Origin of the sequence: Pseudomonas sp. MAG733B (genome assembly GCF_036884845.1) — a bacterium.
Classification (GTDB): Bacteria; Pseudomonadota; Gammaproteobacteria; order Pseudomonadales; family Pseudomonadaceae; genus Aquipseudomonas.
In genome coordinates, this window is record NZ_CP145732.1 from 1,264,582 (window position 1) to 1,495,267 (window position 230,686).

The 230,686-nt window shown below is 59.3% G+C and carries 195 protein-coding genes, 5 tRNA genes, 3 rRNA genes, 1 other RNA gene and 2 pseudogenes (2 of these 206 running past the window's edge); 125 read left to right on the forward strand and 81 right to left on the reverse strand.

The genetic code is table 11. The features are described 5' to 3' along the window. Together V6Z53_RS05710 and V6Z53_RS05715 are read right to left on the reverse strand one after the other, a co-directional pair. Positions 1-978 carry the 5' portion of a zinc-binding alcohol dehydrogenase family protein gene (locus V6Z53_RS05710; protein WP_338584556.1) on the reverse strand. It extends 36 nt beyond the left edge of the window, so the window shows 978 of its 1,014 coding nt (coding positions 1-978); its start codon is at positions 976-978; its stop codon lies beyond the left edge, outside the window. A 36-nt stretch (positions 979-1,014) separates the two neighbouring features. After that, positions 1,015-1,308 (reverse strand): putative quinol monooxygenase, encoded by a 294-nt coding sequence (locus V6Z53_RS05715; protein ID WP_338584557.1) that lies wholly within the window; start codon positions 1,306-1,308, stop codon positions 1,015-1,017. A gap of 117 nt (positions 1,309-1,425) precedes the next feature. Between V6Z53_RS05715 and V6Z53_RS05720 the strand changes: the two genes are divergently transcribed. Both V6Z53_RS05720 and V6Z53_RS05725 read left to right on the forward strand, forming a co-directional pair. Beyond that, a complete protein-coding gene (locus V6Z53_RS05720; protein ID WP_338584558.1) occupies positions 1,426-2,355 on the forward strand; it encodes a LysR family transcriptional regulator in 930 nt (309 codons plus the stop codon). A gap of 314 nt (positions 2,356-2,669) precedes the next feature. Beyond that, positions 2,670-3,404 (forward strand): helix-turn-helix transcriptional regulator, encoded by a 735-nt coding sequence (locus V6Z53_RS05725; protein ID WP_338584559.1) that lies wholly within the window; start codon positions 2,670-2,672, stop codon positions 3,402-3,404. 116 nt (positions 3,405-3,520) lie between these two features. Here V6Z53_RS05725 and V6Z53_RS05730 read toward each other — a convergent pair whose 3' ends face one another. The 3 genes from V6Z53_RS05730 to V6Z53_RS05740 form a co-directional block, all read right to left on the reverse strand. Next, complete coding sequence (locus V6Z53_RS05730; RefSeq protein WP_338584560.1) at positions 3,521-4,474, reverse strand: adenosine deaminase; 954 nt, start codon at positions 4,472-4,474, stop codon at positions 3,521-3,523. An 82-nt stretch (positions 4,475-4,556) separates the two neighbouring features. After that, entirely contained in the window at positions 4,557-5,522 is a 966-nt protein-coding gene (locus V6Z53_RS05735) for a 2-oxoglutarate and iron-dependent oxygenase domain-containing protein (protein ID WP_338584561.1), read from the reverse strand. Between the two features lie 141 nt (positions 5,523-5,663). Beyond that, on the reverse strand, positions 5,664-6,737 hold the full coding sequence (locus V6Z53_RS05740) for a BMP family ABC transporter substrate-binding protein (protein ID WP_338584562.1): 1,074 nt from the start codon (positions 6,735-6,737) through the stop codon (positions 5,664-5,666). 286 nt (positions 6,738-7,023) lie between these two features. Here V6Z53_RS05740 and V6Z53_RS05745 point away from each other — a divergent pair, with 286 nt between their 5' ends. Beyond that, positions 7,024-8,115, forward strand: coding sequence for a calcium:proton antiporter (locus V6Z53_RS05745; RefSeq protein WP_338584563.1), 1,092 nt, complete (start codon positions 7,024-7,026; stop codon positions 8,113-8,115). 125 nt (positions 8,116-8,240) lie between these two features. Here V6Z53_RS05745 and V6Z53_RS05750 read toward each other — a convergent pair whose 3' ends face one another. From V6Z53_RS05750 to V6Z53_RS05760, 3 genes are all read right to left on the reverse strand, one after another. After that, positions 8,241-9,599: an 8-oxoguanine deaminase gene (locus tag V6Z53_RS05750; RefSeq protein ID WP_338584564.1), complete on the reverse strand. Its 1,359-nt coding sequence runs from the start codon at positions 9,597-9,599 to the stop codon at positions 8,241-8,243. 256 nt (positions 9,600-9,855) lie between these two features. Then, positions 9,856-10,545: an SDR family oxidoreductase gene (locus V6Z53_RS05755; protein WP_338584565.1), complete on the reverse strand. Its 690-nt coding sequence runs from the start codon at positions 10,543-10,545 to the stop codon at positions 9,856-9,858. 19 nt (positions 10,546-10,564) lie between these two features. Further along, positions 10,565-10,921, reverse strand: coding sequence for a MerR family transcriptional regulator (locus tag V6Z53_RS05760; RefSeq protein ID WP_338586453.1), 357 nt, complete (start codon positions 10,919-10,921; stop codon positions 10,565-10,567). Positions 10,922-11,004: 83 nt separating this feature from the next. On the opposite strand from V6Z53_RS05760, the gene V6Z53_RS05765 reads away from it, so the two are divergent. Beyond that, a complete protein-coding gene (locus V6Z53_RS05765; RefSeq protein ID WP_338584566.1) occupies positions 11,005-11,496 on the forward strand; it encodes a hypothetical protein in 492 nt (163 codons plus the stop codon). Here the strand turns inward: V6Z53_RS05765 and V6Z53_RS05770 are convergent. From V6Z53_RS05770 to V6Z53_RS05795, 6 genes are all read right to left on the reverse strand, one after another. After that, entirely contained in the window at positions 11,493-12,419 is a 927-nt protein-coding gene (locus tag V6Z53_RS05770; RefSeq protein WP_338584567.1) for an ABC transporter permease, read from the reverse strand. The genes V6Z53_RS05765 and V6Z53_RS05770 overlap by 4 nt on opposite strands. Then, on the reverse strand, positions 12,419-13,522 hold the full coding sequence (locus V6Z53_RS05775; RefSeq protein ID WP_338584568.1) for an ABC transporter permease: 1,104 nt from the start codon (positions 13,520-13,522) through the stop codon (positions 12,419-12,421). Before V6Z53_RS05775 ends, V6Z53_RS05770 begins: the two co-directional genes overlap by 1 nt. Positions 13,523-13,533: 11 nt before the next feature. Then, the gene (locus V6Z53_RS05780; RefSeq protein ID WP_338584569.1) at positions 13,534-15,099 is read right to left on the reverse strand and encodes an ABC transporter ATP-binding protein; all 1,566 of its coding nucleotides are present in this window, start codon (positions 15,097-15,099) and stop codon (positions 13,534-13,536) included. Between the two features lie 603 nt (positions 15,100-15,702). Continuing rightward, positions 15,703-16,284, reverse strand: a complete 582-nt coding sequence (locus tag V6Z53_RS05785) for a YigZ family protein (RefSeq protein ID WP_338584570.1) — start codon at positions 16,282-16,284, stop codon at positions 15,703-15,705. A 7-nt stretch (positions 16,285-16,291) separates the two neighbouring features. Next, on the reverse strand, positions 16,292-16,942 hold the full coding sequence (locus V6Z53_RS05790; protein ID WP_218441699.1) for a TetR/AcrR family transcriptional regulator: 651 nt from the start codon (positions 16,940-16,942) through the stop codon (positions 16,292-16,294). A gap of 91 nt (positions 16,943-17,033) precedes the next feature. Continuing rightward, positions 17,034-17,954: a LysR family transcriptional regulator gene (locus tag V6Z53_RS05795; RefSeq protein WP_338584572.1), complete on the reverse strand. Its 921-nt coding sequence runs from the start codon at positions 17,952-17,954 to the stop codon at positions 17,034-17,036. 124 nt (positions 17,955-18,078) lie between these two features. On the opposite strand from V6Z53_RS05795, the gene V6Z53_RS05800 reads away from it, so the two are divergent. The 14 genes from V6Z53_RS05800 (at position 18,079) to V6Z53_RS05865 (ending at position 39,645) form a co-directional block, all read left to right on the forward strand. After that, a complete protein-coding gene (locus V6Z53_RS05800) occupies positions 18,079-19,428 on the forward strand; it encodes an aspartate aminotransferase family protein (RefSeq protein WP_338584573.1) in 1,350 nt (449 codons plus the stop codon). Between the two features lie 72 nt (positions 19,429-19,500). Further along, a complete protein-coding gene (locus tag V6Z53_RS05805) occupies positions 19,501-20,994 on the forward strand; it encodes a CoA-acylating methylmalonate-semialdehyde dehydrogenase (RefSeq protein WP_338584574.1) in 1,494 nt (497 codons plus the stop codon). 568 nt (positions 20,995-21,562) lie between these two features. Beyond that, positions 21,563-23,099, forward strand: a 16S ribosomal RNA gene (locus V6Z53_RS05810). A gap of 159 nt (positions 23,100-23,258) precedes the next feature. Continuing rightward, positions 23,259-23,335, forward strand: a tRNA-Ile gene (locus V6Z53_RS05815). Between the two features lie 30 nt (positions 23,336-23,365). Continuing rightward, positions 23,366-23,441 (forward strand) — tRNA-Ala (locus tag V6Z53_RS05820). A gap of 245 nt (positions 23,442-23,686) precedes the next feature. Next, a 23S ribosomal RNA gene (locus V6Z53_RS05825) occupies positions 23,687-26,578 on the forward strand. A 150-nt stretch (positions 26,579-26,728) separates the two neighbouring features. Further along, positions 26,729-26,844: ribosomal RNA gene (gene rrf, locus V6Z53_RS05830) — 5S ribosomal RNA — on the forward strand. Together the 16S, 23S and 5S rRNA genes with 2 tRNA genes alongside form the textbook arrangement of a ribosomal RNA operon. Positions 26,845-26,997: 153 nt before the next feature. Continuing rightward, positions 26,998-30,450 (forward strand): exodeoxyribonuclease V subunit gamma, encoded by a 3,453-nt coding sequence (gene recC, locus V6Z53_RS05835; protein ID WP_338584575.1) that lies wholly within the window; start codon positions 26,998-27,000, stop codon positions 30,448-30,450. Then, positions 30,447-34,139: an exodeoxyribonuclease V subunit beta gene (gene recB, locus V6Z53_RS05840; protein WP_338584576.1), complete on the forward strand. Its 3,693-nt coding sequence runs from the start codon at positions 30,447-30,449 to the stop codon at positions 34,137-34,139. Before recC ends, recB begins: the two co-directional genes overlap by 4 nt. Beyond that, on the forward strand, positions 34,136-36,244 hold the full coding sequence (gene recD / locus V6Z53_RS05845) for an exodeoxyribonuclease V subunit alpha (RefSeq protein WP_338584577.1): 2,109 nt from the start codon (positions 34,136-34,138) through the stop codon (positions 36,242-36,244). The genes recB and recD overlap by 4 nt, the downstream gene beginning before the upstream one ends. 109 nt (positions 36,245-36,353) lie before the next feature. Next, the gene (locus V6Z53_RS05850) at positions 36,354-36,929 is read left to right on the forward strand and encodes a YfiR family protein (RefSeq protein ID WP_338584578.1); all 576 of its coding nucleotides are present in this window, start codon (positions 36,354-36,356) and stop codon (positions 36,927-36,929) included. After that, positions 36,926-38,194 carry a diguanylate cyclase gene (locus tag V6Z53_RS05855; protein WP_338584579.1) on the forward strand — a complete coding sequence of 423 codons (1,269 nt, stop codon included), beginning with the start codon at positions 36,926-36,928 and terminating at the stop codon, positions 38,192-38,194. Before V6Z53_RS05850 ends, V6Z53_RS05855 begins: the two co-directional genes overlap by 4 nt. 5 nt (positions 38,195-38,199) lie before the next feature. Next, on the forward strand, positions 38,200-38,703 hold the full coding sequence (locus tag V6Z53_RS05860; RefSeq protein WP_338584580.1) for an OmpA family protein: 504 nt from the start codon (positions 38,200-38,202) through the stop codon (positions 38,701-38,703). 150 nt (positions 38,704-38,853) lie between these two features. Then, entirely contained in the window at positions 38,854-39,645 is a 792-nt protein-coding gene (locus V6Z53_RS05865; protein ID WP_338584581.1) for a CatB-related O-acetyltransferase, read from the forward strand. Here the strand turns inward: V6Z53_RS05865 and V6Z53_RS05870 are convergent. Then, on the reverse strand, positions 39,593-40,540 hold the full coding sequence (locus V6Z53_RS05870; RefSeq protein WP_338584582.1) for a LysR family transcriptional regulator: 948 nt from the start codon (positions 40,538-40,540) through the stop codon (positions 39,593-39,595). The two genes, V6Z53_RS05865 and V6Z53_RS05870, sit on opposite strands and share 53 nt — an antisense overlap. 149 nt (positions 40,541-40,689) lie before the next feature. On the opposite strand from V6Z53_RS05870, the gene V6Z53_RS05875 reads away from it, so the two are divergent. Continuing rightward, a complete protein-coding gene (locus V6Z53_RS05875; RefSeq protein ID WP_338584583.1) occupies positions 40,690-42,216 on the forward strand; it encodes a CoA-acylating methylmalonate-semialdehyde dehydrogenase in 1,527 nt (508 codons plus the stop codon). A 10-nt stretch (positions 42,217-42,226) separates the two neighbouring features. After that, positions 42,227-43,114 carry a 3-hydroxyisobutyrate dehydrogenase gene (gene mmsB, locus V6Z53_RS05880; protein WP_338584584.1) on the forward strand — a complete coding sequence of 296 codons (888 nt, stop codon included), beginning with the start codon at positions 42,227-42,229 and terminating at the stop codon, positions 43,112-43,114. 224 nt (positions 43,115-43,338) lie between these two features. Here mmsB and V6Z53_RS05885 read toward each other — a convergent pair whose 3' ends face one another. The 3 genes from V6Z53_RS05885 to V6Z53_RS05895 form a co-directional block, all read right to left on the reverse strand. Then, on the reverse strand, positions 43,339-43,683 hold the full coding sequence (locus tag V6Z53_RS05885) for a cupin domain-containing protein (RefSeq protein ID WP_007900627.1): 345 nt from the start codon (positions 43,681-43,683) through the stop codon (positions 43,339-43,341). 175 nt (positions 43,684-43,858) lie between these two features. Then, positions 43,859-45,262: an amino acid permease gene (locus tag V6Z53_RS05890; RefSeq protein WP_338584585.1), complete on the reverse strand. Its 1,404-nt coding sequence runs from the start codon at positions 45,260-45,262 to the stop codon at positions 43,859-43,861. 105 nt (positions 45,263-45,367) lie between these two features. Then, complete coding sequence (locus V6Z53_RS05895; RefSeq protein WP_338584586.1) at positions 45,368-46,270, reverse strand: LysR substrate-binding domain-containing protein; 903 nt, start codon at positions 46,268-46,270, stop codon at positions 45,368-45,370. Between the two features lie 222 nt (positions 46,271-46,492). On the opposite strand from V6Z53_RS05895, the gene V6Z53_RS05900 reads away from it, so the two are divergent. Continuing rightward, a complete protein-coding gene (locus V6Z53_RS05900) occupies positions 46,493-47,257 on the forward strand; it encodes a sulfite exporter TauE/SafE family protein (protein ID WP_338584587.1) in 765 nt (254 codons plus the stop codon). Here V6Z53_RS05900 and V6Z53_RS05905 read toward each other — a convergent pair. Beyond that, the gene (locus tag V6Z53_RS05905; RefSeq protein ID WP_338584588.1) at positions 47,247-47,561 is read right to left on the reverse strand and encodes a putative quinol monooxygenase; all 315 of its coding nucleotides are present in this window, start codon (positions 47,559-47,561) and stop codon (positions 47,247-47,249) included. The genes V6Z53_RS05900 and V6Z53_RS05905 overlap by 11 nt on opposite strands. Positions 47,562-47,723: 162 nt before the next feature. On the opposite strand from V6Z53_RS05905, the gene V6Z53_RS05910 reads away from it, so the two are divergent. From V6Z53_RS05910 to V6Z53_RS05965, 12 genes and pseudogenes are all read left to right on the forward strand, one after another. Beyond that, complete coding sequence (locus tag V6Z53_RS05910; RefSeq protein WP_338584589.1) at positions 47,724-48,314, forward strand: NAD(P)H-dependent oxidoreductase; 591 nt, start codon at positions 47,724-47,726, stop codon at positions 48,312-48,314. Positions 48,315-48,454: 140 nt separating this feature from the next. Continuing rightward, positions 48,455-49,366, forward strand: coding sequence for a LysR family transcriptional regulator (locus V6Z53_RS05915; RefSeq protein ID WP_338584590.1), 912 nt, complete (start codon positions 48,455-48,457; stop codon positions 49,364-49,366). Positions 49,367-49,469: 103 nt separating this feature from the next. Next, a complete protein-coding gene (locus V6Z53_RS05920; RefSeq protein ID WP_338584591.1) occupies positions 49,470-50,363 on the forward strand; it encodes an NAD-dependent epimerase/dehydratase family protein in 894 nt (297 codons plus the stop codon). A gap of 205 nt (positions 50,364-50,568) precedes the next feature. Next, positions 50,569-52,014, forward strand: a complete 1,446-nt coding sequence (locus V6Z53_RS05925; RefSeq protein ID WP_338584592.1) for a SulP family inorganic anion transporter — start codon at positions 50,569-50,571, stop codon at positions 52,012-52,014. Positions 52,015-52,200: 186 nt separating this feature from the next. Beyond that, positions 52,201-53,550 (forward strand): gluconate:H+ symporter, encoded by a 1,350-nt coding sequence (locus V6Z53_RS05930; RefSeq protein ID WP_150769255.1) that lies wholly within the window; start codon positions 52,201-52,203, stop codon positions 53,548-53,550. A 15-nt stretch (positions 53,551-53,565) separates the two neighbouring features. Next, positions 53,566-54,426, forward strand: coding sequence for a MurR/RpiR family transcriptional regulator (locus tag V6Z53_RS05935; protein WP_338584593.1), 861 nt, complete (start codon positions 53,566-53,568; stop codon positions 54,424-54,426). Position 54,427: 1 nt separating this feature from the next. Then, the gene (locus tag V6Z53_RS05940; RefSeq protein ID WP_338584594.1) at positions 54,428-55,885 is read left to right on the forward strand and encodes a D-aminoacylase; all 1,458 of its coding nucleotides are present in this window, start codon (positions 54,428-54,430) and stop codon (positions 55,883-55,885) included. A gap of 119 nt (positions 55,886-56,004) precedes the next feature. Then, entirely contained in the window at positions 56,005-56,373 is a 369-nt protein-coding gene (locus tag V6Z53_RS05945) for a glyoxalase superfamily protein (RefSeq protein ID WP_338584595.1), read from the forward strand. Positions 56,374-56,619: 246 nt separating this feature from the next. Then, positions 56,620-56,985, forward strand: a complete 366-nt coding sequence (locus V6Z53_RS05950; RefSeq protein ID WP_338584596.1) for a type II toxin-antitoxin system RelE/ParE family toxin — start codon at positions 56,620-56,622, stop codon at positions 56,983-56,985. Next, the gene (locus V6Z53_RS05955) at positions 56,978-57,283 is read left to right on the forward strand and encodes an XRE family transcriptional regulator (protein WP_338586454.1); all 306 of its coding nucleotides are present in this window, start codon (positions 56,978-56,980) and stop codon (positions 57,281-57,283) included. The genes V6Z53_RS05950 and V6Z53_RS05955 overlap by 8 nt, the downstream gene beginning before the upstream one ends. A gap of 8 nt (positions 57,284-57,291) precedes the next feature. Beyond that, positions 57,292-57,583, forward strand: a pseudogene (locus V6Z53_RS05960) (sodium-independent anion transporter); the annotation flags it as partial. A 258-nt stretch (positions 57,584-57,841) separates the two neighbouring features. Then, positions 57,842-58,864 (forward strand): RHS repeat-associated core domain-containing protein, encoded by a 1,023-nt coding sequence (locus tag V6Z53_RS05965; RefSeq protein ID WP_338584597.1) that lies wholly within the window; start codon positions 57,842-57,844, stop codon positions 58,862-58,864. A 233-nt stretch (positions 58,865-59,097) separates the two neighbouring features. On the opposite strand, the gene V6Z53_RS05970 is transcribed toward V6Z53_RS05965, so the two are convergent. After that, a complete protein-coding gene (locus V6Z53_RS05970; RefSeq protein WP_338584598.1) occupies positions 59,098-61,017 on the reverse strand; it encodes a methyl-accepting chemotaxis protein in 1,920 nt (639 codons plus the stop codon). Between the two features lie 242 nt (positions 61,018-61,259). Between V6Z53_RS05970 and V6Z53_RS05975 the strand changes: the two genes are divergently transcribed. Both V6Z53_RS05975 and V6Z53_RS05980 read left to right on the forward strand, forming a co-directional pair. Next, positions 61,260-61,931, forward strand: a complete 672-nt coding sequence (locus V6Z53_RS05975; protein WP_338584599.1) for a histidine phosphatase family protein — start codon at positions 61,260-61,262, stop codon at positions 61,929-61,931. Next, positions 61,928-62,770 (forward strand): phosphatase PAP2 family protein, encoded by an 843-nt coding sequence (locus V6Z53_RS05980; RefSeq protein ID WP_338584600.1) that lies wholly within the window; start codon positions 61,928-61,930, stop codon positions 62,768-62,770. Before V6Z53_RS05975 ends, V6Z53_RS05980 begins: the two co-directional genes overlap by 4 nt. A 103-nt stretch (positions 62,771-62,873) precedes the next feature. Here the strand turns inward: V6Z53_RS05980 and rimJ are convergent, their stop codons facing one another. The 5 genes and pseudogenes from rimJ to V6Z53_RS06005 all read right to left on the reverse strand — a co-directional run. Continuing rightward, complete coding sequence (rimJ, locus tag V6Z53_RS05985; protein WP_338584601.1) at positions 62,874-63,461, reverse strand: ribosomal protein S5-alanine N-acetyltransferase; 588 nt, start codon at positions 63,459-63,461, stop codon at positions 62,874-62,876. A 200-nt stretch (positions 63,462-63,661) separates the two neighbouring features. Beyond that, positions 63,662-66,001, reverse strand: a complete 2,340-nt coding sequence (locus tag V6Z53_RS05990) for a TonB-dependent siderophore receptor (RefSeq protein ID WP_338586455.1) — start codon at positions 65,999-66,001, stop codon at positions 63,662-63,664. 174 nt (positions 66,002-66,175) lie between these two features. Next, positions 66,176-67,150 (reverse strand): FecR domain-containing protein, encoded by a 975-nt coding sequence (locus V6Z53_RS05995; protein WP_338584602.1) that lies wholly within the window; start codon positions 67,148-67,150, stop codon positions 66,176-66,178. Next, positions 67,147-67,668 (reverse strand): sigma-70 family RNA polymerase sigma factor, encoded by a 522-nt coding sequence (locus V6Z53_RS06000; RefSeq protein WP_338584603.1) that lies wholly within the window; start codon positions 67,666-67,668, stop codon positions 67,147-67,149. Before V6Z53_RS06000 ends, V6Z53_RS05995 begins: the two co-directional genes overlap by 4 nt. Positions 67,669-67,767: 99 nt before the next feature. Further along, a pseudogene (locus tag V6Z53_RS06005) lies at positions 67,768-67,902 on the reverse strand (DUF2252 family protein); the annotation flags it as partial. 105 nt (positions 67,903-68,007) lie between these two features. On the opposite strand from V6Z53_RS06005, the gene V6Z53_RS06010 reads away from it, so the two are divergent. The 11 genes from V6Z53_RS06010 to V6Z53_RS06060 all read left to right on the forward strand — a co-directional run bounded on the left by V6Z53_RS06010 (position 68,008) and on the right by V6Z53_RS06060 (position 83,795). Further along, the gene (locus V6Z53_RS06010) at positions 68,008-68,259 is read left to right on the forward strand and encodes a helix-turn-helix domain-containing protein (RefSeq protein ID WP_338584604.1); all 252 of its coding nucleotides are present in this window, start codon (positions 68,008-68,010) and stop codon (positions 68,257-68,259) included. Then, complete coding sequence (locus V6Z53_RS06015; RefSeq protein ID WP_338584605.1) at positions 68,256-69,455, forward strand: type II toxin-antitoxin system HipA family toxin; 1,200 nt, start codon at positions 68,256-68,258, stop codon at positions 69,453-69,455. Before V6Z53_RS06010 ends, V6Z53_RS06015 begins: the two co-directional genes overlap by 4 nt. Positions 69,456-69,756: 301 nt before the next feature. Further along, positions 69,757-70,689 (forward strand): NAD-dependent epimerase/dehydratase family protein, encoded by a 933-nt coding sequence (locus tag V6Z53_RS06020; protein WP_338584606.1) that lies wholly within the window; start codon positions 69,757-69,759, stop codon positions 70,687-70,689. A gap of 62 nt (positions 70,690-70,751) precedes the next feature. Further along, positions 70,752-73,565 carry a bifunctional glycoside hydrolase 114/ polysaccharide deacetylase family protein gene (locus V6Z53_RS06025; protein ID WP_338584607.1) on the forward strand — a complete coding sequence of 938 codons (2,814 nt, stop codon included), beginning with the start codon at positions 70,752-70,754 and terminating at the stop codon, positions 73,563-73,565. Then, positions 73,543-77,181 (forward strand): tetratricopeptide repeat protein, encoded by a 3,639-nt coding sequence (locus V6Z53_RS06030; protein ID WP_338584608.1) that lies wholly within the window; start codon positions 73,543-73,545, stop codon positions 77,179-77,181. The genes V6Z53_RS06025 and V6Z53_RS06030 overlap by 23 nt, the downstream gene beginning before the upstream one ends. Positions 77,182-77,210: 29 nt before the next feature. Then, complete coding sequence (locus tag V6Z53_RS06035) at positions 77,211-77,729, forward strand: penicillin-binding protein activator LpoB (RefSeq protein ID WP_338584609.1); 519 nt, start codon at positions 77,211-77,213, stop codon at positions 77,727-77,729. A 5-nt stretch (positions 77,730-77,734) separates the two neighbouring features. Beyond that, positions 77,735-79,099, forward strand: a complete 1,365-nt coding sequence (locus V6Z53_RS06040) for a PelD GGDEF domain-containing protein (protein ID WP_338584610.1) — start codon at positions 77,735-77,737, stop codon at positions 79,097-79,099. Then, positions 79,077-80,066 (forward strand): HEAT repeat domain-containing protein, encoded by a 990-nt coding sequence (locus tag V6Z53_RS06045; RefSeq protein WP_338584611.1) that lies wholly within the window; start codon positions 79,077-79,079, stop codon positions 80,064-80,066. Before V6Z53_RS06040 ends, V6Z53_RS06045 begins: the two co-directional genes overlap by 23 nt. Beyond that, positions 80,063-81,577 (forward strand): GT4 family glycosyltransferase PelF, encoded by a 1,515-nt coding sequence (pelF, locus tag V6Z53_RS06050; protein ID WP_338584612.1) that lies wholly within the window; start codon positions 80,063-80,065, stop codon positions 81,575-81,577. Before V6Z53_RS06045 ends, pelF begins: the two co-directional genes overlap by 4 nt. Then, complete coding sequence (gene pelG, locus V6Z53_RS06055) at positions 81,578-82,948, forward strand: exopolysaccharide Pel transporter PelG (protein ID WP_338584613.1); 1,371 nt, start codon at positions 81,578-81,580, stop codon at positions 82,946-82,948. Between the two features lie 127 nt (positions 82,949-83,075). Beyond that, positions 83,076-83,795 carry a hypothetical protein gene (locus V6Z53_RS06060; protein ID WP_338584614.1) on the forward strand — a complete coding sequence of 240 codons (720 nt, stop codon included), beginning with the start codon at positions 83,076-83,078 and terminating at the stop codon, positions 83,793-83,795. A 9-nt stretch (positions 83,796-83,804) separates the two neighbouring features. Here V6Z53_RS06060 and V6Z53_RS06065 read toward each other — a convergent pair whose 3' ends face one another. The 4 genes from V6Z53_RS06065 to V6Z53_RS06080 all read right to left on the reverse strand — a co-directional run bounded on the left by V6Z53_RS06065 (position 83,805) and on the right by V6Z53_RS06080 (position 87,113). Continuing rightward, positions 83,805-84,272: a MarR family transcriptional regulator gene (locus tag V6Z53_RS06065; RefSeq protein ID WP_338584615.1), complete on the reverse strand. Its 468-nt coding sequence runs from the start codon at positions 84,270-84,272 to the stop codon at positions 83,805-83,807. A gap of 171 nt (positions 84,273-84,443) precedes the next feature. Beyond that, positions 84,444-84,896, reverse strand: a complete 453-nt coding sequence (locus tag V6Z53_RS06070; protein ID WP_338584616.1) for an Ohr family peroxiredoxin — start codon at positions 84,894-84,896, stop codon at positions 84,444-84,446. Positions 84,897-84,957: 61 nt separating this feature from the next. Then, positions 84,958-85,410, reverse strand: coding sequence for an Ohr family peroxiredoxin (locus V6Z53_RS06075; RefSeq protein WP_338584617.1), 453 nt, complete (start codon positions 85,408-85,410; stop codon positions 84,958-84,960). Positions 85,411-85,790: 380 nt separating this feature from the next. Continuing rightward, on the reverse strand, positions 85,791-87,113 hold the full coding sequence (locus V6Z53_RS06080) for an epoxide hydrolase family protein (RefSeq protein WP_338584618.1): 1,323 nt from the start codon (positions 87,111-87,113) through the stop codon (positions 85,791-85,793). A gap of 385 nt (positions 87,114-87,498) precedes the next feature. Between V6Z53_RS06080 and V6Z53_RS06085 the strand changes: the two genes are divergently transcribed. Beyond that, the gene (locus tag V6Z53_RS06085) at positions 87,499-88,416 is read left to right on the forward strand and encodes a LysR substrate-binding domain-containing protein (protein WP_338584619.1); all 918 of its coding nucleotides are present in this window, start codon (positions 87,499-87,501) and stop codon (positions 88,414-88,416) included. 33 nt (positions 88,417-88,449) lie between these two features. Here V6Z53_RS06085 and V6Z53_RS06090 read toward each other — a convergent pair whose 3' ends face one another. After that, a complete protein-coding gene (locus V6Z53_RS06090) occupies positions 88,450-88,827 on the reverse strand; it encodes a helix-turn-helix domain-containing protein (protein ID WP_338584620.1) in 378 nt (125 codons plus the stop codon). 90 nt (positions 88,828-88,917) lie between these two features. On the opposite strand from V6Z53_RS06090, the gene V6Z53_RS06095 reads away from it, so the two are divergent. Beyond that, positions 88,918-90,054, forward strand: coding sequence for an alkene reductase (locus V6Z53_RS06095; protein WP_338584621.1), 1,137 nt, complete (start codon positions 88,918-88,920; stop codon positions 90,052-90,054). Between the two features lie 90 nt (positions 90,055-90,144). Here V6Z53_RS06095 and ssrA read toward each other — a convergent pair. The 7 genes from ssrA to V6Z53_RS06130 form a co-directional block, all read right to left on the reverse strand. Beyond that, positions 90,145-90,541: a transfer-messenger RNA gene (gene ssrA, locus V6Z53_RS06100) on the reverse strand. A gap of 96 nt (positions 90,542-90,637) precedes the next feature. Next, complete coding sequence (locus V6Z53_RS06105) at positions 90,638-90,913, reverse strand: hypothetical protein (RefSeq protein WP_338584622.1); 276 nt, start codon at positions 90,911-90,913, stop codon at positions 90,638-90,640. 193 nt (positions 90,914-91,106) lie between these two features. Then, positions 91,107-93,917, reverse strand: a complete 2,811-nt coding sequence (locus tag V6Z53_RS06110) for an FAD-binding and (Fe-S)-binding domain-containing protein (RefSeq protein WP_338584623.1) — start codon at positions 93,915-93,917, stop codon at positions 91,107-91,109. After that, positions 93,914-94,585 (reverse strand): lactate utilization protein, encoded by a 672-nt coding sequence (locus V6Z53_RS06115; protein ID WP_338584624.1) that lies wholly within the window; start codon positions 94,583-94,585, stop codon positions 93,914-93,916. The genes V6Z53_RS06110 and V6Z53_RS06115 overlap by 4 nt, the downstream gene beginning before the upstream one ends. Next, positions 94,585-96,039 carry a LutB/LldF family L-lactate oxidation iron-sulfur protein gene (locus V6Z53_RS06120; protein WP_338584625.1) on the reverse strand — a complete coding sequence of 485 codons (1,455 nt, stop codon included), beginning with the start codon at positions 96,037-96,039 and terminating at the stop codon, positions 94,585-94,587. The genes V6Z53_RS06115 and V6Z53_RS06120 overlap by 1 nt, the downstream gene beginning before the upstream one ends. Further along, positions 96,036-96,860, reverse strand: a complete 825-nt coding sequence (locus V6Z53_RS06125) for a (Fe-S)-binding protein (RefSeq protein ID WP_338584626.1) — start codon at positions 96,858-96,860, stop codon at positions 96,036-96,038. Before V6Z53_RS06125 ends, V6Z53_RS06120 begins: the two co-directional genes overlap by 4 nt. Positions 96,861-97,011: 151 nt before the next feature. Next, positions 97,012-98,706: a lactate permease LctP family transporter gene (locus V6Z53_RS06130; RefSeq protein WP_338584627.1), complete on the reverse strand. Its 1,695-nt coding sequence runs from the start codon at positions 98,704-98,706 to the stop codon at positions 97,012-97,014. Between the two features lie 263 nt (positions 98,707-98,969). Here V6Z53_RS06130 and V6Z53_RS06135 point away from each other — a divergent pair, with 263 nt between their 5' ends. Beyond that, positions 98,970-99,737 (forward strand): GntR family transcriptional regulator, encoded by a 768-nt coding sequence (locus V6Z53_RS06135; RefSeq protein ID WP_338584628.1) that lies wholly within the window; start codon positions 98,970-98,972, stop codon positions 99,735-99,737. A gap of 122 nt (positions 99,738-99,859) precedes the next feature. Here V6Z53_RS06135 and smpB read toward each other — a convergent pair whose 3' ends face one another. Continuing rightward, a complete protein-coding gene (smpB, locus tag V6Z53_RS06140) occupies positions 99,860-100,342 on the reverse strand; it encodes an SsrA-binding protein SmpB (RefSeq protein WP_007933497.1) in 483 nt (160 codons plus the stop codon). A 118-nt stretch (positions 100,343-100,460) separates the two neighbouring features. Between smpB and V6Z53_RS06145 the strand changes: the two genes are divergently transcribed. Genes V6Z53_RS06145 through V6Z53_RS06155 form a run of 3 tightly spaced genes read left to right on the forward strand, consistent with a single transcriptional unit; the run spans position 100,461 to position 102,613 of the window. Continuing rightward, on the forward strand, positions 100,461-101,864 hold the full coding sequence (locus tag V6Z53_RS06145) for a sodium-dependent transporter (RefSeq protein WP_338586456.1): 1,404 nt from the start codon (positions 100,461-100,463) through the stop codon (positions 101,862-101,864). 7 nt (positions 101,865-101,871) lie between these two features. Next, the gene (locus V6Z53_RS06150; RefSeq protein WP_338584629.1) at positions 101,872-102,306 is read left to right on the forward strand and encodes a type II toxin-antitoxin system RatA family toxin; all 435 of its coding nucleotides are present in this window, start codon (positions 101,872-101,874) and stop codon (positions 102,304-102,306) included. Beyond that, on the forward strand, positions 102,299-102,613 hold the full coding sequence (locus V6Z53_RS06155; protein ID WP_338584630.1) for an RnfH family protein: 315 nt from the start codon (positions 102,299-102,301) through the stop codon (positions 102,611-102,613). Before V6Z53_RS06150 ends, V6Z53_RS06155 begins: the two co-directional genes overlap by 8 nt. A gap of 60 nt (positions 102,614-102,673) precedes the next feature. Here V6Z53_RS06155 and V6Z53_RS06160 read toward each other — a convergent pair whose 3' ends face one another. After that, positions 102,674-103,201: an outer membrane protein assembly factor BamE gene (locus V6Z53_RS06160; protein ID WP_338584631.1), complete on the reverse strand. Its 528-nt coding sequence runs from the start codon at positions 103,199-103,201 to the stop codon at positions 102,674-102,676. Between the two features lie 97 nt (positions 103,202-103,298). Here V6Z53_RS06160 and fur point away from each other — a divergent pair, with 97 nt between their 5' ends. Beyond that, a complete protein-coding gene (gene fur, locus V6Z53_RS06165; protein ID WP_003197684.1) occupies positions 103,299-103,703 on the forward strand; it encodes a ferric iron uptake transcriptional regulator in 405 nt (134 codons plus the stop codon). A gap of 72 nt (positions 103,704-103,775) precedes the next feature. On the opposite strand, the gene recN is transcribed toward fur, so the two are convergent. Continuing rightward, entirely contained in the window at positions 103,776-105,449 is a 1,674-nt protein-coding gene (gene recN / locus V6Z53_RS06170) for a DNA repair protein RecN (protein ID WP_338584632.1), read from the reverse strand. A 239-nt stretch (positions 105,450-105,688) separates the two neighbouring features. Between recN and grpE the strand changes: the two genes are divergently transcribed. From grpE to V6Z53_RS06210, 8 genes are all read left to right on the forward strand, one after another. Then, positions 105,689-106,255, forward strand: coding sequence for a nucleotide exchange factor GrpE (grpE, locus tag V6Z53_RS06175; protein ID WP_338584633.1), 567 nt, complete (start codon positions 105,689-105,691; stop codon positions 106,253-106,255). 102 nt (positions 106,256-106,357) lie between these two features. Further along, positions 106,358-108,274: a molecular chaperone DnaK gene (gene dnaK, locus V6Z53_RS06180; RefSeq protein WP_338584634.1), complete on the forward strand. Its 1,917-nt coding sequence runs from the start codon at positions 106,358-106,360 to the stop codon at positions 108,272-108,274. 297 nt (positions 108,275-108,571) lie between these two features. Then, the gene (dnaJ, locus tag V6Z53_RS06185; protein WP_150703930.1) at positions 108,572-109,696 is read left to right on the forward strand and encodes a molecular chaperone DnaJ; all 1,125 of its coding nucleotides are present in this window, start codon (positions 108,572-108,574) and stop codon (positions 109,694-109,696) included. Between the two features lie 10 nt (positions 109,697-109,706). After that, positions 109,707-110,513, forward strand: a complete 807-nt coding sequence (dapB, locus tag V6Z53_RS06190; protein WP_338584635.1) for a 4-hydroxy-tetrahydrodipicolinate reductase — start codon at positions 109,707-109,709, stop codon at positions 110,511-110,513. Between the two features lie 259 nt (positions 110,514-110,772). Continuing rightward, positions 110,773-111,909 carry a glutamine-hydrolyzing carbamoyl-phosphate synthase small subunit gene (carA, locus tag V6Z53_RS06195; RefSeq protein WP_338584636.1) on the forward strand — a complete coding sequence of 379 codons (1,137 nt, stop codon included), beginning with the start codon at positions 110,773-110,775 and terminating at the stop codon, positions 111,907-111,909. Positions 111,910-112,024: 115 nt separating this feature from the next. Beyond that, positions 112,025-115,246: a carbamoyl-phosphate synthase large subunit gene (gene carB / locus V6Z53_RS06200; RefSeq protein WP_338584637.1), complete on the forward strand. Its 3,222-nt coding sequence runs from the start codon at positions 112,025-112,027 to the stop codon at positions 115,244-115,246. Then, positions 115,243-115,719: a transcription elongation factor GreA gene (greA, locus tag V6Z53_RS06205; RefSeq protein WP_150633542.1), complete on the forward strand. Its 477-nt coding sequence runs from the start codon at positions 115,243-115,245 to the stop codon at positions 115,717-115,719. The genes carB and greA overlap by 4 nt, the downstream gene beginning before the upstream one ends. Before the next feature lie 28 nt (positions 115,720-115,747). Beyond that, on the forward strand, positions 115,748-116,152 hold the full coding sequence (locus V6Z53_RS06210; RefSeq protein WP_338586457.1) for an MFS transporter: 405 nt from the start codon (positions 115,748-115,750) through the stop codon (positions 116,150-116,152). Between the two features lie 9 nt (positions 116,153-116,161). Here V6Z53_RS06210 and V6Z53_RS06215 read toward each other — a convergent pair whose 3' ends face one another. After that, the gene (locus tag V6Z53_RS06215) at positions 116,162-116,470 is read right to left on the reverse strand and encodes a YhbY family RNA-binding protein (protein WP_007942889.1); all 309 of its coding nucleotides are present in this window, start codon (positions 116,468-116,470) and stop codon (positions 116,162-116,164) included. Between the two features lie 101 nt (positions 116,471-116,571). Here V6Z53_RS06215 and rlmE point away from each other — a divergent pair, with 101 nt between their 5' ends. The 16 genes from rlmE (at position 116,572) to V6Z53_RS06295 (ending at position 132,097) form a co-directional block, all read left to right on the forward strand. After that, positions 116,572-117,201 carry a 23S rRNA (uridine(2552)-2'-O)-methyltransferase RlmE gene (gene rlmE / locus V6Z53_RS06220; protein WP_338584639.1) on the forward strand — a complete coding sequence of 210 codons (630 nt, stop codon included), beginning with the start codon at positions 116,572-116,574 and terminating at the stop codon, positions 117,199-117,201. 202 nt (positions 117,202-117,403) lie between these two features. Then, complete coding sequence (ftsH, locus tag V6Z53_RS06225) at positions 117,404-119,314, forward strand: ATP-dependent zinc metalloprotease FtsH (RefSeq protein WP_338584640.1); 1,911 nt, start codon at positions 117,404-117,406, stop codon at positions 119,312-119,314. Positions 119,315-119,322: 8 nt separating this feature from the next. After that, positions 119,323-120,174, forward strand: coding sequence for a dihydropteroate synthase (gene folP, locus V6Z53_RS06230; protein WP_338584641.1), 852 nt, complete (start codon positions 119,323-119,325; stop codon positions 120,172-120,174). Positions 120,175-120,190: 16 nt separating this feature from the next. Beyond that, a complete protein-coding gene (gene glmM, locus V6Z53_RS06235; protein ID WP_338584642.1) occupies positions 120,191-121,528 on the forward strand; it encodes a phosphoglucosamine mutase in 1,338 nt (445 codons plus the stop codon). A gap of 66 nt (positions 121,529-121,594) precedes the next feature. Beyond that, complete coding sequence (tpiA, locus tag V6Z53_RS06240) at positions 121,595-122,350, forward strand: triose-phosphate isomerase (RefSeq protein WP_338584643.1); 756 nt, start codon at positions 121,595-121,597, stop codon at positions 122,348-122,350. 4 nt (positions 122,351-122,354) lie between these two features. Continuing rightward, the gene (secG, locus tag V6Z53_RS06245) at positions 122,355-122,738 is read left to right on the forward strand and encodes a preprotein translocase subunit SecG (RefSeq protein WP_017336473.1); all 384 of its coding nucleotides are present in this window, start codon (positions 122,355-122,357) and stop codon (positions 122,736-122,738) included. Between the two features lie 21 nt (positions 122,739-122,759). Continuing rightward, positions 122,760-122,845, forward strand: a tRNA-Leu gene (locus V6Z53_RS06250). Between the two features lie 97 nt (positions 122,846-122,942). After that, positions 122,943-123,019, forward strand: a tRNA-Met gene (locus V6Z53_RS06255). A gap of 138 nt (positions 123,020-123,157) precedes the next feature. Further along, complete coding sequence (gene rimP, locus V6Z53_RS06260) at positions 123,158-123,616, forward strand: ribosome maturation factor RimP (RefSeq protein WP_007973115.1); 459 nt, start codon at positions 123,158-123,160, stop codon at positions 123,614-123,616. Between the two features lie 47 nt (positions 123,617-123,663). After that, positions 123,664-125,145, forward strand: coding sequence for a transcription termination factor NusA (gene nusA / locus V6Z53_RS06265; RefSeq protein WP_338584644.1), 1,482 nt, complete (start codon positions 123,664-123,666; stop codon positions 125,143-125,145). Between the two features lie 27 nt (positions 125,146-125,172). Next, positions 125,173-127,692, forward strand: coding sequence for a translation initiation factor IF-2 (infB, locus tag V6Z53_RS06270; protein WP_338584645.1), 2,520 nt, complete (start codon positions 125,173-125,175; stop codon positions 127,690-127,692). 159 nt (positions 127,693-127,851) lie between these two features. Continuing rightward, on the forward strand, positions 127,852-128,253 hold the full coding sequence (gene rbfA / locus V6Z53_RS06275; RefSeq protein WP_034148332.1) for a 30S ribosome-binding factor RbfA: 402 nt from the start codon (positions 127,852-127,854) through the stop codon (positions 128,251-128,253). Positions 128,254-128,256: 3 nt separating this feature from the next. Beyond that, a complete protein-coding gene (gene truB / locus V6Z53_RS06280) occupies positions 128,257-129,174 on the forward strand; it encodes a tRNA pseudouridine(55) synthase TruB (protein WP_338584646.1) in 918 nt (305 codons plus the stop codon). A 117-nt stretch (positions 129,175-129,291) separates the two neighbouring features. Beyond that, on the forward strand, positions 129,292-129,561 hold the full coding sequence (gene rpsO, locus V6Z53_RS06285; protein WP_046820615.1) for a 30S ribosomal protein S15: 270 nt from the start codon (positions 129,292-129,294) through the stop codon (positions 129,559-129,561). A 216-nt stretch (positions 129,562-129,777) separates the two neighbouring features. Further along, positions 129,778-131,883, forward strand: a complete 2,106-nt coding sequence (gene pnp, locus V6Z53_RS06290; RefSeq protein ID WP_007915263.1) for a polyribonucleotide nucleotidyltransferase — start codon at positions 129,778-129,780, stop codon at positions 131,881-131,883. Positions 131,884-132,021: 138 nt separating this feature from the next. Further along, positions 132,022-132,097: transfer RNA gene (locus tag V6Z53_RS06295), tRNA-Thr, on the forward strand. 8 nt (positions 132,098-132,105) lie between these two features. On the opposite strand, the gene V6Z53_RS06300 is transcribed toward V6Z53_RS06295, so the two are convergent. Beyond that, positions 132,106-132,612 carry a hypothetical protein gene (locus V6Z53_RS06300; protein WP_338584647.1) on the reverse strand — a complete coding sequence of 169 codons (507 nt, stop codon included), beginning with the start codon at positions 132,610-132,612 and terminating at the stop codon, positions 132,106-132,108. A 296-nt stretch (positions 132,613-132,908) separates the two neighbouring features. Here V6Z53_RS06300 and V6Z53_RS06305 point away from each other — a divergent pair, with 296 nt between their 5' ends. Then, a complete protein-coding gene (locus V6Z53_RS06305) occupies positions 132,909-133,214 on the forward strand; it encodes a DUF6388 family protein (RefSeq protein ID WP_338584648.1) in 306 nt (101 codons plus the stop codon). 108 nt (positions 133,215-133,322) lie between these two features. On the opposite strand, the gene nadC is transcribed toward V6Z53_RS06305, so the two are convergent. Continuing rightward, the gene (gene nadC / locus V6Z53_RS06310) at positions 133,323-134,171 is read right to left on the reverse strand and encodes a carboxylating nicotinate-nucleotide diphosphorylase (protein WP_338584649.1); all 849 of its coding nucleotides are present in this window, start codon (positions 134,169-134,171) and stop codon (positions 133,323-133,325) included. Positions 134,172-134,405: 234 nt separating this feature from the next. Between nadC and ampD the strand changes: the two genes are divergently transcribed. From ampD to V6Z53_RS06330, 4 genes are all read left to right on the forward strand, one after another. Further along, positions 134,406-134,981: a 1,6-anhydro-N-acetylmuramyl-L-alanine amidase AmpD gene (ampD, locus tag V6Z53_RS06315; protein WP_338584650.1), complete on the forward strand. Its 576-nt coding sequence runs from the start codon at positions 134,406-134,408 to the stop codon at positions 134,979-134,981. Then, positions 134,978-135,814, forward strand: coding sequence for a regulatory signaling modulator protein AmpE (gene ampE, locus V6Z53_RS06320; RefSeq protein ID WP_338584651.1), 837 nt, complete (start codon positions 134,978-134,980; stop codon positions 135,812-135,814). The genes ampD and ampE overlap by 4 nt, the downstream gene beginning before the upstream one ends. 569 nt (positions 135,815-136,383) lie before the next feature. Next, entirely contained in the window at positions 136,384-138,414 is a 2,031-nt protein-coding gene (locus V6Z53_RS06325) for a methyl-accepting chemotaxis protein (RefSeq protein ID WP_338584652.1), read from the forward strand. A gap of 242 nt (positions 138,415-138,656) precedes the next feature. After that, complete coding sequence (locus V6Z53_RS06330) at positions 138,657-139,046, forward strand: hypothetical protein (protein ID WP_338584653.1); 390 nt, start codon at positions 138,657-138,659, stop codon at positions 139,044-139,046. On the opposite strand, the gene V6Z53_RS06335 is transcribed toward V6Z53_RS06330, so the two are convergent. Together V6Z53_RS06335 and cra are read right to left on the reverse strand one after the other, a co-directional pair. Beyond that, a complete protein-coding gene (locus V6Z53_RS06335) occupies positions 139,047-139,823 on the reverse strand; it encodes a TatD family hydrolase (RefSeq protein WP_338584654.1) in 777 nt (258 codons plus the stop codon). It abuts the gene before it with no gap. Between the two features lie 3 nt (positions 139,824-139,826). Then, positions 139,827-140,822 (reverse strand): catabolite repressor/activator, encoded by a 996-nt coding sequence (cra, locus tag V6Z53_RS06340; RefSeq protein WP_338584655.1) that lies wholly within the window; start codon positions 140,820-140,822, stop codon positions 139,827-139,829. Positions 140,823-141,115: 293 nt separating this feature from the next. Between cra and ptsP the strand changes: the two genes are divergently transcribed. The 4 genes from ptsP to V6Z53_RS06360 all read left to right on the forward strand — a co-directional run bounded on the left by ptsP (position 141,116) and on the right by V6Z53_RS06360 (position 148,379). After that, positions 141,116-143,977, forward strand: coding sequence for a phosphoenolpyruvate--protein phosphotransferase (gene ptsP, locus V6Z53_RS06345; RefSeq protein WP_338584656.1), 2,862 nt, complete (start codon positions 141,116-141,118; stop codon positions 143,975-143,977). Beyond that, a complete protein-coding gene (gene pfkB, locus V6Z53_RS06350) occupies positions 143,977-144,918 on the forward strand; it encodes a 1-phosphofructokinase (RefSeq protein ID WP_338584657.1) in 942 nt (313 codons plus the stop codon). Before ptsP ends, pfkB begins: the two co-directional genes overlap by 1 nt. Positions 144,919-144,929: 11 nt before the next feature. Continuing rightward, the gene (locus V6Z53_RS06355) at positions 144,930-146,669 is read left to right on the forward strand and encodes a PTS fructose-like transporter subunit IIB (RefSeq protein ID WP_338584658.1); all 1,740 of its coding nucleotides are present in this window, start codon (positions 144,930-144,932) and stop codon (positions 146,667-146,669) included. A 168-nt stretch (positions 146,670-146,837) separates the two neighbouring features. After that, positions 146,838-148,379: an alkaline phosphatase D family protein gene (locus tag V6Z53_RS06360; RefSeq protein ID WP_338584659.1), complete on the forward strand. Its 1,542-nt coding sequence runs from the start codon at positions 146,838-146,840 to the stop codon at positions 148,377-148,379. A 108-nt stretch (positions 148,380-148,487) separates the two neighbouring features. Here the strand turns inward: V6Z53_RS06360 and V6Z53_RS06365 are convergent, their stop codons facing one another. Further along, positions 148,488-151,013 (reverse strand): sulfite reductase flavoprotein subunit alpha, encoded by a 2,526-nt coding sequence (locus V6Z53_RS06365; protein ID WP_338584660.1) that lies wholly within the window; start codon positions 151,011-151,013, stop codon positions 148,488-148,490. Between the two features lie 134 nt (positions 151,014-151,147). After that, positions 151,148-153,475 carry a TonB-dependent siderophore receptor gene (locus V6Z53_RS06370; RefSeq protein WP_338584661.1) on the reverse strand — a complete coding sequence of 776 codons (2,328 nt, stop codon included), beginning with the start codon at positions 153,473-153,475 and terminating at the stop codon, positions 151,148-151,150. 208 nt (positions 153,476-153,683) lie between these two features. Here V6Z53_RS06370 and V6Z53_RS06375 point away from each other — a divergent pair, with 208 nt between their 5' ends. Both V6Z53_RS06375 and V6Z53_RS06380 read left to right on the forward strand, forming a co-directional pair. Further along, positions 153,684-154,364 (forward strand): Fe2+-dependent dioxygenase, encoded by a 681-nt coding sequence (locus tag V6Z53_RS06375; RefSeq protein WP_338584662.1) that lies wholly within the window; start codon positions 153,684-153,686, stop codon positions 154,362-154,364. A gap of 57 nt (positions 154,365-154,421) precedes the next feature. Then, a complete protein-coding gene (locus V6Z53_RS06380; protein ID WP_338586459.1) occupies positions 154,422-155,114 on the forward strand; it encodes a tetratricopeptide repeat protein in 693 nt (230 codons plus the stop codon). A 73-nt stretch (positions 155,115-155,187) separates the two neighbouring features. Here V6Z53_RS06380 and V6Z53_RS06385 read toward each other — a convergent pair whose 3' ends face one another. From V6Z53_RS06385 to V6Z53_RS06405, 5 genes are all read right to left on the reverse strand, one after another. Beyond that, a complete protein-coding gene (locus V6Z53_RS06385) occupies positions 155,188-156,351 on the reverse strand; it encodes a type III PLP-dependent enzyme (RefSeq protein WP_338584663.1) in 1,164 nt (387 codons plus the stop codon). 659 nt (positions 156,352-157,010) lie between these two features. After that, complete coding sequence (locus V6Z53_RS06390; protein WP_338584664.1) at positions 157,011-158,168, reverse strand: ABC transporter ATP-binding protein; 1,158 nt, start codon at positions 158,166-158,168, stop codon at positions 157,011-157,013. After that, positions 158,165-158,818, reverse strand: coding sequence for an ABC transporter permease (locus tag V6Z53_RS06395; RefSeq protein ID WP_338584665.1), 654 nt, complete (start codon positions 158,816-158,818; stop codon positions 158,165-158,167). Before V6Z53_RS06395 ends, V6Z53_RS06390 begins: the two co-directional genes overlap by 4 nt. Positions 158,819-158,830: 12 nt before the next feature. Further along, entirely contained in the window at positions 158,831-159,724 is an 894-nt protein-coding gene (locus tag V6Z53_RS06400; protein WP_338584666.1) for a glycine betaine ABC transporter substrate-binding protein, read from the reverse strand. A 20-nt stretch (positions 159,725-159,744) separates the two neighbouring features. Then, complete coding sequence (locus tag V6Z53_RS06405) at positions 159,745-160,461, reverse strand: ABC transporter permease (RefSeq protein WP_338584668.1); 717 nt, start codon at positions 160,459-160,461, stop codon at positions 159,745-159,747. Positions 160,462-160,791: 330 nt separating this feature from the next. Here V6Z53_RS06405 and V6Z53_RS06410 point away from each other — a divergent pair, with 330 nt between their 5' ends. Together V6Z53_RS06410 and V6Z53_RS06415 are read left to right on the forward strand one after the other, a co-directional pair. Continuing rightward, positions 160,792-162,375, forward strand: a complete 1,584-nt coding sequence (locus V6Z53_RS06410; protein ID WP_008057464.1) for a peptide chain release factor 3 — start codon at positions 160,792-160,794, stop codon at positions 162,373-162,375. Positions 162,376-162,702: 327 nt separating this feature from the next. Continuing rightward, positions 162,703-162,960 carry a hypothetical protein gene (locus tag V6Z53_RS06415; RefSeq protein ID WP_338584669.1) on the forward strand — a complete coding sequence of 86 codons (258 nt, stop codon included), beginning with the start codon at positions 162,703-162,705 and terminating at the stop codon, positions 162,958-162,960. A 155-nt stretch (positions 162,961-163,115) separates the two neighbouring features. On the opposite strand, the gene V6Z53_RS06420 is transcribed toward V6Z53_RS06415, so the two are convergent. The 9 genes from V6Z53_RS06420 to V6Z53_RS06460 all read right to left on the reverse strand — a co-directional run bounded on the left by V6Z53_RS06420 (position 163,116) and on the right by V6Z53_RS06460 (position 175,044). Then, a complete protein-coding gene (locus V6Z53_RS06420; protein WP_103394126.1) occupies positions 163,116-164,096 on the reverse strand; it encodes a peptide ABC transporter ATP-binding protein in 981 nt (326 codons plus the stop codon). Further along, positions 164,096-165,064, reverse strand: a complete 969-nt coding sequence (locus tag V6Z53_RS06425) for an oligopeptide/dipeptide ABC transporter ATP-binding protein (RefSeq protein ID WP_338584671.1) — start codon at positions 165,062-165,064, stop codon at positions 164,096-164,098. Before V6Z53_RS06425 ends, V6Z53_RS06420 begins: the two co-directional genes overlap by 1 nt. Positions 165,065-165,074: 10 nt before the next feature. Then, a complete protein-coding gene (locus tag V6Z53_RS06430; RefSeq protein WP_150703598.1) occupies positions 165,075-166,001 on the reverse strand; it encodes an ABC transporter permease subunit in 927 nt (308 codons plus the stop codon). Between the two features lie 11 nt (positions 166,002-166,012). After that, the gene (locus tag V6Z53_RS06435) at positions 166,013-167,023 is read right to left on the reverse strand and encodes an ABC transporter permease subunit (RefSeq protein ID WP_075947650.1); all 1,011 of its coding nucleotides are present in this window, start codon (positions 167,021-167,023) and stop codon (positions 166,013-166,015) included. Positions 167,024-167,096: 73 nt separating this feature from the next. After that, positions 167,097-168,692 carry an ABC transporter substrate-binding protein gene (locus V6Z53_RS06440; RefSeq protein WP_338584672.1) on the reverse strand — a complete coding sequence of 532 codons (1,596 nt, stop codon included), beginning with the start codon at positions 168,690-168,692 and terminating at the stop codon, positions 167,097-167,099. Between the two features lie 77 nt (positions 168,693-168,769). Then, positions 168,770-170,146, reverse strand: coding sequence for an OprD family porin (locus V6Z53_RS06445; protein ID WP_338584673.1), 1,377 nt, complete (start codon positions 170,144-170,146; stop codon positions 168,770-168,772). A 171-nt stretch (positions 170,147-170,317) separates the two neighbouring features. Further along, entirely contained in the window at positions 170,318-171,919 is a 1,602-nt protein-coding gene (locus V6Z53_RS06450) for an ABC transporter substrate-binding protein (RefSeq protein ID WP_338584674.1), read from the reverse strand. A 302-nt stretch (positions 171,920-172,221) separates the two neighbouring features. Then, the gene (locus V6Z53_RS06455) at positions 172,222-173,847 is read right to left on the reverse strand and encodes an ABC transporter substrate-binding protein (RefSeq protein ID WP_338584676.1); all 1,626 of its coding nucleotides are present in this window, start codon (positions 173,845-173,847) and stop codon (positions 172,222-172,224) included. 477 nt (positions 173,848-174,324) lie between these two features. After that, positions 174,325-175,044: an SIMPL domain-containing protein gene (locus V6Z53_RS06460; protein WP_338584677.1), complete on the reverse strand. Its 720-nt coding sequence runs from the start codon at positions 175,042-175,044 to the stop codon at positions 174,325-174,327. Between the two features lie 361 nt (positions 175,045-175,405). Between V6Z53_RS06460 and V6Z53_RS06465 the strand changes: the two genes are divergently transcribed. From V6Z53_RS06465 to V6Z53_RS06505, 9 genes are all read left to right on the forward strand, one after another. Next, a complete protein-coding gene (locus V6Z53_RS06465) occupies positions 175,406-176,668 on the forward strand; it encodes an ATP-binding protein (RefSeq protein ID WP_338584678.1) in 1,263 nt (420 codons plus the stop codon). Continuing rightward, positions 176,661-177,221 carry a response regulator transcription factor gene (locus V6Z53_RS06470; RefSeq protein ID WP_150703605.1) on the forward strand — a complete coding sequence of 187 codons (561 nt, stop codon included), beginning with the start codon at positions 176,661-176,663 and terminating at the stop codon, positions 177,219-177,221. Before V6Z53_RS06465 ends, V6Z53_RS06470 begins: the two co-directional genes overlap by 8 nt. A 97-nt stretch (positions 177,222-177,318) precedes the next feature. After that, positions 177,319-179,046: an ABC transporter ATP-binding protein/permease gene (locus tag V6Z53_RS06475; protein ID WP_338584680.1), complete on the forward strand. Its 1,728-nt coding sequence runs from the start codon at positions 177,319-177,321 to the stop codon at positions 179,044-179,046. Positions 179,047-179,227: 181 nt separating this feature from the next. Then, the gene (locus V6Z53_RS06480; RefSeq protein ID WP_338584681.1) at positions 179,228-179,977 is read left to right on the forward strand and encodes a FadR/GntR family transcriptional regulator; all 750 of its coding nucleotides are present in this window, start codon (positions 179,228-179,230) and stop codon (positions 179,975-179,977) included. Between the two features lie 425 nt (positions 179,978-180,402). Continuing rightward, on the forward strand, positions 180,403-181,314 hold the full coding sequence (gene kdgD, locus V6Z53_RS06485; protein WP_338584682.1) for a 5-dehydro-4-deoxyglucarate dehydratase: 912 nt from the start codon (positions 180,403-180,405) through the stop codon (positions 181,312-181,314). Between the two features lie 61 nt (positions 181,315-181,375). Then, positions 181,376-182,821: an aldehyde dehydrogenase family protein gene (locus V6Z53_RS06490; protein ID WP_150703608.1), complete on the forward strand. Its 1,446-nt coding sequence runs from the start codon at positions 181,376-181,378 to the stop codon at positions 182,819-182,821. A 166-nt stretch (positions 182,822-182,987) separates the two neighbouring features. Further along, positions 182,988-184,358, forward strand: a complete 1,371-nt coding sequence (locus tag V6Z53_RS06495; RefSeq protein WP_338584685.1) for an MFS transporter — start codon at positions 182,988-182,990, stop codon at positions 184,356-184,358. An 11-nt stretch (positions 184,359-184,369) separates the two neighbouring features. Then, a complete protein-coding gene (gene garD / locus V6Z53_RS06500) occupies positions 184,370-185,923 on the forward strand; it encodes a galactarate dehydratase (protein WP_338584687.1) in 1,554 nt (517 codons plus the stop codon). A 198-nt stretch (positions 185,924-186,121) separates the two neighbouring features. Continuing rightward, entirely contained in the window at positions 186,122-187,063 is a 942-nt protein-coding gene (locus tag V6Z53_RS06505; RefSeq protein ID WP_338584688.1) for an AEC family transporter, read from the forward strand. A 155-nt stretch (positions 187,064-187,218) separates the two neighbouring features. Here the strand turns inward: V6Z53_RS06505 and V6Z53_RS06510 are convergent, their stop codons facing one another. The 6 genes from V6Z53_RS06510 to gatC form a co-directional block, all read right to left on the reverse strand. Further along, the gene (locus tag V6Z53_RS06510; protein WP_338584689.1) at positions 187,219-187,599 is read right to left on the reverse strand and encodes a carboxymuconolactone decarboxylase family protein; all 381 of its coding nucleotides are present in this window, start codon (positions 187,597-187,599) and stop codon (positions 187,219-187,221) included. After that, positions 187,596-188,657 carry a calcium/sodium antiporter gene (locus V6Z53_RS06515; RefSeq protein ID WP_338584690.1) on the reverse strand — a complete coding sequence of 354 codons (1,062 nt, stop codon included), beginning with the start codon at positions 188,655-188,657 and terminating at the stop codon, positions 187,596-187,598. The genes V6Z53_RS06510 and V6Z53_RS06515 overlap by 4 nt, the downstream gene beginning before the upstream one ends. A 50-nt stretch (positions 188,658-188,707) precedes the next feature. Continuing rightward, positions 188,708-189,079 carry a septal ring lytic transglycosylase RlpA family protein gene (locus tag V6Z53_RS06520; protein WP_338584691.1) on the reverse strand — a complete coding sequence of 124 codons (372 nt, stop codon included), beginning with the start codon at positions 189,077-189,079 and terminating at the stop codon, positions 188,708-188,710. A 188-nt stretch (positions 189,080-189,267) separates the two neighbouring features. Then, positions 189,268-190,713 (reverse strand): Asp-tRNA(Asn)/Glu-tRNA(Gln) amidotransferase subunit GatB, encoded by a 1,446-nt coding sequence (gene gatB, locus V6Z53_RS06525; protein ID WP_338584693.1) that lies wholly within the window; start codon positions 190,711-190,713, stop codon positions 189,268-189,270. A 10-nt stretch (positions 190,714-190,723) separates the two neighbouring features. Further along, the gene (gatA, locus tag V6Z53_RS06530) at positions 190,724-192,175 is read right to left on the reverse strand and encodes an Asp-tRNA(Asn)/Glu-tRNA(Gln) amidotransferase subunit GatA (protein WP_338584694.1); all 1,452 of its coding nucleotides are present in this window, start codon (positions 192,173-192,175) and stop codon (positions 190,724-190,726) included. A 16-nt stretch (positions 192,176-192,191) separates the two neighbouring features. Continuing rightward, positions 192,192-192,479: an Asp-tRNA(Asn)/Glu-tRNA(Gln) amidotransferase subunit GatC gene (gene gatC, locus V6Z53_RS06535; RefSeq protein WP_007976465.1), complete on the reverse strand. Its 288-nt coding sequence runs from the start codon at positions 192,477-192,479 to the stop codon at positions 192,192-192,194. A gap of 211 nt (positions 192,480-192,690) precedes the next feature. Here gatC and mreB point away from each other — a divergent pair, with 211 nt between their 5' ends. From mreB to tldD, 8 genes are all read left to right on the forward strand, one after another. After that, complete coding sequence (gene mreB / locus V6Z53_RS06540) at positions 192,691-193,728, forward strand: rod shape-determining protein MreB (RefSeq protein ID WP_002555108.1); 1,038 nt, start codon at positions 192,691-192,693, stop codon at positions 193,726-193,728. A gap of 179 nt (positions 193,729-193,907) precedes the next feature. Then, positions 193,908-195,032: a rod shape-determining protein MreC gene (gene mreC / locus V6Z53_RS06545; RefSeq protein ID WP_338584697.1), complete on the forward strand. Its 1,125-nt coding sequence runs from the start codon at positions 193,908-193,910 to the stop codon at positions 195,030-195,032. Next, positions 195,032-195,523, forward strand: a complete 492-nt coding sequence (gene mreD, locus V6Z53_RS06550; RefSeq protein ID WP_338584699.1) for a rod shape-determining protein MreD — start codon at positions 195,032-195,034, stop codon at positions 195,521-195,523. Before mreC ends, mreD begins: the two co-directional genes overlap by 1 nt. Positions 195,524-195,566: 43 nt before the next feature. Next, positions 195,567-196,163 (forward strand): Maf family protein, encoded by a 597-nt coding sequence (locus V6Z53_RS06555; RefSeq protein WP_338584700.1) that lies wholly within the window; start codon positions 195,567-195,569, stop codon positions 196,161-196,163. A gap of 57 nt (positions 196,164-196,220) precedes the next feature. Continuing rightward, a complete protein-coding gene (gene rng / locus V6Z53_RS06560) occupies positions 196,221-197,678 on the forward strand; it encodes a ribonuclease G (protein WP_338584702.1) in 1,458 nt (485 codons plus the stop codon). Between the two features lie 75 nt (positions 197,679-197,753). Further along, positions 197,754-201,557 carry a YhdP family protein gene (locus V6Z53_RS06565; protein WP_338584703.1) on the forward strand — a complete coding sequence of 1,268 codons (3,804 nt, stop codon included), beginning with the start codon at positions 197,754-197,756 and terminating at the stop codon, positions 201,555-201,557. Between the two features lie 152 nt (positions 201,558-201,709). After that, on the forward strand, positions 201,710-202,564 hold the full coding sequence (locus V6Z53_RS06570) for a carbon-nitrogen hydrolase family protein (RefSeq protein ID WP_338584705.1): 855 nt from the start codon (positions 201,710-201,712) through the stop codon (positions 202,562-202,564). Positions 202,565-202,576: 12 nt separating this feature from the next. After that, entirely contained in the window at positions 202,577-204,019 is a 1,443-nt protein-coding gene (gene tldD, locus V6Z53_RS06575) for a metalloprotease TldD (protein ID WP_338584706.1), read from the forward strand. Positions 204,020-204,118: 99 nt separating this feature from the next. Here the strand turns inward: tldD and yjgA are convergent, their stop codons facing one another. After that, a complete protein-coding gene (yjgA, locus tag V6Z53_RS06580; protein ID WP_338584707.1) occupies positions 204,119-204,643 on the reverse strand; it encodes a ribosome biogenesis factor YjgA in 525 nt (174 codons plus the stop codon). 108 nt (positions 204,644-204,751) lie between these two features. On the opposite strand from yjgA, the gene pmbA reads away from it, so the two are divergent. The 6 genes from pmbA (at position 204,752) to V6Z53_RS06610 (ending at position 210,094) form a co-directional block, all read left to right on the forward strand. Next, positions 204,752-206,098 carry a metalloprotease PmbA gene (pmbA, locus tag V6Z53_RS06585; RefSeq protein WP_338584709.1) on the forward strand — a complete coding sequence of 449 codons (1,347 nt, stop codon included), beginning with the start codon at positions 204,752-204,754 and terminating at the stop codon, positions 206,096-206,098. A gap of 228 nt (positions 206,099-206,326) precedes the next feature. Then, complete coding sequence (locus V6Z53_RS06590; RefSeq protein ID WP_338584710.1) at positions 206,327-206,734, forward strand: FagA protein; 408 nt, start codon at positions 206,327-206,329, stop codon at positions 206,732-206,734. Continuing rightward, positions 206,715-208,091: a class II fumarate hydratase gene (locus V6Z53_RS06595; RefSeq protein ID WP_338584712.1), complete on the forward strand. Its 1,377-nt coding sequence runs from the start codon at positions 206,715-206,717 to the stop codon at positions 208,089-208,091. Before V6Z53_RS06590 ends, V6Z53_RS06595 begins: the two co-directional genes overlap by 20 nt. A gap of 26 nt (positions 208,092-208,117) precedes the next feature. Continuing rightward, positions 208,118-208,558, forward strand: coding sequence for a hypothetical protein (locus V6Z53_RS06600; RefSeq protein ID WP_338584713.1), 441 nt, complete (start codon positions 208,118-208,120; stop codon positions 208,556-208,558). A gap of 1 nt (position 208,559) precedes the next feature. Then, positions 208,560-209,171 carry a superoxide dismutase gene (locus tag V6Z53_RS06605; protein ID WP_338584714.1) on the forward strand — a complete coding sequence of 204 codons (612 nt, stop codon included), beginning with the start codon at positions 208,560-208,562 and terminating at the stop codon, positions 209,169-209,171. A 29-nt stretch (positions 209,172-209,200) separates the two neighbouring features. After that, positions 209,201-210,094: a ZIP family metal transporter gene (locus tag V6Z53_RS06610; protein WP_338584715.1), complete on the forward strand. Its 894-nt coding sequence runs from the start codon at positions 209,201-209,203 to the stop codon at positions 210,092-210,094. A gap of 8 nt (positions 210,095-210,102) precedes the next feature. On the opposite strand, the gene V6Z53_RS06615 is transcribed toward V6Z53_RS06610, so the two are convergent. The 10 genes from V6Z53_RS06615 to V6Z53_RS06660 form a co-directional block, all read right to left on the reverse strand. Next, positions 210,103-210,378: an HPr family phosphocarrier protein gene (locus V6Z53_RS06615; RefSeq protein ID WP_180205699.1), complete on the reverse strand. Its 276-nt coding sequence runs from the start codon at positions 210,376-210,378 to the stop codon at positions 210,103-210,105. Positions 210,379-210,393: 15 nt separating this feature from the next. After that, positions 210,394-211,251 (reverse strand): RNase adapter RapZ, encoded by an 858-nt coding sequence (rapZ, locus tag V6Z53_RS06620; RefSeq protein WP_338584718.1) that lies wholly within the window; start codon positions 211,249-211,251, stop codon positions 210,394-210,396. A gap of 2 nt (positions 211,252-211,253) precedes the next feature. Next, a complete protein-coding gene (gene ptsN, locus V6Z53_RS06625) occupies positions 211,254-211,718 on the reverse strand; it encodes a PTS IIA-like nitrogen regulatory protein PtsN (RefSeq protein WP_338584719.1) in 465 nt (154 codons plus the stop codon). A gap of 12 nt (positions 211,719-211,730) precedes the next feature. After that, entirely contained in the window at positions 211,731-212,039 is a 309-nt protein-coding gene (raiA, locus tag V6Z53_RS06630; RefSeq protein WP_007941242.1) for a ribosome-associated translation inhibitor RaiA, read from the reverse strand. A gap of 74 nt (positions 212,040-212,113) precedes the next feature. Beyond that, positions 212,114-213,607: an RNA polymerase factor sigma-54 gene (locus V6Z53_RS06635; protein ID WP_338584724.1), complete on the reverse strand. Its 1,494-nt coding sequence runs from the start codon at positions 213,605-213,607 to the stop codon at positions 212,114-212,116. A gap of 180 nt (positions 213,608-213,787) precedes the next feature. Continuing rightward, positions 213,788-214,513, reverse strand: a complete 726-nt coding sequence (gene lptB / locus V6Z53_RS06640) for an LPS export ABC transporter ATP-binding protein (RefSeq protein ID WP_008054366.1) — start codon at positions 214,511-214,513, stop codon at positions 213,788-213,790. Further along, the gene (gene lptA / locus V6Z53_RS06645; protein ID WP_338584726.1) at positions 214,513-215,061 is read right to left on the reverse strand and encodes a lipopolysaccharide transport periplasmic protein LptA; all 549 of its coding nucleotides are present in this window, start codon (positions 215,059-215,061) and stop codon (positions 214,513-214,515) included. Before lptA ends, lptB begins: the two co-directional genes overlap by 1 nt. Beyond that, a complete protein-coding gene (gene lptC / locus V6Z53_RS06650; RefSeq protein WP_338584727.1) occupies positions 215,048-215,620 on the reverse strand; it encodes an LPS export ABC transporter periplasmic protein LptC in 573 nt (190 codons plus the stop codon). The genes lptA and lptC overlap by 14 nt, the downstream gene beginning before the upstream one ends. A 7-nt stretch (positions 215,621-215,627) precedes the next feature. Then, positions 215,628-216,152: an HAD family hydrolase gene (locus V6Z53_RS06655; protein ID WP_338584728.1), complete on the reverse strand. Its 525-nt coding sequence runs from the start codon at positions 216,150-216,152 to the stop codon at positions 215,628-215,630. After that, complete coding sequence (locus tag V6Z53_RS06660; protein WP_095193904.1) at positions 216,152-217,126, reverse strand: KpsF/GutQ family sugar-phosphate isomerase; 975 nt, start codon at positions 217,124-217,126, stop codon at positions 216,152-216,154. The genes V6Z53_RS06655 and V6Z53_RS06660 overlap by 1 nt, the downstream gene beginning before the upstream one ends. Before the next feature lie 275 nt (positions 217,127-217,401). On the opposite strand from V6Z53_RS06660, the gene V6Z53_RS06665 reads away from it, so the two are divergent. The 10 genes from V6Z53_RS06665 (at position 217,402) to hisC (ending at position 225,355) form a co-directional block, all read left to right on the forward strand. Continuing rightward, complete coding sequence (locus V6Z53_RS06665) at positions 217,402-218,211, forward strand: ATP-binding cassette domain-containing protein (RefSeq protein WP_338584730.1); 810 nt, start codon at positions 217,402-217,404, stop codon at positions 218,209-218,211. Continuing rightward, positions 218,211-219,008: a lipid asymmetry maintenance ABC transporter permease subunit MlaE gene (gene mlaE, locus V6Z53_RS06670; protein ID WP_338584731.1), complete on the forward strand. Its 798-nt coding sequence runs from the start codon at positions 218,211-218,213 to the stop codon at positions 219,006-219,008. Before V6Z53_RS06665 ends, mlaE begins: the two co-directional genes overlap by 1 nt. Continuing rightward, positions 219,008-219,475, forward strand: a complete 468-nt coding sequence (gene mlaD / locus V6Z53_RS06675; protein WP_046026814.1) for an outer membrane lipid asymmetry maintenance protein MlaD — start codon at positions 219,008-219,010, stop codon at positions 219,473-219,475. Before mlaE ends, mlaD begins: the two co-directional genes overlap by 1 nt. Before the next feature lie 11 nt (positions 219,476-219,486). Beyond that, positions 219,487-220,143 carry an ABC transporter substrate-binding protein gene (locus V6Z53_RS06680; RefSeq protein WP_338584733.1) on the forward strand — a complete coding sequence of 219 codons (657 nt, stop codon included), beginning with the start codon at positions 219,487-219,489 and terminating at the stop codon, positions 220,141-220,143. Beyond that, positions 220,140-220,445 carry an STAS domain-containing protein gene (locus tag V6Z53_RS06685; protein ID WP_338584734.1) on the forward strand — a complete coding sequence of 102 codons (306 nt, stop codon included), beginning with the start codon at positions 220,140-220,142 and terminating at the stop codon, positions 220,443-220,445. Before V6Z53_RS06680 ends, V6Z53_RS06685 begins: the two co-directional genes overlap by 4 nt. A gap of 114 nt (positions 220,446-220,559) precedes the next feature. Further along, a complete protein-coding gene (locus V6Z53_RS06690) occupies positions 220,560-220,799 on the forward strand; it encodes a BolA family protein (RefSeq protein WP_338584735.1) in 240 nt (79 codons plus the stop codon). Between the two features lie 22 nt (positions 220,800-220,821). Continuing rightward, positions 220,822-222,087: a UDP-N-acetylglucosamine 1-carboxyvinyltransferase gene (murA, locus tag V6Z53_RS06695; protein WP_034147088.1), complete on the forward strand. Its 1,266-nt coding sequence runs from the start codon at positions 220,822-220,824 to the stop codon at positions 222,085-222,087. A gap of 126 nt (positions 222,088-222,213) precedes the next feature. Further along, on the forward strand, positions 222,214-222,849 hold the full coding sequence (gene hisG / locus V6Z53_RS06700; RefSeq protein WP_192309717.1) for an ATP phosphoribosyltransferase: 636 nt from the start codon (positions 222,214-222,216) through the stop codon (positions 222,847-222,849). Positions 222,850-222,974: 125 nt separating this feature from the next. Further along, complete coding sequence (gene hisD / locus V6Z53_RS06705; RefSeq protein WP_338584739.1) at positions 222,975-224,300, forward strand: histidinol dehydrogenase; 1,326 nt, start codon at positions 222,975-222,977, stop codon at positions 224,298-224,300. A gap of 2 nt (positions 224,301-224,302) precedes the next feature. Then, positions 224,303-225,355 carry a histidinol-phosphate transaminase gene (gene hisC / locus V6Z53_RS06710; RefSeq protein ID WP_338584740.1) on the forward strand — a complete coding sequence of 351 codons (1,053 nt, stop codon included), beginning with the start codon at positions 224,303-224,305 and terminating at the stop codon, positions 225,353-225,355. Between the two features lie 116 nt (positions 225,356-225,471). On the opposite strand, the gene V6Z53_RS06715 is transcribed toward hisC, so the two are convergent. The 3 genes from V6Z53_RS06715 to algW all read right to left on the reverse strand — a co-directional run bounded on the left by V6Z53_RS06715 (position 225,472) and on the right by algW (position 229,557). Beyond that, positions 225,472-226,191 carry a DUF4198 domain-containing protein gene (locus V6Z53_RS06715; protein ID WP_338584741.1) on the reverse strand — a complete coding sequence of 240 codons (720 nt, stop codon included), beginning with the start codon at positions 226,189-226,191 and terminating at the stop codon, positions 225,472-225,474. A 12-nt stretch (positions 226,192-226,203) separates the two neighbouring features. Continuing rightward, the gene (locus V6Z53_RS06720; RefSeq protein ID WP_338584742.1) at positions 226,204-228,309 is read right to left on the reverse strand and encodes a TonB-dependent siderophore receptor; all 2,106 of its coding nucleotides are present in this window, start codon (positions 228,307-228,309) and stop codon (positions 226,204-226,206) included. An 87-nt stretch (positions 228,310-228,396) separates the two neighbouring features. Continuing rightward, positions 228,397-229,557: a Do family serine endopeptidase AlgW gene (algW, locus tag V6Z53_RS06725; RefSeq protein WP_338584743.1), complete on the reverse strand. Its 1,161-nt coding sequence runs from the start codon at positions 229,555-229,557 to the stop codon at positions 228,397-228,399. Between the two features lie 103 nt (positions 229,558-229,660). Here algW and V6Z53_RS06730 point away from each other — a divergent pair, with 103 nt between their 5' ends. Together V6Z53_RS06730 and cysD are read left to right on the forward strand one after the other, a co-directional pair. After that, entirely contained in the window at positions 229,661-230,419 is a 759-nt protein-coding gene (locus tag V6Z53_RS06730; protein ID WP_338584744.1) for a Nif3-like dinuclear metal center hexameric protein, read from the forward strand. Positions 230,420-230,643: 224 nt separating this feature from the next. Further along, positions 230,644-230,686: the 5' end (the start) of a sulfate adenylyltransferase subunit CysD gene (gene cysD / locus V6Z53_RS06735; RefSeq protein WP_338584745.1), read on the forward strand. It continues 875 nt past the right edge of the window; 43 of the gene's 918 nt are visible here — the first part of the coding sequence; its start codon is at positions 230,644-230,646; the stop codon falls past the right edge of the window.

The window sequence follows — 230,686 nt, forward strand, 5'->3', positions numbered from 1 at the left end:
GCCGCTTTCCAGCAGGGCATGAGCACGACGCAGATTCGCCGCATTGATGGTGCCGAAGTGCTCGCCAACCGTGGTTTTCAGTGTCCCGGCATCGATCAGCTGCGCCACGCGGTTGAGCAGGTTGTGCTGCTCGATCATGTCCGCGGTTTCGAACAGCGAGCGGGTGTACATGAACTCCCAATGCAGCGACAGGCTCTTGCGTTTGAGCTTGGTCACGTCGAGGGATTTCGGGTCATCGATCAGCGCCAGTTTGCCCTGCGGCGCCAGCGCCTCGACCAATTGATCCAGGTGATGGTCGGTCTGGGTCAGGCTGGCAACGTGGGTCACTTGATTGATGCCGGCGTGCTTGAGCTCTTCACTCAGTGGCTGGCTGTGATCGATCACCTGGTCGGCGCCCAACTCTTTCACCCAGCTATGGGTTTGCGGACGCGAAGCGGTGCCGATCACCTTCAAACCGGTGAGTTTTTTGGCCAGTTGGGTAAGGATCGAGCCGACACCGCCGGCTGCACCGACGATCAGCAGGCTCTGGTCTTCGTCGGTTTTACCTTCGCGCACTTGCAGGCGTTCGAAGAGCAACTCCCACGCGGTGATCGCCGTCAGCGGCAGGGCGGCGGCTTCAGCGAAACCCAGGGTTTTCGGCATATGGCCGACGATCCGCTCATCCACCACATGCAGTTCGCTGTTGCCGCCAGCGCGGGCGATGGAACCTGCGTAGAAAACCTTGTCGCCAGCCTTGAACAAGGTCACTTCACTGCCGACGGCCTTGACCACACCGGCCACGTCCCAGCCCAGCACTTTGGCGGCGCCATCTTCAGGCTGGACGTTCTGGCGGACCTTGGTATCCACCGGGTTGACCGAAATGGCTTTGACCTCTACCAACAGGTCGCGCGGCCCGGCGACCGGTTCCGGCAGTTCGATGTCTTGAAGGGATTTTTCGTCGCTGATCGGCAGGGACGCGTAATAGGCAATGGCTTTCATCAATAACTCCGCGAATTAACTGGATAGAAGAACAAATCAGGCGAGGGTGCGCAGGCGCTTGAGCTCGAAGTGTTCGAGGAAGTCAGGAGCCTTGGCGCGGAAGTTCTGGATATGCGCACTGTCGTCGTGGGCTTGCAGGGCTTCGTCGCTGCTCCAGTGTTCGATCATGTAGAAGGCCAGCGGATTGGACAGATCCTGATGCAGGTCGTATTGCCCGCAACCGGCTTCGGCGCGAGTCGGTTCCACCAGCGCCCGCAGGTGTTGTTCAAGAGCGTCCTGCTGGCCGGGTTTGGCGATGAGCGTGGCAATAGCGGTAAAAGGCTGGGACATCGGCGACTCCGGGAACGGGCTGATTTCGATGGGCAGATGATTGGCTATTTCTCCTGAAGATAAAACCCGCTAAAAGAGCAGTCTCTTTCAATATTTTTTTGATAATCGGGGCTTCAAATGCTGCGTTTCGATGACTTGCAGTTGTTCGTTCGGGCGGCGGACCTCGGCAGCCTGTCGGCGGCTGCGCGGGGCATGGACATGTCGGCAGCGGTGGCCAGCGCGGCGTTGAAGCGCATCGAACAGCAACTCGGTGCCCGTCTGCTCGCCCGCTCGACCCGCAGCCTGCGCCTGACCGCCGAAGGTGAAGGCTTTCTCGAATATGCCCGCGCAGCCCTGAGTAACCTCGATGAAGGTCGGCGTTTGTTGGCCAGTGGCCAGGATCAGGTCAGCGGCGTGTTGCAACTGTCGGCGCCGTCGGACTTCGGTCGCAACCTGCTGCTGCCATGGCTGGACGAGTTTCAGCGCGAACACCCGAAACTCACCGTGCGTTTATTGCTGGGTGACCGCATCGCCGATCTGTTCCGCCAACCGGTGGACATCGCCCTGCGCTACGGCGAGCCGGAAGACTCCAGCCTGGTGGCGCTGCCCATCGCCCCGCAAAACCGCCGCGTACTGTGTGCCGCGCCGAGTTACCTGGTCCGGCATGGCGAGCCGCGGCAACTGGAGCAGTTGGCTCAGCACAATTGCCTGCTGTTCATGCTCGGCAGCCGGGTCCACGACCACTGGAGTTTTCACGATGGCAAACGCGAGGTCGGCCTGACCGTCAGCGGTGACCGTTTCAGTGACGATGCCGATGTCGTGCGCCTGTGGGCGGTGGCGGGAGCGGGGATTGCCTACAAATCGTGGCTCGATGTGGCCGGCGATGTGCTCGCCGGTCGCTTGAAAGTGCTGATGCCGGAGCTGCTCTGTGAGCGCGCACCGCTGAATCTGTTGTGCGCCCATCGCGCACAATTGAGTAAGCCGGTGAACCTGTTGCGGGAAATGCTTGCCAGTCGTTGCGCCCGGTTGAGCAGTCATTTTCCGGGGTTCTCGGGAATCGATCATTAGTCGCAGGCAAAAAGCGAAATTTCCCTCAGGAACTATCACCTTCACCGGTTTGCGGAGGGCAGGAACCTGCGCTCAACCCGCCTATACTAGCGCTCGCCTCATGTACGCAGCGTTCATCGCAATAGCGCAGCCATGCTCGATTCGGCTGTGCCCCATGCCCCATCACCAGACCTCTGCAACCGGTGCCCGGTGATGGTGGGTATGAGCGAAGGTGTTGCCTGGTTTGTGGCGGTTTCCACGTCTTGGCCGACGGCACAATACTGGTCAAGATGTCTCCGAGCAGTAGACGAAACGATTCAACAGGGAGTGAATTCATGGAACATGCACCTTGCATCAGCCAGATAGCCACCTTACTGGCTGACCCAAAGCGCAGCACAATGATGTGGGCCTTGATGGACGGCTCGGCGCGCCAAGCCGAAGAACTGGCCCTGTTGGCCGGGCTGTCACCGTCTTCGGCCAATGCCCACCTGGGGCGTTTGTCTGCCGGAGGTCTGTTGAAAGTCGAAACCCGCGCACGCAAACGCTTCTTCCGCCTGGCCGCCCCCGAAATCGGTGCCGCGATCGAAGCGCTGGCCAGTGCCACGCTGGCCAGCGCACCCCAGGACATCCCGGATATTTTCAAACGCACTCCGCCCTTGGCGAAACCTCAGGCGCTACGCTCGTCGTTGCTGCGCGCGCGACTTTGCGACGACCATTTGGGTGGCACGCTGGCGGCGGATTTGTTCCAGCGTTTGCTGGATGCCGGCTGGATTGAGCAGTTTGATCAGCGGATCACGATCACACTCAAGGGCTCCACCGAGTTGGCGGCGCGTGGTGTATTCATCCAGGCACTGGCCCATCGTAATGGCAAGTCTGCGTGTGCCTGTCCTGACTGGAGCGAAAGACGCCCGCACATGGGCGGGGCGCTGGGAGCAGCGTTGTTGCAGCTGTTCATGCAATCGGGCTGGTTGAGCCTGCCCAACGATTCGCGCGCCTTGCAGGTCACCGCTGCCGGGCAGCGTGAAATCCACCGATTCGCCAAGGACACCGAGCTGGAAATGGCGCTTTAAGGGCCGAACACCAAACCTGTAGGAGCGAGCCTGCTCGCGATGGAGTGTCAGTTGACGCGTGCCCGACTGACACACCATCGCGAGCAAGCTCGGCTCCTACAATGCGATTTGCTTGTTTAAGGTTTTACCAACCGCGCATCCAGGCTGTTCTGCGCCAGGCGCTTGGCCTGATCCTGGGTCATGCCCAGATCGGTGTACAGCGCATGGAAGTTCTCGGTGACATAACCGCCGAAGTACGCCGGGTCATCTGAGTTCACGGTCACTTTTACGCCACGTTCGAGCATGTCGAGAATGTTGTGCTGCGACATGTGATCGAACACGCAGAGCTTGGTGTTCGACAGCGGGCACACGGTCAGCGGGATCTGCTCGTCGATGATCCGCTGCATCAAGCGCTCGTCTTCGATGGCGCGCACGCCATGGTCGATGCGCTGGATTTTCAGCAGGTCGAGGGCTTCCCAGATGTACTCGGGCGGGCCTTCTTCACCGGCGTGGGCGACGGTCAGGAAGCCTTCGTGGCGGGCGCGGTCGAACACGCGCTGGAACTTGCTCGGCGGGTGGCCCATCTCGGAACTGTCCAGACCGACGGCGACAAACGCATCGCGGAACGGCAGCGCCTGTTCGAGGGTCTTTTCGGCTTGTTCTTCACTCAAGTGGCGCAGGAAACTCAGGATCAAACCGCTGGTGATGCCCAGTTGCTGCTCACCGTCCTTCAGCGCTGCGGCGATGCCGTTGAGCACCACTTCAAACGGAATGCCACGGTCGGTGTGGGTCTGCGGATCGAAGAACGGTTCGGTGTGAATCACGTTCTGTGCTTTGCAGCGCAGCAGGTAAGCCCAGGTCAGGTCGTAGAAATCCTGGGACGTACGCAGCACGTCCGCGCCCTGGTAATACAGGTCGAGGAATTCTTGCAGGTTGTTGAAGGCGTAGGCCTTGCGCAGGGTTTCGACGTCGCTCCACGGCAGGGCGATCTTGTTGCGTTCGGCCAGGGCGAACAGCAACTCGGGCTCCAGCGAACCCTCCAGGTGCAGGTGCAGTTCTGCCTTGGGCAGGGCATTCAGCCAGTCGTACATAATTCTTTTCTCATCAGGTGCAATGGTCGCCATTCTACAGATGCTAGCCGCAACAATTGGTAAAACCTGACCAGCCGGTTCATTACACGGTTTCCTGTTCCCGTCGATAAGCATAGGTATCGGCGAAGCGCGAGAGCAGGAATTCGGCGCAGGTGGTGGTCGGATATTTCGCCGGGTGCTGTGCGTCCTGGCATCCCGGCAGGCATTCAATGCGCGTGTCGGGATGCGGTTCGGCGAAGAACGGCATCGAATAGCGATCCACACCCAGCGGGCTGATCACCCGGTGCGGCGTCGACAGATAACGGTCGTTGCTCCAGCGCGCCATCATGTCGCCGAGATTGACCACAAAGGTGTCCTCGATGGGTGGCGCATCGATCCATTCGCCTTTTACGTTCCTGACTTGCAGGCCACCGGCGGCATCCTGATAGAGCAGGGTGATGCAACCGTAATCGGTGTGAGCACCGGCGCCTTGTTGCTCGGCGGAACTGGCGGTGTGGCGCGGTGGGTAATGGATCATCCGCAATACGCTGACCGGCTCGCTGAAGCGCGAATCAAAAAAGTCGCGCTCGATGCCCAGCGCCAACGTCATTGCCCGCAGCAGTGTTTGCGCGAGTGCCTGCATGTCGACGTAATGCTGCTCCATCAGCGCTTCCCATCCGGGCAGCGATGGATGACGGTTGGGGCCGCGCAAGGGTTTCTCTGCCAGCACGTCTGGATGCTCGGCCGGCAGGTGCAGACCCATGTCGAAGGTTTCTTTGAGGTCGCTGGGTTTGCTCGGGTCGAGTTGTTCGGTGGCGATGGCGCCGTAGCCGCGATGGTGGCGGGTCTGGGTGATGTCGATCTTGAGTTTTTCGTCGGCGGGTTGAGCGAAGAAATGCTTGGCGTTGTCGAGCACCGCGTCGATGCGCGCAGCGGAAATCGGGTGGCCCTTGATATAAAAGAAGCCCCATTCACGGCAGGCGTGGTCGATTTCTTTTGCCACGGCGAGCCAGCCGTTCTGGTCTTCGCTGTAGAGCGGGGCGATGTCGATGATGGGAAGGCTGTTCATACACAATCCTGAATACACTGAAGATCAACTGTGGGAGCCAGCCTGCTGGCGATAGCGGTGTGTCATTCAACAAAAAAGTCGCCTGATACTCCGCCATCGCTAGCAGGCTAGCTCCCACAGGGTTTGTGTGGGGAGCAAAATTTATTTCGGGATTTCGGCCTTCATGCCTTCCACGTAATAATTCATCGACGCCAGTTCCGCCGTGGTCGCGCTCACCCCCGCCGGGATTTTCTCTACACCGGCCTGATCCTTGATCGGTCCGGTGAACGGTTGCAGTGCACCGCTCTTGATGTCGGTGATGATCTGTTCGGCCTCAGTTTTTACGGTGGCAGGTACCAGGTCGCTGATCGGCAGTTCCACCGTGCCTTCTTTCAAACCGCCCCAGTAGTCCTGGGATTTCCAGGCGTGGTCGATCACGCTCTGTGTCGCCTGGATGTAGTGCGGCGCCCAGTCGTTGACGATGGAGGTGAGCACCGCTTTCGGCCCGAAGTGCGCCATATCCGAAGCGTAGCCCACGGCATACACACCGCGACGTTCGGCCGCCTGGATCGGCGCCGGGCTGTCGGTGTGCTGGAACACCACGTCCACGCCCTGGTCGATCAGCGCGTTGGCGGCATCGGCTTCCTTGCCCGGATCGAACCACGAGTTGACCCACACCACTTTGATCTCGGTGCCGGGGTTGTACTTGTTCAGGGCCAGTTGAATGGCGTTGATGTCGCGGATCACTTCAGGGATCGGAAACGAGGCGACGTAGCCGATCTTCTTGGTCTTGGTCATCTTCGCCGCGAGGAAACCGCCAACGTAGCGACCTTCATAGGTGCGCGCCAGGTAGGTGCCGAGGTTCCTGTCCTGCTTGTAGCCGGTGGCGTGTTCGAAGGTCACCTGGGGAAACTGTTTGGCGACTTTCAGCGTAGGGTTCATGTAGCCGAAAGACGTGGTGAAAATCAGGTCGTACTTGTCCTTGGCCATGTTGCGGATCACCCGCTCGGCGTCGGCACCTTCGGCGACATTTTCCACGTAGTTGGTGGTGATCTGCGAGCCGAGTTTTTCCGCGAGTGCCTTGCGTCCCTGTTCATGCTGATACGTCCAGCCGTGGTCACCGATCGGGCCGATATAGACGAAGCCGACTTTCAGCGGGTCGGCGGCACTGGCAGTCAGGCTGATCCCCAGGCCGATGGCGGCGCACAGCAGTTTGTGCAGCGGACGTGTTTGCATGAATTCGAACCCCGTTTTGTTGTGTGTGGACAGGGTCAATGCAAATTGCTGACCAACAAGACAACAAAGCCGTAAAACCGCGCTACGGCCATCGCGAGCAAGCTTTGCTCCTACGGGACCGCGTCGCTTTTGTAGGAGCAAGGCTTGCCCGCGATGAGGCCGGCCGGGTCGATAAAAGTGCATGGCCTGACAGGGCTGCCATCCACTGGTGCGCTAAGGTTTAACGAAACGTTAGCGCCGCCCCGCAGTCAGTCGCTTATCCGCTTCTCCACGGCAAAGGTCCGACATGCTCACTGTCCTCAAGCAAGAAACCTTTCTGCTGCTGGCCCTGATCGCCGCTTTGGTCGCCTTCCCGCTGGAACACTGGTTGCTGCACAGCGGCCAGGCCATCGCGTTGAGCGCCGGTTTGGTGCTGATCGCCTTCATCGTCGCCGCTTCGATGCGCGTGGCCCGTCAGGCCGAGTTGCTGGCGGAAAAGGTTGGCGACCCTTACGGCACGATGATCCTGACCCTCGCCGCCGTACTGGTGGAAGTGGTGATCCTGGCGATCATGATGAGCAACGAAGCCTCGGCGACATTGGTGCGCGACACGATCTACTCGGCAGTCATGCTCGACATCAACGGCATCCTCGGTCTGGCGGCGTTGATGGGCGGGCTCAAGCACGGTGAGCAGTCCTACAACGATGACTCGGCGCGCAGCTACAGCGTGATGATCCTCACGGCCATGGGCGTTTCGATGGTGGTACCCGAGTTCATCCCGGAAGCCAACTGGAAGCTTTATTCGGCGTTCACCATCGGCGCGATGGTGGTGCTTTACGCTTTGTTCCTGCGCATGCAGGTCGGGCCGCACAGCTATTTTTTCAGCTACAGCTACCCGGACAAGCGCCGCAAAAAAGAGCCGCTGGAAGATGAGCCGGCACCGGTCAACCTGACGTTGTCCATCGGCATTCTGGTATTCGGCGTGGTGGTGATCGGCGCATTGGCTGAGGTGATGTCCAAGACCCTCGATTTGGGCCTGGAAGGAACGGGCGCGCCGCCGGTAATTACAGCGATTCTGGTGGCGGCGATTTCTGCGGCGCCGGAGATTCTGACTGCGCTGCGGGCCGCACTGGCCAACCGCATGCAGTCAGTGGTGAATATCGCGTTGGGCGCGTCGCTGTCGACGGTGATCCTGACGGTGCCGGTGATGGAAGCGATGGCGCTCTACACCGGCCAGCCGTTCCAGATGGCCATGACCCCGGTGCAAACCGTGATGATCTTCATCACCCTGATCGTCAGCGCGATCAACCTCAACGATGGCGAAACCAACGCCATCGAAGGCATGACTCACTTTGTGCTGTTTGCGACGTTCATCATGTTGTCTTTACTAGGCCTCTGAACCCGCCACAAAATCAATGTGGGAGCGGGCTTGCTCGCGAAAGCGGTGTGTCATGCAACATCAATATCGACTGACACGACGCCTTCGCGAGCACGCCCGCTCCCACAGTTTTGATCGGTGTTGAATCAGGTACCGGCGATCAACTGCCGAGCAGCCTGGCTGTGATCAGCGATCAACCCTTTCAGATCCAGCCCTTCAACTTGCCCATCAATCACCCGCCACTTTCCGCCAACCATCACTCGATCCGCGCGATCCGCACCGCACAACAGCAGCGCAGAAACCGGATCGTGACTGCCGGAGAACCGCAGCTCATCCAGCTTGAACAGCGCCAGATCAGCCTGCTTGCCCGGCGCAATTTCACCGATGTCTGTGCGACCCAACAACTGCGCCGAACCTTTGGTGGCCCAGCCCAGCACGCGTTCCGGAGTGATCTTCTCGGCGCCGTAGCGCAGGCGTTGGATGTACAAAGCCTGACGCGTTTCGAGAATCATGTTCGAGGCGTCGTTGGACGCCGATCCGTCCACGCCAAGGCCTAGTGGCGCACCGGCGTCGGTCAGATCAATACTCGGGCAGATGCCGGAAGCCAGGCGCATGTTCGAGCTCGGGCAATGGCAGATACCGGTGCCGGCCGCGCCGAGGCGGGTGATTTCGTCCGGGTTGAAGTGGATGCCGTGGGCCAGCCAGGTACGCGGGCCGAGCCAGCCGACGCTGTCCAGATAATCCACGGTGCGCAGGCCGAAGCGTTGCAGGCAAAAGTCTTCTTCGTCGAGGGTTTCCGCCAGGTGCGTGTGCAGGCGCACGTCGAGCTTGTTCGCCAGTTCGGCACTGGCGGACATGATTTCCGGAGTCACCGAGAACGGCGAGCAAGGCGCCAGCGCGATCTGGATTTGCGCACCGTCGCCGCGTTCGTGGTACTCGGCGATCAGACGCTGGCTGTCATCAAGAATCACCTGGCCTTCCTGCACGGTTTGCTGCGGTGGCAGCCCGCCGTCCTTTTCGCCGAGGCTCATTGAACCGCGGGTCAGCATGGCGCGCATGCCCAGTTCACGAACGCTCTCGACTTGCACGTCGATCGCGTTTTCCAGGCCTTCGGGAAACAGGTAATGGTGATCGGCCGCCGTGGTGCAACCGGACAACAGCAACTCGGCCAACGCGACTTTGGTGGCGAGTGCTAGCTTTTCCGGAGTCAGGCGCGCCCAGACTGGATACAGGGTTTTCAGCCACGGGAACAACGGCTGGTTGACCACCGGCGCCCAGGCGCGGGTCAGGGTTTGATAGAAGTGGTGATGGGTGTTGATCAGGCCTGGCAGGATCACATGCTCGCGGGCATCGAACACTTCATGGCACGGCAGGGTAGGTTGTTGACCAGCGCCGAGCACTTCGACGATCACACCGTCTTGCAGCACCAGGCCGCCACGGGCATCGAGACCGTTGGCCGTGAAAATGGCGAGGGGATTTTTTAACCAGGTACGGATGGCAGGCATGTTGGCCGGCTCCTCTGAAAGTTGGGTTCAGGGTTGCCAGCTCAGTGTTGCCCTGTCTGCTGATCCAGGGTCGCCGGGGAGGCGAGGTGCGAAGTGTCGAACAAAACGCTGCCAGGGGCAAGCCCGGCCCGACAGGACAACACGAAACCCCTGTGGGAGCGGGCTTGCTCGCGAAAGCGGTGTGTCAGGCAACATCAATATCGACTGACACGACGCCTTCGCGAGCAAGCCCGCTCCCACATTTTGATCTGGGGTGTTACCAGGGAATGGTTTCACCCCGGTAATTGACGAAGTGATGCCCGCCCTTGCCGACATACGCGTTCACCTGATCAACCAACCCGCGCGTGCTGGTCTGCACATCAATGTCCGCACCTTCACCGCCCATGTCGGTCTTCACCCAGCCCGGATGCAGCGACAGCACGGTGAGTTTTGTATCGCCCAACTGGGTGACGAAACTGTTGGTCATGGAGTTCAGCGCAGCCTTGCTGGCCTTGTACAGCGCCAGTTCCGGAGCGTCAGGCATGGTCACGCTGCCCAGCACCGAACTCATGAATGCCAGCACGCCGGTGTCCGGGCGGATCTGCCCGACAAAGCGCTGCGCCAGGTTGATCGGCGCCACGGCGTTGGTGAAAAACAACTGACCGACGTCCGCCAGCCTCGCACCGCCGTTCGGTGTCTGGACTTCCGGTCCCTTGACCCCGGCATTGACGAACAGCAGGTCGAACACTTCGCCTTTGAGTTGCTGGTTCAGAGCGATCACCGCTTGCTGATCGTCCATGTCGAGCTTCTCCATCCGCACATCGCCCAAGGCCTGCAAGGCTTCGGCGTTCTGCGGGTTGCGCACGGTGGCGGTGACTTGCCAGCCATCGGCCAGCAGGGTCTTCACCAGACCGAGGCCCAAGCCCCGGGAGGCGCCGATGATGAGTGCGGTTTTTGCCGTAGACATGAGTGGCTTCCTTGAAAAGTCAGAGTCGTGGATTCAATGGACACTGATGCCCGAGCCGTTGTTGCAACTCTTCGCGCAGCGCGCCGAGTTCGGCCATGCGGGCTTCGATCAGTTTGAGTTTGTCTTGCAGCAGTTGCGTGACGGCCGTGTCGGGATCGGGCGACTGCCAGATCGTTGCGACGCTGTTGCCGATCTCGCCGAGGGTAAAGCCCAGCCGTTGAGCCGTCTTGATGTATTGCACCAGTTGCACCATGTCTGGCGGATAGTCGCGATAACCATTGGCGCTGCGTTGCGCAGCGATCAAACCGCGTTGCTCGTAGAAACGTAGCGTGTCGCGGCTGACGGCGCTGGCCTGGGCTAATTCACCGATGCGCATCATCACATCTCATGGAGGGCTTGACCCTAGAGCATACTCCAGGCTTTAGCGTTGTTGCTCCCTGAATTGATGGAGCAATGTCGATGTGGACTTCAACGCAATATCGCCGGTTGGTGCAAGGCAGTGCCTGGTATGACCTGATCGTTACGATCGCGTTTGTCACCCCGTGGAGTTTCGCAGCGCTGCATGGGCTTTTGACGGCTGTGAGTCAGGCTTTGAGTCTGCCTGGAGAGCTGCCGCCGTTCGCGCCGGTGCACATGTTGATGGCGAATCTGTTGGGCTCGATTGTTTGCGTGTGGGCGGTGCTGCGGATTCGTGACCCGCAGCAGGTTTATGGGCGGTATGACGCGGCGGCCAGATTCTTTTTTGCAGCTTGGCAGGCATATGCCCTGGCCCAGGGTGCGAGTTCGCTGCTGGTGGTTTTCCTGTTCTTTGAATTGTCGTTCGGCATTGCTCAAGTGTTGCCTGTCCGGACGCCTTCGCGAGCAAGCCCGCTCCCACATTGGATGGGTGTGAACTCGGTCAAATGTGGGAGCGGGCTTGCTCGCGAAGAGGCCCGCCAAAACAACCTCTAATGCCCGGCCTGCCACGGCTGCCCCAACGAAACCGGCGCATACAACCGTGTCCGCACCGCATCCCGCGACAACAGCACCAACACCACAATGGTCGCGACATACGGCAGCATCGCCAGCAGGCTTGACGGAATCGCCAGCCCCAAACCCTGCGCCACCAGGTGCAGGATGCTGGCGAGACCGAACAGGTACGCGCCCAGCAGCAGGCGCCACACCCGCCAACTGGCAAACACCACCAGCGCCAAGGCAATCCAGCCACGGCCGGCGCTTATGTTTTCCGCCCACATCGGCGTGTACGCCAGCGACAGATACGCCCCGGCCAACCCGGCCATCGCGCCGCCGAACAACACCGCCAGCGTCCGCACGCGCAACACCGGCAAGCCCATGGCGCTGGCTGCATCCGGGTTTTCTCCCACTGCCTGAATGATCAATCCGATGCGGCTTTTCAGAATCACCCAGGCCACCAGCGCAAACAGGGCGAACGACAAATACACCAGCAGGTCCTGGGCAAACAGCATCCGCCCGATCAGCGGAATCTCACTCACATACGGGATCGCCAGCGGTTCGAAACCCGCCAGCGGCTTGCCGACCCACGCCGCGCCGACAAAGGTCGACAGGCCCACGCCGAAAATCGTCAGCGCCAACCCGGTGGCCACTTGATTGGCGTTGAACACCAACGCCACCAACGCGAACAGCGACGACAACAGCATCCCGGCGAGCATCGCCAGCAACACGCCAAGCCACAGGTTGCCGCTGTTGAAGGCGACGATGAAACCGATCACCGCACCAAACAGCATCATCCCTTCCTGACCGAGGTTGAGCACTCCGCTTTTCTCGCAAATCAGTTCGCCCAACGCCACCAGCAACAACGGCGTACCGCAGCGGACCATGGCGTAGAAAATATTGCTCAGCAGATCGATATCCATCACAGCGCTCCTGCGGGTACGGCGGTGGTTGCGCGGCGGGTCCAGCCCAGGTTCAAACGCGGTCGATAGAGAATCAGCACATCACTGGCCAGCAGGAAAAACAGCATCATCCCCTGGAACAATTGGGTGATCGCTTGCGGCAGGTTCAGGCTCATTTGTGCGCTCTCGCCGCCGATGTACAGCAGCGCCATCAACAGGCTGGAAAACAGGATGCCGATCGGATTCAGCCGTCCGAGAAACACCACGGTGATCGCCGCGTAGCCATAACCCGGCGAGACCTGCGGCACCAGTTGGCCGATCGGCCCGGTGACTTCACACACGCCGGCCAGCCCCGCCAAACCGCCGCTGATCAACAGCGCGAGCCAGATCAGGCGCTTCTCGCGAAAGCCAACGAAACCGGCTGCACGTTTATCGAGCCCGAGCACTTTGATCTGGAACCCGACAAAGCTTTTCTGCAACAACACCCACACCGCCACCAAGGCAAGCAGGGCGAAATACACACCCGCGTGAACCCGGCCATCCTCCATCAACAACGGCAAACGACTGGCATCGCCGAACATCGCCGATTGTGGAAAGTTGAAACCTTCCGGGTCTTTCAGCGGACCGTGCACGCAGAACAGCAGAAGGTTCAGGGCGATGTAATTGAGCATGATGCTGGTGAGGATTTCGTTGGCGTTGAAACGTGTGCGCAACCACGCGGTCAGCCCCGCCCACGCGGCGCCGGCCAGGGTGCCCGCAAACAGGATCAGCACCAGTGCCCAGCGGCTTTGCATGTCGATGATATTCACCGCCAGCGCACTGCCAGCCAGTGCGCCGAGCAGCAATTGGCCTTCGGCGCCGATGTTCCAGATCCGCGCCTGATAGGCCACGGCGAGGCCCAACGCACAGAGCAGAATCGGCAAGGCTTTGACCAACAGTTCGGATACGCCATACAGGTCGCTTACCGGCGCGATCAACAGCGTGTGCAAGGTCAGTAACGGGTCGTGTCCCAGGGCGATAAACAGCAACGAGCCACAGCCCAGCGTGAGGACGGCGGCCAGCAACGGCGAGCACCACAGCATCAGGCGCGATTGCTGGCCACGGGGTTCAAGAGAAAGCAGCATGTGACACTCCGTTAAAGCGGTGCGGACGCAGGTGATTGAGGGGCGTCGAAGCGGCCGGCCATCCAGCCACCGACATCGATCAGACGCGTATCGACCGTGGCCCTGAGCGGCGACAGTCGCCCGCCGCACAGGGCGCCGAGGCGGTCGCTGATCTGGAACAGTTCGTCGAGGTCTTCGGAGATCACCAGGATCGCCGCACCCGCATCGCGCAAGACAATCAGCGCACGGTGAATGGTCGCCGCCGCGCCAACGTCCACGCCCCAGGTCGGGTGCGCGGCCACCAGCAATTTCGGTTGCTGAAGGATTTCCCGGCCGAGAATGAATTTCTGCAAATTACCGCCGGACAGGCTGCGAGCCGGTGTCTGGCTGTCCGGAGTCTTGACCCCGAAACGGCGAATGATTTCTTCGGCCAGTGCCTCGACTTTGCGGCGCTGCACCAAACCATTGCTCACCAGTCCCTGTTGAAACGCGGTGAGCAGGGCGTTGTCCGCCAGGCTCAGTTCCGGCACGGCGCCGTGGCCCAATCGTTCGGCGGGGACGAATGCCAGTCCTTGTCGACGTCGGACATCGGGGCGCAAATGCGCCACCGGCTCACCGGCGAAACTGATCGTCGCGGCGTTGTCGCGGGCCAACCGCTGTTCGCCACTGAGCAAGGCCAGCAATTCATCCTGACCATTGCCGGCGACACCCGCGATGCCGACGATTTCACCGCTGCGCACTTCAAGGTCGACGTTTTTCAGCGAACAGCCGAAGGGGTCAGGGTTGTGCCAGGACAGTCCCTTTACCTGCAAGAAAGCCTCGGCACCCGCCACCTTCGGATAGTCAGTGATCAACTCCGCTGCTTCGCCAACCATCAGCCGCGCCAGTTGCTGATCCGAACACTCGGCCGGCACACAATGTCCGGCCACCCGACCGCCGCGCAGCACCGTTGCGCTGTGGCACAGGGCGCGGACTTCGCCGAGTTTGTGGCTGATGAACAAAATGCTGCAGCCCTCGGCGGCGAGTCGGCGCAGGGTGACGAACAAGTCGTCGGCCTCTTGTGGCGTCAGCACGGAGGTCGGTTCATCGAGGATCAGCAGGCGGATGTCCTGCATCAGGCAGCGAATGATTTCGACCCGTTGCCGCTCGCCAATCGACAGGCTGTGGACAAGTCGCTCCGGCTCCAGCGCCATGCCATAACGTTGCGACACTTCACGGATCTTCGGCCCGAGCTGTTTCGGCGTGCCGGCCTTGGTACCCATGGCCAGGGCAATGTTCTGCGCCACGCTCAGGGTTTCGAACAACGAGAAATGCTGGAACACCATGCCGATCCCGAGGCCGCGAGCCTGGGCCGGGTTGCGCATAATCGCTCGCTGACCTTGCCAGAGCATTTCCCCGGCGTCGGCCTGGACGACGCCGTAGATGATCTTCATCAGCGTACTTTTGCCCGCACCGTTTTCGCCGAGCAGGGCATGGATTTCACCGGGCGCAATGCTCAGGTCGATGGCATCGTTGGCCAGGCAGCCGGGATAGCGTTTGCTGATTCTGCGCAATTGCAGGCGCGGCGTTTGATCGGGGATCGGCACGGAGTTGGGCATGACAGGCTCAAGGCGATTGGACTTATGCCTGTGGATAAAGCAATTTCCTGGCCATTGAGTCAGGAAAGCTGAAAAGTCATGCGGTGCAAGGTGTTGAGTCCGGTGCCTGGGTCAGTTTTGTTTCATGAACAGCACCACTTGGGAGCAATGCCCATGGGCAGGGCTCCAATCTTGCCCCGCATTTATTGATCAAAAAATGAGCAGTCAGGCGCGAGCTATGCCCGGCATGGTGCCGCGACAGGAATGAACGGGTTATCCACAGATTGCTCCACAGTATTTGTGCGCAAGCGCAAATGTCGGGCATAAGCGCGGGGCGGCTATCTTCTAAAGGTGATAAACCGCTCTAAGTATTTGTTTTTTCGTGAATTTGTACTTTTCGAAGGCGATTTGGACGAAAAGTGAGCAAAGCCCGCAAAGCCGCATGACAGAAGGGTTACAGCGGTATGTGCTCAGGTTATCCACAGCCGGGTGCACAGCAGATGTGGGCAACTGTCGGGTGCACGAGGCATAAGCAGTGCCCCAAAAAATCGCAGCCTTCGGCAGCTCTTACAGAAGAGCGCTGTCCTGTGTAGGAGCTGCCGAAGGCTGCGATCTTTTGATCGTTCAGCGCTGCAACAAAATGCGCCCGCGACTCAAATCAGCGAGCTGCTTTTGCAGCGTTTCAATCTGCGCTTTACCCACAGCCAATTGCAGTTCAACACCGTTGGCCGTGAAATCCTCTTGCACAACCAGCCCGCCGAGATCGGCGACCCGCAGCTTCACCAGCGCCAGCTCACTGAACGCGCAGGCACAACTCAGGGGCACCCGGCTGATCAACTCGAGCTTCGGCGCCGTTTGCAGGCATTTGTTGGCGCCACCGCCATAGGCTCGGGCGAGTCCGCCGGTGCCCAGCTGAATGCCGCCATACCAGCGGATCACCAGCACCGCGACCTGATCGCAATCCTGCGCCTCGATGGCCGCCAGTATCGGCCGGCCGGCGGTACCGCCAGGCTCGCCGTCGTCGGTGCTGCGGTATTGATCACCGAGCTTCCACGCCCAGCAATTGTGCGTGGCATTCAGGTCGCTGTTCTGTTCGATAAACGCTTGCGCCTCGGCAGGGCTGCCGATGGGCGCGGCGAAGGTAATGAAACGGCTTTTGCGAATCTCTTCGCGGTATTCGCAAACGCCGCTGAGGGTTAATGGCATAAGTGTCTTAAATGCTTGGCGTCAGGCCGCAGCCCTTGAGAATGATGCGGATCAGGTTGTTGCCGGCGTCTTCCATGTCCTGCTTGGTCAACTTGGTGCGGCCGCTGACGCGGCAGATCTGCGTGGCGAAATCGGCGTAGTGCTGGGTGCTGCCCCACAACAGGAAGATCAGGTTGACCGGGTCGACCGGGTCCATTTTACCGGCGTCGATCCACGCCTGAAACACCGCCGCCCGGCCCTGGAACCAGGTGCGGTAGTCCTGGTTGAAATATTCGGTCAGGCATTCGCCACCGCTGATGACTTCCATGGCGAAGATTCGTGAAGCTTGCGGCTGACGCCGGGAAAACTCCATTTTCGCGCGGATGTAACGGGTCAGCGCTTCCGCCGGATCGTCCTCGGCGGTCAATGTGTTGAAGGTGCTGTCCCACAACTCGATGATGTTGCTCAGCACCGCCACGTACAAACCCAGTTTATTGGTGAAGTAGTAATGCAGGTTCGCCTTCGGTAACCCGGCATTCAGGGCGATGGTGTTCATGCTGGTGCCTTTGAACCCGTGACGGGCGAACTCGTCTTCGGCGGCTTTGATGATGGTCTCTTCGTTTTTCTGACGAATGCGGCTGGCGGGTTTGCCGCCGTGAGCTGGGACTTCAAAGGTCATAGGCACTTCCGGTCGAGTGGGTGGGTGCAGGCCATTGCGTTGATAGCGCACCCACAGGCTTCAGACAAGCCCTTATGCGGCGCAATGATGATTAACGCGTCGCGGCGAGGCTTTCCAGAAAACTTTCCAGAACCAGATGAGGACGACGACCCTTGCGGGTGACCGAGGCGAGGCTCAAGTCATAGAAACGCGTTTTTGATTTCAGCGCTCGCAACCGGCCTTGTTGCACCCAAAGGCTCGCGTAATGGTCCGGCAGGTAACCGATATAGCGACCGGTCAAAATCAGGAACGCCATGCCTTCACGGTCCGACGCACTGGCGGTGCAATTGAGCGCCTGGTAATGAGCCTGGATTTCCGCTGGCAAACGGAAGGTCGGGGCAATGGCGTCCTGGCTGTTGAGGCGCGCATCGTCCAGTTGCTTGTCATCGACATAAAACAGCGGATGGCCGACTGCGCAATACAGCAGTGAGCGTTCGCTATACAACGGTTGATACTCCAACCCCGACAACGCACTGGCTTGCGGTACTACGCCGACGTGCAAGCGACCGTCGAGCACGCCTTGTTCCACTTCATTGGGCGCGATCATGCGGATCTGGATCTGCACGTCGGGCCCGCGTTCCTTCAATTGCGCCAAGGCGTGGGTGATGCGCATGTGGGGCAGGGTGACCAGGTTGTCGGTCAGGCCAATCGTCAATTCGCCGCGCAAGTGCTGGTGCAGGCCGTTGACCTCGGTGCGAAAGCTTTCGAGTGCACTCAATAGCTGCAACGCCGACTGATACACCTCGCGGCCTTCTTCTGTCAGAGAAAAACCGGCACGACCGCGCTGGCACAGGCGTAAACCGAGGCGCTGCTCAAGATCGCTCATCTGCTGGCTGATGGCCGAGCGACCGATACCGAGCACGCTTTCGGCCGCGGAGAACCCACCGCATTCGACGACGCTGCGAAAGATCCGCAACAAACGAATATCGAAGTCGCTGACTTGCGCCAGGGGATCGGGGCGACGAACACTCATAGTTTAGCGGTGACCTGACTAAAGGTTAGAAAAGTTGGATTTCACCGACTTTATCCCCGTGGCAATTTAGCTGCAAGAACGGTTTTTCTCCCTATGCCGCTTATCGCCTTGCGAGGTTTCGCCCATGAACTTGCCTGAAAACGCCCCGTCTTCCCTGGCTAGCCAGCTCAAGCTCGACGCTCACTGGATGCCATACACCGCCAACCGTAACTTTCAGCGCGACCCACGCCTGATCGTTGGTGCAGAAGGCAGCTGGCTGATCGATGACAAGGGCCGCAAGGTTTATGACTCGCTGTCCGGTCTGTGGACCTGCGGCGCCGGGCACACTCGCAAGGAAATCCAGGAAGCGGTGGCCAAGCAACTGGGCACTCTCGACTATTCGCCAGGCTTCCAGTACGGCCATCCGCTGTCGTTCCAATTGGCTGAGAAAATTACCGATCTGACGCCGGGCAACCTGAACCATGTGTTCTTCACTGACTCGGGCTCCGAGTGTGCCGACACCGCGGTGAAGATGGTTCGTGCTTACTGGCGTCTGAAAGGCCAGTCGACCAAGACCAAAATGATCGGCCGTGCCCGTGGTTATCACGGTGTGAACATCGCTGGCACCAGCCTCGGTGGCGTGAACGGCAACCGCAAACTGTTCGGTCAGTCGATGATGGATGTCGACCACCTGCCGCACACTTTGCTGGCAAGCAACGCTTACTCCCGTGGCATGCCGGAGCAGGGCGGTATCGCTCTGGCTGACGAACTGCTGAAGCTGATCGAGTTGCACGATGCGTCGAACATCGCCGCCGTGTTCGTCGAGCCTCTGGCCGGTTCCGCCGGCGTGCTGGTTCCGCCTCAGGGTTACCTCAAGCGTCTGCGCGAAATCTGCGACCAGCACAACATCCTGCTGGTGTTCGACGAAGTGATCACTGGTTTCGGCCGCACCGGCACCATGTTCGGCGCGACCACCTTCGGCGTGACCCCGGACCTGATGTGCATTGCCAAACAAGTCACCAACGGCGCAATACCGATGGGCGCGGTGATTGCCAGCTCCGAGATCTACCAGACCTTCATGAACCAGGCGACGCCTGAGTACGCGGTGGAATTCCCGCACGGCTACACCTATTCCGCCCACCCTGTTGCTTGTGCCGCTGGCCTGGCAGCACTCGACCTGCTGCAAAAGGAAAACCTGGTGCAGAGCGTGGCCGAAGTCGCGCCGCATTTCGAAAATGCACTGCATGGCCTGAAGGGCACCAAGAACATCATCGACATCCGCAACTTCGGCCTGGCCGGTGCGATCCAGATTGCACCGCGTGACGGCGACGCCATCGTGCGTCCGTTCGAAGCCGGCATGGCGCTGTGGAAAGCCGGGTTCTACGTACGCTTCGGCGGCGATACCCTGCAGTTCGGCCCAACCTTCAACAGCAAGCCGCAAGACCTGGATCGTCTGTTCGACGCGGTCGGCGAAGTGCTGAGCAAGATCGACTGATTTCTCCTTCTATATATATAAACAACGGGCGCTCGGAAACGGGCGCCTGTGGACAACTTTTCAGGAGCTTCCATGAGCGTTATTCCGCATTTGATCAATGGCGAACTAGTGACCGAGAACGGTCGCGCAGTTGATGTGTTCAACCCGTCGACTGGTCAGGCCATTCACAAGTTGCCGCTGGCCACCCGCGAAACCATCCAGAGCGCCATCGACGCTGCCAAGGCTGCATTCCCGGCCTGGCGCAACACACCACCGGCCAAGCGTGCCCAAGTGATGTTCCGCTTCAAGCAACTGTTGGAGCAGAACGAAGCGCGCATCTCGCAATTGATCAGCGAAGAACACGGCAAGACTCTCGAAGATGCTGCCGGCGAGCTGAAGCGCGGTATCGAGAACGTCGAGTTCGCTTGCGCGGCTCCGGAAATCCTCAAGGGCGAATACAGCCGTAACGTCGGCCCGAACATCGATGCCTGGTCGGACTTCCAGCCGCTGGGCGTGGTGGCTGGTATCACCCCGTTCAACTTCCCGGCGATGGTTCCGCTGTGGATGTACCCGCTGGCGATCGTCTGTGGCAACTGCTTCATCCTCAAACCATCCGAGCGTGATCCAAGCTCGACCCTGCTGATTGCACAACTGCTTATCGAAGCTGGCCTTCCGAAAGGTGTGCTGAGCGTGGTGCACGGCGACAAGACTGCGGTGGATGCGTTGATCGAAGCACCGGAAGTCAAAGCGCTGAGCTTCGTGGGTTCGACACCGATTGCCGAGTACATCTATTCCGAGGGCACCAAGCGTGGCAAACGCGTCCAGGCTCTGGGCGGAGCGAAGAACCATGCGGTGTTGATGCCGGATGCGGATCTGGACAATGCGGTCAGCGCACTGATGGGCGCGGCTTACGGTTCTTGCGGTGAGCGTTGCATGGCGATTTCGGTGGCCGTGTGCGTAGGTGATCAGGTTGCCGATGCACTGGTGGCCAAGCTGACGCCGCAGATCAAGGCATTGAAAATTGGTGCGGGCACTTCCTGCGGTCTGGACATGGGGCCGTTGGTTACCGGTCAGGCGCGTGACAAGGTCAGCGGTTATGTCGAAGACGGCGTAGCGGCTGGCGCAACACTGGTGGTGGATGGTCGTGGTCTGACCGTGACCGGTCATGAGGAAGGCTTCTTCCTGGGTGGCTGCCTGTTCGACAACGTCACACCAGAGATGCGTATCTATAAAGAAGAGATCTTCGGGCCGGTGCTGTGCATCGTTCGGGTTAACAGCCTGGAAGAAGCCATGCAGCTGATCAACGATCACGAATACGGCAACGGCACTTGCATCTTCACCCGTGACGGCGAAGCGGCGCGGTTGTTCTGCGATGAGATCGAAGTGGGTATGGTCGGTGTGAACGTACCGTTGCCAGTGCCAGTGGCTTACCACAGCTTTGGCGGCTGGAAGCGTTCGCTGTTCGGCGATCTGCACGCCTACGGTCCGGATGGCGTGCGTTTCTATACGCGCCGCAAAGCCATCACTCAGCGCTGGCCACAACGCGCCAGCCATGAAGCTTCGCAGTTCGCGTTCCCTAGCTTGTAAGTAGAAGGGAAGAAGGCCGGCCCATTTGGGCCGGCCTTCGCGTTTCTGGGCTTTTTTGACTTATATGACAGTTTTGTGAAAATAGGTGTTGACGGCAGATCTCAGGTGTCTATAATTCGCCCCACTTCCGGCGCAGTCGAAACGGAAAACTCCTTGGTAAACAACGAGTTACGCAGTTTTCGGCAGCAAGTTGCTTCAGGTCATCGAAGCCAAAAGGAAGTTGAAAAAGAGGTGTTGACAGCAGCGTGTAACGCTGTAGAATTCGCCTCCCGCTGATGAGAGATCTGAAGCGCAAGTGGTTGAAGTTGTTGGGGAATTCCTCGAAAGCTTCTGAAAATAATCACTTGACAGCAAATGAGGCTGCTGTAGAATGCGCGCCTCGGTTGAGACGAAAGATCTTAACCAACCGCTCTTTAACAACTGAATCAAGCAATTCGTGTGGGTGCTTGTGGAGTCAGGCTGCTAGTCAACAGATTATCAGCATCACAAGTTACTCCGCGAGAAATCAAAGATGTAACCAACGATTGCTGAGCCAAGTTTAGGGTTTTCTCAAAACCCAAAGATGTTTGAACTGAAGAGTTTGATCATGGCTCAGATTGAACGCTGGCGGCAGGCCTAACACATGCAAGTCGAGCGGATGACAGGAGCTTGCTCCTGAATTCAGCGGCGGACGGGTGAGTAATGCCTAGGAATCTGCCTGGTAGTGGGGGACAACGTCTCGAAAGGGACGCTAATACCGCATACGTCCTACGGGAGAAAGCAGGGGACCTTCGGGCCTTGCGCTATCAGATGAGCCTAGGTCGGATTAGCTAGTTGGTGAGGTAATGGCTCACCAAGGCGACGATCCGTAACTGGTCTGAGAGGATGATCAGTCACACTGGAACTGAGACACGGTCCAGACTCCTACGGGAGGCAGCAGTGGGGAATATTGGACAATGGGCGAAAGCCTGATCCAGCCATGCCGCGTGTGTGAAGAAGGTCTTCGGATTGTAAAGCACTTTAAGTTGGGAGGAAGGGCATTAACCTAATACGTTAGTGTTTTGACGTTACCGACAGAATAAGCACCGGCTAACTCTGTGCCAGCAGCCGCGGTAATACAGAGGGTGCAAGCGTTAATCGGAATTACTGGGCGTAAAGCGCGCGTAGGTGGTTCGTTAAGTTGGATGTGAAAGCCCCGGGCTCAACCTGGGAACTGCATTCAAAACTGACGAGCTAGAGTATGGTAGAGGGTGGTGGAATTTCCTGTGTAGCGGTGAAATGCGTAGATATAGGAAGGAACACCAGTGGCGAAGGCGACCACCTGGACTGATACTGACACTGAGGTGCGAAAGCGTGGGGAGCAAACAGGATTAGATACCCTGGTAGTCCACGCCGTAAACGATGTCAACTAGCCGTTGGGAGCCTTGAGCTCTTAGTGGCGCAGCTAACGCATTAAGTTGACCGCCTGGGGAGTACGGCCGCAAGGTTAAAACTCAAATGAATTGACGGGGGCCCGCACAAGCGGTGGAGCATGTGGTTTAATTCGAAGCAACGCGAAGAACCTTACCAGGCCTTGACATCCAATGAACTTTCCAGAGATGGATTGGTACCTTCGGGAACATTGAGACAGGTGCTGCATGGCTGTCGTCAGCTCGTGTCGTGAGATGTTGGGTTAAGTCCCGTAACGAGCGCAACCCTTGTCCTTAGTTACCAGCACATAATGGTGGGCACTCTAAGGAGACTGCCGGTGACAAACCGGAGGAAGGTGGGGATGACGTCAAGTCATCATGGCCCTTACGGCCTGGGCTACACACGTGCTACAATGGTCGGTACAGAGGGTTGCCAAGCCGCGAGGTGGAGCTAATCCCACAAAACCGATCGTAGTCCGGATCGCAGTCTGCAACTCGACTGCGTGAAGTCGGAATCGCTAGTAATCGCGAATCAGAATGTCGCGGTGAATACGTTCCCGGGCCTTGTACACACCGCCCGTCACACCATGGGAGTGGGTTGCACCAGAAGTAGCTAGTCTAACCTTCGGGAGGACGGTTACCACGGTGTGATTCATGACTGGGGTGAAGTCGTAACAAGGTAGCCGTAGGGGAACCTGCGGCTGGATCACCTCCTTAATCGACGACTCAGCTGCTTCATGAGCTCCCACACGAATTGCTTGATTCATTGAAGAAGACGAAAGAAGCAGCCATTAGGGTTGTAGCTTGGTTGGTTAGAGCGCACCCCATGCTCTGTGGTTAAGAGCAGGGTGAGGTCGGCCTTAGCAGCTCGAAATTGGGTCTGTAGCTCAGTTGGTTAGAGCGCACCCCTGATAAGGGTGAGGTCGGCAGTTCGAATCTGCCCAGACCCACCAATTTTGTGTGGGAAACGCCTGTAGAAATACGGGGCCATAGCTCAGCTGGGAGAGCGCCTGCCTTGCACGCAGGAGGTCAACGGTTCGATCCCGTTTGGCTCCACCACTACTGCTTCTGAAGTAAAGCTTAGAAATGAGCATTCCATCGGTGTCGATGATGAATGTTGATTTCTAGTCTTTGACTAGTTCGTTCTTTAAAAATTTGGGTATGTGATAGAAAGATAGACTGGACGTTACTTTCACTGGTAACGGATCAGGCTAAGGTAAAATTTGTGAGTTCTCTTAGTTGAGAAATTCGAATTTTCGGCGAATGTCGTCTTCACAGTATAACCAGATTGCTTGGGGTTATATGGTCAAGTGAAGAAGCGCATACGGTGGATGCCTTGGCAGTCAGAGGCGATGAAAGACGTGGTAGCCTGCGAAAAGCTTCGGGGAGTCGGCAAACAGACTTTGATCCGGAGATGTCTGAATGGGGGAACCCAGCCATCATAAGATGGTTATCTTGTACTGAATACATAGGTGCAAGAGGCGAACCAGGGGAACTGAAACATCTAAGTACCCTGAGGAAAAGAAATCAACCGAGATTCCCTTAGTAGTGGCGAGCGAACGGGGACTAGCCCTTAAGTGGCTTTGAGATTAGCGGAACGCTCTGGAAAGTGCGGCCATAGTGGGTGATAGCCCTGTACGCGAAAATCTCTTGGTCATGAAATCGAGTAGGACGGAGCACGAGAAACTTTGTCTGAATATGGGGGGACCATCCTCCAAGGCTAAATACTACTGACTGACCGATAGTGAACTAGTACCGTGAGGGAAAGGCGAAAAGAACCCCGGAGAGGGGAGTGAAATAGATCCTGAAACCGTATGCGTACAAGCAGTGGGAGCCTACTTTGTTAGGTGACTGCGTACCTTTTGTATAATGGGTCAGCGACTTATTTTCAGTGGCGAGCTTAACCGAATAGGGGAGGCGTAGCGAAAGCGAGTCTTAATAGGGCGTCTAGTCGCTGGGAATAGACCCGAAACCGGGCGATCTATCCATGGGCAGGTTGAAGGTTGGGTAACACTAACTGGAGGACCGAACCGACTACCGTTGAAAAGTTAGCGGATGACCTGTGGATCGGAGTGAAAGGCTAATCAAGCTCGGAGATAGCTGGTTCTCCTCGAAAGCTATTTAGGTAGCGCCTCATGTATCACTGTAGGGGGTAGAGCACTGTTTCGGCTAGGGGGTCATCCCGACTTACCAAACCGATGCAAACTCCGAATACCTACAAGTGCCGAGCATGGGAGACACACGGCGGGTGCTAACGTCCGTCGTGAAAAGGGAAACAACCCAGACCGTCAGCTAAGGTCCCAAAGTTATGGTTAAGTGGGAAACGATGTGGGAAGGCTTAGACAGCTAGGAGGTTGGCTTAGAAGCAGCCACCCTTTAAAGAAAGCGTAATAGCTCACTAGTCGAGTCGGCCTGCGCGGAAGATGTAACGGGGCTCAAACCATACACCGAAGCTACGGGTATCACTTAGGTGATGCGGTAGAGGAGCGTTCTGTAAGCCTGTGAAGGTGAGTTGAGAAGCTTGCTGGAGGTATCAGAAGTGCGAATGCTGACATGAGTAACGACAATGGGTGTGAAAAACACCCACGCCGAAAGACCAAGGTTTCCTGCGCAACGTTAATCGACGCAGGGTTAGTCGGTCCCTAAGGCGAGGCTGAAAAGCGTAGTCGATGGAAAACAGGTTAATATTCCTGTACTTCTGGTTATTGCGATGGAGGGACGGAGAAGGCTAGGCCAGCTTGGCGTTGGTTGTCCAAGTTTAAGGTGGTAGGCTGGAATCTTAGGTAAATCCGGGATTCTAAGGCCGAGAGCTGATGACGAGTTACCCTTTGGGTGACGAAGTGGTTGATGCCATGCTTCCAAGAAAAGCTTCTAAGCTTCAGGTAACCAGGAACCGTACCCCAAACCGACACAGGTGGTTGGGTAGAGAATACCAAGGCGCTTGAGAGAACTCGGGTGAAGGAACTAGGCAAAATGGCACCGTAACTTCGGGAGAAGGTGCGCCGGTGAGGGTGAAGGACTTGCTCCGTAAGCCCACGCCGGTCGAAGATACCAGGCCGCTGCGACTGTTTATTAAAAACACAGCACTCTGCAAACACGAAAGTGGACGTATAGGGTGTGACGCCTGCCCGGTGCCGGAAGGTTAATTGATGGGGTTAGCTAACGCGAAGCTCTTGATCGAAGCCCCGGTAAACGGCGGCCGTAACTATAACGGTCCTAAGGTAGCGAAATTCCTTGTCGGGTAAGTTCCGACCTGCACGAATGGCGTAACGATGGCGGCGCTGTCTCCACCCGAGACTCAGTGAAATTGAAATCGCTGTGAAGATGCAGTGTATCCGCGGCTAGACGGAAAGACCCCGTGAACCTTTACTATAGCTTTGCACTGGACTTTGAATTTGCTTGTGTAGGATAGGTGGGAGGCTTTGAAGCGTGGACGCCAGTTCGCGTGGAGCCAACCTTGAAATACCACCCTGGCAACTTTGAGGTTCTAACTCAGGTCCGTTATCCGGATCGAGGACAGTGTATGGTGGGTAGTTTGACTGGGGCGGTCTCCTCCTAAAGAGTAACGGAGGAGTACGAAGGTGCGCTCAGACCGGTCGGAAATCGGTCGTAGAGTATAAAGGCAAAAGCGCGCTTGACTGCGAGACAGACACGTCGAGCAGGTACGAAAGTAGGTCTTAGTGATCCGGTGGTTCTGTATGGAAGGGCCATCGCTCAACGGATAAAAGGTACTCCGGGGATAACAGGCTGATACCGCCCAAGAGTTCATATCGACGGCGGTGTTTGGCACCTCGATGTCGGCTCATCACATCCTGGGGCTGAAGCCGGTCCCAAGGGTATGGCTGTTCGCCATTTAAAGTGGTACGCGAGCTGGGTTTAGAACGTCGTGAGACAGTTCGGTCCCTATCTGCCGTGGACGTTTGAGATTTGAGAGGGGCTGCTCCTAGTACGAGAGGACCGGAGTGGACGAACCTCTGGTGTTCCGGTTGTCACGCCAGTGGCATTGCCGGGTAGCTATGTTCGGAATAGATAACCGCTGAAAGCATCTAAGCGGGAAACTAGCCTCAAGATGAGATCTCACTGGGACCTTGAGTCCCCTGAAGGGCCGTCGAAGACTACGACGTTGATAGGTTGGGTGTGTAAGCGCTGTGAGGCGTTGAGCTAACCAATACTAATTGCCCGTGAGGCTTGACCATATAACACCCAAGCAATTTGCGCGTAAAAGCCAGATTGCGGTGTGTGAAGACGAAAGAACCGAAAGTTCGACGCTTACAAAACACCGAAAACTATCGCATACCCAATTTGCTGAAGCGCGGCCGACTGGCCACGATTCGGTACCCGAATTTCTTGACGACCATAGAGCGTTGGAACCACCTGATCCCATCCCGAACTCAGCAGTGAAACGATGCATCGCCGATGGTAGTGTGGGGTTTCCCCATGTGAGAGTAGGTCATCGTCAAGATTAAATTCCGAAACCCCAATTGCGAAAGCAGTTGGGGTTTTGTTTTGTCCGCAGGAAAGTTCGTACAACAACATCGGACAGGTCCACGCTGTCACAGTCTCCCGACAATGCTAAGGTTCGGCCCTAGCATTTGTATTTTCCAAGGAAGCCTTTATGCCGGACGCGACGTCCCTCAGTGCTGGTTTTATGGTGGTTCACGGCAACCGCCTGGACGAGTTGCGCAGCCTGGTGGTCAGTTGGATGCGGCGCTATCCGTTGGCTCCCTTGGAAAATGAAATCGCACTGGTGCAGAGCAACGGCATAGCCCAATGGCTAAAGTTGGCGCTGGCAGAAGACGCTGAAGATGATGATATGGGCGGCTGCGGAATCGCCGCCGCCATCGACGTGCAGCTACCCGGTAGCTTCATGTGGCAGCTTTATCGCATGGTCTTGGGGCGTGATGAAATTCCAGTCAAGTCGCTGCTCGACAAAGCCCCGCTGACCTGGCGTCTGATGCGCCTGCTGCCGCAGTTGATCAATCAACCGCACTTCGAACCGCTACAACGATTTCTTACCAACGACACTGATCTGCGCAAGCGCTATCAGTTGGCTGAGCGGCTGGCCGATCTGTTCGACCAATATCAGGTGTACCGCGCTGACTGGCTCGAAGACTGGGCGGAAGGTCGCCATCAGTTACGCAATGGCAGAGGTGAAACGAACCCGCTCACACCGGCCAATTGCTGGCAGGCAGAATTGTGGCGTGCGCTGCTACTGGATGTCGGTGACGAAGGTATGGCGCAGAGCCGTGCCGGTGTCCATCAGCGGTTTATCGAGCGCATAAACAGTCTCGACGTCGCCCCCGATGGATTGCCCTCCCGAGTGATTGTTTTCGGGATTTCCTCCCTGCCCGCTCAAGCTCTGGAAGCCTTGGCCGGGCTGGCTCGATTCAGTCAGGTTCTGCTGTGCGTCCATAACCCGTGTCGTCACCACTGGGCGGACATCGTTGCCGATAAGGACCTGTTGCGGCACCAGTACAAACGACAGGCTCGCAAGAGTGGCATGCCGGTTGTCCTCGATCCTCAAACCCTTCATCAGCACGCGCATCCATTACTGGCTGCATGGGGCAAGCAGGGGCGCGACTACATCAACCTGCTCGACAGCTACGACGATCCCAACAGCTATCGCTCAGCGTTTCGCGACGGTCGCATCGACTTGTTCAGCGACAGCCTGCCTCTGAACATGCTCAACCAGTTGCAGGACGACATCCTTGAATTGCGTCCACTGAACGAAACGCGCGAACGCTGGCCAGCCATAGATCTTGAGAAAGATGAGTCGATTCGTTTTCACATCGCTCACAGCGCTCAGCGTGAAGTAGAGATCCTTCACGACCAGTTGCTCGCGCGCTTCAGTGCCGATCCACAATTGCGTCCTCGCGATGTGATTGTGATGGTCCCGGATATCGACAGTTATGCACCGCATATTCGGGCGGTGTTCGGTCAACTGGAACGTAATGATCCGCGCTTCATTCCCTTCACGCTGGCTGACCAAGGCCAGCGCGGGCGCGATCCACTGCTGATCGCTGTCGAGCATCTGCTGAAGCTGCCCGACAGTCGTTTCCCGGTCAGCGAGATCCTCGATCTGCTGGACGTTCCGGCGCTACGTGCCCGCTTTGGTGTCGAGGAGCGCGACCTGCCGACCCTGCACGGCTGGATCGAAGGTGCAGGTATCCGCTGGGGAATGAATGCCGAGCAGCGTGCGGGCCTCGGGTTACCTGAAGCGCTGGAGCAAAACAGTTGGCGTTTCGGCCTGCGACGCATGTTGCTGGGCTATGCCGTCGGCGGTGCCAACGCTTGTGCCGGGATCGAGCCTTACGATGAGATCGGTGGTCTCGACGCTGCGCTCATCGGCCCGTTGGTTGCGCTGCTGGATGCGTTGGAAGTTGCCCATCAGGAACTGACGCAGCCGGCGTCGCCACAACAATGGAGCTTGCGCTTGCAGGCATTGGTGTCGCTGTTCTTCCAGGCCAGTAACGAGCACGACGACTTCTTGCTGACTCAACTGGAAGAGTTGCGCGAAGCCTGGCTCGAGAATTGTGAATCGGTAGGCCTGCAAGATGAACTACCGCTGACTGTCGTCCGTGAAGCGTGGCTTGCCGGTCTCGATCAAGGGCGTTTGTCCCAACGCTTTCTCGCCGGTGCGGTGAATTTCTGCACCTTGATGCCGATGCGAGCGATTCCTTTCAAACTCGTGTGCTTGCTGGGCATGAACGATGGCGACTACCCGCGTGCGCAACCGCCGCTGGACTTTGACCTCATGGGCAGTGACTACCGCCCCGGCGATCGATCGCGGCGTGAAGATGATCGCTACCTATTGCTCGAAGCCCTGTTGTCGGCACGGGACCAGCTCTATATCAGTTGGGTCGGCCGCAGTATTCGTGATAACAGCGAGCGCCCGGCATCGGTCCTGATCGGCCAGCTCCGCGATCACCTTGCCAGTGGCTGGCGATTGAGAGATGCCGACGAAGACCTGCTTGAAGCCATCACTCAAGAGCATCCGCTGCAACCTTTCAGTGCCCGTTACTTCCATGAAGGCGATGAGTTGTTCAGCTACGCCAATGAATGGCAGGTGCTGCACCTCGCTTCGGCGCAAGTGACGGATGTCGAGATTCTTGATCCTCACGTACAAGAGGAGCCGCTGAGTCTCGGGCAACTCCAGGATTTCCTGCGCAACCCGGTGCGGCATTTTTTCAGTCAGCGCTTGAAGGTGTTCTTCGAGGCCGCCGAAGTGCCTTTGGCGGACGAGGAGCCCTTTGTGCTCGACGCCTTGCAACGCTATAGCCTCAGCGACAGTTTGCTTGAGGCTGCATTGGCTGATCTGGACGACACCGATCAGGCACTTGAAGCGCAGGCCCGACGTTTGCAAAACAGCGGGTTGCTGCCCATGGCCGGATTTGGCGAATGCCTTCAACGAGAGCTGATCGAGCCGTTACCGGATCTGCTGCAGCGTTACCAGCAGCTTCTGGCTTTATGGCCAACACCATTGACCAGTGCTCTGCCGGTGAGCCTGGAGTTGCATGACCTGCGCCTTGAAGGTTGGCTCAGCGGTCTGCATCAACGGGCTGATGGTGGCTTGCTGTCTGTCACTACGATCCCCAACAGCATTGGTTCGATCAAATCACGTAAATGGCATCGCCTGACGCGGCCCTGGGTCAATCATCTGGTCGCTTGTGCCAGCGGTCTGTCGATGACCACGGCGTTGGTGGCCAGTGACGACAGTCTGCTACTCGCTCCAATGGAGGCGGATTCAGCACGACGGATGCTGGGCGACCTGTTGCAAGCCTGGCAATCCGGTATGCGCCAACCCCTGCCGATTGCGGTCAAGACAGCCTTCGCCTGGCTCGGCCAAACCGAACCGGTCAAAGCTGAAGCGGCAGCTCGCAAGGCCTATGAGGGCGATGGATTGACCACGGACGGTGAACGACGCGAAAGTGTTGCGCTGGCTCGCCAATTTGCCGATTACGACGCGTTGATCGCCGACGAGACTTTCGTCGATTGGTGCAATGCGCTCTACCGACCATTGCTTGAAGCCCCTTGGCGTTCGATGTCCAGCGAGGAGGCGCGCCCATGACCACCAAGACACCGCTTGCGCTCGCATTCCCGCTGCGTGGCAGTCAGCTGATCGAAGCCAGCGCCGGGACCGGCAAGACTTTCACTATCTCCGCGCTGTACCTGCGCTTGGTCCTCGGCCATGGTGGGGAAGACAATGGCTTCGGGCGCGAATTGTTGCCTCCGCAAATCCTTGTCGTGACCTTTACTGATGCCGCCACCAAGGAACTGCGTGAGCGTATTCGCACTCGCCTGGCTGAGGCCGCCCGATTTTTCCGTGATGAAACCCCTGCACCCGACGGCTTGATTGCCGAATTGCGTGAACAGTACGTGCCGGAGCAGTGGCCCGGCTGCGCCAATCGACTGGACATTGCCGCGCAGTGGATGGATGAAGCCGCGGTTTCGACGATTCACAGTTGGTGCCAGCGCATGTTGCGCGAGCACGCCTTCGACAGTGGCAGCCTGTTTACCCAGACCCTGGAAACCGATCACAGCGATTTGCTCGGTGAAGTCCTGCGCGACTATTGGCGTCTGTTCTGTTACCCGATGCAGGGCGATGCGCTGAATTGGGTGCGTAGCAATTGGGGCGGCCCGGCGGCGTTGCTGCCGCGCGTTCGCGGACTGTTTGCCAGCGAGCGCGACAACGTTGAAGGCAAAGAACCTGCCGAGCTGATCACCGAGTGTTTGCAGGAACGACGGGTCGCATTGCTGGAACTCAAGATGCCTTGGCGGCAATGGGCTGACGAGTTGCTCGCCATCTGCCACGAAGGCGTCGCGAGCAAGAGTGTCGACGGTCGCAAGATGCAGGCGCGTTACTTCGAGCCCTGGTTCGAGAAGATCAAAGCCTGGGCAGAAGACGAATCCCTTGAGCAACTGGACATCGGTACCGGCTTCACGCGGCTGACTCCCGACGGCATGGCGGAAGCCTGGAAGAAAGGCGACGTCCCCAACCATCCAGGGCTGGACGCAATGCCTGCTCTGAAAGCCTGTCTTGATGGTTTGCCGACACCGGATGCCGCTGTGCTGCAACACGCCGCCCATTGGGTCGGCGCACGGTTTGAGGAAGAAAAGCGTCGTCGTGCGGAAATGGGCTTCGACGACATGCTTCTACGCCTCGATGCAGCATTGCAAGCCGATGGTGGCGAGCGCCTGGCGACCTTGATCCGCGAACAGTTTCCGGTGGCGCTGATCGACGAATTCCAGGACACCGACCCGGTGCAGTACCGGATCTTCGAGAGCATCTATCGCATCGAAGACAACAATCCCGAGAGCGGCCTGTTCCTGATCGGTGATCCGAAGCAGGCGATCTACGCCTTCCGCGGCGCCGACATCTATACCTACCTGCGCGCCCGTCAGGCGACTTCTGGTCGCTTGCATACGTTGGGCACTAACTTTCGATCCAGTCACGGCATGGTCAGCGCCGTGAACCATGTGTTTGAACGCGCCGAGACTCGCGAAGCGGGGCGCGGAGCCTTCCTGTTTCGTGAGCGCAATGGCGATAACCCCGTACCGTTTTTGCCCGTTGAGTCCCAGGGTCGCAAAGAGGTTCTGCACATCGGCGGTCAGGTCGTGCCCGCGCTCAACATCTGGCATTTGCCTGCCGAGCAGCCATTGTCCGGCGCGGTGTATCGACAACAATTGGCTGCCACGTGTGCCAGTGAAATCACCGCATTGCTCAACGGTGGGCAACAGGGGCGGGCCGGGTTTGTGCGAGACGGCAAGGATTTCCGAGGGCTGCTTCCCGCGGATATCGCGATCCTGGTTCGCGATGGCAAGGAAGCGCAGGCCGTGCGCGCCGAGCTCTCTGCGCGCGGTGTGCGCAGCGTCTATCTGTCGGACAAGGATTCGGTGTTCGCTGCCCAGGAAGCTCACGATGTGCTGACGTGGCTCAAAGCCTGCGCCGAACCGGATGTCGAACGCCCCCTGCGCGCCGCATTGGCCTGCATCACGCTGAATCTTTCGTTGCCGGAACTGGAGCGACTCAATCAGGACGAACTGGCCTGGGAAGCACGGGTCATGCAGTTCCGCGGCTATCGCGAGATCTGGCGCAAGCAGGGCGTGCTGCCCATGCTGCGCCGCTTGCTGCATGACTTCCAGTTGCCCCAGGCATTGATCGCGCGCAGCGATGGCGAGCGGGTGTTGACCAACCTTTTGCACCTTTGCGAATTGCTGCAACAGGCCGCCGCCGAGTTGGATGGCGAACAAGCACTGATCCGTCATTTGTCCGAGCATCTGGCGCTGTCCGGTCAGGCCGGCGAAGAGCAAATACTGCGTCTGGAAAGTGATGAACAACTGGTCAAGGTCGTGACCATCCACAAGTCCAAGGGGCTTGAATATCCTTTGGTGTTCCTGCCGTTCATTTGCTCGGCGAAACCCGTGGATGGCAGTCGGTTGCCGCTGCATTACCACGATGCGACCGGCAAAGCCCAAGTGACCTTGAGCCCGACCGCCGAGTTGATTGCCCTGGCCGATGATGAGCGACTGGCGGAAGACCTGCGCTTGCTTTATGTAGCCCTGACACGGGCGCAACATGCCTGCTGGCTGGGGGTGACGGACCTCAAGCGTGGCAATAACAACAGCTCGGTGCTGCATCTTTCGGCGTTGGGTTATCTGTTGGGCGGCGGCGCGGCATTGAGCGAGTCTTCGGGACTCACTCGTTGGCTGCAAGACCTGCAACAGGACTGTCCTGCGCTGGGCTACGGCGAAATGCCTGAAGCTACGACAGAGCATTACCAGCCACCGCAAAACGAAGTGGCCTTGCTCGCCCCGTTGATTCCGAAACGCAAGGCCAGCGAAAACTGGTGGATCGCCTCTTACAGCGCCTTGCGCCTGAGCGACAACCTGAGCATCGGCAGTGATGAGGCGCCCGAGAGTCCACAGGCACAGAAACTTTTCGACGATGAACGTCTCGATCCGCAGGCTCCCCGGGAGATGGTTGCCGGCGGCGCGGATATACATCGATTCCCTCGTGGTCCGAATCCGGGCACTTTCCTCCATGGCTTGCTCGAATGGGCTGGCGACGAAGGTTTTGGCGCCACGCCGCAGGCCGTGGAGGACGCCATCGCCCGTCGCTGTAATCGTCGCGGCTGGGAAGGCTGGATAACCACGCTAAGCGACTGGCTGCAGCATTTGCTCAGGTCACCGATGCCTGTTGGTGTCGGGCAACCCCCGGTGATGCTTGAGCAGCTGACCCAGTACCAGGTCGAAATGGAGTTCTGGTTCGCCAGCCACAAGGTCGATGTACTCAAGCTCGATTCGCTGGTGTGCCAATACACGCACAACGGCGTGGCCCGGATGGCTGCCGAACCGGTGTTGCTCAACGGCATGTTCAAGGGCTTCATCGATCTGACGTTCGAACACGGCGGCCGCTACTACGTCGCCGACTACAAATCCAACTGGCTCGGCATCGACGACCAGGCCTACACCGAGCAAGCCATGGAGCAGTCGATCCTCGACAACCGATACGACCTGCAATACGTGTTGTACCTGTTGGCCCTGCATCGACAGCTCAAGGCCCGGCTTGCCGATTACGATTACGACCGGCATGTCGGCGGCGCGTTGTATCTGTTCCTGCGCGGTACGCGCGCGCCCAGCCAGGGCGTGTATTTTGCCCGTCCGCCGAGAGAGCTGATCGAGCGACTGGATCGGATGTTTCAAGGTAAACCGGAGCCGAAGGCCGAACCGGCGTGGGAACAGGGAGTATTGCTATGAGCCGCACATTCGCCGATCTGTTGCCCACGCCGTTGGCTTCTGACAGCCTGGCCGACCTCGCCCCGTTGAATCGCGCCGATGATTTGCTGCTGTTGCTCACGCGCTGGGTCGAGCGTGGCTGGTTGCGCGCGCTGGACAAAGCCTTCGTTGCCTTCCTTCATGAACTGGCACCGGATGATGATCCGTTGGTGTTGCTGGCAGCGGCTTTGACCAGTCACCAATTGGGTCATGGGCATGTCTGCCTGGATCTGTTCGAGACATTGAAAGAACCGGACTTCGCCCTGTCGCTGCCACCGGAAGGTGATCTGCACAGTGGCGCGATGTTGCTGCCCTCTCAATTACTTGAGGCGCTGGACGGCGCGCATTGGTGCAAGGTGCTGGCCTCCAGCAGCCTGGTCGCCCTGGCGGCCGATGGGCGTGAGGCCGCGCAGCAACGACCGTTGGTATTGTCTGGCAAGCGGCTGTATTTGCGCCGCTACTGGGCATACGAGCGGCGTATCGATCACTCGTTGCGTCAACGTCTGGCGGAGCACGAAGCAACACCGGCCGACTTGCTCCAGCGCCTTACCGGTCTGTTCGGTCCGGCCAAACCCGGTGAAGTGATCGACTGGCAGAAACTTGCCTGTGCCCTCGCTACACGTGGCGCTTTCAGTATCGTCACCGGTGGTCCGGGCACCGGCAAGACCACCACGGTCGTGCGTTTGCTGGCGTTGCTCCAGGCACCGGCCGTGGAGGCTGGCAAGCCGCTGCGCATTCGCCTGGCCGCGCCGACCGGCAAAGCCGCTGCGCGCCTGACCGAGTCGATCAGCCAGCAGGTCCAGACGCTGAAAGTCAGCGAAGACGTACGCAACAAAATCCCGTCAGACGTCACCACGGTTCACCGCCTGCTTGGCAGCCGTCCCGGTACGCGACATTTCCGGCACCACGCGGGCAATCGCTTGCCGCTGGATGTGCTGGTGGTGGACGAAGCCTCGATGATCGACCTGGAGATGATGGCGAATCTGCTCGACGCGCTGCCACCTCACGCCCGACTGGTGCTGTTGGGGGACAAGGATCAATTGGCGTCGGTAGAAGCCGGTGCGGTGCTTGGCGATTTATGTCGCGATGCCGAGGCCGGCTGGTACAACCCGCAGACACGCCAGTGGCTGGAGGCGGTCAGCGGCGAAAGCCTGGAGACAAGCGGGTTGCAGGAGGACACCCAGGGCACTCATCCACTGGCCCAGCAAGTGGTGATGCTGCGCCACTCGCGCCGGTTTGGCGAAGGCAGCGGCATTGGCCAGTTAGCCCGTTGGGTCAACCAGCAGCAGCCCGAAGAGGCGCGCAAGTTGCTGGCGGCGCGCAGTCACGGCGATGTGTTTTGCCTGTCCCTCAAGAATGAACAGGATCGGGCGCTGGAGCGTTTGTTGCTCGAAGGTCATGGCGATGGACCGCAGGGCTATCGGCATTACTTGAGCCTGCTGCGCAATCAGCGGCCAGCGCTCGACAGTCCGCTGGAGGATTCGCGCTGGACTGATTGGGCTCGACAAGTCTTGCAAGCCTTCGATGCCTTCCAGCTATTGTGCGCGGTCCGCAAAGGTCCGTGGGGTGTCGAGGGTTTGAATCTGCGAGTGACCGAGGCGTTGCTCAAGGCCCGACTGATCGATAGCGATCAGCAGTGGTACGAGGGACGGCCGGTGCTGATGACGCGCAATGATTACGGCCTGGGCTTGATGAATGGCGATATCGGCATCGCGCTCAAACTTCCCGAGCGTGATGGACCAGAAGCGGGCAAGCAGGTTCTTCGAGTGGCGTTCCCGCGCAATGACGGGCAGGGCGGGGTGCGATTTGTTCTGCCCAGCCGACTCAATGATGTCGAAACCGTTTACGCCATGACGGTGCATAAATCCCAAGGTTCGGAATTTGCCCATACTGCGCTGATTCTGCCGGATGCCCTGAATCCGGTGCTCACCAAGGAGCTGATCTATACCGGCATCACCCGGGCCAAGGACTGGTTCACCTTGATCGAACCGCGTGCCGGTGTGTTTGAAGAGGCGGTGAGACGCAAGGTCAAACGCTTGAGCGGGTTGATGCTGGAGCTAAAAGAGGGCGGCGATACCCCGGAGTGAAATAAGCGCTGGAATCTGTCCGAAGTGCCATGGTGCGCGGCCTCGCTGGGGTTCCATCGCTATGCTATCGTTGCGGCATCATTTAGTTACGATCGAAGAGAATCCCTGCATGAAGGTGGCTGTCTGGACGACAGAGCGTGTGATTGGTTGCAAACAAGCACTGCTCGCCGGCCTTCTCTGTTTGTTGTCTGGCGCCGTTTGCGCGCAACCACAAACCCCACCGAGCATGGCCGATCAGCGTGCCCGGTCGGTTACCCAAGTCGTTCTCGGAATTCTCAGTTACGCCCGTTGGCCGGTTGAGCCAGCACAACTTCGCCTGTGTGTGGTCGGCCCCACCGAATACACCGATGATCTGGTCAAAGGCACGACTCAAGCGACGGGCCGGCCCGTGACCGTGCAACGGCTTTTGGCCGACAACCCATCCATCGCCGGTGAGTGCGATGCGGTGTACATCGGCAAGTTGACCAGCGAAGAGCGCAGTCAGCTATTCGCCTCGCTGATCGGGCGTCCTGTTCTGAGCATCAGCGAAAGCGACGATCAATGCACCGTAGGCAGTCTGTTTTGTCTGCGAGTCGCGGATGATCAAGTGTCCTTCGAGGTCAATCTCGATTCCGTCGCCCGCAGCGGTGTGCGCATTCATCCGAGCGTGCTGCAATTGTCCCGTCGCAAACCGGCGGCGCCATGAGTTTATTCAAACCGGGAATTCGCCCGAGCCTGCACTCGGTCATCGGTCGCGGTCATTTGATCGTTGCGCTGGTGGGTGTGGCGATGGCCAGTGTTTCACTGACACTGCTGGGCGTTCTGGCCTTGCGGGTGTATGCCGACCACAACCTGCACCTGATCGCGCGTTCGATCAACTACACCGTGGAAGCGGCGGTGGTGTTCAACGACAAAGTCGCCGCCACCGAGGCGCTGGCATTGATCGCCTCCACTGAAGAGGTGGCTGATGCCCGGGTCCTGGATGCACGGGGCCAGTTGTTGGCGCGCTGGCAGCGACCGGAAACCGGATTGCTGACCACCCTCGAAATGCAACTGGCCAAGGCCTTTCTGGAAAAACCCATCAGCATGCCGATCGTTCATCAGGGCCGGGAAATTGGCCGCATTGAACTCACCGGACATGGCGGCAGCCTGATGCGCTTTTTGCTCAGCGGTCTGGTGGGGATTGTCCTGTGCACGGCGATCAGCGCATGGGTGGCGCTCTACCTGGCTCGTCGGCAGTTGCACGGGATCACCGGGCCATTACGCAGCCTGGCTTCGGTGGCTCACGCCGCACGCAGCGAGCGAGCCTTCGACCAGCGTGTTCCCGCCGCCGCCATCGCCGAACTCGACAATCTGGGTAACGACTTCAATGCCCTGCTCGATGAACTCGAGTCTTGGCAGACTCACCTGCAAAGCGAAAACGAAACGCTCGCTCACCAAGCCAACCATGACAGCCTCACAGGCTTGCCGAACCGGGCATTTTTCGAAGGACGTCTGAAGCGTGCGGTGCGCAACGCCCACAAACTGAATGAGCGGGTGGCCGTGTTGTTTCTCGACAGTGACCGGTTCAAGGAAATCAACGACGGCTTTGGCCATGCGGCGGGCGATGCGGTGCTGGTGGCCGTGGCCGATCGTGTCCGGGCACAACTGCGGGAAGAAGATCTGGTAGCTCGATTGGGCGGTGACGAATTTGCCGTGCTGCTCACACCTCTACACAAGACCGAAGACGCCGAACGGATTGCCGACAAAATCATTGCCAGCATGGAACAACCGATTTCATTGCCGGACGATAACCAGGTGTTGACCTCACTCAGTATCGGCATCGCCGTGTTCCCCGATCATGGGGGCACACCGGACGCTCTGCTCAATGCTGCCGATGGGGCCATGTATCAAGCCAAACGCCTTGCCCGAGGCGCACAGCACACGGCAGGGTCGGAGCACTCTGTCGCCGATGTTCAAATCAGGAGCTGATTTTCGTGTTCTCACTTATTCCACAGTCCTTGCGACTTTTTACCATCACGCTATTAATGGCGGTGTTGTCGCTGTCCGGTTGCCAGTCGGTGCCGCAAAAAGGCCTGACCCCGGCGCAGATTGCCGTATTGAAACAGCAAGGTTTCGAGCTGACTGACGAGGGTTGGGCATTCGGCCTGTCCGGCAAAGTGCTGTTTGGCAGTGACGTCGATAGCTTGAATGCGCAGAGCAGCGAAATCGTCTCGCGCATCGGCAAGTCATTGCTGGGTGTCGGGATCGAGCGCGTGAGAGTCGATGGTCACACCGATGCGTCGGGTAAAGAGTCCTACAACGAACAGCTTTCCCTACGTCGCGCAAAAAGCGTCGGCGCGGTGTTGGCCGCTGCCGGCATGAAGCAGGAGAACATCCAGTTACGGGGGCTCGGCAGCAGCGAGCCCGTGGCCTCCAACGACACCGCTTCCGGGCGCACTGAAAACCGCCGGGTATCGATCGTGGTGAGTGCTGATTGATCATTTGTACAATTTGTTGTTGTATCAGTTCTGAAACATGACAAAGGTAGGCTCAGGGACCGATCCGAATTTTTCATTTGGTTTTTAATCGTTTGTATCAGCAGGGCGTGTCAAAGCGTTGTTGATACTTCGTAGGCGCCAGTTCTCTACATGAAAAAAATAATAAAATTGTGCCGCAATTACGTTTGGAAGCGCTGGCTTCGCCAATATAAATGCAAGTTGGCTGGCGGGGTTTCGTCGCTCAGCGCGAGAACGACTTTGCTGCTTGAAGAGGGCGTTTTGCTTGGCCATGTAGCCATCGACGCCAAACGATTGAGTATCGGTGCCCACACCTATATTCGCAGCGATTGCGTGCTGACTACGGTTTCCTCTATCGGGCGGTTTTGCTCTATTGGCAATAATTGCTTTATCGGCCAGGAAAAAAACACTCACCCCTCGACCTGGCTCAGTTCACATCCCTTCCAGTACACAAACACACGCTTATCCTACGAGCCTGTCGTTGCTAACGTAACCATCGGCGATGACGTATGGATCGGTCACAGCGCCATGATCATGGAAGGGGTCACGGTTGGCACGGGAGCGGTTATCGCGACCCGCGCACTGGTTGTTCACGATGTGCCGCCCTATGCGATAGTCGCCGGCGTCCCGGCGAAAGTGGTCAAGTACCGGCATCCTCCCGAAGTGGCCGCCAGATTGCTGGAAAGCAAATGGTGGGAGTGCGATATGGATTTTCTTCAGGGCTTGTCACTGGACGATCCCGAGGCGGCTTTGCCGGAAATCCTGGGCAAGCATCACGACAATCCGGCCAGCTACAAACAGCTGGAAGTCACACGACGAGGCTGTCGAGTATTGCCCCCCGAATCTCGCCGCGAAGTCGGTATCGAGTCGCTCAGTCTACAAACCGCAGTTCCCCCGTCTCACCCAGCAATAGCGGGCCATTGAGCTCTGTGACTTCCCTGATGTAATCCCACAGCAAGGTGATTCGCTTCAACTTGCGCAGATCCTCCCGGCAGTACATCCAGAACTGTCGGGTGATGTTGATTTCTTGCGGCAATACCGGCAGCAGGCGGGGGTCCTGGGCGGCGAGGAAGCAGGGCAGGATCGCCAGGGATCGCCCTTGCTGCGCCGCCACGAACTGCGCGATCACGCTGGTGCTGCGCAAATTGGCGCTGGCGCCGGGAAGCACGTTTGCCAGGTAAAGCAGCTCCGAGCTGAATGCCAGGTCGTCGACATAACTGATAAATGAATGTTTACCCAGGTCTGCCGGGCGGCGGATGGCCGGGTGTTTGTCCAGGTATTCCTGGGTTGCGTAGAGCTGCAAACGGTAATCACAGAGTTTGCAGCAGACGTACGGCCCATGTTCCGGACGTTCCAGAGCGATGACGATATCGGCCTCGCGCTTGGACAGGCTGATGAAGTGCGGCAGCGGCAGGATGTCCACTGAGATCGCCGGGTAGGCGTCGACGAAATGGCTCAGCTGTGGGGTGATGAAGAAGCTGCCGAAACCTTCGGTGCAGCCCATGCGCACATGCCCTGATAACGCCACGCCGGAGCCCGAAACCTGTTCGCAGGCCATGTGCAGCGTGCTCTCGATCGACTCGGCATAGCCAAGCAAACGCTGGCCTTCGGCGGTGAGGACGAAGCCGCTGGTCCGGGATTTCTCGAACAGCAATGTGCCCAATGAAGCTTCCAGCGAACTGATGCGTCGCGACACGGTGGTGTAGTCGACCGCCAGGCGCTTGGCGGCGGTGCTGGCCTTGCGGGTCCGGGCGACTTCAAGGAAAAACTTGAGGTCATCCCAGTTCAGCGAGCCTAAAGACGTGATGTTTTTTTGCATGATGGACCGGCTTTTATGTGCGTTCTTATTAGAAGTTTGCACATCTATACTCCAAAAACAGCCCGACAACCAATTCGCGGCACACGCCTCATCGCAAGGCGACTTTCTCGCCTTGGCTCTCTAGATAACAACAAGTCCAGGAGACCCACATGAACGCATCGCTCACGCCTAACGAAACCACCGTGCAAAAGGTCAAGCTGTTGATCGACGGCCAGTGGGTCGAATCCAAGTCCACCGAGTGGCACGACATCATCAACCCGGCCACTCAGCAAGTGCTGGCCAAGGTGCCATTCGCCACCGCCGAAGAAGTCGACGCGGCCATCAGCGCGGCCCATCGTGCCTTCCAGACCTGGAAGCTGACCCCGATCGGCGCGCGCATGCGCATCATGCTCAAGCTCCAGGCGCTGATTCGCGAACACTCCAAGCGTATCGCCGTGGTCCTGAGCGCCGAGCAGGGCAAAACCATTGCCGACGCTGAAGGCGATATTTTCCGTGGCCTGGAAGTGGTCGAGCACGCCTGCTCCATCGGCAGCCTGCAAATGGGCGAATTCGCTGAAAACGTCGCGGGCGGTGTCGACACTTACACCCTGCGTCAGCCAATCGGCGTGTGCGCCGGCATCACCCCGTTCAACTTCCCGGCGATGATTCCGCTGTGGATGTTCCCGATGGCCATCGCTTGCGGCAACACCTTCGTGCTCAAGCCGTCCGAACAGGACCCGATGTCGACCATGCTGCTGGTGGAACTGGCTATCGAAGCCGGCATCCCGGCCGGTGTGCTGAACGTCGTGCACGGCGGCAAGGACGTGGTGGACGGTCTCTGCACACACAAAGACATCAAGGCGGTTTCCTTCGTCGGTTCGACCGCGGTCGGTACGCATGTCTATGACCTGGCCGGCAAACATGGCAAGCGCGTGCAATCGATGATGGGCGCGAAGAACCACGCCGTGGTGCTGCCGGACGCCAACCGCGAACAAGCGCTGAATGCCCTGGTCGGTGCCGGTTTCGGTGCCGCCGGTCAACGCTGCATGGCCACCTCGGTGGTGGTGCTGGTGGGCGCGGCCAAGCAATGGCTGCCGGACCTGAAAGCGCTGGCGCAGAAACTCACCGTGAATGCCGGTAGCGAACCGGGTACCGATGTCGGCCCGGTGATCTCGAAAAAGGCCAAGGCGCGGATTCTCGACCTGATTGAAAGCGGCATCAAGGAAGGCGCCAAGCTGGAACTGGATGGTCGCGAGATTTCGGTTCCGGGCTACGAGAAGGGCAATTTCGTCGGCCCGACTCTGTTCTCCGGTGTGACCACCGACATGCAGATCTACACCCAGGAAATCTTCGGCCCGGTGCTGGTGGTTCTGGAAGTTGCCACGCTCGATGAGGCCATTGCCCTGGTCAACGCCAACCCCTTCGGTAACGGCACCGGCCTGTTTACCCAAAGTGGTGCGGCGGCGCGTAAATTCCAGACCGAGATCGACGTCGGCCAGGTCGGCATCAACATCCCTATTCCAGTGCCGGTCCCGTTCTTCAGCTTCACCGGTTCCCGAGGCTCGAAGCTCGGCGACCTCGGCCCTTATGGCAAGCAAGTGGTGCAGTTCTACACTCAGACCAAGACCGTCACCAGCCGCTGGTTTGATGATGACAGCGTCAACGACGGTGTGAACACCACCATCAATCTGCGTTAAGGAGCCGGACATGAAAATCGCTTTTATCGGTCTCGGCAACATGGGCGCGCCGATGGCGCGCAACCTGATCAAGGCCGGCCATTCGTTGCGTCTGGTCGACCTGAACAAAACCGTGCTGGCAGAGCTGGAACAACTGGGCGGCAGCATCAGCGCGTCGGCCCGTGAAGCGGCGCAGGACGCGGAACTGGTGATCACCATGTTGCCGGCTGCCGTGCATGTTCGCGGTGTGTGGCTGGGTGAAGACGGCGTGCTCGCCGGTATCGGCAAAGGCGTGCCGGCGGTGGATTGCAGCACGATTGATCCACAGACTGCCCGTGACGTGGCTGCCGCTGCGGCCAAGCAAGGTGTGGCCATGGCCGACGCGCCGGTTTCCGGCGGCACGGGTGGTGCGGCGGCCGGGACACTGACGTTCATGGTCGGCGCCACCCCGGAACTGTTCGCCACGCTGCAACCGGTACTGGCGCAAATGGGCCGCAACATCGTCCATTGTGGTGAGGTCGGCACCGGGCAAATTGCTAAAATCTGCAACAACCTGCTGCTGGGGATTTCCATGGTCGGCGTCAGCGAGGCCATGGCACTTGGCGATGCACTGGGCATCGACACCAAGGTGCTGGCGGGCATCATCAACAGTTCCACCGGGCGCTGCTGGAGTTCGGAGATGTACAACCCGTGGCCGGGCATCGTCGAAACGGCGCCGGCGTCACGCGGCTATACCGGTGGCTTTGGTGCGGAACTGATGCTCAAGGATCTGGGGCTGGCGACGGAAGCGGCGCGTCAGGCGCACCAACCGGTGGTGCTTGGCGCGGTGGCCCAGCAGCTGTATCAGGCGATGAGTTTGCGTGGGGAAGGTGGCAACGACTTCTCGGCGATCATCAATAGCTATCGCAAGCCGCAGTAACGGTTGGTACCAAGCGGGTTTTTGTGGCGAGGGAGCTTGCTCCCGCTGGTTCGCGCAGCGGACCCCATTGCAGTGAACGCGGTGGCTCAGGTTCATCGCAGTTGCTGATTTCACGACTGCTTCGCAGCCGAACGGGAGCAAGCTCCCTCGCCACAGGTTCGGTATTGCCCCTACAGGCTTTTTTACCGGGAAATCACGTCGGGTGATTTCCCGGTTTTTTTGTATCAGGCAAACACGAAATATTTACGCACGGTTTCCACCACTTCCCAGGTGCCTTTCATCCCCGGTTCGATGACGAAAATGTCACCGGCGCGCAGGTGGATCGGCGCCATGCCTTCCGGGGTGATGATGCAGTAGCCTTCCTGGAAGTGGCAGTATTCCCACTTCACGTATTCCACGTACCACTTGCCCGGCGTGCAGATCCAGGTGCCCATGATCTTGCTGCCGTCTTCGCTGGTGTAGGCGTTGAGGTTGACGGTGTGCGGGTCGCCTTCGAGTTTTTCCCATTTGCAGGCGTCGAGTACGGGCAGCGGGTGGGTGTCGCGAAGAACGGTAATCGGTGCGGTCATGATGACTCCGGGCGTTGGGGGAGAGCTGAAGTCGCACCCTATCGGGCTTGGCCCGGCGTCAGTTGTCTGTGCTCGACACTGAGGTATCCAGAAGCGCTCGCGTCATTGATGCTCACAATAAAAAACGCCCCGGCATTGGTTGAATGCCGGGGCGTTTTTTTAAGCGTTTGCGGGGTTACTGAGCCACAGGCAGGTTCCTATGCCTGGCCATGCGCAACCGGTAGCAGGCGTAGATGAACAGCACCCACACCGGCATGGCGTACACCGACGGGCGTACCGGCGGAATCATCCAGATGACGCAGATGATCACCGCCATGAAGGCCAGGCACAGGTAGTTGGTGTACGGCGACCAGAAGGCCTTGAAGCCCGGCACGACACCGCGCTGTTCCATCGCCTTGCGGAACTTCAAATGCGTCAGGCTGATCAGCGCCCAGTTGATCATCAACGAAGCGACCACCAAGGCAAACAACAACTCCAGCGCTTCGTGCGGAGCAACATAGTTGACCAGCACGGCCAGCATGGTGATCAGCGCCGATACACCCAGGGCCAGCAACGGCACGCCCTGCTTGTTCAGCTTCATCAGCACTTTCGGTGCATCGCCCTGTTCGGCCAGGCCGTAGAGCATACGGCTGTTGCAGTAGACGCCGCTGTTGTACACCGACAGCGCGGCGGTGAGCACCACGAAGTTGAGGATTTGCGCGGCGGTATCGCTGCCGATCAAGGCGAAAATCTGCACGAACGGGCTGCCGCTGTAGGCATCGCCCGACGCGCCGAGTGTCTGCAACAGTTGATCCCACGGATACAACGACAGCAGCACGGTCAGCGCGCCGACGTAGAAGATCAGCACCCGGTAAACCACTTGGTTGATCGCCTTGGGAATGACCTTGCGTGGTTCGCTGGCTTCAGCGGCGGTGATGCCGACCAGCTCCAGGCCGCCGAAGGAAAACATGATGAACGCCATCGCCATCAGCAAACCGCTGTAGCCGTTGGGGAAGAACCCGCCGTGGTCCCACAGGTTGCTCACCGAGGCTTGTGGGCCGCCGGTGCCGCTGAACAGCATGTAGCAGCCGAGGAGGATCATGCCGATGATGGCCACGACCTTGATGATCGCGAACCAGAATTCCATTTCACCGAAGACTTTGACGTTCAGCGTGTTGATCAAGTTGACCAGCACGAAGAACACGGCGGCGCTGACCCAGGTCGGCACCTCCGGCCACCAGAACTGCACGTACTTGCCGACGGCCGTCAGCTCGGCCATGCCCACCAGCACATACAACACCCAGTAGTTCCAGCCGGACAGGAACCCGGCAAAACCGCCCCAGTAGTTGTGGGCAAAGTGACTGAAGGAACCGGCCACCGGCTCTTCGACAATCATCTCGCCGAGCTGGCGCATGATCAGGAACGCGATGAATCCGGCAATCGCATAACCGAGGATCATCGACGGCCCGGCGGACTTGAGCACGCCGGCCGAGCCCAGGAACAGTCCCGTGCCAATGGCTCCACCCAGGGCGATCAGTTGAATGTGTCGATTTTTCAACCCTCGCTTGAGCGTCCCCTGTTGCAAGATTTCATCCGCCATCTGGTTTCCTTCTGAGTGTGGTGGCCAGGCCTGATTTGAAAGATCGAATCTTACTCTCGCTCACCCCTTCGTCATACAGGCGCGGGTTGGGTTAAACGTTGGTTTTCAAGGGCTGGCGCTGTGGTTGGCCGTGCGCAATGCTTCGAGCAAGGCTCTGGCATACGCCGGCAGGTGCTCGAATGAGCGGGCACACAGGAGCAGTTTCCGCTGTGCCCATGGTTCCTTCAGCGCGAAGCTTGTCAGCGGTTGATCGACTGACCAGCGACGGAGCGCCGCCAGCGGCACAATCCCCAGCCCGGCGCCGTGAGCGACCATGCGCATCACGCCGTCGAAGCCTTCGGCGCGAATGCGGATCTGCATGCGCAGACCGGTGTGCAAGGCCTGCTCTTCCAAGTACACCGCCAATGCGCTGCTGGCGGTCAGGCCAACGAAGTTGTGCAGCAGCGTTTCGCTGAAGCTCGGCGGTTCGCCGCCGGCCAAGGGATGTCCGGGCGGCATGATCAGCACCAGCGGATCATCGCGAAAGGGCAGGGTGTCGAGGGTGTGGGTGTCCACCGCATCCGAGACGATCCCCAGGTCCGCCGCACCCTGGCGCAGGGCGTGAGTGATGCGGGTGCTGGGCAGTTCTTGCAAGTCGATGTCGAGGTTGGGGTGCCCACTCAGGAAGTCAGCGAGCAATTCGGGCAGGTATTCGGTGATCGCCGTGGTGTTGCACAACAACCTAACCTGGCCTTTGACGCCATTGGCGTATTCGGCCAAATCCTGCTGCATGCGCTCGGCGTGTTGCAGCAGGGTGCGAGCGTGTTGTGCGAGGGCTTTGCCGGCAGGTGTCGGTGTAACTCCACGGCGACCGCGCTCCAGAAACTCGATCCCGAGCGAAGCTTCCATGGCCCGGATGCGCGCACTGGCCGCCGCCAGGGACAGATGACTGCGGACGGCGCCGGCGGTGATGTTGCCGGTGTCGAGGATGTTGAGGTAGAGGCGCAGGTCGGTGAGGTCGAAGTGCATTGGGCGCTCTAGTTATGTGTTGTCTGGGATGGCCTCATCGCGGGCAAGCCCGCTCCCACAGGTGGCCGAGTTCTTATTGGAGAAATGCGATCCACTGTGGGAGCGGGCTTGCCCGCGAAAGCATCAGTAGCGTCAACACATCATCCAGCCTCTTGCATAGGTAGAGGCACCCTAAGTATATGGCAGATTTTCAACTGACCCATCCAGGCTCACCATAGCCCCATGAATACTGTCTCGGCTTTTTATCAAAACCTCGGCCTGGCCCTTTCGCTGCTGGTCATCGCAACCTTCCTGCTGGCCGGCATGATCAAGGGTGTGATCGGTCTCGGCCTGCCGACCATTGCCATGGGTTTGCTCGGTCTGGCTATGGCGCCGTCGCAGGCTGCGGCGTTGCTGATCATCCCGGCCACGCTGACCAACGTCTGGCAACTGGCGTTCGGCGGGCATCTGCTTGGGCTGGTCAAACGGCTGTGGCCGATGTTGCTGGCGATATTCGTCGGCACCGGTGCGGGCACGCTGTGGATTGGCATGGCCGGTGGACACTGGGTCGTGCGGGGATTGGGCGCGGCGCTGTTGCTCTATGCGTTGAGCGGTTTGTTTCTGCCGACCTTGCGCGTGAGCAGTCGCAGCGAGCGCTGGCTTGGTCCGCTCTGCGGCCTGATCACCGGCGTCATCACTTCAGCCACTGGCGTGTTTGTGATTCCGGCGGTGCCGTACCTGCAAGCGCTGGGGTTGAGCAAGGACGAACTGGTGCAGGCGCTGGGTTTGTCGTTCACCGTTTCGACCCTGGCACTGGCTGGAGGATTGCTGTGGCGCGGCGCGCTTGGCGGTGGCGAGTTGAGTGCGTCGTTGCTGGCGCTGATCCCGGCGTTGCTCGGCATGTTGCTCGGGCAGTGGCTGCGCCAACGGATCAGCGCCGTGCTGTTCAAGCGCGTGTTCTTCATCGGCCTCGGATTGCTCGGCGGCCATTTGTTGATCAGCGGTTAGCGGACGACGGGCTGATCATCTCGATGGCGCGAATATCGAAATCCCGTTCCAGGTACTCGTCGCGCTGTTCAAGAAACTGCTTCATGTGCGGCAGGTTCGAGTGCACATCGAGATGGGCCTGGGATTCCCAGATCTCGTAGAAGATGAACAGGGTCGGGTCCTGTTTGTCGCGCAGCATGTGGTATTCGATGCAGCCGGGTTCGGCACGACTCGCTTCCACATAACCGCTGAAAAACGCTTCGAAGGCGTCGGATTTTTCCGGGCGGGTCTTGGCGTGCAGGATGAAGCCTTGGATTTCACTCATGAAAGACGTTCCTCAGGTCAGAGTCGGCGCCAGTCTAAGACAACAATCGGTCGATGATTCGTGCGTTTAGATCAAATGAATTTTGCCCCGTGGGCGCTTATTCCGCGCGAGGCAGGTCGTTACTCTGCCGCCATCCACTTCCTGACCTTCCCGAGATTTCTTGTGAAAAAAGTCCTGTTGCTCAATGGCGGTAAAAAATTCGCCCACTCCGAAGGCCGCTACAACACCACCCTGCAAGAAGCCGCATTGAGCGTGCTGGATCGTGGCGGCGTGGATGTCAAAACCACGTTCATCGACGAGGGCTACGACGTCGCTGAAGAAGTCGCCAAGTTCCTCTGGGCCGACGTGATCATCTACCAGATGCCCGGCTGGTGGATGGGCGCGCCGTGGACCGTGAAAAAGTACCTCGACGAAGTCTTCACCGAAGGCTACGGCAGCCTCTACGCCAGCGACGGCCGCACTCGCTCAGATGCCTCGCAGAAGTACGGCAGCGGTGGTTTGATCCACGGCAAGCAATACATGCTGTCGCTGACCTGGAACGCCCCGCAGCAAGCCTTCGACGACCCGACCGATTTCTTTGAAGGCAAAGGTGTGGATGCGGTGTATTTCCCGTTTCACAAGGCCAACGAGTTCCTCGGCATGACCGGCCTGCCAACCTTCCTGAGCGTGGACGTGATGAAACGCCCGAACATCGAAGGTGATGTGGCGCGTTACGAGCAGCATTTGACCGAGGTGTTTGGCCTTAAGGCGTAACGCTCGGCTACTATCTGTCGCAATGGCTAAAAAGATCGCAGCCTTCGGCAGCTACTACGTGTACGCAATACTCTGTAGGAGCTGCCGCAGGCTGCGATCTTGACGATCCATGCCACGCCGATTCGCGAAAGAGGACACACGTGAAAGCCAGATCCGATGAGTTGCAGATTTTCGTCTGCGTAATTGAATGCGGATCGATTTCCGCGGCGGCCGAGCAAGTCGGGCAAACCCCGTCGGCGGTCAGCCGCACGCTCTCGCGGCTGGAGGCCAAGCTCGATACGACGTTGATCAACCGCACCACGCGGCGCATGGACCTGACCGAAGAGGGCAAGTATTTTTTCGAGCACGCCAAGCTGATTCTCGACCAGATGGATGAACTCGAAGAGCGCCTGTCCTCGCGCCAGCAAACACCGTCCGGGCGCTTGCGCATCAACGCCGCATCGCCGTTCATGCTGCACGCCATCGTGCCGTACATCGATGAGTTCCGCCGGCTCTATCCGGACATCCAGCTCGAACTCAACAGCAATGACCTGATCATCGACCTGCTTGAGCAAAGCACCGACATCGCCATCCGCATCGGCACGTTGGCCGACTCGACCCTGCACGCCCGTTCCCTGGGATGCAGTCCGTTGCACATCGTCGCCAGCCCGGCCTATCTGGAAAAACACGGCACGCCGACGGCGGTGGCCGACCTGGCCGGCCATACGCTGCTGGGCTTCACCCAGAACGAAGGCCTCAACCAGTGGCCGCTGCGCTACGTGCACGGCGATCGCTGGCCGATCCAGGCGTCGCTGAGCGCCTCCAGCGGCGAGACCATCCGCCATCTGGCGCTGGAAGGCCAGGGCATTGCCAGCCTGTCGCACTACATGACCATCGAAGACATTCGTGCCGGGCGCTTGAAAGTATTACTGGCGGAGTTCAACAGCGGTTATCGCCAACCTATCAATGCCGTGTACTACCGCAACTCGCAACTGGCCCTGCGGATTCAATGCTTCCTGGACTTCATCCAAGGCAAATTGGCGCTTTACGCCTCCGACGATTTCAGTGAGTGATTCGTGACCACCGCGCAAGAGTGAATTGGGCCGGCAGGGATTTTTCGTCAGGGATCACTGCTTGATACTGGCTGCATCACTTATCAACGCAGGGAGTTTCTCCATGAACGTATTCGTCACCGGCGCTGCCGGTTTTATCGGCGGCTCCATCGCCACGGGCCTGATCAAGGCCGGTCACAGCGTCAGCGGCCTGGTGCGCAACGCCGCACAAGCCGATGAGTTGCGCGCGCAGGGTATCACGCCAGTGATCGGCACGCTTGACGACAGCGCACTACTGGCCGAGCAGGCCCGCGCCGCCGACGCCGTCATCAACGCTGCCAGCAGCGATCATCGTGCAGCGGTGGAAGCCTTGCTCGATGCCTTGCGCGGTTCCAACAAAGTGTTCCTGCACACCAGCGGTTCGAGCATCGTCGGCGATGCGTCGGGTGGTAAATCCAGCGACGTCATTTACTTTGAAGACAACCTGCCAGAACCCACCGTCGACAAGGCGGCTCGCGTGGCCATCGACAACCTGATCCTTGCCGCAGCGAAGGACGGGGTGAACTCGGCAGTCATTTGCAACACCCTGATCTACGGCCACAGCCTGGGCGTCAACCGCGACAGCGTGCAATTGCCACGCTTGCTGAAACAGGCGCGCAAAAGTGGCGTGGTGCGCCATGTCGGCACTGGCCAGAACATCTGGTCCAACGTGCACATCGAAGACGTCGTGGCCCTGTACTTGCTGGCGCTGACCAAGAACGTACCGGGCACGTTCTACTTCGTCGAAAGCGGTGAAGCGTCGTTCATCGACATGACCACGGCCATGGGCCAGGCGTTGAATCTGGGCCAGCCGCAGGACTGGCCGCTGAAAGATGCAGAAGCCGAGTGGGGCTATGAAATGGCCAATTATGGCCTGGGTTCCAATAGCCGGGTTCGTGGCAAGCATGCGCGGGAATTGCTGGGCTGGGTGCCGAAGCGGACTTCGGTGGTTGAGTGGATTCGCAACGAGATGGTGTGAGTTCGCTTTAGACCGCGTCATCGTTCATCGCGGGCAAGCCTTGCTCCTACAAGTTTTGTGTCGTTCGCCAATTTCGTGAACGACACAAAACCTGTAGGAGCAAGGCTTGCCCGCGATTGCGTTTTCGAAGTCCCTGCAACTGGCCGGGTCGCTCTCGATTCCGTAACATCCGCAAATTCTTTTCGCCCCCAGTATGCGGTCCCCCATGAAACCAATCAGTCTACGCGCCGATGTCCTGGCCGGACTCACCACTTCTTTTGCCCTGCTGCCCGAATGCATCGCCTTCGCCCTGGTGGCCCATCTCAACCCGCTGATGGGGCTGTATGGCGCGTTCATCATTTGCACCCTGACCGCGTTGTTCGGCGGTCGGCCGGGCATGGTCTCCGGTGCCGCCGGGTCGATGGCCGTGGTTATCGTCGCCCTGGTGGTGCAACACGGCGTGCAGTACTTGCTCGCAACGGTGTTGATGGGCGGGTTGATCATGATGGCGTTCGGGCTTTTTAGGCTCGGCAAACTGGTGCGCATGGTGCCCCATCCGGTGATGCTCGGCTTCGTCAACGGCCTGGCGATCATCATCGCGCTGGCGCAGTTGGAGCATTTCAAGAGCGGCGAGACCTGGCTCAGCGGCACGCCGCTGTACATGATGATCGGACTGGTCGCCGTGACCATGGCCATCGTGTATGTGCTGCCACGACTGACCCGCACGGTACCGCCGGCACTGGTGGCGATCCTCGGTGTGGGCCTGGCGGTTTATCTCCTTGGTTTGCCAACCCGCACTCTGGGCGACATGGCGCACATTGCCGGTGGCTTGCCGACGCTGGCGCTGCCGGACATTCCGTGGAGTCTGGAAACCCTGCGCATCATTGCGCCGTACGCAATCCTGATGGCGCTGGTCGGCCTGCTGGAAACCCTGCTGACCCTGAACCTCACCGACGAAATCACCGAGAGCCGCGGCTATCCGGATCGCGAGTGTGTGGCATTGGGAGCGGCGAACATGGTCTCCGGCGTATTCGGCGGCATGGGCGGTTGCGCGATGATCGGCCAGACCGTGATCAACCTCAGTTCCGGTGGGCGTGGGCGCTTGTCCGGCGTCGTAGCCGGGGTGTCGATTCTGCTGTTCATCCTGTTCCTGTCGCCGCTGATTGAGCGCATTCCGTTGGCGGCGCTGGTGGGGGTGATGTTCGTGGTGTCGCAGCAGACCTTCGCCTGGGCCTCGTTGCGCGTGATCAATAAAGTGCCGCTGAACGACGCGCTGGTGATCATCGCCGTGACGGTGATTACCGTGTTTACCGACCTGGCTACCGCCGTGCTCTGCGGCATCATCATTGCGGCGCTGAACTTTGCCTGGCAGCAGGCGCGTCAGCTGTACGCCGACAGCCATCTGGAAAACGACGGCAGCAAGCTGTACCGGGTGCATGGCACCTTGTTCTTCGCCTCGACCACGCCGTTTCTCAATCAATTCGATCCCACCAACGACCCGACGCAAGTGACGCTGGATTGTCGCCACCTGAGCTTCGTCGATTACTCCGCCATCGCCGCGCTGGACACCCTGCGCGAGCGCTACACCAAGGCCGGCAAGCACCTGCGGGTGCTGGGCCTGTCCGAGCGTTGCAAGAAGCTGCTCAAGCGTGCGCGCGTGCATCACGACTGACGGGAAACAGGTTGGCGGCGATGAAAATTCGCCGCCCTGATTTTCATTATTCGCGACACGACATATCCATTAACGACACGCCTTACCTCTGTACGAAAATTACTTTCACCTCGTTTGATAATCGAGCCTCGAAATGTTTTAAGAGTTTCACAAATATTTCGACGTGACCCTCTCGAGGAGTACCGCATGACCCTGTCCTTCGGCTATTGGCTGCTGGTGTATGCCGCTATCGCCATCATTGCACTGATCGTTCTGATCGCCCGTTACCGGCTCAACCCGTTCATTGTCATCACCCTGATTTCCATTGGCCTGGCGCTGGTGGCGGGGATGCCGCCGTCGGGTGTGGTCGGCGCTTATGAAGCCGGAGTCGGCAAGACCCTGGGGCATATCGCGCTGGTGGTGGCATTAGGCACGATGCTCGGCAAGATGATGGCCGAGTCTGGCGGCGCCGAGCAGGTGGCGCGGACCCTGATCGATCGTTTCGGCGAGAAAAACGCGCACTGGGCGATGGTCTGCATCGCGTTCCTGGTGGGCTTGCCGCTGTTCTTCGAGGTCGGTTTCGTGTTGCTGGTGCCGATCGCGTTTACCGTGGCGCGGCGAGTTGGCGTGTCGATCCTGATGGTCGGTTTGCCGATGGTCGCGGGGCTTTCGGTGGTGCATGCGCTGGTGCCACCGCACCCGGCGGCGATGCTCGCGGTGCAGGTGTATCAGGCGTCGGTGGGGCAGACCTTGCTCTACGCGATTGCGGTTGGCATTCCGACCGCCATCATTGCCGGCCCGCTGTACGCCAAGTTCATCGTGCCGCGCATCCAGTTGCCGGCGGAAAACCCGCTGGAACGGCAGTTCCTCGAACGTGAACCGCGCGACAGCCTGCCGGGTTTCGGCATCACCATGGCGACCATTCTGTTGCCCGTAGTGCTGATGCTGATCGGCGGCTGGGCTAACCTGATTTCCACGCCGGGCACCGGTTTCAACCAGTTCCTGCTGTTCATCGGCAACTCGGTGATTGCGCTGCTGCTGGCGACCTTGCTGAGCTTCTGGACCCTCGGTCTGGCGCAGGGCTTCAACCGTGAATCGATCCTCAAGTTCACCAACGAATGCCTGGCACCGACCGCGAGCATTACACTGCTGGTGGGCGCCGGTGGCGGTCTGAACCGGATTCTGGTGGACGCCGGCGTCACCGATCAGATCGTCGGCCTGGCGCACGAATTCCATTTGTCGCCACTGTTGATGGGCTGGCTGTTCGCCGCGCTGATGCGCATCGCTACCGGTTCCGCCACCGTGGCCATGACCACTGCGTCCGGCGTGGTTGCGCCGGTGGCGATTGGTTTGGGCTATCCGCATCCGGAGTTGTTGGTACTGGCGACAGGCGCCGGCTCGGTGATTTTTTCCCACGTCAACGACGGCGGCTTCTGGTTGATCAAGGAATACTTCAACATGACGGTCACCCAGACCTTCAAGACCTGGACGGTGCTGGAAACCATTATTTCCGTCGTCGCGTTCGCGTTGACCGTCGGCCTTTCTTACCTGATTTAACCGGAGTCGCCTGCCATGGACATCCTCTACCAGATCCGCGCCCGTCAGGATTCCTTCAGTGCCGGTGAAGGACGCATCGCTCGCCTGATGCTCGACGACGTAGGATTTGCCGCATCCGCCAGTCTCGATGAGCTGGCGGTGCGGGCGGAGGTGAGTACCGCGACACTGTCGCGCTTTGCCCGCACGGTCGGCTGCAAGGATCTGCGCGACCTGCGCCTGCAACTGGCCCAGGCCAGCGGCGTCGGCAGCCGCTTTCTCGATCCGGCGGGCACGCCTGAGCAATCGGCGTTTTACGGGCAGATTGTTGGCGATATCGAATCGACCTTGCGCCAGCATCTGTCGGCGTTCGACGAGTCACGCTTCGCCGATGCCGTGAAACTGCTGGGCAAGGCGCAGATGATTCACGCCTTCGGCATGGGCGGTTGCTCGACCTTGTGCAGCGACGAACTGCAAGTGCGGCTGGTGCGCCTCGGCTACCCGATCGCGGTGTGCCACGATTCGGTAATGATGCGCGTCACCGCCGCCAGCCTCAGTGCCGAGCACGTTGTGATCGTCTGCTCGCTGACCGGGATCACCCCGGAGCTGGTGGAAACGGTGGAGCTGGCGCGCAACTACGGCGCACGGATTCTGGCGATCACCCGAAGCGACTCGCCGCTCGCGCAACTGGCCGACATCGTGCTGCCGCTGCAAAGCGCCGAAACCTCATTCATCTACAAACCTACGGCGGCACGCTACGGCATGCTGCTGGCCATCGATGTGCTTGCCACCGAGCTGGCACTGGCCAATCCTCAGGACAATCAAGAACGTCTGCGGCGGATCAAACTCGCCCTGGACGATTACCGCGGCGGCGACGATCACCTGCCGCTGGGAGACTGACATGATGTACGACACGCTGATCCGCAACGCCCTGATCATCGACGGCAGCAACAGCCCCGGTTACTCCGCCGATGTGGCGATTCTCAACGGGCGCATTGAACGCATCGGCGACCTGCACGACGCACACGCCAGCGAAGAAATCGACGCGGCAGGCAAGGTGTTGGCGCCGGGTTTCATCGACGTGCACACCCACGACGACACGGTAGTGATCCGCCAGCCGCAGATGCTGCCCAAGCTCAGCCAGGGTGTGACCACGGTGATCGTCGGAAACTGCGGGATCAGTGCGTCGCCGGTGAGTTTGCGCGGCGATCCGCCGGACCCGATGAACCTGCTCGGCAGCGCTGCCGCGTTTGTTTATCCGACATTCCGCGACTATCGCGCGGCGGTCGAAGCGGCGAACACCACGCTGAACGTCGCTGCGCTGGTCGGGCACACCGCGTTGCGCAGCAATCACCTTGACGATCTGTTTCGCACCGCCACAGCTGAAGAAATCGCGGCGATGCGCGAGCAATTGCGCGAGAGTCTTGAGGCTGGCGCGTTGGGCTTCTCCACGGGGCTGGCCTACGCCAGCGCTTACTCGGCGTCCACTGACGAAGTCATGCAATTGACCGAAGAGCTGACGGCGTTCGGCGCGGTCTACACCACTCATTTGCGCAGCGAATTCGAACCGGTGCTCGAGGCCATGGACGAGGCATTCCAGATCGGCCGCCACGCGAAATCCCCGGTGATCATTTCCCATCTCAAATGTGCCGGCGCCGGTAACTGGGGGCGCAGTCCGCAACTGTTGGCGTCCCTTGAGCAGGCCGCGAAAACCCATCCGGTGGGCTGCGATTGCTATCCCTATGCGGCGAGTTCTTCGACGCTGGACCTCAAGCAGGTCACCGATGCCCATCGCATCACCATTACCTGGTCGACACCGCACCCGGAAATGGGCGGGCGCGACTTGATCGACATCGCTGCCGAATGGAATCTGTCGCTGCTCGATGCCGCTCGCCAATTGCAACCGGCGGGTGCGGTTTACTACGGAATGGACGAGGCCGATGTGCGCAGAATCCTCGCCCATCCGCTGTCGATGGTCGGCTCCGATGGCTTGCCGGAAGACCCGTTTCCCCATCCTCGCTTGTGGGGCGCATTCCCTCGGGTACTCGGACATTTCAGCCGCGACGTAGGACTGTTCCCGCTGCACACCGCCGTGCACAAAATGACCGGGCTGTCGGCGGCACGATTCGGCTTGAAGGAGCGCGGCGAGATTCGTGAAGGCCATTGGGCGGATCTGGTGTTGTTCGACCCGGCGACCGTTCGCGATGTGGCGGACTTCAACGATCCGCAACGGGCGGCCGAAGGCATCGATGGCGTGTGGGTCAACGGCGTGCTGAGTTATCAGGACGGTCAGGCGAACGGACGCCGGGAAGGGCGGTTTCTGGCACGGGAAGGGGATTTGCGGGATGGCTTTAATTGACGAATCGCGCAGTGCATCACAGTAGTGGCACATTGAGATTAAAGAAAGCCATCAACAAGCCGAATTGCTGACGTACAGCCCGGCTACACTGTGGGCTATTTCTGTCTGGGAGCAACTCGATGAGCTTCGGCAAAACCACCCCGATCCTGCGGATCTTCGATGAAATCAAGGCAGTTGAATTCTACGTCGGCTTCCTCGGATTCAAGATCGACTGGCAGCACCGCTTTGAAGCCAACTTCCCGCTGTACCTGCAAGTCTCCCGCGGCGAATGCGTGTTGCACCTGTCCGAACACCACGGCGACGCAACACCCGGCTCGGCCCTGCGCATCGAGACCGACGAACTGGAAACTTTCCAGCAGCAACTGCTGGCCAAGGAATACTCATTCACCCGGCCAGAAATCCAGGCGATGCCTTGGGGCAGCCAGGACATGACCATTAGCGATCCGTTTGGTAATCGGTTGGTATTTACCAATGCGATTAGTGTTTGAGCTTTAGATAGCTATTGATCATTCCCGCGCGGGAGCATGGGAATGATCAGTTCACGTTCATATCGGCCTCGCTCAGGGCCAGTTAATTCCCCGCAACACCCTCATTAATTCCGCCACTCCTTCCCACACTCGATTATCCCCAGACACCGCCATTAACAATTCCATGGAGGATCCGGGTGGTGGAACGCCCTTGGAAACTCATACAGTTATTCCCTTGAGGTTATATTCCGCAGGTGGCATATTCGTATGAAATGGGACGTTGAATACACGGATGAATTTGAGGCTTGGTGGGACCGGCTCAAAGATGCTGAGCAGGACTCAGTGCAGGCGACAGTCATGATGCTGGGCGATGAAGGGCCACACTTGGGCTTTCCATACACCAGCGATATCAAAGGGTCGCGGCATGGCAACCTCCGAGAGCTACGGGTGCAACATGCTGGCAAACCTTACCGTGTGTTGTATGCCTTTGATCCTCGGCGATGCGCGATCCTGTTGATCGGTGGTGACAAAACTGGACAGGATCGTTGGTATCAGGAGCATGTGCCTCTGGCCGAACGACTATACGACGAGCACTTGGAAACATTGCAGGACGAGGGCTATGACAATGGCTAAAAAATTTGCTGATCTGGTGGCACGACGCTCTCTCGAATCTCAAGCACGTGTCGATGTCTTGCTGAAAAAGCTGCGAGCAGAAATGCCGTTGCACGAGTTGCGTCAGGCGCAAGCATTAAGCCAGGAAAATCTGGCAAAAACGCTGCACGTCAATCAAGCGGCGATCTCCAAAATGGAACGACGGACAGACATGTACATCAGCACATTGCGCAGCTACATCCGCGCCATGGGAGGCGAACTGGAAATTATCGCGACCTTTCCTGAAGGTCAGGTAAAGATCGAGAACTTCTCTCGCTGAGTAGTAGGTTGGTAGCGCTGGTCGGGATGATGTTCGTGATGTCGCAACAGAGCTTCGCCTGGGCCTCTTGCGAGTGCGAAAACAAGGTACCGCTGAACGACGTGCTGGTAATCACCGCCGTGACGGCGATCACGGTATTCACCAACGGCCACCGGTGTGCTTTGCGGCATCATCATTGCCCTGTTTCTCAACCCGTTCGACCCGGCCAACGACCCGGCATAAGTGACGCTGGATTGTCGTCACCTGAGTCTCGTCGACTACTCGTCCGTCGCCGCGCTGAACATCTTGCGCGAGCGCTACACCTAGGCCTGTGGGTGCCGGACCTGTCCTTACGCCTCAGGAAACCGCTCAAGCGCGCGGTTGCATCACAACTGATTGAAATCTCAAGTTGTCAAAGCTGCTCTGGTTAGTTTGACTATGAGCAGATTTTCCGGAGGCGCATGAAGCAGGTGAAACCGTAAATTTTCTCAACCCTATCAGTTCTGATAGTGGTCAATATTGGTCTGATACTCGAGACTGTGACTGTGAGTCGATGAACTCCTATCGGAGGCACAGGACATGCTGGCGAACCATAAGAATTTAATTTGTTATTACCACTACGATCCACTGGACCGAGTGATTGGCCACACTCCTTCCGGGCAGACGAAATCAGAGTTTCACTGCCTGAAAGGTCGTGTGACTACGGAAATTCAAGGTTTGGTGCAACGCTCTATCATGCAGAGCGAAGATCAATTGGTGGCAGTGCAATGGCGGCAGAGTAACAACTTGGACCACTCCTTGTTAGCCACAGATCAACAGCACTCGGTACTGAATGCACTCCGGTCGAGCGGACTTAATACTCTCACTTACACGCCCTACGGCTACCGCCTACCGGAGGATGGATTACTTAGCATGCTCGGCTTCAACGGCGAGCGGTCAGAACCGTTAACTGGGCACTATTTGTTAGGTAATGGCTATCGGGCGTTTAATCCGGTATTAATGCGGTTTAATAGTCCGGACAGTTGGAGCCCGTTTGGACGTGGTGGATTGAATGCGTATGTCTACTGTATAGGTGATCCGATTAATCGAGAAGACAATAACGGGCGAATCAGCGCCCGCTGGCTTCTGGTAAGAAAGAATATCCCGCAGCTAGCAATGGTAAGTAGACGAGCAACGTCCTCACTTAGTGAGCCAACCTTTAAGAGTGAATCATTGGCAAGGGCACAAGTTGACTTTACTAAAGCCCAATATCCAATGCCCGCTGCCGGAGAAAAATTATTTACTCCTTCTCCAAAGTCAAGTATCCAGTTCGGACCTGAAAATTTGCGAGTTAATGAAGTAGAAAATTATATAAGGCTTGTGCCGAGAACGCTCTTTTACGCTGCACGGTCTGGTCTTTCGCACAACCAAATTCATCTGTTGGCGGGAGCCATTGAGAACCCTGCATTAGCGGCAAAGCTTCGAAGCGTCGCAACCCTTAAGGCATTCACTAAAAATTTCAAAAAAAGCGATCTGCACCTTAAAAGACTTCAAACTAACGCGGCGCTTAACTATCTACCTTCAGAACTACAGCAAATAATAAGAAAACAGGAGCCGCAGTGAGGCGCCTTCAATGCCTCCAGCAAATTTGATGATGGGCCAAGGCGATTGCATATCTCCAAGCTATGCCTACCTGCTCAGAGACCGTCCAGTAAATTAATGCAAATCTACCTGTCAGATTTTTTTCATTGCCCTGTAGATCGCCATCGCGAGCAGGCTCGCACACAAGGTACTCACTGAACTTGTGGGAGCGAGCCTGCTTGCGAATGGATCTTTCAGTCAGCGCTGACCGAGCATCAAACGCGGAAGTGACTCACCATCTGTTGCAACTGATTCCCCAACCGCGCCAGTTCGACACTGGACGCCGCTGTCTCGTCGCTGGCCGCAGCGGTCTGTTCCGACACGTCGCGCACGTTGATGATGCTACGGCTGATTTCCTCGGCAACGGCGCTTTGCTGTTCGGCGGCAGCGGCGATCTGCTGGTTCATCGACTGGATGTTGGACACCGTGCGGGTGATGCTTTCCAGTGAGGCGCCGGCCTTGCGGGTCAGCGCCACGCTGCTGTCGGTGAGGGCGCGGCTGTTGTTCATCACCGTGGCCACTTGCTGGGTGCCGTTTTGCAGACCGGCCACCAGGCCTTCGATTTCTTCGGTGGATTTTTGCGTGCGCTGGGCCAGACCGCGGACTTCGTCGGCGACCACGGCAAAACCACGCCCGGCTTCACCGGCGCGCGCCGCTTCAATCGCCGCGTTGAGCGCCAGCAGGTTGGTCTGTTCGGCCACGGCCTTGATCACGTCCATGACGCTGCCGATCTTGTCGCTTTCCTGTTGCAGCACGCCCATGGCTTCGGTGGAGCGCGCCACTTCGTTGGCCAGGCGCTCGATCTGCGCGATGGCTTCGCCAACCACCTTGTCACCTTCTCGGGCTTCACCGTCCGCCGCAGCGGCGGCTTGCGAGGCCTGTTCGGCATTGCGCGCGACTTCCTGCACAGTGGCGGTCATCTCGTGCATGGCAGTGGCGACCTGATCGGTTTCCACCTTTTGATTGTTGACCCCGGCGCTGGTTTGCTCGGTGACGGCCGACAATTCTTCGGCGGCGCTGGCGATCTGGGTGACGCCGTCGCGGATGCCGCTGATCAAGTCGCGCAGGGTCACGCCCATGCGCGCAATGCCTTGCTGCAACACGCCGAGTTCATCGCGGCGTGTGACCTTGACCTCCTGGGACAGGTCGCCGCTGGCGATACGCTCGACCACGGCCAGGGTGTCGCGCAACGGGCCGGTGATTTGTCGGGTGATGAGCACGGCGGCAATGATGCCCACCAGCAGCGCCAGCAACGTGCTGACCAGTTGCAAGGTGCGGGCCTTGTCGCTTTCGGTGTCACGGCGGTCGAGCTGGATCTGATACAGCTGCTCGCTCAGACTGACGATGGCCGCGCCCTGGTCGGTCATTTCTTTGCGTGACTGCACCACATCGCTGTTCGCGGTCTTGTAGGCCTGCAACGCACTGCGATAGTTGCCCAGCGCGGTTTCCAGTTGACGCAGCGCGTCTGGCTGCACGTCGGCGAAGTGTGCATTGAGGGATTTCACACTGGCGATCGCGGAGTCGAGTTGAGCGACAGCTTTTTGCTCGGTCTCGGCGTTGGTGGTGGCGGTGTAGCCGCGCACTTCGTAGCGAGCCAACAGGAACGCTTCCTTGGCGGCGGTGATGGCCTGGAACTGTTCGAAGCGTTGGTCGCTCAGCGGCATTTGCTGTACGCGGGTGTTGATGTCATTGATCAGCGTGTTGGCCGTTTCGGCGTTGGCGGTCATGACGTCGCGTGCGCTGTTGCCGGCGCGGTAGGCACCGCGCATTTTGTTCAGGGACGTCTTGTAGGCATCGATGACGGTGCCTTGCTCCTTGAGCAACTTGAGGTTTTCCGGGCTCTTGAATTTCACCAGCAACGCTTGTTGCTGAGCGGAAAAGGCTTCGAGGGTGGTCTGCACATTTTGTGCGGTGGTTTCGTCGCCGTTGGTCAGCATGTATTGCAGGCGGACCACGCGCAGCTTGGTCAGGCCGGCGTTGAGCTGGGTGATGTCGCTCATCCAGTTGCTGCGGTCAATCAAGCTGCCGAGGCTGGTCCAGCCGGTCAGGGCCAGGACGCAGGTCAGTGCCAGGACCAGGCCAAACCCCAGGCCCAGTTTCAGGTTTACGCTGATATTGCCGAACCAGCTATTCATCAAAATTCCTCCAGGAACGTGGTGCTTCTCGATCGTCGGTTGGCTGGAAGATTGTTGTTTTTAGGGGCCAGCATGCGGTGTAGAACGGACTGTATCGGCAGCAATCGTGAGAGCTGAAAGGATTTTGTCGGACGGATTCTGTAACAAGGTTTTTTTCACATGGGTTTCACTGGCTAGCGACGCCTGCCTCTTTACCCTCGCGGCATCAAATGAAGTGGTGCATGCCGGCGAGGCGGCTTGATGTGGAATTGAGACTGAGTCTGTTCGGAATAAACCGCTCGATCGATGTGAGCCGTTTTGCCCGTTTTCGCAATGCGGCAGTGGTGCTGGCCTCGGCGCTGTTGGTGATTCCCCTGACGGTATTTCTTCTGCGGCCCGCAGCGGTGCCGGACCTGGCCCACGGCAACGTCGCGGGTGCACGCGCCCTGCTGGCGGGGTGGGCCAAGGGCGACATGATCGTGCTGGTGCGCCATGTCGAGCGCTGCGATCACTCACGCGCCGCTTGCCTGAGAGGCAACGATGGCATCACCGATCGTTCACGCAGTGTCGCGGTAGCTGTGGGTGCGCAGTTCGAGCAACTGGGCCTGGACAAGACCGATATCTACAACAGCCCGATGATGCGTACGGCACAGACCGCCGGCTACATGTTCAACAAGGTCGGTAGCGGTGACGACTGGCTGATCAACTGCAAAGGCACCATGTTGCGCGACGCTCTGGCGCACAAAATCGCCGGGCGCAATCTGATCCTGGTGACCCACAGCGAATGCATGGCGCAACTCGAGAAAGACCTCAAGTTGCCCGGCTCGACCCTGGGTTACGGCGCTTCGTTGTTTGTTTCTGCCGAAACGCTGAACAAACCCCGCATGCTCGGCTTCATCGAAGCCTCGGACTGGCGCTCGGTGACCACCCAATGAATTCATTCACTCGTTATCGTTTTTACTGGATCAACTTCGGTATTCCACTGGCCTGTGCAGCCGTGGTGTTCCTGATGTTCGACCTGACCAAAATCGACATCGCCTTCAACAATCTTTTTTATGACCCGGTGACGCAGACGTTCCCGCTGGACCATGTGCACCTGTTCGAAAAAATCACTCACAAGTGGGCGCGGATCATCCCCAACTGGACCGGCGAGATCGCAATCATCGGCGCCTTGCTGTCGTTTCTCTGGCCACGCCTGAAGGCGGAAAAGCATCCGAAGATCATCGCGTTTCTGGAAAAAATCAAAGTCGCACCGGTGCTGCGGTTTGCCAGCAAACATCGAAGGGATTTTCTCTACGTGGTGTTCGCGTTCTCCATCAGCACCGGCGTGATTCACTACCTCAAGGGCCACACCAGCGTGTATTGCCCGATTGAAACGACTCAGTACGGCGGCAAGATTGAACACAAGGAATGGTACGAAAACTTCGATTTGCTGAAGGTCGCCGGTGACGGTCGTTGCTGGCCGGGCGGGCATGCTTCGGGTGGCTTCACCATGCTCGCGTTGTATTTCGTGGCGCGGCGTTATCGCTGGCGGTATTCCAAGGCAGTCATGTACGGCTCGCTGGCGCTGGGCTTCGTCTATGGCACGACGCGGGTGTTGCAGGGTTGGCACTACATGTCCCACACGTTCTGGGCCGGGATCTTCGTCTGGCTGGCGTGTTTGCTGACGGCGCTGGCGTTTTATGGGCGGGCGCGGTTGGAGTTGCCGGTGAGTCAGGCGAGATCTCTGTCGACTGTCAGGCCGTCATCGCGAGCAAGCTCGCTCCCACAGTGAAGTGAGGTGTACACCAGATCTGAGATTCACTCTGGCCCTGTGGGAGCGAGCTTGCTCGCGATAGCGGTGGGGCAGTCGATATTTTTTCTATTGCCCGGACGCATCATCCTAAACGCCGCGACCATTGCCGGTCCGGATCCTCCCAGACAGTGCTGACCAACGCTGTCAGCACATGATCCTGCCAGTGTCCGTCAATGTTCAAATAGGCCTTGGCATAGCCTTCGCGTTCAAACCCCAGTCGCTCCAGCAACCGAGCGCTGCGCTCGTTGCCGGGGATGTAATTGGCCATGATCCGGTGCAGGTTCATCGTTTCGAACATGTAGCGGATACCTGCGTTCACCGCTTCATGCATCAGGCCTTGGCCTTGATGGGCATGATCGATGTGATAGCCCAGATAACAGGACTGGAAAGCCCCGCGAATGATGCCGCTGAAGTTGCACGCGCCGATCATTTGTCCGCTATCGCGATCCAGCACAGCGAAGTGCACCGCATAACCTTCATCAAACGCCATGGCCTGTTGCGCGAGGCGCGAGCGGATTTTTTCCGCGCTGTAATAGTCGTCGGAACGGATCGGCGACCACGGCGCGAGGTGTGTCTGGTTTCGCAAATAAAAGTCGCTTTCCAACGCAGCTTGGCTCGGGCTGAGGACGGCCAGCGTCACGCGTTTGCAGGGCAGGGAGAGGATCGTCATCGGGCGCTCCGGTGGACATTGCGGATGACGAGCAATCTACAGGCAAAAAAAAGCCCGCGGGAGGGCGGGCAAACCGTAGTTTCTTGAATGAGCGAGGCAAATGTACAGGTTGGCGCGCGGCGGCGGGGTGAAGAAAAGTTCATCTGCCTGCTGATGGGTGGCGCAGGCCTGGAGCCCTGCGTGCACCCATCGACGTTGTGTCAGAAGTTGTACTTGAAACTCGTCATCACATTGCGCGGGGCACCGTAGACACCGTACAGACCGGACTGGCTGTAGTACTCGCGGTCGAACACGTTGTTCAGGTTCACCGACGCACTGAGGTTGTGGCTGATGTCGTAGCGCGCCAACAGGTTGGCGACGGCGTAGCTGCCCTGGCTGAAGGTGTGCAGGTCGGCGCCCACTTTGCTCTGCCAGTTCACGCCGCCGCCGAGGGTGACCTTGTCCAGAGGGCCGTGCAGGCGATAGGTGGTGAAAGTCTTCACGCTGTTGCGCGGCAGGTTGGTGCTGATGCGCTGGTCGTCGGCATCGGTGGTCACCGAGTAGGCATACCCGGCAGACGCCTGCCAGCCTTCGGCCAGTTCGCCGTTCAGCTCCATCTCGATGCCTTTGGAGGTGGTGTCCTGTTCGGCGCTGTAGACGTTGTCGTGTTGCCAGATCGCCAGGTTGTCCTGCTCCAGTTTGAACAACGCCAGGCTGGAGTTGAGCTTGCCATCCAGGTGCGTGCCCTTGATGCCGATCTCGTAGCCTTTGCCTTCCATCGGGTCGAGGGGTTTGTTGTCTTCGTCGGTGACCCACGAGGCTTGCGGGTTGAAGATTTTGGTGTAGCTGGCGTACACCGACCAGGTGTCAGTGAGGTCATAGACCATGCCGGCATAGGGAATGAACACACCGTTTTCTTCACGATTGACCTCGGTTTCTTCACCGCCGTAAGGGCGATCGGAGGTGTCGCGCTTCCAGTTGATCACGCGGCTGCCGAGGATCAGGCTCAGGTCGTCGGTGACGCTGAAGCGTGAGGTCAGGTAAGCGGCATACTGGTCTTCGTCGATCGAGGATTTGCCGCTTTCGGTGAAGGCCAGTTTGGCAGAGTTGCCGTCCCAGTTGTACAGGTTGTCGATGGCGCCCGCCGGCGACCCGGCATAGTCGTAACGCCAGCCACCCCAGCCCGGTACGTTCTCCTTGTACTTGGACAAGGTCATGCCGGTGATCAGTTCATGTTCGCGGCCGAACAGGCCGAACGGGCCGGTGACGTACAGGTCGAGGTTGTCCTGGCGCGGCGTGCCGGAGAAGCGCACCGGCAACTGCGAAAGTCCGCTGCCATCCTTGTTGAGATCGCCCATGGCGAAGTTGAACAACTCGTCGAACTTGTTTTCAGCGTGGGTGAGTTCGATCTTGCCGCTCCAGCCATTGCCCAATTGCTGCTCGATGGAGGTGAAGAAACTGGTCTGCTCGTGATCGTTGTACGACCAGTTCGGTGCTGCGTTGATCGAGCGCTTGAGGTTGGTGCGTTCGCCGGTACTGAAGCGAGTGGGCAGGCCGGAGCGCAGCGGCGAGTCGACATCGGTGCGCTGATAACTGAAGCCCATGGTCAGCAACGTGTCTTCGGTCAGGTCGAATTCGGTGATGCCGTAGATCAGTTGCGATTGCAGGTTGTAGCGATCGATCCAGGCCTTCTCGGTTTTATAGTCAGCGACGAATCGCCCACGCACGTTGCCCGTTTCGGTCAGCGGCCCGGACACGTCGAAACCGGTGCCGTAGCGATCCCAGTTGCCGGCCTCGCCAGTGACGCTGGCCTGGGCTTCGGCGGTTGGCCGTTTGCGGATCAGGTTGATGGTCGCGCTCGGGTTGCCCATGCCACTGATCAGGCCGGTTGCGCCGCGTACCACTTCGATGCGGTCGTACATCGCCATGCTTTGCGCATAGTTATCCAGGCGGGTGTTGGTGGGAACACCATCGATTTCATAGTTCTGGATCGCGAAGCCGCGCGACCAGTAGGCGTCTGTCTCGGACCCCAGGCCATCGCGCACGACCGTGATGCCGGGCGTGGCTTCCATGGCATCGGTGAGGTTGGTCAGGCGTTGGTCGTCCAGACGCTGGCGAGTCATGACGGTCAGCGATTGCGGGGTTTCCCGCGGGGTGAGGTTCAGGCGCGTCGAGCTACTGGACGAATAGGTGGTGTAGAGCCCGGTGCCTTCGGTGATCGAACCCGGCGCCTTGCCGGAAATCGACACCGCGCCCAACTGCAATGCATCGCCGACACTGGCGTGCAGCGAGTAGTTGCCATTGTCACTCTGACTGCTCTCAAGACCTGTGCCGGCGAGCAGAATCGCCAGGCCGTGATCCGTTGCGTAACGCCCCTTGAGCCCCGACGTGGTTCGCCCTTCAGTCAATGACGTGGAATAGGACAGCAAGATGTGTGCGGTCTCGCCGAAGCGGGCCAATGCAGGTGCCAGCGGCCCGGCGGGAATGTCGAAATCCTGCTGCGTTTGCTCGGCGGCCGTCGCCCAGTTCGGCAACATCAGCACTGGGGCGGTTGCGGCCATGCAGGCGATGCCTTGAACCACTGCGCCAGCCAGGTTTTGCTTGAGAGAAAAATGCCAGCCCTGGCGTTTGCGAGAGGTGAAGTCCACGAGTTGTTCCCCATTGAATTGAGTGTCTGGGGTTTAAGTCTCGCGAGAATCGAAAACGGACCACCCAAGCGCAAAATAATTTGAGCGTCAGGCCATTCGGGGCTTCAACGTGACCCAGTAACGGGTGAATTGCTGGACGTCGAGTTGCAGGGTGTCGGCGACGGCGAGGATGATTCGCTCGGTATTGCCCAGGGGGAACGTTCCGGAAACGCGAACATCGGCGATCGCCGGGTCGCAAGCCAGATGCCCGCGCCGGTAGCGGCTCAAGTCCTCGAGGAAATCTGCCAGACGCTGGCCTTGGGCAACCAGCATGCCTTGAGTCCAGGCCGGGGCGGTCAACGCGACGGTTTGCCGGAGCAACAGGCCCTGATCATTGAAGCTGACTTGCTCGCCAGCCTTCAGCGCAAGCGGTTGATGGCGTTGCAGCGAGGGGCTGATCGCCAGCGTGCCCTGATAAACGCTCACCTGAGTGAACCCTGCACGCTGCCTGACGCTGAAGCGCGCCAGCGCAGCCTCAAGGCGACCGTCGGCGGTTTCGATCGACAGCAGGCGGCCATCGGCGATGGAGTCGCGGGTGATCAGTATCTCGCCACGCAACAGTTTGATGCGTCGACTTTCACGTTCGAACACGACGTTGATGGCGCTGTCGGTGTTGAGTTGAACCTGTGTGTTATCGGCGAGCACGGTACGCCGCTGTTCGCCGATCCTGCTGTGGTAGTCGGCGGTCATGTCTTGCAGGAGCGCGGTGTCTTTCAGGCTCCAGGCACCCGCACCGGCCGCCAGCAGCACACTGAGTTGCTTGATGGCCGCACGCCGCGACAGCGTTGGCCGCAGCGTCGCCTGCGCCAGGGAGCGTTGGCCTGGAGTACGAATATCACTCATGCGCTGGGCGAAAGCTTCGGCCCGTTGCCAGGCGCGTTCGTGCAAAGGATGCGCCTGACGCCAGCTCATCCAGGCCGCCAGCGTCGCTTCGCTGACGTCGCGTTCCTGAAGTTCCAGATGCCAATGCATGGCCTGTTCGGCCATGTCGCCGGAGATTGTTTGCAGGTCGTTGCCGTTCACAGTGCATCCAGGCTTTCATCGAGCAGGATGCACATTGCCCCGGCCTTGACGATGTAGCGCTTGACCGTGGTGATGGAGACGTTGAGTCGTTCGGCGATTTCCCCGTGGCTCAAACCGTCGATCTGCGACCAGAGAAACGCTTCGCGCACCGGGCGCTCCAGACCTTCCAGCGCGGCATCGAGGGCGATCAGGGTTTCCAGCAGAATTGCCTGGGTTTCCAGGCTCGGCGCCACCTGCTCAGGCATCGCTGCAAGCGCCTCAAGGTAGGCGCGTTCCAGTTTTTGCCGACGGTAGTGATTGGATAAAACGCTCTGCGCCACTTTCGCCAGGAAGGTGCGCGGGGCGTGCAGCTCCGGGACCTGTTCCTTGGCAAGCAAACGCATGAAGGTGTCCTGGGCCAGGTCCGCCGCGCTTTGCGAACAGTTCAGCCGGCGCCTTAGCCAGTTCTGCAGCCAGCCGTGCTGTTGGCGGTAAAGCACGGCCACGTCGCAGAAGCTGATTTGGGAAGATGGGAGCATGGTGGGAAGGCGCCGAATGAGTAAATATTACAAATGATAATACTTATCATATAGATCGGCTGGGCATGGCTGCAACAGGAGTGTGCGGGGAATGATCTGAGCTGCGTAGCCAGAGGACTTGGCATGGGCGCGGGCCAGGGCTCGCCCACAAAGCCGTCCGTAGGCTGCGAAAGTATCGCCATCGAAGGTTTCCAGTTCGTCCGACACTTTCATGTCGCGCAACTGCCGCACGTAGGTGTTGAGGCGGCGTTAGACGCAAACTCCGAAAGCTCTCTGTTTCATAGCATTATTATGTTATGTATACGATACATTGGTCGGTGAATGTAACGGTAACAGGACATGGACTATTCCCTGCTGGTTTCCCGGCTTGGCAAGCAGATACGTGATAAGCGTGTGAATCGGGGCCTTACACAAGCTCGGCTGGCCGAACTCGCCGGGCTGACTCGACAGAAAGTCATTGCGGTAGAGAAGGGCACTCTGTCGGTAGCCATGGTTGCTTACGCGCGCGTCCTGGGCGCTCTGGATTGTGAACTCGCGGTCATTCCTGCGGCGATGCCGACCCTTGAAGAGCTAGGGGATCTGTTCGAATGAAAATGACTTCTCTTGCTGTCAGTACACCTGAGGGCCTCAGCGGCCGAGTCCTCACCAGCGCTGACGATTTCATTTTTCGCTATCACGAAGAAGCATTGCCAGAAATGGCAATCAGCTTGTCGATGCCTGTGCGGCCTGACGAGTTTCGACGACGGGATCTGCACCCCATTTTTCAGATGAACCTGCCGGAAGGCTATGTGCTGGAGCAGCTTCGTAATCGCCTGGCTAAAACCGTAAATGTCGATCCGATGCTGTTGCTGGCACTTTCCGGAAGCAGCTCGCCCATTGGCCGCGTTCGGGTGCGTTCCGAGGCAGTCGACGCTTTGTTGGGGGAGCAGCAGTTTCCGGGGGAAAAGCTTGAAGAGATTCTGACGTGGGACGGTACCGAAGATATCTTTGCCGGACTTCTCGATCGCTACATCCTGCGAGCCGGTATTTCAGGTGTTCAACCCAAAGTATTGGTGCCGGAGCAGCGGGAAGCGGAACTGTCCCGCGTGACTTCGAAAACAGCGGACTTGATCATCAAAAGTGGCCGTGACGAGTTCCCCGGGCTTGCGATCAATGAATTCCTTTGCATGTCCATTGCCAAGGAGGGAGGTCTGCCTGTCCCGGAGTTTTATCTGTCTGACAATGCAAAGCTGTTTGTCATGCGTCGCTTCGATCGCGACGACCAACTCAACCCGATTGGTTTTGAGGACATGGCCGCTCTCATGGGGCTATCAGCGGATCAGAAATACAGCAAAAGCTACGCTGCAATCGCCAAGGCCATCCGTTTGTTCTGCCCCGCGCAGCATCTGCGATCCTCCCTTGATCAGCTGTTCGATAGCGTCGCCTTGAGCTGCATCGTCGGAAATGGCGATGCGCACTTGAAGAACTTCGGTTTGCTCTATTCGGAACCCACGCAGCGCGATGCGCGCCTTGCACCTGCTTACGACATCGTCAACACCACCGCCTATATCCCGGAAGATGTGTTGGCGCTGGATCTGGCAGGTAACAAGTCAATGTTTGCTTCGCGACAAGGATTGCTGGAGTTTGCACAAAACTGCGAGATCGAAAAGCCAAGGGAGCGCATTCAGAAACTGCTTGCCGCAGTTGAAATGGTGATTGCGAGCTATCCCGAGTATCGAGAGCAGGCACCTCATGTCGTTGGCGCCATTGAACAGGCAGCGGCGCCTTTTGCTCTGACGTTTGGCTGATTTCGGCGGGTGATCAGCCGGGCTTGGCGCATGTTTTTGCCAAGAATGGATCCGATTAATGTCGTCAATAAAATGACGAGTTATGCAGGCCAATTGCCGTACGGCGGCAAAATAGACAACCTATTGACAGTGTCAGCGGGATCTCCCATTATCGGCCCGGTTTTGATGGCCTAGCGCCATAAAAACGTCGGTCGTGACTGGGTAGTTTCCCACGCTTCGCAGCCGCAATATGATGAGAAAGCCCACACCGTTAGCGGACTTCAAACACTAGTATCCGCTTGAATCTTCAGGAAGAAATTTCATGTTCGTTGAGCGAGTACTGGTCACCGGCGGGGCTGGATTTATCGGGTCGCATCTTGTGGAAGCGTTGCTGGCCAAGGGTTACAAGGTTCGCGTGCTGGATAACCTGTCCACCGGTAAAGTCAGTAATTTGCCGATGGACAATGCCAACCTGAACCTGGTGATCGGCGATGTCGCCGACAGCGCCGCCGTGGCTCAAGCCATGCGCGATTGCAGTGCGGTCGTTCATTTGGCGGCAGTTGCCTCTGTGCAAGCCTCGGTGGATGATCCGGTCGGTACTCATCAAAGCAACTTCGTCGGCACCCTCAACGTCTGTGAAAACATGTTGAAGGCTGACATCAAGCGCGTCGTGTTCGCCTCCAGCGCTGCCATCTACGGCAACAACGGCGAAGGCTCGGCCATCGACGAAGACACCCCCAAGTCGCCGCTCACGCCGTATGCCAGTGACAAGTTGTCCAGTGAGCATTACCTGGATTTCTATCGCCGTGAGCACGGTCTGGAACCGGTGATCCTGCGCTTCTTCAACATCTTTGGCCCACGCCAGGATCCGTCTTCGCCGTACTCCGGTGTAATCAGCATTTTTACCGAGCGAGCGCTGAAACAGCAGCCTGTGTCGATTTTCGGCGACGGCGAGCAGACTCGCGACTTCGTCTATGTCCAGGACCTGGTAAGCATTCTGCTCCAGGCCGTGGAGGCGAACGCGCCGCGCGCGGGTGCGGTGAACATCGGCCTCAGCCGCTCCACCAGCCTCAACGATCTGATCGCTGAGCTGGGGACGGCCACCGGCAATCCTCTGACGGTCAATCATCAGGCGCCACGGCAGGGCGACATTCGCCATTCGCGCGCCAACAATGCCCGTCTGCTCGAGCGCTTCAAACTCCCGGAGCCGACATCCGTCGGCAAAGGTCTAGCGCAACTCATCCGCAGTTTGTAACTCGGTCGGTTTTGCTGCCCGACGTTCAAGCATTACTGGTTCAGTCATCTCAAGAGTGAGTTATGGAAATCGTTTTTCGCAGGACGCGTGTCCGCTCGGTCGCCAAGCGACTGTTAGCCGCCCTGGCGCTGTGTGTGAGCGGGCCTGCTGTGCAAGCCGCCGCATTGACGCCTCCTTCCAGCGTGACTTTCTGGTATGCCGACGAGCCGCCAATCTCTGAGCTGGCCCAGTTCGACTGGGCGGTTGTAGAGCCGGGGCATCTGACTGCGGGTGACGTCAAAACCCTGCGCAAGTTGGGCAGTCAACCGTTCGCGTACCTGTCGATTGGCGAGTTCAGCGGCAACAAGGCAGCCATTGCCAAAGCCGGTCTGGGCAAGGCCGTCAGCCCGGTGCGCAACGCCGCTTGGGACAGCCAGGTGATGGATCTCGCATCGCCGGCCTGGCGTGCGCATTTGCTTGGCGAAGCCAAGGCGCTCGAGGCTCAAGGGTATGCCGGTTTGTTCCTCGACACCCTCGACAGTTTCCAGTTGATGCCGCAAGGCGAGCGGGAAAAGCAGCGTCTGGCCCTCGCCAGTTTCCTGCGCGAACTGCACAAGACTCAGCCGAACCTGAAGCTGTTTTTCAACCGTGGATTTGAAGTACTGCCAGAGCTCGATGGCGTAGCCGCTGCAGTCGCCGTGGAATCCATCCACGCCGGTTGGGATGCGTCCGCCAAGCGTTATCGCCCGGTGCCGGAAGCCGATCGCCAGTGGCTGGAAACCCAGTTGCAACCGCTGCGCGCCAAAGGCATCCCGCTGGTGGCGATCGATTACTTGCCGCCCGAGCGTCGCGATGAAGCGCGCAAACTGGCCAAGCGTCTGCGCGAAGAAGGTTTCATTCCGTACATCGGCACCCCCGATCTGGACTCGATGGGCATCAGCAGCATCGAAGTCCAGCCGCGTCGAATCGCGCTGGTCTACGATCCGCGTGAAGGCGACGTGATCCGCAACGCCGGGCATACATTGCTGGGTGGTTTGCTTGAATACCTGGGCTACCGGGTTGATTACCTGCCTGCCGATGAGACATTGCCCGACCACCGTTTCAGCGGTTTGTACGCCGGCATTATCACCTGGATGACCAGCGGCCCGCCGCAGGACGCGCCGGCGTTCAACCGTTGGTTGGGCAAGCGCCTGGACGAGCAGGTGCCGCTGGTGTTTTTCGCCGGTCTGCCGGTGGAAGACAAGCTGTTGCTCAAGCGCCTTGGCCTTAATCGCGGTGCGCCGCCGGCCACTCAAGCGTTGACCATCACCTATCAAGACAAGGCGCTGCTCGGGGCGTTCGAAGCACCGGTGCAGCCCCGATCCCGTGACCTGACCGCTGTTTCCGTCCTGCCGGGCGGCCCTAAGGCTGCGTTGCTGTTGACCGGTGAAGGTGGTCAAACGTTTGCTCCGGTGGCCGTCGCCAATTGGGGCGGTCTGGCCCTGGCGCCGTACATTCTCGAAACCAACAACGAGCGCAGCCGCTGGATTCTCGATCCGTTCGCGTTCCTCCAGGCCAGCCTGCGTTTGCCGGTGCAACCGCGCCCGGACACCACTACCGAAAACGGTCGCCGTATCGCTACGGTGCACATCGATGGCGATGGTTTCCCGTCCCGCGCCGAAGTTCGCGGCACGCCTTATGCGGGCAAACAGGTGCTCGATGATTTCATTCGGCCCAACCCGTTCCTGACGTCGGTGTCGATCGTCGAAGGTGAAATTTCCCCGCGCGGGATGTTTCCGTTTCTGGCCCGCGAGCTTGAGCCGATCGCTCGTGAGCTGTTCGCCAACCCGAAAGTCGAAGTCGCCACGCACACCTTCAGCCACCCGTTTTTCATGCAGCCGGAAGTGGCGCAAAAGCGTGAAGGCTTCAACGCGGAATACGGTCTGAAAATGGCCATTCCCAACTACGACAAACTGGATTTCCGTCGTGAGATTTTCGGCTCGCGTGACTACATCAACTCGCAGCTGACCACCCCGGAAAAACCGGTGAAGCTGATCTTCTGGCCGGGCGATGCCTTGCCGTCGGCGGCGACGATCAAGCTGGCCTACGACGCGGGCCTGAAAAACGTCAACGGCGCCGAGACCATGCTGACCAAGGCCAACCCGTCGCTGACCGGTTTGAACCCGTTGCTGCGGCCCACCGCCGGCGGTTTGCAGTACTACGCGCCGATCATCAACGAGAACCTCTACACCAACCTTTGGAAAGGTCCGTATTACGGTTTCCGCGACGTGATCGACACCTTCGAACTGACCGACAGCCCGCGCCGTCTGCGTGGCCTGCATCTGTATTACCACTTCTATTCGAGCACCAAGCAGGCCTCGATCAAGGCGATGAACGAGATCTACGGCTACATGCGTGACCAGCAGCCGATGTCGTTGTGGATGAGCGACTACCTTGATCGTCTGCACGGTTTGTATCAGGCAAGCCTGGCGCGCACCGCTGACGGCGACTGGCAGATTCGCGGCATGGATGCGTTGCGCACCGTGCGCCTCGATCCGCAGATGGGTTGGCCGGACTTGCTGCGTTCGCAGGGCATTGCCGGCGTACGTGATTTGAAGCAAGGGCGTTATGTGCACTTGAGCAGTGACCGTGCCTTGCTGGTGTTGCGCCCGGATCGCGACCCGCGCCCGGCACTGGAGGAAGCCAATTTGCCGTTGCTGGACTGGCGTTACCTGGATGACCAACGCGTGAGTTTTTCGTTTGCAGGGCAAGTCGACCTGACCTTCTCGGTACGCTCGGCGAGCGCTTGCCGCGTAGAAGTGGATGGTCAGCGTTTTGCAGGCAAGGCATCTACCGGTCTGTGGATTTTTCAATTACCAATGAAGCAGGTGAGTAATGGTCAGCTCCTCTGCAACTAATTCTTCAGTCACTAAAAGCAGCCGCCTGCTCAACCCATGGGCATTGGCGGTGGTGGCGGTTGCCGTGGGAGGTTTGCTGTGGGCGACCTTCCAGCGCGAAGAAGTATTCCAGCCTGATGGTCGTGAGCCGGACGCAGTGTCGGCCAACTATGCCGAACTGCTGCTGACCGCTCACCCGGAAGACGATCACCTGCGCCTGCAGTTGGTCGACCTGTTGATTCGTCTCGGTGATTACACCAAGGCCCGTCAGCACCTGGAAAACTGGCCCGAGCCGAACGTGCAATTGCAGGCGTACTACCGCCTCGAACTGGATGCGCTGGAAGCGGCCAAGAACAGCGACCTGATCACCCAGCAGGCTTTGGTCGAGCGTCTGAAAAGCTTCGATCACCGGATGTTGCCACTGCCGCAATTGCAGAACCTGGCCAAGCTCGCGCTGACCTTGCAAGCGCCGGCATTTGCCGCCAGCGTCTATGAAGAAATTGCTGCCCGTGATCCGCAACAGCACACCGCAGCGCTCAAGTCTGCTGCGCAGTGGTACCTGGCGGGCGAGAACCCGGCGCGCGCTGCCGAAATTTATCTGGAGCTGAAAAAGGACACCGATCAGGCAGGCGAGCGTCGTGAATACGCGCAGCTCGCATTCAATAGCCTGTTGGCGTCCGGGCAGGGTGACCAGGCTGCACAAGTGCTCGACGATGAAATCGACTCGCTGATCAACCCGCAAACCGACACGGCGTGGGTGCAGCAAGGCGTCGATGTGGCCATCGCGAGCAAGCGCTTCGATCTGGCGCAACGCTTCCTGCAACAGTGGCGCGTCCTGCAACCGGACAACCCGCAAATCCTGCAGAAGGATTTCAGCATGCGCCTGGCCCTCGGCGATCTGCCGGGTGCCTGGGAAAGCGGCCAGCAACTGTTGGCCGAACATCCTGAAGATTTGCACTTGCTGGAGCAAATGGCGCAGCTGGGTGAATGGCGCGGTGAAACCGAAGCCGCGCTCGGTTACTGGATTCGTCTGCTGAAACTGCGCGAAACCGCAGAGACCCGTGAGCACGCCTGGCGCCTGGCCAGCCAGCAGTTCGACTTTGATCGTTCGATTCCATTGCTCGCCGAGATCATGGACCAGCGGGCGCTGACCGACATCGAACTTGATGCACTGATCTACGGTCACGAGTCGCGCGGCACGCCACAGCAGGCCGAAGCGTGGCTGCACACGTATCTGCGCAAGTACCCCCAGCATCGCCTGGCCTGGACGCGCCTGCTGCAAAACCTGGAAAACACCGGGCAATACGCGGCCAAGGCCAAGGTCTACAAGGACTACTCGAAACGCTTTGCGCTGACCAGCACCGAGCGCGTCGATTGGGTCGACACCTACCTCAAGCTGTTCGACAACAAATCGGCGTGGCAGGTGTTGCAGGTCGATAACCGCAAGATCACCGATCCGAATTACTGGCGCTCCCGAGCCGCACTGGCCTGGGACCTTGAACTGGACGATGAACTGCAAGAGTCGCTGGAGAAAATGCTGGCGCTCAAGGGCTCGCTCAATAGCGGCGACGAGAGCCAGTTGATTACTCTTTATCGCACCAGCAATCCGCAGCGCTCTTTGCAGTTAATGGTCGGCAGTTGGCAACGCACCCATGATCGGCAGCGGTTGGTCGAGGCGTTGCAGCAAGCGCAGGAGTTGCAGGACTGGCCGCAAGTGGAGTCGCTGCTCAAAGATGCCGAGCACTACCCGGATGCTTACGGGCAGGCTCAAGTATTGGCGGTGCGTGGCGCCCTGGCGGTGCAGAAAGGCCAGACCGACGAAGCGCAGCGCTTGTACAAGGAAGGCCTGGAGCGGTTCCCTGACGACAACCTGTTTCGTGAGCGCCTGATGTGGCTCTACGTCGATCAAGGCAACACCGCAGAGCTCAAGCCGTTGCTGACCAAATGGAAAGCCCAGGCGCGTGAAGACCGGATCTTGTGGCTGCCGTTCGCCAGTGCCAGCCAGATGCTCGGCCGCGACAGCGAGGCATTGGCCTGGTATCGCATGTACCTCAAGTCCAGCCCTAATGACTGGTTGGTGCAAGCGGCCTACGCCGATGCGCTGGACAGCGCCGGTTATCAGGACGCGGCCCAGCGCTTGCGCCTGAAGTTGTTGCGCAGCCCTGAAGGCGAAAACCTGCAGCCTTCATCCCAACGCTATGGCATCTGGTTGCGTTTGATGGCGAGCAGCTATTCGCCGAAAAAGGCGCAGCAGGAAGTCTTGAAGTGGAAGGATGGTTCGCCGGCAATGCTGCAACTGTGGTTCGAGCGCTTGCTGGCGCGTCTTGATGCAACCAATCAGGAATCGCAAAAAGACCAGTGGCTGGATTGGGCGCGCAGTCAGGGTTTGAAGGTAGAGCGTTATGAGCAAATTCAGCAAGCCTTGCGCAGCCGTAACAAGGCGCAGGTCGAAACGCTGTTGGCCAGTAGCGACCTGAACCCGGCACAACGCGCGCAGGCCCTCAGTCGTCTGGGTCGCCTGAATGAAGCCCTCGACACCAGCCTGACAGCGCTTGGTGACGAGCAGCCGGAAGCGGTGCGCGAACAGCTGCGTCGCCAGGCCGTGGAAATCCACGAGCGCACACCGCAAGGCGCGCAGTTGTCGTGGCATGAGCAGGACTTCGGCGGTCTTGAGTTCAAAGCGCCGCGTCTGGAAATTGCGCACAACCTGGGTGATCAGTGGTACGCCGATCTTGAACTGGAACAGGGCGATTACAGCGGCGACGACATCGAATCATCGCGTATCGGTACGGAACGCAACGCGGCCCTGACCCTGCAACGTGCGGTAGAGGACGGCAGCTACAAACTGTTCGCCGACACCAGTCAGCGTGACGATGACGACCGCAATGGCCTGGGCCTGTCCCGGACCTGGCAGTTGGGCGTGAGCGATGAGCTGGAAACCGGCGTCGACTGGCATCGCAAGAACGAAGACAGCGGCTTGATGCGTGCTTTCGGCCAGCAGGATCGCGTGTATCTGGGTGGTCGGCACAGCCTGACGGCCCGCGATCAATTCAGTTGGGAAGTCGCGCAGCGGTCGTTTTCAACACGTGCCGGTGATGATTTGGGCGATGGTCATGCGCTGAAAATGGAGTTCAACCACACGCTGGAATTCGCCGGTCCCAACTGGACCGTGCGCAGCGGTGTCGATTACCAGAAGAACCGGGTCAAGGACAAAAATCTGGATTATCTGTCCAGTAATTTTGGTGGTCCGGTCATCAGGGCGGCGCCTGTGCAGACGTTCGATCCTGAAACCGGTGTGCCCGATCCGATCAATCCACTGGACATCGAGACCGTCACCGCTGACGACTTGCTGCAAAGCCGCTATGGCCAACTGTATTTCGGCAGTTCCTGGCGCCGTGGTTTGCCCGGCGCGCTGGTGCGTACCAAACCGCAATACACCTGGCTGGTGGACTTGACGGCAGGCTGGCAATGGACGGATCAAACCTTCAACTACGGCATCAACACCGGCATCGGCGTTGAAGTGCTGGGTGACGACGAACTGGCCCTGACCTTCGGCTACCAATCCGCGCCACAAGGCGGGGATGGCAAGGCCGGCGGAACACTGGGTGTGAGCTACGGCGTGCGTTTCGGACGCTGATCATGGAATTTTCTACGGGAGAAAAACGTATGCAAGCAATTCGTAATCTGAGCCTGGCGCTGGCGGTCCTGTTCGTCGCCGGTTGCGCCAGCTTCACCGATGAAGCGAGCCCGAGCCTGCCGCGCACTGCGCAGTGGGGCATCGTGCCGATGGTCAACTATTCGCAGACGCCGCAGGCCGGTGAGCGCAGTGAGCAAATCCTGCTCAGCGTGCTCAGCAGCCACGGTTTGCAACCACGTGTTTACCCGGCCAGCACCCAGGGCGAACAAGCGTTGATGGACGACAACGAGCGTCTGGCCGGAGCCCTGGACTGGGCGCGTGAGCAGAAACTCGATTACGTGGTCGCCGGCAGCGTTGAAGAATGGCAGTACAAGAATGGTCTGGACGGTGAGCCGGCGGTGGGCATCAGCCTGCGCGTGCTCGATGCCGAGAGCGGCCGGGTACTCTGGAGCAAGAGTGGCGCACGTGCCGGTTGGTCCCGTGAAAGCCTCGCGGGCACTGCGCAAAAAGTGCTCGATACGCTTGTTGGCGCCCTTCGGTTCGAGTGATCGCAATGAATTCTCCACACATGGATTACAGCCTGGCGCCTCGCGCCAGTGGCCCGGTGTCTTGGCTGGAAACGTTCCTGGTGACCGGCCTGGCCATCGGCCTCGGCTTCTGGCTGACCCCGGAAGACCCGATGCGAATGCACGGCGGTTTCCCCTGGCCGCTTCTGGCGCCGCTGCTGTTGGGTGTGCGTTACGGTTTTGTCCGCGGCCTGCTCAGCGCCGCGTTGTTGGTAATGGCAGTGTTCGCGCTGCGCTATAGCGGCCATGCCGGCTACGCGCAGCTTGAGCCGTCGTGGATCGTCGGCGTGCTGGTGTGCGGCATGCTGGTGGGCGAGGTTCGCGATCTGTGGGAGCGACGCCTGGAGCGTCTGCAGATGGCCAACGATTATCGCCAGTACCGTCTCGATGAGTTCACCCGTGCGCATCAGATCCTGCGGGTCTCCCACGACCGACTGGAACAGCGCGTGGCGGGCAGTGACCAAAGCTTGCGCAGCTCGTTGTTGGGCTTGCGTGAAAGACTGCGGGTGATGCCGGAAGAGGGCGATGCACTCGCTGCTTTGGCTGATCCGATCGTCGCGGTGTTTGGTCAGTACGGCGCACTGCGGGTGGCCGGTCTGTATCGGGTCGACGAGCGCGGTGAGCGGGTATTGCCTACACCTCTGTCGACCATCGGCGTCATGGGATCTCTGGATACCGAAGACGGCCTGGTCAAGCTGTGCCTGGAGCGTGGCGAGCTGGTGAGTGTGCGTCAGGAGTTGCTTGAAGCGGGCAGCTCGGCGCAGTTCTCGTCGTTGCAGGCGTGCATTCCGTTGATTGATGCCGAGGGGCGTTTGCTGGCGGTGCTGGCGGTGCGGCAGATGCCGTTCTTCGCCTTCCAGGATCGTACCCTGAGCCTGCTGGCGCTGTTGGCCGGGCACATCGCCGACCTGTTGCTGCGTGATGTGCAGGTGCTGCAACTGGTCGATGCCGATGCGCAGCATTTCACCCTGCAACTCAAGCGCTCGCTGGTCGACGTCGAGCAGCACAAATTGTCGGCCGGTCTGTTCGCCTTTGAAATGACCCGCGCCAACGAAGAGCTGACACGCTTGCTGGAACGCAGTCAGCGTGGTCTGGACTTGCACTTGCCGCTGCGCAACAACCGCGATCATCAGCTGCTGCTGGTGCTCCTGCCGTTGACCAGCCCGCAAGGCACCGAAGGCTACCTGGCGCGGATCAACCTGCTGATCCACGAACACTTCGGCATTGAAAGTGACATGGATAGCCTCGGCGTGCGGGTCATGCCGTTCAACCTGGAGCCTGGTGAACCTAACGGGCTGCGTAATTACCTGTTCAACGAGTGTGGTCTGAATGATCAGCAAGTGGCTGTTTAGCGGAGCCTTGTTGTTAGAGGCGGGCAGTTGGGCCAGTTTATGGACCGACTTGCCCGAGGCGCATCAATTGCTGGTGTTCACCCTCAGCCATGGTCTGGCCTGCGCGATGCTGTGTGGCGCGGTCTGGCTGCTGTTGCCGGCGCGTTATCGCTCGCCGCTACCGTGGAGCCCGCTGTTCATTTTCAGCCTGGCATTCTTTGTGCCGGTGCTGGGTGCGGTCGGCGTGGTCGCAGCGATTTTCCCGGCGCTGTACCTGCCGCGCAAACGCGACAAGCAAGAATGGCAAGCGGTGGGCATTCCGAGCCTGCCGTATCGGGCGCAGACAAATTTGCATTCGCCCATTTTCGCCGATGGCGGTTTGCAGGACGTTTTGCGTCATGCACCGGACCCGGATCAACGTCTGGCCGCCTTGCTGGCGACCAAGCGCATGCCTGGCAAAGAAGCGGTGCCGATTCTCAAATTGGCACTGGGCGACCCCAGCGATGACGTACGGCTGCTGGCCTACTCGATGCTCGACAAGCAGGAAAGCGACATCAACCTGCGCATCCAGATCGCCTTGGGCCAACTGCACGGCACCACCGCCAAAGCCGCCGGCGTGTTGCACGGCACGCTGGCGCGCTGGTATTGGGAGCTGGCGTATCTGGGGCTGGCGCAAGGTAGCGTGCTTGAGCACGTACTCAATCAGGCCAACGAACATGCCGAACAAGGCCTGCTAGCGGGCGAGGGCGGTGAGCTGTTTTTGCTGGCCGGGCGCATTGCCCTGGAACGCGGTGACATCGAGCGCGCCGAAGTGCTGCTGACCCAGGCTCAGGAAAACGGCATGGGCGCGGCGCAGATTCTGCCGTTCCACGCCGAGCTCGCGTTCGAGGCCGGTCGTTACCACGAAATCCCAGGGTTGCTCGCCAGCCTTCCGGAGAAAACCCGTCAGCGCCCACCCTTCGCTGACCTGGTGAGGAGCTGGACATGATTCACAAGGAAGAGGCGCCGCTGGCCGATATCTGCCTGCTGCTCGAAGGCACCTGGCCTTATGTGCGCGGTGGCGTGTCGAGCTGGATTCACCAGATGATCCTCGGTTTGCCCGAGGTGACGTTCTCGGTGATGTTCATCGGCGGACAACGCTCGGCGTATGGCGAGCGACGCTATCAAGTACCGTCCAATGTATTGCACATCGAGGAAGTCTTCCTCGAAGACGCGACTCATCCGACCGACACCCGGGGCACGCCGCGCGAGGCCGACCTGCAGCAGTTGCAGGATTTGTATCGCTTCCTGCATCACCCCGATGCACCGGAACCAGCGCTGGGCGAAAGCCTGCTCGACAGCATCGCCCAAGGCCGTTTGACCCTCGACGACGTGCTGCGCAGCCGCGCCAGTTGGGAGGCGTTGAGCGAAGGTTATCGCCTGCATTGTGCCGACCCGTCGTTCATCAACTATTTCTGGACCCTGCGCTCGATGCAGTCGCCGTTGCTGATGCTCGCCGAGGCGTCGCGACGCATGCCGCGGGCGCGGGTGCTGCACTCGATTTCCACCGGTTACGCCGGGTTGCTGGGCTGCATCCTCAAGCAACGCTGGAACTGCACTTACCTGCTCAGCGAGCACGGAATCTACACCAAGGAACGCAAGATCGACCTGGCCCAGGCCAGCTGGATCGCCGAGAGTTCAGGGCAAGCGCTCAACCGCAGCCTTGATGCCGGTTCGGGTTACATCCGTACCTTGTGGGTGCGGTTCTTCGAGCGCATCGGTCAGCTGACGTACAACAGCGCCGACAGCATCATCTCGCTGTATGACGGTAACCGTCAGCGGCAAATCAAGGACGGCGCCGACCCGGTCCGTACAAGGGTCATTCCCAACGGCATCGATTTGCCACAGTGGACCGCCGCGCTCGAATCCCGTGCGCCAGGCATTGCGCCGGTGGTGGGGCTGATCGGGCGTGTGGTGCCAATCAAGGACGTGAAGACCTTTCTGCGGGCGATGCGTGGTGTGATCAGCGCCATGCCCGAGGCCGAAGGCTGGATCGTCGGGCCGGAAGAGGAAGACCCGGAGTACGTCAGCGAATGCCGCAGCCTGATGGCCAGTCTGGGGTTGGAGGGCAAGGTGCATTTCCTCGGCTTCCAGCGCATTCAGGAGATTCTGCCGCAACTGGGCCTGATGGTGCTGACTTCGATCAGCGAGGCGCAACCGCTGGTGATTCTCGAAGCCTGGGCCGCCGGCACGCCGGTGGTCAGCAGTGACGTGGGTTCGTGTCGCGAGCTGATCGAAGGCGGTAGCGCCGAAGATCGTGACCTCGGCCTGGCCGGCAAAGTGGTCGCGATTGCCGACCCGCAAGCCACCAGCGTGGCGATCCTTGAACTGTTGCGCAGCCCGCAACGCTGGCAGGCCGCTCAGGCCAGCGGCTTGCTGCGGGTCAATCGTTATTACACCGAAGCCTTGATGCTGCAGCGTTATCGCGACTTGTATCAAGCCGCCATGGAGAACAGTTAAATGGCCGGTATTGGCTTCGAACTTCGCAAGATCCTGTCGCGCGATTCCTACACGGCGACCTTGCACGCCTACGTGTACGCCGGGCTGATCAGCTCCGGGCCGTGGGTGTTGTCGATCATCAGCGTGATGCTGGTGGGGATCATCAGCCTGAGCCGTGTCGTGCCCAATACGCTGGTGGGGCAGTTCCTGGTGACGGTGACGTACCTGATGGCCAGTTCGCTGATCCTCACGGGCGGCTTGCAGCTGTTTTTCACCCGGTTCGTTTCCGACCGTCTGTTCGAGCACAAGTACGATCAGATCCTGCCCAACCTGGTGGGTGTGCTGTTGATGGTCACCATCGGTGCAGGGTTGCTGGGAATCGTAGTGCTGAGCGTGTTGTTCGATCAGCCGCTGATGTACCGGTTGCTGGTGCTGGCGAACTTCGTGGTGCTGTGCAACCTGTGGATGGTGATCATCTTCCTGTCAGGGATGAAAGCCTACAACCGCATCCTGCTGGTGATGCTGGTGGGCTACACGCTGATGGTCATCAGCGCATATCTGCTGAGCTTCCTGGGGATCGCGGGCCTGCTGTTGGCGTTGTTGATCGGGCACAGCACGCTGCTGTTCCTGTTTCTCTACGACATCCTGCGCGAATACCGTGCCGAGAAACTGGTGGCCTTCGATTTCCTTGAGCGCCGCCAAGTGTTTGTCAGCCTGCTGGTGACCGGGTTTTTCTATAACTTTGGCATCTGGATCGACAAGTTCATCTTCTGGTTCAACCCCGGCACTTCGAACGTCGTCGTCGGTCCGTTGCGCGCCTCGATCCTGTATGACTTGCCGATCTTCCTCGCGTACCTGGCGATCATTCCCGGGATGGCGGTGTTCCTGGTGCGTATCGAAACCGATTTCGCCGAATGGTATGACCGACTGTTCAGGGCCATTCGCGAGGGTGAAACCTTGCAGCACATCGGTTCGCTGAAAACCGAAATGACCCTGTCGATCCGTCAGGGCCTGCTGGAAATCTGCAAGGTGCAGGGGCTGACGGTGGTGCTGTTGTTCCTGTTCGCCCCGCGCTTGCTGGACTGGCTGGGCATCTCCAGTTACTACCTGCCGCTGTTCTACATCGACCTGATCGGCGTGAGCATTCAGGTGGTGTTCATGGCGTTGCTCAACGTGTTCTTCTACCTCGACAAGCGCGCCGTAGTGCTGGAACTGTGCGTGATCTTCGCGGTGTTGAACGCCGGGTTGACCTTGCTCAGCATGCACCTTGGCCCGAGCTTCTTCGGCTATGGCTTTACCCTTTCGCTGCTGGTCTGTGTATTGCTTGGGCTGCACCGGTTGTCCACGGCGCTGGAAGACCTTGAGTACGACACCTTCATGTTGTCGCGCTGATACATCCTTGCGGTAGAAAAAGGCACTGGCGGTAAACCGTCAGTGCCTTTTTTATTGGGCAAGCAGTTTGCCGTTGATGCCAAGGCGTATTCTCTGATGAATGCCAATCCTGTCGGAGCCAGTACCCATGAGCGATCTATTGCAAAAAATCCTCGACGCCCATGGCGGCCTGGAGCGCTGGAACCGTTTCACCACGCTCAACGCCACCATCGTTTCGGGCGGCGAGTTGTGGGGGATCAAAGGTGTGGTGCAAGACACGATGCCCCGCGAGATGACCGTCAGCCTGCACCAGCAACAGGCTTCGGTTACGCCTTTCGGCAATTCTGATTGGCGCACGGTATTCCGGGCTGATTACATCGCTATCGAAACCTCTCAGGGCGAAATCGTGCGCGAACGGTCGAACCCGCGCGAGGCATTCGCCGGGCACGGCATGGACACGCCTTGGGACCCGTTGCATCGCGCGTATTTCAGCGGTTATGCCATGTGGACTTACCTGACGACGCCGTTTTTCATGGCGCTGCCGGGCTTCAATGTGAGCGAGATCGAGCCTTGGCACGAAGGCCAGGAGATTTGGTGCGGGCTGCGGGTCGAGTTTCCAGAACACATCGCCAGTCACAGTCGCTTCCAGGATTTCTACTTCGGCGACGACTTTCTGCTGCGCCGCCATGACTACCACGTCGATATCGCCGGCGGGTTTGCTGCTGCTCAATACGTGAGTGATTACGTCGAGGCTCAAGGCCTGCGTTTCCCGACGCGGCGCAGAGCTTATCTGCGCGACGAAAATCTGCAGCCACTGCGGGAGCGGCTGATGGTGTCGATTGACTTGAGCGACTTCCGTCTGAGCTAGGGAAGCCTTTTACTCCGCGTCGTGACGGTCTTTGGTCGTACGGATGAGGTTGTTGCGCAGCTTCACAATCGCCTGCTGCATTTGCACGAAATCCTCAGGGTCAAGACCAGTTTGCGGGAAGCCTTCTTCGGTCAGTTCTCCGCGCAGTTTTCGCCCTTCTTTTGTGAGACTGATCCGCACCTGGCGTTCGTCTTCCGGGTCGCGCTGGCGTAGCAGGTAACCCATCGCTTCGAGTTTTTTCAGGATCGGCGTGAGGGTGTTGGATTCGAGGAACAGCTTTTCGCCGAGGCTGCCAACGGTCTGGTCGTCTTGTTCCCACAGCGCCACAAGGGTGATGTATTGCGTGTAGGTCAGGCCGAGCCGTTCGAGCATTGGCTTGTACGCCTTGCCGAAGGCGAGGTTGGAGGAATAGACCGCAAAACACAGGAAGTCGGAAAGCTTCAGGTCGAGGGCGGATGTCTTTTCGGTGGGTTTCATACGCGTTCTCTCTGGGCAAAGACGGATGGGTTGCAAACTCGGACTATACATCGCATGCGATGGTGTCGGAAGTGCTCAGACCTTTGCCATTCAATGTCCACGTGTAACCGGCCGGTAAAGCCGACGACCGGTCCACCGGGAAACACCCTGGCGGACCGGCCGTGGACTGCGTTACGCGGTCTGGACGTTGATGGCGACATCAATGTTGCCGCGTGTTGCCTTGGAATACGGGCAGATGGCATCGGCGTTGTGTGCCAGTTCGGTGGCGACTTCGTGTGACAGGCCCGGCACGCGCAGGGTCAGTCGGGCCTGGAGGAAGTAGGCCGCGCCGGTCTGGCCCAGATCGACTTCTATGTCGACGGCGGTATCGGCCGGCAGCGTCACCTTCAGTTGTTGGGCCGCCAGACCCACCGCCGCGATGTAGCAGGCCGACCACGCTCCGGCGAACAGTTGCTCGGCTTTCGGGTGCGGCTGCACGCCGGTGAACACGTGCGCCGGTGTGGCGCTGCCCGGGGACGACAGTTCGATGTCGAGGTTGCCGTTATGACCGCGCGAGGTGGTGCCGGCGCTGCTCAGGGTGGTGTGGGTTTTGCCGCTGGCCAGTACTTTTTCGATTTTGCTCATGATAACTCCCTCAGATTGTTCAATTATGTTCTACGCGTACGCTAACATCGCATGCGATGTATTAGGCCGTAATAACGTTCAGGGCTACGTCGATATTGCCGCGTGTCGCTTTCGAATACGGGCAGATGGAGTCGGCGATGTGTGCCAGTTCGGTCGCGACATCGTGTGCCAGCCCCGGTACGCGCAAGGTCAGTCGGGCCTGAAGGAAGTACGCCGGACCCGTCTGGCCCAGGTCCACTTCGATGTCGACGGACAGGTCTGCGGGCAGTGCGATGTTGCGCTCGGCGGCAACCAGGCCAACCGCTGCGGTGTAGCAGGCCGACCATGCGCCGGCGAACAATTGCTCGGCTTTCGGGTGCGGCTGGGTAGCGGCGAACACGTGGGACGTTTGGGCGGAACCGGGGGACGACAGCTCGATGTCGAGGGTGCCGTTGTGACCGCGTGAGGTTTTGCCGGCGCTGCTGAAGGTGGTGTGGGTTTTGCCGGTGGCCAGTACTTTTTCGATCTTGCTCATGGGATGATTCCTTAAGATTGATAGTGTGTGCGATTACATCGCATGCGACATGTTTGGTGTGGAAAACGGTTTATCAGTCGGTTGCTGCAATGATCCAGTTGTTGCCGTTGTGACCTTGGGCAGCGCGAGCGGTGGTAATGAACAGGGTGTAGGTGCTTGCGGTGTTCATGGTTGAATCTCCAAACGGCAACGAAGGTTTATGTTGTTGGTCGCTTTCGATTAGATCGTATGCGATGGATGAATATTCTGCCAAAGCCCCAACGATGTCAAAGATTATTTTTCGCCTCGACGACGAACGGTAGAAGCGGGTGGATTGGCCCACCCGCCATCCTGATACTTAGCCAACAGGAATCAGGTATCGATGCTAAGAGCTGGCGCGCTTAGCGCAGGGTCTTGAACCCGGCCCGGACTTCCTGCGAGAACAGCGCCGGCTGCTCCCATGCAGCAAAGTGCCCGCCTTTGGGAAGCCTGTTGTAATGCACAAGCTTGGGATATGCCTGCTGCGACCAACTTCTCGGCGCCGTATACAGTTCATCGGGAAACACGCTGACCGCCACCGGGATGTTGACGCCCTTGACGGCGAAGAAGGTCGACTTGTTTTCCCAATAGAGCCGAGCCGAGGAAAGGGCAGTCTTGGTCAGCCAGAACAGCGTGATGTTGTCGAGGACGTCATCGGGTGTAAGGCCTTCCGGGTGACCGTCGATGGAGCGCGCAATCATCTCGTAGCTTTTAGGATCGTGATCAAGCATGAACGCCGCCAAACCTACGGGTGAGTCGGTGATGCCGGTGAGCGACTGAGGTCTGTCGCCCATCATGATTGCGTAGCCGATGTGCTTGTAGGTGTTGGCGAGTTGATCGGCCGCCAGTTTCTCTTCCCCGGAAAGACCACTCGGGACCGGGTCGCCGCGAAACAACGCCGCATCCAGTTCAGGCGGGATCACGCCTGGCATGTTCGAGTGAATACCGATCAGGCCAGGTGGCGCCTTTGCAGCCATCAGGTCGACGACGATAGCGCCCCAGTCGCCACCTTGCGCCCCATACCGGGTGTAGCCGAGGCGCTTCATCAACTCGATGTAGGCATCGGCGATACGAACAGGATTCCAACCGGCCTCGGTCGGTTTCTCCGAGAAGCCGTAACCCGGCATCGATGGAATGACCAGGCTGAACGCATCGGCTGCGCTGCCACCGTGCGCCTCAGGATCGGTCAGCGGACCGATGACTTTCATCAGTTCGATCACCGATCCAGGCCAGCCGTGCGCCATAAGCAGCGGCAGCGCATTTTCGTGTTTGGAGCGGATATGGATGAAATGCAGATCCAGGCCATCAATCCGGGTGATGAAGTTGGGAACTGCGTTTATTTTCGATTCAATTACTCGCCAGTCGTACTTTGTCGCCCAGTGTCTGGCCAGTTTTTGAATCGTCGCAAGTTGTACGCCTTGCGAGGAGTCGTTCACTGTTTCCTTGTCCGGCCATCTTGTCGCTTGTATGCGTCTGCGTAACTCTGAAAGTTCTGATTCCGGGGCGCTGAAATGAAAGGGACGTATTTCGGTGGAAGCACTATTTGTTGTTTTTTGATTATTGGTCATAGCGTCAGTCTTGATTGAGAAGCCGAGTAACCCTAAAGGTGCAGCCGCGCAGGTCACGGCAGCAGCGCCGCAAAATTTGCGTCTGCTAAGGGAAAGTTGTTTGTTGTTTTTGGGCATGCAGATTCCTCAGGCGCGAAGTCACACGTAGAGCCCATTTAATGGAACTGCTATTAGTTATAACTTTTCACGGGATTATCGAAGTTCAAATAGTACAAACGACAGTCACTATCTGACGGGCCTGATTTTATAGGCGAGGTCAGGTGCCGAATAGAACGGAAAAAGCGATCATCTTCGGCTTTTCCGCCCATCCCGTTTGCGCCACCACTCGTCGCCAAGACTTAACACGAGCTTTGACATCATCCGGTCTTTGCTTGAGTATTTATCTATCGCGTACGATTCAATCGTATGCATTTAATGAATTTTGAGAAAGTCCCATGAGCAAAACCGAAAAAGTCCCGGTCATTAGCGACCGTGCCTATAGCCGTCCCAGAGGCCGTGCTTCATGAAGCTGATTCAGCTGCGGGCCTTCTGCTCGGTGGTCGACATGGGCAGTTTCCGTTCGGCAGCGCGAGAGCTGGACGTTGCGCAAAGCACGTTGACAGAGTCGATTCAAAGTCTGGAAAAGGAACTGGGGGTCACCTTGCTCGTGCGCTCCAATCAAGGCATCAGCGTGACCCTGGCCGGCAAGGTTTTTCTGCCCCGGGCGCGTTCGATCATTCTGGATTGTGATCGCGCGGTTCAAGACGTCCGACAGTGGAATGGCATGCCCGAAGGGCAGATCGCATTGGGTGTCACCGTGGAGCCGTTGGCGGCGTGCCTGATGCCGGTCTTCAGCAGTTTTACCCGCCGATTTCCAAAGGTGCAGCTACATGTCGCCAGTGGCAAGACGAAGATGCTGATCGAGATGATTCGCGCTGGCCGGCTCGATTTCGTGATGTGCCCCTTGAGCCCCAACGTCTGCGATATCGACCTGCAGATCGAGCGGCTCTACAGCTCGAAGTCCAGCGTGATTGCGCGCAAGGGACATCCGCTTGCGGGTGCTCGCTCAGTGCACGACCTCGCTGATTGTCAGTGGATAAGTGTTCGCCCGGCCGGGGTCGTCGGCAGTGCGGAAAATCATCTGGTCGAGCTGTTCAGAGCCCAGGGCCTGCCACCGCCAAAGATCGCGATCACCACCGAGTCGCTGCTGGAAATCCTGCACATCATTTCCGAGACTGACTACCTGACCATTGAGCCCGGGATGTTGCCCGGCATGAAGCTGTTTTCCTCGTCGCTGATCAGCATTTCGATTCGCGAGCCGCTGGAGTCGAATGAGGTGTGCCTGATCAGCCGTCGAGTGTCACCCTTCACCCAGGTCACACAAGAACTGACCAGCATGCTGATCTCTTACTCGCGCTTGCGTCATCGCGCCAGAGGGTGAGCCCGGAGCTGCTCTCAGATCCTGTCCGAACAATCAGCCAGTTCGATCTCGAACCACAGCACTGCATGGCAGCAGCCGATGTACCTCGTCGAGCTCTCTGGCGTGATGGGTTCCCCAATCAATGAGGGACTTCAGAATGGGCCGCAGGCTTTCGCCAAGCGGGGTGAGCAGGTATTCGATGCCCTGGCGGTCCACGCCGCTGGGTTGCCGGCTCACCATTCCATGTTCCTCAAGCGCGCGTAGTTGCTCGATCAACACCTTCTGGGAGATGCCGGCGATGCGTTTTTCCAGATCACAGGTGCGTTGCGGGCCGTCCAGCAGGACATGAAGGATGACCGCTTTCCAGCGTCCGGAAAGGACACCTAGCGCGCGTTCGACTGGCAAGCCGGGGAGTCTATTGATCGTCTTCATTTGCAACCACTGACCAAACGGTGTGTAGAGGGGGGCGACTATCGAAAAGTACATTTTCCTTCCGATCCGAACCGACCCGAAGGAAAACCAATGATAGACCTGTTTGATTCCCAATTGGTTGGTGGCACCGTTGCGCTGACGAACCGCATCGTCATGGCGCCGATGACTCGCACTCGGACGTCCGAGGGTGACATCCCGAATGAGTTGATGGCCACCTACTACGGGCAGCGCGCCAGCGCCGGCCTGATCGTGACCGAGGCAACTGACGTTGCGCCATCCAGCAACGGCTACGCGCTGACCCCCGGCATCTACACGCAGGACCAGCGGCAGGGCTGGCGTCTGGTGACCGATGAGGTTCACCGCGAGGGCGGCACGATATTCTTGCAACTCTGGCACGTCGGCAGGATGGCCCATCCATCGCTCATGCCCAACGGCGAAGCGCCATGGGGCGTCACCGAGGAAAGGGCGGATTCGCAAGTGTTTGCCCACGGCCCGGATGGCACGTTGGGCTATATGCCCGCAGGCAAGCCAAGACGCCTGAGGACGGAAGAAGTGTTTGCCTTGGTCGGCACCGTTACCCAAGCCTGCGTCCAGGCGCGGGAGGCTGGATTTGACGGAGTCGAAATCCACGCAGCCAACGGTTACCTGTTCGAACAGTTCATGAACTCGGTGCTCAACACGCGCACAGATTGCTTCGGCGGCGGTAGCGTAGAAAACCGCACACGGTTCCTGATGGAAGTGGTTGAAGCGGCGGTGCGTGAGTTGGGGCCTGGGCGCGTGGGTGTCCGCCTGTCGCCGTTCGGCAAGTTCAACGGGATTCCGGCGGACCCTCTGACGGAAGAAACCTTGCTGTACGTTGCCGATAAACTGGGCCGCCTCGGCGTCGCCTATCTGCATCTGGTCTACGAACTGATGCCGGAAGCGAATATGGAGGTTGCCGAGTTCAAATCGCACCACCTCGACCACGCCCTGCTGGTCAAGGTTCGGGCAGCGTTTCCCGGCAAAATCATCTGGTGCGGCGGATTCACTGACCGCCAGAGCGCGCAGGATGCGCTCGACACCGGGCTGGTCGACCTGATCGCCTTCGGCAGACCCTACATCGCAAACCCGGACCTGGTGGAGCGTCTCAAGCATGACTGGCCGTTGGCGGAAGCGGACCGATCAGCGTATTACACACGGCGTGGGGAAAGGGGGTACACGGATTTTGCTGCGTATCCTGAGCGGTAGTGTTGCGGGCGGAATCGCGGCACATGGACGCCAGGGTTTTGCTGAATTTCAGGCACAAAAAAAGACGTCCGAGGACGTCTTTTTTCTATTTGGTGGAGCCGGGGGGATTTGAACCCCCGTCCGCCAGTACTCCGCTGTCGGTACTACATGCGTAGCCGTGTCTATTAAGTTAACCCTCAGCGACCCGACGGGCAGGGTGCTTTGGGCGAGTTGTGTAAGTTTTAGCCGCTTCGTCCACAACGTACTGCACGGCGATTCTGTTCTATATGACAATCACTTTGGGTTTACAGACATCCCCTGGTGATTGCTGGGCCCGAAGGCACCAGAAGCTCAGGGCTAAGGCTGCTTACGCAGCGAGAGCGAATTCCTGGCCGTAGTCTTTGTCATTGGCAACTATAAGTAGTTGCAACAGTGGATTTACGAGTTCTGTTACCAACTCGGCATGCACCTAAAGTTTCGCAACCGGCGTCGAATCCTAAACGGCCCCGAACTCATTGCTCGTGAATCACATTGAGCAACAAGCCTGTACAGTCTACGTCAATGCGGCCCGGAAGGCCAACCCGAAGGTTGGCCTTGTCTGGCATCAGTTCCGGGTAGGGTTGCGAATCTGCATTTTGGTGATGATGCCGGAGGAGATTTCCACGCAATCCTTGTCGTTACCGGCCGCCTGGGCTGCTTTCGCTTTTGTCAGGGCAGCTTTGACGGTGTCCATTGTGCCTTCCGGAAGGGACGGCGCGCTGTCCACGAAATCGCTTATTTGTTGAATGTTCCCGTCACACAGATCTTTATCCGCCGCAAACACCGGCGACGCCAACATTGCAGCAGCGATGAACAATCCAGCAATTGCAGAGTGCTTCATGGTTATCTCCTTGCGCATGAGGGCTCGGTGCTGCCGGTGATGCGGGCCGCTGGCCGAGGTGGTTATAAGCCCTTTCACAGAGCCTAGCTAAATGACTATAGCCGCGCGCAGGAATTCGGTTTTTTTTTGCGGGGGGATGATGGCGATGCACAGCAAAAAGGGGCAAAAAATGCCCCTTTTCAATCCATCGCTCTTAAACCGGGCGTGCTTGAGTCACACGATCCACCAGATACACCAGCCCGTGATAATCGATCCCGCCATGCTGGCTCAGGCCGATTTCGCAGGTGCGGCTGGTGGAAATGCCTTCGCTGCAATACTGCACCGCGTCCTTCAAGGTGCGCAGGGAATGCGCATTCAGTTCCGGCGTGGTGAAGCCTTTGTCGCCGGCAAATCCGCAGCAATGAATGCCTTCGGGGATGACCACGTTTTTGCTGCACTTACGCGCCAGATCAATCAGCGCCTGGCTTTCCCCAAGGTGCTGGGTGCTGCAGGTGACATGCACTGCAATCGGCGTGTCCTGCGGCGTGAAATCCAGTCGATCCATCAAATGCGTACGAATGAACCGCACCGGGTCGTACAAATCCAGGCGCACATCGCCCAGGTCCTGAGCCAGGCGCAAGGTGCAGGGGCTGGTGTCGCAATAGATCGGATCGAGGCCGCCACGGCTGGCGTGGAGCAGGGCACCGATCAGTTCCTGGCGTTTGTGTTCGGCCTGTTCGGCATAGCCCTTGGAAGCAAACGGCTGGCCGCAGCAGAGGTTATCCAGATTGTCCGGGAAGACCACCTGATAACCAGCCTTTTCCAGCAAGCCGCGGGTTTTGTCGTACAGCGACATTTGCTCCTTGTCGCGAGCCGCCGGGCCCATGGCGCGTGAAACACACGCGGCCAGATACACCACGCGCGGTCGCTCGTCCGTCACCGTCGGGCTGAAGCGAATGGCTTTTTCCGGTTGCGGCATGGCGTTGGTCCATTGTGGGACCTGACCTTTGGATAAACGCGTCAACGTCGCCGATAACTTCGCCAATCGTGGTGCGCCCAACAACATCCGTGCACCGTTGGCCACGTGCAGGGTGAAGCGCGCGCCTTGCAGCGCCATGGCGAAGTTTCCTTCAAGCCAATTGGCGGTTTTCGTATGGGTGGCGTGCTGGCCGCGAAGCTTTTTCACCAGTTCGCCGGTATTGATTCCCACGGGGCAGCGTTGCGCACACAGACCGGTCGCCGCACAGGTGTCGATGCCCTGATATTCATACGCCGCTTCAAGTTCACGGGTATCGACCCCGGCGCGCTTCTTCGCCTGGATGTCACGCCAGATCACGATGCGCTGACGCGGGCTCAGGGTCAGGCCTTTCGACGGGCAGACCGGTTCGCAGAAGCCGCATTCGATGCACTTATCCACAATCTCGTCGGCGGCCGGCAACGGCTTGAGATGCTTGAGATGGATCTGCGGGTCGTCGCTGAGCACCACGTCCGGGTTGAGAATGCCGTTGGGGTCGAGCAGGCGTTTGAGCTGCCACATCAACTGGTAGGCGTCGCTGCCCCATTCCAGTTCGACGAACGGCGCCATGTTGCGTCCGGTGCCGTGTTCAGCCTTGAGCGAGCCGCCGAACTCGACGGCGACCAACTGCGCCACGTCGTCCATGAACGCCTGGTAGCGTGCGACTTCTTCCGGATTGTTGAAGCCTTGGGTGAAGACGAAGTGCAGATTGCCTTCCAGTGCGTGTCCGAAAAGGATCGCTTCGTCGTAGTGATGTTTGTCGAACAACTCGATCAGCCGGTTCACGCCGATGGCCAGTTGTTCCACCGGGAAGGTCACGTCCTCGATGATCACTGTGGTCCCGGTTTTGCGCACTGCGCCAACGGCGGGGAAGGTGTCCTTGCGGATCGCCCAGAGCCGGGCGTTTTCCAGCGGGTCTTCAGTGAAGTCGACTTGCTTCTCCACCGGGAAAGACGCCAGCGACGCCATGATCTGTGCCAATTGTTCGTGCAGCAGTGTGGACGACGCCGCGCGGGACTCGATCAGCAGGGCGCAGGCATTGTTCGACAGATGTTGTACGAAAGCGGGCATGCCGGGTTTGCTTTGCACCGAACGCAAACTGCGTCGGTCCAGCAGTTCCACCGCCGACACCGGTTGGCTTTTCAGTACGGTGACCGCGTTGCAGCAGGTTTCCACATCCGGGAATACGATCAGCGCCGAGGCCTTGTTCGGGTGATCGATCACTGTGTCGTAGGTCACCGCGCTGATGAAGCCGAGCGTACCTTCGGAACCCACCAGCAAGTGGCTCAAGATATCCACAGGCTCGTCGTAATCCACCAAGGCGTTGAGTGACAGGCCGGTGGTATTTTTCAGACGGTATTTGTGGCGAATTTTGGCGGCGAGTTCAGCGTTTGCCCGCGTCTCGCGGCCCAATGTCGCCAGACGTTCCAGCAACTCGCCATGGCTTTGGCGAAATGCCGCGACACTGGCGGCATCTTCGGTATCGAGTCGACTGCCATCGGCCAGCACCAATCGAATACCGGCCAGGGTGTGATAGGTATTTTGCGCAGTGCCGCAGCACATGCCGCTGGCATTGTTGGCGACGATGCCGCCGATTTTGCAGGCGTTGATCGACGCCGGGTCTGGGCCGATCTTGCGCCCGAACGGCGCCAGCCACGCGTTGGCCTGCGCGCCGATCACGCCGGGTTGCAGACGAATCTGCGTGCCTTGGCCACGGATCTCGCGACCGTTCCAGTTATCCCCAAGTACGATCAGCACTGAGTCGCTGATGGCTTGCCCGGACAGGCTGGTGCCGGCGGCGCGGAAAGTCACCGGCACCTGATCGCGCTGCGCCAGTTTCAGCAGCGCCACCACTTCATCTTCGGACTCGACGCGGATAACCAGTTGCGGAATCAGCCGATAGAAACTGGCGTCGGTGCCGAAAGCCAGCGTCGACAACGGGTCGTCGAAGCGACGCTCACGGGGAATCAGTTGCTGCGCATCACGCAGAAAAGCGGCCGGTAGACTCATTGGTCCTCCAGGATCAACACCACCAGATCTTTCGGACCGTGGGCGCCGTAGGCCAGCACTTGTTCAATGTCAGCGGTTTTCGATGGGCCGGAGACTAGCAGCGCATTGGTCGGCATGCCTTGGGCCCACTCGAACTCCTGCTGCACCTGATAGAAGTTGTCGCGGATTTCGCTGGCCTTGAGCAGGGCGAAATGCACCGGTGGCGCGAGGCTCATCAGGCGCGGCTCTTCCCGCGTTGGCCAGAGAATCAGGCTACCGGTCGCGGCGATGGCGCCGAGGGTGCCGGTCAGGCTCGCCGGAGTGTCGTTGAACAGTTCTGCTTTCCATTCTTCCATTGGGCGATCGTAGGCCTTGAGTGTCGGCAGGCCAGGATTTTTCTCCCAGTGTTGTGCGACACGTTGACCGTGAGGTGTGGTCGGCGCGATCAACAGGCTCGGCAACTGACGATCCTTCAGCAACTGTGCGAGCAACTCAGGCCAGGCTTTACCTGACGTCAGGTGGATTTCCGTGTGCACGGCTTCCATCAGTTTGCGCAGTTGCGGGATGCGTTGTTCGGCGGTGTAGGTGTAAGGCTGCGTCACCAGATCGACATCGAAGTTGTCAGCCACCGGCGTGGTGCCTGTCAGACTTTTGCGCAGTTTGGCGAGGATGTTTTGCTTGGCGCTCATCAACGATCTCCCTGTTTGGCCAGATGCTCGCGAGCCAGGTCATGCAACGAGCGGGCAGCGGGTTTCGGGGCGCTGTGGTTTTGCGTCCACGGGCCGACATTGCTCGGGGTAAGTGCACGCAGGCGCGTCGCGGCCAGACCGAACAGGCGATACAGCGTTGGCGAGCTATTGAATTTCGCCCAGGCGTTCCAGATGAAACGTTCCTTGCGCGAGTACTTGCTGCCCTGGCCGCGCATCACTTGATGGGTGCTGTCCGGCGCCTTGACGTTCTCTTCGCGCAAGCGACGCAGCAACGAAGGGATCGGGATTTTTACCGGGCAGACTTCACCGCAGGCGCCGCACAACGAAGAGGCGCTCGGGTGGTCGGGGACTTTCGCCAGGCCAACCATGTGCGGGGTGATGATTTTTCCGATAGGGCCGGGGTAAACCTCGCCGTAGGCATGGCCGCCGATTCGGGTATAGACCGGGCAATGATTCATACAGGCGCCGCAGCGGATGCAGTTCAGGGTCTGACGCAACTCGCTATCGGCAAAGGCCTGGCTGCGACCGTTGTCGAGCAGCACCAGATGCACCTCCTGCGGGCCGTCGAGTTCATGTTCCTTGCGCGGGCCGGAGATCATGTTGACGTAGGTGGTGATCGGGATGCCCAGGGCCGAGCGGGTCAGCAGCGACAGTAGCGGCACCACGTCGCGCAGGTTTTCCACGACTTTTTCGATACCGGTCACGGCGATATGCACCGGCGGAACCGTGGTGGTCATGCGGCCGTTGCCTTCGTTTTCCACCAGCAGCAAGGTGCCGGTTTCGGCCACGGCGAAGTTGACACCGGAGACGCCGATGTCCGCTTCGAAGAATTTCTGCCGCAGGACCCTGCGACCGATCTGAATAAGTTGGTCTACGTCCTTGGTGTATTCCACGCCAAGTTTGTCGTGGAACAAGGACGCGACCTGACCGGCGTTCTTGTGGATCGCCGGCATGATTATGTGTGAAGGCTTCTCGTGGTCGAGCTGGACGATGTACTCGCCCATGTCCGATTCCAGACATTCAATGCCCTGTTCAGCGAGGACATGGTTCATCTCCATCTCTTCGCTGACCATCGATTTGCCCTTGATCACTTGCCGCCCCTCGTGAGCGCGGATGATCGAGAGGACGATGCCATTGGCCTCGTCCACCGTTTCCGCCCAGTGCACTGTCACACCGTTGCGGGTCAGGTTCTGTTCAAGTTGCTCGAGCAGGTCGGGCAGCTTGGATAACGCACGGGCGCGGACGGCATTGCCCAGTGCACGTAAATGTTCTCTTTCGTGGGCATCGCTGAAAGCGGCCGCACGTTTGGTCATCAGTGAATCCATCGCCTTGCGGAAGTTGCCTCGCAATTGCGCATCACCCAAAGCCTCGTGAGCCCGGGTGCGGAAATCCTCTTCTACGGTAACCGTAGGAATAATCTCGGCGGCGCTCATCGGGCACCTCCGGTACGCTGCCAGAGGAAGCTGGCCAGATGTTGGCCGCGCAACGCTTCCTGCTGTTTTTCCAGCGAGCCGTTGATGTTCATCAGGCAACCGCAGTCGGCACTGAGTACCTTGTGCGCGCCGGATTCCTTCAACGAGCGGGTCTTGTCAGCCACCATCGCGCCGGAAATATCTGGCATACGGACGCTGAAAGTCCCACCGAAGCCACAGCATTCGCTTTCATGGCTGTGGTCGACTCGTTCCACGTTGCTCAACTGCGCCAACAACTCGCGGCCGTGCAGGTGGGTGTTCATTTCACGACGTGCCGAACACGACGTGTGCAACGCGACTTTTACCGGCTCGCCACTGTCATTGAGCTGCACCTTGCAGACAAACAACAGGAACTCGGCCAGCTCAAACGTTCTGGCGGCCAGGGCCTGAACCTGTTTCAGCGTGTCCGGCTCGTCCTTGAACAAGTCGGCATAGTGTTCACGCATCATGCCCGCGCAGGAGCCCGAAGGCACCACTACCGGATAATCCCCGGCGAACAGCGCCAGTTGCGAGCGCGCCACGGTCCGTGCCTGCTCGGTGTAACCCGAGGTGTAGGCCGGTTGACCGCAGCAGCTTTGCCCTTGCGGGTATTCGACACGGATGCCTTCGCGCTCCAGCAAGTGGATCGCGTCCATTCCGGCTTCCGGGTAGAACAAGTCCACTACGCAGGTCCCGAACAGGTACACCCGTTGCGGTTTTTCGCTGGGGTATTGCCGAGGCTCGGGCAGTGGCGGGGCGACACGGGTCGCATTCGGCACAGCGTTGTAAAAAAGCTCGCTCATCAGGCGTGTCTCCGGGTTGTCCCGGTTATCCGTCCGCTGAGGCTGCTGAATATAGAGTGAGATCCTTTCAGCAGCCTTACAGACCGGGTTGTGAATAGCTGACGCCGGAATCGTGGTCCGGCGTCGGTTTTTTCCATGTCGCGTGTAGTACTTAGTGCACCAGCATGCCGGTGAACCAGTAGGCTTGAGCCAGGGTGATCAAACCGACAATCGTGGCGAAGAACAGGCTGTGCTTGAGGGTGAAGCGGAACAGGTCAGATTCCTTGCCCACCAGCCCGGTCGCGGCGCAGGCCACGGCGATCGATTGTGGTGAGATCATCTTGCCGGTCACACCACCGCTGGTGTTCGCCGCCACCAGCAAGGTGTCGTTGACACCGATCTGGTGGGCGGTAGTGGCTTGCAGCGAACTGAACAGCGCGTTGGACGAGGTATCGGAACCGGTCAGGAACACGCCCAGCCAACCGAGGAACGGCGAGAAGAACGGGAACGCTGCGCCAGTGCCGGCCAACACCAGGGCCATGGTCGACGACATGCCCGAGTAGTTGGTGACGAAGGCAAAAGCCAGCACCATGCCGATGGACAGGATCGGCCAGCGCAGTTCGTAGAAGGTCTCTTTCAAAGTGGTAAGACCAGTTTTGAAATTGATCTTCAACACCAGCATCGAGATCAACGCCGAGAAGAAAATCGCCGTGCCGGTCGCGGAAATCGGGTCAAGTTTGAACACCGCTGGAATGGCGGTCGGGTTGGCCACGATCGGCGCGACCTTGATCACCATTTGATCAAGATGCGGGATGGCAAAGTTGAACACGAAGCTGTACATCGAACCGCCGGCGGCAAACATCGCCTTGAACGGTTTCAGGGTCCAGATGGTGACCAGCACGGTCAGGATCAGGAACGGCGACCAGGCCTTGAAGATTTCACCCAGGCTGTAAGGCGAGGCAACGGTGCTGCGTTTCTGGCCGAAACCACCGACGCTTGCGGTGACCACGGAGGCCGAAACGGCGCCGGCGATGTGTTGGCCGGCGGCGCGTTTTGGCTGCCAGACTTTCAGGAACAGGGTCAGGGAGATCAGGCTGGCCAGGGCCGAGGTGATGTCCGGCAGTTCCGGGCCGATGAAGTTCGACGTGAAGTACTGGGTCACGGCGAAGCTCAAACCGGCGACCAATGCTGCCGGCCAGGTTTCCCGGACGCCGCGCAGGCCATCCATCATGAACACCAGCCAGAACGGCACGAACAGCGACAGCAGCGGCAGTTGGCGACCGGTCATGGCGCCGATCTTGAACGCGTCGATGCCGGTCACTTGGCCGGCGACGATGATCGGAATCCCCAAGGCGCCGAAGGCTACCGGAGCGGTGTTCGCGATCAGGCACAGGCCTGCGGCGTACAACGGATTGAAGCCCAGTCCGACCAACAGCGCGGCGGTAATCGCCACCGGCGCACCGAAACCGGCCGCACCTTCAAGGAAGGCACCGAAGCAGAAGCCGATCAGCAGCACTTGCAGGCGCTGGTCGTCGGTAATCGACAGCACCGAGCTGCGGATCACTTCGAACTGGCCACTCTTGACCGTCAGCTTGTAGAGGAAAACCGCCGCCACGATGATCCAGGCAATCGGCCACAGGCCGTAGGCGAAGCCATATCCGGCGGCGGCGAACGCCATGTCGACGGGCATCTGGAAGGCGAAGATCGCCACCAGGATCGACAAGCCCAGCGTGATACTGCCGGCCACATGGCCTTTGAGGCGGAACACGGCCAGGGCCAGGAAGAAAAACACGATGGGAATGACGGCTGCGAGCGCGGATAAACCGAGGCTGCCGAGAGGGCTGTAGAGCTGTTGCCAGGTTTGCATATGGGGTGGCCCCTAATTGTTGTTGGTCAGGCACTGATCAGCGTTCTTGGATAATTGGTAAGACCAATTTACAATCGCTGTTGGCTAGGGTAAAAGTCTTGTGTGCGGTGTGTCAATTTGCCGCCCTAAAACTTTTGTCGAATGCGTGGCCTGATCGGGCATCTGATCCGCTCGGTTAAATGTTGTCTGGCAGGTGCTGGCGCGGCGCGAATCGGCCAGAATAGAGCCCCGGCGAGCCGTCGGGATCGTGGAGAAATCGAGTTATGGGGTTTGATCAGATTCGTCAGCGCCGTTTGTCTGACGATATTGTCGAGCAGCTGGAGGGCATGATCCTCGAAGGCACGCTGAAGGCGGGCGAGCGCTTGCCGGCCGAGCGCGCATTGGCCGAGCAATTCGGCGTATCGCGTCCTTCCTTGCGTGAGGCCATTCAAAAGTTGACGGCCAAGGGCTTGCTGGTCAGTCGTCAGGGCGGCGGCAATTATGTGGTGGAATCCCTGGGCACGACCTTCAGTGATCCATTGCTACAACTGCTGGAAAGTAATCCCGAAGCTCAGCGAGACCTGCTGGAATTTCGCCACACCCTGGAAGCGTCCTGTGCTTATTACGCGGCGTTACGTGCTACTGATGTGGATCGCGAGCGACTGACTGCGGCCTTCAATGAATTGCAGGACTGCTATTCGCGGCACGATGAAGTCAGTCGGGCGGAAGAGGGCGCGGCGGATGCCAAGTTCCACTTGGCGATTGCCGAGGCCAGCCATAACGCGGTTTTGTTGCACACCATTCGTGGCTTGTTCGATCTGCTCAAGCGCAACGTGGTGACCAACATCGGCGGCATGTACAAGCAGCGCACCGAAACCCGCGACATGCTGATCACGCAGCACCGGGAGTTGTACCTGGCGATTATCGAAGGCAGGGCGGAACAGGCGCGGGAGGTTTCCAGTCGGCACATTCTGTATGTACAGGAAGTGCTGGAAGAAGTGCGTCAGGAAGTGCAGCGCATGGCCCGGGCGGAGCGGCGCAAGGGGATGTAGAGTGCTGATTGTGGCGAGGGAGCTTGCTCCCGCTAGGGTGCGAAGCAGCCCTTCGCTTGGCGACTGCTGCGCAGTCGAGCGGGAGCAAGCTCCCTCGCCACAATGTCGCGATCAGGCAGGAATCAGTCTTCCTTGCCCTTGTTGCGCACCGCACGCTGCAACTCGCGACCGGCGTCACGTTCGCGTTCGGTATCACGCTTGTCGTATTCCTTCTTGCCCTTGCCCAGAGCGATCTCGCACTTGACCATGTGCTTGCTCCAGTACCAGGACAGGCAGACGCAGGCGTAGCCCTTCTGCTGCACGGCAGCGGCGAGCTTTTCCAGCTCGCGCCGGTTGAGCAGGAGTTTGCGGGTGCGGACCGGGTCAGCGATGACGTGGGTACTGGCAGTCGTCAACGGCGTGATATGGCTGCCGAGCAGCCAGGCTTCGCCATCCTTGAGCAGTACGTAACTGTCAACCAGCTGCAGCTTGCTTGCCCGCAGACTTTTTACTTCCCAGCCGGCCAGGACCAGACCAGCCTCGAACTTATGCTCGATGAAGTAATCGTGTCGCGCCTTTTTATTTTGCGCGATGGTCCCTGTTGGGTGTTTCTTCTGTTTAGCCATAGGGGCGGCATTATAGGGAGTTGCAAGCGAGTCGGCTACGGTGTTGCTGCGTGCTTGAGCAGGTTGATTGAATCCCGGACAATGCGCGCTCTTTTTTCAACGCTTGGTCGTAATATCAATGTCGACAGACAAGGTTTCTGTCCACGGCAGTTGGGCTAGCCGCTGGGTTTTCATACTCGCCGCGACCGGCTCGGCCGTGGGGCTGGGCAGCATCTGGAAATTCCCGTACATGGTCGGCGTCTATGGCGGCGGCGCCTTCGTGCTGATGTTCCTGGCCTGTATCGCGCTGATCGGCATTCCGGTGATGCTGGCGGAAACCCTGATCGGCCGGCGTGCGCGGCAGAGTCCGGCCAACGCCTTGAAGGTGCTGGCGCTGGAGGCGGGGCATTCGGCCAAATGGTCCTGGGGCGCCTTTGCCGGGATGATCACGGCGTTACTGATCCTGTCTTTCTATAGTGTGGTGGGCGGTTGGTCGCTCGATTATATCATCGACATGGGCCGTGGCGATTTCCAGGGGGCGACTCCTGATCAGGTGGGCGCCTATTTTGGCAGCGTCATTGCCGACCCGTGGCGCCTGACACTTTGGCACACGATTTTCCTGCTGCTGTCGGCGATCGTGATCGCCAAGGGCGTGGTTGCCGGGCTTGAGCGCAGCCTGCGGATCATGATGCCGCTGCTGTTCGTGATGATCCTTGTGCTGTTGGGCTACAGCATGACCACCGGGCATTTCATGGAAGGCGTGCATTTCATGTTCGACTTCCAGCCGGAAAAAGTTCTCGACGGCTTGTTGCCAGCCATGGGGCACGCGTTCTTTTCCCTGAGCGTGGGTGTCGGTTCAATCATGATCTACGGCGCATATATGCCGAAGAACTCGTCGCTTTCCGGGACCGTGGTTGGCGTGGCATTGCTCGATACCTTTGTTTCGCTGGTGGCCGGCCTGGCGTTGTTTCCGATTGTGTTCGCCGCAGGGCTGAACCCGAGCGAAGGCCCTGGTCTGATGTTTGTCAGCCTGCCGTTTGCCTTCGGTAACGTAGCGTTCGGCCAAGTGATGGGCGTAGTGTTCTTCGTGCTGGTGGCGATTGCAGCCTGGAGTTCGGCGATCTCGCTGCTTGAGCCGATGGTGGCGTACCTGGTCGAGCGGAGCAAAATCAGCCGCGCCTGGGTGACCTTCTGGCTGGCATTCAGCTGTTGGTTTGTTGGCCTGGGCACTGTGTTTTCCTTCAATATCTGGAAGGAAGCCAAGTTTTTCGTGAACGAAGACGGTTTGTTCCACCTCTATCAATGGGGCGCTTCGGGCGGACTGGACTTCTTTGGCGTGATCGATTTCTTCACCTCGCGAATCATGTTGCCACTTGGTGGTTTGTGTTTCGTGGTGTTTGCGGGCTGGGTAATGGGGCGGGAAGCGGTGCGCGACGAGTTGTCGATCCGTAATCCTGCGTTGTTCGCCTTGTCTTTGTTTTTGATGCGCTATGTGGCGCCCATCGGCATTCTCGTAGTATTTGCCGCTCAGCTGTGGAAGTGACGCTGACATGACGACACACATTTCACGTTCGGCCTTGCTGCCGTACCCGGCGCAAGCCCTGTATGACCTGGTCAACGACGTGGCACGGTATCCGGAGTTCCTGCCTTGGTGCTCAACAGCTGAAGTCCTTGAAAGCTCCCCTGAACACATGCGCGCCAGCGTCGGTGTGGCCAAGGGAGGGCTCAGCCAGCATTTTGTAACGCGTAATACGTTGGTTTCCGGCCAGTCAATTGAAATGAACCTGGAAGAAGGGCCTTTCACTCAGTTGCACGGAGTCTGGGTATTCAAGCCGTTGGGCGAAAAGGCCTGCAAGATCAGTCTGGATCTGTCGTTCGATTACGCCGGCCCCATTATTCGCGCGACCCTCGGACCTTTGTTCAATCAGGCGGCCAACACGCTGGTGGATGCGTTCTGCCAGCGGGCCAAGCAAATACATGGTTGAGGCAGGGGTCGAGATCGAGGTGGCGTATGCCGCCGTGGATCGTCAGGTGCTTTTGTCGGTGACCGTGCCGGCAGGGACAAACGTTCGGGCAGCAATGCTTAAATCCGGTATCGGCCAGGCGTTTCCGGAGCTGGATCTGGCTACATGTCCCGTGGGGATTTTCGGCAAAGTGACCGTCGATGCGGACAGCCGCCCGGTTCAGTCGGGGGATCGCATCGAGATTTACCGGCCATTGCTGGCGGATCCGAAGGAAGTTCGTCGGTTGCGTGCGGCCAAGGCGGCCGAGGCTAAAGCCCGGAATCAGTGAATCAGTAAACGCCAGGCAATAAAAAACCCGGACATGCCGGGTTTTTTATTGCGTCGCAAATTATTGCGGCGTGGTGTCCAGTGGTTCTGGAGTCGGGACTGGGACAGTCTCTACACCGTCTACTTCTTTCTGGATCTGATCGAGCAACGAGCCTGGCTTGGTCGGTTTTTCCGGTTTCGGCTTCTCGACGTTCTCTGCTGGAGCGGCCACTGTCGTGCCACTGTCCTTGCCGAGAATGGCTTCGTCGCGGCTCACGCCTGGCATGAAATCGCCAGAGAGGCTGACAAGCTGATCATTTGGGTTGAAGATAACGCTAATGCGTTCCTGTTGACGTTCACCGCCACCCGGTTGCAGGCTGTACAGATAATCCCAGCGATCGGCATGGAACGTGTCGGTCAGCAGAGGGTTACCCATGATAAACCGTACTTGCTTGCGGGTCATTCCCGGGCGTAACTGGTCTATCATGTCCTGCGTGACGACATTGCCCTGCTGGATGTCGATTTTGTAAACCCCGGGGAATGAACAACCGGCGAGTGCGAGCAGTCCCACAAAGGTGAAACTGGTTAGCAAGAGCTTGGTGTTTTGCATCGGTGGGCGACTTCCACTATCTTGGCTGGGACAACGTAAACGCCGATCATACCCGCATTAAGAGAAGCTGCGAAGCAGCATCGCGAGAAAGCTGACCATGGTTGAAAATAGCGAACTACGCAAAGCCGGCCTCAAAGTGACCCTGCCACGGGTCAAAATTCTGCAAATGCTCGATTCCGCCGAGCAACGCCACATGAGTGCTGAAGATGTTTACAAGGCACTGATGGAGGCTGGCGAGGACGTCGGTCTGGCCACGGTTTACCGTGTACTGACCCAGTTCGAGGCAGCTGGCCTTGTGGTGCGGCACAACTTCGACGGGGGCCATGCGGTCTTCGAGCTGGACGACGGCAAGCATCACGACCATATGGTCAACGTCGAAACCAGCGAAGTGATCGAATTCTTCGACGAAGAAATCGAGCGCCTGCAGAAAGCAATCGTCGACAAGTATGGCTTCGAGATGGTTGATCACAATCTGGTGCTGTACGTACGCAAGAAAAAGTAAGCAGTCGCGCGAACCTGGTTCGCGAAACGAACGAAGGCGACCCCAGGGTCGCCTTCGTGCTTTCTGCTTGCCTTAAACTTTTGCAGTAACCACCATTTTCTTGGCGTGAGCCAGGGATTCCTTAGTGAGATCAATGCCGCCCAGCATTCGAGCCACCTCTTCGACACGATCGTTCTTGCTCAATTTGGAGACAGCGGTGCGAGTGGCGTCCTCGCCTCGTACCTTGTGCACAAATAGATGCTGATGTCCCTGTGCGGCTACTTGGGGCAAGTGGGTCACGGTCAGCACTTGTCCGCGTTCGCCAAGTCGACGCAGCAATTGGCCGACAATCTCGGCGGTCGGGCCGCCAATGCCCACGTCAACTTCGTCGAACACCAGCGTCGGCACGCGAGAGGTTTGTGCGGTGATCACCTGGATGGCCAGGCTGATCCGTGACAGTTCACCACCCGATGCCACCTTCGCGAGGGCTTTTAAAGGCTGCCCCGGGTTGGCGCTGACGAGTAATTCAACCTGTTCAAGTCCGTTAGGCAGTAGTTCATCGCCACTGTTGGGGCGCAGCTCTATGGTGAATCGGCCGCCAGGCATGCCCAGTCGCTGGATTTCCTGTTCCACGGCGCTGGCCAGGCTGCTTGATGCCTGGTGCCGCAAATCGCTTAGCTCCCGGGCCTTTTCCTGGTAGTGGCGGGCATAGGACGACAGCTCGTCGCTTAGTTGCTCGATGGACTCATCGTTGGCATTCAGGGTTTCGATTTCATCCAGCAGGCGCTGTTGCATCTCCGCGACTTCGGTCGGTTGAATGCGATGTTTGCGCGCCATGGTGTAAATCGCGTCGAGACGTTCTTCCAGGTATTGAAGTCGCGCCGGGTCGGCGTCGAAGTTGTCCAGGAAGCGGTTGAGCTCGCCCACGGCTTCTTCAACTTGAATCTGTGCGCTGGTCAGCAGGCTGCTGGCTTCGCCCAATGCGCCAATCGAATTGTTCACGCTCGACAGGCGGTTGAGGCTGGCGGTAAGTGCATTTAGCACATTGCCGGAATCACTTTCGCTGCACTGCTCGACCACTTGCCGGCAAATGCCCAGCAAGGTTTCGGCGTTGGTCAGGTTCTTGTGTTCCTGTTCCAGCTGTTCCAGTTCATTGTCGCCAAGGCCGAGGTTTTCCAGCTCTTCAAGTTGATAGCTAAGCAATTGGTGGCGAGCGCGCTGTTCATCGCCGGAATTGGAGAGTCGCTCCAGTTCCTGGCGAGTCTGGCGCCAGCGCTGGGCGGCAAGCTGTACCTGCCGGGCGAGATCGGTAGCGCCGGCGTACTCGTCGAGCAGGCGGCGGTGGGTGTCGGTCTTGAGCAGGGATTGGTGTTCGTGCTGGCTGTGGATGTCGATCAGCAGCTCGCCCAGTGCCTTGAGGTCGCCCAAAGGACAGGGCGTGCCGTTGATGTAGCCGCGCGAGCGACCTTCGGCAGTGATTACTCGACGCAGGATGCACGGACCGTCGTTTTCGAGGTCGCGTTCGGCCAGCCAGGCGCTGGCTTCAGGAATGTCGGCCAGGTCGAAGGTTGCCAGGATGTCGGCCTTGTCTGCACCGGGGCGGACCACGCCGCTGTCGGCGCGATCGCCGAGGGTCAGGCCCAGGGCGTCGAGCATGATCGACTTGCCGGCGCCGGTTTCCCCCGTGATCACGCTCATTCCGCGATCGAGTTCGAGATCGAGATGTTCAACGATGGCGTAGTTGTGTACGGACAGGTGCACCAGCATAAAGGCCGCTCCCAGGCTTTAGGTCTGGTTATTTATACAGTGTTTTGTTTCTGGCTGACAATGCCCTCGCTTAGCTCGTTTCGCTTGATCCGACGAAATCCTTAGCGCGCCTTGGAATGACAATGCTGAGCTTTTTGTAGGGTTAATCACTTCCACCCCTTGAAGCGGGATTTTGCGGCCCCATATAGCTGGGCAGAAGCGCGAGTCGAGCTCGCGGACGATATTGAAAGGAGAATTTTATGGCTGACGAACAGACAGTGGATACGCAAAATCTAGACGCCGATCAGGCTCCCCAGTCCTCGGGTGATGACCTGGCGGCTCGTGTACAAGTGCTCGAAGAGCAACTGGCAGGCGCGCAGGATCAGGCTTTGCGTGTAGCCGCCGATCTGCAGAACGTCCGCCGTCGTGCAGAGCAGGATGTAGAAAAGGCGCACAAATTCGCGCTGGAAAAATTCGCCGGCGATCTGCTGCCGATCATCGACAGCCTGGAGCGCGGCCTGGAGTTGTCCAATCCGGATGACGAAAGCATCCGTCCAATGCGCGAAGGCATCGAGCTGACCCTGAAAATGTTCCAGGACACCCTGAAGCGTTATCAGCTGGAAGCGATCGATCCGCATGGCGAACCGTTCAACGCCGTTCTTCATCAGGCGATGGCCATGCAGGAAAGCGCTGACGTCGAGCCGAACAGCGTGCTCAAGGTGTTCCAGAAGGGCTACCAGCTCAATGGTCGTCTGCTGCGCCCGGCAATGGTCGTGGTCAGCAAGGCACCGGCACCGGTTTCGCCTTCGATCGACGAGCAGGCTTGAAATTAGCCGCAAGGCCCCCATTTAGAAGTCAAGCGTTTAAGTGCTACCGCAGTTAGCCACCACTGCTGCGGCAACCAAATCCAAAGTTTCGGGAGAGTGAACATGGGCAAAATTATCGGTATCGACCTGGGGACTACCAACTCCTGCGTCTCCGTTCTTGAAAACGGCGTAGCCAAAGTTATTGAAAACGCCGAAGGCGCGCGTACCACGCCGTCGATCATCGCTTACGCCAACGATGGCGAGATCCTGGTAGGCCAGTCCGCCAAGCGTCAGGCAGTGACCAATCCGCACAACACCCTGTACGCGGTGAAGCGTCTGATCGGTCGTCGCTTCGAAGAAGAAGTCGTACAGAAAGACATCCAGATGGTGCCTTACAAGATCGCCAAGGCTGACAACGGCGACGCTTGGGTTGAAGTGAACGGCCAGAAAATGGCGCCGCCACAAATCTCGGCTGAAATTCTGAAGAAGATGAAGAAGACCGCCGAAGACTACCTCGGCGAGCCAGTGACCGAAGCGGTGATCACCGTTCCGGCCTACTTCAACGACAGCCAGCGTCAGGCGACCAAAGACGCCGGCCGGATCGCGGGCCTGGACGTAAAACGTATCATCAACGAACCAACCGCAGCCGCTCTGGCTTACGGTATGGACAAGGCCAAGGGCGATCACACCGTGATCGTTTACGACCTGGGCGGCGGTACTTTCGACGTTTCCGTGATCGAAATCGCCGAAGTTGATGGCGAGCACCAGTTCGAAGTATTGGCTACCAACGGCGATACGTTCCTGGGTGGTGAAGACTTTGACATTCGTCTGATCGACTACCTCGTCGACGAATTCAAGAAAGAAAGCGGCATGAACCTCAAGGGTGATCCGCTGGCCATGCAGCGCCTGAAAGAAGCCGCTGAAAAAGCCAAGATCGAGCTGTCTTCCGCTCAGTCGACCGACGTGAACCTGCCGTACATCACTGCAGACGCCACCGGTCCTAAGCACCTGAACGTGAAGATCTCCCGCGCCAAGCTGGAAGCGCTGGTTGAAGACCTGGTTCAGCGCACCATCGAACCTTGCCGCATCGCTCTGAAAGACTCCGGTATCGATGTTGGCGCGATCAACGACGTGATCCTGGTCGGCGGTCAGACCCGTATGCCACTGGTTCAGAAGCTGGTGACCGAGTTCTTCGGTAAAGAAGCTCGTAAAGACGTGAACCCGGACGAAGCAGTTGCCATGGGTGCTGCCATCCAGGGCGCCGTACTGGCCGGTGACGTTAAAGACGTTCTGCTGCTCGACGTCAGCCCGCTGACCCTGGGTATCGAAACCATGGGCGGCGTGATGACTGCGCTGATCGAGAAAAACACCACGATTCCTACCAAGAAATCGCAAGTGTTCTCGACTGCCGACGACAATCAGGGCGCCGTGACCATTCACGTGCTGCAAGGTGAGCGTAAGCAGGCTGCACAGAACAAGTCCCTGGGCAAGTTCGACCTGGCCGAGATTCCACCAGCACCACGCGGCGTGCCACAAATCGAAGTGACCTTCGACATCGACGCCAACGGCATCCTGCACGTAGGCGCGAAAGACAAGGCTACCGGCAAGACCCAGTCGATCGTGATCAAGGCCAACTCCGGTCTGTCCGACGAAGAAATCGAGCGCATGGTGCGTGATGCCGAGGCTAACGCCGAGGAAGACCGCAAGTTCGAAGAGCTGGCCGCTGCCCGTAACCAGGGTGATGCACTGGTTCACTCGACGCGCAAAATGGTCGCTGATGCTGGCGATAAAGTGAGCGCTGAAGAGAAGACTGCAATCGAAACTGCTGTTGTAGCGCTGGAAGCCGCTGTCAAAGGCGACGACAAGGCTGCGATCGAAGCCAAGGTTGAAGAGCTGTCTAAGGTCTCCGCGCCAGTGGCTCAGAAAATGTACGCCGAACAGGCTCAGCCAGCTGAAGGCGCGGCACCGCAAGGTGAATCGGCCGAGAAGGCAGACGATGTTGTCGACGCTGAGTTCGAAGAAGTAAAAGACCACAAGTAAGTTGTTGGTCGCCCGGTTGACTGCCTTCAGGCGGTGACTGGTAGGATGTCGCCGCGCGGGAGCTTGCTCCCGCGTTGGCGTGTCTGGAATACGCGAATTTTTACAGCATGCGACAGCGTTCGCGTGCTGGAGGCATGGCCGGGAATGCTCCTGCTTTCCGAGCTGAAAGTGCCACATCGAAACAAGACCAGGATCGTTGAATTGACGTGAGTTGGGTCCGGGCCTGTATTGGGGCTCAACGAGTTCGACGAGGCTCAGGAGAGGTTTGTCGAACGTCCTCAAGAGTGCAAATGACTTATGGCAAAGCGTGACTATTACGAAGTATTGGGTGTTGAGCGCGGCACAAGCGAAGCGGACCTGAAAAAGGCCTACCGTCGCCTGGCGATGAAGCACCACCCGGACCGTAATCCCGATGACAAAGCGTCGGAAGAGATGTTCAAGGAGGCCAACGAGGCCTACGAAGTGCTGTCCGATTCCAGCAAGCGTGCGGCGTACGACCAGTACGGCCACGCCGGTGTCGACCCGAGCATGGGTGGCGGCGGTGCCGGTTTCGGTGGCCAGAATTTCTCCGACATCTTTGGCGATGTCTTCAGTGACTTCTTCGGTGGCGGTCGCGGCGGTTCCCGTGGAGGCGCTCAGCGCGGCAGCGATTTGCGCTACACCCTGGAGCTGGATCTGGAAGAGGCGGTGCGCGGTACGACCGTGAATATCCGCGTTCCAACGCTGGTCAACTGCAAACCATGCGATGGTTCGGGCGCCAAGAAAGGCTCTTCGCCGGTCACTTGCCCAACCTGTGGCGGTATCGGCCAGGTGCGCATGCAGCAAGGCTTCTTCTCGGTGCAGCAAACCTGCCCGCGCTGCCATGGCCAGGGCAAGATCATTTCCGATCCGTGCGATTCCTGCCACGGCGAAGGTCGTGTCGAAGAGTACAAGACCCTGTCGGTGAAAGTGCCGGCTGGTGTTGATACCGGTGATCGCATTCGCCTGTCCGGCGAAGGCGAGGCGGGCGCTCAAGGCGGACCGACCGGCGACCTGTACGTGGTGATCAACGTGCGCGAGCACTCGATCTTCCAGCGTGACGGCAAGCACCTGTTCTGCGAAGTGCCGATCAGCTTTGTCGACGCGGCGTTGGGTGGCGAGCTGGAGATTCCGACCCTTGATGGTCGAGTCAAACTGAAAATCCCTGAAGGGACTCAGACTGGCAAGCAGTTCCGCGTGCGTGGCAAAGGCGTCGCGCCTGTGCGTGGCGGCGGTGCCGGTGACTTGATGTGCCGTGTGGCGGTCGAAACGCCCGTCAACCTGAGCCGTCGTCAACGCGAAATGCTCGAAGAGTTCCGCAGTTCGCTGGCGGACGACAACAGCCATTCGCCGAAAACCACTGGCTGGTTCGAAGGCGTGAAGCGTTTCTTCGGCGATTTGTAAGGAGACAGGCATGCGACGTATTGCTGTGATGGGTGCCGCCGGGCGCATGGGTAAAATCCTGGTCGAGGCGGTGCAGCAGCGTGCGCCGCTGACCGGCTTGACGGCTGCCATCGTGCGGCCTGGAAGCACGCTGATTGGTGTGGATGCTGGCGAGCTCGCTTCGTTGGGGCGTATCGGCGTGCCGCTGTCTGGCAATCTGGATGCGGTGGCGGAAGAGTTCGACGTGTTGATCGATTTCACGCTGCCGGAAGTCATGCTGAAAAACCTGGCGTTCTGCCGCAAGGCGGGCAAGGCCATGGTCATCGGCACCACCGGACTGGATGCTGCACAGAAGCAGCTGCTGACCGAGGCGGGCAAGGATATTCCCATCGTGTTCGCCGCGAATTTCAGCGTGGGTGTAAACCTGTCGCTGAAACTGCTGGAAATGACGGCGCGGGTGCTCGGCGATGACGCGGATATCGAAATCATCGAAGCGCATCATCGGCACAAGATCGATGCGCCTTCAGGCACTGCCTTGCGTATGGGTGAGGTGATTGCCGGCGCGCTGGATCGTGACCTGACGAAGGTCGCGGTTTATGGGCGTGAAGGCCATACCGGTGCGCGTGAACGTGAAACCATCGGTTTTGCCACGGTTCGTGGTGGTGATGTGGTTGGTGATCACACGGTGCTGTTCGCTTGTGAGGGCGAGCGCCTGGAAATCACCCACAAGGCATCCAGTCGCATGACCTTCGCCAAGGGCGCGGTGCGTGCTGCATTGTGGCTGGACGGGCGCGAGCCTGGCCTTTACGACATGCAAGACGTGCTCGACCTGCGTTAAGATGCACCCGAAATCGGGCTCGCGCGCAGCGTTTGAGCCCGGTTTTGTTCCGTCAAGCGACGACCTGTCGCATTCTCTGGCCTTTCGGGCTCATTGGCGGTAGACCAAAAATGCCTTTTTCTGTAAGCTACAGCTTTAGTGTGTCCACTAAAAGCGCGCAGAATAATTCAGTGAAGAAGCGGGGTGACGTGTCCATACGTCACTCCGCTTTTTTACAACCTGCGATCGCCCTTTCAGGCTTTATTTACGGGAGGTCTTCTTGACTAAGCCAGCCATACTCGCCCTTGCTGATGGCAGCATTTTTCGCGGCGAAGCCATTGGAGCCGACGGTCAAACCGTTGGTGAGGTGGTGTTCAACACCGCAATGACCGGCTATCAGGAAATCCTTACCGATCCTTCCTACGCCCAACAGATCGTTACCCTGACTTACCCGCACATTGGCAACACCGGTACTACGCCGGAAGACGCCGAATCGAACCGCGTCTGGTCCGCTGGCCTGGTCATCCGTGACCTGCCACTGGTAGCGAGCAACTGGCGTAACACGATGTCCCTGTCCGATTACCTGAAGGCCAACAACGTTGTCGCCATCGCCGGTATCGACACCCGCCGCCTGACGCGCATCCTGCGTGAAAAAGGCGCGCAGAACGGCTGCATCATGGCCGGTGACAACATTTCCGAAGAAGCCGCCATCGCCGCTGCCCAGGGCTTTCCTGGCCTGAAAGGCATGGACCTGGCGAAAGTCGTCAGCACCAAGGATTCCTACGAGTGGCGCTCGACTGTCTGGGATCTGAAAACCGACAGCCACGCGACTATCGACGCTTCCGAGCTGCCGTACCACGTGGTTGCCTACGACTACGGCGTCAAGGTGAACATCCTGCGCATGCTGGTAGAGCGCGGTTGCCGTGTGACGGTCGTGCCGGCGCAAACGCCTGCTGCCGATGTCCTGGCACTGAAGCCGGACGGCGTGTTCCTGTCCAACGGCCCTGGTGATCCGGAGCCTTGCGACTACGCGATCCAGGCGATCAAGGAAGTGCTGGAAACCGAGATTCCGGTCTTCGGTATCTGCCTCGGTCACCAACTGCTGGCCCTGGCCTCCGGCGCCAAGACCCTGAAAATGGGTCACGGTCACCACGGTGCCAACCACCCGGTCCAGGATCTGGATACCGGCGTCGTGATGATCACCAGCCAGAACCACGGTTTTGCGGTAGACGAAGCGACCCTGCCAGCCAACGTCCGCGCGATCCACAAATCGCTGTTCGACGGCACCCTGCAAGGGATCGAGCGTACCGACAAGAGCGCCTTCAGCTTCCAGGGTCACCCTGAAGCCAGCCCTGGCCCGAACGACGTAGCGCCTTTGTTTGATCGCTTCATCAACGAGATGGCCAAGCGACGCTGATCGCTCGCCCTGATGTAGCAACGCTTGAGGGCGGTCCCGACACCGGTGGCCCCCTCAAGCCAGAGATTGAACAAGACGGCTTGCCGACTGACCTGCGGATTTGAGTGACAAACCCATGCCAAAACGTACAGACATTAAAAGCATCCTGATTCTCGGCGCTGGCCCGATCGTGATCGGCCAGGCCTGCGAATTCGACTACTCCGGCGCCCAGGCCTGTAAAGCCCTGCGCGAAGAGGGTTACCGCGTCATCCTGGTGAACTCCAACCCGGCCACCATCATGACCGACCCGGCCATGGCCGACGCCACTTACATCGAGCCGATCAAGTGGCAGACCGTTGCCAAGATCATCGAGAAAGAGCGTCCGGACGCGCTGCTGCCGACCATGGGTGGCCAAACCGCTCTGAACTGCGCCCTGGACCTGGAACGCGAAGGCGTTCTGGAGAAGTTCGGCGTAGAGATGATCGGCGCCAACGCTGACACCATCGACAAGGCTGAAGACCGTTCGCGCTTCGACAAGGCGATGAAGTCCATCGGCCTGGACTGCCCGCGTTCCGGCATCGCCCACAGCATGGAAGAGGCCAACGCGGTCCTCGAAAAGCTCGGCTTCCCGTGCATCATTCGTCCGTCCTTCACCATGGGCGGCACCGGTGGCGGTATCGCTTACAACCGTGAAGAGTTCGAAGAAATCTGCGCCCGTGGTCTCGATCTGTCGCCGACCAAAGAGCTGCTGATCGACGAATCGCTGATCGGCTGGAAAGAGTACGAAATGGAGGTTGTCCGCGATAAGAAGGACAACTGCATCATCGTCTGCTCCATCGAAAACTTTGACCCGATGGGCGTGCACACCGGTGACTCGATCACCGTTGCTCCGGCACAAACCCTGACGGACAAGGAATACCAAATCATGCGTAACGCCTCGTTGGCGGTACTGCGTGAGATCGGCGTGGAAACCGGCGGCTCCAACGTTCAGTTTGGCATCTGCCCGGACACTGGCCGCATGGTCGTGATCGAGATGAACCCGCGTGTATCCCGTTCCTCGGCACTGGCTTCGAAAGCCACCGGTTTCCCGATCGCCAAGGTCGCGGCCAAACTGGCTGTGGGTTACACCCTCGACGAACTGTCGAACGACATCACCGGCGGCAAGACCCCGGCGTCCTTCGAGCCGTCCATCGACTACGTCGTCACCAAGCTGCCACGCTTCGCCTTCGAAAAATTCGCCAAGGCTGACGCACGCCTGACCACTCAGATGAAGTCGGTGGGTGAAGTCATGGCCATCGGCCGTACCTTCCAGGAATCCCTGCAGAAAGCCCTGCGTGGTCTGGAAGTCGGTGTTTGCGGTCTGGACGAAAAGGTTGACCTGAGCAATCCGGAAAGCATGAGCGTACTCAAGCGCGAGCTGACCGTGCCGGGCGCCGAGCGTATCTGGTACGTGGCGGACGCAATGCGCGCCGGCATGAGTGTTGAAGACATCTTCGGCATGACCATGATCGATCCTTGGTTCCTGGTGCAGATGGAAGATCTGATCAAGGACGAAGAGAAGGTCAAGACCCTGGGCCTGACCAGCATCGACCGCGACCTGATGTTCCGCCTCAAGCGCAAAGGCTTCTCCGACATGCGCCTGGCCAAGTTGCTGGGTGTGACCGAGAAGAGCCTGCGTGCTCACCGTCACAAGCTGGAAATTTTCCCGGTCTACAAGCGCGTCGACACCTGCGCTGCGGAATTCGCCACCGACACCGCTTACCTTTACTCGACGTACGAAGAAGAGTGCGAAGCCGCGCCGTCGGGCCGCGACAAGATCATGATCCTGGGCGGCGGTCCGAACCGTATCGGCCAGGGCATCGAGTTCGACTACTGCTGCGTACACGCGGCACTGGCCCTGCGCGAAGACGGGTACGAGACCATCATGGTCAACTGCAACCCGGAAACCGTTTCCACCGACTACGACACTTCCGATCGCCTGTACTTCGAACCAGTGACCCTGGAAGACGTGCTGGAAATCGTCCGCGTCGAGAAGCCGAAAGGCGTGATCGTCCAGTACGGCGGCCAGACCCCACTGAAACTGGCGCGTGCCCTGGAAGCCGCTGGCGTGCCGATCATCGGCACCAGCCCTGACGCCATCGACCGTGCCGAAGACCGTGAGCGTTTCCAGCAAATGGTTCAACGCCTGAACCTGCGTCAGCCGCCAAACGCCACCGTGCGCAGCGAGGACGAGGCGATTCGTGCCGCCAGCAAGATCGGTTACCCGCTGGTGGTGCGTCCGTCCTATGTACTGGGCGGTCGTGCGATGGAAATCGTTTACGAAGAAGAAGAACTCAAGCGCTACCTGCGTGAAGCGGTTCAAGTGTCCAACGACAGCCCGGTGCTGCTGGATCACTTCCTCAACTGCGCAATCGAAATGGACGTGGACGCGGTTTGTGACGGCAAAGACGTCGTGATCGGCGCGATCATGCAGCACATCGAGCAGGCTGGTGTTCACTCCGGTGACTCCGCATGCTCGCTGCCACCATACTCGCTGCCGGCGCACATCCAGGATGAGATGCGTGAGCAGGTCAAGAAAATGGCCCTGGAACTCGGTGTGATCGGTCTGATGAACGTTCAGTTGGCGCTGCAAGGTGACGACATTTACGTCATCGAAGTCAACCCGCGCGCTTCGCGTACCGTGCCTTTCGTGTCCAAGTGCATCGGTGTTTCCCTGGCTATGATCGCGGCTCGCGTGATGGCCGGTAAGACTCTGAAAGAGATCGGCTTCACCAAGGAAATCATTCCGAACTTCTACAGCGTGAAAGAGGCGGTGTTCCCGTTCGCCAAATTCCCTGGCGTTGACCCGATCCTCGGCCCAGAAATGAAGTCGACCGGCGAAGTGATGGGCGTAGGCGACACCTTCGGTGAAGCGTTCGCCAAGGCCCAGATGGGCGCCAGCGAGGTGCTGCCGACCGGCGGTACTGCGTTCATCAGCGTGCGTGACGACGACAAGCCGCTGGTTGCGGGCGTGGCCCGTGATCTGATCAACTTGGGCTTTGAAGTCGTTGCCACTGCCGGTACTGCCAAGCTGATCGAAGCTGCAGGCCTGAAAGTGCGCCGCGTGAACAAGGTGACCGAGGGCCGTCCACACGTGGTCGACATGATCAAGAATGACGAAGTCACCCTGATCATCAACACCACCGAAGGTCGTCAGTCGATCGCTGATTCTTATTCCATTCGTCGCAACGCTCTGCAGCACAAGATTTACTGCACCACCACCATTGCTGCTGGCGAAGCTATCTGTGAAGCGCTGAAGTTCGGTCCCGAGAAGACCGTACGCCGCTTGCAGGATCTACACGCAGGATTGAAGGCATGATCAAATACCCAATGACCGTCCAGGGCGCGAAAGCCCTGGAAGAGGAGCACGCTCACCTGACCAAGGTCGTTCGTCCGAAGCTCAGCCAGGACATCGGTACGGCCCGCGAGTTGGGTGACTTGAAGGAAAACGCCGAATACCACGCTGCTCGCGAGCAGCAGGGTATGGTCGAGGCGCGGATCCGTGACATCGAAGGCCGGATTCAGAATCAGGTCATCATCGATGTCACGACTATTCCGCACACCGGCAAAGTGATTTTCGGCACCACCGTCGAAATCGCCAACGTCGAGACGGATGAGCGCGTCACTTACCACATCGTGGGTGAGGATGAGGCTGACTTCAAACTCGGCAAGATTTCGGTCGGCTCGCCACTGGCCCGCGCCTTGATTGCCAAGGAAGAGGGTGATGTGGTCGCCGTGAAAACGCCTGGTGGCGTTATCGAGTACGAGATTGTCGAAGTTCGCCACATCTAAAGGCATGCGCTCGCTCCGTGCGGGCGCCATGCTCTGGCAGCTGGCCCAGATGTTTTGGGTTGGCGGCCTGTGGTTGTTGCACATCGGTCTGCCGCCGGTGCTGGGTCAAATCGGCCTGGCACCGCTGCTGATTGATGAAATCGCAGGCACGCTCAATGCGCTGATGGTCGGATTCTCAGCGGCGTGTTTGATTTTTCAGGCTTTGGTGCTGATACAGGTCGAGGGCCTTGCCAGTCTATGGCGCGATATTCGTGGGCAACTGCTGTTGATGGCGCTTTATGCGTGCGGGATGTACATCGTCGTGCGCATCGGCTGGCCGGATGCGGTGCGTTGGCAGGTTTTCAGCTTTTTGATTCTGGGCTTCTCGGGGCTGGTGCTGGTACTGCAGCCGGTGCCGGGATGGAGTGGCAGGGTGCGCGAAGCACACCCGTGACCCTTGTCATCACTTGAAGCGATGAACGTTCGACAGTTGCTTGTTGACGCTGAAGTTCTTGCGGTAAATCAGTGCCATCTTGCCGATGACCTGAACCAGGTCCGCTTTGCCGACCTTGCACAGTTCTGCAATGGACGCCAGGCGCGACTCGCGATCGAGGATGTTGAGCTTGATCTTGATCAGCTCGTGATCCGCCAAAGCGCGTTCAAGTTCGGCTAGGACACCTTCAGTCAAACCGTTGTCTGCCACAATCAGAACTGGTTTCAGATGGTGGCCAATGGATTTGTACTGTTTCTTCTGCTCTTGAGTGAGCGGCATAATCTGACCCTTTCGTCTGGATTCTGTAAAATGGCGGCCATTTTACCCGAGGGTTCGTGACTCCGCCCAACTAATCACGACCCTTATCATCGAGGTGCCCAATGGCGCGTTCCAAGACAAGCCTTGAGTGGCTGAAAAGACATGTCAATGATCCCTACGTGAAGCAGGCGCAGAAGGACGGCTACCGCTCGCGTGCGAGTTACAAGCTTCTGGAGGTCCAGGAGAAATACAAGCTGATCCGTCCGGGTATGACCGTTGTCGACCTGGGTGCGGCGCCCGGTGGCTGGTCGCAGGTCACTAGCCGGCTGATCGGTGGGCAGGGGCGTCTGATCGCCTCGGACATCCTCGAAATGGACAGCATTCCGGACGTGACTTTCATTCAGGGTGACTTCACCCAGGACGAAGTGCTCGCTCAGATCCTGGAAGCCGTGGGTAATTCGCAGGTGGACCTTGTGATTTCCGATATGGCCCCCAATATGAGTGGTACGCCTGAAGTGGACATGCCCAAAGCCATGTTCCTGTGTGAGCTGGCGCTTGATCTGGCGGAGCGGATACTCAAGCCTGGTGGTAATTTCGTGATCAAGATTTTTCAGGGTGAAGGTTTCGATGTTTACCTGAAGGACGCCCGTAAGAAATTCGACAAGATCCAGATGATCAAGCCGGACTCTTCTCGTGGCAGCTCTCGCGAGCAATACATGCTGGCTTGGGGCTATCGCGGTCGCAGTGAATAAAACGAGGTTTTTTTGCGGGGTGATAGGTTTTTCGTATTTCGCCCCACGTGCATAAGCGAATATTGTGTAGAAAGTGTTTCACAAAGGGTTACAGACGGCGCCTGCCAGAGTTGTAGGTAATGTAGTAAGTTAGGCCGGTGAATATCATGCGAAGCGCGCGCCACCAGCGGCGCTTGCTTCAGAGGGTAGTTAATTGAACGATATGGCAAAGAATCTGATCCTGTGGTTGATCATCGCGGCAGTCCTGGTGACGGTGATGAACAACTTCTCCAGCCCTAACGAGCCGCAGACCCTCAACTATTCCGACTTCATCCAGCAGGTCAAGGATGGCAAGGTCGAGCGCGTAGCGGTTGATGGCTACGTGATTACCGGCAAGCGCAACGATGGCGACAGCTTCAAGACCATTCGTCCGGCAATCCAGGACAACGGCTTGATCGGCGACCTGGTGGATAACCATGTCGTGGTCGAAGGCAAGCAGCCTGAACAGCAAAGCATCTGGACCCAACTCCTGGTTGCCAGCTTCCCGATCCTCGTGATCATCGCCGTGTTCATGTTCTTCATGCGGCAGATGCAGGGCGGTGCCGGTGGCAAGGGCGGGCCGATGAGCTTCGGCAAGAGCAAGGCGCGCCTGCTCTCTGAAGATCAGGTCAAAACCACTCTGGCTGACGTCGCTGGTTGCGATGAAGCCAAAGAGGAAGTCGGCGAATTGGTCGAGTTTCTGCGGGATCCGGGCAAGTTCCAGCGTCTGGGCGGTCGCATTCCACGCGGCGTGCTGATGGTGGGCCCACCGGGTACCGGTAAAACCTTGCTGGCCAAGGCGATTGCCGGCGAAGCCAAAGTGCCGTTCTTCACCATTTCCGGTTCCGATTTCGTCGAAATGTTCGTCGGTGTCGGTGCCAGCCGTGTTCGCGATATGTTCGAGCAGGCCAAGAAACACGCTCCATGCATCATCTTCATCGACGAAATCGACGCCGTCGGTCGTCACCGTGGTGCCGGTATGGGCGGCGGTCATGACGAGCGCGAGCAGACTCTCAACCAGTTGCTGGTGGAGATGGACGGTTTCGAAATGAATGACGGCATCATCGTGATTGCCGCGACCAACCGTCCCGACGTACTGGACCCTGCACTGCTTCGTCCGGGCCGTTTCGACCGTCAGGTTGTGGTCGGTCTGCCGGATATCCGTGGTCGCGAACAGATTCTCAAGGTCCACATGCGCAAAGTGCCAATGGGTGACGACGTCGCTCCGGCCGTGATCGCTCGTGGTACTCCGGGCTTCTCGGGTGCTGACCTGGCCAACCTGGTCAACGAAGCATCGTTGTTCGCTGCCCGTGCCGGCAAGCGCATCGTCGAGATGAAAGAGTTCGAACTGGCCAAAGACAAGATCATGATGGGTGCCGAGCGCAAATCCATGGTCATGTCCGAGAAAGAAAAGCAGAACACCGCTTATCACGAAGCCGGCCACGCCATTGTTGGTCGCGTCGTGCCTGAGCATGATCCGGTGTACAAGGTGTCGATCATTCCGCGCGGTCGTGCGCTGGGTGTGACCATGTTCCTGCCGGAAGAAGATCGCTACAGCCTGTCCAAGCGTGCGCTGATCAGCCAGATCTGCTCGCTGTACGGTGGTCGTATCGCTGAAGAGATGACCTTAGGCTTCGATGGTGTCACCACGGGTGCATCAAACGACATCATGCGTGCCAGCCAGATTGCGCGGAACATGGTGACCAAGTGGGGCCTTTCCGAGAAACTCGGTCCGTTGATGTACGCCGAAGAAGAGGGTGAAGTGTTCCTCGGTCGTGGCGGCGGCGGTCAGAGTGCAAGCTTCTCGGGCGAGACAGCGAAGCTGATCGACTCTGAAGTGCGCAGCATCATTGATCAGTGCTACGGCACGGCGAAGCAGATCCTCACGGACAACCGTGACAAGCTCGACGCCATGGCCGATGCCCTGATGAAGTACGAAACGATCGACGCCGAGCAGATCGACGACATCATGGCGGGGCGCACCCCACGCGAACCGCGTGATTGGTCGGGTGGTACCGGTACGTCCGGAACGCCGCCAGCGGTACAGGATGAGCGTCCGCAAACACCTATCGGCGGTCCGGCTGCTGACGTTTAAGGTTTGAAATGACTTCTGTTCAGTCCTCGACCCGGTTGCCTTGCGGCAACCGGGTTCTTGATTTGGCCCAGACGCATGTCATGGGCATTCTCAATGTCACTCCCGATTCTTTCTCCGATGGTGGCCAATACAGCCAGCTCGATGCAGCTTTGCGCCACGCCGAAGCCATGGTTGCAGCCGGCGCGACACTGATCGATGTCGGTGGTGAGTCGACGCGGCCGGGTGCCAGGACGGTTTCACCGCTGGAAGAGCTGGAGCGCGTCGCGCCGGTCGTCGAGCGGATACATCGCGAGCTGGATGTGATTATTTCCGTCGATACCTCCACGCCAGCCGTCATGCGCGAAACCGCACGGCTGGGGGCCGGGTTGATCAATGACGTGCGCTCATTGCGCCGCGATGGCGCTCTGGATGCGGCGGCAGCCACGGGTTTGCCTGTGTGCCTGATGCATATGCTCGGTGAGCCGGGCGACATGCAGGACAACCCGCGGTACCGGGACGTTACGAAAGAGGTGGGCGAGTTTCTTGCCGAACGCATAGCTCAGTGTGCGGCGGTGGGTATTCCGGCTGAGCGGATCATTCTTGATCCGGGTTTTGGTTTCGCCAAAACCTTGCAGCACAATCTAAGCTTATTCAAACATATGGAAGCTTTGCATGCCTTGGGGCGACCCCTGCTGGTTGGGGTTTCGCGCAAGAGCATGATCGGTCAGGCGTTGAATCGCCCGGTGGATGAGCGCTTGTACGGTGGTCTCGCCCTCGCGGCGCTGGCTTCGCACAAGGGTGCGCGTATATTGCGCGTCCATGATGTAGCCGAAACAGTCGATGTGGTGAGGATGATCGCCGCAGTGGAATCAGCCGAATAAGAATGATGGAGCACTTATGACTAAGAAATATTTTGGCACCGACGGCATTCGTGGTCGGGTCGGTGAGTACCCGATCACTCCTGACTTCATGCTCAAGCTCGGCTGGGCCGCGGGCATGGCATTTCGCAAGTTGGGTGCCTGCAAGGTGCTGGTCGGCAAAGACACGCGGATTTCCGGATACATGTTTGAATCGGCACTTGAGGCCGGACTGACTTCGGCGGGCGCCGACGTGATGCTCCTGGGCCCGATGCCGACTCCGGCCATCGCTTACCTGACGCGTACCTTCCACGCTGAAGCCGGTATTGTGATCAGTGCTTCGCACAATCCGCATGACGACAACGGCATCAAGTTTTTCTCCGGCAAGGGCACAAAGCTCCCGGATGAAGTCGAGCACATGATCGAAGAGTTGCTCGATACCCCGATGACAGTCGTCGAGTCGAGCAAGATCGGCAAGGTCTCGCGAATCAACGACGCCTCCGGCCGTTACATTGAATTTTGCAAAAGCAGCGTGCCGACCGGTACCAGTTTTGCGGGTCTGAAAATTGTTATCGACTGCGCCCATGGCGCGACCTACAAGGTTGCGCCTAGCGTATTCCGTGAGCTGGGTGCCGAGGTCGTGGTGCTGTCCGCGCAACCCAATGGTTTGAACATCAATGACAATTGTGGTTCGACACACATGGGGCAGTTGCAGGCAGCCGTCCTGGCCGAGCACGCCGATCTGGGTATCGCGTTCGATGGTGATGGTGACCGTGTTCTGATGGTCGATCACACCGGCGCCATCGTCGATGGCGACGAGTTGCTGTACATCATTGCCCGCGATCTGCATGAGCGCAACAAACTGCAAGGCGGCGTAGTCGGTACGCTGATGAGCAACCTGGGGCTGGAATTGGCCCTTGCGGACCTGGCGATTCCATTTGTGCGTGCCAACGTCGGTGATCGCTATGTGATTGCTGATCTGCTGGAGCGTAATTGGCTGGTCGGCGGCGAGAACTCGGGCCATATCGTTTGCTTCAATCACACCACGACGGGTGATGCGATCATTGCCGCGCTGCAAGTGCTGATGGCGCTGAAGACTCGTTCCGAAGGCTTGGGTCAGGCTCGTCAGGCGCTGCGCAAATGCCCTCAGGTGCTGATCAACGTGCGTTTTGGCGGTGGTGCGAGCCCTCTCGATCACCCGTCGGTGAAAGAGGCCAGCGAGCGTGTGACCAAGGCCATGGCGGGTCGCGGGCGGGTGCTGTTGCGCAAGTCCGGAACAGAGCCGCTGGTACGTGTCATGGTTGAAGGCGAAGACGAAACGCAGGTTCGTGGCTACGCCGAAGAGCTGGCAAAACTGGTTACTGAAGTTTCTGCCTGAATTCGGCTTGCCAGTCATGATTGTGTTGGGTAACATCTGCGCCCACTTTGACCGACGAGGTACAGCATGCGTCGCCCTATGGTAGCTGGTAACTGGAAGATGCACGGTACCCGCGCCAGCGTCGCTGAGCTGATCAACGGCCTTCGTGACTTGGCCTTGCCGAGCGGTGTTGATGTCGCGGTATTCCCGTCCTGCCTGCATATCAATCAAGTAATTGATGGCTTGCAAGAAAAATCGATTTCGGTCGGCGCGCAGAATGCTGCGGTGGAATCCGGACAGGGTGCGTTGACCGGTGAAGTTGCACCGAGTCAGTTGGTGGATGCAGGTTGTTCCCTGGTACTTGTCGGACACTCCGAACGCCGCCAGATTATGGGCGAGCAGGACTCAGTGCTGATTCGCAAGTTCGCAGCGGCACAGGCAAGTGGCTTGATCCCGGTGTTGTGTGTAGGGGAGACCCTCGAGCAGCGCGAAGCGGGGAAGACTGTTGAAGTCGTCTCGCGTCAGCTGGGCAGCATCATCGACGAGCTGGGTGTCGGTGTCTTTGCAAATGCAGTAATTGCTTACGAGCCGGTCTGGGCCATTGGCACCGGGCTGACTGCTTCGCCGCAACAGGCGCAGGATGTGCACGCAGCCATCCGGGCTCAGTTGGCGGCAGAGAATTCTGAAGTCGCACAAGGTGTGCGGCTTCTATACGGCGGCAGCGTGAAGGCGGCCAATGCGGTCGAACTGTTCGGCATGCCGGATATCGATGGGGGCCTCATTGGTGGGGCTTCCCTGAATGCAGATGAGTTCGGTGCGATCTGTCGCGCCGCGGGAAACTGAAAAAATGCTGGAAACAGTCGTAGTCGTTTTTCATCTGCTGGGTGCATTGGGCGTAGTTGCTCTCGTATTGCTGCAGCAGGGTAAGGGTGCGGATGCTGGCGCGTCTTTCGGAGCAGGTGCTTCAAATACTGTGTTCGGAAGCCAAGGTTCCTCTACCTTTCTTAGTAAGTTTACTGCTATACTTGCCGCAGGTTTTTTCATAACCAGCTTGGGGTTAGGATACTTTGCTAAAGAGAAGGCTCACCAGCTGACTCAAGTAGGTCTCCCAAATCCAGCGGTACTGGAAGTTCCAAAGCAACAACCGGCTTCTGATGATGTCCCGGTGCTTCAAGAGCAAAAGTCGGCTACTCCAGCGACTGACGTGCCTCCAGCTCAAGAGCAGAAGTAAGAAGGTTTCAAACGTAGTATTGCCGAGGTGGTGGAATTGGTAGACACGCAACCTTGAGGTGGTTGTGCCCATAGGGTGTAGGGGTTCGAGTCCCCTTCTCGGTACCAATTAGTCAGGAGAGCCCGCTGTTGCGGGCTTTCTTGCAGGTGGAAGGTTACATTGACCCTGTAGGGGATCGGTCGTATACTTCCGCCCCAGCTTTGTCGCGGGGTGGAGCAGTCTGGTAGCTCGTCGGGCTCATAACCCGAAGGTCGTCGGTTCAAATCCGGCCCCCGCAACCAGTTTAAGGAGCCCCTTTTAAGGGGCTTTTTGTTAGCTGGACACTTTCAACGCCGCTGTTCGACGGCGTTTCAAGGATGGGCGTTTCGCCCATTTTTTTATTTTGCATAGCATGCACATACATGCACTAGGGGGTTCAGGTGTCGAGCAAGCTAGAAGAGTTGCAGGCCTTGCTGGCCCCGGTGGTCGTGGCCCTAGGCTATGAATGCTGGGGTATTGAGTTTTCGGCCCAGGGTCGTCACTCAATGTTGCGCGTTTATATCGATAAAGAGGGCGGCGTGCTGGTGGACGATTGCGCCATTGTCAGCCGTCAGATCAGCGGTGTGCTGGATGTTGAAGATCCAATCTCCGTTGAATACACCCTTGAAGTTTCCTCGCCTGGCATGGAACGCCCTCTGTTCACTCTTGAGCAGTTTGCAAAATTTGCCGGTGAACAAGTGAAGATCAAGCTGCGCTCGCCTTTTGAAGGTCGACGCAACTTTCAGGGCCTTCTGCGCGGCGTAGAAGAGCAGGATGTAGTGGTGCAGGTAGAAGACCATGAGTTCCTGTTGCCGATCGATATGATCGACAAGGCCAACATTATTCCCAGTTTTGACTGAGACGCGGATCCCGCGGATCCAATGGCTTGCGAAAGGCGAGGCGTACGATGAGCAAAGAAGTACTGCTGGTTGTTGAGTCGGTATCCAACGAAAAGGGTGTACCGGCAAACGTAATTTTTGAAGCGCTGGAGCTGGCTCTGGCCACTGCTACCAAAAAGCGTTTTGAGGACGAAGTCGATCTGCGTGTGGAAATCAATCGCCACACCGGTGCTTACGAGACTTTCCGTCGCTGGACGGTCGTCGAAGAAGCAGACCTGGACGATCCGGCCATCGAAACCTGGCCGAGCAAGGTTGCTGAAACGCATCCTGGTTCCAAGGTCGGTGACGTTGTCGAAGAGAAAATCGAGTCCATCGAATTCGGCCGCATCGCTGCACAGACTGCCAAGCAAGTCATCGTGCAGAAGGTTCGCGAAGCCGAGCGCGCTCAGGTTGTTGACGCTTACCGCGAACGCCTGGGTGAAATCATCTCCGGCACCGTGAAGAAAGTGACCCGCGACAACGTGATCGTCGATCTGGGCAACAACGCCGAAGCGTTGCTGGCTCGTGAAGACATCATTTCTCGCGAAACATTCCGGGTTGGCGTGCGTCTGCGTGCGCTGCTCAAGGAAATCCGCACCGAGAACCGCGGCCCGCAGTTGATCCTGTCGCGTACCGCGCCGGAAATGCTGATCGAGTTGTTCCGCATCGAAGTGCCGGAAATTGCAGAAGGCCTGATCGAAGTAATGGCTGCCTCCCGTGATCCGGGTTCGCGCGCCAAGATCGCCGTCCGCTCCAAGGACAAACGCATCGACCCGCAGGGCGCTTGCATCGGTATGCGCGGTTCGCGCGTCCAGGCAGTGTCGGGCGAGTTGGGCGGTGAGCGTGTGGACATCGTCCTGTGGGACGACAACCCGGCTCAGTTCGTAATCAACGCCATGTCCCCGGCTGAGGTTGCGGCAATTATCGTTGACGAAGATGCCCATGCAATGGACATCGCCGTTGGCGCAGACAATCTGGCTCAGGCCATCGGTCGCGGTGGTCAGAACGTGCGTCTGGCTAGCCAGTTGACTGGCTGGACCCTGAACGTGATGACCGAATCGGACATCCAGGCTAAGCAGCAAGCAGAAACCGGTGACATCCTGCGCAACTTCATCGACGAGCTGGAAGTCGATGAAGACCTGGCACAGGTGCTGGTAGATGAAGGCTTCACCAGCCTGGAAGAGATTGCCTACGTACCGTTGGAAGAAATGCTCAACATCGACGGCTTTGACGAAGACACCGTCAACGAGCTTCGCGCTCGTGCCAAGGATCGTTTGTTGACCAAAGCCATCGCTACTGAGGAAAAGCTGGCAGACGCCCATCCGGCCGAAGACCTGCTCTCGCTTGAGGGTATGGACAAGGATTTGGCGATGGAACTGGCGGTGCGCGGCGTAATTACCCGCGAAGACCTGGCCGAGCAGTCTATTGACGACCTGCTCGACATCGACGGCATTGACGATGATCGTGCCGGCAAGTTGATCATGGCCGCCCGAGCCCACTGGTTCGAGTAATTAGGCGCGGCCTGAGGAGAGAAGTGCATGACGCAAGTCACGGTGAAACAACTGGCCGATGAGGTCAAAACACCGGTAGAGCGCCTGTTGCAGCAGATGCGTGAGGCAGGTCTGCCGCACACCGCCGCCGAAGAAAGTGTGACTGACAGTGAGAAGCAATCTTTGCTGACTCACTTGAAAAGCAGCCACAAGGCGAAAGTGGAAGAACCACGCAAGATTACGCTGCAGCGTAAAACCACCAGCACCCTGCGTGTTGCTGGCAGCAAAAGCATCAGCGTTGAAGTACGCAAGAAGAAAGTCTTCGTACAGCGCAGCCCGGAAGAAATCGAAGCCGAGCGCAAGCGTGAACTGGATGAACGTCGCGCAGTAGAAAATGCTGCACGTCAGAAGGCTGAAGAAGAAGCCAAGCGTCGCGCCGAAGAAGAAGCGCGTCGCCAGCCTGCTGCTGCGCCGACCGCTCCAGCCGAACCTGTTGCCGCACCTGTTGCAGTGGCAGAGCCTGTGCGTGAAAGCGCACCGGTCGTGGCTGCAGCGCCAGCTGCCGACGCTCGCAAGCGTGACGAACCACGCCGTCCGGACAAACCACGTGCCGACGATAACAATCGTCGCGGTAGTGGCGATGGCGAGCGCAAAAACGCTCCGCATCGTGCTTCGGTCAAAGAGAAAGCGCCTGCACCACGCGTTGCTCCACGTACTACCGACGAAGAAAGCGATGGCTTCCGTCGTGGTGGTCGCGGCAAGGCCAAGCTGAAAAAACGCAACGCCCACGGTTTCCAGAGCCCAACCGGCCCTGTCGTGCGTGAAGTGAAGATTGGCGAGACCATCACTGTGGGCGATTTGGCCCAGCAGATGTCGGTCAAGGCTGCTGAAATCATCAAGTTCATGTTCAAACTGGGTACTCCAGCGACCATCAACCAGGTACTGGATCAGGAAACTGCCCAACTGGTTGCTGAAGAGCTGGGCCACAAAGTGACCCTGGTCAGCGACACCGCCCTGGAAGATTCCCTGGCTGAGTCCCTGAAGTTTGAAGGTGAGGCGGTTTCCCGTGCTCCAGTCGTGACCGTAATGGGCCACGTTGACCACGGTAAAACTTCCCTGCTCGACTACATCCGTCGTGCCAAGGTTGCTGCTGGCGAAGCCGGTGGTATCACCCAGCACATCGGTGCATACCACGTTGAAACCGACCGTGGCATGGTGACGTTCCTCGATACCCCTGGTCACGCCGCGTTTACCGCAATGCGTGCCCGTGGTGCCAAGGCGACCGACATCGTGATCCTGGTGGTTGCAGCGGACGACGGCGTGATGCCGCAGACCATCGAAGCTGTTCAGCATGCCAAGGCCGCCGGTGTTCCGCTGGTCGTGGCAGTGAACAAGATCGACAAGCCGGGCGCCGACCTCGATCGCATCCGTAGCGAACTGTCGGTACACGGCGTGACGTCGGAAGAGTGGGGTGGTGACACTCCATTCGTACCGGTCTCGGCGAAGATGGGTACTGGCGTCGACGAACTGCTCGAAGCCGTATTGCTGCAAGCCGAAGTTCTGGAACTGACTGCAACTCCATCGGCTCCTGGCCGTGGTGTCGTGGTTGAGTCCCGTCTGGACAAGGGCCGTGGCCCGGTGGCTACCGTTCTGGTTCAAGACGGTACCCTGCGTCAAGGCGACATGGTCCTGGTCGGTTCGAACTATGGCCGTGTACGTGCCATGCTCGACGAGAACGGCAAGCCAATCAAGGAAGCCGGTCCAGCCATCCCTGTCGAGATTCTCGGCCTGGACGGTACCCCGGACGCTGGCGACGAGATGAGCGTGGTTGCCGACGAGAAGAAAGCCCGTGAAGTGGCTCTGTTCCGTCAAGGCAAGTTCCGCGAAGTCAAACTGGCTCGCGCTCACGCCGGCAAGCTGGAAAACATCTTCGAAAACATGGGTCAGGAAGAGAAGAAGACGCTCAACATCGTCCTCAAATCCGACGTCCGTGGTTCGTTGGAAGCGTTGAACGGTGCCTTGAACGGCCTGGGCAACGACGAAGTGCAAGTGCGTGTAGTGGGTGGCGGTGTCGGTGGTATCACCGAATCCGACGCCAACCTGGCACTGGCCTCCAACGCTGTACTGTTCGGCTTCAACGTGCGTGCCGATGCCGGCGCTCGCAAGATCGTCGAGCAGGAAGGTCTGGATATGCGTTACTACAACGTGATCTACGACATCATCGAAGACGTCAAGAAAGCCCTGACCGGTATGCTCGGCAGCGATGTTCGCGAGAACATCCTGGGTATCGCCGAAGTGCGTGACGTGTTCCGTTCGCCGAAGTTTGGCGCGATCGCCGGTTGCATGGTTATCGAAGGTGTTGTTCACCGTAACCGTCCAATCCGTGTACTGCGTGAAGACATCGTTATCTTCGAAGGCGAGCTGGAATCCCTGCGCCGCTTCAAGGATGACGCTTCCGAAGTGCGTGCCGGCATGGAATGCGGTATCGGCGTGAAGAGCTACAACGACGTCAAAGTCGGTGACAAGATCGAAGTCTTCGAGAAGGTTCAGGTTGCTCGCAGCCTCTAACTCGCGCACTTCAAGAGCCGCGATGGCCAGCCGCATGCAACTGTGCGGCGCATCGCCCGGACTCTAAACGCAACGCCCGGTCTGGCTTCTGTCAGGCCGGGCGTTTGCCGCTTTCAGACCTTACGGGTTTCACCGTGGGGCAGTTACAGGTAACAAGACATGGCAAAAGAATATAGCCGTACCCAACGTATCGGCGATCAGATGCAGCGCGAGCTGGCCCAACTGATCCGTCGCGAAGTCAAAGACCCGCGCGTCGGCCTGGTCACCATTACTGCTGTGGAAGTCAGCCGTGACGTCGGTCACGCGAAGATTTTCATTACCGTGATGGGGCAGGACAGCGCCGAAGACATCGCACAAAGCATCAAGGTGCTGAACTCCGCCGCCGGTTTCCTGCGGATGCAGTTGGCTCGTGAAATGAAGCTGCGCAGCGTTCCACAGTTGCACTTCCACTACGACGAAAGCGTCGTACGCGGTGCGCACCTGTCGGCATTGATCGAGCGCGCAGTGGCTGAAGACAATCAGCATCCGGTTGCGGCAGAAGCCGAAGACACCAAGGAGTAATCGGTGGCTCAGGTCAAACGTATCCGTCGTAACGTCAGCGGCATCATCCTGCTCGACAAGCCGCTGGGGTTCACTTCCAACGCGGCCTTGCAGAAGGTTCGCTGGTTGCTCAACGCCGAGAAGGCCGGACACACCGGCAGTCTCGATCCCTTGGCCACCGGCGTGCTGCCGTTGTGCTTCGGTGAGGCCACCAAGTTCTCGCAATACCTGCTTGATTCCGACAAGGGTTATGAAACCCTGGCGCAATTGGGCAAAACCACCACCACGGCGGATGCCGAGGGTGAGGTTTTGCAGGAGCGCCCGGTGACCGTTGGTCGCGCCGATGTCGAAGCTGCTTTGCCGGGTTTTCGCGGTCAAATCAGTCAGATACCGCCGATGTACTCGGCACTCAAGCGTGATGGGCAACCGCTGTACAAGCTGGCCCGTGCTGGCGAAGTAGTGGAGCGTGAACCGCGTTCTGTTACTATTGCGCGCTTGGAATTGCTGGCCTTCGAAGGTGATACTGCGCGACTGGCAGTGGATTGCAGCAAAGGCACCTATATTCGTACCCTGGTGGAGGATATTGGTGAACAACTCGGTTGTGGCGCTTACGTGGCAGAACTGCGACGTACCCAGGCCGGGCCTTTCACGCTAGCCCAGACGGTCACCCTGGAAGAGCTGGAAGCGGTACATGCCGAAGGCGGCAACGAAGCGGTCGATCGCTTCCTGATGCCATCGGACAGCGGCTTGCTGGATTGGCCACTGCTGCAGTTCTCGGAAGCGAGCGCGTTCTACTGGCTCAACGGCCAGCCGGTACGTGCCCCGGATGCTCCGAAGTTCGGCATGGTGCGGGTACAGGATCACAATGGTCGCTTCATCGGTATCGGTGAAGTGAGCGAAGACGGGCGCATCGCGCCACGTCGACTGATTCGGTCAGAATGACCGAACGAGGGTGGCTGTTAACAGGCACGGTCACTACTCATTTTTAGATACAGGGATTTGTCCCTGGCCTGTTGAAACTGTTTTTCTGAAACAGTTTCCTGATAAAAGGATTGCCTCATGGCTCTCGACGTTCAAGAAAAAGCTCAAATCGTAGCTGACTACCAGCAAGCTGTTGGTGACACTGGTTCGCCAGAAGTGCAAGTTGCACTGCTGACCGCCAACATCAACAAACTGCAAGGTCACTTCAAGGCCAACGGTAAAGATCACCACTCCCGTCGTGGTCTGATCCGCATGGTTAACCAGCGTCGTAAGCTGCTGGACTACCTGAAAGGCAAAGACGTGAGCCGTTACAGCGCTCTGATCGGTCGCCTGGGTCTGCGTCGCTAATAAGCGATTGCGCTAGAGGTTGGTTGTCTGTCGTGCGTCAGCGGTTTTCCGCCGGCGCATGGCAGGCTCCCAGCCTCAAGTTTTATCTGGATGTCTGCTTTACTGCTTTACCTGTGTGAGTACACCCGGACAACCGGTCGGGCCGATTCCCGACATTGCCCAAGAATTTCGCAAGAAACCCGTTTCCCCAAGAGCCACAAAAGAAGGTAGGACACCGTGAACCCGGTAATCAAAAAATTCCAGTTCGGTCAGTCGACCGTTACCCTCGAGACTGGCCGTATCGCCCGTCAGGCCTCCGGCGCAGTATTGGTCACCGTTGACGACGACGTCAGCGTATTGGTGACCGTAGTCGGTGCCAAACAAGCCGATCCAGGCAAGGGCTTCTTCCCTCTGTCTGTTCACTACCAGGAAAAGACTTACGCTGCCGGTAAGATCCCTGGCGGTTTCTTCAAGCGTGAAGGCCGTCCTTCCGAGAAAGAAACCCTGACTTCCCGACTGATCGACCGTCCGATCCGTCCGCTGTTCCCAGAAGGTTTCATGAACGAAGTGCAGGTTGTCTGCACCGTCGTTTCCACCAGCAAGAAGACCGATCCGGACATCGCTGCGATGATCGGTACCTCGGCTGCGCTGGCAATCTCCGGTATTCCTTTCGATGGCCCGATCGGCGCAGCCCGCGTCGCTTTCCACGAAAGCACCGGCTACCTGCTGAACCCGACTTACGAGCAACAAGCTGCTTCGAGCCTGGACATGGTCGTTGCCGGTACTTCGGACGCTGTGCTGATGGTTGAATCGGAAGCCAAAGAGCTGACCGAAGACCAGATGCTGGGCGCGGTACTGTTTGCTCACGACGAGTTCCAGGTTGTGATCAACGCTGTTAAAGAACTGGCTGCCGAAGCTGCCAAGCCAACCTGGACCTGGGCTCCTGCGCCAGAAGCCACCGAACTGCTGGGCGCTATCCGTGCCGAGTTCGGCGAAGCGATCTCCCAGGCTTACACCATCACCGTCAAGGCCGACCGTTACGCTCGCCTGGGCGAGTTGAAGGATCAGGTTGTTGCCAAGCTGTCCGGTGAAGAAGGCCAGCCTTCGTCCAGCGAAGTCAAAGCGGCTTTCGGCGAAATCGAATACCGCACCGTTCGCGAAAACATCGTAAACGGCAAGCCACGTATCGACGGTCGCGACACCAAGACCGTACGTCCGCTGAACATCGAAGTCGGCGTTCTGCCAAAGACCCACGGCTCGGCTCTGTTCACCCGTGGTGAAACCCAGGCTCTGGTTGTTGCGACTCTGGGCACCGCCCGTGACGCACAGCTGCTGGACACCCTGGAAGGCGAGAAAAAAGACCCGTTCATGCTGCACTACAACTTCCCTCCGTTCTCGGTAGGCGAGTGTGGTCGCATGGGTGGTGCTGGTCGTCGTGAAATCGGTCACGGCCGTCTGGCCCGTCGTTCGGTTTCGGCCATGCTGCCTGCCGCTGACGTGTTCCCGTACACCATCCGCGTAGTGTCGGAAATCACCGAATCCAACGGTTCCAGCTCGATGGCTTCCGTTTGCGGTGCTTCCCTGGCCCTGATGGACGCTGGTGTACCGATGAAGGCACCGGTTGCCGGTATCGCCATGGGTCTGGTTAAAGAAGGCGAGAAATTCGCAGTCCTGACCGACATCCTGGGCGACGAAGATCACCTCGGCGACATGGACTTCAAAGTAGCCGGTACCGCCAAAGGCGTTACTGCGCTGCAGATGGACATCAAGATCAAGGGCATCACCGAAGAGATCATGGAGATCGCTCTGGGCCAAGCCCTGGAAGCGCGCCTGAACATCCTCGGCCAGATGAACCAGATCATCGGCCAGTCGCGTACCGAACTGTCGGCCAACGCACCGACCATGATCGCGATGAAAATCGACACCGACAAAATCCGTGATGTCATCGGTAAAGGCGGCGCGACCATTCGTGCGATCTGTGAAGAGACCAAGGCTTCGATCGATATCGAAGACGACGGCTCGATCAAGATCTTCGGCGAAACCAAGGAAGCGGCTGAAGCTGCACGTCAGCGCGTTCTGGGCATCACCGCTGAAGCCGAAATCGGCAAGATCTACGTGGGTAAGGTTGAGCGCATCGTCGACTTCGGCGCATTCGTCAACATCCTGCCGGGCAAGGACGGTCTGGTTCACATCTCCATGCTGAGCGACGCTCGCGTAGAGAAAGTGACCGACATCCTGAAAGAAGGCCAGGAAGTGGAAGTACTGGTACTGGACGTGGACAACCGCGGCCGTATCAAGCTGTCCATCAAAGACGTAGCAGCAGCCAAGGCTTCGGGCGTTTAATCACCCGCCAGGCTTGACCGCTTCAACGTTTAAAAAAGCCCCGCAGTGAAAACTGCGGGGCCTTTTTTTATCGTATGAAAAACCGGGAAACGGGTCGAAGTTGCCGGTATTGCTTCGCGATGCTAGGTTTAGCCCACTGCCCGTGTAGCTCAGTTGGTAGAGCAGCGCACTCGTAACGCGAAGGTCGCAGGTTCGATTCCTGTCTCGGGCACCATCCCCCTCTTACTTCACCTTGCTTCTCAATTCGTCGACAGTGCGTTTGAGCTGATCCATTTCGCGATCCTGATCACTGACTTCCCGTTTGAGATTCGATATCTCGCTGTTGCTGGAACTCGAGCTGGAGCCGCTGTTGCGCTTCAACTCTTCGACCTGCTTGCTCAGATTCTCCAGCTCACGCTCCTGCTCGTTGACGGTGCGCTTGAGCTCGTCGATCTCTTTGCCACTTGAACTTGAGCTGGAGCCGCTGCTGCGCTTGAGTTCTTCGATCTGACGCGCTTGATCGTTGAGGGTGGTTTGCATTGCCTTCAGGTCACTGACGTCGAAATCTGTCTTGACCATGACGTCTTTGCCATACTCACTTTGAATCGCGGTGATTTTGCCGCTGGAAGACGAGTAGCCATTACTCAATTCAATGCCGGCCAGTGCCGTTCCCGGTAGCGCCAGAATCCCCAGCAGTGCCGTGATTGTGGTGGCTGACAGTGCAGACGAAAGCTTCGAAAAACTACGCATCACTTGAGTTCCATGTGAAGTGCCATATGGCACATCGCTATGACTCGGGGGCTGATCTAATGTTCCCGAGTGCCACCGGCGGTGAATTCTTTTTTTTGGGATGGATGTAAAGAGTCGTGTAAATCGTCCGACAAAAGTCCTATATTCGGTGCCTGCATGAGCTTCGCCCAGCAGTTTTCAGATGATCCCGAATGGTTCTGAAGGCCAGACAAACCGGGCTGCAATCGGTTTTTTGCGTCAGAGAGATCCTTGATGATCCAGATCCATCTTCCATTCCCATGATCAGCGAGAACGCCATGACCGTGAAAGAATTGACTCAAGAGCAACGACACGAAGAAGCCCTGAAGAAGTACGCACTGGATGCGCCCCAACTGATAGAAGAGATCAAGGACCTGCCGGCCGACGATCAGAAAGACCAGATTCAGTGGGCGTTCGAGGATGAGGCCGAAGCCCAGGGCTTGCAGCCGTGGGAACTGACGCTCAAGTACACATCAAGCCCGGAAGAGTACGAGGCTGCCCGCCTGGCGTTGCACAAAGAGGCCGCCGAGGTCTTGGGTGTCGAGTGGGAAGAGTACTGCGAGATGAACAATCTGGTGGTTTGACGAAAAACTCTAACTGACCCGCTTTTGTAGGCGCGAGGCTTGCCCGCGATAGCGTCCTTAAGATCGCTATCGCCGGCAAGCCGTGCTCCTACAGGTTTATTGTGTGGCTCAGAGACTCAGTCGCATCGACAAGTCAACGGCCTTCACGTCCTTGGTCATTGCACCAATCGAGATGTAGTCCACACCGGTTTCGGCGATCGGCAGCAAGGTGCTTTCGTTGATCCCGCCACTGGCTTCCAGTTTTGCCTTGCCGCCGTTCAGACGTACGGCTTCGCGCATGTCATCCAGGCTCAGTTCGTCGAGCATGATGATGTCGGCGCCCGCCGCCAGGGCCTCTTTGAGCTCTATCAGGCTTTCCACTTCAATCTCCACCGGTTTGCCCGGCGCGATCTTGTGTGCGGCGGCGATAGCCTGTGCGATGCCACCGCACGCGGCGATATGGTTTTCCTTGATCAGGAAAGCGTCATACAGGCCGATGCGATGGTTGTGGCAACCGCCGCAGGTCACGGCGTACTTTTGCGCCAGGCGCAGACCCGGCAAGGTCTTGCGGGTGTCCAGCAGTTTCACCTGAGTCCGGGCCACGAAGTCGGCCAGGTACTGAGCGCGGGTGGCTACGCCGGACAACAGTTGCAGGAAATTCAGCGCGCTGCGTTCACCGGTCAGCAGCGAACGAGCCGGGCCTTCGAGGTGGAACAACACTTGATTGGGCTTGACCCGCTCGCCATCGGCGACCTGCCAGTGCACCGCAACTCGCGGGTCCAGTTGCCGAAACACGTTATCCACCCAGGCAGTACCGCAGATGACGGCGGCGTCGCGGGTGATGATGGTGGCTTTGGCCAGGCGTTCGGCGGGGATCAATTGCGCGGTGATGTCGCCGCTGCCGACGTCTTCGAGCAACGCACGGCGCACGTTGGCTTCGATTTCGGCGGTCAAATCGGCGAGACGTAGATTCGGCATAACGGGCTCCACAAACAAAGTGGCCCGATTATAGGGCCATGGCGCGGAGCAACCCAAGGCATCCGAGACGTTGCCATCGCTCTGAAGCCTGCATTTGGTCGATTCCCTCCCGCAACCGGGCTCTTGAAGCGGTGATCGGCAATCTGCGAGCACTCAATCGCGGCAAGTGATCGCGTCCTGAGGGGCTATCGCGGCATACTGGGCTCCAACACAGTCATCGTTGAAGGAAACGGTATGCAGTTGGACCCCGCGAGCGGTTGGTGTCAGGACGTGCGTTTGTGCCCCTCACCCAACTTCAATGCGCGCCCCACGGGCGAAATTTCCCTGCTGGTGATCCACAACATCAGCTTGCCGCCGGCGCAATTCGCCACGGGCAAGGTGCAGGAATTTTTCCAGAATCGTCTGGATGTCACGGAGCACCCTTACTTTGAGGGGATTGCCGATCTGCGCGTTTCTGCGCACTTTTTGATCGAGCGTGATGGCGCGGTCACTCAGTTTGTATCCTGCCTTGAGCGCGCCTGGCACGCTGGCGTTTCGAGTTTCGAGGGGCGGGAAACCTGTAACGATTTTTCCCTGGGCATTGAGCTGGAGGGCACGGATGATCTGCCGTTCACCGATGCTCAGTACGACGCATTGATTGCCCTGACCCGGCAACTGCAAAACGTCTTCACGGCCATTACTCCACAGCGTATTTGCGGGCATAGCGACATCGCGCCCGGGCGCAAGACCGATCCGGGACCGGCGTTCGACTGGGCACGCTATCGCGCGGCGCTGGCTAAAGCCGCAGTGGAAAAAGAGGAGCGACAATGAGTTTTCTGGTGTTGCTGTTGGCGGTATGGATCGAGAAGTTCTCGGCCTTGCGCCACCAGATTCAGCGAGATGGCGGTTGGGTGCGCGAGCTGCATAAACTCGAGTCCAGCCCGCGCCTGGCGAAAAAGCCATGGCTGGTTTTGCTCGTGTTGGTGTTGTTGCCGGTTGCGCTGTTGGGGTTGCTGTTGCTGGTGCTGGACCCGGTGGCTTATGGGCTGCTGGCGTTGCCGGTGCATCTGCTGGTGGTGATTTACAGTCTGGGGCGCGGTGATCTGCTGGCGGGTCTCGGGCCGTTTCGTGATGCCTGGCGCCGAGAGGACCTGCAAGCCGCGGCCCATGTCGCCAAACGTGACCTGGATATCTGCGCCGACAGTGGCGAGCAACTGCTGGAGCGGGTCGAAGGACATTTGTTGTGGGAGGCGTACCAGAGCTTTTTCGCGGTAATTTTCTGGTACTTCCTGTTGGGGCCGGTCGCTGCCCTGAGTTATCGGTTGCTCGCCTTGGCCGAGGAGCATGGGCAGAACCCTGCGGTGGTCGAGCGTGCTGCTCAGTTGCGCCATGCGTTTGATTGGGTGCCGGTGCGGTTGCTGGCGGCGAGTTTTGCCTTGGTCGGCAATTTTGTTGCGGTGAGTCGGGTGATGTTGCATGAGTTGCTGAACTGGAACATCAGTGCCGCGCAGTTGATCGAGAAAGCCGGGTTGGTGGCGGCTGAAATCCCGGCGCCGGTGGTTGGGCCTGAGGGCATCAATAATCTTGATCGGATCTGGGAGTTGTTGCTGCGGGCGGCGGTGCTTTGGTATGCGGGGTTTGCGCTTTGGACGGTGTTGCCTTAGGTCGATTTTGCTTGTTGCGTACATATCCATTCCTGCGGTAACGGCGGCTGGCGGTTTCGCCCTTACGGCGACTCACTTTTTTGACAAACGCCTCAAAAAAGTAAGCAAAAAAAACGCTCGCCCCGAACGTACCGCCCCTCGCTGGGGCTCGGGGTTCCTTCGCTACGGTATCCATCCGGGACACTGCCCTCCGGTCTGCTACGCGACGACCTACATGCAGCGTGTTCGACTGCGTCGAACGGCGCTGCGCGCCACTCCCCGGATGAACACCTCCACTCAGCGTCCCGAGGGGGCGGGTGGATCAAGATCAACCGAGGCGGCCTACCGGCCGGCCTGCTTGTTTGGTTCGTACGCATTTCAACTGTGGGAGCCAGCCTGCTGGCGATGGCGGTCTGACAGCCGACCTGATTTCGCGGTTGCATCACGAACAAACCAAAACGCCCCTCCGTTAACCTTAAGTTACAAAACCATCTCCTGTTTTGAGCTATACAGGAATAGCGCCCAATGGTGGCTATCTGCTGCCTGGCTGCGCCTGCGAATAAAAATAAGAAATCAAAGGGAGACTTCCAGTGAAGAGCTTGCTCTATCCCGCCGTTGCACTGATGAACCGCTTGAGCTTCGGCATGAAGTTCAGTTTGATCAGCGTCCTGTTCCTGGTGCCGATGCTGGTGACCAATTTCTATCTGGTGCGCGACTCCTATCGCGAATTCCAGGGCACCCGCATCGAGCTGCAAAGCCTCGACTTGCTGGGCAGCAGTCTGACGCTACGGCGCGATCTGGAAACCCTGAACAATCTGGTGCAGATCAACGTCACCCTCGGTCAGTCGGGCAAGGCCAGCAACGTCGAATCGCAGATCACCACGCTTGAACAAAGCATTCTGGCGCGCCTGCAAGGGCTGACCGCGATGACCACCGATCCGGAGCAGATCGCGGTGTTCGACGGCAAGCGCGATGAAATGATCGCCGTGTTCAAGGCTCAGCAAACGGAAAATTCCCTGCAAAGCAAAAGTGCGCTGATCGGCAAAATGGTCGGCAGCGCGCAGATTTTCAGCCAGATCGTCACCAGCCAGGCCGGCCTGAGTCGAGACAATCAGAGCGACATGCGCCAGTTGAGCGAGCTCGTGACCGTCGTCACGCCGCGTGTCACCCAGATTCTGGGTGAAGGCCGGGCGATGGGTTCCTATTCGTTGGGGCAAGGTTTCCTCAATTCGGCATCGAGCACCCGTTTTGATGAATTGCTGTCGCAGATTGAAAAGCTTCAAGGCGAATATGGCTTGAAATTGCAGGACGCGCTTAGCTCCAGCAAAGCCGCGCGGGAAACCCTTGCTGCCCAGGCTGATAGCAGCAAGGCGTCGTTGAAAAAGGCCAGCGAGTTGTTCGAAGAACAGGTGGTGATGGCCGACACGCTGGATGCGCCGTGGCAGGCTTTTTACGATCAGGTCACGGGTCTGATGGACCAGACTTACCAGCTCAATGAAGCCACCCTGAAGTTTCTCGACACCCAGTTGCAGCAGCGCCTTGAGCAAAACCGCACGCACATGATCCTGCAGGCTGTAGCGCTGTCGGTGGTGTTTGTACTGATTTTTTACCTGTATGGCGGCTTCTATTTCTCGACCCGCACCACGCTCAAACGCCTTGGCGGGGTGATGGACAAAGTGGCGGCCGGCGACATGACGGTCACGTTCAGTGCCCACAGCCGCGATGAGCTGGGCGAGTTGGGCGAGGTGTTCAATGGCACCGTGAAAAAAATCCATGACCTCATCGAACGCGTCGGGCAAACCGTCAGCGAAGTCGAGCGCCAGGCTGGGCAAGTGGAAAACGTGTCTGCGCAAAGTAATCAGGCTGTCGCCGGTCAGCGTACGCAGATCGAGCAGGTCGCCACGGCGATGAACCAGATGTCGGCTACGTCACTGGAGGTTGCGCGCAGTGCCGCTGCGGCGGTCAGCAGTGCCCACAGCGTCAACGATGAAACCATCAGTGGTCGTGGGTTGGTGCAGTCGCAGCAGGGCAGTATCGCCGCGCTGGCGAGCGAGATCGATCAATCGGTGCTGGTGATCAATCAATTGGCCAGCGACAGTCAGTCCATCAGCCGTGTACTGGAAGTGATCAAGAGCATTGCCGAGCAGACCAACCTGTTGGCGCTGAACGCCGCGATCGAAGCGGCGCGGGCCGGAGAGCAGGGGCGTGGTTTTGCGGTGGTGGCGGACGAGGTCCGGACCCTGGCCAAGCGCACGCAGCAATCGACCGAGGAAATCGAGCAGATGATCGCCAGGCTCCACGGTGGTGTCGGCGCCGCGGTGAAGGCGATGGGGGTCAGCCACGAGATGGCGAATGGCACCGTGGGCCAGTCGGAAAAGGTCCAGCAGGCGCTGGAAAATATCCTCGGTGCGGTGGGCATGATCGTCGACCAGAACCAGCAAATCGCGGCCGCCGTAGAGCAGCAAACCGCCGTGGCCCATGACATCGACCAGAACATCGTCGAGATCAACCGCGCCGGCGAGCGTACCGCCGAAGGTGCGCACCAGACTGAGGATGCCAGCCGCGCGTTGTCGGCGCAGGTGGTGGAGCTGAAACAGCTGATCAGCGCGTTCCGGGTCTGAAGGAACACCTGGATTCCTGTGGGAGCGGGCTTGCCCGCGAAAGCGGTCTGTCAGTCACTTTGATGTTGAGTGTGCCGGCGTCTTCGCGGGCAAACCCGCTCCCACAGGTTTAGTGTCTCGCCTGACGGCTTCGTAGTGTTTTTCCTTATTCGAGGTAGGATTTCTCCTGTTTTTCTGCGCCCTCTGATATTTCGTCTTCAATGAAGGAAGATCCACTTCACTGACACAGAGGAGGCCCAGTCATGTCCGCAGCAACGCTTGGAATCCAGGGGCATTGTGCCCATTGCCAGCGCACGCTGTTGCTCAAGCCCTGGCAGCTCAATGCCATTGCAATCAATGAACCCTTCACCTGTTCCCACTGCCAGAAAGCCTTGCAGTTGAATGATCCGAAACAGATCAAGCGCTTCAAGTCGCTGGACTCAGTGGCCATGTTGAAGGCGAGCCTGTTGGTCACGGTGTGCACTGCGTTGTTGGTGGCACTGGTGTTGGAGTGGGTCGGACTGCTCAGCGTCGTGGAGCAGCTGAACGCTTCGTTGCTGGCGATTTTTGTCTACTTCATCGCCGTAGGGTTTGCCCGGCAGCGTCAGCACATGACATTGATTCTAGAAGCCGCCAAGGCGCACACCGACTGATTACCAGTCGAACAACTCACAGGCATTGGCAGTACTGGCGGCGGCTAATTGCTCTGGGCTGATGAGCATTATTTCAGCCAGCGCCGCGCAGATCGCCGGCAGGTGCGCCGGGCTGTTGCGTTGGCCGGGGAACATGGCGGGCGCCATGTCCGGGGAGTCGGTTTCCAGTACTACCGATTCCAGCGGCAACTCGGCGAGCACGCGGTGCATGCGCAGTGCCTGCGGCCAGGTCGCCGCACCGCCCAGGCCCAGTTTGAAGCCGAGCTTGATGTATTCCCGGGCTTCTTCACGGCTTCCTGCAAAGGCGTGGATGATCCCGGCACGTTTCAACTTGAAGCGCTTGAGCGTGGCGATCACCGCGGCGTGACTGCGCCGTACATGAATCAGCGCGGGAAGATTGAAGTCCACCGCCAGTTGCAGTTGCGCATCGAACAGCGCTTGCTGACGTTCGCGGTCGAGGGTTTCGATGAAGTAGTCCAGGCCGATTTCACCCACCGCGCACAGTTGCCGGTGACCGGCCAGCCGCGTCAGCCAGTCGCCGAGTTCCGTCATATGTTCGGGGCGATGATCGTCCAGATAAACCGGGTGCAAGCCGAACGCGGCATGCAGGTCGGGATCGCTTTGCACCAGCTCCCACACGCGCTGCCAATTACCCTGATAAACCCCCAGCACCACCATCTGTCGCACGCCGAGCGCGCGGCTTTCGGTCATCAGCGCCTGACGATCCGTGTCGAAGTCCGGAAAGTCCAGGTGGGTGTGAGTGTCGATCAGGTCCATGGCTCAGTCCTGACGAATCCGCTGCTTGAACGTACGCGCGATGGCCTGTACGCCAGGTTGGTAATCCGATTGCTCGATGGCCGCCAGAGCCAGCTCCAGTGCTTTATCGGCGATCAACTGATGCTGCTGGGCCATGGCGTTGACTGGCAACGGCAGGAAGTCCAGCAATTGCGTATCACCAAATGTGCCAAGGCGCAGCGGGCGAGTCTTGAGCGGGAAGTCGTGCAAGGCATCGAACACGCCTTGCAGCAACACGTAGGAAGTGGTCACCAGCGCTTCGGGCAAATGCCCTACGCGTTGCAGTAACTCTTCCATCAACTGTTTGCCGCATTCACGGCTGAAGGATTCGCCGTGTTCGACCAGCACTTCGCCTTTGAATCCGGTCAGCGCCTCTTTGAATCCGGCGGCCCGTTCCTGGCTGATGCTCAACTCCGGACGCGCACCGATCAAGGCGATCTGCTTGGGCAGCGGGTCGAGCAGGCTGCGAGTCAGTTGCAGGCTGGCTTCGCGATCGTCGCTGATCACCGAGCAGAAATGTTCCGGCTCCATGACCCGGTCGATGGCGATGATCGGAATGCCTTTGGCCTGCAATTGCCGATAGCTGTCGTCGCCGGTCGGCAGACAACTGGCAACGATCAGCGCATCACAGCGTCGGGCGCGGAACAGTTTGAGCAATTGCCGTTCGCTTTCCGGTGCGTCGTCGGAACTGGCGATCAGCAGCTGATAGCCGCGTGCCCGCGCACCTTGCTCCAGCAACTTGGCGATTCGCGCGTAACTGGGGTTTTCCAGGTCCGGCAAAATGAAACCCAGGGTGCGGGTGTGGCGACTGCGCAGCCCGGCGGCCTGGGGGTTGGGCGTGAAGCCGTATTGTTCGACCACCGCGCGCACGCGCTCGACGGTCGCGCTGCTGATGCGTTGTTGTTCGGCCTTGCCGTTGATGACGTAGCTGGCGGTGGTAACGGACACACCGGCCAGCTGGGCGATATCACTGAGTTTCAACCCGCGAGTTCCTTGTTTTTTCGAGCATGCCCGACATTTTCGTCAATCCTACCCGATTCAGGCAGTCGACCATCGTCGCCACGCATCCGACAATTGGGCTTCAAGACTGAGAGATTATCGAGTAACGTGCCAATCATTCTAGATTAAACGTTTCAGCAAGCGTATTTTCTACGTTATCAGCGCTTTTTGCCGGTTCTGCCGTGAAACCGCCAAATATTGTCCTGCGACAAGCGCGTAAGCTGAATCATTCAAAACAATACCTGGTGCCCACAGGCGCCAAAAAGGAGAAAGGCATGCTCGAGCTCACTGTAGAGCAGATATCCATGGGCCAGTCGGCTGTGGATAAGTCCGCAGCGTTGCAATTGCTGGCCCGGCATCTGGTTGCTGACGGCCTGGTCGCCGAGGGTTACCTCGCCGGCTTGCAGGCGCGTGAGGCCCAGGGCTCGACCTTTCTCGGTCAAGGTATTGCCATTCCCCACGGCACGCCAGAAACCCGCGATCAGGTGTTTTCCACCGGCGTGCGCCTGATGCAGTTTCCAGAAGGCGTGGATTGGGGCGATGGGCAGATCGTGTATCTGGCGATTGGTATCGCGGCCAAATCCGATGAACACCTGCGCTTGCTGCAACTGCTGACTCGCGCCCTCGGCGAAACCGATCTGGGCCAAGCGCTGCGTCGCGCCAGCACGGCCGAAGCCTTGCTGAAATTACTGCAAGGTGCGCCGCAGGAGTTGGCGCTGGATGCGCAGATGATCGGTTTGGGCGTGGCCGCCGAAGATTTCGAAGAACTGGTCTGGCGTGGCGCGCGATTGCTGCGTCACGCCGACTGCGTGAGCAACGGTTTCTCCGCCGTGTTGCAGCAGGTCGAAGCGTTGCCGCTGGGCGATGGCCTGTGGTGGCTGCACAGCGAGCAAACGGTCAAGCGCCCGGGGCTGGCCTTCGTCACTCCGGACAAACCATTGCGCTATCTCGGTCAGCCGCTGAACGGACTGTTCTGTCTGGCCAGCCTCGGTGAGGCCCATCAAGCCTTGCTCGAACGCTTGTGCGCGTTGCTGATCGAAGGTCGCGGTCATGAATTGGGTCGCGCCACCAGTTGCCGCGCAGTGCTGGAAGTGCTCGGCGGTGAGTTGCCAGCCGATTGGCCGAGCGCACGCATTGCACTGGCCAACGCCCACGGTTTGCATGCGCGCCCGGCGAAAATCCTCGCGCAACTGGCAAAAAGTTTTGAAGGCGAGATCCGCATTCGCATCGTCGATGGTCAGGACAGCGCCGTGTCGGTAAAGAGTTTGAGCAAGCTGCTCAGCCTCGGCGCCCGTCGCGGTCAGGTGCTGGAAATCATCGCCGAGCCAAGCATCGCCGCCGATGCCTTGCCGGCGCTGTTGGCCGCGATCGAAGAAGGTCTGGGCGAAGAAGTCGAGCCGCTGCCACCGGTGAGTCAGCCGCGTGAAGAAGTCGTCGAGATAGCCGAAGTGCTTTTGGCGCCAGCGTCCGGCAGTCTTGTGCAAGCGATCGCTGCCGCACCGGGAATCGCCATCGGCCCGGCGCACATTCAAGTCCTGCAAACCATCGAATACCCGCTGCGCGGTGAGTCCGCTGCGATTGAGCGCGAGCGTCTCAAGCAAGCGCTGGCATCGGTGCGCAACGACATTCAGGGCTTGATCGAACGCAGCAAGGCCAAGGCCATTCGCGAGATTTTCATCACCCATCAGGAAATGCTCGACGACCCGGAATTGACCGATGAAGTTGATACCCGTCTCAAGCAAGGTGAAAGCGCCGAAGCGGCGTGGATGTCGGTGATTGAAGCGGCGGCCAAGCAGCAGGAAGCGTTGCAGGATGCGTTGCTCGCCGAGCGCGCCGCCGATTTGCGTGATATCGGCCGACGGGTGCTGGCGCAACTCAGCGGTATCGAAACCCCGCACGAGCCGGATCAGCCGTACATTCTGGTGATGGATGAAGTCGGCCCGTCTGATGTGGCACGTCTTGACCCGGCCCGCGTGGCCGGCATTCTCACTGCCCGTGGCGGCGCAACGGCTCACAGCGCTATCGTCGCCCGTGCCCTCGGCATTCCGGCGCTGGTCGGTGCGGGGCCTGCGGTGTTGCTGTTGGCGCCGGGCACGCCGTTGTTGATTGATGGCCAGCGCGGTCGCTTGCATGTGGACGCCGACACGGCGACCTTGCAGCGCGCCACCGAAGAGCGCGACACCCGCGAACAACGATTGAAGGCTGCCGCCGAACAACGCCATCAACCGGCGCTGACCACAGACGGTCATGCGGTTGAAGTGTTCGCCAACATCGGTGAGAGCGCCGGTGTTCACGCAGCGGTGGAGCAGGGCGCCGAAGGCATTGGCCTGTTGCGCACCGAGCTGATTTTCATGGCCCACCCGCAAGCGCCGGACGAGGCGACCCAGGAAGCCGAATACCGTCGCGTCCTCGATGGCCTCGCCGGGCGACCGCTGGTGGTGCGCACCCTCGATGTCGGCGGCGATAAACCACTGCCGTATTGGCCGATCGCCAAGGAAGAAAACCCGTTCCTCGGCGTGCGCGGCATTCGCCTGACCCTGCAGCGGCCGCAGATCATGGAAGCGCAGTTGCGTGCCTTGTTGCGCGCTGCCGACAACCGTCCGCTGCGGATCATGTTTCCGATGGTTGGCAGCGTCGATGAGTGGCGTCAGGCGCGGGACATGAGCGAACGCTTGCGTCTGGAAATCCCGGTTGCGGACCTGCAACTGGGGATCATGATCGAAGTGCCGTCGGCGGCATTGCTGGCGCCGGTACTGGCCAAGGAAGTCGACTTTTTCAGTGTCGGCACCAACGACCTGACGCAGTACACGCTGGCCATCGACCGTGGTCATCCAACGCTTTCCGCTCAGGCCGATGGCTTGCATCCGGCGGTGCTGCAACTGATCGACATCACCGTGCGCGCAGCCCATGCCAACGGCAAGTGGGTTGGCGTCTGCGGTGAACTGGCCGCCGATCCGCTGGCGGTTCCGGTGCTGGTCGGATTGGGTGTGGATGAGCTCAGTGTCGGTGGTCGCAGCATCGCCGAGGTCAAGGCGCGGATTCGTGAACTCAGCCTCGCCCAGTCTCAAATTCTTGCCCAACAGGCGCTGGCCGTGGGCAGCGCCAATGAAGTGCGCGCATTAGTGGAGGCGCTGTAATGGCCCGAATTCTTACCCTGACCCTCAACCCGGCGCTCGACCTCACCGTCGAGCTGTCGCGCCTGGAGCCCGGTCAGGTCAACCGCAGCGACGCCATGCACACCCACGCCGCCGGCAAAGGCGTGAACGTGGCGCAGGTATTGGCAGACCTCGGGCATCAGCTGACGGTCAGCGGTTTCCTCGGCGAAGACAACCTGCAAGCGTTCGAAACCCTGTTCGCCAAACGCGGTTTTGTCGACGCGTTCATCCGTGTGCCCGGCGAGACCCGCAGCAATATCAAGCTGGCGGAAAGCGACGGGCGCATCACCGACCTCAACGGTCCGGGGCCGCAGGTCAGCGCGGCGGCGCAGCAGGCATTGCTGGATCGGCTCGACCAGATAGCGCCGTCGCATGACGCTGTCGTCGTCGCCGGCAGCTTGCCGCAAGGCGTCAGTCCGCAGTGGTTGCAGGCGCTGATTCTGCGATTGAAAAACCTCGGTTTGAAGGTCGCTCTCGACACCAGCGGCGAAGCGTTGGCCGCTGCGCTCAAGGCCGGTCCGTGGCTGATCAAACCCAACACCGAAGAGCTGGCGGAAGTGCTGGGCTGCGACGTGGTTTCGGTGCTGGCGCAAGCTGAAGCGGCGAGCCGTTTGCACGCTCAGGGTATCGAGCATGTGGTGATCTCCCACGGTGCCGAGGGTGTGAATTGGTTCAGCGTCGGCTCGGCGCTGCATGCCACGCCGCCCAAGGTCAGTGTCGCCAGTACGGTGGGCGCGGGCGACTCGTTGCTGGCGGGCATGCTCCACGGATTGCTCAGCGCCGATACGCCTGAGCAGACCTTGCGCACCGCCACGGCGATTGCCGCGCTGGCGGTCACCCAGATCGGTTTCGGCATTGGCGATGCGGTGCAGCTGGCGTCGCTCGAACAGGGTGTGCGCGTGCGTCCCCTGACAGAACAATAAGAGGGTTGGTCATGAAGTTAGCCATTGTTACTGCCTGCCCGAACGGCATGGTCACCAGTGTGCTGTGCGCCCGTTTGCTCGATGCAGCGGCCCAGCGTCAGGGCTGGAGCACCAGTGTCGAAGTCACCGATGTCGCGCATCCGGAAAAACAACTGTCGGCGGCCACCCTTTCAGCGGCCGAGTGGGTGTTGCTGGTGACCAGCGCGCCGGTGGACATGTCCCGATTCGTCGGCAAACGCGTGTTCCAGAGCACGCCGGCCCAGGCCCTGCAAGATGTCGAAGCAGTGCTGCGCCGTGGTGCCGAAGAGGCTCAGGTTTATCTCGCGCCTGAAGCTGTCGCCGAACCTGTTGCCGTCACCAAAAGAGCCCCGCGTCTGGTGGCGGTCACCGCTTGCCCGACCGGCGTGGCGCACACGTTCATGGCCGCTGAAGCCTTGCAGCAAGCGGCCAAGCATTTGGGCTATGACTTGCAGGTAGAAACTCAAGGCTCGGTCGGCGCGCGAAATCCACTTAGCGCGCAGGCCATCGCCGATGCCGATGTGGTGTTGCTGGCGGCGGATATCGAAGTCGCCACCGAACGCTTCGCCGGCAAGAAAATATACCGTTGCGGCACCGGCATTGCGCTCAAGCAAGCCGAAGCGACGCTGAACAAAGCCCTTGCCGAAGGAACGCAGGAAAGCGCCTCGACCGGCGCCAAGGGCCCGGCCAAGCAAGAGAAAACCGGCGTCTACAAACACCTGCTGACCGGTGTGTCGTTCATGTTGCCGATGGTGGTGGCGGGCGGTTTGATGATCGCGCTGTCGTTCGTGTTCGGCATCACCGCGTTCAAGGAAGAAGGCACGCTGGCGGCGGCGCTGATGCAGATCGGCGGCGACACCGCGTTCAAACTGATGGTGCCTTTGCTCGCAGGATACATCGCCTACTCGATTGCCGATCGCCCGGGCCTGGCGCCGGGAATGATTGGTGGTCTGTTGGCGAGCACGCTGGGCGCCGGTTTCATCGGCGGGATCATTGCCGGTTTCATCGCCGGCTACGCGGCACAGGCGATCAATCGTTATGCGCGGTTGCCGCAAAGCCTCGAAGCGCTGAAGCCGATCCTGATCATCCCGTTGCTGGCGAGTTTGTTCACTGGGCTGGTGATGATTTACGTGGTCGGCAAACCGGTGGCGGGGATGCTCGCCGGGCTCACGCATTTCCTCGACAGCATGGGCACCACCAACGCGATTCTGCTCGGCGTGTTGCTGGGCGGGATGATGTGCGTCGACCTCGGCGGACCGATCAACAAAGCCGCTTATGCGTTCTCGGTGGGGTTGCTGGCGTCGCAGAGTTATGCGCCGATGGCCGCGACCATGGCGGCCGGTATGGTGCCGCCGATTGGCCTCGGCATCGCCACGTTCATTGCCCGGCGCAAATTCGCCCAGACCGAACGCGAGGCGGGTAAAGCGGCGCTGGTGCTGGGCTTGTGTTTCATCTCTGAAGGGGCGATTCCGTTCGCCGCGAAAGACCCGTTGCGGGTGATTCCGGCGAGCATTGCCGGTGGTGCGCTGACTGGCGCGTTGTCGATGTATTTCGGCTGCAAGCTGATGGCGCCGCATGGTGGGTTGTTTGTGCTGATGATCCCGAATGCGATCAACCATGCGTTGCTGTATTTGCTGGCGATTGTTGCCGGGAGTTTGTTGACGGCGGTGGTGTATGCGTTGGTGAAGCGGCCAGAGTCGGTTGAGATGGCGCTGGAGCCGGCCAAGGCCTGACACATAACCTTGTAGGAGCCGAGCTTGCTCGCGATGACGGACTGACATTCAACATCGAGGTGTCTGATACACCGCCATCGCGAGCAAGCTCGGCTCCTACAGGGATCGCGTTTTCACATCAGCGTCATGCACACGTGCTTAAGTTTTTCCTTTTTCAGGGAGAACACCATGAGCGATTTCAATCTCGGTCGCCGCCGTGTCATGCAAGCCGTCGGCGCCGGGCTGTTGTTGCCGGGGCTGGCGCCGGCGGTGATCGCTTCGGTCAAGGATCGGCCACAGCTCACCGACGGCGTGCAGTCCGGTGACCTGCTCGGTGACCGGGCGATCATCTGGAGCCGCAGCGACCGTCCGGCGCGGATGGTGGTGGAGTGGGACACCCGCAGCCTGTTTCCCAACCCCCGGCGTTTTGTTTCGCCGCTGGCCGATGCCCGTACCGACTTCACCGCTCGGGTCGAGCTGACCGGGCTGCCCGCCGATCAGGCGATTTTCTACCGTGTGCAATTTGAAGACGCGCAGAGCGGCGTCGCCAGCGAACCGTGGTTCGGCCACTTGCGCAGCGTGCCGCAAACCCGGCGCGACATTCGTTTCGTCTGGAGCGGTGACACGGTCGGCCAAGGCTTCGGCATCAACCCTGACATCGGCGGCATGCGCATCTACGAAGCGATGCGCCTGCGCCTGCCGGACTTCTTTATCCACAGCGGCGACACCATCTACGCCGACGGCCCGGTGCCGGCGCAGTTCACCACCGAAAGCGGCCGCGTGTGGCGCAACATCACCACCGAAGCCAAGAGCAAAGTCGCGGAAACCCTCGACGATTACCGGGGCAATTACCGCTACAACCTGATGGATGAAAACATCCGCCGCTTCAACGCCGAAGTGCCGCAGATCTGGCAGTGGGACGATCACGAGGTGGTGAACAACTGGTCGCCGGGCAAGCAACTGGACGAGCGCTACAAGAGCAAAGATATCCACAGCCTGGTGGACCGCGCGCGTCAGGCCTGGCTCGAATATGCACCGATGCGGTTGCAGAGCGCTGACGGTGGCGGGCGGATTTATCGCCAGCTCAGCTACGGGCCGTTGCTCGATGTGTTCGTGCTCGATATGCGCAGCTATCGCGAGGCCAATGATGACAACCTCGGCGCCGCGAAACCTTTCCTCGGTCGTGAACAACTGGACTGGCTGAAGGCGTCGTTGAAAGCGTCCAGCGCACAATGGAAAGTCATCGCCGCCGACATGCCGATCGGCCTCGGCGTACCCGATGGCGAGGTCAGCCCCGGTGTGGCGCGTTGGGAGGCAGTGGCCAATGGCGATCCGGGACCGGCCCAGGGGCGTGAGCTGGAAATCGCCGAGTTGCTGGGTTTCCTGCGGGCGCAACAGGTGCGCAATTTTGTCTGGCTGACGGCAGATGTGCATTACTGCGCGGCCCATCATTACCACCCGGACCGCGCTGCCTTTCAGGACTTCGAACCGTTTTGGGAGTTCGTCGCCGGGCCGCTGAATGCTGGCAGCTACGGGCCTAATCCGCTGGATAAAACCTTCGGCCCTGAAGTGGTGTTCCAGAAAGCACCGCCCGCGCAAAACACGTCACCGTTTGCCGGGTTTCAGTTTTTTGGCGAGGTGAACATCGAAGGGCAGAGCGGGGAATTGAGCGTGGTGTTGCGGGATCTGGATGGGGTGGCTGTGTTTGAGCAGAAGCTGCAGCCAGTTTAAATGTGGGAGCGGGCTTGCTCGCGAATGCGGTGTAACAGACAACAAAGATGTTGAATGTTAATCCGTCTTCGCGAGCAAGCCCGCTCCCACATTTGGATTTGTGTTGGGTCAGTAAACGTCGCGGCGGTAACGGCCCTGTTCAATCAGGTGCTGGACTTCGGCGGCACCCAATACGTCGTTGAGCACTTGATCGACCCCGGACGCCATCCCCTGCAAGCTGCCGCAGATGTAGATCACCGCACCGTCCGCCAGCCATTTCTTCAGTTCGCCGGCCGATTCACGCAGGCGATCCTGCACGTAGATTTTCTCGGCCTGATCCCGCGAGAACGCCAGGTCCAGACGTTGTAGATCACCGGAAATCAACCACTCTTCCAGTTCATCGCGGCACAGGTAATCGTGTTCGCGATTACGCTCGCCGAACAGCAGCCATTGACGTGTTTGGCCATCGGCAATCCGCGCCTTGAGCAAACTGCGCAACCCCGCCAGCCCGGTGCCGTTACCGAGCAGGATCATCGGCACCGGTTCGTTCGGCAGATGGAAACCGCTGTTACGACGCACCCGCAGGCTGATGCTGCCGCCCACTGGCGCATGTTCAGTGAGCCAGCCGGAACCAACCCCCAAGCTGCCGTCGGGGTGCAGTTCCTGGCGCACGATCAATTCCAGAATGCCGTCGGCGGCAATCGAGGCGATGGAGTATTCGCGCATGGCCAACGGCACGAGGGCGTCCAGCAGGGCTTGCGCGTGCAGGCCGACCAGATGACTGCGGTTCTGCGGCAGTTGGCGGCTGGCGAGGGCTTGCTCCAGCGGTTGCGTCAGACCGTCGTGCCCAATCGTGGCCCGACCGTCGATCCCCAGGCCATCGAGGAAATGTTCGATCGCCCAAGGGCAATTGCGCGGCAGCACTTCCACCAGGTCACCGGCCAGCCAACTGCTGGTGGTTGGCGCTGTAAGACCGAGCAGATAAACAGGCGAACCGCTGCTGTCAGGGTTGAGCAATTCGCGGCGGGTCAGGGTCCAGTTGTCGTAGCTCGGCGCTTGCCATGTATCGGCAGGCGCCTGGCCGGTCAACAGGCCGAGTTGCTGTTGCCAGTGACGCAGGGCGTAAGGATCGCCGCTGTCGACTTCCACCGGGGCGAACAAGGTCTTGCCGCCGTGTTCGCCGAGCCAGTTGTGCAGGCGTCGGGCAAAACCGCAAAAGTGTTGGTACTGGCGGTCACCGAGGCCGAGTACTGCATAGTTCAGGCTTTCCAGGCTCAAGCTGCGGCCCAGCACCTTGCGTTCAAAACCGCGGGCGCTGTCCGGCGCTTCGCCATCGCCGAAGGTGCTGACCACGAACAATGCGTTGTCTGAATCACGCAGGTCCTGCTCACTGACATTCGCCAGCGGCTGCACTTTTACCGGCAGACCGGCAGCCTGCAATTGGCCGGCGGTCTGCCACGCCAGTTGCTCGGCAAAGCCGCTCTGACTGGCAAAACCGATCAGCCACGCCGGGGCGTCGCTGCCCGGTTGAACCAGGCCTTTGCGCGCGTCCTTGATCTGGCGTTTTTTGCGTCGGCGATCCAGGTACAGCATCCATCCGGTGATGAAGAACAGCGGCATGGTCAACGCGGTGATGGTCAGGATGATCCGCCCGCCGATGCCAAAATAACTGCCGGTGTGCAACGCGTAGATACTGGTCAGCAATTGCGCCTTGAAGCTCTTGTCGCTGTAGCGGTCATGCCGCTTGATAACGCCGGTGACCGGGTCGAGGGTGATCTGGTTCAGCGCGCGGTCGTGGGGCGAATCTTTGAGCAGGTAAAAAACGGTCGCCGGTTGTCCAGCCACCGGTGGCATGCGGGTGTTATAGAAGCTCAGGCCAGGACCTGCCGCGCTGTAGATGCTGCTCCACATCGTTGAGTAATCGGCGACCGGCGCCGGGCCACTTGGTGCCGGGCCGCGAGCGCGAACGCGTTCGTTCTGTGGCGAATCGGAGAGCAATTGGGTCAGGCCTTTGCTGTACCACTCGTAAGACCAGAACAACCCGGTCAACGCCGACAAGAGGTAAAACACCAGGCACCAGGTGCCCGCAACCGAGTGCAGGTCCCAGTTGAAGCTGCGACCTTTTTTCTTCCAGTCGAGGGTCAGCCAGGCGCGCCAGCTTTTCCACTGGCGTGGCCAGCGCAGGTACAGGCCGGACAGGCAGAAGAACACCAGTATCAGCGTACAGGCGCCGGTGATTTGCCGACCGGTATCGCCCATGGCGAGGAAACGGTGCAGTTGCAGCATCAGGCCGAAGAAGTCCTGGCCAGCGGCGTCGCCCAGCAGTTCGCCGGTGTACGGGTCGAAAAAGCGCATCGGGCCGCGACGCTCACCCGCAGGCGGAGTGAAGAAGGCGCGTGCGGCGATGTCGCTGTCGATATCCACCGACAGCATCGAGACTTTCAGGCTCGTCGCCGCTTCGATTTTTTCCACCAGTTCGGCGGGCGGCAGCACACCGGCGACCTGTTTTTGCACCTGCAACACGGAAGGATTCAACGTGTACAGGATCTCATCCTGAAACGACACCATCGCCCCGGTGATGCCCATCAGGGCCAGGACCAGTCCGGCGCTGATGCCAAAAAACCAGTGCAACTGGAACAGGGTTTTCTTCAACACGTCGCTCGCCTTGTTCGTTCAAAAATAATCATCACGGCGCGCATTATGATGCCGTGGGTTGTCGAGAAACATTCTTTTTTACACACAAAAGCCCCGCTCACCTGGATGAGCGGGGCCTGGCCTTCACACTTCCATCAGAAGTGGAAGTTGGTGCTCAGCAAAGCAGTACGGCCCGCCGCCTGGTTGGCGAAGTGAGTCGAGAACGCCTTGTCGTAGTAGGTTTCGTCGGTCAGGTTCTGCACGTTCAGTTGCAGGTCGATGTTCTTGGTCAGCTTGTAGGCGGCCATCGCATCGTAGCGAACGTAGGAATCAACCATGGTGGTGTTGGCTGCGCTACCGAACACGTCGTCGACATAGAATGCGCCGCCGCCGATGGTCAGCTTCGGCGTGACCTGGTAAGTCGTCCACAGGCTGGCGCTGTTTTTCGGAGTGTTCGGCAGTTCGTTGCCATCGTTGGCTTTGTTAGCCGGCAAGTCGCCGCCATCCACTTGCTCGCTGTCCATGTAGGCGTAACCCGCGAACACCTGCCATTTGTCGGTGAGCTTGCCGGTGGCCGACAGTTCGAAACCTTGAACGCGGGTTTTACCGGCGTTTTCATAGGTGGTGGTGTTGGTTTGCACGCGAGCGTTTTCTTTCTCGGTGCGGAAGATATCGGCGGTCAGCGACAGGCGATCGTTCAGCAGATCCCACTTGGTGCCGATTTCGTAGTTCTTGGTGGTTTCCGGCTCCATGTCGCTGCTCAGCAGATTGCCGTTGCGATCAGGTGTGCCGCCCAGCGGGTTGCCGTCCTGGCCTTCGCCGAGGGTAGCGCCCGGTGGCGTTGCCGAGGTTGCGTAGGACGCATAGATGCTGCCGTTTTCCGCTGGCTTGTAGACCACACCGAACTGGCCGGTGACGAACTCGCTGACATCATCGCCTTTGGAGGTGGTGGTGCCGGCAGCGTTGTAGGTTTTGTAGTCGGTGTCGAAATGGTCGTAGCGCAGGCCCATGTTCACCAGCCACTGTTCGGACAACGTCAGGGTGTCGAACACGTAGAGCGCGTAGGTTTTGCCGGTGGTGTCGGTGCCGGCATAGTTACGCGAGATGGCACCGTTCCACGGATCGCTCGGGGTCGGGTTGGACAACGATGTGCAGTTGTAGCCGCTTGGCGCGCCGATCAATGCCGGGCTGCAGTTGGTGCTGGCGTTGCCTGGCGAGCCCGGGGTGGTGTCGGTGTTGACGTTGTACGAAGATTTTTGGCTTTCTTCGCGGCTCAACTCGACACCGGTGGCGAAGCTGTTCTTGAAGCCGGCGATGTAGACATCACCGAACAGGTCGGTCTGGTTGGTGGTGGTCTCGGTGTTGCTGACGCGGGTGTTGGCCCGGCGCCAGACGCTGCCGTTGTTGACGTTGCCCTTGCTGTCGTCCGGCTGGGTCAGGATGTAGTCCTGCATGCTGTTGCCGTGGCGCAGGGTGTTCTTGACGGTCAGCGCATCGCTCAAATCGTGTTCGATGGCGATGGTCGCGGTATCGGTGCGGCCCTTGCGGAAGTCGCGGCCATCCAGACCATAGAAGTTACTGCTGTCGCCGCCATCCTGCGGCTTGTCCGGGTTGGACTTGGTACGGGCAGCGGAGCCAGCGGTCGGAATCGAATACGGAATGCCCGAGTCCGGGGTGTCGTTGCTTTCCAGATGGTAGTAGTCGAGGTTGACGCGGGTGTCGGTGCCCAGGCCAAAGGCCAGCGACGGTGCGACGCCCCAACGGTCGTAATCGACGCTGTCGCGGCCGGCGACGTTGCTTTCGTGGCTCATCAGGTTCAGACGGCCGGCGACGGTGTCGGAGAACTGGTAGTTGCCGTCCATGGTGTAACGCTGGGTCTGGTCGGAGCCCCAGGTGTAGCCACCGTCGAACGAGTTGCCCAGGTGGGCTTTCTTGCTCACTAGGTTGATGCTGCCGCCGGCCGCACCACGGCCGCCGATGGCCGAGTTCGGGCCTTTGCTGACTTCGATCGATTCGACGGCGAAGATCTCGCGGCTCTGCGAACCGGTGTCGCGCACGCCGTCCAGGTAGGTGTCGCCCTGGGCATCGAAACCGCGAATGAACGGACGGTCGCCCTGCGGGTTGCCGCCTTCACCGGCACCGAAGGTAATGCCTGGAACAGTGCGCAGGGCGTCCTGCATGTTCAGGGCGCCGGTGTCCTTGAGGACTTGTTGCGGGATGACCGTGATCGAACGCGGTGTGTCGACCAGCGGCGCGGTGTACTTGGGCGAGGAGGCTTTCTCGACGTTGTAGGAGGTCTCGTCCTGGGCTTCGCCATTGATGGCGGTGGCGCCCAGCGAAATGGTGTTGCTCGGCGCTTTTTCGTCGGTTTTTTCCGCCGCGAATACCATGTGGCCCGCAGAGCCGGCAGTGATTGCAACGCCGATTGCAGAAGCGAGCAAACGTGGTGAACTGACCGGTAGTTGTGGTTGCTGACGTGACATTTCGGATTCCCCTCCCCAAGGATTTGAGGCCGCGGAATATAGGGTAAACACGTATTTGTATCAATTGCGAAACATTACTATTCGCACTGAATTTACATTCTTTACAATTTAACCTTACGGTTTTTACAGTTTCATTCGTCTGTCGGGTTTTACACGAGCAATAAGAATCAATACCATTGGCGCCCCTTGGTTCTCAGGCGTCCTTCCCATGCTGCTGCACATTCCCGGCTTGTTCGACAAAGAAGAAGTGCGGCGTATTCGTGAGGCTCTGCAGCAGGCCGATTGGGCTGACGGCAAGATCACGGCCGGTTATCAGTCGGCCAAGGCCAAGCACAATTTGCAGTTGCCGGAAGGTCATCCGCTGGCCAAGGAAATCGGCGCAGCCATGCTGGAGCGGTTGTGGAAAAATCCGCAGTTCATGTCAGCGGCGTTACCGCACAAGGTCTTCCCTCCGTTACTGAACTGTTACACGGCCGGCGGCAGTTTCGACTTCCACATCGACAACGCCGTTCGTCAGCCCAAGGGCAGCATCGAGCGGGTGCGCACCGATCTTTCGGCCACGCTGTTCTTCAGCGAGCCCGAGGACTACGACGGCGGCGAGCTGGAAATCCAGGACACCTTTGGCACCCAGCGCGTGAAATTGCCTGCCGGCGACATGGTGCTGTATCCCGGCACCAGCCTGCACAAGGTCAACGCGGTGACTCGGGGTGCGCGTTACGCCTCGTTCTTCTGGACGCAAAGCCTGGTGCGCGAAGACAGCCAGCGCGCGCTGTTGTTTGAAATGGACGGCGCGATCCGCCAACTGACCCAGGACGTACCCGATCACCCTTCGCTGATCCGCCTGACCGGCACCTATCACAACCTTTTGCGCCGCTGGGTCGAGGTGTAAGTGGCGGACTTTCGCTTGCGCCGCGAGGAAGTGCTCGACGGTGATCGCCTGCGCTCGATGCTCGACGAAAGTCCGCCCCGCGCAGCACAGGCCATCCTGATCGCCGCCCGCGAAGGTGAAACAGAGGCGCAGGCGTTGCTTGGGCAGATTCTGCTGGACGGGCTAGGGATCGCGCAGGATCAAACGCTGGCGCTGCGCTGGTTCGGCATCGCCGCCCGGCAAGGGCACCTGATGGCGCGCAACATGCTCGGCCGTTGTCATGAGCATGGCTGGGGTTGTGTTGCCGATGGGGCGGTTGCAGCGCGGCACTATCGAATGGCCGCCGAGGCCGGGCTGGATTGGGCGATGTACAACTACGCCAACCTGCTGGCGACCGGGCGCGGGGTGGTTGAGGATCAGTCGCAGGCGTTGAGTTTGTATCGCCACGCTGCCGAACTCGGCCATGCGAAATCGATGAATCTGTTGGGTCGATATCTGGAAGAAGGGCGAATATGTCCGGCTGATCCGGCGGCGGCCCGTGACTGGTATCGGCGGTCTGCCGAGGGCGGGGATTTTCGTGGGCAGTTCAGCTATGCGGCAGTGCTGACTGGCGAAGGGAATATTGATGATGCATTGGTCTGGCTGCGTAAGGCGCTGGCGGGTGGCAATCTGAATTTCCTGCGGGTGGCGAGTCAGGCTCTTATGGGCGCAACTGATCCACGTATTCAGGCGATGGCAGGCGACTATGCCAAACGGTGCGCTGAACTGTAGGGCGAGCGCAGTTCCGCCAGGCACAAAAAAGCCCATGACGTGTCATGGGCTTTTTGATTTCTGCGTGATGTATTTACACGTAGAACGACTTCAGCGGCGGGAAGCCATTGAACTCAACAGCGCTGTAGCTGGTGGTGTACGCACCGGTCGACAGCCAGTACAGGCGATCACCGATGGCCAGGTTCAGCGGCAGGCCGTACTTGTAGTTTTCGTACATGATGTCGGCGCTGTCGCAGGTTGGGCCGGCGATTACGACTTCTTCCATCTCGCCCTTTTTCTCGGTCCAGATCGGGAACTTGATGGCTTCGTCCATGGTTTCGATCAGGCCGGAGAACTTGCCCACATCCGTGTACACCCAACGCTCAACGGCGGTACGGGATTTACGCGCGACCAGCACCACTTCGCTGACCAGAATACCGGCGTTGGCGATCAGCGAACGGCCTGGTTCCAGGATGATTTCCGGCAGGTCGTCACCGAAGTCTTCCTTGAGGAAGCGGATGATTTCTTCAGCGTAGGTTTCCAGGCTGTTGGTGCGGGTGATGTAGTTGGCCGGGAAGCCACCGCCCATGTTGATCAGCTTCAGGTGGATGCCGTCTTCTTCTTTCAGACGTTCGAAGATCACTTTGACCTTGGCGATTGCCGCGTCCCAGACGCTGATGTCGCGCTGCTGCGAGCCAACGTGGAACGAGATGCCGTAAGGCACCAGGCCCAGGTCACGGGCGAGGATCAGCAGGTCCATGGCCATGTCGGTCTGGCAGCCGAATTTGCGCGACAAAGGCCAGTCGGCAGTGGTCGAGCCTTCGGTCAGGATACGTACGTAGACTTTCGAGCCCGGAGCGGCCTTGGCGATGTTGCGCAGGTCGGCTTCGGAGTCGGTGGAGAACAGGCGCACGCCCTTCTCGTAGAAGTAACGGATGTCCTTGGATTTCTTGATGGTGTTGCCGTAGCTGATTCGGTCGGCGCTGACGCCGCGGTCCATGACCTTGTCCAGCTCGTAGATCGAGGCGATGTCGAAGCTCGAACCCTTGTTTTTCAACAGGTCGATGATCTCGACGGCAGGGTTGGCCTTGACCGCGTAATAAACTTTGGCGAATTCGAAACCGGCGCGCAGGTCATCGTAGGCCTGGCTGATCATCGCGGTGTCGATTACCACGAACGGGGTTTCTTGCTTGTCGGCGAACGCCTTCATTTTGTCAAAAGTGGCGCGCGCGAAATAGTCTTCGACGTTGATCGACATGCTGGGAACTCCTACTGGCAAACTAAAATTATCAATGGGTGCAAATGAACGTCCTCCGTATCCCCACTTTGGTTCGCCTACTTCCCAAGGCATGTCGCCGAAAGCAAAAAGGCCATGGGAAGTGCAGCTTTCCCTTGGCCTTGCTGTCTCGTCGTCAGTACTTGAGCCGGATGGATCGTTTCCAGCATGGACGTTCGGCGCGAACTTTAGGGCGTGAGGGGCTTGAGATCAACAAAAAATGTCGCGTTTTTGCACGCTTCTGACGTGCGTTACGTTCATCACTCGTTGTAACCGACTCAGATGACAGTCGGATGTTCCCCATGAATTGCGAAGTGTTAAAAATACCTGCACGTTCGCGGCTTTTGTGCGCCAAGTCGCTAGTAAGTACGAAGGCGTCAACTTCGGCGACGTTGGGTGCGAGAAGGTGAGCTGAGAGGGGATTTGGCTAATTCAGGGAGTGATTTTTCGGAGCTTTTGTCGGTGGGGCTGTTGATATTTTTTTCCGGCCCGCGAAGCCTCCGAAATTTGCACCGAACCTGTGGGAGCCAGCCTGCTGGCGATGACAATTTCATCATCAAAACAGTGTTGACTGGCATTTCCCTATCGCTAGCAGGCTAGCTCCCACAGGTTTTTGCATTTTTACCGAGCGATTTGAGGTGTCAGGCGACCACCGCCTCGGCTGGCGACACGATGCTGGTCTTCATCCCTCGCGAACGACCCGAGCTCAAGTAAGCCGCAATGGACTCCTGCGTCACCTCACCCAGAAACACCCGCTCGGCGTCCATTACCGGCAACCACGCACGATTAAATTCGTACATGCGCGACAACAGGATGCGCAAATGTTCGTCGTACGCCGCCGTCGCATTGAACTCGCGCAGGTACTGGCCGCAGGTGCCGGTCTGACGGTGCAGGTCGCGACGTCTTACGTAGCCCAGGGCTTTGTTTTCGGTGCAGGTCACCACCACGTAACGGCGGTCGTGCTCGTCCATCAATTCCAGCGCTTCGGCCACCGGGGTTTCCGGGCTGACGGACGGTGCGTTGTCCGCTGCGTCTTCGGCTTTCACCAGCAGCAGGCGCTTGAGCGTACTGTCCTGACCGACGAAGTTGCTGACAAAGTCATCCGCCGGGTGCGCGAGCAGCGTGTCTGGATGATCAATCTGCAACAGCTTGCCGGCGCGGAAGATCGCGATCTTGTCGCCGAGCTTGATCGCCTCGTCGATGTCGTGGCTGACCATGATCACGGTCTTGTTCAGCGCCCGCTGCATTTCGAAGAATTCGTTCTGGATCATCTCGCGGTTGATCGGGTCGACCGCGCCGAACGGTTCGTCCATCAGCAACAGCGGCGCATCGGCGGCCAGTGCGCGGATCACCCCGATCCGCTGTTGCTGTCCACCGGACAACTCTCGCGGATAACGATGCAAATATTGCTTGGGCTCAAGCTTGATCATGCTCATCAATTCGCGGGCGCGGTCGTGGCATTTCTGTTTGTCCCAGCCGAGCAGTTTCGGCACCACCACGATGTTCTCTTCGATGGTCATGTTGGGGAACAAACCAATCTGCTGGATCACGTAGCCGATGTTGCGGCGCAGGGTCACTTCGTCGAGAGCGGTAGTGTCTTCGCCGTTGATCAGGATCTTGCCGGAGGTCGGTTTGATCAGGCGGTTGATCATTTTCAGCGTGGTGCTTTTGCCGCAACCCGATGGCCCGAGGAACACACAGATTTCGCCTTCATTGACGGTCAGGCTCACCGAATCCACGGCTTTCACGTCTTTGCCGTTGCTTTGGAAGGTCTTGCTGAGGTTTTGAAGTTCGATCATTTCAGGAGTCCTTTTGGAGTCAGCGAACGTTGCAGCCATTGCAGAAGCAGGTCGGCGAAGATGGCCAAGAGGCTGACCAATACGGCGCCGACGATCAGCATCGACATGTCGCTGCGGCTGATGGAAGCGAGGATGAGTACGCCCAGGCCACCGGCGCCGATGGTGGCGGCGATGGTCATCACGCCGATGTTCATCACCACGGCGGTGCGTACGCCGGCGAGGATCACCGGGACGGCGATGGGCAGTTCGACCATGCGCAAGCGCTGGCCGAAGGTCATGCCGATGCCGCGCGCGGCCTCACGAATACCCGGCTCGACGCTGGTCAGGGCCAGGTAGGTGTTGCGCATGATTGGCAGCAGTGAATAGAGGAACACGGCGGTGATCGCCGGCATCGGGCCAAGGCCCTGACCGAATTTCGAATAGAACGGCAGCAGCAGGCCAAACAGGGCAATCGACGGCACGGTCAGCAGCACCGTGGCGCTAGCCTGCAAAGGCCCGGCGAGACTCGGGAAGCGCGTCATCAAGATGCCCAGCGGCACACCGACCAGAATCGCCAGGGTCACGGCGATGCCGACCAGGGTGATGTGTTGCCACGTCAGGTGTAAGACCAATGGCCAGTCGAGATGGGAAAAGGCGTTCAAAAATTCCATGACTTTTCCTCCTTAATTGATCGGGTGCTGGCGCAGGAAATCGGCGGCAACGGCTGAGGGGCTTTGGTGCTCGACGTCGACCCGCGCGTTGAGCTCGCGCATGGTGTTGTCATCGAACAGTTCGGCCAGCGGCTTGAGTTGTTCCGCCAGTTGCGGATGCGCGTCGAGGTAGGCCTGACGAACCACGGGTGCGGCGGTGTAGTCGGGGAAGTAGTGTTTGTCGTCTTCCAGCAGTTTCAGCTTGAAGGCGTTGAGGCGACCGTCGGTGGTGTAGACCAGACCGGCAAACACCTGTCCGTTGCGCAACGCTGTGTAGACCAGACCTGCGTCCATCTGGCGGATGTTCTTGCGGCTCAGGTTCATGTCGTAGAGCTTGACCATGCCATCCAGACCGTCCGAACGATTGGCGAACTCGGTATCCAGCGCCACCAGGTTGTTGGTCTTGGCTTCCTTGCGCAGCACCGTGTTCAGCTCGCTGATGGTGTTGATCTGCGGGTACTCATCCGCGACGTTTTTCGGCAGGGCGAGGGCGTAGGTGTTGCTGAATTTCGATGGCGTTAGCCAGACCAGTCCCTTTTTGCCGTCGAGTTCTTTCACTCGTGCGTAGGACTGTTCGCTATCGAGTTTTTCAGTGACATGGTTGTAGGCCACCAGCGACACGCCGGTGTATTCCCAGAGCATGTCCAGCTGGCCACTTTCATGGGCGCTGCGGGCCAGGTTACTGCCCAATCCGCCGGTCACTTGTACGTCGTAACCCTTGGTGCGCAGGTACTGCGAGGTGATTTCCGCCAGCAGGGTTTGCTCGGTGAACACCCGGGCGCCGATGCGGATGACGGGTTTTTCCGCGGCTTGGGCAAATCCTGCACACAGCAGAACGCAGCCTAGTAAAAAGCTTGATGTTTTCATGACGATTCCTTTGCCGAGGCTTAAGACGGGCGCAAGCCGCGTTCGAGCCAGAGACGGCTGGCGAGTGTCACCAGGCCATCGAGCAACAACGCCAGCAGCGCGGTGCACGCGGCGCCGAGCAGCAGTTGCGGCTGATTGTTCAGGGCAATGCCGGGGAAGATCAGGCTGCCAAGACTATTGGCGCCGATCAGGAACGCCAGCGGCGCCGTCCCGACGTTGATCGCCAACGCCACGCGCACGCCACCGATGATGATCGGCACGGCGTTGGGCAATTCGACTTTCCACAGCACCTGGCGCGGGGTCATGCCGATGCCGACGGCGGCTTCCTTGAGCGAGCCCTGAACGTTTTTCAGGCCTTCGTAGGTGTTGCGTACGATGGGCAGCAACGAGGCGAGGAACAGGGCGAAGATGGCCGGGCCGCTGCCGATGCCGAGGATGCCGAGGGCGATGGCCAGAACGGCGAGCGGCGGAACGGTGTTGCCGATATTGAAGAACTGCATGAAGCGTTCGGCGCGGCCGACCATGTTCGGGCGGCTGAGGAGGATGCCTGCAGGAATGCCCACGACAAGGGCGGCCAGCATGGAAGCGAGGACGAGAATCAGATGAGCTTGCAGGTAAAACAACAAATCGTCGCGGTAGTGTTCGATCGTGTTGATGCCGATCCAGTGGATCAGCAGGGCCAGAAGGGCGAATACCAGCGCGCCTCCTATCAGCCCTTTGCCATAGTGGATAGCCACAGGCGGACTCCTTTTTTCAGTCGGCGAACGCAGTCCCGTGTGGCAGGCCATTCCTGGCTGCCGGGTAAAGCATTCGCGAGAAGCAGCTCTATCAATGCCGGTAAAAGGGCACGAAATCGAGCCATGAGCACAGCCTCGTCAGGCCGAATTGCAGGTGTTTCAGGCCCCCGACGAGTGGTCGTTACGGGGGAGTGGACGTCTCCGTGCTTTAAAAGGTTCCCATCTGAAGCAGTATTTGGCCACCCCTAATGTGCTCAACGGTTCGGTTATTGACTCAAGTTGGGCTATAATCTGCGCCCTTTTTTTGAATCACCTGCCAGGCGATTTCCCATGACCAAACAGGCCGCCGAAGTCGCGAAACGCCGCACTTTCGCCATTATTTCCCACCCCGATGCCGGTAAGACCACCATCACCGAGAAGCTCTTGCTGATGGGCAAGGCGATTGCGGTTGCCGGTACGGTGAAATCTCGTAAGTCCGACCGCCATGCCACCTCCGACTGGATGGAAATGGAAAAGCAGCGTGGTATTTCCATTACCACGTCGGTCATGCAGTTCCCGTATCGCGAGCACATGATCAACCTGCTCGACACCCCGGGTCACGAAGACTTCTCCGAAGATACCTACCGCACCCTGACGGCGGTGGACTCGGCGTTGATGGTTCTCGACGGCGGTAAAGGTGTAGAGCCACGGACCATCGCTCTGATGGACGTCTGCCGTCTGCGTGACACGCCGATCGTCAGCTTCATCAACAAACTCGACCGTGACATCCGTGACCCTATCGAACTGCTCGACGAAATCGAAGCGGTCCTGAAGATCAAGGCTGCGCCGATTACCTGGCCGATCGGTTGCTACCGCGACTTCAAGGGTGTTTATCACCTCGCCGACGACTACATCATTGTCTACACCGCCGGTCACGGTCACGAACGCACCGAAACCAAGATCATCGAGAAGCTCGATTCCGACGAAGCCCGTGCGCATCTGGGTGACGAGTACGAGCGTTTCATCGAGCAGCTGGAGCTGGTGCAGGGCGCCTGCCACGAGTTCAACCAGCAGGAATTCCTCGACGGTCAGCTGACCCCGGTGTTCTTCGGTACGGCACTGGGCAACTTCGGTGTCGACCACGTCCTCGACGCCGTGGTTGATTGGGCGCCGCGCCCTCTGGCGCGCGTGGCCAACGAGCGCACCGTCGAGCCGGTGGAAGAGAAGTTCTCGGGCTTCATCTTCAAGATCCAGGCGAACATGGACCCGAAACACCGCGACCGGATCGCCTTCATGCGTATCTGCTCCGGCAAGTACGAAAAAGGCATGAAGATGCGCCACGTGCGCACCGGCAAGGACGTGCGGATCGGCGACGCTCTGACGTTCTTCTCCTCGGAGCGTGAGCAACTGGAAGAGGCGTTTGCCGGCGACATCATCGGCCTGCACAACCACGGCACCATCCAGATCGGCGACACCTTTACCGAAGGTGAAGTCCTGGGCTTCACCGGCATCCCGCACTTCGCCCCGGAACTGTTCCGTCGCGTGCGTCTGCGTGATCCGCTGAAATCCAAGCAACTGCGCCAAGGTCTGCAGCAACTGGCCGAAGAAGGCGCGACCCAGGTGTTCTTCCCGGAACGCAGCAACGACATCATCCTCGGCGCCGTCGGTGTGCTGCAGTTCGATGTGGTCGCCAGCCGTTTGAAAGAGGAATACAAGGTCGAGTGCTCCTACGAGCCGATCACTGTTTACTCGGCACGCTGGATCGAATGCAGCGACAAGAAGAAGCTCGAGGAATTCTCCAACAAAGCTGTGGAAAACCTGGCACTGGACGGCGGCGGTCACCTGACCTACCTCGCGCCGACGCGGGTCAACCTGGCACTGATGGAAGAGCGCTGGCCGGACGTGAAATTCCGTGCGACGCGTGAGCATCACTAAGCGCTGAGCTGCAAAATCAAAAGCCCCGATGCGAAAGCCTCGGGGTTTTTTATTGCCTGGTGAATTTCCATGTAGGAGCGAGCCTGCTCGCGATAGCGGTGTATCCGTCACCATATTTGTTGAATGTGATGACCTCATCGCGAGCAGGCTCGCTCCTACAGGGGTAATGGGTGTTAGTGGATTTGGGTATAGGCCTTATTCGAAAGCAATCTGCCGATACACGGCATTTCCGTCCGTTCATTAGCGTCCTATCTGGAGAACCCGCCTGATCGGAACTAGATTTCAATCAGCGCCAGACAGGCTCTCTATGAAAGGATGGATACGGCCATGAACAGATTGCTCCGCGTTTTATTGATGATGAAGGTGTTGGTGATGTTGACCCTCGGTAGCTCGGCGGTCTGGGCCGAGTGTGAGGATCATGAGACTCAGGCTTCGAGCGGGCAGGGGACGCATGGCGAACTGATGATCGCCAAGTCCGAATCCGAGCCGGGCGACAAAGGGCAGGGTGGGGCTGAGGGCGACGATGACTCGACCACCGACGAACCGGACTCCGATGACTCCGACGAAGGCGATAGCCAGACGTAAATCGCAGACAAAATAAAACCCCTTCCACCTGAAATGGAAGGGGTTCAATTAACACATCTCTCTGTGGGAGCTAGCCTGCTGGCGATTGCGGTGCGCCTGTAAACAGAAATGTTGACGGGTATGTCGCTATCGCCAGCAGGCTGGCTCCCACATTTTTATGCCGCGCCGTCGAGGAACTGCTCGGCGTAGTGGCAAGCCACCTGACGACTGTCGAGCAGGCGCAGGGCCGGCTCTTCAGTGCTGCAACGCTCGGTGGCGTATGGACAGCGCTTGTGGAACGCGCAGCCGGGTGGCGGGTTCAGCGGGTTGGGCAACTCGCCGACGATCTTGATTTTCGGTTTGTTGGGGTCCGGGTGAATCGTCGGTGTGGCCGACAACAGTGCCTGGGTGTACGGGTGCAGAGGGCGTTCGTAGATGTCGTTCTTCGGCCCCATTTCCACCGGGCGACCGAGGTACATCACCATCACGTCATCGGCAACGTGTTGCACCACCGCCAGGTTGTGGGAGATGAACACGTAGGCGGTGTTGAACTCTTGTTGCAGGTCCATGAACAGGTTCAGCACCTGTGCCTGAATCGATACGTCCAGCGCCGAGGTCGGCTCATCCGCGACCAGCACTTTAGGCTGGAGCATCATCGCTCGGGCCAGGGCGATCCGCTGGCGCTGACCGCCGGAGAACATGTGCGGATAACGCTGGTAGTGCTCAGGACGCAAGCCCACCTGCTTCATCATCGCCTGGACTTTCTCGCGACGTTCGGAGGCCGACAGGTTGGTGTTGATCAGCAGCGGCTCAGCCAACTGATCGCCGACTTTTTGCCGAGGGTTCAACGAAGCGTAAGGGCTCTGGAACACCATCTGCACGTCTTTGCGCAATTGCTTGCGCTGGGCCTTGTCTGCGCCGGCGACTTCCTGGCCGGCGATTTTCAAGGAGCCCGAAGACGGCTCTTCGATCAGGGTCAGGGCGCGGGCCAGGGTGGACTTGCCACAACCCGATTCGCCTACGACAGCGAGGGTCTTGCCGGCTTCCAGTTCAAACGACACACCGTTGAGGGCGCGTACGGTGGCGTGACCCTTGAACATGCCACGGGACACTTCGTAGTGACGGGTCAGGTCGCGGGCGGTAAGTACGACGGCCATTACGCCACCTCCTGGTTCAGCGGGTAGAAGCAGCGGGCGAGGCTGTTGCTTTTCGGGTCAAGGGCCGGCCGCTGCGAGCGGCAGTTGTCCTGCACGTACGGGCAGCGCGGCGACAGCAGGCAACCCTGCGGACGGTCGTAGCGACCGGGAACGATGCCCGGCAGGGTCGACAGGCGCGCGGCACCCTGGCTGTGTTCCGGAATCGCCTTGAGCAATGCTTCGCTGTACGGGTGCGCCGGAATGTCGAACAACTGTGGCACCTGACCGACTTCGACGGCCTGGCCTGCGTACATCACGCACACGCGCTGGGCGGTTTCAGCCACGACGGCGAGGTCGTGGGTGATCAGCACCAGGCCCATGTTCTGCTCTTTCTGCAACGCCAGCAGTAGGTCCATGATCTGCGCCTGGATCGTTACGTCCAGCGCAGTGGTCGGTTCGTCGGCGATCAGCAGTTTTGGTTCGCCAGCAATAGCCATGGCGATCGCAACGCGCTGACTCATGCCACCGGACAGTTGATGCGGGTAGGCGTCCATGCGGCTGGCCGCGCCCGGGATCTCCACTTTTTCCAGCAGTTCGATGGCACGCTTGCGCGCTGCCTTGCCGGACATTTTCAGGTGCAGGCGCAGCACTTCTTCGATCTGGAAACCGACGGTGTAGCTCGGGTTCAGTGCGGTCATCGGGTCCTGGAAGACCATCGACAGGTCTTTGCCGACGATTTGCCGACGCTGACGATTGCTCAGCTTGAGCATGTCCTTGCCGTCGAAGCTGAGCGAGTCAGCGGTAACGATGCCGGGATGCTCGATCAGACCCATCAGCGCCATCATGGTCACGGATTTACCCGAACCCGACTCGCCAACGATGGCCAGCACTTCGCCTTTGTCCACTTTCAGGTCGAGGCCATCGACCACGGGCGTAGCGTTCTTGTCGCCGAAGCGAACGTTGAGATTCTTGATTTCTAACAGTGACATTGGAATCTCCTCAGGCGGCGTTCTTGAGTTTCGGGTCCAGCGCGTCGCGCAGGCCGTCACCCATCAAGTTGATTGCCAGCACGCTGAGCAAAATGGTCAAACCAGGCAGGCTGACTACCCACCAGGCGCGTTCGATGTAGTCGCGGGCCGAGGCCAGCATGGTGCCCCACTCAGGGGTTGGCGGTTGTACGCCAAGGCCGAGGAAGCCCAGTGCGGCGGCATCGAGAATTGCCGAGGAGAAGCTCAGGGTTGCCTGAACGATCAGTGGTGCCATGCAGTTAGGCAGCACAGTCACGAACATCAGGCGTGGCAGACCGGCACCGGCCAGGCGCGCGGCGGTCACGTAGTCGCGGTTCAGCTCGCCCATCACCGCAGCGCGGGTCAGACGAACGTAGGACGGCAGGGACACCACGGCGATCGCGATCACGGTGTTGATCAGGCCAGGGCCGAGGATGGCGACGATCGCCACGGCCAGCAGCAGCGACGGCAGGGCCAGCATGATGTCCATCAGACGCATGATGGTCGGGCCGACCGCTTTCGGGAAGAAACCGGCGAACAGACCCAGCAGGATCCCCGGAATCAGCGACATCACCACCGACGACAAGCCGATCAGCAGCGACAGGCGCGAACCCTGGATCAGGCGCGACAGCAGGTCGCGACCCAATTCATCGGTGCCGAGCAGGAACTGGATCTGCCCACCTTCCAGCCAGGCTGGCGGGGTCAGCAGGAAATCACGGTACTGCTCGCTCGGGTCATGGGGGGCAACCCACGGGGCGAAGATGGCGCAGAAAATCACCAGCAGCATGAACATCAGGCCGGCAACGGCGCCTTTGTTCTTGGAGAACGCTTGCCAGAATTCTTTGTACGGCGACGGATACAGCAGGCTTTGATCCACGGCGGAGGCGGCGGTGGCTACTGAGGATGTTGGAGTGCTCATGGTTATTGACCTCAGCGCTGATGACGGATGCGTGGGTTGGCAAAGCCGTAGAGGATGTCCACTACGAAGTTGACCAGAATCACCAGGCAGGCGATTAACAGGATGCCGTTTTGTACGACTGGGTAGTCCCGGGCGCCGATGGCTTCGATCAGCCATTTGCCGATGCCCGGCCAGGAGAAGATGGTTTCGGTCAGGACCGCACCGGCCAGCAGGGTGCCGACTTGCAGACCGACCACGGTCAGTACCGGAATCAGCGCGTTACGCAGACCGTGCACGAACACCACGCGCGACGGCGACAGGCCTTTGGCGCGGGCGGTACGGATGTAATCCTCGCGCAGCACTTCGAGCATCGACGAACGGGTCATCCGCGCGATCACCGCCAGCGGGATGGTGCCGAGCACGATGGCCGGCAGGATCAGGTGATGCAGGGCGTCGAAGAATGCGCCGACGTCATCGGCCAGCAATGTATCGATCAGCATGAAGCCGGTGCGCGGCTCGATGTCGTAGAGCAGGTCGATCCGCCCGGACACCGGGGTCCAGCCCAGGGATACCGAGAAGAACATGATCAGGATCAGGCCCCACCAGAAGATCGGCATCGAGTATCCCGCGAGGGAGATGCCCATCACCCCGTGGTCGAACAGGGATCCTCGCTTGAGTGCCGCGATCACCCCGGCCAGAAGGCCCAGAATGCCGGCGAACAACAGCGCGGCCATGGACAGTTCCAGGGTCGCAGGGAAGAGGGAGGTGAACTCGGTCCATACACTTTCACGGGTACGCAGGGATTCCCCGAGATCGCCGTGGGCCAGTTTGCCGATGTAATCCAGGTACTGGGCATACAGGGGTTTGTTCAGACCTAGGCGTTCCATTGCCTGAGCGTGCATTTCGGGATCGACCCTACGTTCTCCCATCATGACTTCCACGGGGTCGCCAGGGATCATGCGAATCAACGCGAAAGTCAGCAGGGTGATGCCGAAGAACGTGGGGATCAGTAACCCCAGTCGGCGGGCAATAAAACTAAACATCGTGTGTTGTACCTCATCAGCCGGTTAGGCGTGCCCGGCATGCCTGGGTCAGGCACGCCGGGAGTTTTCTTATTTACTTCACCTGGGTGGTGGCGAAGTTATTCGTGGTGAGGGGGCTAATGTGATAACCCTCTACGTTGTTGCGCATTGCGGTGAACATTCTAGTGTGTGCCATGCTGATCCATGGCTGGTCCTGGTTAAAAATAACCTGGGCCTGTTCGTACAGTGCAGCACGCTCGGCCGGGTCGGTTTTTTCGCGGGCCTGATCGATCAGGGCCTGGAATTTGTCATTGCACCAGCGTGCATAGTTTTCGCCGTTCTTGGCCGCTTCGCAACTGAGCATAGGCGTCAGGAAGTTATCCGGGTCGCCGTTGTCGCCCGCCCATCCGGCGGAAACCATGTCGTGCTCGCCGTTTTTCGCGCGCTTGAGCATTTCGCCCCATTCCATCACGCGAATGTCGATCTTGATCCCGACCTTGGCCAGGTCGGCTTGCATCATCTGCGCGCCGAGCATCGGGTTCGGGTTGGTCGGACCGCCACCGTTGCGGGTGAACAGGGTGAAGGTGGTGCCTTCCGGTACGCCGGCTTCCTTGAGCAGGGCGCGAGCCTTGTCCAGGTCACGGACCGGGTTCTTCAGGTCGTGGTTGTAGCCCAGCAGTGTATCGGGGAACGGGTTGACTGCCGCGGTCGCGTTGCCTTTGCCGAACAGCGCGTTGACATAGGCTTCCTTGTCGAAGGCGATGTCGATGGCTTTGCGCACCCGCACGTCGCTCATGTACTTGTGCGTGGTGTTCATGGCCACGTACGAGACGGTCATCGCATTCAGTTCATCGACTTTCAGCTTGTCGTCTTTCTTGATGCTCGGGATGTCATCCGGCTTCGGGTACAGCGCGACCTGGCACTCGTTGGCCTTGAGTTTCTGCAGGCGCACGTTGTTGTCGGTGGCGATGGCCAGGATCAGCGCTTCGGCCGGTGGCTTGCCACGGAAGTAGTCCGGGTTGGCCTTGAAACGAACCTGGGCGTCCTTGTTGTAGCGCTGGAAGACGAACGGGCCAGTGCCGACCGGTTTGTTGTTCAGGTCGCCGGCCTTGTTGGCCTTGAGCAGCTGATCGGCGTACTCGGCGGAGTAGATCGACGAGAAGGCCATGGCGATGTCCGCCAGGAACGGCGCTTCACGACGGGTCAGAGTGAACTTGACCGTGTTGTCGTCGACTTTCTCGACGCTCTTGAGCAGTTCTTTGAAGCCCATGCTTTCAAAGTACGGGAAGCCCACGCTCGACAGTTTGTGCCACGGATGATTTGGGTCCAGTTGACGCTGGAAGCTCCAGACCACGTCGTCGGCATTCATGTCGCGGGTCGGCTTGAAGTATTCGGTGGTGTGAAACTTGACGCCTTTACGAAGGTGGAACGTGTAGCTCAGACCGTCTTCGCTGATGTCCCAGGATTCGGCCAGTGCCGGAATCACGTCCGTGGTGCCGGGCTTGAAGTCCGCCAGACGATTGAAGATGGTTTCGGCCACCGCATCGGCTGTGACTGCAGTCGTGTACTGGACCATGTCGAAGCCTTCTGGACTGGCTTCGGTGCAAACCACCAGCGGTTTGGCCGATACGCCCACCGCGACACTCAGCAAGGCGGCCGCGATGGCCGCACGTAGGGGAAGCATTTTCATCAAGAACCCTCTGCAATCGGTTAAAGGACAAAAGCCGAACGGCGATTCTTCACGGAATTCGCCGCTCGGCACATGCATTACAGAATGTTGAACGGAACAGTGGTCACGAGACGGAACTCGTTGATGCTGCCGTCAGCCTGGTTTTCGCTGGCGCGGTGGGTGGTGTAGGTCGCGCGGATAGTCGTGGCCTTGAGCGGGCCGCTCTGCACGGCGTACGTAGAACCGATGCCGTATTCGTAGTGATGCTCGCCGTCCATTTTCTTAACGTCGTAGGCGGTGCCGGTGTAGTGAGTACCGTCGATGCCCCAGCCGCGAGCCTGGTAGATATTGAATTTCAGGCCTGGCACGCCGTATTCGGCCATGTTGAGGCCGTAAGCGATCTGGAAGGATTTCTCATTCGGACCGTTGAAGTCCGACAGCAGGGAGTTGGCCAGGTAGATGCCGTTGGTTTCGTGCAGGTAGTCGAAGTACTCGTTACCGTTCACTTCTTGGTACGAGAAAGTGACAGTGTGAGCCTGGTGAGTCAGGCCGAACGACAGGGAGTAGGTGTCGTTGTCGATCTCACCCATCAACTTTTTGCCTTCGTCGACGGTTTTGTAGTAGTTCAGGCCGGTGGTCAGGCTCAGTACCGAACTGTCGCCCAGTTGGTGAGTGGCGCCGAAGTAGTACTGGTTCCAGAAGTCTTCAGCCTGGGTCGCGTACAGGCTGGTTTGCAGGCTTTTCAGCGGCGCGTAGTTCAGACCCGCTGTGTTTACGTGGTCGGTTTCAGCGTTGATGTTGGAGTATTCGGTGCGGAATTTCGACAGGCTCTGTTCGGTACGTGGTGACACACGGTCGAAGGTGGCCAGGTCGAACGACAGATTGTCGAATTCTTCGCTGTGGATCGCTACACCTTCAAAGCTCGAAGGCAGCGGACGGTTGCCGATAACGTCGACAATCGGGCTGCTGAAATTCATGCGGCCGGCGGTCAGGGTGGTGTTGGAGACACGTGCCTTGACGTTGGCCAGACCCAGTTTGCTCCACTGATCCACGGCATCGCCGTTGGAGTGGGCGAGGGTGCGGTTGGAGCCGCCCTTGATGTCTTCGCGGCTGCGATCCAGAGCAATCGCGTTGTACGCGGCGACTTCAGTGCTGAAGCCGACAGTGCCTTGGGTGAAGCCCGAGGTGTAGTTCAGGATGGTGCCCTGAACCCAGTTGATTCGACGCGAGCCGTTCAGTTCTTCACCGTGCCGCTCGTACTTGAAGGTGCCGCCGCGCTGCTTGTCTTCGTTGGCGTACCAGTTACGGGTAGTACCCGACAGGCTCTGGCCATCGATAAAACCTTTGGCTTCCGATTGGGAATTGGTACTTGCCAGTTGAGTCGGAACGAAATCCTGACTGACGCTTTCAGCATGGGCCCCGGCGGTGATGCTGCTGATGGCTAACGCCAGTATCGCGGTGCTGCTCAGTTTCATGGGTAAAGCTCCTTACTTTCTTTTTTTTATGCCGGTCTTTTTTGGTGGTCCGGCTTTTGGTTTAGAACTCATACAGGCATCGCAAACGTTTGCTGTAAGCCATATTGGCGAATTACGGCAATACGCTTTCGTGAGGGCGCAATGCGCCCCCAGCGTTTTAGCTACACGGATTTATTTTTCGATGCTGACACCCGAGAACACGTTGCGACCGAACGGGCTGACTTTGAACCCTTCGATTTTGGCGCTCAACGGCTGGTTGACCGTCGAGTGGGCGACTGGCGTGATCGGTACCTGCTGCTTGAGGTACTGCTGCGCCTGTTTGTAGAGCAGGGTGCGCTGGTCGCGGTCGGTCACGACTTTGGCCTGCTTGATCAGCTTGTCGTAAGCCGGATCACACCACATGGAGTAGTTGTTGCCGCCAATGGCGTCGCAGCTGTACAGCGTGCCGAGCCAGTTGTCCGGGTCACCGTTGTCACCGGTCCAGCCGATCAGGCTGATGTCGTGCTCGCCGTTCTTGGTGCGCTTGATGTACTCGCCCCATTCGTAGCTGACGATCTTGACCTTGAGGCCGATCTTCGCCCAGTCAGCCTGGAGCATCTCGGCCATCAACTTGGCGTTCGGGTTGTACGGGCGTTGGACGGGCATGGCCCACAGGGTGATTTCGGTGCCTTCTTTCACGCCGGCAGCCTTGAGCAGTTCCTTGGCTTTTTCCGGATTGTAGGCGGCGTCCTTGATGGTCTCGTCGTAGGACCATTGGGTCGGTGGCATGGCGTTGACCGCCAGTTGCCCCGCGCCCTGGTAAACGGCGTTGAGAATGCCTTGCTTGTTCACCGCCATGTCGAGCGCCTGGCGCACTTCGAGCTGGTCGAACGGCTTGTGGCGCACGTTGTAGGCGATGTAGCCGAGGTTGAAGCCTGGCTTCTCGATCAGTTGCAGTTTTGGGTCGTTCTTCAGCGCAGTCACATCGGCCGGGCGCGGGTGCAGGGTGATCTGGCACTCGTCGGCCTTGAGTTTCTGCACCCGCACCGAAGCGTCGGTGTTGATGGCGAAAATCAGGTTGTCGAGCTTCACGCGGCTCGGGTCCCAGTAGTGCTTGTTGCCGGTGTAACGGATGTTCGAGTCTTTCTGGTAGCTCTTGAACACGAACGGCCCGGTGCCGATCGGTTTCTGGTTAATGTCGCTCGGCTTGCCTTCGGCCAGCAGCTTGTCGGCGTACTCGGCGGAGAGGATCGCGGCGAAGCTCATGGCGATGTTCTGGATGAACGCGGCGTCCACGCTGTTAAGCGTCATGACCACGGTCAGCGGCCCGGTCTTTTCGACCTTGGCAATGTTCTTGTTCAGGCTCATGCCGTTGAAGTAGGGGAACTCCGTCGGGTAGGCCTTACGGAAAGGTTGTTGCGGATCGAGCATGCGGTTGAACGTGAACAGCACGTCATCGGCATTGAAGTCGCGGGTCGGTGTGAAGTACTTGGTTGTATGAAACTTCACGCCTGGGCGCAGGTGAAAGGTGTACTTGAGGCCGTCTTCGGAAATATCCCAACTCGTGGCCAAGCCCGGTACGACATTGGTCGCGCCTTTTTCAAACTCTGCCAGTCGGTTGTACAGCGGCTCGGCGGCGTCGTTGTCGGTCGCGGTCGTGTACTGCGCCGTGTCGAAACCGGCGGGGCTGCCTTCCGAGCAGAACACCAGGCTGTTATTGGCGGCCTGGCTCATGGAGGTGGCGGCCAACAGACCGGTGCCCAGCAAAGCGGATAAAACCAAGGTATGGCGCATGACGCTCTCTCTTGTTCAGTGTTTTGGCAATGGGCCTTCGTCCCGCTCGGGGACGTGGAGGCCTCATTGGTTTCAAGCCATGACGTGCAGCAAAACCGATAGCCCACGCATGAGCTGGTCGGATCCCGACGGTATAATCCGTGGGTCCGGCAGTACATGCGAAGAGCCTTACAGACTCGTAGGAAAAGACGACGCGTCCTAACGGACTGCTGTAGTCAGCAGACGATTTGGATGTAGGCGAATTCCTGCTTTCTCGGTCGATAAAGTAACGGCGACGTCCAGGACGTCGCCGTTACCCGATCTTATTTGCTGACGCTGACGCCGTAGAAGGAGTTCAAGCCAAACGGGCTGATCTTGAAGTCCTGCACTTCGGCACGCATGGGTTGGAACACCGTCGAGTGAGCGATAGGTGTGTATGGAGCAGCGTCTTTGAGGACGTGTTGCGCCTGTTTGTACAGTTCGGTGCGCTTGGCCTGGTCAGAAGTACGCTTGGCTTCCTTGACGATGCCATCAAACTTCGGATCGCACCATTTGGAGAAGTTGTTGCCGCTCAGGGAGTCGCAACCGAACAGCACGTTCAGCCAGTTGTCCGGATCACCATTGTCGCCGCTCCAGCCAATCAGCATTGCTTGCTGTTCGCCGCCTTTGGCGCGTTTGATGTACTCGCCCCATTCGTAGCTCTGGATTTTGACGTTCAGGCCGATCTTCTTCCAGTCGGACTGCAGCATCTCAGCCATCAGCTTGGCGTTCGGGTTGTACGGACGTTGTACCGGCATCGCCCACAGAACGATTTCGGTACCCTCTTTGACGCCAGCTTCCTTGAGTAGCGCCTTGGCTTTCTCAGGATCGTATTTGGCATCCTTGATCGTGGTGTCGTAGGACCACTGGGTTGGCGGCATGGCGTTGACAGCCAGTTGGCCTGCGCCCTGATAGACCGATTCGATGATCTGTGGCTTGTTGACCGCCATATCCAGCGCTTGACGCACTTTCAGATCGGCCAGCGGGTTTGGAACGGTTTGACCCTTGAGCTGCGGCATCACGTTGTAGGCGATGTAACCCAGGTTGAAGCCGGCCTGGTCAGGCAGCTTCAGGGCCTTGTCTTCGCGCAGCGCCTTCAGGTCGGCCGGGCGAGGGAACAGTGTGATCTGGCACTCGCCCTTTTTCAGCTTCTGGATACGTACCGACGGGTCGGTGGTGATGGCGAAGATCAGGTTGTCGATCTTCACGTCATCAGGCTTCCAGTAGTCCTTGTTCCCGGTGTAGCGGATGTTGGAGTCTTTCTGGTAGCTCTTGAACACGAACGGACCAGTGCCGATCGGCTTCTGGTTGATGTCGGCAGCCTTGCCTTCCTTGAGCAGCTGGGCAGCGTACTCGGCGGACTGGACGGAGGCGAAGCTCATGGCCATGTTCTGGATGAACGCAGCATCAACTTCTTTCAGAGTGAACTTGACGGTCTTGTCGTCGACTTTATCGATCTTGGTGATGTTGGTATCCATCCCCATGTCGGTGAAGTACGGGAATTCAGTCGGGTACGCTTTGCGGAACGGGTCATCCTTGTTAATCATGCGATTAAAGGTGAACAGCACGTCGTCGGCGTTGAAATCACGAGTCGGCTTGAAGTACGGGGTGGTGTGGAACTTGACACCGTCACGCAGGTGGAAGGTGTACGTCAGGCCGTCATCGGAGACGTCCCAGCTGGTCGCCAGGCCAGGAATAACGGCGGTGCCGCCGCGCTCGAACTGAGTCAGGCGGTTGAACATGGTTTCTGCAGAGGCGTCGAAGTCGGTTCCGGTGGTGTATTGACCTGGATCGAAACCGGCCGGGCTCCCTTCGGAGCAGAACACCAGATTGGTCGCAGCTTGAGCGAACGGTGCGGCGGCTAACAAGCTAGCGCCGACTAAAAACGGAATGACCGCTTGTTTAAGCATGGTGGCCTCATGATTTGTTGTCATTTTTTAATTTTGAGGACGACCTCGTGAGTCGTGCCTGCGGATACTTATGCAGGGGGCATACCCAATGCAAGATCTTGAGCGACTACAGGTCTTAAACGGTGGCACGAACGTACCTTAATGTCGCATATGTATAATTTTTGACGCATTTGACCGTTTGCGCGGCGTTTTTGCAGTGCAATCGTCGCACTTTTATGGTGCGTTAAAGCGTGGGGCTGCCCGCGCGTGGGGCGGGGTGTTACCTATTTATACCCCGTCCTGTGGGGGTGGGTAGGGGTTAAATGGGAGTGGTTATTGTTGCACTCGTTTTGGTCGAAGGTGGGCAGTTGTACCAAGTGCAACTGATGTCGTTTTTCAGGGGTATTCCTGTCCGTTTCCAGAATCAGCATAGACGCAGTTTGCAAAAAAAAAGGCGACCACCGGAGTGATCGCCTTTTTTTGCCTGCGGGTTACCGATTAAGGCATCAGCACTTCAATCGAACCGTCAGCCGTCATGCTGACCTGGCTGGTACCGGCTTCCACTTCCGGGGTCACCGGGGCAGCGCCGTCCATGCTCGCGGCTTTCATCATCATCGGCGCGCGCATATAGGGCTGCGGGTAGCCGTTGCTGTTGAAGTTCAGATTGACGATTTTGTAGCCCTTGCCACCCAGTGCGTCGGTCGCCAGTTGTGCGCGGGCCTTGAAGGCGGTCACGGCATCCTTGAGCAGGGTGTCTTCACTGGCCTTGCGGGTTGGCGTGGCGATGGCGAAGTCCATGCCGCCCATCTTCAGGTCGGTGAGCAGTTCGCCGGTCAGCTTCGACAGTGCGGCGAAATCGGTGCTTTCCAGGCGCAACTCGGCGCGTTCACGCCAGCCAGTGATTTTCTGGCCCTTGGCGTCGTAGATCGGGTAGCTGTTGCGGCTGCCCTGGCGCAGGGTGATGTCCTTGACTTGCTTGGCCTGGGCCAGCGCCTTGTTCATGGTGGTGCTGACGTCGGCGGCAAGTTTGGCCGGGTCGGTGTTTTGCTCTTCGGTGTAGAGGGTCACGATCATCAGGTCGCGAGCCACTTCCTGGCTGACTTCGGCGCGCAGGGAAATCTGGTTGTAATGAAGCTCGTCGGCAGCCAGGGCCGGGAGGCTGGCGACGGTGCCAACGCTCAGGGCGAGAAGGGCGGCGCTGCGGCGGAATGTGTGCATGAAAGCTCCTAAGGTGGTGCGCAGGTTTTTGACCGAGCCTGCGTGAAACCATCAGACTCTAGCTTTAATGATCCGGTTCGCACAGTTACAACTTCTATACAGATAACGCGTGCAGAGCTTTTTGTGGCGAGGGAGCTTGCTCCCGTTCGGCTGCGAAGCAGTCGCAAAATCGGTTGCAGGATTTCCCTGTTTTGCACAGTGAGATGGTAGGGGCCTGCTTCGCAGTCCAGCGGGAGCAAGCTCCCTCGCCACAAAAGCATTATCAGTTTCGGCATGTGGTCGTTTGCCGCACTTTCGCTTCTGAAGCCGCCGCTTGGTTATACTCCCTGCGATCCGCCTGGAGCGCTCATCAGGAGAGCTCATGCTCGCCCCCGTTCAAATCACTTCCGCCACTCGCCAGAACCTCTGGCGGCTGACTTTCATCCGTACTTTGGTGCTGGCCGCCCAAGCCGGTTCCGTGGGTCTGGCCTACTGGCTCGAATTGCTGCCGCTGCCCTGGTTCCAATTGGCCGCGACCCTTGGTTGCTCGATGTTGTTGTGTGCATTCACGGCGATTCGCCTGCGCACTTCGTGGCCGGTCACCGAGTTGGAATACGCCGTGCAACTGGCCTGCGACCTGTTTATCCACAGCGCCTTGCTGTATTTCTCCGGCGGTTCGACCAACCCCTTCGTCTCTTATTACCTGGTGCCGCTGACCATCGCCGCCGTGACATTGCCATGGCGTTACTCAGTGATTCTGTCGGGCATCGCGCTGACGATGTACACCTTGCTGCTGGCGCGTTTCTATCCGTTGCAAACTTTCCCGATCGCCCGGGAAAACTTGCAGGTGTACGGGATGTGGTTGAGTTTCGCGCTTGCGGCGGCAGTGATCACTTTCTTCGCCGCGCGCATGGCTGAAGAGCTGCGCCGTCAGGAAGAGCTACGAGCGATCCGCCGCGAAGAAGGCCTGCGTGATCAGCAACTGTTGGCCGTGGCCACGCAAGCAGCAGGCGCCGCCCATGAACTGGGCACGCCGCTGGCGACCATGAGCGTATTGCTGAAGGAGATGCGCCAGGACCATCACGACCCGATGTTGCAGGACGACCTGAGCGTGCTGCAGGATCAGGTCAAGCTATGTAAAGAGACGTTGCAGCAACTGGTGCGCGCCGCCGAGGCCAATCGCCGGTTGGCGGTGGAGATGCAGGACGTCACCGACTGGCTCGACGAAGCGCTCAATCGCTGGCACCTGATGCGCCCGGAAGCCAGTTATCGCTTCCAGCGCCTCGGCCAGGGCACCGTGCCGCGCATGGCACCGCCGCCAGACCTGACCCAGGCCTTGCTGAATTTGCTGAACAACGCGGCGGACGCCTGTCCCGAGGGTCTGCAAGTGACCCTGGACTGGAACGCCGAGGACATGACCATCAGCATCCGCGACCACGGTGCCGGTGTGCCGCTGGCGATTGCCGAGCAGATCGGCAAGCCCTTTTTTACCACCAAGGGCAAAGGTTTCGGCCTGGGCCTGTTTTTGAGCAAGGCCAGCGTGACACGCGCCGGCGGCTCAGTGAAACTCTATAGTCATGAAGAAGGCGGCACGCTCACCGAGCTGCGCCTGCCTCACGGCGCCCGAGGAGACGAACATGAGTGACGAAATCCAAGTCGAAGGCGAAGAACTGCCGCATTTGCTGCTGGTCGACGATGACGCGACCTTTACCCGTGTGATGGCCCGCGCCATGGCTCGCCGTGGTTTCCGTGTGAGCACGGCCGGTTCCGCCGAAGAAGGCCTGGCGCTGGCTCAGGCTGATCTGCCGGATTACGCCGCACTGGACCTGAAAATGGACGGCGACTCGGGCCTGGTGCTGCTGCCCAAACTGCTGGAAATGGACCCGGAAATGCGTGTGGTGATCCTCACCGGTTATTCGAGCATTGCCACCGCCGTCGAAGCCATCAAGCGTGGCGCCTGCAACTACCTGTGCAAACCGGCAGACGCCGACGACGTATTGGCCGCGCTGCTGTCCGAGCACGCCGACCTCGACAGCCTGGTGCCGGAAAATCCGATGTCCGTGGACCGCTTGCAGTGGGAACACATCCAGCGCGTGCTGACCGAGCACGAAGGCAACATCTCCGCCACTGCCCGCGCCCTGGGCATGCACCGCCGCACGCTGCAGCGCAAACTGCAGAAACGCCCCGTTCGCCGCTGAACCTGCGCTGAACGAATGCGGGCCGCTCCTCGCGACAAACCGGACCGATCATCTATGATCGGTTCGTGCGTGTACTTTTCTCTATCGAGCCTTATCCATGAATCAGAACGCTGAGTATTCCGCGGTCAACGATGCTGTGCGCGGGCAGTTTTTTCGTAAAGTGTGGGCGATGATCACGCCTTATTGGCAGAGTGAAGAGAAGGTCAAGGCCTGGACGCTGTTGATCGCGGTGATTGCGCTGTCGCTGATCAGCGTGGGGATCTCGGTGTGGTTCAACACCTGGTACAAGGACTTCTACAACGCGCTGCAACAGAAGGACGAAGCGGCGTTTTGGCGGCTGATTCTGTACTTCTGCGCGATTGCGGCGGTGGCGATTGTCGGCGCGGTGTACCGCCTCTACCTCACCCAGATGTTGACGATTCGCTGGCGGGCCTGGCTCACCGAAAAGCATTTTTCCCGTTGGCTCAGTGACAAGAATTACTACAAGCTGGAGCAGGGCGGTTACACCGATAACCCGGACCAGCGGATTTCCGAAGACCTCAACAACTTCACCTCCAACACCCTTGAACTGGGTATCGGGCTGCTGCGCAATATCGTCAGCCTGGTGTCGTTCTCGATCATTCTGTGGGGCGTGTCGGGCAGTATCGAAGTCTTCGGTATTACCATTCCCGGCTACATGTTCTGGTGCGTGCTGGTTTACGCGGTGGTCGGCAGCTGGTTGACGCATTTGATCGGTCGTCGCCTGATCGGTCTGAACAACCAACAACAACGCTTCGAAGCCGACCTGCGTTTCTCCATGGTGCGGATTCGAGAGAATGCCGAAAGCATCGCGTTGTACAACGGCGAACCGAACGAAAACCGCCGGCTGAGCGGCCGCTTCGGGATGGTCTGGCATAACTTCTGGGACATCATGAAGGTGTCCAAGCGCCTGACGTTCTTCACCGCCGGTTACAGCCAGGCGGCCATTATTTTCCCGTTCATCGTGGCTGCGCCGCGTTACCTCTCGGGCAAGATCGAACTCGGTGAGTTGATGCAAATCAGCTCGGCGTTCGGCAACGTGCAGGAAAGTTTCAGCTGGTTTATCAGTGCCTATCAAAGCCTCGCTTCATGGCGCGCCACCTGCGATCGTCTGCTCAGTTTCCGTCAGGCCATGACCGACAACGAGGAGCGCGCACCGGCCATCGACGTGCAGAACACGGGCTCGGCCTTGAAGATGCACAACCTTGGGCTGGATCTCGCTGACGGCCGTCACTTGCTGACCAATGCCGACATGACCGTGGAAGAGGGCGAGCGCGTGATGCTCAGCGGTCGCTCCGGCAGCGGCAAGTCGACGCTGTTGCGGGCGATGGGGCACTTGTGGCCCGCAGGCCACGGCAGCATTCGCCTGCCGGCGGCGCGGTATCTGTTCCTGCCGCAAAAACCGTATCTGCCAATCGGCACATTGCGTGAGGCGCTGAGTTATCCACAGGCCGGCGATACGTATCCGAACGAGCGCTACGTGCACGTCCTGGAAACCTGTCGCTTGCCGCATCTGGTGGGACGTCTCGACGAAGCCAACCATTGGCAGCGCATGCTTTCCCCGGGTGAGCAGCAACGCCTGGCCTTTGCCCGCGCGCTGCTGTATGCGCCGCAATGGCTGTACATGGACGAAGCGACGTCGGCGATGGACGAAGAGGATGAAGCGTCGCTGTACCAAGCGCTGATCGATGAGTTGCCGGGACTGAGCATTGTCAGTGTCGGCCATCGCAGCAGTCTCAAGCGCTTCCATCCACGGCATGTGCGGATCGAGAACGGCCATTTGGTGGACCAGACCGTGACCGCATAAACACCATGCCCCGGTAGGAGCAAAGCTTGCTCGCGATGGCCATCATGCGGTTTTCGATCTGGGACCGCGTTATCGTTCATCGCGAGCAAGCTTTGCTCCTACAAGGGTGGTGGTGATCGTACAACCGCGTTGCGCTATGATGCGGTTTCAGCAGCCGAATTTTTCGAGACAGATGTTCACCATGGAAAACCTGAACGACGCACCACGCCTACCTCGCAAGCGCCGCAGCCTCGCTCAGGAACTGGTGACGGTGCTGTCCGAGCAGATCCGCGACGGTCACCTCAAGCGTGGCGACAAGTTGCCCACCGAGTCGGCGATCATGGATGCCCATGGCGTCAGCCGCACCGTAGTGCGCGAAGCGATCTCCCGTTTGCAGGCGGCGGGGCAGGTGGAAACCCGCCACGGTATCGGCACTTTCGTGCTGGATACGCCGAGCCCGAGCGGTTTCCGCATCGACCCGGCAACCGTGGTGACCCTGCGTGACGTGCTGGCGATTCTGGAATTGCGCATCAGCCTCGAAGTGGAATCCGCCGGCCTTGCCGCGCAACGTCGCAGTTCCGAGCAGTTGGCGTTGATGCGTGCGGCGCTGGATGCACTGAACGAAAGCGTCTCCCACGCCAGCGATGCAGTGGCGTCGGACTTCCAGTTCCATTTGCAGATTGCACTGTCCACCGGCAACCGCTACTTCACTGACATCATGACTCACCTGGGCACCAGCATCATTCCGCGCACACGCCTCAATTCGGCGCGGCTGGCCCATGATGATCAGCAGCACTACATGAATCGCCTGAGCCGTGAGCACGAAGAAATCTACGACGCCATCGCCCGCCAGGATTCCGATGCGGCGCGTGCGGCCATGAGATTGCACCTGACCAACAGCCGTGAGCGGTTGCGTCATGCGCATGAAGAGGCTGAGGCGCAGCGGGGTTAGAATTTCTGCCTCAAGTGACTCATTGGCTGATATGCCGCCTTCGCGAGCAAGCCCGCTCCCACATTTGATCATGCCGGACACAAAATCTGTGTGCGCCGAGAGTCAAATGTGGGAGCGGGCTTGCTCGCGAAGGGGCCAAAAGCCATTTCACAAAACCCAGTCATTTCCCCCTCGTTTACTAATCCCAACCCCAATCTTCCGACAACATATCTCTAGACCCCGCGTCATTGTCTGCGCACGCTGTCGTGTACACCGACCTGAAAGGCAAGAATTAGTGCTTCCGGATGCATTCTTGTCGAACAATTTTCACCCCCAGCGATGAAATGCAGTTGACGGTTGTATTTTAAGTTGTACGATGACCTACAACTTCAGCGCAGGCTGAACAGTCATTTCACACAAACGTCGCAACTCAGGGTGTTCGAATAATGAATCCACAAGAACTGAAGTCCATCCTCTCTTCCGGTCTGCTGTCTTTCCCGGTTACCGATTTCAATGCACAGGGCGATTTCAACCGCGCTGGCTACATCAAACGTCTCGAATGGCTGGCCCCATACGGCGCCTCGGCTCTGTTCGCCGCAGGCGGCACCGGTGAGTTCTTCTCTCTGGCGGCCAGCGAATATTCGGAAATCATCAAGACTGCCGTCGACACTTGCGCCACCAGCGTGCCAATCCTGGCCGGCGTGGGCGGTTCGACCCGTCAAGCCATCGAGTACGCACAGGAAGCCGAGCGTCTGGGCGCCAAAGGCCTGTTGCTGCTGCCGCACTACCTGACCGAAGCCAGCCAGGACGGCGTTGCCGCCCACGTTGAAGCCGTGTGCAAATCGGTCAACATCGGCGTCGTGGTCTACAACCGTAACGTCTGCCGCCTGACCGCGCCGCTGCTGGAACGTCTGGCCGAGCGCTGCCCGAACCTGATCGGCTACAAGGATGGCCTGGGCGATATCGAGTTGATGGTGTCGATCCGTCGCCGCCTCGGTGATCGTTTCAGCTACCTGGGCGGCTTGCCGACCGCCGAAGTCTACGCCGCTGCCTACAAGGCGCTGGGCGTACCGGTCTACTCCTCGGCGGTGTTCAACTTCATCCCGAAAACCGCGATGGACTTCTACCACGCGATCGCTCGCGAAGATCACGCCACCGTCGGCAAGATCATCGACGACTTCTTCCTGCCGTACCTGGACATCCGCAACCGCAAGTCTGGCTATGCCGTGAGCATCGTCAAGGCCGGGGCAAAAATTGCCGGCTATGACGCAGGCCCTGTACGGGCACCGCTGACCGATCTGACTGGCGAAGAGTACGAAATGCTCGCCGCGCTGATCGACAAGCAGGGTGCGCAGTAACACATCCGTTTAAGTAAGGCCGCTGAGCAATCAGCGGCTTTTTGCGTGAGGAGATCTCAAAGTGGCAGATGCAAAGCGTTTCGATAACTACATCAACGGCGAATGGGTTGCCGGTGGCGATTACTCGGCCAACATCAACCCGTCCGAGCTCAGCGACACCATCGGCGACTACGCCAAGGCTGACCTGGCTCAGGTCAACGCCGCCATCGATGCTGCCCGTGCCGCATTCCCGGCGTGGTCCACTTCCGGCATTCAGGCGCGTCATGATTCGCTGGATAAAGTCGGCACTGAAATCCTCGCCCGTCGCGAAGAACTCGGCACCCTGCTGGCTCGCGAAGAGGGCAAGACCCTGCCTGAAGCCATCGGCGAAGTGACCCGCGCCGGCAACATCTTCAAGTTCTTCGCCGGTGAATGCCTGCGTCTGTCTGGCGACTATCTGCCGTCCGTACGTCCGGGCGTCAACGTCGAAGTTACTCGCGAAGCCTTGGGCGTGGTGGGTCTGATCACCCCGTGGAACTTCCCGATTGCCATTCCTTCATGGAAAATCGCCCCGGCCCTGGCCTATGGCAACTGCGTCGTGCTCAAGCCTGCTGACCTGGTGCCGGGTTGCGCCTGGGCGCTGGCGGAAATCATCTCCCGCGCAGGCTTCCCGGCCGGCGTGTTCAACCTGGTGATGGGCAGCGGTCGTGTGGTTGGCGATGCACTGGTCCACAGCCCGAAAGTCGACGGCATCAGTTTCACCGGTTCCGTGGGTGTCGGTCGTCAGATCGCCGTCAGCTGCGTGTCGCGTCAAGCCAAAGTCCAGTTGGAAATGGGTGGCAAGAACCCGCAGGTCATTCTCGACGACGCCGACCTCAAGCAAGCGGTCGAGTTGTCGGTACAGAGCGCGTTCTACTCCACCGGCCAGCGTTGCACGGCGTCGAGCCGCTTCATCGTCACCGCCGGCATCCACGACAAGTTCGTTGAAGCCATGGCCGAGCGCATGAAGTCGATCAAGGTCGGCCACGCGCTGAAAGCCGGCACCGACATCGGTCCGGTGGTTTCCCAGGCCCAGCTTGAACAGGACATGAAGTACATCGACATCGGCCAGTCCGAAGGTGCACGTCTGGTCAGCGGCGGCGGTCTGGTGACCTGCGACACCGAGGGTTATTTCCTCGCGCCAACCCTGTTTGCCGACAGCGAAGCGTCGATGCGTATCAGCCAGGAAGAGATCTTTGGCCCAGTGGCCAACATCGTCCGCGTGGCCGATTACGAAGCTGCCCTGGCCATGGCCAACGACACCGAATTCGGTCTGTCGGCGGGCATCGCCACCACGTCGTTGAAGTACGCCAACCACTTCAAGCGCCACTCCCAGGCCGGGATGGTGATGGTCAACCTGCCGACCGCCGGCGTGGACTACCACGTTCCGTTCGGTGGCCGTAAAGGTTCATCCTATGGATCACGTGAGCAAGGTCGCTATGCGCAAGAGTTTTACACGGTCGTGAAGACCTCCTACATCGGTTCGTAAACGCAAAACCCTGTAGGAGCGAGCCTGCTCGCGATGGTCTTGAGGTCGCGGCGGTAAACCTGATGCCCCGCGTCATCGTTGACGACCATCGCGAGCAGGCTCGCTCCTACAGGGAGCAGTAACAGATTCACCCGCGCATAAAAATAATTTGTGGGAGTACATCTACATGCAATCGACCCAGAAGCCGACTCACGTCCGCTATTTGATCCTGCTCATGCTGTTTCTGGTGACCACGATCAACTACGCCGACCGGGCTACCATCGCAATCGCCGGCTCCAGCCTGCAAAAAGACCTCGGCATCGACGCCGTTACCCTCGGCTATATCTTCTCCGCATTCGGTTGGGCCTACGTGGCCGGGCAAATTCCCGGTGGCTGGTTGCTGGACCGTTTTGGTTCGAAAAAAATCTACGCACTGAGCATCTTCACCTGGTCGCTGTTCACAGTGCTGCAGGGTTATGTCGGCGAGTTCGGCATGTCCACGGCCGTGGTTGCGCTGTTCATGCTGCGCTTCTTGGTAGGCCTGGCCGAAGCGCCATCCTTCCCCGGCAACGCACGTATCGTGGCGGCCTGGTTCCCGACCGCTGAACGCGGCACCGCCTCGGCGATCTTCAACTCAGCGCAATACTTTGCCACCGTGTTGTTCGCACCGCTGATGGGCTGGATCGTCTACAGCTTCGGCTGGCAGCACGTGTTCATCGTCATGGGCGTGATCGGCATCATCTTCTCCGGCATCTGGTTGAAAGTGATCTACAGCCCGCGCCAGCACCCGATGATCAACGATGCCGAGTTCAAGCACATCGCCGACAACGGCGGCATGGTCGACATGGACCAGGACAAGGGCAAAGGCAAAAAAGCCGATGGCCCGAAATGGGACTACATTCGTCAGCTGCTGACCAACCGCATGATGCTCGGCGTGTACCTGGGCCAATACTGCATCAACGGCATCACCTACTTCTTCCTGACCTGGTTCCCGGTGTACCTGGTGCAAGAACGCGGCATGACCATCCTCAAGGCCGGTTTCATCGCCTCGTTGCCGGCGATCTGCGGCTTCATTGGTGGTGTGCTGGGCGGGGTAATCTCCGACTACCTGCTGCGCAAAGGCCATACACTGACCTTCGCCCGCAAGGCGCCGATTATTGCTGGCCTGTTGGTTTCCAGCAGCATCGTGGCCTGTAACTACGTGGATGTTGAATGGATGGTCGTCGGCTTCATGGCCCTCGCATTCTTCGGCAAAGGCGTGGGCGCATTGGGCTGGGCCGTGGTGTCCGATACTTCGCCGAAGCAGATCGCCGGTCTGAGCGGTGGCTTGTTCAACACCTTCGGTAACATCGCTTCGATCACCACCCCGATCGTGATCGGCTACATCATCAGCTCCACCGGTTCGTTCAAATGGGCGTTGGTATTCGTCGGTTGCAACGCACTGGTCGCGGTGTTCAGCTATCTGGTCATCGTTGGTCCGATCAAGCGTGTGGTGCTCAAAGAGCCACCGGTCAACGGTCCTGAAACCAACAACAAATTGTCTCAAGCGCATTCCTGAGGAGCGGCGTCATGCAGTTGATTGAACATTCCGACTCTCCGCGCTACATCCGCCTGCACGAGCGGGACAACGTGGTGATCGTGGTCAATGATCAGGGCGTCCCGGCCGGTACCGAGTTTGCGGATGGCCTGGTCACCGTGGACTTCGTGCCACAGAGCCACAAGGTCACCCTGGAAGACATTCCCGAGGGTGGCCAGGTGATTCGTTACGGCCAGGTCATTGGCTACGCCTTGCAGCCGATTCCACGCGGCAGTTGGGTCAAGGAGGATCAACTGCGCATGCCGACCGCGCCACCGCTGGACAGCCTGCCGCTGTCCACCGAAGTGCAGGCCGCGCCAGCACCGCTGGAAGGCTTCACCTTCGAGGGTTATCGCAATGCCGACGGCACCGTTGGCACGCGCAACATTCTCGGTATTACCACTACTGTGCAGTGCGTCACCGGCGTGCTGGATCACGCGGTCAAGCGCATCAAGGACGAGTTGCTGCCCAAGTACCCGCACGTCGATGACGTAGTGGCGCTGACCCACAGCTACGGCTGTGGCGTGGCGATCACCGCGACGGACGCGTACATCCCGATTCGCACCGTGCGCAATTTGGCGCGCAACCCGAATCTGGGCGGCGAGGCTCTGGTGATCAGTCTGGGCTGCGAGAAATTGCAGGCCGGGCAGGTGATGCATGAGAACGACAGCTCGGTGGACTTGAGTGAGCCATGGCTGTACCGCCTGCAGGATTCCAGCCACGGTTTCACCGAGATGATCGAACAGATCATGGAACTGGCCGAAACCCGTTTGAAGAAGCTCGATCAACGTCGCCGGGAAACCGTGCCGGCGTCCGAGCTGATCCTCGGCATGCAGTGCGGCGGCAGCGATGCGTTCTCCGGCATCACCGCCAACCCGGCGCTGGGTTATGCCTCGGACCTGTTGCTGCGCGCGGGCGCGACGGTGATGTTTTCCGAAGTCACCGAAGTGCGCGACGCGATCTACCTGCTGACTTCTCGGGCGCAAACCAAGGAAGTCGCGCAGGAACTGGTACGGGAAATGGACTGGTACGACCGTTATCTCGCCAAGGGTGAAGCGGATCGCAGCGCCAACACTACGCCGGGCAACAAGAAGGGCGGGCTGTCGAACATTGTCGAGAAGTCGTTGGGTTCGATCGTCAAGTCCGGCAGCAGCGCGATCAGCGGCGTGCTCGGTCCTGGCGAGCGCTTCAAGGAAAAAGGCCTGATCTTCTGCGCGACCCCGGCCAGCGACTTTGTCTGCGGGACGTTGCAGCTGGCGGCCGGGATGAACCTGCACGTGTTCACCACCGGGCGTGGCACGCCTTACGGTTTGGCCATGGCGCCGGTGGTGAAGGTGTCGACCCGGACCGAACTGGCGCAACGCTGGCCGGACCTGATCGACATCGACGCGGGCCGAATCGCTACCGGGCGCGCTTCCATCGAGGAGCTTGGCTGGGAGTTGTTCCACTACTACCTGGACGTGGCCAGCGGCAAGCAACAGACGTGGGCTGAAAAGCACAAGCTGCATAACGACATCACCCTGTTCAACCCGGCGCCGATCACCTGAGACTGTGGCGAGGGAGCTTGCTCCCGCTGGACTGCGTAGCAGTCCCATCTTTTGGGGCCGCTTCGCGACCCAGCGGGAGCAAGCTCCCTCGCCACATGTAATTCATTGCCTGTTCAAGAGGGCGATCCAGCAGGCGCCGAAGTCTTCAGTGGCTTATCATTAGCCACCTAACGACGCCCACCCCAAGGTCCTCCCGGCATGCTGGCAATTTTCCTCGAAACCCTGAACATCACCGCACCGGTGTTCGCCATGCTGTTTCTCGGGGTTTTGCTCAAACGCATCGACTGGATCAACGACAACTTCATCCACACCGCGTCGTCCCTGGTGTTCAACGTCACCATGCCGGCGTTGCTGTTTCTGGGCATCCTGCATGCCGACCTGCACGCCGCGCTGCAACCGGCGCTGCTGATCTACTTCTCCCTCGCGACCCTGGTGTGCTTTGCCATTGCCTGGGGCTGGGCGATTTTCAAGTGCCCGCGCGAAGACCGCGGAATCTACACTCAGGGTGCCTTTCGCGGTAACAACGGCGTGATCGGCTTGGCACTGGCGGCCAGCATGTACGGCGATTACGGGATTTCTCTCGGGGCGATTCTCGCGGCGCTGGTGATCCTGTTCTACAACACGCTCTCGACCATTGTGCTGGCGGTGTACAGCCCGGTGATCAAGTCCGATCCGTGGAGCATCTGCAAAAGCGTCATGGTCAATCCGTTGATCATCAGCGTGATTGCGGCGGCGCCGTTTGCGTACTTCAAAATCGGCCTGCCGGGATGGCTGGAGACGTCCGGCCAGTATCTGGCGCAAACCACGTTGCCGCTGGCGTTGATCTGCATCGGCGGCACACTGTCGCTGGCGGCGATGCGCAAAAGCGGTTCGATGGCGCTTAGTTCAAGCCTGGTGAAAATGCTCGGCCTGCCGATTCTGGCGACGCTCGGTGCGTGGCTGTGGGGTTTTCGTGGTGCGGAGTTGGGGATTCTTTTTCTGTACTTCGGCAGCCCGACCGCCGCGGCCAGTTTCGTCATGGCTCGCGCGGCCGATGGCAATCATGAACTGGCGGCGGCGATCATCGTGATCACCACGCTGATGGCGGCGGTGACTACCAACATCGGGATCTTTTTGTTGCAGTGGGGCGGGTGGATTTAGCTCCGGGAATTTCGGTGTTCTTCAGGGCCCCATCGCGGGCAAGCCTTGCTCCTACAGGATCTTCGTCGGGAGCAATTTATGCGAACGACACAATACCTGTAGGAGCAAGGCTTGCCCGCGATGACAATTTTATTTTCACTGCAAATGCTGAGTTGTCACTCCGACTTCTGGTAGCTGTCGATCACTTCCTGCGCCGCCCGAAACGCATCAATCGCCGCCGGTACGCCGGCATACACCGCGCAATGCAGCAACGCCTCGCGAATCTCATCCACGGTGCAGCCATTGTTCAGCGCACCGCGCACGTGGCCTTTCAATTCCTGCGGGCACTTCAGTGCGGTCAATGCGGCGAGGGTGATCAGGCTGCGGGTTTTCAGCGGCAGACCTTCACGGTTCCACACAGCGCCCCAAGCGTGTTCGTTGACGAAGTCCTGCAACGGTTGGGTGAACTCGGTGGCATTGCCCAGCGCGCGGTCGACGAAGGCATCGCCCATCACTTGGCGTCGGACTTCAACGCCGGGTTTCTTGTTATCGGTCATGGCAATTCCCTCTTATGGTGTTGGCGACGCCAGGCGCGCAGCGACGTGAACAGCAAGAACGCCAACAGCGCCGGCAGGACGAAAAACAGCATCAAGTGTTCAAGCTTGCCCGCCAGCGGCATGCCGGTGGTGAACGACACCACGTGCAGGCCGTAAGCCAGGTACAAACCCAAAAACAGCAGGCCTTCGGCGCGGGTCACCCGGTAACCGGAATAGAACACCGGCAGGCACAACGCCGCGACGCCGAGCATCACCGGCAAGTCGAAATCCAGCGCATTGGGCGATACCGACAATGGTGATGGCGCGACCAGCGCAGTCAAACCCAGCACCCCCAGAAGATTGAACAAATTGCTGCCGATCACGTTGCCCACGGCAATCTCTCGCTGACCGCGCAAGGCAGCGATCAATGAAGTGGCGAGCTCCGGCAGCGATGTGCTGACGGCGACAATAGTCAGGCCGATGATTCGCTCGGACAGTCCGAGATCAGTGGCGACCGCCACCGCTGCGCCCAGCAGTAAATGCCCTGCATAAACCAACATCGCCAGGCCGACGACGATCATCAGCAAGCTGCTGAACCACGGCGCTTCGCCGGTGTGGTTGTGACTCGATACCGGGCGCACCGAATGTCGCGACTGGCGCAGCAACAACGCCAGATACACCAGCAGCGCCGTCAGCAATATCACGCCGTCGGCGCGGGTCAGTTCTTCATTCCAGGCGAGGACGAACACCAGCAGGCTGGCGCCAATCATTAGCGGAATATCCAGGCGCACCAGTTGCCGCGAAACCCGCAGCGGAATGATCAGCGCCGATAACCCGAGCGTGACGAGGATGTTGAAAATGCTGCTGCCGATCACGCTGCCGACGGCGATGTCGGCGTTGTGCGCCAACGTGGCTTGCAGGCTGACGGCCATCTGCGGTGCGCTGCTGCCGAGGGCGACGATGGTCAAGCCGATGATCAGCGGCCGAACGTGCAGCCGCGCTGCCAGGCGCACCGCGGCGCGCACCATCAATTCGGCGCCGGCAATCAGCAGGAACAGCCCGCTGAGCAATTCGACCACGTTGATCAGGGGTAAGTCGGCTAGTCCGAAAATGGCCAGGGCTCCAGGTGTCAGTCGAGGGCTTGCACGCGTACCCGCGCGGTGCCGCTCTTGAGCATGCCCAAGCGTTCGGCGGCTTCATGGGACAGATCGATCAGGCGGCCACGAGTATGCGGCCCGCGGTCGTTGATGCGCACCACGCAGGATCTGTCGTTGTTCAGATTGGTGACCTTCACCCGTGTGCCGAAGGGTAGCTGGCGGTGGGCGGCGGTCATGGAATTCTTGTCGAAACGCTCGCCGCTGGCGGTGCGTTTGCCTTGGTGTTTGGCGCCGTAATACGAGGCAACGCCGGTTTTGTCGTAGCCGTGCGGGTCGACGATGTCGTTGCTGGCGCAACCGGCCAACAGAGAGAGCAGGGCGCAGGCGCCGAGTAGACGTTTCATTTCAAAGGCTCCCAAAAAATTGTGGCGAGGGAGCTTGCTCCCGCTCGGCCGCGAAGCGGTCGCAAAATCAGACAATGCATTTGCTGAAAAAATGCGGTGACTGATTTGGGCCTGCTTCGCAGACCAGCGGGAGCGAGCTCCCTCGCCACAGGGAATGGAGCCAGATTTGAAGGCTGGCTCCATTTGCATCAGCCTTCGAGCTTGCTTTTCAGCAATTCGTTCACCTGTTGCGGGTTGGCCTTGCCTTTGGAGGCTTTCATGGCCTGGCCGACGAAGAAGCCGAACATCTTGCCGCGCTTGGCTTCGTCTGCCGCACGGTATTGTTCGACCTGCTCGGCGTTGGCCGCGAGCATTTCGTCCAGCACCGCCGAGATCGCGCCGGTGTCGGTCACTTGCTTGAGGCCGCGCTTGTCGATGATCTCGTCCGCGCTGCCTTCGCCGTTGGCCATCGCTTCAAACACGACCTTGGCGATTTTGCCGGAGATGGTGTTGTCCTTGATGCGCAACAGCATGCCGCCCAGAAGCTCTGCGGAAACCGGCGACTCTTCGATGTCCAGGCCTTGCTTGTTGAGCAGGCTGCCCAACTCGACCATCACCCAGTTCGCCGCCAGTTTGGCGTCGCCGCCAATGCTTGCGACTTTCTCGAAGTAATCGGCTTGCTCACGGCTGGTGGCCAGCACGCTGGCGTCGTAGACCGACAGACCGAACTGCTCCTGGAAACGCTCGCGCTTTTGCGGTGGCAATTCCGGCAGGGTGGCGCGCACGTCGTCGAGGAACGAGTTCTCGATGACCACCGGCAACAGGTCCGGATCGGGGAAGTAACGGTAGTCGTTGGCTTCCTCTTTGCTGCGCATCGGACGGGTTTCGTCCTTGTTCGGATCGTACAGGCGGGTCTGCTGGATCACTTTTCCGCCGTCTTCGATCAGTTCGATCTGACGCTGGATTTCGCTGTTGATCGCCTTCTCGATGAAGCGGAACGAGTTGACGTTCTTGATCTCGCAGCGGGTGCCGAACTCGACCTGGCCTTTCGGACGGATCGACACGTTGCAGTCGCAACGCAGCGAGCCTTCGGCCATGTTGCCGTCGCAAATGCCCAGGTAACGGACCAGCGCGTGAACCGCCTTGACGTAAGCCACGGCTTCCTTGGCGCTGCGCATGTCCGGTTCGGAGACGATTTCCAGCAACGGCGTGCCGGCACGGTTCAGGTCGATGCCACTGGCGCCGCTGAACTCTTCGTGCAGGCTCTTGCCGGCGTCTTCTTCCAAATGCGCGCGGGTGATGCCGACGCGTTTGACCGTGCCGTCTTCGAGGGCGATGTCCAGGTGGCCCTTGCCGACGATCGGCAATTCCATCTGGCTGATCTGGTATCCCTTCGGCAAGTCCGGGTAGAAATAGTTTTTACGGGCGAACACGTTGTGCTGGCCGATCTCGGCGTCAATCGCCAGACCGAACATCACCGCCATGCGCACCGCTTCCTGGTTCAGCACCGGCAGCACGCCGGGCATGCCCAGGTCGATCAGGCTGGCCTGGGTGTTCGGCTCGGAACCGAACGTGGTGGAACTACCGGAAAAGATTTTCGACCGGGTGGTGAGCTGGGTGTGAATCTCCAGCCCGATCACGACTTCCCATTGCATGTGTGTCTCCTCAGAAGCCGGTTGGGGTGCGGGTGTGCCAGTCAGTGTTCAGCTGATACTGGTGCGCAACGTTGAGCAAGCGGCCTTCCTGGAAATACGGGGCGAGCAGTTGCACGCCGACCGGCAGACCGTCGACGAAACCGGCCGGCATGGACAAGCCCGGCAGACCCGCGAGGTTGGCGGTGATGGTGTAGACGTCTTCCAGGTACGCAGCGACCGGGTCGCTGTTCTTGGCGCCGAGCTTCCAGGCCGGGTTCGGCGTGGTTGGGCCGAGGATGATGTCGACCTCATTAAAGGCAGCCATGAAGTCGTTCTTGATCAAGCGACGAATCTTCTGCGCCTTGAGGTAATAGGCATCGTAGTAACCGGCGGACAGCGCATAGGCGCCGACCATGATCCGGCGCTGCACTTCCGGACCGAAGCCTTCGCGGCGGGAGCGTTTGTACAGGTCTTCGAGGTTTTTCGGGTCTTCGCAGCGGTAGCCGAAACGCACGCCGTCGAAACGCGACAGGTTGGACGAGGCCTCTGCTGGCGCGATCACGTAGTACGCAGGAATCGCGTGCTGCATGTTAGGCAGGCTGATTTCCTTGATCACGGCGCCGAGCTTTTCCAGCTCCTTGACGCTGTTGTGGATCAGCTCGGCGATTCGCGGGTCGAGACCGGCGCTGAAATACTCTTTTGGCACGCCGATACGCAGGCCTTGCAGCGAACCGTTGAGGCTGGCGCTGTAGTCCGGCACGGGTTCGTCGATGCTGGTGGAGTCGTTCGGATCGAAGCCGGCCATACCTTGCAACAATATTGCGCAGTCTTCGGCGGTGCGGGCCAATGGACCGCCCTGATCGAGGCTGGAGGCGTAGGCGATCATGCCCCAGCGCGAAACGCGACCGTACGTCGGTTTCAGGCCGGTAAGGTTGGTTAGCGCAGCGGGCTGACGAATGGAGCCACCAGTGTCGGTGCCGGTCGCCGCAGGTAGCAGACGAGCAGCAACGGCCGCCGCCGAACCGCCGGACGAACCGCCTGGAACGTATTCCAGATTCCAAGGGTTTTTCACCGCGCCGTAGTAGCTCGACTCGTTGGCCGAACCCATGGCGAATTCGTCCATGTTGGTCTTGCCCAGGGTCACGGCCCCGGCAGCGGCCAGCTTGGCGACGACAGTGGCGTCGTACGGTGCTTTGAAGTTGTCGAGCATCTTCGAGCCGCAGCTGGTGCGGATGCCCTGGGTGCAGAACAGGTCTTTGTGGGCGATCGGCGCGCCGAGCAGGGCGCCGCTCTCACCATTGGCCCGGCGTGCGTCGGCGGCTTTCGCCTGCGTCAGCGCAAGGTCTTCGGTGAGGCTGATGAAACTGTTGAGCTGTGGATCGAGCTGGGCGATGCGCGCCAGCAGGACTTTGGTCAGCTCTTCGGAGGAAAACTTTTTATCGGCGAGTCCGCGGGCGATCTCGGCCAGAGTCAATTGATGCATTGCAGGCTCTTTCCCTTTAGTCGATGACTTTCGGAACCAGGTACAGGCCGTTTTCGACCGCTGGTGCGATGGACTGGTAAGCCTCGCGGTTATTGGTCTCGGTCACGACGTCTGCGCGCAGGCGCTGGCTGGCTTCCAGTGGGTGGGCGAGCGGTTCGATACCGTCGGTATTGACCGCCTGCATTTCGTCGACCAGCCCGAGAATGCTGTTGAGGGCCGAAGTGATGTGTGGAAGATCGGCATCATTGAGGCCAAGACAGGCCAGATGAGCGATTTTTTCCACGTCGGAGCGTTCTAGCGCCATTGGGATTCTCCAGTGGAAAACAAAACGGACGGCGTCCGTGTGTTAGATTGTCGGAACACTACCGCACTTCTACGGTCATAAGGCCGCGATTGTGGGGCTTGGTGCACAGAAAAGCGGCCAATTTAACATATTGGCGCCTTGCCCAAAATCCCTGTCGTTGTTAGAGTTTGCCGCACTTTTTTACCCACGCGTTGCCTAGGGTCCCTTTCCCATGTTCAAGAAACTGCGTGGCATGTTTTCCAGCGATCTCTCCATTGACCTGGGCACTGCCAACACCCTTATTTACGTGCGCGAGCGCGGAATCGTCCTGAATGAGCCATCGGTTGTGGCTATTCGGACACACGGTAACCAGAAAAGTGTCGTTGCTGTCGGCACCGAAGCCAAGCGCATGCTCGGCCGTACGCCGGGCAACATTGCTGCCATTCGTCCGATGAAGGACGGCGTGATCGCCGACTTCAGCGTCTGCGAAAAGATGCTGCAGTACTTCATCAACAAGGTTCACGAAAACAGCTTCCTGCAACCTAGCCCTCGCGTGCTGATTTGCGTTCCTTGCAAATCCACCCAGGTCGAGCGTCGCGCCATCCGTGAATCGGCCCTTGGTGCCGGTGCCCGTGAAGTGTTCCTGATCGAAGAGCCAATGGCTGCTGCGATCGGTGCCGGCCTGCCGGTGGAAGAAGCTCGCGGTTCGATGGTCGTGGATATCGGTGGTGGTACCACTGAAATCGCATTGATCTCCCTGAACGGTGTGGTTTACGCCGAATCCGTCCGTGTTGGCGGCGACCGTTTCGACGAAGCGATCATCACCTACGTGCGTCGCAACTACGGCAGCCTGATCGGCGAGTCGACTGCAGAGCGCATCAAGCAGGAAATCGGTACTGCCTACCCGGGCGGCGAAGTTCGTGAAGTCGACGTTCGTGGCCGTAACCTGGCCGAAGGCGTTCCACGCGCATTCACCCTGAACTCCAACGAAGTGCTGGAAGCTCTGCAAGAGTCCCTGGCAACCATCGTTCAGGCCGTGAAAAGTGCACTGGAGCAATCGCCTCCGGAACTGGCTTCCGACATCGCCGAGCGTGGTCTGGTACTGACCGGTGGTGGCGCCTTGCTGCGTGACCTGGACAAATTGCTGGCCCAGGAAACCGGTCTGCCGGTGATCGTTGCCGAAGATCCGCTGACCTGCGTTGCTCGCGGCGGTGGCCGTGCATTGGAAATGATGGATAAACACACCATGGATCTGCTCTCCAGCGAATAAGTCGCCGGATCGCCTCTATGCTGTTGAGCGCGCAGGCGGCACTTTGCAGTGCTGCCTGTTCGCGTTTATCTTCTGTCAGTCTGCATCCAGGCCGGTTTGCTGCCGTATGAATAAAGAGAACATTTGCCTGGGAGGAGCGGCTTATTAAACCGCTTTTCACCAAGGGTCCCTCACTGGGCGTGCGCTTGTTGGTGCTGGTCGTGCTTTCGGTCGCGCTGATGGTCGTCGATGCCCGCTTCACACTGCTCAAGCCAGTGCGTAGCCAAATGTCGCTGGTGCTGATGCAGTCTTACTGGATCACCGACCTGCCGCAGCGGCTATGGCAGGGTGTGGCCAGCCAGTTTGGCAGCCGGACCGAACTCGTCGCCGAAAACGAAAAACTCAAAAGCGAAAACCTGCTGTTGCAGGGGCGCATGCAGAAGCTTGCCTCCCTGACCGAGCAGAACGTTCGGCTGCGCGAGTTGCTCAACTCTTCGGCGCTGGTCAACGAGAAGGTCGAAGTGGCCGAGTTGATCGGTATGGACCCCAATCCGTTCACCCACCGCATCATCATCAACAAGGGTGAGCGCGACGGTGTGGTTCTGGGTCAGCCGGTGCTCGATGCCCGCGGCCTGATGGGCCAGGTGGTCGAGTTGATGCCGTACACCTCGCGTGTCCTGCTGCTGACCGATTCCACCCACAGCATTCCGGTACAGGTCAACCGTAACGGTCTGCGGGCGATTGCCAGCGGCACCGGTAACCCGGAGCGTCTTGAGTTGCGTCACGTGGCGGACACCGCCGACATCAAGGAAGGCGATCTGCTGGTCAGCTCCGGCCTTGGTCAGCGTTTCCCGGCGGGTTACCCGGTGGCCACGGTCAAGGAAGTGATCCACGATTCCGGCCAGCCATTCGCCATTGTCCGCGCAGTGCCGACTGCAGCACTGAACCGCAGTCGCTACCTGCTGCTGGTGTTCAGCGATACCCGTACCCCGGAAGAACGTGCCAACGACGCCGCGCAGGCTCAGGAATCTCTGGATGCGCAGGGCGGTGGGCCGATCATCCCGGCGACCGTGCCGAAACCGGCAATCGTCCCGGCAATCGTTCCGGCTGCCGTTGCGGCACCGGCGGCCACTCCAGCAGCCCCGGCGACCGCACCGGCTGCCGCCGCGCCGGTCAAGCCTGCGGCCGCGCATCCAGCCGCGACTAAACCGCCTGCGACTGCGCCCGCTGCCGCCGCCAAACCACCGGCGGCTCAACCCGCTGTCGTGAAACCTGCTGCCAAACCGCCAGTCTCCGCACCGGCTACCACTGGGGGACGAGAATAATGGTCGGTGTCAAAGCCTCCCGGAACGGCTGGATGATCTGGCTGACATTCGCCATCGGCATGCTGCTCAGCGTATCGCCGTTGCCGCAATTCATGGAAATCCTCCGCCCGCTGTGGCTGGCCTTGCTGCTGGCATTCTGGGCGCTGGCCCTGCCGCAGAAAGTCGGGATGGTCACCGCGTGGTGCCTGGGCCTGGCTGAAGACGTGCTGTACGGCACGTTGCTGGGCCAGAACGCATTGATCCTGACGCTCATCACTTACTTGGTGCTGGCGCTTCAGCAACGGCTGCGGATGTTCCCGATGTGGCAGCAGAGTCTGGTGATCCTGGTGATCTTCGGCCTCGCGCAGCTTGTCCAGCTTTGGCTCAGTGCCTTGACCGGCAATCGTCAGCCAACGCTGGCGCTGGTTTTGCCGGCACTGGTCAGTGCATTGCTCTGGCCTTGGGTCAGCTTCGGTTTGCGCGGGTTGCGTCGACGCTACAAAATCAACTGATTCGGTCAGGCATTTGCCCATACCACGACAGGGAGATGTCTTGATGAAACAGCTGTTCCTCGCCTCTGGCTCGCCGCGTCGGCGTGAACTGCTCACGCAGATCGGCGTGCCGTTCACCGCCGTCAGCGCGGACATCGATGAAACCCCTTTGACTGAAGAATCGCCCTCGGCCTATGTCGAGCGTCTGGCGCGCGGAAAAGCCGCGGCCGGGCGCGACGCAGTTGTGTCCGATGCGGATTTTTGTGTGCTCGGCGCCGACACCGCCGTGGTCCTCGACGGAAAAATTCTTGGCAAACCGGTTGATGAAGCCGATGCGTGCGCCATGCTGATGATGTTGTCCGGCAACGAGCATCAGGTGCTGACGGCGATTGCCGTGCTGGATGGCGAGCGTTGCGAGTCTCGGGTGATCACCAGCCGGGTGCGTTTTCGCCAGATCAGTCGCGATGAAGCGGTAGCCTACTGGGCCAGCGGCGAGCCGCGGGACAAGGCCGGTGGCTATGGCATTCAAGGATTGGGCGCGGTGTTTGTCGCCGGGCTCAATGGAAGTTACTCGGCGGTGGTTGGACTGCCGCTGTGCGAAACCGCAGAACTGCTCGGCCATTTCGGCATAACCTGTTGGCAAACCCTTAACGCGCGCTGAGCGTCGTACTGACAAGATGCGGCCATTATCGTGAACATGCCTGAACGAGACCCTGCCATGAGTGAAGAGATCCTGATCAACATCACGCCGATGGAATCACGCGTGGCGGTGGTCGAAAACGGTGTCCTGCAAGAGGTCCACGTCGAGCGTACGCAAAAACGCGGGATCGTCGGCAACATCTATAAAGGCAAAGTCGTGCGGGTACTGCCCGGCATGCAAGCGGCTTTCGTCGACATCGGCCTGGATCGCGCGGCGTTCATTCATGCGTCGGAAATTTCCTTGCGCGAAGGCCCGGCGGTAGAGAGCATCAGTGCGCTGGTGCACGAAGGCCAGAGCCTGGTGGTGCAAGTCACCAAAGACCCGATCGGCTCCAAGGGCGCACGGTTGACGACGCAGTTGTCGATCCCGTCGCGCTATTTGGTGTACATGCCGCGCACCGCCCATGTCGGCATTTCGCTGAAGATCGAAGACGAAGCCGAGCGCGAACGCCTCAAGCAAGTGGTCACCGATTGCGTCGCCAAAGAAGGCATCAAGGAAGCGGGCGGATTCATCCTGCGAACGGCTGCCGAAGGTGCCGGGGCCGATGAAATCCTCATGGACATCCGCTACCTGCGCCGCCTCTGGGACCAGATCAGCGACCAGATCAAAACCATCGGCGCGCCAAGCGTGATCTATGAAGATCTTGGTCTGGCGCTACGCACCTTGCGTGACCTGGTAAGCCCTAAGATCGAGAAGATTCGCATCGATTCCCGGGAAACCTTCCAGAAAACCACGCAGTTCGTCGCCGAGTTGATGCCTGAGATCGCCGATCGTCTGGAACACTACCCCGGCGAGCGGCCGATTTTCGACCTGTACGGCGTCGAGGATGAAATCCAGAAAGCCCTGGAGCGCAAAGTCCCGCTGAAATCCGGGGGCTATCTGGTGGTCGACCCGGCGGAAGCCATGAGCACCATCGACGTCAACACCGGGGCGTTCGTCGGGCATCGCAACCTCGAAGAAACCATCTTCAAGACCAATCTTGAAGCGGCGACCGCCATCGCTCGTCAACTGCGCCTGCGTAACCTGGGCGGGATTATCATCATCGACTTCATCGACATGGAGGATGAAGAGCACCAGCGCCAGGTGCTGCGCACGCTGGAGAAACAGCTGGAGCGCGATCACGCCAAGACCAACATCATCGGCATCACCGAGTTGGGCCTGGTGCAGATGACCCGCAAGCGCACCCGCGAAAGCCTCGAACAAGTGCTGTGCGAGCCGTGCAATGCCTGCCAGGGACGCGGCAAGCTCAAGACGCCGGAAACCGTTTGCTACGAAATCTTCCGCGAAATCCTCCGCGAGGCTCGCGCCTATCAGGCGGAAGGCTATCGTGTATTGGCGAACCAGAAAGTTGTCGATCGTCTTCTTGATGAAGAGTCGGGGAACGTTGCCGAACTTGAAGGGTTTATCGGGCGCACCATTCGCTTCCAGGTAGAAACCATGTATTCCCAGGAACAATACGACGTGGTGCTGCTCTGATTCGCTACGTTTTAACTTTTCCTGAACGGCTGGCCTCAGCTTTTTGCAAAACTTTTGCCATGGGAGCCAACTGACATGGAGCGTCTGACACGCATTTTGGCCGCACTGACCCGTTGGGGTCTGGGCCTGTGCGCGTTGGTTTTGGTGTTGATGGCGTTGTACGTCAGTCTCGGTCGGGAACTGGCGCCGCTGGTGGCCGAATACCGCGTCGAAATCGAAACCCGGGCCACTGAAGCCTTGGGCATGCCACTGCAAATCGGCGAGCTCAAAGGCAGCTGGAGCGGCTTCGCGCCTATTTTATCGGCTCACGATGTGACAGTTGGCGAGGGTGCCAACGCCCTGCATCTGGAACAGGTGCGCGCGGTGCCGGACCTGTGGGCCAGCCTGTTGGCGCGTGAGGTGCGAATCGCCCATTTGGCGCTCAATGGCCTGAAGATCAGTCTCAAGCAAGGCGATGATGGCCAGTGGGCGCTCGAAGGCTTGCCGGTCAAGGACGATCAGCCCCTTGATCCGGAACAACTGCTCAATCGCCTGCAGATGATCCAGCAGTTGTCGGTGCTCGACAGCCAGGTCACGTTACAGCCGTGGGGCGAATCGCCGCTGACCCTGACTTACGTTGGGATGAACCTGAAAGTCGGTTCCGCTCGCCAGCGACTCGATGCCCGTCTGACCCTGCCCGACGGCCAGCCGATGGCCTTGAGCCTGAAGACCCGTGTTCGCGCCAGCCAGTGGAAGGACGGTGAAGCTGAGATTTACCTGAGCCTGCCACAAAGTGACTGGTCGAAATGGCTGCCTGAAAACATCAGCCAACAGTGGAATTTCTCCGAGATCAAGGCCGGTGGCGAGCTATGGGCGACGTGGGGCGAAGGCACCCTGCAAAGCGCAGCGGTGCGTTTGAACGCGCCGCAACTCAAAGGCGCCTACGCCGACCGCAAGCCGGTCAAGATCGACAACCTGGCGCTCAACGGCTACTTCCAGCGCAGCGCCGAAGGCAGTCTGGTGACGCTGGATTCCCTGGCCATGAGCCTCGGCGAGACACGCTGGGAAACCCATCTGCAACTCAAGCAAACCGCAGCTTCCGACAAATCGGAAGAGCTCTGGCATCTGCAAGCCGACCGCCTCGACCTCACTCCGCTCACGCCGTTGCTCAATGCCCTGGCACCCTTGCCGGAAGGCTTTGCCACGGTGGTCGAGCGACTGAAAGTCACGGGTGTGCTGCGCAATGTGCTGCTCGACGTGAAACCCAATGCCACCGACGACAGCAAGTTCAGCTTCGCGGCCAACCTCGAACAGGTCGGCTTCGATGCGTATCACGGCGCTCCGGCGGCGCGAAATGTCACGGGCAGCATCAGCGGTGACATGGGGCACGGCGAACTGCGCATGGACAGCAAGGATTTCATGCTGCACCTGGACCCGATTTTCGCCAAGCCATGGCAGTACATTCAGGCCAACGCGCGCCTGACCTGGAAACTCGACAAAGAAGGTTTCACCCTGATCGCGCCGTACCTGAAAGTGCTGGGCGAAGAGGGCAAGATTGCCGGCGACTTCCTGATCCGCCTGTACTTCGAAGAAAACCGGGAAGACTACATGGACTTGCGGGTCGGCCTGGTGGACGGCGATGGTCGCTATACCGCCAAGTACCTGCCGACCGTCCTCAGCCCGGCGCTGGACGAATGGCTGCGCTCGGCGATTCTCAAAGGGGCGGTGGATCAGGGCTTCTTCCAGTATCAGGGCTCGCTCAACCACGGCGCTGCGGATACCGACCGCAGCATCAGCCTGTTCTTCAAGGTCCACGATGCCGAACTGGCGTTCCAGCCGGGCTGGCCGCATGTCAGCAAGGTCACCGGTGACGTGTTCGTCGAAGACAGCGGCGTGCGGATTCTGGCCAGCAAGGGGCAACTGCTCGATACCCAGGTCAGCGATATCTACGTCAATATTCCCCATGTGCCGCAGGGCCAGAACAGTCATCTGTTTCTCGACGGTGCATTTGCCGGCGGGTTGGGCGATGGCCTGAAAATCCTCAAGGAAGCACCGATCGGCACCGCCGAGACCTTTGCCGGTTGGGAAGGCGAGGGCGAGCTGCAAGGCAAGCTGAAGCTGGATATTCCGCTGGCCAAAGGCGAGGAGCCGAAAATCCTCGTCGATTTCAAGACCGCCAAGTCTCGTCTGAAACTGCCCGAGCCACCCCTGGAACTGACTCAACTCAAGGGCGATTTCCGCTTCGACAGCACCAAGGGCCTGAGCGGGCAGAACATCACCGCCCGCGCGTTCGACAAACCGGTGACTGCGCAGATTTTTGCCGATGGTCGTGCGGGCAAGCTCAATACGCGGGTCACGGCGTCGGGGCAGGTCGAAGTCAAGAAACTCACCGAGTGGTTGAGCGTGACCCAGCCGTTGCCGGTGAGCGGTGTGATCCCCTATCAACTGCAATTGACCCTGGATGGCGCCGACAGCCAGTTGATGGTCAATTCCAGTCTCAAGGGTGTAACCGTTGATTTGCCCGCACCCTTCGGCATGACGGCGGATGCGGGGCGGGATACGACGTTCCGCATGACCCTGCAAGGTGCGGAGCGCCGCTACTGGGTGAACTACGGTGAACTGGCCAATTTCACTTTTGCCGCGCCGACCGGCAATTTTGCCGACGGTCGTGGTGAGTTGTTCCTGGGTAACGGCGATGCCGTGTTGCCGGGCGCCAAAGGGCTGCGGATTCGCGGGGTACTGTCGGAACTGGACGTCGGCCCATGGCAGGACCTGGTGAGCAAATATGCCGGGCAAGACCCCGGCGGTAGCGCCAAACAGTTGCTCAGCAGTGCGGATTTCAAGGTCGGCAAGCTCAGCGCCCTCGGCACCACACTGGATCAGGCCTCGGTGCAGTTGACGCGCAAACCAAGCGCCTGGGCCTTGCAGCTCGACAGTCAGCAGGCCAAGGGCAGCGCCAGCATTCCCGATGCGAAAGCCGCGCCGATGGTGATCAACCTGCAATACGTGCGGTTGCCGGCACCTGACCCACAGGTCCTGGCCGACGAGAACTCACCGGATCCACTGGCCTCGGTAGATCCGACGAAGATTCCGGCGCTGGATATCACCATCAACCAGTTGTTCCAGGGTAACGACCTGGTCGGCGGCTGGTCATTGAAAATTCGTCCGACGGCCAAAGGCATTGCCTTCAATTCGCTGGACATGGGACTGAAGGGCATTCTGTTGCAGGGCAGCAGTGGCTGGGAAGGCGTACCGGGTGCCAGCACCAGCTTTTTCAAGGGTCGGGCCAGCGGCAAGAACCTCGCGGATGTGCTCAAGGGCTGGGGCTTTGCGCCGAGCGTTACCAGCCAGGAGTTCCACATGGATGTCGACGGCCGCTGGCCCGGTTCACCGGCGTGGCTGGCAACAAAACGCTTCTCTGGCACCCTTGATGCGTCGCTCAACGAAGGCCAGTTTGTCGAGGTCGAAGGCAGTGCCCAGGCGTTGCGGGTATTCGGCCTGCTCAACTTCAACTCCATCGGCCGGCGTTTGCGCCTGGACTTCTCCGACCTGTTCGGCAAGGGCCTGAGTTATGACCGGGTCAAAGGCCTGCTGGTGGCGACCAATGGCGTGTACGTCACCAAGGAGCCGATCCGCCTGACCGGCCCGTCGAGCACCATTGAACTGGACGGTACCCTGAACATGGTGGCTGATCAGATCGATGCGAAACTGCTGGTGACCTTGCCCGTGACCAACAATCTGCCGATTGCTGCACTGATCGTCGGCGCACCGGCCATCGGTGGTGCGCTGTTCCTGATCGACAAGTTGATTGGTGACCGCGTGTCCCGCTTTGCCAGCGTGAAGTACACCGTCAAGGGACCGTGGAAAGAACCGAAAATCACCTTCGACAAACCTTTTTGAAAACCCATTCTCCAAACCTATGGAGTAGCATGGCCGTATGTGTAGGAGCTGCCGCAGGCTGCGATCTTTTGACGTTAAAGATCAAAAGATCGCAGCCTCGTTTCACTCGACAGCGCCTACAGGTTTGCGTTGATTTCAGATAAGGATTGGCCATGTCTTTTGCGGTGATTCAAATGATCAGCCAGAGCGATGTGCTGGCCAATCTGGCCCAGGCCCGGCGTTTGCTCGAACAGGCAGCGAGTGCCGGGGCGAAGCTTGCCGTACTGCCGGAAAACTTCGCCGCCATGGGCCGTCGCGACGTCGCCGACATCGGGCGCGCCGAAGCCTTGGGCGAAGGCCCGATCCTGCCGTGGTTGAAACAGACTGCACGCGACCTCAAGTTATGGATTGTGGCCGGCACGTTGCCGTTGCCGCCGGTGGACCAACCGACGGCCAAGTCGCATGCCTGCTCGCTGTTGATCAATGATCAGGGCGAAACGGTGGCGCGCTACGACAAGTTGCATCTGTTCGATGTCGATGTCGCGGACAATCGCGGCCGTTATCGCGAATCCGATGACTATGCTTATGGCAGTGGAGTGGTAGTGGCTGATACGCCGGTGGGCCGGGTTGGCCTGACGGTCTGTTATGACCTGCGCTTCCCGGAGCTGTACAGCGAGCTGCGTGCGGCCGGTGCGGAACTGATTACCGCGCCGTCGGCCTTTACCGCCGTGACCGGCGCAGCGCACTGGGATGTGCTGATTCGCGCGCGGGCCATCGAGACGCAATGTTATGTGCTCGCGGCCGCCCAGGGCGGGACGCATCCGGGCCCTCGGGAAACCTGGGGGCATGCGGCAATCGTCGACCCGTGGGGGCGAGTGCTGGCGCAACAGGATCAAGGCGAGGCCGTGCTGCTGGCCGAACGCGATAGCAGCGAACAGGCGTCCATACGGGCGCGGATGCCGGTGTCCAGTCACCGGCGCTTTTTCTCGCAGGGCGCCCAGCGACCTGCATCAGAACGACGAATTTAAGGCGTAAAGCATATGAGCGAGTTGTTGTCCTCAGTCAGTGAACACCTCCTGGCGCCTGGCGGCGTAACGATCGAAAGCTTGCAAGGTGTGCTCGGCGACCTGGCCGGCCCGGGCATCGATGCCGCGGACCTGTATTTCCAGGGGCAGATTTCCGAGTCGTGGGCGCTGGAAGACGGCATCGTCAAGGAAGGCAGTTTCAACCTCGACCAAGGCGTCGGCGTGCGCGCTCAATCGGGTGAGAAAACCGGTTTTGCCTACAGCAATGCCATCACGTTGGAAGCGTTGGGCGCGGCGGCCCGTGCTGCCCGTTCGATTTCCCGCGCCGGCCAGAATGGCACCGTGCAGGCGTTCACCACTCAGGATGTGGCGCAGCTGTACGCGCCGGACAATCCTCTGGAAGTGCTGACCCGTGCCGAAAAAGTCGATCTGCTCAAGCGCGTCGATGCCGCTACTCGCGCGCTTGACCCACGTATCCAGCAAGTCACCGTGAGCATGGCCGGTGTCTGGGAACGAATTCTGGTGGCGTCCACCGATGGTGGTCTGGCGGCGGATGTGCGGCCGCTGGTGCGCTTCAACGTCAGTGTGATCGTCGAGCAGAACGGTCGCCGTGAGCGTGGCGGCCATGGCGGTGGCGGGCGTACCGATTACCGTTATTTCCTCGCCGAAGACCGCGCCATGGGCTATGCCCGTGAAGCGCTGCGCCAGGCGCTGGTCAATCTCGAAGCGATCCCTGCGCCGGCAGGTACGTTGCCGGTAGTGCTGGGTTCCGGTTGGTCCGGCGTGCTGCTGCACGAAGCGGTCGGCCACGGTCTGGAAGGCGACTTCAACCGCAAGGGCAGTTCGGCCTACAGCGGGCGCATGGGCGAGATGGTGGCCTCCAAGCTGTGCACCATCGTCGATGACGGCACGCTGTCGGGCCGTCGCGGCTCGTTGAGCGTCGACGACGAAGGTACACCGACCGAGTGCACAACGCTGATCGAGAACGGCGTACTCAAGGGCTACATGCAGGACAAGCTCAATGCCCGACTGATGGGCGTGGCCCGCACCGGTAACGGCCGTCGCGAATCGTACGCGCACCTGCCGATGCCGCGCATGACCAACACCTACATGCTCGCCGGCGAAAGCGATCCGGAAGAAATCATCGCCTCGGTGAAGCGCGGCATCTACTGCGCCAACCTCGGCGGTGGTCAGGTGGATATCACCAGTGGCAAGTTCGTGTTCTCCACCAGTGAGGCGTACCTGATCGAGGACGGCAAGATTACCGCGCCGGTCAAAGGTGCAACGTTGATCGGCAACGGCCCGGAAGCCATGAGCAAAGTGTCGATGGTCGGCAACGATCTGGCGCTGGACAGTGGTGTGGGGACGTGTGGCAAGGATGGGCAGTCGGTGCCGGTGGGTGTCGGCCAGCCAACGCTGAAGATTGATGCGATCACCGTGGGTGGCACGGGTTCGTAAGAATGTACAACTCCTGTAGGAGCTGCCGCAGGCTGCGATCTTTGCTTCTTAAAAGATCAAAAGATCGCAGCCTTCGGCAGCTCCTGCAGGGGGCGAGATTTAACGCAGACCGCGTTGAGTCTCGTCCAGCTCACGGATGTACTTGAAGATTTTACGGCTGGAAGCAGGAGGCTTGTTTTGCGCAACCTCGTGCTGGGCCTGACGGATCAGGGAGCGCAATTGCTGACGATCGGCCTCCGGGTAGTCGACAACGAACTTCTCCAGGACGCCGTCGTCGCCTGCGATCAAGCGATCGCGCCAGCGTTCCAGGCCATGGAAGCGTTCGTTGTACTGGCGAGTGGAGGCATCGAGTTGATCGAGCAGAACCAGAATCGCGTCAGTGTCCTGATCGCGCATCAGTTTGCCGATGAACTGGAGATGCCGTTTACGCGCGATGTTCGCGGTGTGCTTGGGCGCATCGGCCAGGGCCCGGCGCAAAGCGTCGGTCAACGGCAGTTTGCCAAGCAAGTCAGGCTTGAGCGTTGTAAGGCGCTCGCCGAGGTCAACCAGAGCATGCAGCTCGCGTTTGACCTGGGATTTGCTTTTTTCTCCCGTATCGAGGGAGTCGTCGTAAGAATCAACCATGGTGGCAGTCCGCAAAGAAACGCCGCCATGATAACCAGTCGGGGGCCGCTTGTCCGGCCCGGTCGCTCGATGACCGTTACCGAAAGCAGAATTTGAGTGGAGAACAGCATGAGTGCAGTTGAAAGCGTCGGCCCACAAGCATTGCCGGCACTGCAGGAGCAAGTCGAGCAGATCATCGCTGAAGCCAAGCGTCAGGGCGCCAGTGCCTGTGAAGTGGCGGTGTCCCTGGAGCAGGGCCTGTCGACTTCGGTGCGCCAGCGTGAAGTCGAAACCGTCGAATTCAATCGTGATCAGGGTTTCGGCATCACCTTGTATGTCGGCCAGCGCAAAGGCTCGGCCAGCACGTCGGCCAGTGGTCCGGACGCCATTCGTGAAACGGTTGCTGCTGCATTGGCAATCGCCAAGCACACCTCGGAAGACGAGGCCTCGGGCCTGGCGGACGCGGCGCTGATGGCGCGTGACGTGCAGGACTACGACCTGTTCCACCAATGGGATATCACCCCGGAGCAAGCCATCGAACAGGCACTGGCTTGCGAAGCGGCGGCGTTTGCCGCCGACAGCCGGATCAAGAACGCCGACGGCACCACCCTCAGCACCCACCAGGGCTGCCGTGTCTACGGCAACAGCCACGGTTTTATCGGCGGCTATGCATCGACCCGACACAGCCTGAGTTGCGTGATGATCGCCGAGGCCGACGGCCAGATGCAGCGCGATTACTGGTACGACGTGAACCGTCAGGGCAATTTGCTGGCGGATCCGGTGAGCATCGGCCAAAAAGCCGCGCAACGGGCGGCCAGCCGTCTTGGTGCGCGTCCTGTACCGACCTGCGAAGTGCCGGTGTTGTTTTCCGCGGAGTTGGCCGGTGGCTTGTTCGGCAGTTTCCTCTCGGCGATTTCCGGTGGCAGCCTGTATCGCAAGTCGTCGTTCCTCGAAGGCACGCTGGGCCAGAAGCTGTTCCCTGAGTGGCTGACCATCGACGAGCGTCCGCACCTGATGCGTGCCATGGGCAGTGCGGGGTTCGATGGCGATGGTCTGGCGACCTATGCCAAACCGTTCGTCGAAAAAGGCGAGCTGGTGTCGTACATCCTCGGCACCTATTCCGGGCGCAAACTCGGCATGCCGAGCACCGCCAATGCCGGCGGCGTGCACAACCTGTTCGTCACCCATGGCGATGAAGACCAGGCAGCTTTGTTGCGTCGCATGGGCCGTGGTTTGCTGGTGACCGAACTGATGGGCCAGGGCCTGAACATGGTGACCGGCGATTACTCCCGCGGCGCGGCGGGCTACTGGGTCGAGAACGGTGAAATCCAGTTCGCGGTCCAGGAAGTGACCATCGCCGGCAACATGCGCGACATGTTCAAGCAGATCGTTGCGGTGGGTAATGACCTGGAGTTGCGCAGCAACATTCGCACAGGTTCCGTGTTGATCGAGCGGATGACGGTGGCGGGTAGCTAAGTCCAGACCGCTGTAAAAAAAGGCGCGCCACCCATTGGGTGGCGCGCCTTTTTTATTGGCCTTGCCCCAATCCCCTGTAGGAGCACGGCTTGCCGGCGATGGCGGCGCATCAGGCGGCATCAATGTTGAATGTCAGTCCGCAATCGCGAGCAAGCTTTGCTCCTACAGCTTGTTTTGCTTCTCATTATCATCTAATAATAAATCTCATTACCGAATGAGCCCCGGATCATGAGTTCTGCCTTGCACGAGCAGCCGTACCTCGAAAGCTGGCGCTGGATGAGTCGCCAGATCCGTTGCGCGATGAACCCCGACGAACCTCGCCTGATCGACCACTACCTGGCCGAAGGCCGGTATCTGGCTTGTTGCACGGCAACCTCATCCTGGACCATCGCCGAAACTTCCTTCCGCTTGTTGCTCGACACCGCCGCCGATGTCGCGCTGCCCTGGCACTGGCGCACTTACTGCCTGGACCAGGCGTGGCGTCCGCTGCGCGAACTCGAACGCCTCTCTTTGTGCAAGTGCCGCCTCAAGCGCTGGCAGAGCTACACCTGGCAACTGGCGACCTGCGAGTTACAGCCCTCGATTCCCCTAACTGAACTGGTGCAAGGATTTACAGATGACCAAGACACGTATTGAGCGCGACAGCATGGGCGAACTTCAGGTCCCGGAAGACGCCCTTTACGGCGCACAAACCCAGCGTGCGGTGGATAACTTTCCCATCAGCGGCAAACCGATGCCCGTGCAGTTCATCCGCGCGTTGATCCTGGCCAAGGCCGCCGCCGCCCGCGCCAACATCGAACTCAAGCAGATCAGCGAAGCCCAGGGCAAAGCCATCGCTGATGCGGCTCAAGGTCTGCTCGAAGGCGATTTCATGCAGCACTTCCCGGTGGATATCTTCCAGACCGGTTCCGGCACCAGTTCCAACATGAACGCCAACGAAGTGATTGCCACCTTGGCCAGCCGTCTGCTCGGCGAACCGGTGAACCCGAACGATCACGTCAACTGCGGCCAAAGCAGCAACGACATCATTCCGACCACCATCCACGTCAGCGCGGCGCTGGCATTGCACGAGCAGTTGCTGCCGGCCCTGACCGGTCTGGTGCAGGTGATCGAGCGCAAGGCTGAGGAAGTCCATCACCACGTCAAAACCGGCCGCACCCACTTGATGGACGCCATGCCGGTGCGCATGAGCCAGGTCCTCAATGGCTGGGCGCAACAGCTCAAGGCCAACATCGTCCTTTTGCAGGGCTTGCAGCCAAGCCTGCAATCGTTGGCCCAGGGCGGCACGGCAGTGGGTACCGGCGTCAATGCGCATCCCGAATTCGCCGCGCGTTTCAGCCAGCAGCTGAGCAAGATGACCCAGGTTCAATTTACGCCGGGCGTGGATCTGTTTGCGCTGATCGGTTCCCAGGACACCGCCGTTGCCGTCTCCGGTCAGCTCAAGGCCACCGCCGTATCGCTGATGAAAATCGCCAACGACCTGCGCTGGATGAACTCCGGCCCATTGGCCGGCTTGGGCGAAATCGAGCTGGAAGCCTTGCAACCGGGTTCTTCGATCATGCCTGGCAAGGTCAACCCGGTGATCCCGGAAGCCACTGCCATGGTCGCTGCCCAAGTGATCGGCAACGACACGGTGATCACCATCGCCGGTCAGTCGGGCAACTTCGAACTGAACGTGATGCTGCCGATCATCGCCCAGAACCTGCTGAGCAGCATTGAGTTGTTGGCCAATTCCAGCCGTTTGTTGGGCGAAAAGGCCATCGCCAGCTTCAAGGTCAATGAAGACCGCATCAAGCAAGCGTTGTCTCGCAACCCGATTCTGGTGACCGCACTCAACCCGATCATTGGTTACCAGAAAGCCGCCGAAATCGCCAAGAAGGCCTATCAGCAAGGCCGCCCGGTGATCGACGTTGCGCTGGAACACACCGACCTGTCGCGCAGCCAGCTGGAAGAGCTGCTCAACCCGGAAAAACTCACCGCAGGCGGCGTGTAAATTCCCCACCGCTTTGGAGGCTCACCATGGAGCACTGGAAACGCACGATCGAAAGGGCCAATCGCTTTTTCATGTTGGGTGAACTGGTTGATGCTCGCGAGGCTTACTTGCAGGCATTGGCCCTGGCCCAGGTGCTGTTCGAGCGCTGGGCGGATGCCGACGAAGCGGTGGCGGCTTGTGTGATTTCCCATCACAACCTGGCGGACCTGCATCTGCGTCTGAACCAGCCGGAGGAGAGCGCCGAGTACCTGTGCGCCATTCACCAACGGCTGTTGCAGACCATGCAGGACCCGCGACTGTCGCCAGCATTGCGCGAAGCAGCGCTGCGCCAGAGCAGCAAAACCTATGTCGAGCTGCTGAATTTCATCAGCGAACACGGCGAATACCCACGCACGCATCGCTTGCTGCACATCGATGCCGCCTCGCCGTCGCAACCCCCTGCGCCTCACCATCATGGAGTCCACTGAAATGGCTTTTACCTTGCCTGCCTTGCCGTATGCCTATGACGCCCTGGAGCCGCACATCGATGCGCAGACCATGGAGACCCACTACACCAAGCACCACCAGACCTATATCAACAACCTGAACGCTGCGGTCGAAGGCACTGAGTTCGCCGAATGGCCGGTGGAGAAACTGGTGGCCGCTGTGCAGCAACTGCCGGAAAAACTCCGCGCGGCGGTGATCAATCAAGGCGGTGGCCACGCCAATCATTCGCTGTTCTGGGAAGTCATGGCGCCTCACTGTGGCGGCAAACCCGAAGGCGCGCTGGCCAGGGCCATCGACGAGCAACTGGGCGGCCTCGACAGTTTCAAAGAGGCTTTCACCAAAGCCGCACTGACCCGATTCGGCAGTGGCTGGGCCTGGTTGAGCGTGACGCCGCAGAAAACGCTGGTCGTGGAAAGCAGCGGTAACCAGGACAGCCCATTGATGAACGGCAATACGCCGATCCTCGGTCTGGATGTGTGGGAGCACGCCTATTACCTGCAATATCAGAACCGCCGCCCGGAATACATCAGCGCGTTCTACAACGTGATCAACTGGCCTGAAGTCGCTGCGCGCTATCAGGCTGCGCTGGTTTAAGTCTTCTAAAAAACAATCCAAGGCTGACTATGGGCACTGAAACACTGGCGATCGGAAGTGGGCGAATGTTTCGTTACGCATTTGGATCGCTGCTTCTGCTGGCGGGCATGAGCTTGTTGGTAGCGCACGGGCTGGAGTGGCTGGATCTGGAACCGAAGCTGTCGCGGGCGTTGCAAGGTGGTGCGATCTGCGCCCTCGGCACCGCGCTTGGGGCGGTGCCGGTGCTGGTGATCCGCCGCATGCCCCAGGCACTCAGCGATTCCTTGCTGGGCTTCGGTGCCGGAGTGATGTTGGCCGCGACGGCGTTTTCGCTGATCGTGCCAGGCATTGCTGCGGCAGAGAACCTTGGCATGACGCCGTGGGCGGCCAGCGGCCTGATCTGCTTTGGCATCATGCTCGGCGCATTCGGCCTGTTTCTGGTGGATCGCAAAGTGTCCGGCGCGTCGCCGGAGATGCTCATTGGCACTGTAGAACACCCGGTGATTCCGCCGCGCATCTGGCTGTTCGTGTTCGCGATCATCGCCCACAATATTCCCGAAGGCATGGCGGTGGGTGTCTCGGCGGGTGGCGGTATGCCGGATGCCGACAGTTTGGCGATGGGCATTGCCTTGCAGGATGTGCCGGAGGGATTGGTGATTGCCTTGGTGCTGGCCGGGGCAGGGATGTCGCGGTTCAAGGCGTTCCTGATCGGTGCTGCTTCAGGTTTGGTCGAACCGGTGTTCGCGTTGTTGTGCGCGTGGCTCGTCAGCCTGGCCGAACTGTTGTTGCCTTTGGGGCTGGCCTTGGCGGCCGGGGCCATGTTGCTGGTGGTCACCCACGAAGTCATTCCTGAGTCGCGTCGACACGGTCATGACAAACTGGCCAGCCTTGGGTTGCTGGTCGGGTTCTGTTTGATGATGGTGATGGATACCGCGCTCGCTTAGGCGAGCGCTTATTCGCCTTCGTCGAAGTAGTTGTTGATCAGGGCCACCAGCGCGTCCAGTGCTTCCTGCTCCTGCTCGCCTTCCGTACTCAGATGAATTTTTGTGCCCTTGCCGGCAGCGAGCATCATCATGGCCATGATGCTTTTGCCGTCGACTGTAGTCTCTGGTGTGCGTCCGACCCTGATCGTGCAGTCCTTGAACTGACCGGCAACTCCAACGAATTTTGCAGACGCCCGAGCGTGCAGGCCCAGCTTGTTGATGATTTCGATTTCCAGAGCAGGCATCGCGATGTGAATCCTTTAGCTGAGGTCGCGGTGGCGGACCTGGACGTTCTTCAGGGATTGCTGCAGGGTCTTGCCCAGGCGTTCGGTCAGGTAGACGGAGCGGTGATGCCCGCCGGTACAACCGATTGCAATGGTGACATAAGCACGGTTACTGGCGGCAAACCGGGGTAACCATTTAAGCAGGTACGCGGAAATGTCCTGGAACATCTCCTCGACATCCGGTTGTGCCGCCAGGTACTCGGCAACCGGTTGATCAAGCCCGGACTGCGCGCGCAGTTCCGGCTTCCAGTAGGGATTGGGCAGGCAACGCACGTCGAACACCAGATCGGCGTCGACCGGCATGCCACGCTTGAAGCCGAAAGACTCGATCAGGAAAGCCGTGCCGGGCTCCGGCTGGTTCAGCAGGCGCAACTTGATGGTATCGCCCAACTGATACAAGTTCAGGTTAGTCGTGTCTACCTTGAGGTCGGCCAGGTCGGCAATCGGTCCGAGCAGGCTGGTTTCATCGTTGATCGCCTCGGCCAGTGAGCGATTGGGGCTGCTCAGCGGGTGGCGACGACGGGTTTCCGAAAAGCGTTTGAGCAGGGTTTCCGCGTCGGCATCCAGGTACAGGACATCGCACTGGATGTGCCGGCTGCGGACTTCTTCCAGCAGCTCTGGAAACCGCGACAGATGGCTGGGCAGGTTGCGTGCATCGATGGACACGGCTACCAGCGGCTGTGACAGCTCAGTGTGGATAAGCGCACGTTCAGCCAATTCCGGCAGTAACCCGGCAGGCAAGTTGTCGATGCAGTAGTAACCGTTGTCCTCAAGAACATCGAGGGCGGTACTTTTACCTGAGCCGGAGCGACCGCTGACGATGATCAAGCGCATGATTAATGACCGTTTTGCTCGTCCAGGACAACCTGATACAAGGCTTCATTACTCGGGGCGCTGCGCAGTTTTTCGCGCACTTCCTTGCGGTCGAGCATGCTGGCGATCTGGCGTAACAGTTCCAGGTGCGCATCGGTAGCGGCTTCCGGGACCAGTAGAACGAACAACAGGTCAACCGGTGCACCATCGATGGCGTCGAAATCGATAGGGGCGTCAAGGTGCATCAAGGCACTGATGGGCGCATTACAGCCCTTGAGACGGCAGTGGGGGATGGCGATGCCGTTGCCAAAACCGGTTGAACCGAGTTTTTCACGGGCGACCAGGCTCTCGAAGACATCCTGCATGGCCAGATCCGGCACTTCGCGATGGATGAGGTTGGCAATTTGCTCGAGGGCTTTCTTTTTACTGCCGCCCGGCACGTTCACCAGGGAACGGCCGGGGGTCAGGATGCTTTCAAGTCGGATCATGGGTAGGGAGTGTTAACGACCGGTAGCGCCCTGGAGGAGGCTCTGGGTCTTTTCCTTATGCTTTTTGAGTTGTTTATCCAGCTTGTCGGTCAGTGCGTCGATCGCCGCGTACATATCGGTATGTTCCGCGTTGGCGACCACTTCATTGCCGGGAATATGCAGCGTGGCTTCGATTTTCTGCTTGAGCTTTTCGACCGTCATCGTGACCTGCACGTTGGTGATCTTGTCGAAATGCCTCTCTAATCGTTCGAGTTTTTCGCCGATGTAAGTGCGAAGAGGTTCGGTCACTTCCAGTTGGTGTCCACTGATGTTGACTTGCATACAGCTTCTCCTTCGTTGCCAGTGCATAAAGCGGCAGACCAGATGATCTGCCACTGGAACGCTGTGGCGTGGCTCTACATCAACCGCTTGCGTTCGCTCGAAGGCGCGATCCCGAGGGATTCGCGGTACTTGGCGACGGTGCGGCGAGCCACCTGAATGCCTTGTGCCTCCAGTAAACCAGCGATCTTGCTGTCACTCAACGGCTTTTTCTGATTTTCAGCGGCAACCAGTTTTTTGATGATCGCGCGGATCGCCGTGGACGAGCATTCACCGCCTTCGGAGGTGCTGACGTGGCTGGAGAAAAAGTATTTCAGCTCATATATGCCCCGAGGGGTATGCATGAATTTTTGCGTGGTCACCCGGGAAATTGTCGATTCGTGCATGCCAACCGCTTCAGCGATGTCATGCAGGACCAGCGGTTTCATCGCTTCATCGCCATACTCCAGGAAGCCGCGCTGATGCTCGACGATCTGGGTGGCCACTTTCATCAGGGTTTCGTTGCGGCTTTGCAGGCTCTTGATGAACCAGCGGGCTTCCTGCAACTGATTGCGCATGAAGGTGTTGTCGGCGCTGGTGTCGGCGCGGCGCACGAAGCCGGCGTACTGGGCATTGACCCGCAGCCGTGGCACCGACTCCTGGTTGAGCTCGACCAGCCAGCGCTCGTTGTCCTTGCGTACGATCACGTCGGGGACAACGTACTCGGCCTCGGTGGATTCGATTTGCGAACCCGGACGCGGGTTGAGGCTCTGGACCAGTTCGATTACCTGGCGCAGCTCATCTTCCTTGAGCTTCATGCGACGCATCAACTGGCTGTAGTCGCGACTGCCGAGCAGGTCGATGTAGTCGGTGACCAAGCGCTTGGCTTCGGCCAGCCACGGCGTTTTGGCTGGCAGCTGACGCAATTGCAGCAGCAGGCATTCGCCCAGGTTGCGGGCGCCGATGCCGGCAGGTTCGAATTGCTGGATGCGGTGCAGGACGGCTTCGATTTCGTCCAGCTCGATGTCCAGTTCCGGATCGAAGGCTTCGAGGATTTCCTCGAGCGTTTCGTCCAGATAGCCCTGATTGTTGATGCAGTCGATCAGGGTGACGGCGATCAGGCGATCGGTGTCGGACATCGGTGCCAGGTTCAGTTGCCACAGCAAGTGGCTTTGCAGGCTTTCGCCGGCGGACGTGCGGGTGGTGAAATCCCACTCGTCATCATCATTGCTCGGCAGGCTGCTGGCACTGGTCTGGTAGACGTCTTCCCAGGCGGTATCGACGGGAAGTTCGTTGGGAATGCGTTCGTTCCAGTCGCCTTCTTCGAGGTTATCAACCGTCGGCGCGGTTTCCTGGTAGGAGGGTTCCTGAATGTCAGTGTTGGGCTTCTGTTCTGCGTTGTCGGCCAAGGGGTCGGTGTTATCGAAGTCGTCGCCTTCTTCCTGGCGTTCGAGCATCGGATTGGACTCCAGGGCCTCCTGGATTTCCTGTTGCAGATCCAGGGTCGACAATTGGAGCAGGCGGATGGCCTGTTGCAGCTGCGGTGTCATCGTCAGCTGCTGGCCCATTCTCAAGACTAGCGATGGTTTCATGGCAGGGGCTTAACACCTTATTCGCCGGCGCACATGCGCCATCCACTACAGGGCGCCGAGGCGCCAAACATAAGCAAATTATATGCCCGAAATTGCAGTGTTTGCCTAGAGCGCTGTAACAATAAAAAGATCTTGATTTTTTATCGAGACAAGCGCTCGGTCGACTAGCCAGGCAAGCCCTTACAGGCGGAACTCATGACCCAGGTAGACTTCCTTGACCAAGTCGTTGGCCAGGATGGTTTCCGCGTCACCTTCTGCAATCAGCTGGCCATCGTTGACGATGTAGGCGGTTTCGCAGATATCCAGGGTTTCACGAACGTTGTGGTCGGTGATCAGCACGCCAATGCCTTTGGCCTTGAGGTGATGGATGATCTGTTTGATGTCGCCCACCGAAATCGGGTCCACGCCGGCGAAAGGTTCGTCGAGCAGGATGAATTTCGGGTTGGTGGCCAGTGCCCGGGCGATCTCCACGCGGCGGCGTTCACCACCGGACAGGCTCATCCCGAGGTTGTCGCGGATGTGGCTGATGTGGAACTCCTGCAGCAGGCTCTCCAGCTCCTTGCGACGGCCGGCCTTGTCGAGTTCCTTGCGGGTCTCGAGGATCGCCATGATGTTGTCGGCAACCGAAAGTTTGCGGAAGATCGACGCTTCTTGCGGCAGATAGCCGATACCTGCCTTCGCACGGCCGTGCATGGGCTGGTGGCTGACGTCCAGGTCGTCGATCAGCACGCGGCCCTGATCAGCCTGCACCAGGCCGACGATCATGTAGAAGCAGGTTGTCTTGCCGGCGCCGTTGGGGCCAAGCAGGCCGACGATCTGACCGCTGTCGATCGACAGGCTGACATCGCGCACGACCTGGCGGCTCTTGTAGCTCTTGGCCAGATGCTGAGCTTTCAGAGTTGCCATTACTGGGCCTTTTGCTCGTCGGTTTTCTTTTTCGGCTGAATGACCATGTCAATACGCGGACGTGCCTCGGTCACTTTGCTGCCTGTGGCGCGACCGGCGCTCGCCAGCTTCTTCTCGGTGTCGTAGACGATTTTCTCGCCTTGGGTGACGTTGTTGTCCTTGTCGATGACTTTGGCCTTGTCGATCAGCACAACGCGGTTTTGCGTGGCGTGGTACTGGATTGTCACACCCCAACCCTGAACCGGCTTGGTGTCGCCCGCCGTTTGCAGTTGCTCGAAGTAGGCCAGGTTGCCGACCGAGGTCACCACGTCGATGTCGCCACTCGGGGCGCGGGTCATGGTCACTTTATTGCCGGTGACCTTCATCGAGCCTTGGGTGATGATCACATCGCCCGTGTAGGTGGCAACGCCATTCTTGTCGTCCAGTTGGGCATCGTCGGCCTGAATGCGGATTGGCTGTTGTTGATCGTCCGGCAGGGCCCAGGCGCTCACGCTTCCCAGTGCTGCGCCCAGACTGAGCAAAATAGGGAGGGTTTTAACGAGCCTCATACTGTCCTCTTACGTTCGATAGCAGGTGTATCCTGCTTTCTTTCAAATACGCTTTCATTCCCTTGCCAGTCGAAACACCGCCAGCGCCGTCGATTCTAACGTCTCGCTCGGTCTGCGCATATTGCTGTTGCGGGAACACTGTCATGCGGGTGGTGGTGATCAGGGTTCTGCGGTTTTTCTCGTCGAAACGCGTGATGCGAACCGAGTCGATCAGTTCGACTTCGGTGCCATCAGGGTTGACCTCACCTTTTTCGCTCTGGACGTGCCACGGGAACTCGGTGCCGCGGAACATGTTCAGGTCGGGATTGGTCAGCAGGGTCACCTCGGAGGCTTTCAGGTGTTCGACCTTGTCCGACGTCATTTCGTACTGCAGCCTGCCATCCGGCAGGTACTGCACGCTGTGGGCGTTGGTGGCGTAATAGTCGATCTCGCTGTTGTCGACTTGCACAACCGGCTTGTCGAGAAAGCGTTCCGGGCTGATGTTCCAGTAGCCGACCGCGGCGAAAATCGCCGCGATGCAACCGAACATCAGGATGTTGCGAATCTTTTTGCTCAGCATGTTTGGCTCACAGGTACGCGGCGTTGGCCGCATCGAGGCGGCCCTGGGCGCGCAGGATCAATTCGCAGAATTCGCGGGCGGCACCTTCGCCGCCACGGGCCTGGGTGACACCGTGAGCGTGTTCACGCACGAAACTGGCGGCGTTGGCCACTGCCATGCCCAGGCCTACGCGGCGAATCACCGGCAGGTCCGGCAGGTCGTCACCAAGGTAGGCGACCTGTTCATAGCTTAGGTTGAGCTGGCCAAGAAGCTCGTCGAGCACCACCAGTTTGTCTTCGCGCCCCTGATACAGGTGCGGAATGCCGAGGTTCTTCGCCCGTCGCTCGACCACCGGGGTCTTGCGGCCGCTAATGATAGCGGTCTGCACGCCGGCGGCCATCAGCATCTTGATGCCCTGGCCGTCGAGGGTGTTGAAGGTCTTGAATTCACTGCCGTCTTCGAGGAAGTACAGGCGTCCGTCGGTGAGGACGCCGTCGACGTCGAAAACCGCCAGTTTGATCTGTTGGCCGCGTTGCAGCAGGTCCGTGCTCATTACATTACCCCCGCACGCAGCAAGTCGTGCATGTTCAAGGCGCCGACCGGACGGTCTTCGCCGTCGACCACGACCAGCGCATTGATTTTATGGTCTTCCATGATTTTCAGGGCCTCGGCGGCGAGCATCTCGGCGCGGGCGGTCTTGCCGTGGGCGGTCATGACCTGATCGATGGTGACGCTGTGGATATCGATGGTGCGATCCAGCGTGCGGCGCAAATCGCCGTCAGTGAAAATCCCGGCGAGCTTGCCGTCGGCTTCCAGGATGACGGTCATGCCCAAGCCCTTGCGGGTCATTTCCATCAGCGCATCCTTGAGCAGGGTGCCACGTTGAACCTGCGGCAACTCTTGCCCGGCGTGCATGACGTTTTCCACTTTCAGCAGAAGGCGTCGGCCCAATGCGCCACCCGGGTGGGAAAAGGCGAAGTCTTCGGCGGTGAAGCCGCGCGCTTCCAGCAGTGCGACAGCCAGGGCGTCGCCCATGACCAGCGCAGCGGTAGTCGAAGAGGTAGGCGCCAGGTTCAGCGGACAGGCTTCATGCTCGACGTGAACGTTGAGGTTAACCTCGGCGGCCTTGGCCAGCGGCGAATCAGGGTTCCCGGTCACGCTGATCAACTGGATGCCCAGGCGCTTGATCAATGGCAGCAGGGTGATGATTTCATTGGTGGAGCCGGAGTTCGACAGCGCCAGGATGATGTCATCGCGGGTGATCATGCCCATGTCACCGTGGCTGGCTTCAGCTGGGTGAACGAAAAATGCCGTGGTGCCGGTGCTGGCCAGGGTGGCGGCAATCTTGCTGCCGATGTGCCCCGACTTGCCCATGCCGACCACGACAACGCGGCCTTTGCTGGCCAGAATCATCTCGCAAGCGCGTACAAAATCTGCGTCGATATGCGGCAGCAAGCCTTGTACGGCTTCCACTTCGAGGCGGATGGTGCGTTGGGCAGATTGAATCAGGTCGCTGGATTGGCTCATGTCAGAAATCGTTTAGCCTGATGAAAAGGCGGCGATTATAGCGGTTATGATCGAAACCCTCACGCAAGTTCGTCGTGCATTGTCATTCCTTGTTACCTAATCCCTCTAAATGAAGCTTTTTGCCGGTCATATCGCTCAACTTGGGCCGGCAATGGCCTTGGGCGCACGGTGTTTGCAGTGATATAGTTCGCCGCCAGTTCGGCCCGCCCGGGAGGCATGTGCTTTCGTCAGGAAGTCAGGCGTCCGAGTGAGAGGCTGCATCGCAAGGAGTTTAGATGAGTGCCGATAACGCCTACGCGGTCGAGCTGAAGGGACTGTCCTTCAAGCGCGGTGCGCGCAGCATTTTCAATAACGTCGATATCCGTATTCCCCGCGGCAAGGTCACCGGCATCATGGGACCTTCCGGGTGTGGCAAGACAACGCTGTTGCGGTTGATGGGCGCCCAGTTGCGCCCCACCAGCGGCGAAGTCTGGGTCAACGGTCAGAACCTGCCGAAGCTATCGCGCAGCGATCTGTTCGATGCCCGCAAGCACATGGGCGTGCTGTTTCAGAGTGGCGCACTGTTTACCGATCTCGATGTGTTCGAGAACGTGGCCTTTCCACTGCGCGTTCACACCGAACTGCCCGAGGAAATGATCCGCGACATCGTCCTGCTCAAATTGCAGGCCGTGGGGTTGCGTGGTGCCATTGACCTGATGCCCGACGAACTGTCCGGCGGCATGAAGCGCCGTGTCGCACTGGCGCGGGCGATTGCGCTCGATCCACAGATTCTCATGTATGACGAGCCCTTTGTCGGCCAGGACCCTATCGCCATGGGCGTGTTGGTGCGCCTGATCCGCTTGCTCAACGATGCGCTGGGGATCACCAGTATCGTGGTTTCCCATGACCTCGCCGAGACTGCGAGCATTGCCGATTACATCTATGTAGTGGGCGACGGGCAGGTGTTGGGGCAGGGGACTCCCGATGAGCTGATGAACTCGGACGAACCGCGCATCCGTCAGTTCATGACCGGCGAACCCGACGGTCCGGTCGCCTACCACTTTCCAGCGACGGATTACCGCGCAGATCTTCTGGGGAAGCGCTGATGCGCAGAATTTCATTAATGGAACGCGTACGCCGGTTCGGCCAGGCAGGCATTGACGTGCTGGCTGTGTTCGGGCGCTCGGCATTGTTCCTGTTTCATGCCTTGCTCGGTCGCGGCGGTATCGGCGGCGGTTTCGGGCTGCTGGTCAAGCAACTGCATTCCGTGGGCGTGATGTCCCTGGTGATCATTGTGGTCTCCGGGGTTTTCATCGGCATGGTGCTGGCGCTGCAAGGGTTCAACATCCTGTCCAGCTATGGCTCGGAGCAGGCCGTCGGGCAGATGGTGGCGCTGACCCTGTTGCGCGAACTGGGGCCGGTAGTGACCGCTCTGCTGTTCGCCGGGCGTGCCGGTTCGGCATTGACGGCCGAAATCGGCAATATGAAATCCACCGAACAACTGTCCAGCCTGGAAATGATCGGTGTCGACCCGCTCAAGTACATTATTGCCCCGCGCTTGTGGGCCGGCTTCATTTCCCTGCCGGTGCTGGCGATGATTTTCAGCGTGGTGGGCATCTGGGGCGGTTCGTGGGTAGCCGTCGACTGGCTGGGTGTCTATGAAGGTTCCTACTGGTCGAACATGCAGAACAGCGTGACCTTTGCCGACGATGTGCTCAACGGCATCATCAAAAGCATGGTCTTTGCCTTCGTTGTGACCTGGATCGCCGTATTCCAAGGCTATGACTGCGAGCCCACTTCCGAGGGGATCAGTCGTGCCACTACCAAGACCGTGGTGTTTGCCTCTTTGGCAGTACTCGGCCTGGATTTTATTCTGACCGCCTTGATGTTTGGAGATTTCTGATGCAAAACCGCACCCTGGAAATCGGTGTCGGCCTTTTCTTGCTGGCTGGCATCCTGGCTTTGCTGCTGCTGGCGCTTCGGGTCAGTGGCCTGTCGCCGAGCCCGAGCACCGACACTTATAAACTTTATGCGTACTTCGACAATATCGCCGGTTTGACGGTCAGAGCTAAAGTGACCATGGCCGGTGTGACCATCGGCAAGGTCACGGCGATCGATCTGGACCGCGACAGTTTCACCGGTCGAGTGACCATGCAGCTGGAAAAGCGCGTAGATAATCTGCCGGCCGACTCCACTGCATCTATCCTGACCGCGGGCTTGTTGGGCGAGAAGTACATCGGTATCAGCGTGGGCGGCGAAGAAGCCCTGCTCAAGGATGGCGGGACCATCCATGACACCCAGTCGTCGCTGGTGCTCGAGGACCTGATCGGTAAGTTCCTTCTCAACACCGTTAGCAAAGACGCCAAATGAGGAATTTGTAAATGATCTCTACCTTGCGACGTGGCCTGTTGGTATTGCTCGCGGCCTTGCCGTTGATGGCTAACGCCGTGGCGGCGCCTACTTCCGCGCACGAACTGGTACAGGACACCACCAACCGGTTGCTGGCCGATCTGGCTGCGAACAAAGAGAAGTACAAGCAGGATCCGCAGGATTTTTACGCGGCGCTGAACAGCATTGTCGGCCCTGTCGTGGATGCCGAGGGTATTTCCAAGAGCATCATGACGGTCAAGTACTCGCGCAAAGCCACGCCTGCGCAAATGAAAACCTTCGAAGAAAACTTCAAGAAGGGCCTGTTCCAGTTCTATGGCAATGCCTTGCTCGAGTACAACAACCAAGGCATTACCGTGGATCCGGCCAAGGATGAATCCGGCGACCGTACAAGCGTCGGCATGACGGTCAAGGGCAGCAATGGCGCGATCTATCCAGTGTCCTACACCCTGGAAAAGGTCGGTGGCGAATGGAAGCTGCGTAACGTCATCATCAACGGCATCAACATTGGCAAGCTGTTCCGCGATCAGTTCGCTGATGCGATGCAGCGTAATGGCAACGACCTGGACAAGACCATCAATGGTTGGGCCGGGGAAGTCGCCAAAGCCAAGGAAACCGCTGAGCAATCCCCCGAGAAGCAAACCCAATGAGCGAGTCGGCAGTCCTGATGGACGAGTTCGGCGAGCTGCGTCTCAGCGGCGTGCTGGATTACCGCACCGGCCCGGCCCTGCGTGAGCAGGGGCAGGCGCTGATCAAGGCCAGCAAGGCTGCGGCCGTAGTGGTCGATTGTTCGGCGGTGAGCAAATCCAGCAGCGTCGGGCTGTCGTTGCTGTTGTGCTTCATGCGCGATGCTCAGGCGGCCGGCAAGGCGCTGAGCATCCGCGGGATGCCAGAAGACATGCGCGAAATCGCTCAGGTCAGTGAGCTGACCGAGCTATTGGCGCATCCCTAACCCGCATCTATAAAGAAGCCCCCCGTCAGAGTCCTGCTTCCCGGGGTTCGCAGGCGCGGGGCTTTTTTGTATGATGTCCGACCCGCGCGCACAGGGCGCCGATTGAGGTTGAGCATGCAGGCCGTAGAAGTGAAGAGCTTCCTTGAAGGAAAGCTGCCAGGAACCCAAGTAGAAGTTGAGGGCGAAGGCTGCAATTTCCAGCTGAATTTGATTAGCGATGAACTGGCGGCACTGAGCCCGGTCAAGCGTCAGCAGCAGGTCTATGCCCATTTGAACCCATGGATCACCGATGGCAGCATCCATGCGGTCACTATGAAATTTTTCAGCAGCGCGGCCTGGGCCGAGCGCACCTGAGCCCAAGGGCGTCGAGATTCTTATGGATAAATTGATTATTACTGGCGGTGCTCGTCTTGACGGCGAAATCCGCATCTCCGGGGCAAAGAACTCTGCCCTGCCGATCCTGGCTGCCACGCTGCTGTGCGACGGTCCGGTAACCGTTGCCAACCTGCCGCACCTGCACGACATCACCACCATGATCGAGCTGTTCGGTCGTATGGGGATCGAGCCGGTGATCGACGAGAAACTCGCCGTCGAAATCGACCCGCGCACCATCAAGACCCTGATCGCCCCGTACGAACTGGTTAAAACCATGCGTGCGTCGATCCTGGTACTGGGTCCGATGGTTGCCCGTTTCGGTGAAGCCGAAGTCGCACTGCCTGGCGGTTGCGCCATCGGTTCGCGTCCGGTTGACCTGCACATCCGTGGCCTGGAAGCCATGGGCGCGGTCATCGACGTCGAAGGCGGCTACATCAAGGCCAAGGCGCCTGAAGGCGGCTTGCGTGGTGCGCACTTCTTCTTCGACACCGTCAGCGTGACCGGTACCGAGAACATCATGATGGCCGCTGCCCTGGCCAAGGGCCGCAGCGTCCTGGCCAACGCCGCCCGCGAACCTGAAGTCGTCGACCTGGCAAACTTCCTGAACGCCATGGGCGCCAAGGTTTCCGGCGCCGGTACCGACACCATCACCATCGATGGCGTTGAGCGTCTGCACACCACCACTTACAAGGTGATGCCGGACCGTATTGAAACCGGTACCTACCTGGTTGCCGCTGCCGTGACCGGCGGCCGAGTGAAGGTCAAGGACACCGATCCGACCATCCTCGAAGCCGTTCTGGAAAAACTTCGCGAAGCAGGCGCCGAGATCACCTGCGGTAATGACTGGATCGAGCTGAACATGCACGGCAAGCGGCCAAAAGCTGTCAACGTGCGCACCGCTCCGTACCCGGCGTTCCCGACCGACATGCAGGCGCAGTTCATCTCCCTCAACGCCATTGCCGAAGGCACGGGCGCAGTGATCGAGACGATCTTCGAAAACCGCTTCATGCACGTTTACGAACTGCACCGCATGGGCGCCAAGATCCAGGTCGAAGGCAACACCGCCATCGTCACCGGTACCGAAAAGCTCAAGGGCGCGCCAGTGATGGCAACCGACCTGCGTGCTTCGGCCAGCCTGGTCATTTCGGCGCTGATCGCTGAAGGCGACACCCTGATCGACCGCATTTACCACATCGACCGTGGTTACGAGTGCATCGAAGAGAAACTGCAGATGCTGGGCGCCAAGATCCGTCGCGTTCCGGGCTAGTACCTGCTGCATGGGCATAAGGACATGCCCGTTGATTTGTTGAAGTCGAGCCGGTTTCCGGCTCGATGTGTGTCCGGCGCCATTTGCGACCGGGCATGAGTACCTTGATAAGGACTGACGTTTCCCATGTTGACCATCGCACTGTCCAAGGGCCGCATCCTTGACGACACCCTGCCGCTTCTGGCTGAAGCGGGCATCGTGCCGACCGAGAATCCGGACAAGAGCCGCAAGCTGATCATTCCCACGACCCAGGACGATGTGCGCCTGTTGATCGTGCGTGCCACCGACGTGCCGACCTATGTCGAGCATGGTGCCGCCGATCTCGGTGTCGCCGGTAAAGACGTGCTGATGGAATACGGCGGCCAGGGCCTGTACGAGCCGCTGGACCTGCAAATTGCCCGCTGCAAGCTGATGACAGCCGGCAAGGTCGGCGCGGTCGAGCCCAAGGGCCGCCTGCGCATCGCCACCAAGTTCGTCAACGTAGCCAAGCGCTACTACGCCGAACAGGGCCGCCAAGTCGACATCATCAAGCTCTACGGCTCGATGGAACTGGCGCCGCTGATCGGTCTGGCCGACAAGATCATCGACGTGGTCGACACCGGTAACACGCTGCGGGCCAATGGCCTGGAGCCACAGGATTTCATTGCGGACATCAGCTCCCGGCTGATCGTCAACAAAGCGTCCATGAAAATGCAGCACGCCCGTATCCAGGCGTTGATCGACACCCTGCGCAAGGCAGTGGAGTCTCGACACCGCGGCTGATTCACTTGCGCGACTCTGAGTCGCGCCGTCTATCCGCCTCATAGCCAGAATTCTCAGGTGCCCAAGCGGATCGAATGTTAGCTTCGGGCGCCTGAGTTTTTTGCCATTCCTATGAGGCTCTCGCTATGACCGCACCGACTGCAATTCGCCGACTCAACGCTGCTGACCCGGATTTCGCGCATCATCTGGATCATCTGCTGAGCTGGGAAAGTGTGTCTGACGACTCGGTCAATCAGCGCGTGCTGGACATCATCAAGGCTGTGCGCGAGCGTGGCGATGCGGCGCTGGTGGACTTTACCCGCCAGTTCGACGGTCTGGACGTGAAGTCCATGGCCGACCTGATCCTGCCGCGCGAGCGTCTGGAGCTGGCGCTGACGCGCATCTCCGTGCCTCAGCGTGAAGCCCTGGAAGTCGCCGCCGCCCGCGTGCGCAGCTACCACGAAAAACAGAAGCAGGATTCCTGGAGCTACACCGAGGCCGACGGCACCGTGTTGGGCCAGAAGGTCACGCCGCTGGACCGCGCCGGTCTGTATGTGCCGGGCGGCAAGGCGTCGTATCCGTCGTCGGTATTGATGAACGCGATTCCCGCGAAGGTGGCCGGCGTGACCGAAGTGGTCATGGTGGTGCCGACCCCGCGCGGTGAAATCAACGAACTGGTGTTGGCTGCTGCCTGCATCGCCGGCGTCGACCGCGTGTTCACCATCGGTGGTGCTCAGGCCGTTGCGGCGCTGGCTTACGGCACCGAAAGCGTGCCGAAGGTCGATAAAGTGGTCGGCCCGGGCAACATCTATGTCGCCACCGCCAAGCGCCACGTGTTTGGCCAGGTCGGTATCGACATGATCGCCGGTCCATCGGAAATCCTCGTGGTATGCGACGGCCAGACTGATCCGGACTGGATCGCCATGGACCTGTTCTCCCAGGCCGAGCACGACGAAGATGCCCAGGCGATCCTGGTCAGCCCGGACGCCGAATTCCTCGACAAGGTCGCGGCCAGCATCGCCAAACTGATGCCGACCATGGAACGCGCTGCAATCATCGAAACCTCGATCAATGGTCGTGGCGCGTTGATCAAGGTGCGCGACATGGACCAAGCCATCGAAGTGGCCAACCGCATCGCGCCGGAACACCTGGAATTGTCGGTTGCCGATCCACACGCCTGGCTGCCGCAGATCCGCCACGCCGGCGCGATCTTCATGGGCCGTCACACGTCCGAAGCGCTGGGTGATTACTGCGCCGGCCCGAACCACGTGTTGCCGACTTCCGGCACCGCGCGTTTCTCTTCGCCGCTGGGTGTGTACGATTTCCAGAAACGCTCGTCGATCATCTTCTGCTCCGAGCAGGGTGCTTCCGAGCTGGGCAAAACCGCGTCCGTGCTGGCCCGTGGCGAGTCGCTGACCGCCCACGCCCGCAGCGCTGAATACCGCATCGTTGATGAACAAAAGGGAAACTGAACATGAGTAAATTCTGGAGCCCGTTCGTCAAGAATCTGGTGCCTTACGTCCCGGGCGAGCAGCCGAAGCTGGCGAAGCTGGTAAAGCTCAACACCAATGAAAACCCGTACGGTCCATCGCCCAAAGCCTTGGCCGCGATGCAGACCGAACTGAACGACAACCTGCGTCTGTACCCGGACCCTAACAGCGATCTGCTGAAGAACGCGGTCGCCAAGTACTACGGCGTGCAGAGCAATCAGGTGTTCCTCGGCAACGGTTCCGATGAAGTGCTGGCGCACATCTTCCACGGTTTGCTTCAGCACGATCAGCCGCTGTTGTTCCCGGACATCAGCTACAGCTTTTACCCGGTTTACTGTGGGTTGTATGGCATCAAGTTCGACGCGGTGCCGCTGGACGAGCAGTTCCAGATCAACCCGGCGGACTACGCCAAGCCGAACGGCGGGATCATCTTCCCTAACCCGAACGCACCGACCGGTTGCCTGTTGGCGTTGGAGGCTGTTGAACAAATCCTTAAGGCCAGCCCGGATTCGGTGGTTGTAGTCGACGAGGCGTACATCGACTTCGGCGGTGAAACCGCGATCGCGCTTGTAGGCCGTTATCCAAACCTGTTGGTCACGCAGACCCTGTCCAAGTCGCGCTCCCTGGCTGGGCTGCGGGTTGGTCTGGCCGTTGGGCATCCGGACCTGATCGAGGCGCTGGAGCGGATCAAGAACAGCTTCAACTCTTATCCGCTGGATCGCATGGCGAATGTCGGCGCCGCTGCCGCGTTCGAGGATCGCGAGTACTTCGACAAGACTTGCCGGTTGGTGATCGAGAATCGTGAGAAGGTCGTTGCGCAGTTGGAAGCGAAGGGTTTTGACGTACTGCCTTCGGCGGCTAACTTCATTTTCGTCCGTCACCCGCAGCACGATGCGGCGGGGCTGGCGGCGAAGTTGCGTGAGCAAGGCGTGATCGTCCGGCACTTCAAGCAGGAGCGGATTGCGCAGTTCTTGCGGATTTCGATTGGTACGCCGGAGCAGAATCAGGCGTTGATCGACGGTCTCGGCGACCTTTAAGCCGCCGCTTACCCTGTAGGAGCAAGGCTTGCCCGCGATGAACGAAAACGCGGTGACCCTGCTGAACCGCGGTGCCTCCATCGCGGGCAAGCCATGCTCCTACAAGGTTTTGTGGGTTACTCGTGATGCGGTTCGCCGAGGAACGTCAGTGAACTGAACAACCCACGACTGCTCACGTCAGCACTGTCCTTCACCGGCACTTCCACCTGCGCCGAAATCACGTTCAATCCTTCGTTGCGTACCAGCACCTGCGCCCGGCCGTTTGCATCGGTTTCGGTGCTCAAGGTATTCGGCGCGTTGCGATAGTCGCCCACCAACTTCACGCCCGCCGCCGGTTTGCCGTCCAGCAACACCTGCACGGGCAATGATTTGCCTGGCCCAACGGTCAGCGGATCGACCTCCGGCAGAATCAGCAACTTCAATTGATCAAGTTTGGGAAGCTTCGCCCCCGGTTGATAAATCGCCAGGCTGTATTTGAAGGTCTGGGTCGACTCGATCGCGCCCGGCACTTTGCTGCGTCCTTCGTTGATCCATTTCTTGTCGGCAGTCTGCGACCACATGCCGTTGTTCAGGGCTACCGCGAGCACCGCGGGCGACTTCAACGGTATCAGGCGCGCGTGATCAGCCAGGCGCTGCACCGTGACCGGGATCATTTTGGCGTTGGCGTCATAGGCCCAGGCGCCGCTGATTTTCTGCGCCTTGAAGGCATTGTCTTCGGCGCCGTGGCCGTAAATCACTTCGATGTTGCCACGCCGCTGCTCGGTCCACAGACCGTGGGCCGAGACCTCAGTGGCGAACAGCAAGCCGAGCAGCGCCAAGGGTTTAAGAGGGTGCATAGGGACGTCCTTTTACAGATTGAGTGTCAGGCTGACGGTGAAATTTCGCGGCTCGCCGGGGTTGACCCAGTAATTGCTGTAGGAGCGCTCGAAGTATTTCTCGTCGAAAAGGTTGTTCAGGTTCAGGCCCACCGTGACGTTGTCGCTGGCCTTGTAATGGGCCAGCAGATCGACGGTGTGGTACGCGGGCAGTTCGAAATCACTGCCGGCTTCGCCCGAGCGATCACCGACGTAAGTGAACGCGGCACCCACGTCTGAGCCGCGCAGTTGACCGTCCTGAAATTCGTACACGCCCAGCAGACTGCCGCTGCGTTTGGCCACGCCGAGAATGCGGCTGCCGGTGGGAATGACCTTGTCGCCTTGTGTCACCTCGGCGTCGATATAGGCGAAGGCACCGATCACCCGTACCGCATCGGTCACTTGCCCGGCGACTTGCAGATCGAAACCCTGGCTGCGCGCCTTGCCCATGGCGCGGCTGGTGTCGGTACCTGGATCGAGGGCGAGGACGTTTTCCTTTTCGATATGGAAGGCGGCGAGGGTGCTGCTCAAGCGCTCGTCGAACAGCTCGCTCTTGATCCCGACTTCGTAGCCGACGCCTTCTTCCGGGTCGAATGATTTGCCGGTGGCATCCAGGCCATTGTTCGGTTTGAACGAGTTGGAGACGTTGGCGAACAGGCCGACTTCAGGCATCAGTTGATAGAGCAAACCGGCGCGTTGAGTCAGTGCGTCGTGACGCTGGCGGCTCGTGGCGTCACGGGTGTGATCGTCGATGCGTTGCTCGAAATGTTCGAAGCGCGCGCCGAGCATGCCTCGCAGTTTCTCGGTGAAGATGATCTGGTCTTGCAGGTTCAGCGCGTGGCTTTCGACGTGTTCGAAGAAGTCCGTGCCGGAGCGTGCGCCGTTGGGTTTCGGCTGGCCATAAACGGGTTGGTAAATGTCGATGGCGTAAGGGCTGCCGGCAATGGTCGTGACCCGTTCGTCCTTGCGGTAGTTCTCGTATTCACTGCCGATCAGCAGTTCGTGCTGCAAGGTGCCGGTGTCGAAAAAACCGCGCAGTTCGAGTTGGGTAATGCTGTCGTGCCAGTTGTTGTCGCGCTCGCGGTAGCGGCGGTTGACGGTGTGGCCATCGGCATTCAGCGGGCGCGACTCCGAGGCGAAACCCCAAAGTTTGCCTTCCTTGTAGTGGCTGGCCAGACGCAGTTGCCAACGGTCGTTGAGCTGATGTTCGAGGGCGGCTTGCAGCAGGTTGTTGTGGTTGTCGATGTTGCCGTCGTTGGGTTCGCCGAGAAAGGTCGAACGGGAAACACCGCTCCAGGTGTTGTTCGGCGCGACGATGCCGCGATCGAAGGTCGAGCGGTGGCGAACGAACTCGCTTTCCACCAGCAGGCGTGTGTCGGGATTGAGTTGCCAACTGAAAGTGGGCGCGACGAACACCCGCTGGCTGTCGACGTGATCGCGAAAGCTGTGGTTGTCCTCGACGGCCAGGTTGACCCGCGACAGTACGTTGCCGTGGTCATCCAGCGGTGTGTTGACGTCCAGTGCAGTGCGGTAGCGATCCCAATTGCCGGCGCTGGTTTGCAGGGTGGCGAAGGCTTCGGGCTGAGGTTTTTTGGTGACGATATTGACGGTGCCACCCGGATCACCTCGGCCATAGAGGCTGGCGGCGGGACCTTTGAGCACTTCGATGCGCTCAATGTTCGCCACGTCCGGCGTGCTCGGATAGCCACGGTTGGCGCTGAATCCATCCTTGTAGAACTCCGACGTGGTGAAGCCGCGCACGCTGTACTCGTACAGCGTCAGGCCGCCGAAGTTGTTCTGCTTCGACACGCCGCCGGCAAACTCCAGCGCACGTTCGACGCTGGTGCTGCCCAGGTCGTTGAGCACGCTGACGGGAATTACGCTGATCGATTGCGGGATGTCGCGAATCGCGGTGTCGGTTTTGGTCGCGCTGGCGGAGCGGGTGGCGCGATAGCCATCGACCGGGCCGGTGGGGGATTCGTAGTCGGACGTGACGCTGATTGCGTCCAGTTCCAGGGCTCGGGAATCTTCGGCGAAGACCGGATCCCCCAGCAGCCCGAGGGCAAGACTTGCCACGGAGGCCTTTATTCGAGACGACATGTTATGTTGTTCCAATTGCGAGAATTGAAACAATATAACATGTCTAATGAGAATGTCTGCTAATGGCTCGAGATTCTCGAGCCGGGCTTAGTTTTCTTCTTTTTCCTTGATCGGCGCGGGCGGCGGACGCAGGCCGATTTCTGCTGTCAGCTTGAGCTCCTTGCTGTTGCGCATGACCTGGATAGTGACTTTGTCGGTCGGTTTGATCCGCGCCACCTGGTTCATCGAGCGGCGCCCGTCGCCGGCCGGTTCGCCGTCGATGGCAAGGATCACGTCGCCCAATTGCAGGCCAGCCTTCTGCGCCGGACCGTCGCGGAAAATCCCCGCGACGACGATGCCCGGACGTCCCGACAGGCCAAAGGATTCCGCCAGTTCCTGGGTCAACGGTTGCACTTCAATGCCGAGCCAGCCGCGAATCACCTGGCCGTGTTCGATGATCGATTTCATCACTTCCATCGCCAGTTTGACCGGAATGGCGAAGCCGATGCCTTGGGAGCCACCGGACTTGGAGAAGATCGCCGTGTTGATGCCGGTCAGGTTGCCGTTGGCATCTACCAGAGCACCGCCGGAGTTGCCGGGGTTGATCGCGGCGTCGGTCTGGATGAAGTCTTCGTAATTGTTCAGACCCAGCTGATTACGCCCGGTGGCGCTGATGATGCCCATGGTCACGGTCTGGCCGACGCCGAACGGGTTACCGATGGCCAGCGCGACGTCACCGATGCGGATGTTGTCGGAGCGACCGACGGTGATCGACGGCAGGTTCTTCAGGTCGATCTTCAGCACCGCGAGGTCGGTTTCCGGGTCGCTGCCGATGACTCGCGCCAGGGTTTCACGACCGTCCTTGAGCGCCACCACAATCTGATCGGCGCCGCTGGTCACGTGGTTGTTGGTCAGGATGTAGCCTTCCGGGCTCATGATTACGCCGGAACCGAGGCTCGATTCCATGCGTTTCTGTTTGGGCGAGTTGTCGCCGAAGAAGCGCCGGAACTGCGGATCTTCAAACAGCGGATGGCTGGGTTTGTTGATGACTTTGGTGGTGTACAGGTTCACCACCGACGGCGCGGCGGTGGTCACCGCGTCGGAATAGGACACCGGACCTTGCTGCATGCTGGTGGTTTGCGGGGCTTGCTGCAGATTGACGTCGAGGCTTGGAAGCCCGACCCACTGCGGGTAACGCTGGATGATTAACAGAGCGACAAGCACGCCGGCCAACAGCGGCCAGCCGGAAAAACGCAGCGCCTTGAGCATTAAGCACGTCCTGAGAGAGTTGCAGGCGGAATGAGACCGCTCATAATGACGCGCATTATACGAGGCCGCGCGTGCCTCTGAACGGGATATTTAGGAGTCTTTTATGGCCGTCGCCCTGAGCACCCTGGTCGAAGAAGCCGACCGTTACCTCAGCAGTTCGAAAATTGCCGATTACTGCCCCAATGGCCTGCAAGTCGAAGGTCGGCCGCAGGTGATGCGCATCGTCAGCGGCGTCACCGCAAGCCAGGCCTTGCTCGATGCCGCCGTGGAAGCCAATGCCGATCTGGTGCTGGTGCATCACGGTTATTTCTGGAAGGGCGAAAACCCGTGCATCACCGGCATGAAGCAGCGTCGCTTGAAGACCTTGCTCAAGCACGACATCAGTCTGCTGGGCTATCACTTGCCGCTGGATCTGCACCCGGAAGTCGGCAACAACGTGCAACTGGCGCGGCAACTCGACATCACCGTCGAAGGCCCGCTCGATCCGGACAACCTGAAGATCGTAGGTCTGGTCGGCTCCTTGAGCGAACCGGTGACGCCCCGGGATTTCGCCCGCCGCGTGCAGGAAGTCATGGGCCGCGAGCCCTTGCTGATTGAAGGCAGTCAAATGATCCGCCGCGTCGGCTGGTGCACCGGTGGTGGCCAGGGCTACATCGATCAGGCAGTGCTGGCGGGTGTCGATTTGTACCTCAGTGGTGAAGCATCGGAGCAAACTTTCCACAGCGCTCGGGAAAATGACATCAGCTTCATTGCTGCCGGTCACCACGCGACCGAGCGTTATGGCGTTCAGGCGCTCGGTGACTATCTCGCACGGCGTTTTGCCCTTGAACACATCTTCATCGATTGCCCGAATCCGATCTGACATCAATCCGATCTGTAGGAGCACGGCTTGCCGGCGATGGCGTCCTTGAGATCGCCATCGCGAGCAAGCTCAGCTCCTACGGGGGCTGATTGCCCAAACGCACAGGCATATTCATATGCTCTTTCGATCTAGTTGGTGTCCTGATTAGAAGAGGTCGCTGTGCTAGGATTCCCCGCTCGAACACGGCCCGCTGGCCGTTCATAAGAAAGATTTCGTGAGTAGCCATGGTCGACAAACTGACGCATCTGAAACAGCTGGAGGCGGAAA

What these genes read in the sequence shown, in the direction of transcription:
- V6Z53_RS06135 (WP_338584628.1), top strand. Translation starts at nt 98,970, where the DNA reads ATGGGGTTTGATCAGATTCGTCAGCGCCGTTTGTCTGACGATATTGTC.
- V6Z53_RS05920 (WP_338584591.1), top strand. Translation starts at nt 49,470, where the DNA reads ATGAACGTATTCGTCACCGGCGCTGCCGGTTTTATCGGCGGCTCCATC.
- fur (WP_003197684.1), top strand. Translation starts at nt 103,299, where the DNA reads ATGGTTGAAAATAGCGAACTACGCAAAGCCGGCCTCAAAGTGACCCTG.
- V6Z53_RS06430 (WP_150703598.1), bottom strand. Translation starts at nt 166,001, where the DNA reads ATGAGCACTCCAACATCCTCAGTAGCCACCGCCGCCTCCGCCGTGGAT.
- V6Z53_RS06145 (WP_338586456.1), top strand. Translation starts at nt 100,461, where the DNA reads ATGTCGACAGACAAGGTTTCTGTCCACGGCAGTTGGGCTAGCCGCTGG.
- ptsN (WP_338584719.1), bottom strand. Translation starts at nt 211,718, where the DNA reads ATGATCCGACTTGAAAGCATCCTGACCCCCGGCCGTTCCCTGGTGAAC.
- V6Z53_RS06410 (WP_008057464.1), top strand. Translation starts at nt 160,792, where the DNA reads ATGACCAAACAGGCCGCCGAAGTCGCGAAACGCCGCACTTTCGCCATT.
- V6Z53_RS06125 (WP_338584626.1), bottom strand. Translation starts at nt 96,860, where the DNA reads ATGAGCGAGCTTTTTTACAACGCTGTGCCGAATGCGACCCGTGTCGCC.
- pelF (WP_338584612.1), top strand. Translation starts at nt 80,063, where the DNA reads ATGATTCACAAGGAAGAGGCGCCGCTGGCCGATATCTGCCTGCTGCTC.
- V6Z53_RS06680 (WP_338584733.1), top strand. Translation starts at nt 219,487, where the DNA reads ATGATCTCTACCTTGCGACGTGGCCTGTTGGTATTGCTCGCGGCCTTG.
- V6Z53_RS06030 (WP_338584608.1), top strand. Translation starts at nt 73,543, where the DNA reads ATGGTCAGCTCCTCTGCAACTAATTCTTCAGTCACTAAAAGCAGCCGC.
- V6Z53_RS05950 (WP_338584596.1), top strand. Translation starts at nt 56,620, where the DNA reads ATGAAATGGGACGTTGAATACACGGATGAATTTGAGGCTTGGTGGGAC.
- V6Z53_RS06460 (WP_338584677.1), bottom strand. Translation starts at nt 175,044, where the DNA reads ATGCACACATTCCGCCGCAGCGCCGCCCTTCTCGCCCTGAGCGTTGGC.
- V6Z53_RS06415 (WP_338584669.1), top strand. Translation starts at nt 162,703, where the DNA reads ATGAACAGATTGCTCCGCGTTTTATTGATGATGAAGGTGTTGGTGATG.
- V6Z53_RS06520 (WP_338584691.1), bottom strand. Translation starts at nt 189,079, where the DNA reads ATGAAACGTCTACTCGGCGCCTGCGCCCTGCTCTCTCTGTTGGCCGGT.
- mlaE (WP_338584731.1), top strand. Translation starts at nt 218,211, where the DNA reads ATGCGCAGAATTTCATTAATGGAACGCGTACGCCGGTTCGGCCAGGCA.
- V6Z53_RS06370 (WP_338584661.1), bottom strand. Translation starts at nt 153,475, where the DNA reads ATGTCACGTCAGCAACCACAACTACCGGTCAGTTCACCACGTTTGCTC.
- V6Z53_RS06730 (WP_338584744.1), top strand. Translation starts at nt 229,661, where the DNA reads ATGGCCGTCGCCCTGAGCACCCTGGTCGAAGAAGCCGACCGTTACCTC.
- lptC (WP_338584727.1), bottom strand. Translation starts at nt 215,620, where the DNA reads ATGCTGAGCAAAAAGATTCGCAACATCCTGATGTTCGGTTGCATCGCG.
- folP (WP_338584641.1), top strand. Translation starts at nt 119,323, where the DNA reads ATGACTTCTGTTCAGTCCTCGACCCGGTTGCCTTGCGGCAACCGGGTT.
- raiA (WP_007941242.1), bottom strand. Translation starts at nt 212,039, where the DNA reads ATGCAAGTCAACATCAGTGGACACCAACTGGAAGTGACCGAACCTCTT.
- V6Z53_RS06445 (WP_338584673.1), bottom strand. Translation starts at nt 170,146, where the DNA reads ATGAAACTGAGCAGCACCGCGATACTGGCGTTAGCCATCAGCAGCATC.
- V6Z53_RS05980 (WP_338584600.1), top strand. Translation starts at nt 61,928, where the DNA reads ATGAATTCATTCACTCGTTATCGTTTTTACTGGATCAACTTCGGTATT.
- V6Z53_RS06495 (WP_338584685.1), top strand. Translation starts at nt 182,988, where the DNA reads ATGCAATCGACCCAGAAGCCGACTCACGTCCGCTATTTGATCCTGCTC.
- V6Z53_RS05715 (WP_338584557.1), bottom strand. Translation starts at nt 1,308, where the DNA reads ATGTCCCAGCCTTTTACCGCTATTGCCACGCTCATCGCCAAACCCGGC.
- V6Z53_RS06105 (WP_338584622.1), bottom strand. Translation starts at nt 90,913, where the DNA reads ATGAAGCACTCTGCAATTGCTGGATTGTTCATCGCTGCTGCAATGTTG.
- V6Z53_RS05945 (WP_338584595.1), top strand. Translation starts at nt 56,005, where the DNA reads ATGAGCTTCGGCAAAACCACCCCGATCCTGCGGATCTTCGATGAAATC.
- V6Z53_RS05765 (WP_338584566.1), top strand. Translation starts at nt 11,005, where the DNA reads ATGTGGACTTCAACGCAATATCGCCGGTTGGTGCAAGGCAGTGCCTGG.
- V6Z53_RS05785 (WP_338584570.1), bottom strand. Translation starts at nt 16,284, where the DNA reads ATGCCATTAACCCTCAGCGGCGTTTGCGAATACCGCGAAGAGATTCGC.
- V6Z53_RS06305 (WP_338584648.1), top strand. Translation starts at nt 132,909, where the DNA reads ATGACCGTGAAAGAATTGACTCAAGAGCAACGACACGAAGAAGCCCTG.
- V6Z53_RS05890 (WP_338584585.1), bottom strand. Translation starts at nt 45,262, where the DNA reads ATGGCGGATGAAATCTTGCAACAGGGGACGCTCAAGCGAGGGTTGAAA.
- grpE (WP_338584633.1), top strand. Translation starts at nt 105,689, where the DNA reads ATGGCTGACGAACAGACAGTGGATACGCAAAATCTAGACGCCGATCAG.
- glmM (WP_338584642.1), top strand. Translation starts at nt 120,191, where the DNA reads ATGACTAAGAAATATTTTGGCACCGACGGCATTCGTGGTCGGGTCGGT.
- mreB (WP_002555108.1), top strand. Translation starts at nt 192,691, where the DNA reads ATGTTCAAGAAACTGCGTGGCATGTTTTCCAGCGATCTCTCCATTGAC.
- V6Z53_RS06115 (WP_338584624.1), bottom strand. Translation starts at nt 94,585, where the DNA reads ATGAGCGCCAAGCAAAACATCCTCGCCAAACTGCGCAAAAGTCTGACA.
- greA (WP_150633542.1), top strand. Translation starts at nt 115,243, where the DNA reads ATGATCAAATACCCAATGACCGTCCAGGGCGCGAAAGCCCTGGAAGAG.
- V6Z53_RS05970 (WP_338584598.1), bottom strand. Translation starts at nt 61,017, where the DNA reads ATGAATAGCTGGTTCGGCAATATCAGCGTAAACCTGAAACTGGGCCTG.
- V6Z53_RS06475 (WP_338584680.1), top strand. Translation starts at nt 177,319, where the DNA reads ATGAATCAGAACGCTGAGTATTCCGCGGTCAACGATGCTGTGCGCGGG.
- V6Z53_RS05990 (WP_338586455.1), bottom strand. Translation starts at nt 66,001, where the DNA reads ATGGCCGCAACCGCCCCAGTGCTGATGTTGCCGAACTGGGCGACGGCC.
- V6Z53_RS06465 (WP_338584678.1), top strand. Translation starts at nt 175,406, where the DNA reads ATGCTCGCCCCCGTTCAAATCACTTCCGCCACTCGCCAGAACCTCTGG.
- hisC (WP_338584740.1), top strand. Translation starts at nt 224,303, where the DNA reads ATGAGTAAATTCTGGAGCCCGTTCGTCAAGAATCTGGTGCCTTACGTC.
- V6Z53_RS06570 (WP_338584705.1), top strand. Translation starts at nt 201,710, where the DNA reads ATGTCTTTTGCGGTGATTCAAATGATCAGCCAGAGCGATGTGCTGGCC.
- ampD (WP_338584650.1), top strand. Translation starts at nt 134,406, where the DNA reads ATGCAGTTGGACCCCGCGAGCGGTTGGTGTCAGGACGTGCGTTTGTGC.
- V6Z53_RS05800 (WP_338584573.1), top strand. Translation starts at nt 18,079, where the DNA reads ATGAACTTGCCTGAAAACGCCCCGTCTTCCCTGGCTAGCCAGCTCAAG.
- V6Z53_RS05730 (WP_338584560.1), bottom strand. Translation starts at nt 4,474, where the DNA reads ATGTACGACTGGCTGAATGCCCTGCCCAAGGCAGAACTGCACCTGCAC.
- algW (WP_338584743.1), bottom strand. Translation starts at nt 229,557, where the DNA reads ATGCTCAAGGCGCTGCGTTTTTCCGGCTGGCCGCTGTTGGCCGGCGTG.
- V6Z53_RS06590 (WP_338584710.1), top strand. Translation starts at nt 206,327, where the DNA reads ATGAGTTCTGCCTTGCACGAGCAGCCGTACCTCGAAAGCTGGCGCTGG.
- V6Z53_RS06080 (WP_338584618.1), bottom strand. Translation starts at nt 87,113, where the DNA reads ATGCCCAAAAACAACAAACAACTTTCCCTTAGCAGACGCAAATTTTGC.
- V6Z53_RS06635 (WP_338584724.1), bottom strand. Translation starts at nt 213,607, where the DNA reads ATGAAACCATCGCTAGTCTTGAGAATGGGCCAGCAGCTGACGATGACA.
- V6Z53_RS05875 (WP_338584583.1), top strand. Translation starts at nt 40,690, where the DNA reads ATGAACGCATCGCTCACGCCTAACGAAACCACCGTGCAAAAGGTCAAG.
- V6Z53_RS06150 (WP_338584629.1), top strand. Translation starts at nt 101,872, where the DNA reads ATGACGACACACATTTCACGTTCGGCCTTGCTGCCGTACCCGGCGCAA.
- recC (WP_338584575.1), top strand. Translation starts at nt 26,998, where the DNA reads ATGCCGGACGCGACGTCCCTCAGTGCTGGTTTTATGGTGGTTCACGGC.
- V6Z53_RS06610 (WP_338584715.1), top strand. Translation starts at nt 209,201, where the DNA reads ATGGGCACTGAAACACTGGCGATCGGAAGTGGGCGAATGTTTCGTTAC.
- ftsH (WP_338584640.1), top strand. Translation starts at nt 117,404, where the DNA reads ATGGCAAAGAATCTGATCCTGTGGTTGATCATCGCGGCAGTCCTGGTG.
- V6Z53_RS06720 (WP_338584742.1), bottom strand. Translation starts at nt 228,309, where the DNA reads ATGTCGTCTCGAATAAAGGCCTCCGTGGCAAGTCTTGCCCTCGGGCTG.
- gatC (WP_007976465.1), bottom strand. Translation starts at nt 192,479, where the DNA reads ATGGCGCTAGAACGCTCCGACGTGGAAAAAATCGCTCATCTGGCCTGT.
- V6Z53_RS06600 (WP_338584713.1), top strand. Translation starts at nt 208,118, where the DNA reads ATGGAGCACTGGAAACGCACGATCGAAAGGGCCAATCGCTTTTTCATG.
- V6Z53_RS06360 (WP_338584659.1), top strand. Translation starts at nt 146,838, where the DNA reads ATGAGCGATTTCAATCTCGGTCGCCGCCGTGTCATGCAAGCCGTCGGC.
- kdgD (WP_338584682.1), top strand. Translation starts at nt 180,403, where the DNA reads ATGAATCCACAAGAACTGAAGTCCATCCTCTCTTCCGGTCTGCTGTCT.
- V6Z53_RS06655 (WP_338584728.1), bottom strand. Translation starts at nt 216,152, where the DNA reads ATGAGCACGGACCTGCTGCAACGCGGCCAACAGATCAAACTGGCGGTT.
- V6Z53_RS06510 (WP_338584689.1), bottom strand. Translation starts at nt 187,599, where the DNA reads ATGACCGATAACAAGAAACCCGGCGTTGAAGTCCGACGCCAAGTGATG.
- pmbA (WP_338584709.1), top strand. Translation starts at nt 204,752, where the DNA reads ATGAGTGCAGTTGAAAGCGTCGGCCCACAAGCATTGCCGGCACTGCAG.
- V6Z53_RS05770 (WP_338584567.1), bottom strand. Translation starts at nt 12,419, where the DNA reads ATGGATATCGATCTGCTGAGCAATATTTTCTACGCCATGGTCCGCTGC.
- rlmE (WP_338584639.1), top strand. Translation starts at nt 116,572, where the DNA reads ATGGCGCGTTCCAAGACAAGCCTTGAGTGGCTGAAAAGACATGTCAAT.
- V6Z53_RS06045 (WP_338584611.1), top strand. Translation starts at nt 79,077, where the DNA reads ATGATCAGCAAGTGGCTGTTTAGCGGAGCCTTGTTGTTAGAGGCGGGC.
- recB (WP_338584576.1), top strand. Translation starts at nt 30,447, where the DNA reads ATGACCACCAAGACACCGCTTGCGCTCGCATTCCCGCTGCGTGGCAGT.
- V6Z53_RS05795 (WP_338584572.1), bottom strand. Translation starts at nt 17,954, where the DNA reads ATGAGTGTTCGTCGCCCCGATCCCCTGGCGCAAGTCAGCGACTTCGAT.
- V6Z53_RS06555 (WP_338584700.1), top strand. Translation starts at nt 195,567, where the DNA reads ATGAAACAGCTGTTCCTCGCCTCTGGCTCGCCGCGTCGGCGTGAACTG.
- V6Z53_RS05745 (WP_338584563.1), top strand. Translation starts at nt 7,024, where the DNA reads ATGCTCACTGTCCTCAAGCAAGAAACCTTTCTGCTGCTGGCCCTGATC.
- V6Z53_RS06685 (WP_338584734.1), top strand. Translation starts at nt 220,140, where the DNA reads ATGAGCGAGTCGGCAGTCCTGATGGACGAGTTCGGCGAGCTGCGTCTC.
- V6Z53_RS06120 (WP_338584625.1), bottom strand. Translation starts at nt 96,039, where the DNA reads ATGAGCGCCGCCGAGATTATTCCTACGGTTACCGTAGAAGAGGATTTC.
- rapZ (WP_338584718.1), bottom strand. Translation starts at nt 211,251, where the DNA reads ATGCGCTTGATCATCGTCAGCGGTCGCTCCGGCTCAGGTAAAAGTACC.
- tldD (WP_338584706.1), top strand. Translation starts at nt 202,577, where the DNA reads ATGAGCGAGTTGTTGTCCTCAGTCAGTGAACACCTCCTGGCGCCTGGC.
- V6Z53_RS05805 (WP_338584574.1), top strand. Translation starts at nt 19,501, where the DNA reads ATGAGCGTTATTCCGCATTTGATCAATGGCGAACTAGTGACCGAGAAC.
- V6Z53_RS06660 (WP_095193904.1), bottom strand. Translation starts at nt 217,126, where the DNA reads ATGAGCCAATCCAGCGACCTGATTCAATCTGCCCAACGCACCATCCGC.
- V6Z53_RS06420 (WP_103394126.1), bottom strand. Translation starts at nt 164,096, where the DNA reads ATGGCCGTCGTACTTACCGCCCGCGACCTGACCCGTCACTACGAAGTG.
- nadC (WP_338584649.1), bottom strand. Translation starts at nt 134,171, where the DNA reads ATGCCGAATCTACGTCTCGCCGATTTGACCGCCGAAATCGAAGCCAAC.
- carB (WP_338584637.1), top strand. Translation starts at nt 112,025, where the DNA reads ATGCCAAAACGTACAGACATTAAAAGCATCCTGATTCTCGGCGCTGGC.
- V6Z53_RS06595 (WP_338584712.1), top strand. Translation starts at nt 206,715, where the DNA reads ATGACCAAGACACGTATTGAGCGCGACAGCATGGGCGAACTTCAGGTC.
- pfkB (WP_338584657.1), top strand. Translation starts at nt 143,977, where the DNA reads ATGGCCCGAATTCTTACCCTGACCCTCAACCCGGCGCTCGACCTCACC.
- V6Z53_RS05725 (WP_338584559.1), top strand. Translation starts at nt 2,670, where the DNA reads ATGGAACATGCACCTTGCATCAGCCAGATAGCCACCTTACTGGCTGAC.
- V6Z53_RS06130 (WP_338584627.1), bottom strand. Translation starts at nt 98,706, where the DNA reads ATGCAAACCTGGCAACAGCTCTACAGCCCTCTCGGCAGCCTCGGTTTA.
- V6Z53_RS06480 (WP_338584681.1), top strand. Translation starts at nt 179,228, where the DNA reads ATGGAAAACCTGAACGACGCACCACGCCTACCTCGCAAGCGCCGCAGC.
- V6Z53_RS05790 (WP_218441699.1), bottom strand. Translation starts at nt 16,942, where the DNA reads ATGACCTTTGAAGTCCCAGCTCACGGCGGCAAACCCGCCAGCCGCATT.
- V6Z53_RS06025 (WP_338584607.1), top strand. Translation starts at nt 70,752, where the DNA reads ATGGAAATCGTTTTTCGCAGGACGCGTGTCCGCTCGGTCGCCAAGCGA.
- V6Z53_RS06085 (WP_338584619.1), top strand. Translation starts at nt 87,499, where the DNA reads ATGAAGCTGATTCAGCTGCGGGCCTTCTGCTCGGTGGTCGACATGGGC.
- V6Z53_RS06380 (WP_338586459.1), top strand. Translation starts at nt 154,422, where the DNA reads ATGCTCGACGAAAGTCCGCCCCGCGCAGCACAGGCCATCCTGATCGCC.
- V6Z53_RS06075 (WP_338584617.1), bottom strand. Translation starts at nt 85,410, where the DNA reads ATGAGCAAGATCGAAAAAGTACTGGCCACCGGCAAAACCCACACCACC.
- V6Z53_RS06505 (WP_338584688.1), top strand. Translation starts at nt 186,122, where the DNA reads ATGCTGGCAATTTTCCTCGAAACCCTGAACATCACCGCACCGGTGTTC.
- dapB (WP_338584635.1), top strand. Translation starts at nt 109,707, where the DNA reads ATGCGACGTATTGCTGTGATGGGTGCCGCCGGGCGCATGGGTAAAATC.
- rpsO (WP_046820615.1), top strand. Translation starts at nt 129,292, where the DNA reads ATGGCTCTCGACGTTCAAGAAAAAGCTCAAATCGTAGCTGACTACCAG.
- V6Z53_RS06155 (WP_338584630.1), top strand. Translation starts at nt 102,299, where the DNA reads ATGGTTGAGGCAGGGGTCGAGATCGAGGTGGCGTATGCCGCCGTGGAT.
- infB (WP_338584645.1), top strand. Translation starts at nt 125,173, where the DNA reads ATGACGCAAGTCACGGTGAAACAACTGGCCGATGAGGTCAAAACACCG.
- V6Z53_RS05720 (WP_338584558.1), top strand. Translation starts at nt 1,426, where the DNA reads ATGCTGCGTTTCGATGACTTGCAGTTGTTCGTTCGGGCGGCGGACCTC.
- V6Z53_RS05925 (WP_338584592.1), top strand. Translation starts at nt 50,569, where the DNA reads ATGAAACCAATCAGTCTACGCGCCGATGTCCTGGCCGGACTCACCACT.
- garD (WP_338584687.1), top strand. Translation starts at nt 184,370, where the DNA reads ATGCAGTTGATTGAACATTCCGACTCTCCGCGCTACATCCGCCTGCAC.
- V6Z53_RS05930 (WP_150769255.1), top strand. Translation starts at nt 52,201, where the DNA reads ATGACCCTGTCCTTCGGCTATTGGCTGCTGGTGTATGCCGCTATCGCC.
- V6Z53_RS05735 (WP_338584561.1), bottom strand. Translation starts at nt 5,522, where the DNA reads ATGAACAGCCTTCCCATCATCGACATCGCCCCGCTCTACAGCGAAGAC.
- V6Z53_RS06390 (WP_338584664.1), bottom strand. Translation starts at nt 158,168, where the DNA reads ATGATCGAACTTCAAAACCTCAGCAAGACCTTCCAAAGCAACGGCAAA.
- V6Z53_RS05740 (WP_338584562.1), bottom strand. Translation starts at nt 6,737, where the DNA reads ATGCAAACACGTCCGCTGCACAAACTGCTGTGCGCCGCCATCGGCCTG.
- V6Z53_RS06715 (WP_338584741.1), bottom strand. Translation starts at nt 226,191, where the DNA reads ATGCACCCTCTTAAACCCTTGGCGCTGCTCGGCTTGCTGTTCGCCACT.
- recN (WP_338584632.1), bottom strand. Translation starts at nt 105,449, where the DNA reads ATGCTGGTGCACCTGTCCGTACACAACTACGCCATCGTTGAACATCTC.
- V6Z53_RS06605 (WP_338584714.1), top strand. Translation starts at nt 208,560, where the DNA reads ATGGCTTTTACCTTGCCTGCCTTGCCGTATGCCTATGACGCCCTGGAG.
- V6Z53_RS06010 (WP_338584604.1), top strand. Translation starts at nt 68,008, where the DNA reads ATGGACTATTCCCTGCTGGTTTCCCGGCTTGGCAAGCAGATACGTGAT.
- rng (WP_338584702.1), top strand. Translation starts at nt 196,221, where the DNA reads ATGAGTGAAGAGATCCTGATCAACATCACGCCGATGGAATCACGCGTG.
- gatA (WP_338584694.1), bottom strand. Translation starts at nt 192,175, where the DNA reads ATGCATCAATTGACTCTGGCCGAGATCGCCCGCGGACTCGCCGATAAA.
- yjgA (WP_338584707.1), bottom strand. Translation starts at nt 204,643, where the DNA reads ATGGTTGATTCTTACGACGACTCCCTCGATACGGGAGAAAAAAGCAAA.
- V6Z53_RS06335 (WP_338584654.1), bottom strand. Translation starts at nt 139,823, where the DNA reads ATGGACCTGATCGACACTCACACCCACCTGGACTTTCCGGACTTCGAC.
- ampE (WP_338584651.1), top strand. Translation starts at nt 134,978, where the DNA reads ATGAGTTTTCTGGTGTTGCTGTTGGCGGTATGGATCGAGAAGTTCTCG.
- V6Z53_RS06400 (WP_338584666.1), bottom strand. Translation starts at nt 159,724, where the DNA reads ATGAAAACATCAAGCTTTTTACTAGGCTGCGTTCTGCTGTGTGCAGGA.
- V6Z53_RS06090 (WP_338584620.1), bottom strand. Translation starts at nt 88,827, where the DNA reads ATGAAGACGATCAATAGACTCCCCGGCTTGCCAGTCGAACGCGCGCTA.
- V6Z53_RS05780 (WP_338584569.1), bottom strand. Translation starts at nt 15,099, where the DNA reads ATGCCCAACTCCGTGCCGATCCCCGATCAAACGCCGCGCCTGCAATTG.
- recD (WP_338584577.1), top strand. Translation starts at nt 34,136, where the DNA reads ATGAGCCGCACATTCGCCGATCTGTTGCCCACGCCGTTGGCTTCTGAC.
- V6Z53_RS06095 (WP_338584621.1), top strand. Translation starts at nt 88,918, where the DNA reads ATGATAGACCTGTTTGATTCCCAATTGGTTGGTGGCACCGTTGCGCTG.
- tpiA (WP_338584643.1), top strand. Translation starts at nt 121,595, where the DNA reads ATGCGTCGCCCTATGGTAGCTGGTAACTGGAAGATGCACGGTACCCGC.
- secG (WP_017336473.1), top strand. Translation starts at nt 122,355, where the DNA reads ATGCTGGAAACAGTCGTAGTCGTTTTTCATCTGCTGGGTGCATTGGGC.
- V6Z53_RS06020 (WP_338584606.1), top strand. Translation starts at nt 69,757, where the DNA reads ATGTTCGTTGAGCGAGTACTGGTCACCGGCGGGGCTGGATTTATCGGG.
- V6Z53_RS06065 (WP_338584615.1), bottom strand. Translation starts at nt 84,272, where the DNA reads ATGAAACCCACCGAAAAGACATCCGCCCTCGACCTGAAGCTTTCCGAC.
- V6Z53_RS06160 (WP_338584631.1), bottom strand. Translation starts at nt 103,201, where the DNA reads ATGCAAAACACCAAGCTCTTGCTAACCAGTTTCACCTTTGTGGGACTG.
- V6Z53_RS06615 (WP_180205699.1), bottom strand. Translation starts at nt 210,378, where the DNA reads ATGCCTGCTCTGGAAATCGAAATCATCAACAAGCTGGGCCTGCACGCT.
- V6Z53_RS06690 (WP_338584735.1), top strand. Translation starts at nt 220,560, where the DNA reads ATGCAGGCCGTAGAAGTGAAGAGCTTCCTTGAAGGAAAGCTGCCAGGA.
- V6Z53_RS05870 (WP_338584582.1), bottom strand. Translation starts at nt 40,540, where the DNA reads ATGCAAAAAAACATCACGTCTTTAGGCTCGCTGAACTGGGATGACCTC.
- V6Z53_RS06385 (WP_338584663.1), bottom strand. Translation starts at nt 156,351, where the DNA reads ATGTCGATCAACGTCGAAGACTATTTCGCGCGCGCCACTTTTGACAAA.
- V6Z53_RS05955 (WP_338586454.1), top strand. Translation starts at nt 56,978, where the DNA reads ATGGCTAAAAAATTTGCTGATCTGGTGGCACGACGCTCTCTCGAATCT.
- V6Z53_RS05905 (WP_338584588.1), bottom strand. Translation starts at nt 47,561, where the DNA reads ATGAGTGAAATCCAAGGCTTCATCCTGCACGCCAAGACCCGCCCGGAA.
- V6Z53_RS05940 (WP_338584594.1), top strand. Translation starts at nt 54,428, where the DNA reads ATGATGTACGACACGCTGATCCGCAACGCCCTGATCATCGACGGCAGC.
- V6Z53_RS06375 (WP_338584662.1), top strand. Translation starts at nt 153,684, where the DNA reads ATGCTGCTGCACATTCCCGGCTTGTTCGACAAAGAAGAAGTGCGGCGT.
- V6Z53_RS06355 (WP_338584658.1), top strand. Translation starts at nt 144,930, where the DNA reads ATGAAGTTAGCCATTGTTACTGCCTGCCCGAACGGCATGGTCACCAGT.
- V6Z53_RS06665 (WP_338584730.1), top strand. Translation starts at nt 217,402, where the DNA reads ATGAGTGCCGATAACGCCTACGCGGTCGAGCTGAAGGGACTGTCCTTC.
- V6Z53_RS06565 (WP_338584703.1), top strand. Translation starts at nt 197,754, where the DNA reads ATGGAGCGTCTGACACGCATTTTGGCCGCACTGACCCGTTGGGGTCTG.
- ptsP (WP_338584656.1), top strand. Translation starts at nt 141,116, where the DNA reads ATGCTCGAGCTCACTGTAGAGCAGATATCCATGGGCCAGTCGGCTGTG.
- V6Z53_RS05850 (WP_338584578.1), top strand. Translation starts at nt 36,354, where the DNA reads ATGAAGGTGGCTGTCTGGACGACAGAGCGTGTGATTGGTTGCAAACAA.
- V6Z53_RS06060 (WP_338584614.1), top strand. Translation starts at nt 83,076, where the DNA reads ATGAGCGATCTATTGCAAAAAATCCTCGACGCCCATGGCGGCCTGGAG.
- V6Z53_RS05775 (WP_338584568.1), bottom strand. Translation starts at nt 13,522, where the DNA reads ATGCTGCTTTCTCTTGAACCCCGTGGCCAGCAATCGCGCCTGATGCTG.
- rimJ (WP_338584601.1), bottom strand. Translation starts at nt 63,461, where the DNA reads ATGACGATCCTCTCCCTGCCCTGCAAACGCGTGACGCTGGCCGTCCTC.
- pelG (WP_338584613.1), top strand. Translation starts at nt 81,578, where the DNA reads ATGGCCGGTATTGGCTTCGAACTTCGCAAGATCCTGTCGCGCGATTCC.
- V6Z53_RS05935 (WP_338584593.1), top strand. Translation starts at nt 53,566, where the DNA reads ATGGACATCCTCTACCAGATCCGCGCCCGTCAGGATTCCTTCAGTGCC.
- V6Z53_RS06070 (WP_338584616.1), bottom strand. Translation starts at nt 84,896, where the DNA reads ATGAGCAAAATCGAAAAAGTACTGGCCAGCGGCAAAACCCACACCACC.
- nusA (WP_338584644.1), top strand. Translation starts at nt 123,664, where the DNA reads ATGAGCAAAGAAGTACTGCTGGTTGTTGAGTCGGTATCCAACGAAAAG.
- V6Z53_RS05965 (WP_338584597.1), top strand. Translation starts at nt 57,842, where the DNA reads ATGCTGGCGAACCATAAGAATTTAATTTGTTATTACCACTACGATCCA.
- V6Z53_RS06330 (WP_338584653.1), top strand. Translation starts at nt 138,657, where the DNA reads ATGTCCGCAGCAACGCTTGGAATCCAGGGGCATTGTGCCCATTGCCAG.
- V6Z53_RS06425 (WP_338584671.1), bottom strand. Translation starts at nt 165,064, where the DNA reads ATGTCACTGTTAGAAATCAAGAATCTCAACGTTCGCTTCGGCGACAAG.
- V6Z53_RS05895 (WP_338584586.1), bottom strand. Translation starts at nt 46,270, where the DNA reads ATGCACTTCGACCTCACCGACCTGCGCCTCTACCTCAACATCCTCGAC.
- smpB (WP_007933497.1), bottom strand. Translation starts at nt 100,342, where the DNA reads ATGGCTAAACAGAAGAAACACCCAACAGGGACCATCGCGCAAAATAAA.
- V6Z53_RS06435 (WP_075947650.1), bottom strand. Translation starts at nt 167,023, where the DNA reads ATGTTTAGTTTTATTGCCCGCCGACTGGGGTTACTGATCCCCACGTTC.
- mmsB (WP_338584584.1), top strand. Translation starts at nt 42,227, where the DNA reads ATGAAAATCGCTTTTATCGGTCTCGGCAACATGGGCGCGCCGATGGCG.
- V6Z53_RS06110 (WP_338584623.1), bottom strand. Translation starts at nt 93,917, where the DNA reads ATGAGTCTACCGGCCGCTTTTCTGCGTGATGCGCAGCAACTGATTCCC.
- V6Z53_RS05855 (WP_338584579.1), top strand. Translation starts at nt 36,926, where the DNA reads ATGAGTTTATTCAAACCGGGAATTCGCCCGAGCCTGCACTCGGTCATC.
- V6Z53_RS06300 (WP_338584647.1), bottom strand. Translation starts at nt 132,612, where the DNA reads ATGCGTAGTTTTTCGAAGCTTTCGTCTGCACTGTCAGCCACCACAATC.
- V6Z53_RS06470 (WP_150703605.1), top strand. Translation starts at nt 176,661, where the DNA reads ATGAGTGACGAAATCCAAGTCGAAGGCGAAGAACTGCCGCATTTGCTG.
- V6Z53_RS06395 (WP_338584665.1), bottom strand. Translation starts at nt 158,818, where the DNA reads ATGGAATTTTTGAACGCCTTTTCCCATCTCGACTGGCCATTGGTCTTA.
- murA (WP_034147088.1), top strand. Translation starts at nt 220,822, where the DNA reads ATGGATAAATTGATTATTACTGGCGGTGCTCGTCTTGACGGCGAAATC.
- V6Z53_RS06455 (WP_338584676.1), bottom strand. Translation starts at nt 173,847, where the DNA reads ATGCTTAAACAAGCGGTCATTCCGTTTTTAGTCGGCGCTAGCTTGTTA.
- V6Z53_RS06215 (WP_007942889.1), bottom strand. Translation starts at nt 116,470, where the DNA reads ATGCCGCTCACTCAAGAGCAGAAGAAACAGTACAAATCCATTGGCCAC.
- V6Z53_RS06040 (WP_338584610.1), top strand. Translation starts at nt 77,735, where the DNA reads ATGAATTCTCCACACATGGATTACAGCCTGGCGCCTCGCGCCAGTGGC.
- V6Z53_RS06450 (WP_338584674.1), bottom strand. Translation starts at nt 171,919, where the DNA reads ATGCGCCATACCTTGGTTTTATCCGCTTTGCTGGGCACCGGTCTGTTG.
- V6Z53_RS05900 (WP_338584587.1), top strand. Translation starts at nt 46,493, where the DNA reads ATGAATACTGTCTCGGCTTTTTATCAAAACCTCGGCCTGGCCCTTTCG.
- V6Z53_RS05755 (WP_338584565.1), bottom strand. Translation starts at nt 10,545, where the DNA reads ATGTCTACGGCAAAAACCGCACTCATCATCGGCGCCTCCCGGGGCTTG.
- V6Z53_RS05760 (WP_338586453.1), bottom strand. Translation starts at nt 10,921, where the DNA reads ATGCGCATCGGTGAATTAGCCCAGGCCAGCGCCGTCAGCCGCGACACG.
- V6Z53_RS06440 (WP_338584672.1), bottom strand. Translation starts at nt 168,692, where the DNA reads ATGAAAATGCTTCCCCTACGTGCGGCCATCGCGGCCGCCTTGCTGAGT.
- dnaJ (WP_150703930.1), top strand. Translation starts at nt 108,572, where the DNA reads ATGGCAAAGCGTGACTATTACGAAGTATTGGGTGTTGAGCGCGGCACA.
- V6Z53_RS06000 (WP_338584603.1), bottom strand. Translation starts at nt 67,668, where the DNA reads ATGCTCCCATCTTCCCAAATCAGCTTCTGCGACGTGGCCGTGCTTTAC.
- V6Z53_RS05865 (WP_338584581.1), top strand. Translation starts at nt 38,854, where the DNA reads ATGAAAAAAATAATAAAATTGTGCCGCAATTACGTTTGGAAGCGCTGG.
- mlaD (WP_046026814.1), top strand. Translation starts at nt 219,008, where the DNA reads ATGCAAAACCGCACCCTGGAAATCGGTGTCGGCCTTTTCTTGCTGGCT.
- lptB (WP_008054366.1), bottom strand. Translation starts at nt 214,513, where the DNA reads ATGGCAACTCTGAAAGCTCAGCATCTGGCCAAGAGCTACAAGAGCCGC.
- dnaK (WP_338584634.1), top strand. Translation starts at nt 106,358, where the DNA reads ATGGGCAAAATTATCGGTATCGACCTGGGGACTACCAACTCCTGCGTC.
- mreD (WP_338584699.1), top strand. Translation starts at nt 195,032, where the DNA reads ATGGTCGGTGTCAAAGCCTCCCGGAACGGCTGGATGATCTGGCTGACA.
- V6Z53_RS06035 (WP_338584609.1), top strand. Translation starts at nt 77,211, where the DNA reads ATGCAAGCAATTCGTAATCTGAGCCTGGCGCTGGCGGTCCTGTTCGTC.
- V6Z53_RS05750 (WP_338584564.1), bottom strand. Translation starts at nt 9,599, where the DNA reads ATGCCTGCCATCCGTACCTGGTTAAAAAATCCCCTCGCCATTTTCACG.
- V6Z53_RS06015 (WP_338584605.1), top strand. Translation starts at nt 68,256, where the DNA reads ATGAAAATGACTTCTCTTGCTGTCAGTACACCTGAGGGCCTCAGCGGC.
- rbfA (WP_034148332.1), top strand. Translation starts at nt 127,852, where the DNA reads ATGGCAAAAGAATATAGCCGTACCCAACGTATCGGCGATCAGATGCAG.
- hisG (WP_192309717.1), top strand. Translation starts at nt 222,214, where the DNA reads ATGTTGACCATCGCACTGTCCAAGGGCCGCATCCTTGACGACACCCTG.
- lptA (WP_338584726.1), bottom strand. Translation starts at nt 215,061, where the DNA reads ATGAGGCTCGTTAAAACCCTCCCTATTTTGCTCAGTCTGGGCGCAGCA.
- gatB (WP_338584693.1), bottom strand. Translation starts at nt 190,713, where the DNA reads ATGCAATGGGAAGTCGTGATCGGGCTGGAGATTCACACCCAGCTCACC.
- hisD (WP_338584739.1), top strand. Translation starts at nt 222,975, where the DNA reads ATGACCGCACCGACTGCAATTCGCCGACTCAACGCTGCTGACCCGGAT.
- V6Z53_RS06210 (WP_338586457.1), top strand. Translation starts at nt 115,748, where the DNA reads ATGCTCTGGCAGCTGGCCCAGATGTTTTGGGTTGGCGGCCTGTGGTTG.
- V6Z53_RS05885 (WP_007900627.1), bottom strand. Translation starts at nt 43,683, where the DNA reads ATGACCGCACCGATTACCGTTCTTCGCGACACCCACCCGCTGCCCGTA.